The 230,686-nt window shown below is 52.4% G+C and carries 201 protein-coding genes and 3 tRNA genes (2 of these 204 only partly in view); 110 read left to right on the top strand and 94 right to left on the bottom strand.

The annotated features are described in order from the left end of the window. The 10 genes from AAGJ81_01260 to AAGJ81_01215 all read left to right on the top strand — a co-directional run. On the top strand, nucleotides 1-818 hold the 3' portion of the coding sequence (locus AAGJ81_01260; GenBank protein MEM0964763.1) for an MBL fold metallo-hydrolase. 172 nt of this gene lie to the left of the window's left edge; the window shows 818 of its 990 coding nt (coding positions 173-990); its start codon lies beyond the left edge, outside the window; the stop codon is at nucleotides 816-818. Nucleotides 819-842: 24 nt separating this feature from the next. Further along, entirely contained in the window at nucleotides 843-2,012 is a 1,170-nt protein-coding gene (gene dgoD / locus AAGJ81_01255; protein ID MEM0964762.1) for a galactonate dehydratase, read from the top strand. A 40-nt stretch (nucleotides 2,013-2,052) separates the two neighbouring features. Continuing rightward, nucleotides 2,053-2,856: an SDR family oxidoreductase gene (locus tag AAGJ81_01250; protein MEM0964761.1), complete on the top strand. Its 804-nt coding sequence runs from the start codon at nucleotides 2,053-2,055 to the stop codon at nucleotides 2,854-2,856. Then, nucleotides 2,853-4,112: a fumarylacetoacetate hydrolase family protein gene (locus tag AAGJ81_01245; GenBank protein MEM0964760.1), complete on the top strand. Its 1,260-nt coding sequence runs from the start codon at nucleotides 2,853-2,855 to the stop codon at nucleotides 4,110-4,112. The genes AAGJ81_01250 and AAGJ81_01245 overlap by 4 nt, the downstream gene beginning before the upstream one ends. Before the next feature lie 16 nt (nucleotides 4,113-4,128). Then, the gene (locus tag AAGJ81_01240; GenBank protein MEM0964759.1) at nucleotides 4,129-5,664 is read left to right on the top strand and encodes an aldehyde dehydrogenase (NADP(+)); all 1,536 of its coding nucleotides are present in this window, start codon (nucleotides 4,129-4,131) and stop codon (nucleotides 5,662-5,664) included. 587 nt (nucleotides 5,665-6,251) lie between these two features. Then, the gene (locus AAGJ81_01235) at nucleotides 6,252-6,494 is read left to right on the top strand and encodes a type II toxin-antitoxin system RelB/DinJ family antitoxin (protein ID MEM0964758.1); all 243 of its coding nucleotides are present in this window, start codon (nucleotides 6,252-6,254) and stop codon (nucleotides 6,492-6,494) included. Nucleotides 6,495-6,524: 30 nt separating this feature from the next. Next, nucleotides 6,525-6,875: a hypothetical protein gene (locus AAGJ81_01230; GenBank protein MEM0964757.1), complete on the top strand. Its 351-nt coding sequence runs from the start codon at nucleotides 6,525-6,527 to the stop codon at nucleotides 6,873-6,875. A gap of 51 nt (nucleotides 6,876-6,926) precedes the next feature. Beyond that, a complete protein-coding gene (locus tag AAGJ81_01225; GenBank protein MEM0964756.1) occupies nucleotides 6,927-8,177 on the top strand; it encodes a hypothetical protein in 1,251 nt (416 codons plus the stop codon). A 5-nt stretch (nucleotides 8,178-8,182) separates the two neighbouring features. Continuing rightward, nucleotides 8,183-8,545, top strand: coding sequence for a calcium-binding protein (locus AAGJ81_01220; GenBank protein MEM0964755.1), 363 nt, complete (start codon nucleotides 8,183-8,185; stop codon nucleotides 8,543-8,545). Nucleotides 8,546-8,583: 38 nt separating this feature from the next. After that, nucleotides 8,584-10,950, top strand: coding sequence for a DEAD/DEAH box helicase family protein (locus tag AAGJ81_01215; protein MEM0964754.1), 2,367 nt, complete (start codon nucleotides 8,584-8,586; stop codon nucleotides 10,948-10,950). Nucleotides 10,951-11,304: 354 nt separating this feature from the next. On the opposite strand, the gene AAGJ81_01210 is transcribed toward AAGJ81_01215, so the two are convergent. The 4 genes from AAGJ81_01210 to AAGJ81_01195 all read right to left on the bottom strand — a co-directional run bounded on the left by AAGJ81_01210 (nucleotide 11,305) and on the right by AAGJ81_01195 (nucleotide 13,117). Beyond that, the gene (locus AAGJ81_01210) at nucleotides 11,305-12,051 is read right to left on the bottom strand and encodes a hypothetical protein (protein MEM0964753.1); all 747 of its coding nucleotides are present in this window, start codon (nucleotides 12,049-12,051) and stop codon (nucleotides 11,305-11,307) included. Nucleotides 12,052-12,057: 6 nt separating this feature from the next. Next, nucleotides 12,058-12,435, bottom strand: coding sequence for a hypothetical protein (locus AAGJ81_01205; protein MEM0964752.1), 378 nt, complete (start codon nucleotides 12,433-12,435; stop codon nucleotides 12,058-12,060). A 317-nt stretch (nucleotides 12,436-12,752) separates the two neighbouring features. Next, nucleotides 12,753-13,010 (bottom strand): GIY-YIG nuclease family protein, encoded by a 258-nt coding sequence (locus AAGJ81_01200; GenBank protein ID MEM0964751.1) that lies wholly within the window; start codon nucleotides 13,008-13,010, stop codon nucleotides 12,753-12,755. 32 nt (nucleotides 13,011-13,042) lie between these two features. Continuing rightward, nucleotides 13,043-13,117, bottom strand: a tRNA-Asn gene (locus AAGJ81_01195). 312 nt (nucleotides 13,118-13,429) lie between these two features. Here AAGJ81_01195 and tkt point away from each other — a divergent pair. Continuing rightward, the gene (tkt, locus tag AAGJ81_01190; GenBank protein MEM0964750.1) at nucleotides 13,430-15,421 is read left to right on the top strand and encodes a transketolase; all 1,992 of its coding nucleotides are present in this window, start codon (nucleotides 13,430-13,432) and stop codon (nucleotides 15,419-15,421) included. A gap of 10 nt (nucleotides 15,422-15,431) precedes the next feature. Continuing rightward, entirely contained in the window at nucleotides 15,432-15,923 is a 492-nt protein-coding gene (locus AAGJ81_01185; protein MEM0964749.1) for a DUF5069 domain-containing protein, read from the top strand. A gap of 166 nt (nucleotides 15,924-16,089) precedes the next feature. Here the strand turns inward: AAGJ81_01185 and AAGJ81_01180 are convergent, their stop codons facing one another. Beyond that, nucleotides 16,090-16,791 carry a hypothetical protein gene (locus AAGJ81_01180; protein ID MEM0964748.1) on the bottom strand — a complete coding sequence of 234 codons (702 nt, stop codon included), beginning with the start codon at nucleotides 16,789-16,791 and terminating at the stop codon, nucleotides 16,090-16,092. Nucleotides 16,792-16,940: 149 nt separating this feature from the next. Between AAGJ81_01180 and AAGJ81_01175 the strand changes: the two genes are divergently transcribed. The 3 genes from AAGJ81_01175 to AAGJ81_01165 all read left to right on the top strand — a co-directional run bounded on the left by AAGJ81_01175 (nucleotide 16,941) and on the right by AAGJ81_01165 (nucleotide 20,049). Next, nucleotides 16,941-18,533, top strand: a complete 1,593-nt coding sequence (locus AAGJ81_01175) for a beta-N-acetylhexosaminidase (GenBank protein ID MEM0964747.1) — start codon at nucleotides 16,941-16,943, stop codon at nucleotides 18,531-18,533. Between the two features lie 95 nt (nucleotides 18,534-18,628). Then, nucleotides 18,629-19,183 carry a cob(I)yrinic acid a,c-diamide adenosyltransferase gene (locus AAGJ81_01170; GenBank protein MEM0964746.1) on the top strand — a complete coding sequence of 185 codons (555 nt, stop codon included), beginning with the start codon at nucleotides 18,629-18,631 and terminating at the stop codon, nucleotides 19,181-19,183. Further along, nucleotides 19,168-20,049: a transglutaminase family protein gene (locus tag AAGJ81_01165; protein ID MEM0964745.1), complete on the top strand. Its 882-nt coding sequence runs from the start codon at nucleotides 19,168-19,170 to the stop codon at nucleotides 20,047-20,049. Before AAGJ81_01170 ends, AAGJ81_01165 begins: the two co-directional genes overlap by 16 nt. A gap of 6 nt (nucleotides 20,050-20,055) precedes the next feature. Here AAGJ81_01165 and AAGJ81_01160 read toward each other — a convergent pair whose 3' ends face one another. Continuing rightward, nucleotides 20,056-20,367, bottom strand: a complete 312-nt coding sequence (locus AAGJ81_01160; protein ID MEM0964744.1) for an FmdB family zinc ribbon protein — start codon at nucleotides 20,365-20,367, stop codon at nucleotides 20,056-20,058. Between the two features lie 71 nt (nucleotides 20,368-20,438). Here AAGJ81_01160 and AAGJ81_01155 point away from each other — a divergent pair, with 71 nt between their 5' ends. After that, nucleotides 20,439-21,326 carry a polyprenyl synthetase family protein gene (locus AAGJ81_01155; GenBank protein MEM0964743.1) on the top strand — a complete coding sequence of 296 codons (888 nt, stop codon included), beginning with the start codon at nucleotides 20,439-20,441 and terminating at the stop codon, nucleotides 21,324-21,326. On the opposite strand, the gene rlmN is transcribed toward AAGJ81_01155, so the two are convergent. Next, nucleotides 21,306-22,430: a 23S rRNA (adenine(2503)-C(2))-methyltransferase RlmN gene (gene rlmN, locus AAGJ81_01150; GenBank protein MEM0964742.1), complete on the bottom strand. Its 1,125-nt coding sequence runs from the start codon at nucleotides 22,428-22,430 to the stop codon at nucleotides 21,306-21,308. The two genes, AAGJ81_01155 and rlmN, sit on opposite strands and share 21 nt — an antisense overlap. Nucleotides 22,431-22,452: 22 nt before the next feature. On the opposite strand from rlmN, the gene AAGJ81_01145 reads away from it, so the two are divergent. Continuing rightward, complete coding sequence (locus AAGJ81_01145; GenBank protein MEM0964741.1) at nucleotides 22,453-22,968, top strand: HAD-IIIA family hydrolase; 516 nt, start codon at nucleotides 22,453-22,455, stop codon at nucleotides 22,966-22,968. Between the two features lie 39 nt (nucleotides 22,969-23,007). Here the strand turns inward: AAGJ81_01145 and AAGJ81_01140 are convergent, their stop codons facing one another. After that, a complete protein-coding gene (locus AAGJ81_01140; GenBank protein ID MEM0964740.1) occupies nucleotides 23,008-24,051 on the bottom strand; it encodes an HAD family hydrolase in 1,044 nt (347 codons plus the stop codon). Nucleotides 24,052-24,125: 74 nt separating this feature from the next. Between AAGJ81_01140 and prfA the strand changes: the two genes are divergently transcribed. Together prfA and prmC are read left to right on the top strand one after the other, a co-directional pair. Continuing rightward, on the top strand, nucleotides 24,126-25,232 hold the full coding sequence (gene prfA / locus AAGJ81_01135; GenBank protein MEM0964739.1) for a peptide chain release factor 1: 1,107 nt from the start codon (nucleotides 24,126-24,128) through the stop codon (nucleotides 25,230-25,232). Between the two features lie 6 nt (nucleotides 25,233-25,238). After that, nucleotides 25,239-26,072 carry a peptide chain release factor N(5)-glutamine methyltransferase gene (gene prmC, locus AAGJ81_01130; protein MEM0964738.1) on the top strand — a complete coding sequence of 278 codons (834 nt, stop codon included), beginning with the start codon at nucleotides 25,239-25,241 and terminating at the stop codon, nucleotides 26,070-26,072. A 282-nt stretch (nucleotides 26,073-26,354) separates the two neighbouring features. Here prmC and AAGJ81_01125 read toward each other — a convergent pair whose 3' ends face one another. Beyond that, a complete protein-coding gene (locus tag AAGJ81_01125) occupies nucleotides 26,355-28,979 on the bottom strand; it encodes a DNA translocase FtsK 4TM domain-containing protein (protein MEM0964737.1) in 2,625 nt (874 codons plus the stop codon). Between the two features lie 65 nt (nucleotides 28,980-29,044). Between AAGJ81_01125 and AAGJ81_01120 the strand changes: the two genes are divergently transcribed. Beyond that, entirely contained in the window at nucleotides 29,045-30,007 is a 963-nt protein-coding gene (locus AAGJ81_01120; GenBank protein MEM0964736.1) for a type I phosphomannose isomerase catalytic subunit, read from the top strand. Nucleotides 30,008-30,019: 12 nt separating this feature from the next. Then, nucleotides 30,020-30,907, top strand: coding sequence for an EamA family transporter (locus AAGJ81_01115; GenBank protein MEM0964735.1), 888 nt, complete (start codon nucleotides 30,020-30,022; stop codon nucleotides 30,905-30,907). A 266-nt stretch (nucleotides 30,908-31,173) separates the two neighbouring features. Here AAGJ81_01115 and AAGJ81_01110 read toward each other — a convergent pair whose 3' ends face one another. Next, nucleotides 31,174-31,962 (bottom strand): M48 family metallopeptidase, encoded by a 789-nt coding sequence (locus AAGJ81_01110; GenBank protein ID MEM0964734.1) that lies wholly within the window; start codon nucleotides 31,960-31,962, stop codon nucleotides 31,174-31,176. Nucleotides 31,963-32,069: 107 nt separating this feature from the next. Between AAGJ81_01110 and dapB the strand changes: the two genes are divergently transcribed. The 14 genes from dapB to AAGJ81_01040 all read left to right on the top strand — a co-directional run bounded on the left by dapB (nucleotide 32,070) and on the right by AAGJ81_01040 (nucleotide 45,223). Next, nucleotides 32,070-32,801, top strand: coding sequence for a 4-hydroxy-tetrahydrodipicolinate reductase (gene dapB, locus AAGJ81_01105; GenBank protein ID MEM0964733.1), 732 nt, complete (start codon nucleotides 32,070-32,072; stop codon nucleotides 32,799-32,801). A gap of 71 nt (nucleotides 32,802-32,872) precedes the next feature. Beyond that, entirely contained in the window at nucleotides 32,873-33,388 is a 516-nt protein-coding gene (locus AAGJ81_01100; GenBank protein ID MEM0964732.1) for a low molecular weight protein-tyrosine-phosphatase, read from the top strand. Further along, complete coding sequence (locus AAGJ81_01095; protein MEM0964731.1) at nucleotides 33,363-34,247, top strand: fructosamine kinase family protein; 885 nt, start codon at nucleotides 33,363-33,365, stop codon at nucleotides 34,245-34,247. Before AAGJ81_01100 ends, AAGJ81_01095 begins: the two co-directional genes overlap by 26 nt. Nucleotides 34,248-34,267: 20 nt before the next feature. Continuing rightward, on the top strand, nucleotides 34,268-36,892 hold the full coding sequence (locus tag AAGJ81_01090) for a tetratricopeptide repeat protein (protein ID MEM0964730.1): 2,625 nt from the start codon (nucleotides 34,268-34,270) through the stop codon (nucleotides 36,890-36,892). 6 nt (nucleotides 36,893-36,898) lie between these two features. Beyond that, a complete protein-coding gene (locus AAGJ81_01085) occupies nucleotides 36,899-37,561 on the top strand; it encodes a MotA/TolQ/ExbB proton channel family protein (GenBank protein ID MEM0964729.1) in 663 nt (220 codons plus the stop codon). Beyond that, nucleotides 37,558-38,043, top strand: a complete 486-nt coding sequence (locus AAGJ81_01080) for a biopolymer transporter ExbD (protein ID MEM0964728.1) — start codon at nucleotides 37,558-37,560, stop codon at nucleotides 38,041-38,043. The genes AAGJ81_01085 and AAGJ81_01080 overlap by 4 nt, the downstream gene beginning before the upstream one ends. Before the next feature lie 8 nt (nucleotides 38,044-38,051). Then, nucleotides 38,052-38,816, top strand: coding sequence for a hypothetical protein (locus tag AAGJ81_01075; GenBank protein ID MEM0964727.1), 765 nt, complete (start codon nucleotides 38,052-38,054; stop codon nucleotides 38,814-38,816). Continuing rightward, the gene (locus AAGJ81_01070; GenBank protein ID MEM0964726.1) at nucleotides 38,803-39,603 is read left to right on the top strand and encodes a TatD family hydrolase; all 801 of its coding nucleotides are present in this window, start codon (nucleotides 38,803-38,805) and stop codon (nucleotides 39,601-39,603) included. Before AAGJ81_01075 ends, AAGJ81_01070 begins: the two co-directional genes overlap by 14 nt. Nucleotides 39,604-39,646: 43 nt before the next feature. After that, nucleotides 39,647-40,159, top strand: a complete 513-nt coding sequence (locus AAGJ81_01065) for a hypothetical protein (GenBank protein ID MEM0964725.1) — start codon at nucleotides 39,647-39,649, stop codon at nucleotides 40,157-40,159. Between the two features lie 29 nt (nucleotides 40,160-40,188). Then, complete coding sequence (gene hemH, locus AAGJ81_01060) at nucleotides 40,189-41,259, top strand: ferrochelatase (protein ID MEM0964724.1); 1,071 nt, start codon at nucleotides 40,189-40,191, stop codon at nucleotides 41,257-41,259. After that, the gene (gene ccsA / locus AAGJ81_01055; GenBank protein MEM0964723.1) at nucleotides 41,260-42,117 is read left to right on the top strand and encodes a cytochrome c biogenesis protein CcsA; all 858 of its coding nucleotides are present in this window, start codon (nucleotides 41,260-41,262) and stop codon (nucleotides 42,115-42,117) included. After that, nucleotides 42,114-43,193: a glutamyl-tRNA reductase gene (gene hemA, locus AAGJ81_01050; protein ID MEM0964722.1), complete on the top strand. Its 1,080-nt coding sequence runs from the start codon at nucleotides 42,114-42,116 to the stop codon at nucleotides 43,191-43,193. The genes ccsA and hemA overlap by 4 nt, the downstream gene beginning before the upstream one ends. 285 nt (nucleotides 43,194-43,478) lie before the next feature. Further along, complete coding sequence (locus tag AAGJ81_01045; protein ID MEM0964721.1) at nucleotides 43,479-44,429, top strand: ChaN family lipoprotein; 951 nt, start codon at nucleotides 43,479-43,481, stop codon at nucleotides 44,427-44,429. 353 nt (nucleotides 44,430-44,782) lie between these two features. Further along, a complete protein-coding gene (locus AAGJ81_01040; GenBank protein MEM0964720.1) occupies nucleotides 44,783-45,223 on the top strand; it encodes a hypothetical protein in 441 nt (146 codons plus the stop codon). A gap of 893 nt (nucleotides 45,224-46,116) precedes the next feature. On the opposite strand, the gene AAGJ81_01035 is transcribed toward AAGJ81_01040, so the two are convergent. Next, nucleotides 46,117-46,674: a TetR/AcrR family transcriptional regulator gene (locus AAGJ81_01035; GenBank protein MEM0964719.1), complete on the bottom strand. Its 558-nt coding sequence runs from the start codon at nucleotides 46,672-46,674 to the stop codon at nucleotides 46,117-46,119. Nucleotides 46,675-46,901: 227 nt separating this feature from the next. Between AAGJ81_01035 and AAGJ81_01030 the strand changes: the two genes are divergently transcribed. Genes AAGJ81_01030 through AAGJ81_01020 form a run of 3 tightly spaced genes read left to right on the top strand, consistent with a single transcriptional unit; the run spans nucleotide 46,902 to nucleotide 48,400 of the window. Then, a complete protein-coding gene (locus AAGJ81_01030) occupies nucleotides 46,902-47,597 on the top strand; it encodes a haloalkane dehalogenase (GenBank protein MEM0964718.1) in 696 nt (231 codons plus the stop codon). Nucleotides 47,598-47,624: 27 nt separating this feature from the next. Beyond that, complete coding sequence (locus AAGJ81_01025; GenBank protein MEM0964717.1) at nucleotides 47,625-47,828, top strand: hypothetical protein; 204 nt, start codon at nucleotides 47,625-47,627, stop codon at nucleotides 47,826-47,828. A gap of 5 nt (nucleotides 47,829-47,833) precedes the next feature. Further along, nucleotides 47,834-48,400 (top strand): NAD(P)H-dependent oxidoreductase, encoded by a 567-nt coding sequence (locus AAGJ81_01020; GenBank protein ID MEM0964716.1) that lies wholly within the window; start codon nucleotides 47,834-47,836, stop codon nucleotides 48,398-48,400. Nucleotides 48,401-48,609: 209 nt separating this feature from the next. On the opposite strand, the gene AAGJ81_01015 is transcribed toward AAGJ81_01020, so the two are convergent. From AAGJ81_01015 to AAGJ81_00985, 7 genes are all read right to left on the bottom strand, one after another. Next, nucleotides 48,610-49,863 carry a glycosyltransferase gene (locus AAGJ81_01015; GenBank protein ID MEM0964715.1) on the bottom strand — a complete coding sequence of 418 codons (1,254 nt, stop codon included), beginning with the start codon at nucleotides 49,861-49,863 and terminating at the stop codon, nucleotides 48,610-48,612. A gap of 401 nt (nucleotides 49,864-50,264) precedes the next feature. After that, nucleotides 50,265-50,480, bottom strand: coding sequence for a hypothetical protein (locus AAGJ81_01010; protein ID MEM0964714.1), 216 nt, complete (start codon nucleotides 50,478-50,480; stop codon nucleotides 50,265-50,267). A 43-nt stretch (nucleotides 50,481-50,523) separates the two neighbouring features. Continuing rightward, a complete protein-coding gene (locus tag AAGJ81_01005; protein ID MEM0964713.1) occupies nucleotides 50,524-51,468 on the bottom strand; it encodes a VPGUxxT family thioredoxin-like (seleno)protein, type 2 in 945 nt (314 codons plus the stop codon). Between the two features lie 270 nt (nucleotides 51,469-51,738). Further along, nucleotides 51,739-52,551, bottom strand: coding sequence for an alpha/beta hydrolase-fold protein (locus AAGJ81_01000; protein ID MEM0964712.1), 813 nt, complete (start codon nucleotides 52,549-52,551; stop codon nucleotides 51,739-51,741). A gap of 26 nt (nucleotides 52,552-52,577) precedes the next feature. Further along, nucleotides 52,578-53,687: a Zn-dependent alcohol dehydrogenase gene (locus AAGJ81_00995; protein ID MEM0964711.1), complete on the bottom strand. Its 1,110-nt coding sequence runs from the start codon at nucleotides 53,685-53,687 to the stop codon at nucleotides 52,578-52,580. Between the two features lie 11 nt (nucleotides 53,688-53,698). Continuing rightward, nucleotides 53,699-55,435, bottom strand: coding sequence for a flavodoxin domain-containing protein (locus tag AAGJ81_00990; GenBank protein MEM0964710.1), 1,737 nt, complete (start codon nucleotides 55,433-55,435; stop codon nucleotides 53,699-53,701). 44 nt (nucleotides 55,436-55,479) lie between these two features. After that, entirely contained in the window at nucleotides 55,480-56,631 is a 1,152-nt protein-coding gene (locus AAGJ81_00985; protein MEM0964709.1) for a cytochrome P450, read from the bottom strand. Between the two features lie 312 nt (nucleotides 56,632-56,943). Between AAGJ81_00985 and AAGJ81_00980 the strand changes: the two genes are divergently transcribed. From AAGJ81_00980 to AAGJ81_00960, 5 genes are all read left to right on the top strand, one after another. After that, a complete protein-coding gene (locus AAGJ81_00980; GenBank protein MEM0964708.1) occupies nucleotides 56,944-57,816 on the top strand; it encodes an AraC family transcriptional regulator in 873 nt (290 codons plus the stop codon). A 266-nt stretch (nucleotides 57,817-58,082) separates the two neighbouring features. Then, nucleotides 58,083-58,382 carry a hypothetical protein gene (locus AAGJ81_00975; GenBank protein ID MEM0964707.1) on the top strand — a complete coding sequence of 100 codons (300 nt, stop codon included), beginning with the start codon at nucleotides 58,083-58,085 and terminating at the stop codon, nucleotides 58,380-58,382. 76 nt (nucleotides 58,383-58,458) lie between these two features. Beyond that, nucleotides 58,459-59,145, top strand: coding sequence for a DUF3047 domain-containing protein (locus AAGJ81_00970; protein MEM0964706.1), 687 nt, complete (start codon nucleotides 58,459-58,461; stop codon nucleotides 59,143-59,145). A 1-nt stretch (nucleotide 59,146) separates the two neighbouring features. Beyond that, entirely contained in the window at nucleotides 59,147-59,839 is a 693-nt protein-coding gene (locus tag AAGJ81_00965; protein ID MEM0964705.1) for a TIGR04283 family arsenosugar biosynthesis glycosyltransferase, read from the top strand. Between the two features lie 6 nt (nucleotides 59,840-59,845). Further along, on the top strand, nucleotides 59,846-60,709 hold the full coding sequence (locus AAGJ81_00960; GenBank protein MEM0964704.1) for a DUF547 domain-containing protein: 864 nt from the start codon (nucleotides 59,846-59,848) through the stop codon (nucleotides 60,707-60,709). Nucleotides 60,710-60,741: 32 nt separating this feature from the next. Here the strand turns inward: AAGJ81_00960 and AAGJ81_00955 are convergent, their stop codons facing one another. Both AAGJ81_00955 and AAGJ81_00950 read right to left on the bottom strand, forming a co-directional pair. Continuing rightward, a complete protein-coding gene (locus AAGJ81_00955; GenBank protein ID MEM0964703.1) occupies nucleotides 60,742-61,374 on the bottom strand; it encodes a hypothetical protein in 633 nt (210 codons plus the stop codon). A gap of 317 nt (nucleotides 61,375-61,691) precedes the next feature. Continuing rightward, the gene (locus tag AAGJ81_00950) at nucleotides 61,692-62,693 is read right to left on the bottom strand and encodes an aspartate-semialdehyde dehydrogenase (protein MEM0964702.1); all 1,002 of its coding nucleotides are present in this window, start codon (nucleotides 62,691-62,693) and stop codon (nucleotides 61,692-61,694) included. On the opposite strand from AAGJ81_00950, the gene AAGJ81_00945 reads away from it, so the two are divergent. Beyond that, the gene (locus AAGJ81_00945) at nucleotides 62,692-63,243 is read left to right on the top strand and encodes a L,D-transpeptidase (protein ID MEM0964701.1); all 552 of its coding nucleotides are present in this window, start codon (nucleotides 62,692-62,694) and stop codon (nucleotides 63,241-63,243) included. The genes AAGJ81_00950 and AAGJ81_00945 overlap by 2 nt on opposite strands. Nucleotides 63,244-63,543: 300 nt before the next feature. On the opposite strand, the gene AAGJ81_00940 is transcribed toward AAGJ81_00945, so the two are convergent. Both AAGJ81_00940 and AAGJ81_00935 read right to left on the bottom strand, forming a co-directional pair. Further along, the gene (locus AAGJ81_00940; protein ID MEM0964700.1) at nucleotides 63,544-64,002 is read right to left on the bottom strand and encodes a cupin domain-containing protein; all 459 of its coding nucleotides are present in this window, start codon (nucleotides 64,000-64,002) and stop codon (nucleotides 63,544-63,546) included. 38 nt (nucleotides 64,003-64,040) lie between these two features. Continuing rightward, complete coding sequence (locus tag AAGJ81_00935) at nucleotides 64,041-65,054, bottom strand: paraquat-inducible protein A (GenBank protein MEM0964699.1); 1,014 nt, start codon at nucleotides 65,052-65,054, stop codon at nucleotides 64,041-64,043. 200 nt (nucleotides 65,055-65,254) lie between these two features. On the opposite strand from AAGJ81_00935, the gene AAGJ81_00930 reads away from it, so the two are divergent. Further along, nucleotides 65,255-66,277 (top strand): methyltransferase, encoded by a 1,023-nt coding sequence (locus AAGJ81_00930; protein MEM0964698.1) that lies wholly within the window; start codon nucleotides 65,255-65,257, stop codon nucleotides 66,275-66,277. 152 nt (nucleotides 66,278-66,429) lie between these two features. On the opposite strand, the gene AAGJ81_00925 is transcribed toward AAGJ81_00930, so the two are convergent. Next, the gene (locus tag AAGJ81_00925) at nucleotides 66,430-66,981 is read right to left on the bottom strand and encodes an NUDIX hydrolase (protein MEM0964697.1); all 552 of its coding nucleotides are present in this window, start codon (nucleotides 66,979-66,981) and stop codon (nucleotides 66,430-66,432) included. Between the two features lie 47 nt (nucleotides 66,982-67,028). Here AAGJ81_00925 and AAGJ81_00920 point away from each other — a divergent pair, with 47 nt between their 5' ends. From AAGJ81_00920 to AAGJ81_00905, 4 genes are all read left to right on the top strand, one after another. Beyond that, nucleotides 67,029-67,850, top strand: coding sequence for an MBL fold metallo-hydrolase (locus tag AAGJ81_00920; GenBank protein MEM0964696.1), 822 nt, complete (start codon nucleotides 67,029-67,031; stop codon nucleotides 67,848-67,850). Next, on the top strand, nucleotides 67,847-68,647 hold the full coding sequence (locus tag AAGJ81_00915) for a site-specific DNA-methyltransferase (GenBank protein ID MEM0964695.1): 801 nt from the start codon (nucleotides 67,847-67,849) through the stop codon (nucleotides 68,645-68,647). The genes AAGJ81_00920 and AAGJ81_00915 overlap by 4 nt, the downstream gene beginning before the upstream one ends. A gap of 380 nt (nucleotides 68,648-69,027) precedes the next feature. Next, nucleotides 69,028-70,755: a sugar porter family MFS transporter gene (locus tag AAGJ81_00910; GenBank protein MEM0964694.1), complete on the top strand. Its 1,728-nt coding sequence runs from the start codon at nucleotides 69,028-69,030 to the stop codon at nucleotides 70,753-70,755. A 178-nt stretch (nucleotides 70,756-70,933) separates the two neighbouring features. Beyond that, entirely contained in the window at nucleotides 70,934-71,689 is a 756-nt protein-coding gene (locus AAGJ81_00905; protein MEM0964693.1) for a methyltransferase domain-containing protein, read from the top strand. Between the two features lie 130 nt (nucleotides 71,690-71,819). Here AAGJ81_00905 and murF read toward each other — a convergent pair whose 3' ends face one another. Genes murF through AAGJ81_00875 form a run of 6 tightly spaced genes read right to left on the bottom strand, consistent with a single transcriptional unit; the run spans nucleotide 71,820 to nucleotide 78,366 of the window. After that, nucleotides 71,820-73,289: a UDP-N-acetylmuramoyl-tripeptide--D-alanyl-D-alanine ligase gene (gene murF / locus AAGJ81_00900; GenBank protein MEM0964692.1), complete on the bottom strand. Its 1,470-nt coding sequence runs from the start codon at nucleotides 73,287-73,289 to the stop codon at nucleotides 71,820-71,822. Beyond that, nucleotides 73,231-74,817, bottom strand: coding sequence for a UDP-N-acetylmuramoyl-L-alanyl-D-glutamate--2,6-diaminopimelate ligase (locus AAGJ81_00895; GenBank protein ID MEM0964691.1), 1,587 nt, complete (start codon nucleotides 74,815-74,817; stop codon nucleotides 73,231-73,233). Before AAGJ81_00895 ends, murF begins: the two co-directional genes overlap by 59 nt. After that, complete coding sequence (locus tag AAGJ81_00890; protein ID MEM0964690.1) at nucleotides 74,814-76,646, bottom strand: penicillin-binding protein 2; 1,833 nt, start codon at nucleotides 76,644-76,646, stop codon at nucleotides 74,814-74,816. Before AAGJ81_00890 ends, AAGJ81_00895 begins: the two co-directional genes overlap by 4 nt. Next, complete coding sequence (locus AAGJ81_00885; protein MEM0964689.1) at nucleotides 76,612-76,977, bottom strand: hypothetical protein; 366 nt, start codon at nucleotides 76,975-76,977, stop codon at nucleotides 76,612-76,614. Before AAGJ81_00885 ends, AAGJ81_00890 begins: the two co-directional genes overlap by 35 nt. Next, nucleotides 76,974-77,924 (bottom strand): 16S rRNA (cytosine(1402)-N(4))-methyltransferase RsmH, encoded by a 951-nt coding sequence (gene rsmH, locus AAGJ81_00880; protein MEM0964688.1) that lies wholly within the window; start codon nucleotides 77,922-77,924, stop codon nucleotides 76,974-76,976. The genes AAGJ81_00885 and rsmH overlap by 4 nt, the downstream gene beginning before the upstream one ends. Next, nucleotides 77,917-78,366 (bottom strand): hypothetical protein, encoded by a 450-nt coding sequence (locus tag AAGJ81_00875; GenBank protein MEM0964687.1) that lies wholly within the window; start codon nucleotides 78,364-78,366, stop codon nucleotides 77,917-77,919. Before AAGJ81_00875 ends, rsmH begins: the two co-directional genes overlap by 8 nt. A 273-nt stretch (nucleotides 78,367-78,639) precedes the next feature. On the opposite strand from AAGJ81_00875, the gene lpxA reads away from it, so the two are divergent. From lpxA to AAGJ81_00845, 6 genes are all read left to right on the top strand, one after another. Then, nucleotides 78,640-79,419, top strand: coding sequence for an acyl-ACP--UDP-N-acetylglucosamine O-acyltransferase (gene lpxA / locus AAGJ81_00870; GenBank protein ID MEM0964686.1), 780 nt, complete (start codon nucleotides 78,640-78,642; stop codon nucleotides 79,417-79,419). Beyond that, nucleotides 79,391-80,407: a 4-hydroxythreonine-4-phosphate dehydrogenase PdxA gene (gene pdxA, locus AAGJ81_00865; GenBank protein MEM0964685.1), complete on the top strand. Its 1,017-nt coding sequence runs from the start codon at nucleotides 79,391-79,393 to the stop codon at nucleotides 80,405-80,407. The genes lpxA and pdxA overlap by 29 nt, the downstream gene beginning before the upstream one ends. Continuing rightward, nucleotides 80,404-81,141, top strand: a complete 738-nt coding sequence (gene truA / locus AAGJ81_00860; protein MEM0964684.1) for a tRNA pseudouridine(38-40) synthase TruA — start codon at nucleotides 80,404-80,406, stop codon at nucleotides 81,139-81,141. The genes pdxA and truA overlap by 4 nt, the downstream gene beginning before the upstream one ends. Nucleotides 81,142-81,167: 26 nt before the next feature. Continuing rightward, nucleotides 81,168-81,899: a double zinc ribbon domain-containing protein gene (locus tag AAGJ81_00855; GenBank protein MEM0964683.1), complete on the top strand. Its 732-nt coding sequence runs from the start codon at nucleotides 81,168-81,170 to the stop codon at nucleotides 81,897-81,899. A 59-nt stretch (nucleotides 81,900-81,958) separates the two neighbouring features. Further along, nucleotides 81,959-82,822, top strand: a complete 864-nt coding sequence (gene accD, locus AAGJ81_00850) for an acetyl-CoA carboxylase, carboxyltransferase subunit beta (GenBank protein ID MEM0964682.1) — start codon at nucleotides 81,959-81,961, stop codon at nucleotides 82,820-82,822. A gap of 62 nt (nucleotides 82,823-82,884) precedes the next feature. Next, nucleotides 82,885-83,691: a fumarylacetoacetate hydrolase family protein gene (locus tag AAGJ81_00845; GenBank protein MEM0964681.1), complete on the top strand. Its 807-nt coding sequence runs from the start codon at nucleotides 82,885-82,887 to the stop codon at nucleotides 83,689-83,691. Nucleotides 83,692-83,719: 28 nt separating this feature from the next. Here AAGJ81_00845 and purH read toward each other — a convergent pair whose 3' ends face one another. After that, a complete protein-coding gene (gene purH / locus AAGJ81_00840; protein ID MEM0964680.1) occupies nucleotides 83,720-85,276 on the bottom strand; it encodes a bifunctional phosphoribosylaminoimidazolecarboxamide formyltransferase/IMP cyclohydrolase in 1,557 nt (518 codons plus the stop codon). Between the two features lie 151 nt (nucleotides 85,277-85,427). Further along, entirely contained in the window at nucleotides 85,428-85,820 is a 393-nt protein-coding gene (locus AAGJ81_00835; protein MEM0964679.1) for a transcriptional repressor, read from the bottom strand. Nucleotides 85,821-85,999: 179 nt separating this feature from the next. Between AAGJ81_00835 and AAGJ81_00830 the strand changes: the two genes are divergently transcribed. The 13 genes from AAGJ81_00830 (at nucleotide 86,000) to AAGJ81_00770 (ending at nucleotide 99,483) form a co-directional block, all read left to right on the top strand. After that, the gene (locus AAGJ81_00830; GenBank protein MEM0964678.1) at nucleotides 86,000-87,061 is read left to right on the top strand and encodes a PEP-CTERM sorting domain-containing protein; all 1,062 of its coding nucleotides are present in this window, start codon (nucleotides 86,000-86,002) and stop codon (nucleotides 87,059-87,061) included. A 34-nt stretch (nucleotides 87,062-87,095) separates the two neighbouring features. Next, nucleotides 87,096-88,109, top strand: coding sequence for a PEP-CTERM sorting domain-containing protein (locus AAGJ81_00825; GenBank protein ID MEM0964677.1), 1,014 nt, complete (start codon nucleotides 87,096-87,098; stop codon nucleotides 88,107-88,109). Beyond that, entirely contained in the window at nucleotides 88,106-89,563 is a 1,458-nt protein-coding gene (locus tag AAGJ81_00820) for a hypothetical protein (protein ID MEM0964676.1), read from the top strand. The genes AAGJ81_00825 and AAGJ81_00820 overlap by 4 nt, the downstream gene beginning before the upstream one ends. Next, nucleotides 89,560-90,354: a prepilin-type N-terminal cleavage/methylation domain-containing protein gene (locus tag AAGJ81_00815; protein MEM0964675.1), complete on the top strand. Its 795-nt coding sequence runs from the start codon at nucleotides 89,560-89,562 to the stop codon at nucleotides 90,352-90,354. Before AAGJ81_00820 ends, AAGJ81_00815 begins: the two co-directional genes overlap by 4 nt. Before the next feature lie 156 nt (nucleotides 90,355-90,510). Beyond that, complete coding sequence (locus AAGJ81_00810; GenBank protein ID MEM0964674.1) at nucleotides 90,511-91,398, top strand: DUF4465 domain-containing protein; 888 nt, start codon at nucleotides 90,511-90,513, stop codon at nucleotides 91,396-91,398. A 169-nt stretch (nucleotides 91,399-91,567) separates the two neighbouring features. Then, nucleotides 91,568-92,668 carry a redox-regulated ATPase YchF gene (ychF, locus tag AAGJ81_00805; GenBank protein ID MEM0964673.1) on the top strand — a complete coding sequence of 367 codons (1,101 nt, stop codon included), beginning with the start codon at nucleotides 91,568-91,570 and terminating at the stop codon, nucleotides 92,666-92,668. A gap of 48 nt (nucleotides 92,669-92,716) precedes the next feature. Continuing rightward, complete coding sequence (gene rpoN / locus AAGJ81_00800) at nucleotides 92,717-94,156, top strand: RNA polymerase factor sigma-54 (protein MEM0964672.1); 1,440 nt, start codon at nucleotides 92,717-92,719, stop codon at nucleotides 94,154-94,156. Between the two features lie 5 nt (nucleotides 94,157-94,161). After that, nucleotides 94,162-94,812 (top strand): hypothetical protein, encoded by a 651-nt coding sequence (locus tag AAGJ81_00795; GenBank protein ID MEM0964671.1) that lies wholly within the window; start codon nucleotides 94,162-94,164, stop codon nucleotides 94,810-94,812. A 22-nt stretch (nucleotides 94,813-94,834) separates the two neighbouring features. Beyond that, nucleotides 94,835-95,974, top strand: coding sequence for an alanine racemase (alr, locus tag AAGJ81_00790; protein ID MEM0964670.1), 1,140 nt, complete (start codon nucleotides 94,835-94,837; stop codon nucleotides 95,972-95,974). Between the two features lie 223 nt (nucleotides 95,975-96,197). Further along, nucleotides 96,198-96,668, top strand: coding sequence for a hypothetical protein (locus AAGJ81_00785; protein ID MEM0964669.1), 471 nt, complete (start codon nucleotides 96,198-96,200; stop codon nucleotides 96,666-96,668). A gap of 43 nt (nucleotides 96,669-96,711) precedes the next feature. Then, nucleotides 96,712-97,479 carry a pyridoxine 5'-phosphate synthase gene (locus tag AAGJ81_00780; GenBank protein MEM0964668.1) on the top strand — a complete coding sequence of 256 codons (768 nt, stop codon included), beginning with the start codon at nucleotides 96,712-96,714 and terminating at the stop codon, nucleotides 97,477-97,479. Between the two features lie 3 nt (nucleotides 97,480-97,482). Beyond that, complete coding sequence (acpS, locus tag AAGJ81_00775) at nucleotides 97,483-97,890, top strand: holo-ACP synthase (GenBank protein MEM0964667.1); 408 nt, start codon at nucleotides 97,483-97,485, stop codon at nucleotides 97,888-97,890. A gap of 18 nt (nucleotides 97,891-97,908) precedes the next feature. Further along, complete coding sequence (locus AAGJ81_00770) at nucleotides 97,909-99,483, top strand: NAD(P)H-hydrate dehydratase (GenBank protein MEM0964666.1); 1,575 nt, start codon at nucleotides 97,909-97,911, stop codon at nucleotides 99,481-99,483. Between the two features lie 15 nt (nucleotides 99,484-99,498). On the opposite strand, the gene AAGJ81_00765 is transcribed toward AAGJ81_00770, so the two are convergent. After that, nucleotides 99,499-100,122, bottom strand: a complete 624-nt coding sequence (locus tag AAGJ81_00765) for a methyltransferase domain-containing protein (GenBank protein ID MEM0964665.1) — start codon at nucleotides 100,120-100,122, stop codon at nucleotides 99,499-99,501. Between AAGJ81_00765 and AAGJ81_00760 the strand changes: the two genes are divergently transcribed. Both AAGJ81_00760 and AAGJ81_00755 read left to right on the top strand, forming a co-directional pair. Further along, nucleotides 100,121-101,557, top strand: coding sequence for a leucyl aminopeptidase (locus AAGJ81_00760; GenBank protein ID MEM0964664.1), 1,437 nt, complete (start codon nucleotides 100,121-100,123; stop codon nucleotides 101,555-101,557). The genes AAGJ81_00765 and AAGJ81_00760 overlap by 2 nt on opposite strands. Before the next feature lie 15 nt (nucleotides 101,558-101,572). Then, entirely contained in the window at nucleotides 101,573-102,223 is a 651-nt protein-coding gene (locus AAGJ81_00755; protein MEM0964663.1) for a hypothetical protein, read from the top strand. A gap of 12 nt (nucleotides 102,224-102,235) precedes the next feature. Here the strand turns inward: AAGJ81_00755 and cimA are convergent, their stop codons facing one another. After that, nucleotides 102,236-103,867, bottom strand: coding sequence for a citramalate synthase (gene cimA, locus AAGJ81_00750; protein ID MEM0964662.1), 1,632 nt, complete (start codon nucleotides 103,865-103,867; stop codon nucleotides 102,236-102,238). A gap of 108 nt (nucleotides 103,868-103,975) precedes the next feature. On the opposite strand from cimA, the gene AAGJ81_00745 reads away from it, so the two are divergent. From AAGJ81_00745 to AAGJ81_00730, 4 genes are all read left to right on the top strand, one after another. After that, a tRNA-Met gene (locus tag AAGJ81_00745) sits at nucleotides 103,976-104,050 on the top strand. Between the two features lie 62 nt (nucleotides 104,051-104,112). Next, the gene (locus tag AAGJ81_00740) at nucleotides 104,113-104,445 is read left to right on the top strand and encodes a GIY-YIG nuclease family protein (protein MEM0964661.1); all 333 of its coding nucleotides are present in this window, start codon (nucleotides 104,113-104,115) and stop codon (nucleotides 104,443-104,445) included. 124 nt (nucleotides 104,446-104,569) lie between these two features. Continuing rightward, entirely contained in the window at nucleotides 104,570-105,049 is a 480-nt protein-coding gene (gene coaD / locus AAGJ81_00735) for a pantetheine-phosphate adenylyltransferase (protein ID MEM0964660.1), read from the top strand. 903 nt (nucleotides 105,050-105,952) lie between these two features. Continuing rightward, nucleotides 105,953-106,432 (top strand): arsenate reductase ArsC, encoded by a 480-nt coding sequence (locus AAGJ81_00730; GenBank protein ID MEM0964659.1) that lies wholly within the window; start codon nucleotides 105,953-105,955, stop codon nucleotides 106,430-106,432. A gap of 122 nt (nucleotides 106,433-106,554) precedes the next feature. On the opposite strand, the gene AAGJ81_00725 is transcribed toward AAGJ81_00730, so the two are convergent. From AAGJ81_00725 to AAGJ81_00680, 10 genes are all read right to left on the bottom strand, one after another. Continuing rightward, nucleotides 106,555-106,631, bottom strand: a tRNA-Val gene (locus AAGJ81_00725). A 13-nt stretch (nucleotides 106,632-106,644) separates the two neighbouring features. Next, a complete protein-coding gene (gene rpsU / locus AAGJ81_00720; protein MEM0964658.1) occupies nucleotides 106,645-106,845 on the bottom strand; it encodes a 30S ribosomal protein S21 in 201 nt (66 codons plus the stop codon). 146 nt (nucleotides 106,846-106,991) lie between these two features. Beyond that, complete coding sequence (locus AAGJ81_00715) at nucleotides 106,992-107,870, bottom strand: carbon-nitrogen hydrolase (protein ID MEM0964657.1); 879 nt, start codon at nucleotides 107,868-107,870, stop codon at nucleotides 106,992-106,994. A gap of 45 nt (nucleotides 107,871-107,915) precedes the next feature. Then, nucleotides 107,916-108,932, bottom strand: a complete 1,017-nt coding sequence (locus AAGJ81_00710) for an agmatine deiminase family protein (GenBank protein MEM0964656.1) — start codon at nucleotides 108,930-108,932, stop codon at nucleotides 107,916-107,918. A 95-nt stretch (nucleotides 108,933-109,027) separates the two neighbouring features. Further along, on the bottom strand, nucleotides 109,028-111,058 hold the full coding sequence (gene ftsH / locus AAGJ81_00705) for an ATP-dependent zinc metalloprotease FtsH (GenBank protein ID MEM0964655.1): 2,031 nt from the start codon (nucleotides 111,056-111,058) through the stop codon (nucleotides 109,028-109,030). A gap of 44 nt (nucleotides 111,059-111,102) precedes the next feature. After that, a complete protein-coding gene (tilS, locus tag AAGJ81_00700; protein ID MEM0964654.1) occupies nucleotides 111,103-112,641 on the bottom strand; it encodes a tRNA lysidine(34) synthetase TilS in 1,539 nt (512 codons plus the stop codon). Then, nucleotides 112,574-113,848: a serine--tRNA ligase gene (gene serS / locus AAGJ81_00695; protein ID MEM0964653.1), complete on the bottom strand. Its 1,275-nt coding sequence runs from the start codon at nucleotides 113,846-113,848 to the stop codon at nucleotides 112,574-112,576. Before serS ends, tilS begins: the two co-directional genes overlap by 68 nt. A 151-nt stretch (nucleotides 113,849-113,999) precedes the next feature. After that, the gene (gene rpsP / locus AAGJ81_00690; protein MEM0964652.1) at nucleotides 114,000-114,302 is read right to left on the bottom strand and encodes a 30S ribosomal protein S16; all 303 of its coding nucleotides are present in this window, start codon (nucleotides 114,300-114,302) and stop codon (nucleotides 114,000-114,002) included. Between the two features lie 111 nt (nucleotides 114,303-114,413). Next, entirely contained in the window at nucleotides 114,414-115,319 is a 906-nt protein-coding gene (locus AAGJ81_00685) for a uracil-DNA glycosylase (protein ID MEM0964651.1), read from the bottom strand. Nucleotides 115,320-115,322: 3 nt separating this feature from the next. Next, a complete protein-coding gene (locus AAGJ81_00680) occupies nucleotides 115,323-115,949 on the bottom strand; it encodes a riboflavin synthase (protein MEM0964650.1) in 627 nt (208 codons plus the stop codon). Nucleotides 115,950-116,016: 67 nt separating this feature from the next. Here AAGJ81_00680 and AAGJ81_00675 point away from each other — a divergent pair, with 67 nt between their 5' ends. The 3 genes from AAGJ81_00675 (at nucleotide 116,017) to htpG (ending at nucleotide 119,736) form a co-directional block, all read left to right on the top strand. After that, on the top strand, nucleotides 116,017-116,946 hold the full coding sequence (locus AAGJ81_00675) for a ribokinase (protein ID MEM0964649.1): 930 nt from the start codon (nucleotides 116,017-116,019) through the stop codon (nucleotides 116,944-116,946). Nucleotides 116,947-117,035: 89 nt separating this feature from the next. Beyond that, the gene (deoC, locus tag AAGJ81_00670; GenBank protein ID MEM0964648.1) at nucleotides 117,036-117,722 is read left to right on the top strand and encodes a deoxyribose-phosphate aldolase; all 687 of its coding nucleotides are present in this window, start codon (nucleotides 117,036-117,038) and stop codon (nucleotides 117,720-117,722) included. A 157-nt stretch (nucleotides 117,723-117,879) separates the two neighbouring features. Then, nucleotides 117,880-119,736: a molecular chaperone HtpG gene (htpG, locus tag AAGJ81_00665; protein ID MEM0964647.1), complete on the top strand. Its 1,857-nt coding sequence runs from the start codon at nucleotides 117,880-117,882 to the stop codon at nucleotides 119,734-119,736. Nucleotides 119,737-119,749: 13 nt separating this feature from the next. Here htpG and AAGJ81_00660 read toward each other — a convergent pair whose 3' ends face one another. The 10 genes from AAGJ81_00660 to AAGJ81_00615 form a co-directional block, all read right to left on the bottom strand. After that, nucleotides 119,750-121,678, bottom strand: coding sequence for a hypothetical protein (locus AAGJ81_00660; GenBank protein MEM0964646.1), 1,929 nt, complete (start codon nucleotides 121,676-121,678; stop codon nucleotides 119,750-119,752). A gap of 11 nt (nucleotides 121,679-121,689) precedes the next feature. Beyond that, the gene (locus tag AAGJ81_00655) at nucleotides 121,690-122,061 is read right to left on the bottom strand and encodes a hypothetical protein (GenBank protein ID MEM0964645.1); all 372 of its coding nucleotides are present in this window, start codon (nucleotides 122,059-122,061) and stop codon (nucleotides 121,690-121,692) included. A 118-nt stretch (nucleotides 122,062-122,179) separates the two neighbouring features. After that, the gene (locus AAGJ81_00650; GenBank protein ID MEM0964644.1) at nucleotides 122,180-123,877 is read right to left on the bottom strand and encodes an ATP-binding cassette domain-containing protein; all 1,698 of its coding nucleotides are present in this window, start codon (nucleotides 123,875-123,877) and stop codon (nucleotides 122,180-122,182) included. Further along, nucleotides 123,874-124,983 (bottom strand): glycosyltransferase, encoded by a 1,110-nt coding sequence (locus tag AAGJ81_00645; GenBank protein MEM0964643.1) that lies wholly within the window; start codon nucleotides 124,981-124,983, stop codon nucleotides 123,874-123,876. The genes AAGJ81_00650 and AAGJ81_00645 overlap by 4 nt, the downstream gene beginning before the upstream one ends. Nucleotides 124,984-124,989: 6 nt before the next feature. Next, nucleotides 124,990-125,808, bottom strand: coding sequence for an SDR family NAD(P)-dependent oxidoreductase (locus AAGJ81_00640; GenBank protein ID MEM0964642.1), 819 nt, complete (start codon nucleotides 125,806-125,808; stop codon nucleotides 124,990-124,992). A 119-nt stretch (nucleotides 125,809-125,927) separates the two neighbouring features. Beyond that, the gene (locus tag AAGJ81_00635) at nucleotides 125,928-127,187 is read right to left on the bottom strand and encodes a beta-ketoacyl-[acyl-carrier-protein] synthase family protein (GenBank protein ID MEM0964641.1); all 1,260 of its coding nucleotides are present in this window, start codon (nucleotides 127,185-127,187) and stop codon (nucleotides 125,928-125,930) included. 85 nt (nucleotides 127,188-127,272) lie between these two features. Continuing rightward, the gene (locus tag AAGJ81_00630; GenBank protein ID MEM0964640.1) at nucleotides 127,273-127,686 is read right to left on the bottom strand and encodes a secondary thiamine-phosphate synthase enzyme YjbQ; all 414 of its coding nucleotides are present in this window, start codon (nucleotides 127,684-127,686) and stop codon (nucleotides 127,273-127,275) included. 18 nt (nucleotides 127,687-127,704) lie between these two features. Further along, nucleotides 127,705-127,935: a 50S ribosomal protein L28 gene (gene rpmB, locus AAGJ81_00625; GenBank protein MEM0964639.1), complete on the bottom strand. Its 231-nt coding sequence runs from the start codon at nucleotides 127,933-127,935 to the stop codon at nucleotides 127,705-127,707. A gap of 208 nt (nucleotides 127,936-128,143) precedes the next feature. Beyond that, nucleotides 128,144-128,821, bottom strand: coding sequence for a ThuA domain-containing protein (locus AAGJ81_00620; protein ID MEM0964638.1), 678 nt, complete (start codon nucleotides 128,819-128,821; stop codon nucleotides 128,144-128,146). Between the two features lie 75 nt (nucleotides 128,822-128,896). Then, on the bottom strand, nucleotides 128,897-129,538 hold the full coding sequence (locus tag AAGJ81_00615; GenBank protein ID MEM0964637.1) for a hypothetical protein: 642 nt from the start codon (nucleotides 129,536-129,538) through the stop codon (nucleotides 128,897-128,899). Between the two features lie 95 nt (nucleotides 129,539-129,633). Between AAGJ81_00615 and pyrF the strand changes: the two genes are divergently transcribed. The 4 genes from pyrF to AAGJ81_00595 are packed head-to-tail and all read left to right on the top strand — an operon-like array spanning nucleotide 129,634 to nucleotide 132,096. After that, a complete protein-coding gene (gene pyrF, locus AAGJ81_00610; GenBank protein ID MEM0964636.1) occupies nucleotides 129,634-130,353 on the top strand; it encodes an orotidine-5'-phosphate decarboxylase in 720 nt (239 codons plus the stop codon). A gap of 17 nt (nucleotides 130,354-130,370) precedes the next feature. Beyond that, on the top strand, nucleotides 130,371-131,135 hold the full coding sequence (locus tag AAGJ81_00605) for an IspD/TarI family cytidylyltransferase (protein ID MEM0964635.1): 765 nt from the start codon (nucleotides 130,371-130,373) through the stop codon (nucleotides 131,133-131,135). Then, a complete protein-coding gene (ispF, locus tag AAGJ81_00600) occupies nucleotides 131,132-131,632 on the top strand; it encodes a 2-C-methyl-D-erythritol 2,4-cyclodiphosphate synthase (protein MEM0964634.1) in 501 nt (166 codons plus the stop codon). The genes AAGJ81_00605 and ispF overlap by 4 nt, the downstream gene beginning before the upstream one ends. Beyond that, nucleotides 131,629-132,096 carry a GNAT family N-acetyltransferase gene (locus AAGJ81_00595; protein MEM0964633.1) on the top strand — a complete coding sequence of 156 codons (468 nt, stop codon included), beginning with the start codon at nucleotides 131,629-131,631 and terminating at the stop codon, nucleotides 132,094-132,096. The genes ispF and AAGJ81_00595 overlap by 4 nt, the downstream gene beginning before the upstream one ends. An 837-nt stretch (nucleotides 132,097-132,933) precedes the next feature. On the opposite strand, the gene AAGJ81_00590 is transcribed toward AAGJ81_00595, so the two are convergent. Next, nucleotides 132,934-133,866, bottom strand: a complete 933-nt coding sequence (locus tag AAGJ81_00590; GenBank protein MEM0964632.1) for a lytic transglycosylase domain-containing protein — start codon at nucleotides 133,864-133,866, stop codon at nucleotides 132,934-132,936. 379 nt (nucleotides 133,867-134,245) lie between these two features. Here AAGJ81_00590 and AAGJ81_00585 point away from each other — a divergent pair, with 379 nt between their 5' ends. Then, entirely contained in the window at nucleotides 134,246-136,360 is a 2,115-nt protein-coding gene (locus tag AAGJ81_00585) for a transglutaminase family protein (protein ID MEM0964631.1), read from the top strand. Nucleotides 136,361-136,494: 134 nt separating this feature from the next. Here the strand turns inward: AAGJ81_00585 and AAGJ81_00580 are convergent, their stop codons facing one another. From AAGJ81_00580 to AAGJ81_00555, 6 genes are all read right to left on the bottom strand, one after another. Continuing rightward, a complete protein-coding gene (locus tag AAGJ81_00580; protein ID MEM0964630.1) occupies nucleotides 136,495-137,733 on the bottom strand; it encodes a DCC1-like thiol-disulfide oxidoreductase family protein in 1,239 nt (412 codons plus the stop codon). Then, nucleotides 137,721-138,209 (bottom strand): hypothetical protein, encoded by a 489-nt coding sequence (locus AAGJ81_00575; GenBank protein MEM0964629.1) that lies wholly within the window; start codon nucleotides 138,207-138,209, stop codon nucleotides 137,721-137,723. Before AAGJ81_00575 ends, AAGJ81_00580 begins: the two co-directional genes overlap by 13 nt. Continuing rightward, the gene (locus AAGJ81_00570; GenBank protein MEM0964628.1) at nucleotides 138,209-139,039 is read right to left on the bottom strand and encodes a sterol desaturase family protein; all 831 of its coding nucleotides are present in this window, start codon (nucleotides 139,037-139,039) and stop codon (nucleotides 138,209-138,211) included. The genes AAGJ81_00575 and AAGJ81_00570 overlap by 1 nt, the downstream gene beginning before the upstream one ends. A 390-nt stretch (nucleotides 139,040-139,429) precedes the next feature. Continuing rightward, complete coding sequence (locus AAGJ81_00565) at nucleotides 139,430-140,473, bottom strand: 3-oxoacyl-ACP synthase III (GenBank protein ID MEM0964627.1); 1,044 nt, start codon at nucleotides 140,471-140,473, stop codon at nucleotides 139,430-139,432. Then, complete coding sequence (locus AAGJ81_00560; protein MEM0964626.1) at nucleotides 140,463-141,269, bottom strand: SDR family oxidoreductase; 807 nt, start codon at nucleotides 141,267-141,269, stop codon at nucleotides 140,463-140,465. The genes AAGJ81_00565 and AAGJ81_00560 overlap by 11 nt, the downstream gene beginning before the upstream one ends. 248 nt (nucleotides 141,270-141,517) lie before the next feature. Next, nucleotides 141,518-143,005, bottom strand: a complete 1,488-nt coding sequence (locus tag AAGJ81_00555; GenBank protein ID MEM0964625.1) for a pyridoxal-phosphate dependent enzyme — start codon at nucleotides 143,003-143,005, stop codon at nucleotides 141,518-141,520. 457 nt (nucleotides 143,006-143,462) lie between these two features. Between AAGJ81_00555 and AAGJ81_00550 the strand changes: the two genes are divergently transcribed. The 9 genes from AAGJ81_00550 (at nucleotide 143,463) to AAGJ81_00510 (ending at nucleotide 153,609) form a co-directional block, all read left to right on the top strand. Beyond that, entirely contained in the window at nucleotides 143,463-145,415 is a 1,953-nt protein-coding gene (locus tag AAGJ81_00550) for an ABC-F family ATP-binding cassette domain-containing protein (protein MEM0964624.1), read from the top strand. A 649-nt stretch (nucleotides 145,416-146,064) separates the two neighbouring features. After that, nucleotides 146,065-147,300 carry a transcription termination factor NusA gene (gene nusA, locus AAGJ81_00545; protein ID MEM0964623.1) on the top strand — a complete coding sequence of 412 codons (1,236 nt, stop codon included), beginning with the start codon at nucleotides 146,065-146,067 and terminating at the stop codon, nucleotides 147,298-147,300. A gap of 55 nt (nucleotides 147,301-147,355) precedes the next feature. Further along, complete coding sequence (infB, locus tag AAGJ81_00540) at nucleotides 147,356-149,710, top strand: translation initiation factor IF-2 (protein MEM0964622.1); 2,355 nt, start codon at nucleotides 147,356-147,358, stop codon at nucleotides 149,708-149,710. Nucleotides 149,711-149,744: 34 nt separating this feature from the next. Beyond that, nucleotides 149,745-150,089, top strand: coding sequence for a 30S ribosome-binding factor RbfA (gene rbfA, locus AAGJ81_00535; protein ID MEM0964621.1), 345 nt, complete (start codon nucleotides 149,745-149,747; stop codon nucleotides 150,087-150,089). After that, nucleotides 150,082-151,083 (top strand): bifunctional oligoribonuclease/PAP phosphatase NrnA, encoded by a 1,002-nt coding sequence (locus AAGJ81_00530; GenBank protein ID MEM0964620.1) that lies wholly within the window; start codon nucleotides 150,082-150,084, stop codon nucleotides 151,081-151,083. The genes rbfA and AAGJ81_00530 overlap by 8 nt, the downstream gene beginning before the upstream one ends. A gap of 102 nt (nucleotides 151,084-151,185) precedes the next feature. Next, nucleotides 151,186-151,911: a tRNA pseudouridine(55) synthase TruB gene (gene truB, locus AAGJ81_00525; GenBank protein ID MEM0964619.1), complete on the top strand. Its 726-nt coding sequence runs from the start codon at nucleotides 151,186-151,188 to the stop codon at nucleotides 151,909-151,911. 33 nt (nucleotides 151,912-151,944) lie between these two features. Then, on the top strand, nucleotides 151,945-152,235 hold the full coding sequence (locus AAGJ81_00520; protein MEM0964618.1) for a SelT/SelW/SelH family protein: 291 nt from the start codon (nucleotides 151,945-151,947) through the stop codon (nucleotides 152,233-152,235). Between the two features lie 85 nt (nucleotides 152,236-152,320). After that, nucleotides 152,321-152,836 (top strand): sigma-70 family RNA polymerase sigma factor, encoded by a 516-nt coding sequence (locus AAGJ81_00515; protein MEM0964617.1) that lies wholly within the window; start codon nucleotides 152,321-152,323, stop codon nucleotides 152,834-152,836. Continuing rightward, entirely contained in the window at nucleotides 152,833-153,609 is a 777-nt protein-coding gene (locus AAGJ81_00510) for a hypothetical protein (GenBank protein ID MEM0964616.1), read from the top strand. The genes AAGJ81_00515 and AAGJ81_00510 overlap by 4 nt, the downstream gene beginning before the upstream one ends. Before the next feature lie 56 nt (nucleotides 153,610-153,665). On the opposite strand, the gene AAGJ81_00505 is transcribed toward AAGJ81_00510, so the two are convergent. From AAGJ81_00505 to AAGJ81_00490, 4 genes are all read right to left on the bottom strand, one after another. After that, on the bottom strand, nucleotides 153,666-154,577 hold the full coding sequence (locus AAGJ81_00505) for a PmoA family protein (GenBank protein MEM0964615.1): 912 nt from the start codon (nucleotides 154,575-154,577) through the stop codon (nucleotides 153,666-153,668). Between the two features lie 3 nt (nucleotides 154,578-154,580). Beyond that, nucleotides 154,581-155,915 (bottom strand): Gfo/Idh/MocA family oxidoreductase, encoded by a 1,335-nt coding sequence (locus AAGJ81_00500; protein MEM0964614.1) that lies wholly within the window; start codon nucleotides 155,913-155,915, stop codon nucleotides 154,581-154,583. Nucleotides 155,916-156,574: 659 nt separating this feature from the next. Next, nucleotides 156,575-159,010, bottom strand: coding sequence for a hypothetical protein (locus tag AAGJ81_00495; GenBank protein MEM0964613.1), 2,436 nt, complete (start codon nucleotides 159,008-159,010; stop codon nucleotides 156,575-156,577). A gap of 192 nt (nucleotides 159,011-159,202) precedes the next feature. Continuing rightward, on the bottom strand, nucleotides 159,203-159,997 hold the full coding sequence (locus tag AAGJ81_00490; protein MEM0964612.1) for an AraC family transcriptional regulator: 795 nt from the start codon (nucleotides 159,995-159,997) through the stop codon (nucleotides 159,203-159,205). Between the two features lie 105 nt (nucleotides 159,998-160,102). Here AAGJ81_00490 and AAGJ81_00485 point away from each other — a divergent pair, with 105 nt between their 5' ends. From AAGJ81_00485 to AAGJ81_00470, 4 genes are all read left to right on the top strand, one after another. Beyond that, nucleotides 160,103-160,615 carry a MaoC family dehydratase gene (locus AAGJ81_00485; protein ID MEM0964611.1) on the top strand — a complete coding sequence of 171 codons (513 nt, stop codon included), beginning with the start codon at nucleotides 160,103-160,105 and terminating at the stop codon, nucleotides 160,613-160,615. A 43-nt stretch (nucleotides 160,616-160,658) separates the two neighbouring features. Next, complete coding sequence (locus tag AAGJ81_00480; protein MEM0964610.1) at nucleotides 160,659-161,687, top strand: alpha-L-fucosidase; 1,029 nt, start codon at nucleotides 160,659-160,661, stop codon at nucleotides 161,685-161,687. 104 nt (nucleotides 161,688-161,791) lie between these two features. Continuing rightward, nucleotides 161,792-163,654, top strand: a complete 1,863-nt coding sequence (locus tag AAGJ81_00475) for a sulfatase-like hydrolase/transferase (GenBank protein ID MEM0964609.1) — start codon at nucleotides 161,792-161,794, stop codon at nucleotides 163,652-163,654. 265 nt (nucleotides 163,655-163,919) lie between these two features. Then, complete coding sequence (locus AAGJ81_00470; GenBank protein ID MEM0964608.1) at nucleotides 163,920-166,283, top strand: hypothetical protein; 2,364 nt, start codon at nucleotides 163,920-163,922, stop codon at nucleotides 166,281-166,283. On the opposite strand, the gene AAGJ81_00465 is transcribed toward AAGJ81_00470, so the two are convergent. From AAGJ81_00465 to AAGJ81_00435, 7 genes are all read right to left on the bottom strand, one after another. Beyond that, on the bottom strand, nucleotides 166,275-167,807 hold the full coding sequence (locus tag AAGJ81_00465; protein ID MEM0964607.1) for a sialate O-acetylesterase: 1,533 nt from the start codon (nucleotides 167,805-167,807) through the stop codon (nucleotides 166,275-166,277). The two genes, AAGJ81_00470 and AAGJ81_00465, sit on opposite strands and share 9 nt — an antisense overlap. Beyond that, nucleotides 167,804-169,162, bottom strand: coding sequence for a Gfo/Idh/MocA family oxidoreductase (locus AAGJ81_00460; GenBank protein ID MEM0964606.1), 1,359 nt, complete (start codon nucleotides 169,160-169,162; stop codon nucleotides 167,804-167,806). Before AAGJ81_00460 ends, AAGJ81_00465 begins: the two co-directional genes overlap by 4 nt. A 1-nt stretch (nucleotide 169,163) precedes the next feature. Then, nucleotides 169,164-169,421, bottom strand: coding sequence for a hypothetical protein (locus AAGJ81_00455; GenBank protein MEM0964605.1), 258 nt, complete (start codon nucleotides 169,419-169,421; stop codon nucleotides 169,164-169,166). A gap of 152 nt (nucleotides 169,422-169,573) precedes the next feature. Further along, nucleotides 169,574-170,617, bottom strand: coding sequence for a glycoside hydrolase family protein (locus tag AAGJ81_00450; protein ID MEM0964604.1), 1,044 nt, complete (start codon nucleotides 170,615-170,617; stop codon nucleotides 169,574-169,576). Between the two features lie 31 nt (nucleotides 170,618-170,648). After that, nucleotides 170,649-171,566 carry a PmoA family protein gene (locus tag AAGJ81_00445; GenBank protein MEM0964603.1) on the bottom strand — a complete coding sequence of 306 codons (918 nt, stop codon included), beginning with the start codon at nucleotides 171,564-171,566 and terminating at the stop codon, nucleotides 170,649-170,651. Next, nucleotides 171,563-172,891, bottom strand: coding sequence for a Gfo/Idh/MocA family oxidoreductase (locus AAGJ81_00440; GenBank protein ID MEM0964602.1), 1,329 nt, complete (start codon nucleotides 172,889-172,891; stop codon nucleotides 171,563-171,565). The genes AAGJ81_00445 and AAGJ81_00440 overlap by 4 nt, the downstream gene beginning before the upstream one ends. Nucleotides 172,892-172,925: 34 nt before the next feature. Further along, complete coding sequence (locus tag AAGJ81_00435; protein MEM0964601.1) at nucleotides 172,926-173,771, bottom strand: sugar phosphate isomerase/epimerase family protein; 846 nt, start codon at nucleotides 173,769-173,771, stop codon at nucleotides 172,926-172,928. Between the two features lie 66 nt (nucleotides 173,772-173,837). Here AAGJ81_00435 and AAGJ81_00430 point away from each other — a divergent pair, with 66 nt between their 5' ends. Then, entirely contained in the window at nucleotides 173,838-174,818 is a 981-nt protein-coding gene (locus AAGJ81_00430; GenBank protein ID MEM0964600.1) for an AraC family transcriptional regulator, read from the top strand. 134 nt (nucleotides 174,819-174,952) lie between these two features. Here AAGJ81_00430 and AAGJ81_00425 read toward each other — a convergent pair whose 3' ends face one another. Beyond that, nucleotides 174,953-175,600: a DUF1080 domain-containing protein gene (locus tag AAGJ81_00425; protein MEM0964599.1), complete on the bottom strand. Its 648-nt coding sequence runs from the start codon at nucleotides 175,598-175,600 to the stop codon at nucleotides 174,953-174,955. Nucleotides 175,601-175,976: 376 nt separating this feature from the next. Here AAGJ81_00425 and AAGJ81_00420 point away from each other — a divergent pair, with 376 nt between their 5' ends. From AAGJ81_00420 to AAGJ81_00405, 4 genes are all read left to right on the top strand, one after another. Next, nucleotides 175,977-177,272: a Gfo/Idh/MocA family oxidoreductase gene (locus tag AAGJ81_00420; protein ID MEM0964598.1), complete on the top strand. Its 1,296-nt coding sequence runs from the start codon at nucleotides 175,977-175,979 to the stop codon at nucleotides 177,270-177,272. A 474-nt stretch (nucleotides 177,273-177,746) separates the two neighbouring features. Further along, nucleotides 177,747-178,496, top strand: a complete 750-nt coding sequence (locus tag AAGJ81_00415) for a PEP-CTERM sorting domain-containing protein (GenBank protein ID MEM0964597.1) — start codon at nucleotides 177,747-177,749, stop codon at nucleotides 178,494-178,496. Nucleotides 178,497-178,885: 389 nt separating this feature from the next. Further along, a complete protein-coding gene (locus AAGJ81_00410; GenBank protein ID MEM0964596.1) occupies nucleotides 178,886-182,389 on the top strand; it encodes a hypothetical protein in 3,504 nt (1,167 codons plus the stop codon). A 10-nt stretch (nucleotides 182,390-182,399) separates the two neighbouring features. Next, nucleotides 182,400-183,056, top strand: a complete 657-nt coding sequence (locus AAGJ81_00405; protein ID MEM0964595.1) for a hypothetical protein — start codon at nucleotides 182,400-182,402, stop codon at nucleotides 183,054-183,056. A gap of 35 nt (nucleotides 183,057-183,091) precedes the next feature. Here the strand turns inward: AAGJ81_00405 and AAGJ81_00400 are convergent, their stop codons facing one another. The 7 genes from AAGJ81_00400 to AAGJ81_00370 form a co-directional block, all read right to left on the bottom strand. Continuing rightward, complete coding sequence (locus tag AAGJ81_00400; GenBank protein MEM0964594.1) at nucleotides 183,092-183,874, bottom strand: hypothetical protein; 783 nt, start codon at nucleotides 183,872-183,874, stop codon at nucleotides 183,092-183,094. Nucleotides 183,875-184,198: 324 nt separating this feature from the next. After that, on the bottom strand, nucleotides 184,199-184,972 hold the full coding sequence (locus AAGJ81_00395; protein MEM0964593.1) for a hypothetical protein: 774 nt from the start codon (nucleotides 184,970-184,972) through the stop codon (nucleotides 184,199-184,201). Nucleotides 184,973-185,222: 250 nt separating this feature from the next. Next, a complete protein-coding gene (locus AAGJ81_00390) occupies nucleotides 185,223-185,945 on the bottom strand; it encodes an AraC family transcriptional regulator (GenBank protein ID MEM0964592.1) in 723 nt (240 codons plus the stop codon). 313 nt (nucleotides 185,946-186,258) lie between these two features. Next, a complete protein-coding gene (locus tag AAGJ81_00385; GenBank protein ID MEM0964591.1) occupies nucleotides 186,259-187,407 on the bottom strand; it encodes an enolase C-terminal domain-like protein in 1,149 nt (382 codons plus the stop codon). Between the two features lie 109 nt (nucleotides 187,408-187,516). Beyond that, nucleotides 187,517-187,660, bottom strand: a complete 144-nt coding sequence (locus tag AAGJ81_00380) for a hypothetical protein (GenBank protein MEM0964590.1) — start codon at nucleotides 187,658-187,660, stop codon at nucleotides 187,517-187,519. Nucleotides 187,661-187,831: 171 nt separating this feature from the next. Beyond that, nucleotides 187,832-189,244: a Gfo/Idh/MocA family oxidoreductase gene (locus tag AAGJ81_00375; protein MEM0964589.1), complete on the bottom strand. Its 1,413-nt coding sequence runs from the start codon at nucleotides 189,242-189,244 to the stop codon at nucleotides 187,832-187,834. A 219-nt stretch (nucleotides 189,245-189,463) separates the two neighbouring features. Further along, nucleotides 189,464-191,200 (bottom strand): sulfatase-like hydrolase/transferase, encoded by a 1,737-nt coding sequence (locus AAGJ81_00370; GenBank protein MEM0964588.1) that lies wholly within the window; start codon nucleotides 191,198-191,200, stop codon nucleotides 189,464-189,466. A 241-nt stretch (nucleotides 191,201-191,441) separates the two neighbouring features. Between AAGJ81_00370 and AAGJ81_00365 the strand changes: the two genes are divergently transcribed. Continuing rightward, nucleotides 191,442-196,409: a DUF5060 domain-containing protein gene (locus AAGJ81_00365; GenBank protein ID MEM0964587.1), complete on the top strand. Its 4,968-nt coding sequence runs from the start codon at nucleotides 191,442-191,444 to the stop codon at nucleotides 196,407-196,409. 17 nt (nucleotides 196,410-196,426) lie between these two features. Here the strand turns inward: AAGJ81_00365 and AAGJ81_00360 are convergent, their stop codons facing one another. Further along, nucleotides 196,427-197,221 (bottom strand): DUF1080 domain-containing protein, encoded by a 795-nt coding sequence (locus tag AAGJ81_00360; protein ID MEM0964586.1) that lies wholly within the window; start codon nucleotides 197,219-197,221, stop codon nucleotides 196,427-196,429. Nucleotides 197,222-197,235: 14 nt separating this feature from the next. Continuing rightward, nucleotides 197,236-198,414 carry a Gfo/Idh/MocA family oxidoreductase gene (locus AAGJ81_00355; protein MEM0964585.1) on the bottom strand — a complete coding sequence of 393 codons (1,179 nt, stop codon included), beginning with the start codon at nucleotides 198,412-198,414 and terminating at the stop codon, nucleotides 197,236-197,238. A 497-nt stretch (nucleotides 198,415-198,911) separates the two neighbouring features. Here AAGJ81_00355 and AAGJ81_00350 point away from each other — a divergent pair, with 497 nt between their 5' ends. Both AAGJ81_00350 and AAGJ81_00345 read left to right on the top strand, forming a co-directional pair. Further along, entirely contained in the window at nucleotides 198,912-199,124 is a 213-nt protein-coding gene (locus AAGJ81_00350; protein MEM0964584.1) for a hypothetical protein, read from the top strand. A 42-nt stretch (nucleotides 199,125-199,166) separates the two neighbouring features. Continuing rightward, nucleotides 199,167-200,759, top strand: coding sequence for a sodium:solute symporter family protein (locus AAGJ81_00345; protein MEM0964583.1), 1,593 nt, complete (start codon nucleotides 199,167-199,169; stop codon nucleotides 200,757-200,759). Between the two features lie 19 nt (nucleotides 200,760-200,778). Here AAGJ81_00345 and AAGJ81_00340 read toward each other — a convergent pair whose 3' ends face one another. The 3 genes from AAGJ81_00340 to AAGJ81_00330 form a co-directional block, all read right to left on the bottom strand. Next, the gene (locus tag AAGJ81_00340; protein ID MEM0964582.1) at nucleotides 200,779-202,302 is read right to left on the bottom strand and encodes a sulfatase-like hydrolase/transferase; all 1,524 of its coding nucleotides are present in this window, start codon (nucleotides 202,300-202,302) and stop codon (nucleotides 200,779-200,781) included. A gap of 106 nt (nucleotides 202,303-202,408) precedes the next feature. Beyond that, on the bottom strand, nucleotides 202,409-204,106 hold the full coding sequence (locus AAGJ81_00335; protein MEM0964581.1) for a glycoside hydrolase family 2 TIM barrel-domain containing protein: 1,698 nt from the start codon (nucleotides 204,104-204,106) through the stop codon (nucleotides 202,409-202,411). Nucleotides 204,107-204,148: 42 nt separating this feature from the next. Continuing rightward, the gene (locus AAGJ81_00330) at nucleotides 204,149-205,663 is read right to left on the bottom strand and encodes a hypothetical protein (protein MEM0964580.1); all 1,515 of its coding nucleotides are present in this window, start codon (nucleotides 205,661-205,663) and stop codon (nucleotides 204,149-204,151) included. Between the two features lie 137 nt (nucleotides 205,664-205,800). Here AAGJ81_00330 and AAGJ81_00325 point away from each other — a divergent pair, with 137 nt between their 5' ends. From AAGJ81_00325 to AAGJ81_00300, 6 genes are all read left to right on the top strand, one after another. Further along, nucleotides 205,801-206,337, top strand: a complete 537-nt coding sequence (locus AAGJ81_00325; protein ID MEM0964579.1) for a sigma-70 family RNA polymerase sigma factor — start codon at nucleotides 205,801-205,803, stop codon at nucleotides 206,335-206,337. Between the two features lie 12 nt (nucleotides 206,338-206,349). Beyond that, nucleotides 206,350-207,687, top strand: a complete 1,338-nt coding sequence (locus tag AAGJ81_00320) for a discoidin domain-containing protein (GenBank protein MEM0964578.1) — start codon at nucleotides 206,350-206,352, stop codon at nucleotides 207,685-207,687. 57 nt (nucleotides 207,688-207,744) lie between these two features. Beyond that, complete coding sequence (locus tag AAGJ81_00315) at nucleotides 207,745-210,744, top strand: PSD1 and planctomycete cytochrome C domain-containing protein (GenBank protein MEM0964577.1); 3,000 nt, start codon at nucleotides 207,745-207,747, stop codon at nucleotides 210,742-210,744. Nucleotides 210,745-210,746: 2 nt separating this feature from the next. Then, on the top strand, nucleotides 210,747-212,168 hold the full coding sequence (locus tag AAGJ81_00310; protein ID MEM0964576.1) for a DUF1501 domain-containing protein: 1,422 nt from the start codon (nucleotides 210,747-210,749) through the stop codon (nucleotides 212,166-212,168). Nucleotides 212,169-212,181: 13 nt separating this feature from the next. Then, on the top strand, nucleotides 212,182-214,452 hold the full coding sequence (locus AAGJ81_00305; GenBank protein MEM0964575.1) for a discoidin domain-containing protein: 2,271 nt from the start codon (nucleotides 212,182-212,184) through the stop codon (nucleotides 214,450-214,452). A gap of 212 nt (nucleotides 214,453-214,664) precedes the next feature. After that, nucleotides 214,665-215,960 (top strand): hypothetical protein, encoded by a 1,296-nt coding sequence (locus tag AAGJ81_00300; GenBank protein ID MEM0964574.1) that lies wholly within the window; start codon nucleotides 214,665-214,667, stop codon nucleotides 215,958-215,960. 45 nt (nucleotides 215,961-216,005) lie between these two features. Here the strand turns inward: AAGJ81_00300 and AAGJ81_00295 are convergent, their stop codons facing one another. Continuing rightward, on the bottom strand, nucleotides 216,006-217,340 hold the full coding sequence (locus tag AAGJ81_00295; GenBank protein MEM0964573.1) for a Gfo/Idh/MocA family oxidoreductase: 1,335 nt from the start codon (nucleotides 217,338-217,340) through the stop codon (nucleotides 216,006-216,008). Nucleotides 217,341-217,562: 222 nt separating this feature from the next. Between AAGJ81_00295 and AAGJ81_00290 the strand changes: the two genes are divergently transcribed. Beyond that, nucleotides 217,563-218,357 carry a helix-turn-helix domain-containing protein gene (locus tag AAGJ81_00290; GenBank protein ID MEM0964572.1) on the top strand — a complete coding sequence of 265 codons (795 nt, stop codon included), beginning with the start codon at nucleotides 217,563-217,565 and terminating at the stop codon, nucleotides 218,355-218,357. Here the strand turns inward: AAGJ81_00290 and AAGJ81_00285 are convergent. The 9 genes from AAGJ81_00285 to AAGJ81_00245 all read right to left on the bottom strand — a co-directional run. Next, nucleotides 218,333-220,546 carry a beta-galactosidase gene (locus AAGJ81_00285; GenBank protein MEM0964571.1) on the bottom strand — a complete coding sequence of 738 codons (2,214 nt, stop codon included), beginning with the start codon at nucleotides 220,544-220,546 and terminating at the stop codon, nucleotides 218,333-218,335. The two genes, AAGJ81_00290 and AAGJ81_00285, sit on opposite strands and share 25 nt — an antisense overlap. Before the next feature lie 53 nt (nucleotides 220,547-220,599). Continuing rightward, nucleotides 220,600-221,805: a Gfo/Idh/MocA family oxidoreductase gene (locus AAGJ81_00280; protein MEM0964570.1), complete on the bottom strand. Its 1,206-nt coding sequence runs from the start codon at nucleotides 221,803-221,805 to the stop codon at nucleotides 220,600-220,602. A gap of 50 nt (nucleotides 221,806-221,855) precedes the next feature. After that, a complete protein-coding gene (locus AAGJ81_00275; GenBank protein MEM0964569.1) occupies nucleotides 221,856-223,298 on the bottom strand; it encodes a sulfatase-like hydrolase/transferase in 1,443 nt (480 codons plus the stop codon). Between the two features lie 24 nt (nucleotides 223,299-223,322). Then, nucleotides 223,323-225,203, bottom strand: a complete 1,881-nt coding sequence (locus tag AAGJ81_00270) for a sulfatase-like hydrolase/transferase (GenBank protein ID MEM0964568.1) — start codon at nucleotides 225,201-225,203, stop codon at nucleotides 223,323-223,325. Nucleotides 225,204-225,263: 60 nt separating this feature from the next. Then, nucleotides 225,264-227,000 carry a sulfatase-like hydrolase/transferase gene (locus AAGJ81_00265; protein MEM0964567.1) on the bottom strand — a complete coding sequence of 579 codons (1,737 nt, stop codon included), beginning with the start codon at nucleotides 226,998-227,000 and terminating at the stop codon, nucleotides 225,264-225,266. An 18-nt stretch (nucleotides 227,001-227,018) separates the two neighbouring features. Next, nucleotides 227,019-228,665, bottom strand: coding sequence for a sulfatase-like hydrolase/transferase (locus AAGJ81_00260; GenBank protein MEM0964566.1), 1,647 nt, complete (start codon nucleotides 228,663-228,665; stop codon nucleotides 227,019-227,021). Nucleotides 228,666-228,669: 4 nt separating this feature from the next. Continuing rightward, entirely contained in the window at nucleotides 228,670-229,548 is an 879-nt protein-coding gene (locus AAGJ81_00255; GenBank protein ID MEM0964565.1) for a glycosyl hydrolase, read from the bottom strand. Between the two features lie 76 nt (nucleotides 229,549-229,624). Continuing rightward, the gene (locus AAGJ81_00250) at nucleotides 229,625-230,266 is read right to left on the bottom strand and encodes a DUF1080 domain-containing protein (GenBank protein MEM0964564.1); all 642 of its coding nucleotides are present in this window, start codon (nucleotides 230,264-230,266) and stop codon (nucleotides 229,625-229,627) included. 15 nt (nucleotides 230,267-230,281) lie between these two features. Further along, a protein-coding gene (locus tag AAGJ81_00245) for an arylsulfatase (protein ID MEM0964563.1) crosses the window boundary here: on the bottom strand, nucleotides 230,282-230,686 show its final stretch. It continues 1,110 nt past the right edge of the window; the window shows 405 of its 1,515 coding nt (coding positions 1,111-1,515); the start codon falls outside the window, past its right edge — the gene reads right to left on this strand; its stop codon occupies nucleotides 230,282-230,284.

Raw genomic sequence — 230,686 nt, 5'->3', positions numbered from 1 at the left:
GCGCAATCGGCCTGTCCCCTGCGAATTTAACCCATATCGTCATCACTCATTGCGATCTCGACCATCAGGGGGGGAATGCTGACATGAAAAAGATCGCTCCGCAGGCGAAAATTGGCTGTGGGCGCGCGGATGCCGCGCAGGTGTCCGACCCAGCCGTGATCTATGCGGAGCGTTACGATGCCTACCGAGCGAAGCACGGGCACTTTTACGACGATGACACCCGCGACTGGATAATGAACGCTCTGGGCAAACCGCAGCCAGTAGATGTGGTCTACGATGGTGGTGAGTTCATCGAAGTCTCACCCGGGTGGATCGTAGAGGTGATCCACCTCCCTGGCCACAGCAAGGGCCATCTCGCCCTCTGGGACAAACGCCACCGGGCTCTCTTCGCAGGAGATGCCATCCACGGCGAGGTTTATCTGGATCTGAAAGGTGCCCCAGCCCTCTGCCCTACTTACCTGCAGGTGCCGGAATACCTGAATTCGATTCGCCGCATCGAGGAGCTGCAGCCGGAAATCTATTCGGGTTGCCACTGGCCTGTTTATCGAGGCGAGGAGGTCAGCGATTTTTGTCGCCGAAGCCGTGAATTTGTCGAGAAAGCGGAGTCTGCGATTCTCGAAACGCTGAAAAATTCGGATGACGGGATGGGCCTCACTGAGCTCTGTCACGAAGTCGGTCCGCAACTCGGCGACTGGCCAGCTGAAATCAATCATGAACTTTGTTATGCCTTCAACGGACACCTGAAGGATTTGGTGCAACGAGGCCTCGTCGAGGAAGAATCCGATTCCTTCCCGGTCCGCTACTTATCTGTCCAGTAACCGGACGCTTTTTTGAATCACGCTATGAAAATTACGGCGATAAAATCAGTGGTGGTAAACGCCGAGATGCGGAACTGGGTATTTTGCAAGGTGGAAACCGATGTGCCCGGTTTGATCGGTTGGGGAGAAGCTTCTCTCGAATGGAAATCCCGCTCGTTGGTCGCCGCGATCGAAGACATGGCCCCGATGTGCATCGGAGAAGACCCCAGTCGGATCGAGCATCTCTACCAGAAAATGTATCGCCAATCGTTTTGGCGGCTCGGCGTGATCGGCATGAGTGCGATCTCAGCGATCGAACAGGCCCTCTGGGATATTCGCGGTAAGGATCTAGGCGTGCCGGTCTACCAACTCCTTGGCGGGCGTGTGCGGGACAAGGTCCGCATGTATACCCATTTGGGCGGAGGGAACATGAAAGCGGTCTACGAAACGTTCGAGGTCGGCCCGTTGATCGAGTTGGCCCAGGAGGTAGTGGATAACGGATACACCGCCGTAAAAGTCGTATTTGTTCCCTACAGCGAACCGCTCGAAGGTCCGGCAACGGTGAAGCGCTTTGCTAAAATGATGGGCGCGTTGCGCCATGCGTTGGGGGATTCCATCGACATCATGGTCGATTTCCACGGGAGGACCTACCCGGCGATGGCGGTGCAGTATATCAACGCGATTGAAGAATTTAGCCCCTACTTTTGCGAGGAACCCGTCCCTCCCGAGAACGTCGAAGCCTTGTTGGAAGTGAGGCAATCGACGCGCGTCCCGATTGCAACGGGTGAGCGTCTCGTCTCACGCCAGCAGTTCCGTCCGGTCTTTGAGCAACGTGCCTGCCATGTGATTCAGCCCGATCTCTGCCACTGCGGCGGCCTTTTTGAAGCGAAGAAAATCGCCGCCATGGCGGAGGCTTATCAGATGGGCGTGGCTCCCCATAACCCTCTGGGCCCGGTTGCGAACGCGGCAGCCTTGCACTTCGCCCTGTCGACTCCCAACTTCCTGATTCAGGAAGACATGCTGACCGATGTTCCGTGGCGGTGGGACGTCGTTCAGAGTCAACTGGAGACCAAAGACGGCTACTGGCTGCCCTGCGAAGCTCCGGGTCTGGGGATCACCGTGGACGAGAAAGAGGCCGCAAAGCATCCTTTCCAACAGGAGGTCATGCATTCCACGACCATCCGGGCCAAGGACGGGGCCATTCTCGACTGGTAACCCAGCACCCTTTTAGCGAGCAACCAAAGGATCCCCTGATATGAAATTGAAAGGAAGAATCGCGATTGTCACCGGCGCAGGCGACGGAATCGGCCGTGGCATCGCACTGGCGTTGGCCAAGGAAGGAGCAGATCTCGCCGTATGCGCCCGCCGGGAAAGCGGAGTGAAAGAAACCGCACGACTGATCGAGGAACTCGGTCGGCAGGTCTATTGGGAGAACTTCGACATCTCATCGATCGAAAGCATTGAGCACTTTGTTGCCAACGCCTTCAAAGCCCTCGGGCCGGTCTCAATTCTCGTCAACAATGCCGCAGTGATGCCCGTCGTTGACGTCGAGCACATGCGCGAGGACGAGTTCGACCTCTGTGTGGACGCAAAATTCAAATCGGCCGTCTTCTTTTCCAAGTATTGCATTCCTCACATGCGCGAAACCTCCGGGGGATCCATTATCCATATGGCCAGTGTCACGGGTAACGTGGGTTTCGCCAGCCATGCCGTTTACGGCGCTTGCAATGCTGCTCTCATGGGTCTTGCGAGAGGACAGGCGATGGAATTGGCCCCTCTGGGTATCCGGGTCAACAGCGTTTCGCCGGGAACCGTCGACTCTCCCATGCTCCACCGTTTCATTGCCGACAGTGGCGAGGATCCAGCCACCCTTAAAGCGGCCTTTGATGCAAACCATCCACGCGGTGTCGTAGGCTCGATCGAGGAGGTAGCCGCCCCCTTCGTCTTTCTCGCCAGCGACGACGCGGCCAACATAACGGGCACTGACATCCGTTGCGATGGCGGCTTTTCCTTCAAAGGAGGACAAGCCTCTTCCGATCCCGAGGAAAGAAACCAATGAACGATTCACTAACATCTTCAGACAATCCAACCTTCACGAGCTATCGTCCGGAAAACGTTCTGCCTGCAAACGGATCCCAAGGGACCTGGGTGGGACGGGTTTGGGTACCGGCCTCCAAGGCCGACAACGGCCTTGCCGGTCCGCGCGTGGTTTGTGTGAGCAACGGCACGGTCTCTGATCTCTCCAGGATCTACCCCACCATGACCGAGCTGGTGAACAGCGAGAACCCGGTCGACTCGATCCGCTCGGCAGGCACCCTCCCCGAGCTCCTTCCGCTCGACGAGTTATTGGAAAACAGCTTGTTCGCGAACCGGGCATCGCGGTTGCAGGAGGAAGAGTCCATTGTCCTCCTCGCGCCCAACGACCTTCTGGCGACCAAGGCTTGCGGGGTGACCTTTGTCAAAAGCCTCCTCGAAAGGGTCGTCGAAGAGAAAGCAGGCGGCGACGCTGGCCGTGCTCAGGAGATCCGGGCGATCATTATGGACTCCCTCGGCTCCGATTTATCGACCGTCAAACCCGGCTCGCCGGAAACCGATGTCCTCAAAAAGCGGTTTCAAGAAGCCGGAATCTGGTCGCAATACTTGGAAGTCGGGATCGGAAAAGACGCAGAGGTATTCACCAAGCACCAGCCAATGGCCTCCGTTTCCTACGGTGCCGAAATCGGTGTCTTGCCGGACTCAAACTGGAACAATCCGGAACCCGAGGTTGTGCTCGCCATCTCCAAATACGGAAAGATCGTCGGGGCGACCCTTGGGAACGACGTCAACCTGCGCGACTATGAAGGACGGAGTGCCCTACTCCTGGGCGAGGCGAAAGACCAAAACGGTTCTTGCTCCATCGGCCCGTTTTTCCGGCTCTTCGACGAAGGGTTTTCTCTGGAGATCGTCAAGAATAGTGAGATCGAACTGACGATCACCGGTGCCGATGGTTTCAGAGATTCCGGACGCAACCGAATGGCCGAAATCAGTCGCCCGCCCGAAGACCTCGCTGCTCAGGCAATCGGTGACCATCACCAATATCCGGACGGTCTCGTGCTGTTCCTCGGCACCATGTTCGCTCCTACCGCAGATCGGGGGCAAGAGGGCCAAGGCTTCACCCATAAGATCGGCGACCGGGTTGAAATTGCTTCTCCCGAGCTGGGCCGGCTCGTGAACTGGGTCAACCACACCGACCGGATTCAGCGTTGGGACTACGGCATCTCCGACCTCATCGAATACATTTCAAAATCCAGCCTTCAAGAAACGAAAATCTCTTAACGATCCATAAAGACTTATGACCTCATTCAACGGACTTTCCTTCATCGGTGCCGCCCGCGGCCAAGAAACCGGTGACACTTTCAACGCGGTTAACCCGGCAACCGGCGAGACGCTCGCACCCTACTTTCACGGGGCCACGGCGGAAGAAGTTGCCCGTGCCTGCGAAATCGCCTGGCAAGCGTTTCTCGAGTATCGCCTTCTCCCGGATAGCGAGCGCGCGACTTTCCTACGCACGATTGCCGACGAAATCGAAGCGATTGGAGAGCCTTTAGTTGAGCGAGGGGTCGCCGAGACCGGGCTACCCGCCGCGCGCTTTCAGGCAGAGCGAGGGCGCACTTGTGGACAGCTTCGGCTCTTTGCCGATCTTTTGGACGATGGCGACTGGGTCATGGCTCGGGTTGATCAGGCAATTCCGGACCGCAAACCCCTTCCGAAACCCGACCTCCGCTGCCAGCAACGGGGGATCGGTCCTGTCGTTGTCTTTGGCGCCAGCAACTTCCCACTCGCATTTTCGGTTGCCGGAGGAGACACTGCGTCCGCCTTGGCTGCGGGTTGTCCCGTGATCGTGAAAGCGCATCACGCCCACCCCGGAGTCGCGGAGCTGGTGGCTGGAGCCGTGAGAAAAGCCGCCGAGAAATGTGGTCTTCCCGAAGGCGTGTTTTCGATGCTCTTTGGGAGCGGTCGGGTGGTCGGTAAAGCATTGGTCGAACACCCCCGGATCAAAGCCGTCGGCTTTACCGGCAGCCGTGCTGGTGGTTGCTCTCTGATGGAAGTGGCAGCAGCCCGTCCGGAACCCATCCCAGTCTACGCCGAGATGAGCAGCATCAACCCTGTAGTCATTCTCCCCGGTGCCCTCTCCGAACGAGCGAGCGCCATCGCAGAAGGTTTGAGCGGCTCGGTGACTTTGGGCGTCGGTCAATTCTGCACCAATCCGGGTCTAGTGTTCCTACCCGCTGGTGAGGCGGCAGACGCCTTTGCCGAAAAACTGGGGGCCGAGTTAGCCAAGACTCCTGCTTGCCCGATGCTGACGAAAGGCATTCGCGAAGCCTACGCGGAAGGCGTTTCTCACAAGGAAGCGAACGCAGCTGTTGAGAAGGTTTACGGAAGCGACGCAGACACAGGCCCAGGCGAGAGCCATGCCGGTCCGCAGCTCTTCAAAACCACTGCCGAAGCCTTCACAATGGATCCGGAAATGCTCGAAGAAGTCTTCGGCCCATCGACCCTTCTGGTAACTTGGGAAAACGAGGATCAACTCTTCGCAGCGGTCGAATCACTCGAAGGCCAACTGACCGCAACTCTCCACGGAAACGAAGAAGATTGGTCCACCGCCGCTCCACTGGTTTCCGCCCTCGAACTCAAGGCGGGGCGCCTAGTCTTCAACGCCTTTCCAACAGGAGTCGAAGTCTGTCACAGCATCGTCCACGGCGGTCCCTTCCCCGCCACCGCAGATGGCCGAAGCACGAGCGTCGGCACCCTTGCGATCTACCGATTCACGAGGCCGGTAGCCTGGCAGGACTGCCCGGAAGACTTGCTACCTCAAGCATTGCGGTAAGCCAGTCCTCAAGAGTTGCGGCCACCACGATCATAACCGCAGGCTTCCAAGACTTGATCTCCCGCTCCCTCCTCATTGCTGAGCTACGGTTTGGATGCTCCTCAGACCAGCTCAACTTCGAGGGCCATTCTTATGGGTGAACTTTTACTGAGCGTCTTCCGGTTTGTTGTGGTCTTCGACTCGTGCCTTGATGTTCTCTGACCAATTTAAAAGCGACCATTCGGATTCTGGAGAATGTAAACGTGAAACACGGACTAAAAATGTCCCTTCTGTTACAGAAGCCCAGAGGTGGCTGGCCAATCACAGATTGAAAGGCGAACTGTTCGAAGTGGCGACAAAGGTGTTAACATCCGAAAAAACCGGTGCAAGTTATGCTCTCCCCTTTACCGTAGAATCTCGCTTCGATTATTTCGATCAAAACTGTCGTCGTTCTTCCTCGGAGAATTGCCAGTAGAACCTGAGAAAATCCCTCACGATTTCGATCATTTGAATCAATAGATGACTAACGCCGAATTGCCGGAGGTTCCCAAACTTAATTGACCTTCGCCTAAGAAATGCGGGATCGTTGCCGAGTTAATATAATTAGAATGAAAAATCTTCAAATTACGTTGCCGGATGGGCTACGCAAGGAAGCGGACCAAGTGTTTTCCGAAATTGGAATGGATACGTCTACGGCGATCCGCATCTATTTGCGAAAAGTCGTCCAAACCCGAAGTATTCCCTTTGATCTGGAAGCACCCCGAGAGACAGTCGAAATGTTTCCCGTGGATAAGGAGACCCAAACGAAGATGGATGCTGTTGCTTCCGCATGGAAGAAGCGAAAGCGATAATGCACCTGGTCATTACCGAAGGCATTCGCAATGCGGGAATTCAAACGTAGAAGAATCAACTCCTCTGATCTGGAAATCCTCCTTCGTTCAGCGCGAATCGACTTGGGAACCCTCATCAAGGGAAGCAAGTTGCCTCCGCGAAAACAGTTAGTTATAGCTTACGCATCCACTCCAGACGGACCGCGGCGAATTGTCTATTTGCTAGCGGTAGAAGATGGGGATCTTTTTCTTCTCTTTTACAGAAGCAAAGATGATCCGGTCGGCAAGAATATCACGGTCAAGAATCCAGATTTTAAGAAGGAACCGCACGACCGCTTGGGGTTATTGCGATCCGACATCGAAGCGGACCGTTTCGACACATACGAATTACCCTCAATGTGAGGACATTCTATCGCTGTTTGATTCTGTTCGAGTTGATAATACGAACAAAGCATGAGCGAGTATCAGCACTGTCTCTTTGATACGGTAAACAGGAGCCTCTCGATGGAGAGCCGCAAGGCGGTCGCTGCCTTGTCTTCCCACATCGATGTTAGCCAGACGAGTGCTTCTGTCGAATACCATTACAGCGATTTCAAACACGATCCTATTGATGTGTTGGAACGATACTTTGATGTCTTCACCTACATAGCAAACTGGGGTGACCAACGGCTCGCGTTTCGGTTCGACAGCGATGCAGTTGATGTTAACCAGCTCCGAGCATTCGCCCAGTTAGATTGCATCACTGTCGAACCAAAGCGTGACAGCATCATCTTCAATTGTTGGTTCACCGAAAATTATGTCGAGTATTCATTTTTTGATGAAAGTGATCATTTTTACGACGGTCACAGCGTCAGTACCTCTGCCTTCACGAGCTTTCACACCGATATCGTTGAAGGCGACCTACGCTCAATCTACCTGCTGTGGTTGCGCGCAGTAGAGCTGGGGCACGTCGATCCTTCTGTTTCCCTTGAGATTCCGAAGGGCCTCAATCGGTTACAGGAGGTCCACACCGATCTAATTCATTTCATCGGACTGAGTCGGTCACTATTGGAAGCTTGCTGCAGGCACAGCGGTAACCTTTCAAAGAAGCCCAAAACCGATCTTCGATTAAAGAAATATCTGTCCAAACTGACTCGCGAGGAGAGGGACAGTTTTCTCGAATGTCTGCTCGCCGAAAATCCCATCACCGTCCGGTCAAGACTGCGGAAGAAACTCTCGAATTTTGCACCGCAGAGGAAGGCAATACCCGATTCGAAATCGGTCCGGACTATGTCTGCTGCCCAATTGATATCCGAAGCGGACGAGATACGCCGTCAGAAGGAGGAGGCAATCCAGCAATCGAAAGAGGAGCGCAAACAGGATTACCTCAAAGTGCTTGGTGAAAACGAAGACCGCATGTGGGAAGCAGTGCCGAAGATGATTGAAGAGAAAAAGACCAAATCCTACATGAACGCTGCACTCACACTTCAGGCGCTCAAGTATCTGGCGGAGAACCGAAGTTCGATCAAAGATTATTTCGCACGGGCTGAAGCAATCGTATCCAGATATCCGAAGCTTACCGGAATGCGCTCGAGAATGGAAGATGTAGGACTGATCACTGTGGGAGAGCAGAGCAAAGACATCCGTCGCCATTGGGAGACAGATCGCTGGATGAAAGAGAATCCTCCAGAGAATGAATACCCTTTCGAGGTGCTACTGAAATAGACAATATGCCTATCACGGATCAAGAACGCGAGGAGCGCATTACCTACAAGATCATTGTGGATTGCTACAACGAGCTAGAAGTCGCGATGGGTTGGTATTACTACCTCCAGGACAATCTGAATTTTCCTTTTGATGCCCGCATTTCCGGATCATCGCAATACAACACTCTTCCCGAGAATGAAACCGTGACAGTTGTTTCCATGGCAGATGAGGAAGACTGCGAAAACTCGATGTGGGTGACCATCAAAACACGAGATGGTGAAATCATTATGCCTCTTGAGCAGATCGAGCCGATCAATTCTTCAGGTAAAACGAGCGAAGCTGTAAATGATTGGCTCTACTGGTTGGACCAAGACTACCAATTTTAAGTTAGATTCCCCGTCTAGTGCAACAAGCGAGATGAATCATGGAATCAATTCAGGACGAAATACGGTCGCTGAAAGAAGCACTTTTTGAAAACTCTGCCCAAAGAAAAGATCTCCTTGCTGAGCTGCGGAAGCTTGAGTTCCACAGGACACACACACTTGAGCCACATCTTGCCTTCGAGACGAAGGAGATGCCAAAGACCGCAGAGGATAAAATAGCATTATTCGAACAACGCTTCGTTGCCCGTAAAGATTTGTATCCGCAACTGTGGGAGAATCCGCAAACTGGCAGAAAAGGATACTCTCCGGTCTATGAAAGGATCCGAGAGGATGGTCACTACCTGAAGCCGACAGAAATTTACAAGCGATATGGCGTCTCGAAATTCAAACGGCTCGATCAGGATGTTCTAAGGAGACACTTGATGGGAACGATCACGGTCGGGACATACAGCATACGACCGGATGATACCTGTATCTTTCTTGCGTGCGATTTTGACAAGGCCAACTGGAAGGAAGATTCCAACTCCTACAGAGATGCCTGTAATTCATTCGGAATAGAGCCACTGATTGAAATCTCCCGATCCGGCACTGGTTGCCATGCTTGGATTTTTTTTGCCAACCCTGTGAAAGCCGAACTCGCTCGGAGACTGGGCAACTTGGTTTTGTCAAAAGCTACCGCTCTCAATCCGGACTTGAGACTAGATAGCTACGACCGCTTCTTTCCGAATCAGGACTTCATGCCTAAAGGTGGTTTCGGAAATCTAATCGCGCTCCCATTGCAGATGAAACGACGCGAGCAAGACTGCACTGTCTTTGTCGATGAAGATTTTAAGCCTTATCAGGATCAATGGGAAGTTCTGGCGAAGGCGGATGTTCTATATCCATGGAGTATCCAGGAAGTAATCGACAAAAACATTGGTGATTTAACCGACAAGGAAATCACTTCACTCGAAGCCGACGAACTCGCTCTTGAACTTAGTCGAGAAGACTACCTTTCCACCTCGTACAAGAGCGAAAGCACAATCATTCAGCTCAGCCAGCTCGTTATTCCTACGGCAAATCTACCCAAGGCCATTATCGGCAAACTAAAATCACTGGCAACATTCCCTAATCCGGTATTTTACGAAAAACAAAAACAGCGATTCTCCACCTACAAAATCCCGAAATACATTTTCTCAGGGGAGCTTCATCCCGACAAAATTATCCTTCCGCGTGGATGTCTGGACGATGCTATTTCCTGTTTTGAGCTTTCGGGATCAAGACCTGAAATCGATGACCGTCGTGTTCTTCCTAAAGGGATTCGAATAAGATTAATTGGTGAACTGCAGCCCAAACAGAAATCTGCAATAAAAGACCTTAAAGCGCACGACATCGGAATCCTGTCGGCTCCTCCCGGATCCGGAAAAACAGTTATGGCGTGTGCGATGATGGCCTTCTGGAAGAAACCGGTGCTCATTCTCGTTCACAGACAAAATCTTCTCGACCAATGGGTCGAGAGACTCACCTCGTTCCTCGATCTAGAGAAGAACGAAATCGGCGTCTGGAAAGGCTCAAAAAAGAAAATGCAAAACAAGGTCGACATCGCGATGATGCAGACACTGATTTCCTCCGATAGTGCCGGATCCCTTTTCAAAAACTATGGGGCTCTCGTCATTGACGAATGCCACCACGTTCCAGCCGTCTCATTTGAAGCACTTCTTAAACAGTGCTCCTGCCGATTCATCCTTGGTCTTACAGCAACCCCAAAACGCAAAGATCGTCTCGAGAAAATACTCTACCAGCAATGCGGTCCAATACGTCACTCATTCGATTTACAAGCAACCGATCATGTGCGAAAGATCGTCTACATGCGCGAGACGGGCGTTCCTCATGAAGCCAGTGCGGATTTGTTACTTCATAAAGTCTGGGAAACGCTGATCAACCTCGAAGCAAAAAATGAACTCATTGTTGAAGACATCCTTGGTCAAATCGAAGAGAACCGAGTCATTATAGTGCTCTCAGACAGAAAGAGTCACCTCGACCTCCTACACAATCAACTTATACAGAGCCTCCAGCATCCCTGCAACATCGCACATCCTCAAGGTGGCATGGGAAAGAAAGACTACCGCCAACAAATGAAGTTGATCGAGTCGGCGATCCAATCCAATTCATCCCTTTGCATCTTCTCCACCTCTGCCCTCATTGGAGAAGGCTTTGACCTTCCCGGTCTCGATACACTTTTTCTCGCCACCCCCATCTCTTTCAAAGGCAGGCTTATTCAATACGCAGGCCGCCTCAACCGGATATCCGATGGTAAGAGCGAAATCCGCATATTCGATTACGTGGACGAAAACCTCCCCCTTACTCTGAGCATGTACCGCAAGAGAAGAGCAGGCTACAAAGAGCTGGGCTATGAGGTCGTGACATGAGCGGAGTGTTTACCGTCTAAATCGAGAATAAAGCAAGGAAAAAACCTGCAGCCGCAGAAGGTGTTTCGGAATGAGGAAGATCAAAGTTTTCGCCGAAGTTACTTTTTTCGCTGGCTGAACAATCACTTGAAGAAATTGGAGCTGGTCGCACCAAGGATTGCTGCTACTGCATCCAATGGCCGTATAGCAGTTAACGACCTAAAAGCCTTTGTTTACAAGGGAATTTCGACCTTTTCGGGAAATGTGATTTGAATCAACCGACCTCAATTTGCGGATCGACAGGGCAGCCTCCGAATCGAAACCCCATAGGAATTTCTGCACTATTTGACGCAGGTGCGGCACTTCGTGGTACGATCATTTTTTATCACTAGAAAATGCCCGCGTTAGTTGATGCTTCCTAAAGCTAGCGATTTTATGGTGGCGGCTGTTTGGTAACCCGCTGAACAAATCATCGGAACTCAGTTGCAACTGTTCGAGAATCGCCGGGGACGGGGAAGAAGTGACGATTTCAAGCAAGGTGCCCAAGAGGTTCACCACGTCCCGTTCCGTGCGTTTTCCGTCGGTCAATGACTTTATCATTTGGTCGAAATATGCCGGAATCACCCGCCAAAGGATTTCCAGATGTTTGGCATCTTGACGGCCCTCTTGGCTAATCGAAGTCATGTTCGCGAGTTTTGCTTTCAGTAGATAGACCGGGGATGGAAGGCGCACCGGAATCTTGGAAGGCCCTACTCCCATGATAACGGAATCTCTAAGCAACTCTTCGCTACTCACACCGTTTACCCATCGTAGCACTTCGATGACCAAAGGCATATCGGATCCATCGACTGGTGCGGCATATCCGACTTCGTTACTCGGAGGTTTTAGCGGAAAGAAATGCGGTTTCACCCCGCCGAGCCGAGCAACTTCCTCCAGCAGTTTTCGATCACCCAGCAGATCCACATCCTTTGAAACGAAAGGCTCCAGCCCCTCCGTCGCCCTTCTGTAAAACAGGGCCCAGAGATTTACGGCCTGCCCGCCGACCACCAAAGGTGCTTCTTCGGTCGCCAAGTAGCGGGAAAAGTCTTCCAGGGGTCTTCCCTCTGAAGCCGACAAAGACATCCCTAACTACAATTGCGAAATCAACACGGGTGGTTCGGAGATCCCGTGGACGGAGTTCCTTTCCTGAATATCCAATGCTTCCCTGAGTCCAAGGTCGACCGCAATGTCATCAAACTCCCGGCATTCCTTTTTGAACCGGACAAGATCGCTGGGCTTCTGGATGCGGGAAGGAAGCCTAGGAGCGAAAGCACAATACACCTGGAGCAACCTGCTGGCAAAGTCTTCATCCCTGGCGTGATCTCGGATGAGATCTCGGGTGGCCTCACGGAGTAGATCAGTTGAAGTCTTGGACTCCCGCTTCGCAATCAGCTCAAGCATCTTCAAGACCGCAACGTGTTCCGCTACGGTTTTGCGTATCTTCGATCTTGCGAGTTGGTTTGGCATTTCCAAAAAGGTTGATTCAACCTAAAGGGCCAGACATTGAAATCAAGTACTTTTGTCAGAGTTTGCGTTAGCAGCATACCGACCAAATACCCAACCTTTGCCTTGATCGTATCTTGTGAACTGGAGGCTTGAATTTGAAAGAGCTGCTTCGGCCAGCGCCGTTTACGTCCAAGTTTCGCCAAATGCAACGAACAGATCTGATGAACGACGAAAGACTTAACAGAGGTTAAATTTTTTGTGGGTGCACAGGTAGTCCCGAGAAAGCGGAATATGACAAAGTGATTAATCCCGAAAGCTTTCGGGACTGGGCCTCCGAGCTACTTTGAGAGTAGTTTTCGACGGATCATCGCGGAGGATCTCCAAGACTTGATCTCCCTCTCCCGTCTCATTGCCGACCTACGGTCTGGATGCTCCTCAGACCAGATCAGCTTCCACGGCCCGTTTTTTCGAGTGAACTTCCCTTCGATTTCGTCAGTTCTGTTGTGGTCGGCGATTCGAGCTTTCAGGTCCGAGGTTTGGCCGATGTAAAACCTACCGGCGGGATTTTCGAGAATGTAGACGTGAAACATGGGCATAAAAAAACCCTTCTTTTAGGAAGGGTCTAAAGTGGCTGCCCAGGTAGGGATCGAACCTACGACAAAGTGATTAACAGTCACCTGCTCTACCGCTGAGCTACTGGGCATGAAATGGTTACGGAAATTGTCTAAGGCTCAGTGATTAATCCCGAAAGTCTTCGGGACTCTACCGCTGAGCTGCCGGGTTTTTCAAAGTCACTGTCAAAAATGCCTTCCTGCTCAGTGATCAATCCCGAAAGTCTTCGGGACTCTACCGCTAAGCTACTGGGCAAAACAAACCTCGACCAATACGGTGTTCTGATTGCGAATCAACGAAAATTTTACCCAACTAGCACTCTCCGGAAAAAAGAAGGATTGCCCCTGAGTCGGTTCCAGCTCTTTTCTCATAAGCTCCAAATTCGATTCACACTTTGCCAATCATGCCGATCGACCACGATATTCTCGCAGCCGCAGCAACACAGGCCAGGGGCCTGGCTATTGACGCAGTCCATGCCTGCAGCTCAGGGCACCTCGGACTTCCACTTGGAACCGCCGAAATTGGATCTTATCTCTTTAGTGAGGGGCTCTCTTTTGATCCCACGGAACCGCGATGGCTCAATCGGGACCGATTTGTTCTCTCAGCCGGTCACGGCAGTATGTTCCTCTACGCGTGGCTGCACCTAAGCGGCTTTGACCTACCTCTCGATGAGGTGAAGAATTTTCGACAGATGGGCAGTATCACTCCGGGTCATCCTGAGTTTCATGAGACTCCCGGCGTAGAATGCACCACAGGGCCCCTGGGTCAGGGGGTAGGAAACGCAGTCGGTCTGGCCGTTTCCGGAAAAATGGCTGCGGGCCATTACAACACGGAAGAACACAGAATTTTCGACCACCATGTGGTATGCCTCGCGGGCGATGGTTGTCTCCAGGAAGGAGTTGCCGCCGAAGCCTCGGCCTTTGCCGGTCACTTTGGACTCGATAACCTGATCCTCCTCTACGATGCAAACCGTGTGACTCTCGATGCGATGGCAGCAGAGACCCAGAGCGAAGATACTGCCGAGCGTTACCGTGCCTACGGCTACGAGGTGTTCGAGGTCGATGGACAGGACATCCAGGCATTCGCGGACGCCTTCGAAAAAGCAAAGGCATCGCGGAATGGTCATCCAAAATTCATCCTTTGCAGGACTCTAATCGGTAAAGGAATTCCCCAAGTAGAGGGAACCGCCAAGGCCCATGGAGAAGGTGGTGCTAGTTTTGCCGAGGAGGCACGCAAGGGTCTCGGACTGCCCGACGAGACTTTCTATGTTTCTGAAGAAGTTCGGAAGTTCTTCGCTGATAAAGCAGTCGAAAAGAAGACCGCATATACTGCTTGGACAAAAACGTTCGAAGCTTGGAAGGCAGCCAACAATGAGCTAGCTACACAATTGGAAGCAGCTGAAGGCAAAGTATTTCCTTCCGCTGAGACTCTGATGGGAGAAATCCCTGAATTCGACGCAGAGAAAGCAGTCGCCACCCGTGCTTCCGGGGGGAAGATTTTGAATGCGATTGCAGCTCAGGTTCCAAACCTTGTAAGTGGAAGTGCCGACCTTCATGGTTCGACCAAGAACTATTTGGACGGACTGGGAGACTTCACGCGGGAGAATTTTACGGGACGCAATCTACGATTTGGAATTCGGGAGCATGCGATGGGTGCAATCGTCAATGGGCTCGCCTACGACGGCCTTTTCCTCGCGAGCGGGGCAACCTTTGCGACTTTTGCGGATTACATGCGTCCGTCAGTCCGCCTTTCTGCACTCTCTCATCTGCATAACTTCCACGTGTGGACCCACGACAGCATTGGTGTAGGGGAAGATGGTCCGACACACCAGCCAGTCGAGATTGTCGCAGCTCTCCGGGCGATCCCGTTCCTGGACGTTTACCGTCCTGGTGATGCCGAAGAAGCAGTTGCTGCATTCGCCTCCGCCGTAGTTCGCTCCGATGGACCTACCGGCCTTATTCTTACCCGTCAGAGCATTCCTTCGCTCCCAGGCTCTGCGAAGGCAAAGAGAGAGGGCGCGCTCAAAGGCGGTTACGTAGTCGTAAAGGAAACTTCCGATCTCGAGGTCATCCTCCTCGCAACGGGAAGCGAGGTTCAGCACGCAGTTGCCGCCGCTAAAGAGATCGGACCGGGAACGCGGGTGGTCTCCCTCCCATGCTTCGAGGTCTTCGAGCGTCAGGATAGCGACTACAAAGAATCCGTTTTGCCAAGTTCGTGCCGGAAGCGAGTCGCCATCGAAGCAGGGATCTCTCAACCGTGGTTCCACTATGTGGGAATCGACGGAAAGGTTGTTGGGATTGATCGATTCGGAATCAGCGCTCCTGGAAATGAGGTGATGGAGAAGCTCGGAATGAATGCGGCAACGGTCGTAGCTGCTGTCCAAGCGATTTCCTAACCCTTTTTCGATGTCAGACGAGGAACCTCTCGGACCGACAGGGGTCATTCTACGCGACCTGCCCTCTCCTTACGAGCCACACCCCTGCGGCCTCCTTCACTTGCCGCGATTCATCGCGAAGATTCGGAAGCATCTCGCGGATGGTTTGCCCAAATCATACCACAAGAATTTCTGCCGTGGATTCGATCGTTTTCTCTGCCTTCATCTCGGAATTGAACCGCAGCAAGTCATTGATGCCGTTCAAGACGCCGGTGAGGATCAGGAGAAGCTCGATCAGCTCCTCATGGAGATTTTTCCGGACGATTTACGAGTCGCGGATTGGAACCGCGAGGTCACTCACAAGGGAAGAACCGAAGCGGGTCGGGAGTTCCTCGCTGAGAGCCTTACCAACATGGGATGTCCCGATATGATCGGCACGATCGACTGCGTTTGCGACATGATCGATTTCGATGAAGGAAAAATTCCGGGTTACGACCCCGCAAAAGCGGCCACCGAATCGTAAGGAGTGCTCGTTTTCTTCTCGGCCGAAGCACTCTGTGAACGAGGAAGCTGCTGGCACGCCTTGGGTAGTGTTTTTGTAGGGATTCCTTGAGTCGAAAGGACTCTTTCGCACATGGCCTCGGTTCGGCGACTGAAGTCGCCGCTCCTATCCTTCCAACGAGACAACTCTAGTCGGTATTTCCACGCCACTTTCTCGGTGGGGGAATTAACCAAAGACGATCTTCAGTCCGACTGTCGCGAATATCATCCATGAGTTCTCCGTACGTCTCACGCAGACCCTCTTCCAAACCATTACTCTCTGTCGGACTACCGATCCGCAAAACCGCCTCCGGTAAAGGATAACGACCAGCGTGGATCTTCTTGGCCATCGGTCTTGCCTTTGCCTGTTCATTCAAGCGAAGAAGTCCCTCCAAACCAGCATGGAACTCCGGCCACTCATCGAAATCTTCGACCAACTTGCCGTGCGGATACATAACCAAAGTTCTGCGAAGACTGTCACTCCTGAGGAGTCGTGCGGCATAGAGAAGTGCCTGACTACGCCCTTCCCGGCTCTCAAGATCGACCCCGAATACACCCGTTTTCTGAAAGAATGGGAACTGCCGAAGATTCTTCTCTTCCATCATGATGTAGTAATCGAGCATCAGCTGATCGAAAATCAGAGTCTCCATTAGTCCATCCCACCAGTAGCAGTGGTTCCCGTAGAGAATGAGAGGAAAGGTTTGAGCCTCCTGAAACGCGGCTCGATCCACATAAAGACGCACGGAGAAAAACTTCTTCCTCATAGACCACCGACAGTAGCGGAACAGAATCCACGTCCGGAACCGGTCTTTCTTCGCCTTGAGCATCTTCCCCGATAAATGCCGCTCCATTGCGAATCAGTCCAGCAAATCGTCGCCTGCAAGGCCTTGAGACAATCTCTCGAACGGAAACGTCTTTCTCTAAAGGGCACTTCGACTACCCTCCTTTGGATCGAACAAGGCCAGTTGACAGACAAATGCGAATCCAACCTCATGGAAGCATGATTTTTGAAGCGGAACAGTATGCACCAAAGGTCCAGTTACCGCCGGTAACCGGTGACGGGTTCCGGCTTCATTGCAGCTTGAACTCACCGCCACGGATCAAAGCAGAAACCGAAGCGGGCCAGCAATACGCAGCGGCTTTCTTAGGCTCGCAAAAAGATGATTATTTTCGGCGGGAAGCCATTTTTCAGGACAATCCTCTGTTTGCCGAACGAGGATTCATGCTCGATATCAGCCGTGACCGCGTTCCAACGATGGAATTTCTATTCGCGCTGGTCGATTGGTTAGCCGCCCTCCGCTACAATCAACTCCAGCTATATACGGAGCACACGTTCGCGTTCGCCAAACATGAAACGGTTTGGAAAGAGGCTTCTCCTCTGACAAAAGACGAAGTCCAGGCATTGGAGAAACACTGCGCCCAAAGACAGATCGAACTTGTCCCCAATCAAAACTGCTTTGGTCATATGGAGCGATGGCTTCGGCATTCAGATTACCAGCACCTCGCCGAGTGTCCCAACGGATTTAACCATCCAGTCACTGGACCCAGAGATCATGGCACGACGCTCTACCCATCAAAGGAAAGCGAACACTTCGTGCGTGAGATTCTCGATGAGGTCCTCCCGATCTACCGATCGAAAAAGGCGAATATCGGAGGAGACGAACCGTGGGAACTCGGTCAGGGACGTTCTCGGGAAATGGTAGAAAAACATGGCAAACACTCAGTCTATCTGCCGTTTCTCGAAACGATTTTCGAAATCACGACCAGCCTCGGAAAGGAGCCAATCTTTTGGGCTGACATCATTCTCGAAAGACCCAAGCTCGTCGAAAAACTCCCGAAAAACGTCATTCCTGCGATCTGGGGATACCATCCTGACCATCCGTTTGCCGAACAGTGTGAAGTTGTCTCGAAGGCAGGCTTCCGTGGAAGGTTTCAAGTAGTACCAGGATCCGGAACGTGGAATAGCTTTACAGGAAGACTCTCGTTTGCCACCCGAAATATCGAATCGGCTGCGACCAATGGGTTCAATCAAGGTGCACGAGGACTCGTTCTTACGTGTTGGGGTGACGGTGGTCATCAGCAGGCGACACCTTCTCTTTTTCCGAGCTTGGTCTTGGCTGCTCTGGCATCGTGGTCAGGAAATCGGGGTACAGACGATTTGGGCGGTCTGATCGACCAAGTATTCTACCCGAGTAAGCGGCCTGGTCATGGACAGGCCATCGTCAACCTCGGAAGAGTCGACGAAATGCTCCCTTATCCGAATCACAACCAAAGCTTTCTCCACGCCGCCTTCTTTAGCTCAAACGAAAAGATCGATGAGCTATCGAAACTTGTCGACATCCAGAAACTTGAGAGAGTCTGCGAATGGATGAACGCAATCCCGACCGACGAGCTTGATCCCTCTATTCAATTAGCGAAGAGAATGAATCTGTGGGCAGCACATCGGTGCGCCGGTAAAATGAATCGCAGAATGAAGGATGCGTTCGATCTCGACGATGAATTGAAGGAGATCAAAAGAGACTTTTCCAGTGTGTGGCTGGCAGAAAGCCGAATCGGTGGACTCGAAGACAGTCTCAAACGCTTTCCAGGGTAATTTGTCTCCTTGCCTTTTACCGAATGATCTAGGCCAGTGCCCGACAATCTAGGCCTTGACTGTTTTGACCGAGGAAATTCACATCTCTGGGCACCATGGCACGGTCAAGAATCTACACTCGAAAAGGCGATCAAGGCACCTGCCAGTTGATCGGAGGCCTTCGGGTTCGCAAAGACGAAAACCGTGTCGATTGCTACGGCACTTTTGACGAGGCTTGCTCATTCATTGGTTTACTAAGGGTTAGAATGGATAAGGAGCATCCCATGCAAAACCACATGGCACAGATTCAACGAAACCTAATGGAATTGATGGCAGTGGTCGCGAATGCTCCCAACAGCACATCCGAAAAGGCTTTCTCAGAGCAGCATACCAAAGAAGTCGAATCCTGGATCGATGAAACGGAGAAATTAGTTGGGGAAAAACCAAACTTTTTTCTTCTTCCAGGCGGTTGCGAAACTGCTGCGCTTTCACACGTCATTCGCACTGTGATCCGAAGGGCAGAGAGGACCCTCAGCAGATTGAATCAATCTTCTCCCGTTCAACCCTCCGTGCTTTCCTACACGAATCGCTTGTCAGACTTTTTCTTTCTCTTCTCGCGCTTCGAAAATTCCCGCAACCAAATCGCCGAGGAGCCATGGACCGCATCCTAAAAGGAGACAAACAAGAGTTCTACGAGGTAGTTCACCGAACCGAATACAGGTACAGCATCCCTGTAAGCCTCTCCTTACAGTCAATCCGTTTGACGCCCAGGTTCCGTCAGTATGAACAGGATTTAAATGCGACACCCGAAGGTTCTTTCCGTTTTGTGCGGGACGCTTTCGAGAACCCCGTCTACTCCTATGAGCTATTGGGCGACACAGACTCTTTCGTCGTTACCAATCGACTCCTATTGCGGAAGGCAGAGAGAAATCCGTTTGATTTTCTTCTTTCTCAGAATGCGTTAGAGCTCCCGGTTACCTATTCCGAATCCGAAAAAAGAGCCCTTGCTCCCTACCTAGATGCCTCAGGGGAAACCGACCCTAGGTTATCTGAAGCAGCAGCCGAGTTTCTACCCAAGGAAAAGGACACCGTTTCCTTTTTGGCCAGCTTGGTAGGCGATTTAAACGAGAAACTGATCTACGAACCAAGGGATGAGCCCGGGATCCTTACTACTGCAGAATTGCTGGACCGCGGGGCCGGATCCTGCCGGGATTTCTCTGCTCTTCTTCAAGGTCTACTCAATCGGGCTGGTTTCGCCTCCCGCTTCGTGAGTGGCTACCTCCTTGAGACAGGGGATTTGCAGGGGGCCGAGGCAATGCACGCATGGACCGAGGTCTACCTATCCGGCGCAGGGTGGATCGGCCTCGATCCGACCAACGGGATCTTTACAAATGAAGACTTCGTCGCTTGTGCAGTCGCCACTCAACCTTTGGAGGCGACCCCCGTAGAAGGAAAGTGCTTCTCGGATGAACGGGTTGAATCAGAGCTAGAAACCAATCTGAAAATCACTCCTCCAAATGAGAATACCATGGGATGAAAACGCTCAGCTGTCTTTGGATTTGGCAGTCGAATCGGCCTTCTTCTCTGGCGAACTTTTCGCGGAAGACTCTCCACTTTTTTCAGAAGGCTTGTTTCCTGAATCCGATCCCCCGTCCTTGGTTTCTTTCTTCTTGCTCTTGTAATCCGTTTCGTAAAACCCAGAGCCTTTGAAAATCAGTCCAGCACCTCCACCAATCTTGCGGACCAGTTTCAGCCTCTTGCACTTTGGACATTTTCGCAAAGGATCGTCCTTCATCGATTGAAAGACCTCTGTCTCATAATTGCAGACGCTGCACTCGTAGTCGTAGGTTGGCATGATCGTAAAAAACCCGAAAACTTGGTAAGCAGATTGAAAAATTGCAAGACTTGACCACAAAACTGAGCAGCGTGAAACGTCTTAGCTTTAGCGATGAATTCGACTCTTTGAGGTCCGAAATCGAAACAGAACTCGACCATTGGATCCCAAAAAGCACTACCCCTCCCGTGATGCTTCACGAGGCGATGAGGCACAGTCTCCAAGCGGGAGGAAAACGACTGAGACCCATCCTTACCTGTGCTTTCGCTAACTGTTTCGGGTCCGAAATTTCGCCGCTTCCCGCTGGAGCAGCAATCGAGTGCCTACACACGTATTCGTTGATCCATGACGACCTCCCCGCAATGGACGATAGTGATTTGCGGCGTGGTAAACCCACCTGCCACAAGGCATTTGACGAAGCGACTGCAATCCTAGCTGGGGACGCCTTGCTTGCCCTCTCATTTGAGATCCTTGCGATCGGCTACCAAAAACAACCGGAGACCTCATCCCAATTGGTCGCAGACTTGGCCCAAGCCGCTGGCAGCGTCGAGCTAGTGGGTGGCCAAATGGAAGACATTCAGAATGAGGATCTTGCCATCACAGCCCAAACCCTCCACTCGATCAACCGCAGAAAGACCGGGGCTCTTATCGCAACGTCTTGCCGAATGGGGGCACGAATCGGAGGTGCTCCGCAAGACGGTCTCGATGCGTCGACTGATTTCGGATATCTCCTCGGAGAGGCTTTTCAGGTGGTCGACGATATTCTGGATTTTACCGCCTCGGAAGCTGCAACTGGAAAGACCGCGGGTCAGGATGCCACCAACGGAAAGACTACCTTCGTTTCACTCCTCGGCCTTGAGAGAGCACACGATGAGGCCAATCGGCTGACCCAATCCGCCTCTGAAGCACTCGACAGAATTCATGGCGAAACGGCGTTTCTACACGATCTGGTCAAGTGGTTATCCAACAGAACTAGCTAGCCCTTTTTCCCTTTGTAGCCTGAGCTGTCCGCAAGCAGCACTAATATCGTGCCCCTTTTCCCGGCGCAGTGTAACCGACACCCGATTCTTGCGGAGAATTTGAGTAAAACGCTTTTGTCGCACCAGATTTGGTCGCGTCCAAGACAATCCTTCGACCCGGTTGTAGGGAATGCAGTTTACGTGTGCGTGGAGGTCCGACGCGATCTCAGACAAACGCTTCGCCTGCTCCAGGGAATCATTCACCCCTTCGATCAGAATGTACTCCAACGTCACCATCCGCTTGTGCTGACTCCGGAAGTAACGGGCCGCTTCAATCAGTTCCGCAATCGGGTACTTGCGATTGACCGGCATAATCCGGCTTCTCACTTCATCAGTTGCGCCATGTAAGGAAACCGCGAGTCGGATCGGAACCCCAAGGTCTGCCAGTTTCCGTATTTCTGGAACGAGTCCTGACGTTGAAACGGTGATTCGCCGAGCCCCAAAATGAAAACCCCAACTCGAGTGAAGTGCCAAGATTGCCCTCGATACTGCATCAAAATTCGCTAGAGGCTCACCCATTCCCATGAAGACAATGTTGTCAAAGGGAACGTGATCGTCACGTATGGTTGACGTTTGCCCATCTACCCTAGCTCGATCTCCTACGAGAAGAAACTGGCCCAGAATTTCACCAGTGGTTAGATTCCTTTTCCACCCCGCCAAACCGGAAGCGCAGAACTTGCAGCCGTAGGCGCAGCCTACCTGACTGGAGACACAGACTGTAGAACGTGACTTATCCCGACCCACGCCCACCATTGGCGCCTGGATCAGAACTGTTTCGATCAGTGACTCGTCTTCCAGCTTGGATAACAGTTTGTGAGTGCTGTCTCCCGACTGCTTCCACAGCACCTTCTCAACCGGATTCCCAGCAATCTCCCGATGGAGGGTGGATCGTAAAATCTGGGGAAGATTGGTCATTTCTTCGAAAGAACTGACTTGCCTGCGGAACACCCAATCGAGGACCTGACCGGCCCTGAATTTTGGAATACCCAATCGAGAGAACTTCTCAAGCAACTCAGCTTCAGAAAAATCCAGTATAGAAGGTTTTTGCGGTCGAAACTTTGCCATATGTTCGTTTGGGTCCGGATTTGTGAGCGACCCAGAGAAAAATGCTATAAACTGGCCAGGGATCAAGGCCCTACTCTTGGACAGCGATGGCGTTCTTACCGATGGAGGGGTTTATCTACCCAGCGAAGGATCGAACGAGTATCGAAGGTTCGACATTAAAGACGGTTTTGGAATTACCCGACTCCTGTCGATTGGCTTTCCGATCGCCGTTATCAGCCGGTCTCCCTCCACCCCTGTTTGGGAACGTTGCCGAAGACTAGGTGTTGAGCACGTCTTTCTTGCGGTAGAGGATAAAGTCGCTTGTGCAGAAGAGTTTCTGGCCTCCCAAGGAATTGAGCCTTCGGAAGCGGCATTCATGGGTGATGACGTTCCCGACTTGAAGTTACTGAAACGGGTCGGCTATCCGATGGCACCGAACGACGCTTCTCCTGAAGTGCTTGGCGTCGCAAAATGGATTTCCCAGAAAAGGGGTGGCTTCGGTGCTGTTCGGGAGGTCTGTGATCTGCTCTACTTTGTCCACTCCGAGCAAAAGACCTGATTGATCGAGAGGACCGCACTCAACTATGGACTAGAGGCTCTACTCAACAGGAGCCCCGGATTGTTCCTCGAACAAAGACCTCTGCGGATCGCTCGGCACTTCCTCTAAAACCTCTTTGTGAAGATGCCTCGGAGGCTCCTTTACCCGAGACGCCATCGCCTGCTTTCTCTCCTCATTAATACGCGCTGCGATTTGCCGCACGTGCATCCTAATCCACATACTCGTGCTACTTCCCTCACTGTAATCAGCCGGTCCATAGCTATGTATCCTTCCCGCCTGTAGTAGGCTATCATTCTGGGCAAACTCTGCTTCACTTTCCGGATCATAGACAGCGAAAGTCAGCCCCCCGCTTCTCCGCACCACAGAAAATACGGGAACGTCACTCGGTCCGTCTGCAAGGTACATCATGTTGTTGAGAGGGATTCGACGGTCCTCGGGCAACACATTCGCGTTTACGTCAATACTCGGGTCTTTGTTCGTCCCTTTGTTGATCTCAAAGATAAACCTTGTTTTGATCGTATTGTCGACCATCACGCCGACCTGGCTCACTTCGCCGCCCTCTTCAATTTCGAGCTCACTCTGACTTGTATAGCCCGGAGGGAAGGGCCTTTCGATGAATTCGCATCCAAAAATACCGTCAACATAAGGTGCTATGCTACTTCCCCGAATCATCTCAGCCAGACCGGTGCTGATGATGTAATGCTCTACCGTAACTCCGTGTTTCTTGAAGTCGGGCTCAGCGGAAAGCATATTCTTGACCGTTTTAAAGAATTCCGGAAGGCCGGGGTAGAATTCCAGCTCTTTCCCCAATTCTCGAAGGCGCCGATTCGTCAATCCTTTCAAAGGGCCATTCTTCACATAGCTCAAAAGGTGGTTCAGATAGACCGTGTCTTTTGAAACGTGACAACCTCGCTGAGCGTAGAGGGCAGGCAGCTCATTCACCTCTTCCCAAAAAGCCTTCTCATCAATCCCGTATGCTTCAAAAAGTGGGGTCTGCATGTAGCCGGGAATTAGCGTCTTGTCGAAGTCCCAAACACACGCAATGACCGTTTGTCCATGTAGGTTTGATTTTTTGGCAATCATTCTGCGGCTTTCTTTCTGGCACCACTCCCCTGATGCGACAATGATTTTCCCAACTTCAAGGTCTCAATTTTTTCATGCACATCCTCCCCAGTATCGATTCCATCCGCGAACGGCTTGCCGAAAAGGATCGCGAAATGTCCGATCCATCCATTTTCGGTGACAGTCGTAAAGCGGCAGCATGCGCCCGTGAACATCAACGCATCACCAAACTGCTCGCGCTTTCGGAAGAGTTTCGCTCTCTGGATGAACAGATTACCGAGTCAAAGGAACTCCTGAGGGATACCGACGAGGATCCCGAAATCAAGGAGCTGGCAGAGGCTGAACTTCCAGAACTCGAGGAACGAAAAACAAAGCTCGAAGAAGAAATCACCCTCCTCATTGTTCCGGCCGATCCGGCTGACTCCCGAAACACCGTGATGGAGATTCGGGCGGGAGCAGGAGGAGAAGAAGCATCACTTTTCGCCTCCGACCTGTTCCGTATGTATAGTCGATTTGCAGAAGCTAGTGGCTGGCGGATTGAGCCGATGAGTTCCAGCCCCTCGGACTCAGGAGGATTCAAGGAGATCATTTTTCTGGTGAGTGGAGAAGAGGTCTATCGCCTCCTAAAGTTCGAGAGTGGGGTTCATCGCGTTCAACGCGTTCCGACCACCGAAACCAATGGGCGAATCCATACTTCGACCGCCACGGTCGCCGTCCTTCCGGAAGCGGAGGAAGTAGACTTAACCATCAATCCGGATGAAATCGAAGTCACCGTCTCGCGGGCCAGTGGTCCGGGAGGGCAAGGAGTCAATACAACGGATTCTGCGGTTCAAATCCTCCACAAGGAGACCGGGATGATTGTGAGCTGTGCCGACGAACGCTCTCAGATCAAAAACAAGGCCAAAGCAATGAAGGTCCTTCGTTCACGGCTATTGCAGAAAAAAGAAGAGGAAGAGCGGGCGAAATATGCGGCCAACCGCCGCAACCAAGTAGGCTCCGGGGACCGTAGCGAACGAATCCGCACTTACAACTTTCCCCAAAGCCGACTCACCGACCACCGAATCAATTGGAGCAGCCAGAATCTGGAATCCATTCTTGAGGGAGGGCTTGCTGATCTTCTCGAAGAGCTTCTCCGCGCTGATATCCGGGAAAGGGCTGAAGCTGCCATTGCTCTCGATTCTCAAGAATCCGGGATCAACTAAGCCATCATGCACACCCTTCTTGAGATTCTTCGAAAGTCCGAAGAACTCCTCATCAAACAGGGAATACCAGAGGCTCGGCTCGATGCCGAGCACCTGATTGCGGATACGCTCGGTTGCCAACGGATGGAGATCTATCTCCAGTTCGACCGTCCAATGGAAGAAGAGGTCCTTTCTCAGCTAAGGCCTAGGTTGGCGCGTCGAGCGAGGCGAGAGCCACTTTCCTACATTCTCGAGCATCAGCCCTTTCGAAACCTCCATATCCAATGTGGACCCGGTGCTCTCATTCCCAGACCGGAGACGGAGGAACTCATCGAAAAAGTCGTTGCTCATGTTTCAATACCTCCGCAAAAGATTCTCGACCTCGGAACCGGTTCTGGGGCAATCGCACTATCTCTCAAAAGCACCTTCCCAAAAGCGGAGGTGATTGGAGTGGACCGCTCTCGGGAGGCAATCTCACTAGCACAGAAAAACGGCGATTCCCTTAACCTCGCGGTTAGTTGGCTTCAATCTTCGTGGTTCGACCATATTGAAGGAAAGTTCGATCTCATCATTTCCAATCCACCCTATCTTGCCGAGGACGAGTGGACTTCCAGCCAACCCGAGGTAAAGGATCACGAGCCAAAGGAAGCGCTCGTGTCCGATAAGCAAGGGTTTGCAGACTTGGATCAAATCCTGCAGCAAGCAAGGAACTTCCTTAACGATCCAGGACTAATTGCACTCGAGACCGGAATCAATCATCGCGAAAAGCTCCAGGCGTCTGCGAAGGACTCAGGCTATTCCGACTATTGGGTGGAAAAGGACTTTTCTGATCGCGATCGGTTCTTTTTTGCGAGGATCTAGCTAAGGCTGTGGGGACCTCCGGTCACCAATCCAGCCGAAAGAACCGTAGCATCAGTCGTGAGACTGATGACTAGAACAGACCGACAAATTCCAAAAAAGACGCTATCATCCGCCTAACGGCGGGATGCTACTGAAACCAGCAGAACTGCATCCAGGACCGCAGACTTTCGTCCCGTCCAGTGGAGTAGCTACCGAAGTAAAAACTCACGATTCAGATCCCCACTCTCCTTCACTAAGTGGCAGAAGCAGCGGACTTGAGTCCGCTGCCCGACCGAAAGGCTTCTAATCCAAATCCCTGAGGATCTCTCTCGGGCTGGAGCCATTTTCCGGGCCGACATAACCCTCATCCTCAAGGATCTCCATGATCCGCGCTGCACGATTGTAACCGATCCTCAATCGTCGCTGTAGCATTGAAGTGGATGCCCTTTTACTCGAGCGGATTACTTCCAAGGCCTGCGGGACCAAGTCATCTTCGAAATCACCCTCAACACCCGATCCTCCCTCATCGTCACCGGCTTCAATTTGCGCCTGCACTTGTTCGAGAAAATTGGGTGGACCATTCACCTTTAAATACTCCACCACACCATTGATCTCTTCATCAGAAACAAACGCACCCTGTGCCCTCACCAGTGCGTGTGCCCCGGGAGGAATAAAGAGCATGTCTCCTTTACCAATCAAGGAATCCGCCCCGCCCTCGTCCAAAATGGTTCGGCTATCGATTTTGGATGCCACCTTAAAGGCGATTCGACTCGGAAGGTTCGCCTTGATTACCCCAGTGATCACATTTACCGAAGGCCGTTGAGTTGCCAAAATCAAATGAATGCCTGCCGCACGGGCCAACTGGGCTAGACGGGCAATCCCTGTTTCAATGTCCGCAGGTGCCACCATCATGAGGTCAGCCAGCTCATCCACGATACAGACGATGTAGGGAATCTTTTCCTTCGGAATTTCAAAACCATCGTCACTCTCCTCGCTAGCCTCCGCAAGGGCTGTCCTTTCTTCGACAGACATTTCAGCCTCCATCTCTTCGGCTCGCTTCTTTTCCTCTCTGTTCTTGGCAATCTTGGCATTGAAGCCAGCGATATTCCGCACATTGGCACGGGCGAACACCTGGTAACGACGTTCCATTTCTGAAATCAACCACTTCAGCGCACCGGGAACTTTCTTCGGATCGGTGACTACCGGAATCAACATATGCGGGAGGGAATTGTAGATCTGCATCTCAACAATTTTGGGATCGATCATGATGAAGCGCAGGTCTTCCGGACTTGAGTGATAGAGAAGAGAAGCAATGACGCTGTTGATGCAGACCGTCTTCCCCGATCCGGTGGATCCAGCGATCAACAGGTGCGGCATCTTCGTTAAATCGGCCACCAACGGTTTGCCACTTACCTCCTTCCCAAGCACCACAGGAATCTCGGCGTTCGCATCGACCCACGAACGGGACTCAATGATCTCTCGGATGCAGACTGCAAGTGGTCGCCGGTTCGGAACCTCTACCCCGACACAGCCTTTTCCCGGAACCGGTGCCAGAATGCGAACCGACTGCGCCTTCAGGCTCATACCAAGGTTCTTGGCGAGGTTGGCGATTTTCTCCACCCTCACTCCGGGCGCAGGATAGACTTCATACCGAGTAATTACGGGTCCAGTATGAACCTCACCCAACTCCACTTTCACTCCAAACTCAGCCAAAGTGCTTTGCAAAGCAACGGCCGTCTCCTCGTGATTCTCCGCCTCAAAAGAATGAGGCAAAGAAGGCTCTTGAAGAAGATCGAGAGACGGAAATTGGTAGTTCCCTTTTCTAGCGGGGAAGAGAGTCTCTGCCTTCTCTACCTTCTCGCCGGCGACGATCTTAAACCCACCGCTCCCAGACTTGGAAGGCTCAGGATCGGACTTCGCGCTCGATCTCACCCTCGCGACCCCATCCGTCTGATGATCTGTCGGTAATACCGGATCGACAATTTCTTTCGATGAGACCGCCGACTTCACCCGCTTGTTCGAAACTGTTTTTCGGCTTCGGGTAGGGATCTCTCCGGAGAGAAGACTACTGTCGACCGCCGTCACATCAGCAGGCGAAGACTCGTTACCCATAAGCCCTTCTTCGATCGTCGGGGTCTCGCGTTTTGCGGCGATTGCTGCCGCTTTTGTGCTCTCCTTCTCCCTCTTTTGCTCCCACTTCTGCGAACGCCGTTTCTCCTTCTCCAGACGCTTTTCCTGCTTCGCCATCTCTCGAAGAGCTTTTGCCTCCGCTTGCAAAGCCTTCTGTTTCTTCCTCTCTGCCGCGGTTAGTTTCTTATCGGCTCGACGTTCCGACCATTTCTGAAAACTACGCTCAAAGAGGTTTCTGGAAGGATCGCTGAACAACGCACCGATCCCGAGCAAAACCAGCAAGAGTTGAAGAAAAAGACTTCCAAATGTCCCAAGCGTCTCAAACAGAAATGCCTCATTCAGCCAATAACCGGCCAACCCACCCGGGCCTCTTGGGAAATAGTTCTCGGGAAAGAACGACTCAAGGTTAGGCAACCACGACAATTGCAGACCGTTTGCCAGGCCCGACGCACCTAAAGTCGCCAGGGCAAGAACGATGAGCCGTGGACCCGTAACCAAGTGGGCTCTCCGAACCAAGTTGAGGACACCGATCCAGATAATTGAAAAAAGCAAAAAGACGGCACCCAGCCCTAATCCCGACAAAAAAAGGAAGGCGGAATCCCGCCCAAAACTCCCGACCAAATTGGGGGTTTCCGACATTTCGGTCGAGGTGGCAAAGGCACGAACCAGTCCCTGCTGAGCAGGCTCATAGTCGACAAGAGCCACAGCAAACAACATCCCAATTGTAATAAAGATACCGCCCTTGATCGGACGAACCTTGGAGACTCTTGGAGTGAAGGTGGCCTGCACCTTCTTCACATTTTTTTGTCGCGTGGATGACATTCAGCTCGATTCAAACCGATTTATGTAGCGCAATGGCAACTATGAATCCAGTTCTCTTTCACCCGATCTACAAAGAACGAGTCTGGGGGGGCCGTTCGCTAGAGTCTTCACTGGGCCGAACCTTACCCGCTGGAAAAGTGATTGGCGAAAGCTGGGACATCGTTGATCGCGCAGACGACGCCTCGGAGATTCGTTCCTCGTCTTCTCAGTCCACCACGATCCGCGACCTGATTGAGGAGAATCCTGAGGAGGTCATGGGTTCTGGCTGGGACCCAGCAAAGCCTTTTCCGATCCTCGTCAAATGGCTCGACTGCCAACAGCGGCTCAGCCTGCAAGTCCATCCTCCTGCTCCCGTCGCAAAGGTGCTTCATGGAGAGCCAAAGACCGAGAATTGGTTTGTGGCCGACGCTAAACCCGGTGCAAGCCTCATCGTTGGCTTGAAACGAGGGGTCACGAAAAAGGAGTTCGAAAGAGCGCTACACGATGAAACCCTCGAAGACTGCGTGCATCGATTTCCCGTATCGCAAGGCCAGTCGATCCTGGTAGAAAGCGGTCGAATTCACGCTATTGACGGTGGCAACCTGATTCTGGAAATCCAACAGAACTCCGACACGACCTACCGCGTCTATGACTGGGGACGGGTCGGCTTGGATGGGAAACCGCGACAACTGCACATTGAGGAGTCCATGAAGAGTATTGATTTCGATGACTTCGAGCCGAGGGCCGACGAAACGTTTGACGGTTTCGGCACGACAACTCTCGCGGACTGCAGTGAGTTTCGTATCCGCAGGACGAACCTTGAGGACGGTTCAGAACTTGCAATCGAAGAATCCACGGAACCGCTACTCATTCACGTAGTCTCCGGCAGTCTGATCGATGAGGACTCTTCAACCCAGTTTATTCGGGGAGATACCGCTCTCTTACCCGCGACAAGATCCTGTCGTATCGTAGCTACGAGTAAGAGTGTTGTGCTTCTAACCGACCAGTTTACAAGAACGGGCTGATTGAGCCCGGGGATGAAAACGAGTCACGCCTCCTCTTCGGCTTCAGGGATTGGCGCAATTGCCGCCGTCACTCTTATTTGGGCCTTTTCTTTCGGTCTGATTGGAAAAGCCCTAGCAGGCGTGGATCCATTTTTGATCGGTTCCGCCCGGCTGGTCGTCGCGGGTTTGTGTTTTCTACCGCTGCTCCGCCTGAAGGGGCTTCCATTCAGAACCCGCTGTGAGCTTTCTGCGATCGGTGTCCTCCAGTTTGGAGTCATGTATGTATCCTACCTCGCTGCGTTCCGATTTCTCGAAGCATGGCAGGTGGCGTTGTTCAGTGTCCTTACGCCATTGTGGATTGCAGGCATCAATTCCGCGATTCATCGCCGCCTCGAAAAGCCTCTCTTTCTGGCAGCAGTTCTTTCGGTAGTTGGTGCCGCGATTATCAAAGGAGATGAGATGCCACGCAGTGACTTTCTCACCGGCTTTCTTCTCATGCAGATCGCCAACATCGCTTTTGGGGGAGGGCAAATCTGGTTCCGGGAATGGAAATTCAGACATCCGAGCGTGACGGAAAAGGAGGTGTTCGGACTCCTCTTCGCTGGAGCTCTAACCTTCACGATCGTCGCCGGTCTCTTGATGGGATCCTTTCGTTCACCACCCCACCTCTCCCCTTCCCAGTGGATGATCATTATCTATCTCGGAATCGCCGCCTCGGGAGCCGGATTTTATCTGTGGAACTTCGGAGCAAGTCGCGTATCCACCGGTTTTCTGGCGGCATCAAACAACCTTGTCGTTCCACTCGGCGTTTTCATCGCGATCCTTCTAAACCGAAGTCAGCCAGATTGGCTCTCGTTGGTGATCGGCTCCCTTTTGATTGGCGCGGGCCTAGTAGTTGGGCGAAGGTCGGCCGTTCGTTAGTGCAAATTACTTCGGTTTTAAATCAGCCAACGGAATGCGTAAGCTATTGTCAAAACAGGGCTTTGTGCTTCGATACGCATAGCTGAGTAGAAGTCTGTCTTTCGAGGGTTGAACCCTCATCCTACGTAAAAACTAAAAAAGGAAATTCGGTTGGTGCTGTACTCTTTACAAACAAATCCGTGGTTCTGCCTCCAGCGTCGCCTCACGAAGAAAGGAATCGAATCCGCTCTAGGTTCCCGGTCATCTCATCTCCGCTTTTCCGCAGGTTACCGCTCGCCGGTCACGTAACGGGAATTCCGATACTCCTCCTCGGCACGTGGAAGGCTTTGAAGAAGTTCCTGCTCCCGGTCCTTGTGCGCAGGGTGAGTCGAGAGCCAAGCGGGTGGACTACCCGGCGAAGCTTCTGCCATCTTGATCCAGATTCCCGGAGCCACCGCCGGATTGTATCCTGCGCGGGCCATATATAACTGCCCAATGAAATCGGCTTCCCTTTCGTGCAAACGGCTATAAGGAAGAGCCATGCCGACTGTGCTTCCAATTCCATAAGCAGCCAGAACGAGCTGCTTCTCCGAACGATCCAAGTCATCGAAGGCAACTCCCACCCCAATTCCGATCCCGGCGATGACCATTGCTTGGGACAACCGTTGGTTCGAGTGGCGTGCCGTGACGTGGGCTACCTCGTGCCCGACAATGAAGGCGAGTTCATCCTCACTATCGATTACATCGAAGAGTCCATCGTAAATCGCAATCTTTCCACCCGGTAAGGCAAATGCGTTCACCTGTTCATCGTCGATGTAGATAAACTCCCAGTCGGTGCCCGCAAAATCACTTCCCAACGTGTCGACTATCCGTTGGCCCACTCGTTGAATCATCTCGTAGTTTCGACCGCTCGTAATCAGGGGAGACGTCTGTTTGATGTCTTCAAAGGTGGAAAGCCCCATCCCGGTCACCTGATTCTCCGGGAGAAGAGTAAAGGTGGATCGCCCCGTTTCAGGAACCGTGTAACAACCAGTAAGGATAAGAAGCAGGAGAAGAGGACCGAATCTGACCGACATTTTAAGAGAGTGTAACAGTTACGGGGGAAATAAAAATCCTTTTTCGCCCGATTCGATCTCTTCGATTGGGATTGATCGAATCCTTTCTTCACGAGTACCTTACTCTCATGCCAACCCGAATATTGTTGAACGGTTCCAAGGGGAGAATGGGACAAGCGATTGCCTCCCTTGCAGCCGAAGAAGACTGTGAGATTGTCGCAGGATGCGATATCGGCTCCGACCCCGAGCGCGGTGTGGAGGATTGCGATGTGGCGATCGACTTTAGCTCCCATGAGAGCACGCCTGACCTGGTGGAACTCTGCGCAACAAAGGGAAAAGCGGTAGTAATTGGCACGACAGGGCACAACTCGGAGGAAAGCGCCCGGATTCACGCTTGCGCAGATCAGATTCCGATGGTTTGGGCCGGAAATTACTCGATTGGAGTGAACTTACTTATTTTTCTTACCGAGAAGGCAGCCCGCCTTCTCCCCGAGACCTACCATCCGGAAATCGTGGAAATGCACCATCGATACAAAAAAGATGCCCCCAGCGGAACCGCTGAGAATCTACTCGAGGCCATCCTGGAAGGTCGGGGATGGGACTCGACTGCCGCAAAACATGGCCGCTCCGGTATCACTGGCGAGAGACCGGACAAGGAAGTGGGTATTCACTCGCTAAGAGGCGGCGACGTCGTCGGAGAGCACACGGTCGTGTTCGGCGGTCCGAGCGAGAGAGTCGAGCTCTCCCACAGCGCAGGAGACCGCAGCATCTTCGCGAGAGGTGCTCTCTCCGCCGCCAAATGGGTGTTCTCTCGTCAGCCGGGAATCTACCGCATGAGGGAGGTTCTCGGCCTACACTAAACTGGACAGTAGCAGCATTTTATTTACAGGTTTTCCAAGTTTTTTTACCCCCCTTCGCGACTTCCGAAAACGTGACCCAAGATTCAAACATCGCCCCGATACGCATTCTCTTTGTTTGCATGGGAAACATTTGCCGCTCACCGGCCGCAGAAGGCGTTTTCCGACACCGCATTCAAGAACTGGGAAAGCATGGCCAGATTGACTGCGACTCCGCGGGCACGATCCATTACCATGCAGGGAGCAGTGCAGACCCTCGCATGCGACAAGCCGCAGGGGCGAGAGGCTACGACCTTACCAGCACTGCCCGTGGCTTTGTCACCAAAGACTTCGAGCACTTTGACTGGATCATCGTGATGGATGATGAAAACCATCGGGATATCATCGGCATGGCAAAAGACGAAAACGAAATACGGAAAGTTCGCCGATTCTCCGATTGGGTCGACATTCCGAATGTATCTCAGGTTCCGGACCCCTATTATGGTGGTGAACGAGGATTCGATCACGTTCTGGATATCATTGAGAATGGCATAGAACCCCTTCTTCATTGGGCAATCGAAGGCGATGCAGTCTCTCGCCGAATTACTTGAAGACTTGGTCGGTCACCCAGTGGAAGTGCTCCGTGTTACTTCCACAACAGGAGGCTGCATTCATGGAGGCAGTAAGATCGAAACCACAAAAGATCCGTTCTTCGTGAAGAAAGCTCCTCTTTCGGACGATCCTATTCTTCGAGCTGAAAAAATAGGTCTGGAAACTATGGCAGGGATCAAAACCTTTCGAATGCCGGAAGTTATTGGAAGGGGCAAAGCGGAGGGTGACTCCGTTCTTATTCTCGAGTGGATTGACATCAAGCCTCTAGATCCGGTTTCCGGGGCACGTCTGGGAGAAAGTCTAGCCGAGTTCCATCAAATAAAGGGACCTTTCCACGGTTTCGAAGAAGACAACTTTATTGGAACCACTCCGCAGTTGAATAGACCGACCGAAAAATGGCAGGGCTTCTTCCGAGAGAGTAGACTTCAGCCCCAGCTCGATCTAGCGAAAGAAAACGGGTTTCGCCTACCTTCCTGTAAGGTCATCCTCGATGGCTTGGATTTATTCTTCGAAGGAGACTCGATCGTAGCGAGTCCACTTCACGGAGACCTTTGTGGGGGAAACGCAGCTGCAGACGGATTCAACCAACCCGTCTTGTTTGATCCAGCTTTCTATTGGGGAGACTATGAAACAGATCTCGCCCTTATGAATCTTTTCGGAGGATTTCCTGCAGAATTTTTCCAGAGTTACTTCGAAAGAATCCCGCGACGTACGGGCTGGAAAAGCAGAGAATCCCTCTACAATCTCTACCACGTACTCAACCACTTGAATCTTTTTGGGGCTTCGTATCTGCAGACTGCCTCCCGCATGATCAATGAACTCAGCGCATTTGTTTCTTCTTCGACAAAAAGTCAGTGAAGGCTTCTTTGGATGACTGTATGACAAGAGTGTGCAACATCTTCTCGGTTGTCACGGGTATCAGTTTCTCGAGCCTGTCTTTCGCCACAGGCACCACTACCGAAGATCTTCTAGACCAAGTAAACCCTGAAGCAGAACGGATTGAGGCTTCCCGGGAACTCCAGAATGGAGTTCGAGCGGTAGAAACCGGGTTTCCTGCTCTTGGCTTCGAGTACCTGAATCCTCTGGTTCGTTCAGAGTTGCTTTCCCAGGAGGAGAAGGAGAAGGCTTTCCTCTATTCCCTCACTGCGTTGATCCAACTAGACCATCCGGCAGACGCCCTCGAACTTGCGAGAGGGAATCCTCAATTCGACAGTGGACCCAGGCGACTTCGCTGGGCTATGGCAGAGTTCCTTCTCGGCAACACCGCTCAGGCAAGGAATCGACTCGAATCGGTTCCGGAAGGGTCACTCTCTGGAGACGACGAAGCCTGGTTCTTTTTCTTTCAGGGTCTTTTGGCCGACCATGAAAATGATCCGGCGCGGGCCTCAGATTTATTCAACGAGGCGCAGGAATCTGCAACCTCCCCTTTCCTTCGGGATACCTTTGATACCATTAGGGCCCGCCTGAATATCCTCCGAGGCGAAGTCGATGAAGATACCGTAATATCGCTGAAGAACCAATTCGAAGAAGCGGTTGCACTGCCGCTGCGCCTGAGGCTCGCCCGTGAATATGCTCTGGTCTTGATGGGACTCGGACAATCTGAAGAAGCCATCCAATTTCTCGAAGAGTTTGTCCTCCAGACTGAAGCCGACGATTCAAGAATCGCAGACGAGATCCTATTGCCGCTGGCCGTTTTTCGTGGATTGAGCACCACTGAAGGTCAGGCGACCTTATGGGAAATCCTTCGGTCCGGGACCGACCGTGATACTCTCCGCATCACCTTAAATCTCCTCCTTAGGCAGATCAAGGAACCCAAGCCCAGCCAGGCCGAAATTCTGGAAACGATTGTCGACACCCGGCCGGACCACCCGATCCGGGATCGCCTTATCTTCGCACGCTCCCAGCTTTTGTCTGATACCGGAGACGCGTCCACAGCGATCAACTTACTGGATTCCCTCCTCAAGGAGTACCCCGGCACACCGATTAAACTATCGGCCCAACTCGCCTACGCGTTTCTTGCTTGGCAGCAGGACCCACCCCAACTTCGAACCGCTGCCGTAAGATTGCTGGAAATATTACCCGAATTACCACCACCGGATCGTCCTTTTTACTATCAACTCGCAGGCGATTTGTATTACGAAAATGGAGACTACGCATTCGCGGCGGCAGCCTACCGCGATGCGTGGGATCTTTCGCCAAGCGAAGGAGTTGCTTTCCAGTACACACTCGCCCTACTCCAGTCCGGAGAGATTGAAGCAGCACTCGAATGGATTAATCAGAATGTGAAGGTCGGAGAACAGATCAGCCCGGAGGTGAACCGGCGTATCTTCTGGAACGTGGCAAGCACCTTGATACAGAATGGAGAGCCGCAGCTCGCTTTGGAGAACATTGACACCATCCTAACGAACGGAGAGATCCCAACGGGGGCACGCCAGAATTTTGACTGGCTCCGCGCTTACACTCTCTCACTCCTCGGGGAGAACGATGAGGCACTGGCTACAACGGAAGCAATTCTTGCTGAGTTCTCATACGAATCTCCCTTTTCCGAAGACCTTGTGGAGGAGGAACCCGAAGCTGCAGAGGAAGTCGAACCCGCGGACGAGCCAGAAGATCCGCTGCTCGCTCAGACTCTCCTACTCAAAGGAGAAATTCTTTTCAAATCCGGCAATCCTGAAGATGCAGCCGAAATCATGGCTGACCTTCGCGACCGTTTCCCCGATCGCCGAGCTGCAGTTTTGAGCTATCTCTTTGAAGCCCGTTATTTTGCTGGCCGCGATCTTACGGGAGAAGCTCAACAGCGTCTCGTGAACCTCGCCGACCGTTTTCCCGAGAGTGACTACGCCCCGCTCGCACTCTATGAAGCTGCGATTATCGCAGAATCACGGGGAACCCCTGAATCGATCAGCGAGGCCATTCGGTTTTTGGAAACGTTGGTCAACCGATTTCCACAGCACCAACTCGCGATCCACGCGCGACTCAAGGAGGGTGAGATTCTCCGTTCTCTCGGTGACTTTAGCAGCGCGAGACTCGTTTTCCAGAATACGGCGAATCTCTTCTCCAATCACCCGCTTCAATATCTTGCCGAGATTGGAACCGCCGAAACTGTGTTGGCAAATCCAGAGGCATCACCGGAAGAGCTGTTAAACGCAGCGGCAATCCTGGCGAAGGTGGAGACCGTGCCCGACCTTCCACCCGCAGTCCTTCTGGAAAGCCAACTGAAACGAGCAGAAACCCTCAGGCGCGCCAACGAACCTCTCAGGGCAAGAAGACTTCTCTGGGAAACCGTAAACCCCCTGATTGACCAACCAACGACGGAAGATTCGGCTCTTGCTTTCTGGCTCTCCAAATCGCTCCTCGAGCTTTCAATCTGGTTCGCCCAAGATGGTTTTCCCGAAGAGGCAAAACAGTTCTTGGAGATCGTCGACAAGCGAAACCTTCCGGGAAGCGTGCTTGCGAGGGCCAAGCTGCGCGCAACCGAACTACAAACTACTGAAACCGAATAGCAGTCTATGGAGACTTTTGACTTTTCCCTCTTCCGCCAAGGCGGACCGGTGATGTGGCCACTTCTGGCGATCAGTGTGATCGGCTTCATCTTTTTTATCGAGCGGACTCTATTTCTCCATCAAGGCCAGATTCAGGTGAGGAACTTTGTTGATGGTATCCAGAATTTGCTCCGAAAAGGTCGACTGGCGGAAGCCCTTGCCGTGTGCGAAGAAACCCCTGGACCCATTCCCAATGTAGTAAAGGGTGCCCTCCTCAATTATGACCAGCCCATTGATCGGATTCGAGGTGCAGTTCAATCCGCCGCGCTTATTGAGATCCCGATTCTAGAGCGTCGAGTGGGTACAATAGCCGCGATAGCTCGAATAGCCCCAATCCTTGGTCTCCTTGGAACTATTCTTGCCGGCTACGATTCGTTTTTCCTTTTTCAAAACGAGGGCGTGTACGCGAACCCAGCAGACTTTGCCGGGAGTATCGCACAAGCTCTGCTTACAACGATTGCCGGATTGGCTATCGGAATTATGGCACACCTTGCACATCACTTTCTCTATGGTCGCCTCCGTGCTGTTGTGCACGACATGGAGTCCGTAGGTCACGATCTACTACAGTGGATCGAGGCGATGAAAACAGGCGCTTCAGTCCAAATGACCGACGAGGAAGCGGATTCGTGAAAACGCGAGAAAAAGATCTCAAATCCTCGTTCTACGAGGCTGAATCTCTGACGAGGCCATTCAATCTGGCGGCTCGACTGACTGCGCCTCGTTTCCGAATTGATGCCGTTCCGTTTACCGACATCGGACTAATTGCTCTCCTCACACTTTTTCTCTCACAAAGCGTAATCTTTAGTCCCGGTGTTCCTGTGGATCTTCCCACCCTTCCGGAAAACGAGGTTCTCCTAGGTGTTCGCACTGAGGCCGTTGCAACGATTTGGAAGGGTAATGTGGTGACCGTTCTAGGGTCCTATCCTCTTTCCCGGCTCGGGACCGCACTCCAAGACCTGAAGGAAGAATCCCCCGATGGAAACGCGACACTACTTCTTCTCGTTGACCAGTCTACCGACCTCGAGGCATTGGTCGAAATCTACGAAGAGGCTCGGATAGCCGGCTTCGAACAGATCCAAATGGCAGCTCGCCCTGCTGACTCATCGAACTGATCGCTTAGATGGAGCGATACCGCACCTTCAACAAGCCAACCGGTATCGCGGTTTTTGCGGCCGTTGTCGGAGTAGCCATCCATGTGGCGGTGTTTTTCTTCGTACGTATTCAAATCGAAACACCTGAGCACGCCGAGACTCCAGCCCAAGCCCTGTCATTCATTGAAGGAGGCGATTCAGAGTCTGTCTCTCTGCTCGATCCTCTCTCCTTACTGATTTCATCGGATCGCGTCAGACCGGGTCCCCAACTGGAAGATTTTCGTGCCTTATCCATTTCCCGCGAAATCAGTCTCTTTCCTCCTTTCCTCTCGTTGAAAGCTGCCGATTCGTGGAAAGAGTGGGTTCCCGAGCAGGAGGTGGATGAAAATGCTCAGGCATTTATCCTCGAGCAAAACGCTAGTTCGCTTCAGTCCTTCGGAAGGAGTGAAACACCTGGTGTTGATCCGCAGAGTGAATCCATGACCATTCGAATTCTCGATCTCGGTTCCGACGAAATCTCTTTCATTCACCTCGCCGTGCCGCCCTCGATAGAAGAGGTTGCCCGCGACTCATCATTCGTGTCCCCGGGCGTCTTTCTAATAGACCAGACGTCCAACATCAGTCGACCCACCGCCCTTCGGGTTAAGTCTACTGGAGACCTGACTCTCGACGCTACCATTCGCGAGTTTATTGCGGATCCCGAGAACCAAATCACCACTAGACGGGGCTATTATCAAGTCACCGTCTACCTTCCATCGCTGTTGGCTAAGAGTGCGGAAGATGCCACTGATTGATAGCCATTGCCACCCGCCCAACGAAGGAGGGAGTCCAACCGAAGAGGCGCACGCATGGTTGAATCGAGCCCAGACTCAGGGAGTCGGAAGGATTATTGCGATCGGAACGGATACGGACGACTGGGAAAGTCATCGCACGATGGCTTCCACCTATCCCGGTAGGGTTCACTGGACCGTTGGCCTCCATCCATCCTATGTTGACAAGAATCAGAGGGAGAAGATCAAAAAGATCCGTTCCTATTGGGAGTCGTCCAACGGGCAGCTACCCTGTGCGGTTGGTGAGATTGGACTCGACTACACGCGTTTACCCAAAGAATCACGAAACTCGTTCCAAATACTCCAACGAGAAGCCTTTGAAAGACAACTGCAGCTGGCGAAGGATTTGAATCTCCCCGTGGTGATTCATTCGAGAGGGACCGTTACGGACTGTCTTGAAGTCTTATCGGCAGTAGATTTCCCGGGAGAGAAAGCACTCTTTCACTGCTTCGCTGAAGGCCCGGAAACCTTCAAAGCCGTGGAATCCTTTGGAGCACGGTGCTCATTCACAGGGATTATCACTTTCAAAAACGCAGAAGCAGTCCGCGAATCACTCGCCAAGAATGGTCTCGAAAGGCTAATCCTCGAAACCGACAGCCCCTATCTTTCGCCTGAGCCTTTTCGAGGAAAGAGAAATGAACCCGCCCACACGGCAACTCTAGCCCAATTCTGCGCCGACTTTTTCAAGTGCTCCCTCGAAGAAGTCATTTCCACCAGCGAACGAAATACTCGGGACTTTTTCGGAATCTGATTCCGACTCGACCTTTTCCGTTTTCGGACGTAAAAACCCACCTATGAATGGTTCCAAGAATCTTCTGTTGTTGGTTATCCTCGTGCTTGCTCTCCTCCCTTGGGGAATCCTCTTTGCCTTGGTGAACAGTGAGGCGGGAGCACGGTTTCTGGGAAGTGACCTTGATGAAGCTGCTATCCGGACAGACGAGTCGGCTCGATTCGCAGCTCTAATCGAAAACATGGAGAATGAGATCGAAGACCTCCGCTCCGCACTCGAAGAGAAAAGTGGCGATGGAGAAGCATCCGCTGAAATGGAGGAGTTGCGCGACTCTCTAAACGAGGAGCGTGACGAAAAGCTGAGGGCTCTGACTGAAATCGATCGTCTACGAACCGAATATAATTCTGCGCTTTCTGAAGTGGTTCGAATGAAAACGGAAAGGATGGCGGCCGAAGCTCTGCCAGAGCCAGAACCAACGCCGGAACCAGAAACGGAAGAAGTGACCGAGGTAATCGAAGAACCGGAGCCTGTTGCACCCCCCGATACAGGCGGCTGGATTCTGCCTCCAGCGAATTGACACCTAACCGCGGAAAGGCACCGTAAAGTATGGTCAAAAAAACCGGTGTTCTGTTGTTAAATTTGGGCTCTCCCGACTCGACCGAAGTCGGAGACGTCCGCAGGTACCTCCGTGAATTTCTAATGGATGGCCGGGTTCTTGACGCACCAAAGCCAATTCGATGGATGGTGGTGAACGCATTCATTCTCCCTTTCCGACCAAAAAATTCGGCGGAAGCCTACAGCCGTGTCTGGACCGATCAAGGCTCTCCACTGATCGTTACGAGTCGAAACGTGCGCGACCTACTCGATAGGGAAGACTGTCCAGTCTTTCTCGCCATGAATTACGGCTCACCGTCAATCCCAGATGAGGTTGCGAAGATCAGAGCGGCAGGAGTAACAGACCTCTTCATCATGCCACAATACCCCCACTACGCGATGTCCAGCTATGAGACCGTTGTGGTAAAGGCGATGAGCTGCCTCAAAAAGGAACTTCCCGGTGTCCATACGACACTTCTCCAACCATTCTATCAGGACGACGACTACCTGGATGCGGTCGAGACGGTCATGCGTCCCTATCTGACGAAACAACCGGACCTCGTGCTCTTTTCCTTTCACGGAATTCCAGAACGCCATCTACGAAAGTCGGATCCCTCTCATGCCCACTGTCTAGAGTCCGAAGATTGCTGCGAGAATTGCCATCCTGCGCACGCGACCTGCTATCGCCACCAATGCTTCACCACTGCCCACAAGGTGGCGGCGAAGGCTGGACTCAGAAGCGACCAGTATCGGATCTCCTTCCAGTCCCGGCTGGGTCGGGATCCTTGGCTTACACCCTACACGGACAAAACCCTTGAATCACTTCCCGAAGAAGGCATCCGCAGGCTACTGGTTATCTGTCCGGCGTTCGTAACTGACTGCCTCGAGACTCTGGAAGAGATCTCAATGGAAGGAAAAGAGATTTTTGAAGAAGCTGGCGGAGAATGGTTTGAACAAATCCCTTGCCTCAACGATCACCCGGCTTGGATCGAGGTCCTGATGAATCGAATCAATCGCTGGAGAAATGGAGTCCTCTCCTCAGAGCAGAGTCCAAAGCAAGCGGCTCCTTCCACAATTACGTAAATGGACCAGCCAGACCGATTGCTGATTTGGTTGGCAACGGCTGCCTACTTCCTCGCAGTTGTCTACGCTGCAGTCCGCCTTTTCAACCGCCGTCCCCATGCGCGCTCGATCACTTACCCTATCATTGTCACCGGCTTTCTATTACAAACCGCCGGACTCTACCTACGGGGCCTCGAAATCGGTGCCTGTCCCCTCGGAAACTCTTTTGAAATTATTCAGTTTGTGCTCTGGTCGACGATTTTTCTTTTCTTGATCGTTGGGCCTGTCTTTCGGGTGACCCTTCTGGGCACTGCATCGGCTGCGTTTGTGTCGGTCGTCGGTATTGTGTCACTTCTGATGCCTGGCTGGGATCGACCTCACACAGCAAAGCTCTTTGGAGGTGATCCTCTCATCGAATTCCATGCAGCCCTTTCCGTTTTTAGCTACGGTATTTTTGGACTCCTCGCCTCAGTCGCAGCCCTCTACCTCCTACAGTACTACGCCCTCGAAAAGAAATGGAAGTCTCGCGTATTTTACTTCCTTCCCTCAATCGTCAAGGTTGACAATCTTGCGCGTCGCCTCCTCCCGACCGGACTCGTGATCCTGACCTTCGCATTTGCGTCCGGTTTGTTGGTGTGGTTCGAGGACGCATGGAGCGAATTGCACATGAAACTACTAGCTGTTTTCGTTCTCTGGATCGGATACGGAGCTGTCTGGACCCTGCGGCAACGAGACCGGATCTCCCCACAGCGAGCTGCTGTCACTTTCCTCGCCCTCTATGTCTTCGCACTTTTCAGCCTTTGGCCGGTCAAAAGCTCGCACGACCTCGGGGAATTTGCCGAAACAACCAGCCAGAGTCCGGTCATCCTATCAAAATGAGCGTTCCGCGCACGCTGCTGGTTGTCGGGGTTTCGCACCACCGAACACCATTAGAAGTGAGAGAACTTTTCTCTCTCGGACCGGACAATCTTCGTTCGCTGGCCGAACGCTTACTTACAGTTCCCTCCGTAAACGAAGTCGTTCTGCTCAACACTTGCAACCGGGTGGAAGTCTACCTCTCGACGTCGCGCGAGCCAGACACTTTCGCCATTCTTCGCATGCTTGCGGAGACTACTCATCAGCCTCCTGAGCTTCTCGAAGATCTCTCATATGTACACGCCAACAGCGACATGCTTGTGCATCTTTTTTCGGTTACTTCGGGACTCGATTCACAAATGATTGGCGAAACCGAGATTCTTGGCCAAGTTAAAGACGCCTTGGTGGAAGCCCGCAAGAACGGATGGGCTGGAAGCAAGCTGGGCACCATTTTCGAAAGATCGTTTCAAGCAGCCAAATGGGCCCGCACTCACACCGGAATTGGACAGGGGCAGGTCACAATTGGAAACGTCGTAGTTGATCTAGTTACCCGTGTCTTCGGAGATGTATGTGGCCCCCGAGTTCTTCTCGTCGGAAGCGGGGAAGTAGCTGAGAAAACAGCACAAAGCCTCTCAAGCCGAGGTGCCCGGGATATTACCGTCTCAGGGCGATCTTTCCAAAGGGCACAAGAACTGGCAATCTCTTTTGAAGGCGCCGTCCTTCCGTTTGAGACATACCCGTCGAAACTTCACTTATTCGACATTGTAATCTGCTCCACAGCATCATCCCATCCACTTCTTACTGCGCAAGTCGTCAATCAGGTGTCCCGGCAGCGTAAATTCGCACCCCTTCTTTTGGTAGATGTTGCAGTTCCACGCGACGTCGAAGCAGGCGCTGGGATACTCGACCAAGTTTTTCTCTATAACATGGACGACCTAGCGAACATCGCGAACGAGAACATCCGCCTACGCCGGGAAGAAGTAGACGGCTGCCTACTGGAAATCAAACGGAGGGCGTGGCGCGCATGGCTCAAAACTTTGCCAAAAAGAATCGTAAGGGACGAAAAGGAAAGCCAAACGGGACTTAGGGTAAAGGTGTAGCGGAGTGCCGAAATCGAAGGAGCAATGGCTTATTAAACCGCGCCTCATACAAAGCATAATCGCAAAAATCGAGATCGGTAGCGCCATCGAATGCTCTCGAGACCCGGTGTCGAATCCCGAGTATGTTCTATTTAAGTAGCGAGTTAATAAGAAGCCCAAAAGAAACGAGCTTGAAACAAACTCCACATCAGCGACTAAAGTGACTGCTCACACGTAAGAAGAGGGTCACACTCCGCGGATAAATATCCAAACCACTTCTCCATTCCCCCAACTTTCCCGCTACCAATGCCCATCTTCTTCCAAATCCTAACTCGCTCCATACTCCCCCTTTTGCTTACCCTCCAATTCGGCTGCCAGACCCTCCACAGACACGTCGCCGAGGACGAGCCTGTTTTCCCGGATTGGGTCATCTACGACGGAGTCACTGGTGGAGAGATTTCGTGGAACCAGATGGTCGGCTCGGTGCTTTCCTCTCAGATCATTTTGGTGGGAGAACGACACGATGACGCAATAGCGCACGAGTTGGAACAAAGACTGGTCGAAGAGTTATTGGCGGGCTTCCCAAACAGTGCGGTTACGATGGAAATGTTTGAGCGCGACGAGCAGGTCTTCCTCGACCTCTTTCTTGCCCAAGCAATCGATTCCGATGCTCTAGCAGCCACTACCGATGTCCGAGGATGGGGAGGCGAGGAAAACTGGCGTCTTTGGTACCTTCCGATTGTCGAATCGGTCCGAGACCGGGTTCCAGAAGGAGCGACTCTCCTTGCGGCTAACTCCCCACGAAGCTACGTCCGTCTCTCCCGCTTTGCCGGACACCAAGTCCTTTCGGAAATTGATCAAAACACACTTCTTCCGCTTTTCGCTATCCCTCGTGATGACGTTGACGAAGAAACTTACAGGACCCGCTTTTTCGAAATGATGGGTGGGCACGCCGTCGCTGGTAAGGAAGAAGGCGAAGGTCTCGACATAGAGTCTTTCTTCCGTGCCCAGCAAGTTTGGGATGCGACGATGGCTGAGTCGGTCAGAATGGCCCTAGCGAAACATCCAAAGGTCCTTCTCATCGCCGGAGACTTTCACATCGCTCAAAACGGTGGAGTCCTCCAACGACTCCGTCATCTCGACCCTTTTCCGGTGATATCAACGATCAGCATTCGGCCAGTCGAAGACCCGACCTCATTTCGGACCGAAGACGCTGAAAGGGCGGATTTTGTGATCTACACCCGCGCCGACACGTAACGGGTAGGACTTCCGCGAGATGTCCGAGGTGAGTGGGAACGAACCGGCCAACTGCATTTAGCGGTCTGCGAGAGAAGACCTACCCTAGCTTTTGTTGTCCTCTAAACGCGGTTGGAAATAGAGTGTCCTCAAAAACAGGTGAGGAAACCGAAGGTCTTCTGACTTTCTTATAGTGCCGCCGTGATAAAAAGACACAGTTGCTGTTGTTCTTTCCTCCTCTCTCGGTAGGTGCACATGACCTGGCGCACAGAGGGAATTCGACCCGTAATCAGACATTTCTCGGATCAATTCTCTGGCCTGTTACTTTGTCGATTGCCAGAGTGCGACTTACATCTCTGAAACCCACAGCTCCTATGAATTGGTCTATCGTTCTCATTCACAACGGTCATCAAAAGTACTTGAGGTACAACCTCGATCTTTTGAGTCGGTTGATTCCTGACAGCGATATCTTCCTCGCTGGCAATGATTCAAACAAAGAAATTGCAGAAGAATTCGGTCAGTGCATATGGGTATCAATCGATACACTCGTCGCTGCCGACACTTCCTATGAAGCCTTCGTCCAAAATTATAAACATTTTTCAATCAATCATTTGCGGTATGAGAGATTCTGTTTCGAAAGGTGGTTTATCTTATTAAATCTGGCGAAGCACTATCGGTTACAGAACTTCTTGTATCTCGATACAGACAATTTTCTACTCACTCCTCCGGCGGTTCTTCTTGATGAGTATCCAGATTTTCACTACGGACAAACCATCGATCCCGGCGCTCCGGAATTTCTTTTTTTTTCGAAATGAGGGGGTAATCGAAGAGTTCTGCAGGTATCTATCCGAACTCTACTCGAACGAAACTGACGCATTGAAAGAAATCGCCCTTCGCCATACCCGAAAATCTGGAAGGGAACCCATCCTTCGGGGGCCGAAATTCATTTCAGTGATATGTGGGCGTTGCTAGACTTCTGGGAAAACAGCCAGGGCACAGGTGCAGAGGTCTATAAATTCAAAGCTTCTACGTTTAAGCATGTCAGCATTCCTCCAATTATGAGTAACGGATCTTTGAACATGCACCTTTTTAGTGACTACCAGTCAAAATTGTATCGATTCAATGGACTTGAGAAGAGCGTTTCCGTATTTCATGAAGGGCGATGGCTACGGGTTAACATGATACACTTTCAAGGAGGTTCGAAGCAGTATGTTCACGATTTTCACAAGAAATTTTCACGGGCGCTGGAATGGGAAAAGGAATTCAACTGTAAGATAAAACGTCCCTCTAAGACGTCGGTGCTCTTGAAGAAGTGCATTGGAGTCGCGAGGCGAAAATGGAACGCGTTGCGTCCATGACAAAAGACTTCAGGCTCCGGTGCGTTCTATACTTCCTCTATGGCCTGATCTAACCCTAGAACAGAAAGAACACACGAGTCACGAGGCTACGTCCACTTAGCCTCCAAGCACTCAAACAACACTAGTCCCACAAGTTCAATCGGTTACAGAACGTGATAGTGCTGTGACTTACAATCGGAAACCTTCGCTACAACACTCTGGTGTTTGTCTCTACTCCATCGACTCGTTTGGGTCAGTCGTCCATGCTGAGGCGCAAGGTGGATTAGTCGACGTCATTAGATTCAAGCCTCAATCCCTCGAGTCCTTGCAGCACAGCTGTCCGAGCCGACTATACCGAATTCTGGTAGATATTATTTGCCGAGACCAAAAGCGAGCTGCGTAAGAAGATCAGCAACCTGCTCTTTGCTCTGTCCAAGAGCATTATGGGTAATCGAAAACCCTTCAAAGTATGGGAGAAGGAGTGTAACAATTCTCTGACTCCCCTCAGGTGAAGAAGTGATTTCGAGAAAAAGAGACTCCATTTCTCTCCGGCTTACCCGGTAGTAGTCGGAAAGCTGGCAACTGATTTGTCGATCCCGCGTCGCCAACGCCCAAAGCTCACGGAAGATACGACACATATCCGTCAGATGGTCCAAGTGATCGAGGATGAAATCGATCAGGTGTCTAAGACGTTTCGAGAGATCCTCCTCGGAACTGAGCGGCACGTAGCCTTGAAGGATCTCACTGCATTCATCGAAGTAATGCTCTGCAAGGCCACCAAAAAGAGCTGACTTGTTTCTGTAGTGATACTGAAGGTTCCCCAGACTCATTTGAGCGTGGGTCGCGACCTTCCGGAGTGTCAGACCCTCTGTGCCCTCTTCCTTCAGGACTACCAGAGCGGATCTAATGATCTGATGTTTGGTTTCCATACGGTTGGTATTACTTCGCTACTCAAATAGAACATGCTCGGGATTCGGTATCTGGATCGAACTCGGGTCTCGAGTGCTTTCGATGGCGATACCGATCTCGATTTTTGCGAACATGCTTTGAGTGAGGCTCGGTTTAATGAGATGAGCTCAACACACTTGACAGATTAGGTCAATAGACCTAAATCTTGAAAATAGGTCAATTGACCTATTGTAAAATCATTAGATTTATGAGGAAGTTACGCACACCTGACGAACGGTTTGAAGGGCTACCAGATTACCCTTTCAAGCCACATTACATCGAAACGCTGCCTGGATACGAAGATCTCCGCGCTCACTATCTGGACGAAGGAAATCCCGATTCCAAAGAGATCTTCCTTTGTCTCCATGGAGAGCCAAGCTGGAGTTATCTATACCGAAAAATGATCCCGATTTTTGCATCTGCTGGAGTCCGGGTCATCGCTCCCGATCTCCTTGGATTTGGTCGATCCGACAAACCCATTGATCAGGATGTCTATACCTTTCTTTTTCACCGAAACTTTTTGCTGCGTTTCATCGAAGCACTCGATCTGAAAAACATTACGCTTGTCTGTCAGGACTGGGGTGGTGTCCTCGGACTCACCCTTCCCCATGAGATGCCTGACCGTTTTATACGACTACTCATCATGAATACTGGGATCATGACCGGTCAGGTGAACGAGGCGTTTAAAGAGTGGAAAGGCTTTATCGAAAGTGATGAAGACACGCCGATCTATGAGATCTTCAAACGTCACGCACCCGGTATCAGCGATGCCGAGGCACTGGCTTACGAAGCACCCTTCCCGAACAAATCATACAAAGCCGGGGTCAGAAAGTTCCCCTCTCTAGTCGCCAGTCGACCTGACTTTCCCGGTGTGAGCACCTCGCTCAAGGCGATTCAGTTTTAGAGCGAACAATGGAATGGTGTGAGCTTCATGGCGATTGGCATGCAGGACAAGATGCTCGGACCCAAAGTGATGTTCCACATGCGGGACATGATTAAGCAGTGTCCTGAGCCAATGGAAGTTCCGGAAGCCGATCACTTTGTTCAGGAGATGGGTGAACCCGTAGCGCGAGCTGCGTTGGAACACTTCGGATTCCAACCGGAGGAGAAAGTCGAAACGAAGAAACCACGATGAAAATCATGAACCTGGTCTTCCATCCGGCCCTTCAAGAATCACGGGTCAATCGGATCTGGAAGGAGCAGCTCGAGAAATCCGGAAAGATCGCTACCAGCCGCGATCTCTATGTAGAGTATCCAGACTTTCAGATGGATGTGAAACGAGAGCAACAGCTTCTTCGTGAGCACGATCGAATCGTATTCCAGTTCCCTTTCTACTGGTATTCCAGTCCGCCTCTCTTGAAGAAGTGGTTGGACGATGTTCTCACCTATGGGTTCGCTTACGGAAACAAAGGCAAACAGCTTCAAGGGAAGGACCTCCAGTTGATACTGTCGGCGGGCGGTCAGCAGAAATTCTACAGTGGCTTTGATATTTACGCCACCCTCTACGATCTACTTCGTCCGTTCCAGTTGACGGCAAACCTGTGCCAAATGAACTACATGATCCCTGTTTGGATGGTTCAGGCCGACAGTGCGACTGAGGAAACGATCCGGGAACACGGCAACCGATGGATTGAAATCATAGACGATCCAGAACGATCGAACGGAAGAGCTTTCCTCGAAAGTAAACCCGATGAGACTACAGTTTGAAGGATTTGAAGGGGGATCACCTCTCAAAGCAATACAGACTAAAGATTAATCCACCTCTTGAGGTGACAGAATTCGAGATCAGCTTAGAAGAATGGCCTTGTCTTTAGAGTTAGCGTTCTACCCTCGGTAGGCCGTTTCCTGCTGACTGATCGTTAAGCTTACAGAGCCGGTGGACTAGCAAGAACCTGCGAGATCCTAACCTCAGGTTTTCAAACCTTCTCTCGTGGAACAAGGGTGGACCGGGATACACGTTCAAGGATTTCCTCATACAGTTTCTGGTAGGCAGACGCCTGTTTGCCTAACGAATATTCCTCAGTGGCAACGCCACGACAATTCTGGCCATAGGATCGGAGAAGAATGGGGTCGGACACCGCTTTCTCAATGGTTTGAGCCAAGGCACGAGTATCTCCGGTCGGGACAAGCCATCCCGTTTCGCCCGGGCAAATGATCTCTGGAATCCCACCCGATTCAAATCCAATTACCGGCGTCCCGCAGGCCATGCTTTCGGTAATGACTTGACCGAAAACTTCTTGCAGCGAAGGACAAACGAAGCAGTCAATGGCTGCATAGAAGAGCCGCAAGAGGTCATCGCTTCCGACTCTTCCTAAGTTTAAACTCGGGAAATCGGGCGATTCTTTAGCTCCCGGACCTACAGTTATCAGGGAGAGGTCATCACCCTTCTCAGCTAAATGAGAGAGTGCCTCAAGCAGAAGGTTATAACCCTTGCGTGGATCTTTGAGAACGGGAGCCATAAATCCAACGGTTCGGTAGTTTTTCGGAATACCAAGTGCTTCTCGAACGACCGACTTGTTGATCGGTCGAAACACCCTTGTATGCAAGCCATAGGGAATCGAGACGGTGCGGAAACGTCCCATCTGGCTGCTTTCTCTCGCGCGCTCGGCAACCCAGCGAGATGGACCCACCAAGGTGATTCGATCCGCATCAATCTTAGAAAGGGTTCGCGATTTGATCTTTCGCACTTCGTTTTCCCATTCCTGCATGGGTCCGGACTGCTCGTGCACGTCTGGCGCGTAATGCCAGATTCCATAGAATGGATTCATGTCGTGAAGGGTCCAGACAAGAGGAGCTTGCTTCGCTAACCAAGGGAGACAGGTTTCCCAATCGAGAAAATCCGAAATCCAATGAAGATGGATGACATCCGCCGGGAGCAAAGGCTCAAGATGATTGGGCCGAAACTTGGTTCGACAGTCCCGATGAAACGTAGAAGGTTCGAGGGTCGAATAGCGCTTCCGGGTCTCACGATCCTGCCAGAACCGCCGGAAAGGACCGATCCATCTCGAATCGGGTGCAGGACACAACGGACTCTCGAATCCGTCCCTCTGGTAATTGGGAGCCACCGCGAAACGGGATGAAACCCCTTCCGCTTTCAAGCCTTCATGTAACCGTATGGCAGCGCGAGCCGCACCACCAGAGGACCGTGTATTCAGGTGAAGGACCCTCATTTCCTCAATTCAACAAACCCAAATTCGAACCTCTGTCCCTTTGAGTCTGATCGGTCATTTGGGCAAGCAGGACAGTGGAAAGCGTGCTCGTATTGAGACGTTACTGCGGATAAATCAGCGATGTTGAAAGGAAGACTCGGAATCATAAGTTGGTCAGGGGAATTCAGCATTACCGTAAACCCCCTACATTTTCCGTTCCAGCTTTCTCATCATAAAGTGAAGTTCGACCTTCTACCGATTAAATAGCAAAGGTTCTTTGGCAGTCGTATCCTTTTTCAACTATCTGGCAGGTCATTCCGCTCTCTGTAAGGGAGAGGCAGTCTCGCAAGTAGGTATTCGGAATTGAAAGGCAGTTGTGTCTTACCCTCTCGTCACTCGTCGGCCGAACGCACTTAAATCAATCAGGAGATTCCGAGATCGCTCATGAAGTAAGAACCTTCGATTCTTCCCTGAGCAATCTGTTCTTCAGGATTTCCGTAAAGGAGTTGGATTCCACCCCATAACTCACGCAGTCTCTGGATCCTTCGTCCGCCCCCTGCTGATCCGAGAAATGCATGAAGGGTTAGGATCACCGTATTCGACTCCTCCGAGTGAACACGTTCACGTCGTTTGCACATTTGGTGGAGACTGAGAGACCAGTTTCCTTCAAGGTTTTGCTCTTTACTGCAAACTCTTGCGCTGGCTTGGGCTGAGCCATCTCTCAATCGCGGCCTGATCCTTGTTGGCAAGAGCGGCGTTGACCTTCGTAAGCTGGACTGGGTTCAGAGGAAGGTTTTTCAGGCTGGAAAACTGCAAGTGGCGCTTCTGATCGCTTGCGAGAGCTTTGCGGTATGCCTTGGGTATCAGGAGCTCAGCGTGAGAATTTATGGCTGCAGGAGTTTCCCTAAGCGATTCCGCGTCAGGTGCATAGACGTGCTTAGCACAGCCATGGGATTGGGCAGTTCGCACCAGCTCCGGCCAGGCGATCACTGCAGGATCGAAACGAAGGCGAACAACTTCTCGGCCGTCAAGCCAACCTGCTTCAGTCTCCGCAACGCCCTCGATACCGCCCAGTTTGGCCTCCCCGTCCCAGAAACAATACATGCTGAAAACAGCTGTCTTGAGAGGGGCCTCTGGCTGAGACAAAACGATGGAGTGCAGGTAATCAGGAACCGGTCGTTTCGCTACTTCCAACGCTTGGATCATGCGTTCGGCAGTTCCCGCGATGGACCAAACACGATCTTTTCGCGGAATGATGTCACCACCCTTGGTATCAAGAAAGCGCATGACCTGATAGTTCCAAGCGGGCTCCTCGAATCGCTCGAGGATTTCCCGATCATGACCGGTAGAGATATTGTTTCGGATGGCCAGAGGCACAAAGTCATTCTCAATCGCATCGACAACGAGCGGGTGAGAAAGCGTGTCCTGCCCAAAGATCACGCAGCCCTCACACCCGGGCACCTCCTGAAAGAGAATAAGGAGAGGCTTTTCGCTTTCAGCAGACTCCTTGACAGCCTGATCGTAATTTCGGAGCCACTCGACGTCGCCAAGTTCCGGGTGTTTTTCCGCGACGAGTGTTCCCGCTGCGACAAACAGTGAAAAGGTAAGGGTCAAGATTCGTTGCATTGAAATTGCGGTTCTCTGACATAACATCTCCAAGTTCCAGTCGTTTTCAAATCGCGTGACCACTCAGAAAGGTTTGGTAGTTGTGGTGCAGCGGAGAATCGTAGCAGCGCCCGCGTCCTCAGAAGTTCACGGAGTGAAGGGGAAGGAAGCAGGAATTGGATTCTTATCGAGATACGTTTCAATCCCTGTAGCGCCGCGACCTTCAGTCCAATCGCATCCCAGCGGGATAGGCGGAAAAAGAACGCTTGAATTTTAGCATGGAAAAACCAGCTACAGCTGCGCTGCAAAGAACTTGAAGGTACTTACCACATGCTCTTCCCAATAGGGCCACTCGTGGCCACCGGGAAATTCCTCGTAGGTAAATTCCACGCCCGCGTCATCTAGTGCCCTCGACAGCGTTCGGTTGTGTTCGATGAGCGGGTCATCTACCCCACAGTCAAAACGGAAAGGGCCAATACGGTCGCGGTTGGCCATGATCGCGTCCAAAACGTTTCGTTCAATACCCTTGACTTCCGGATAGGCTTCAATCGGCTCCTCAACAAAGAGTGACATTTGATCAATCGACGTGATGGAGGAATGCCCGGCGAAGGCTTTGTACCGCTCGGGGTACTTTGCCCCGAGGCGCAAAGCACCGAAGCCTCCCATCGAAAGACCGCCGATGAAGTGCGGTGTATTACTACGGTTGCCCGTAATTTCACTGACCGCTTCCCGCACATCTTGCGAGATCCACGCATCAAAATCCTGCCTGGAATGAGGAACATAGCCACTGCCGTCGCCCCAGAGTCCGTCAGAGGGTAAAGCCAGTAGCATCGGTGACACTTCACCCTCATCGACTAGGTCCTGTAGAGTCTCGTGGGCTTTGCCCGTCAAAGCCCAGATCCAGTGGCTTCCATAAACGCCGTGCAGAAGAGTGACGACCGGAAGGTCGATGCAACCTTCGGCTTGCTCAGGAACGAAAATGGAAAGATCTGCCCTCGCTTTGAGGGCCGGACTTTTGACCGTGACCACCTTATGAGTGCCGCGAGTACAGGGAAATTCACCGATCTCAGTCGTGCGGAAATGGGATGTCTTCGCATCTTTCATGATCCGTGATCCGTGGTTTCAAATCCTTATTCAAAAGAAATTACACCCTTTGCGTTACGGCCAGCCATCATGTCGTCGATGGCCTTTTGCAAGTCCTCAAGGAGATAGGTGCGGGTAATCAGCTCATCGAGCTTGAGTTGTTTGTGCTCGTAGAGTTCGAGCAGCTTCGGAAAGTCGAATTCGGGCATCGCGCCACCATAGAGCGGGTTGATGTAAACCTTATCCCACTCGAATAGGTTCATATCGATCGTAATTTCTTCTTCGATGCCTGAGACCTGCACCGCTGTGCCAGCGCTGCGGATCATCGCTAGTGGGGCAGCACCAAGAGCAGGTACTCCCGTGCACTCGAAGGCGTAGTCTGCACCACGGCCACCACAAAGCTGCTTCACTTTCTCCGAGGCTTGCATCAGCCTCTTGTCCTCCCGCGAAGCGAGGATTGTATGGGTGGCACCAAACTGCTTGGCCATTTTGAGACGTTCCTCGTTCACATCGATCGCGATGACCTTAGCCGCGCCGGAAATACGTGCTCCCTGAATCGAGTTGAGTCCCACGCCACCCGTTCCGAGCACAACGGCGCTACTCCCCGCAGCTAGCTTGGCAGAATTCACAACCGAACCGTAACCAGTCATTACACCGCAACCTATGATACAAGCCGAAGTGAACGGGATCTCAGTAGTATACGGAATAACAGCCTCCTTCTTCACCACCGTGTGGCTGCTGAGCGTACCGATGTTGAACGAGCGCTTCACCGGTTTGCCCTTCCAAATACTGGCCTCTGGATGCGCCATGCCTTCGAATTTATCTTTGCCAGTGACCTGCGAGTTTACCTCACAAATGTTCTGTTTGCCGTTCTGGCACTGGAAGCAATCCTTACATGGAATCGCCCAGTTCAGCAGGACTTTGTCACCCACCTCAACATGGTCGACACCCTCACCCACCGCTTCCACAAAACCCGCACCTTCGTGCCCCATGATGTGTTCAAAGCCCCAGGTCAGGGAATCGTAATCAGTGTGGCAAAGGCCAGACGCCTGGATTGCAACGAGGACTTCACCCCGCTTCGGCGGGTTCACCTCAATAGTTTCTATGGAGAAGGACCCCTCACCATCGGAGATTGCTGCTTTTGCTTGGATAGGCATAGAAAACGGGCTTAGTAAACGTCGCGGGCGTAGCGTTTTTCCTTCTTGAGGATCTTGATGTAGTGCTGCGCCTCGTCCTCCGATTTTCCTCCGTAAACCTGCACGATCTGGTGGAGTGCTTTGTCCACATCCTTGGCCATTCGCAAAGCATCGCCGCACACAAAAAAGTAGCCCCCCTCTTCCAACCACTCCCAGATCTCTGCTCCACTTTCGAGCATGAGGTGCTGCACATACACCTTCTCTGTCTGGTCACGTGAAAAAGCGAGGTCCAGCTTACTTAAAAGACCATTCTCCCTCCAACCTTCCAACGACTCCTCGTAGAGATAATCGGTTGCGCGGTGAGGGTTCCCGAAGAAGAGCCAATTCTTCCCCTTCGCTCCCCTGCCCTCGCGCTCTTCCAGAAAGGCCCGGAAGGGTGCGATCCCTGTTCCCGGCCCGACCATAATCATCGGGGCATCATCATTTGCGGGAGGACGGAAAGCCTTGTTGGGCTGCACAAAGACACTCGGAAGAGAACCATTGCTTCGGTTCGCCAGATAGGTCGAACAGACTCCTCCCCTCAAACGACCATATGTCTCGTAGGTGACCACTCCCACCGTAAGATGAACTTCTCCAGGGTGAGCTTGCGGGCTAGAGGCAATTGAATAGAGCCGCGGGTGCAGTTTCTTCAAAACGCCCACAAACTCCTCAACACTGTGAAAATTCGCCGGATAGTCGATAACCAGATCAACCAAGTCACGCCCAAAAAAGAACTCTTCCCATGCCTCATTGCTGTCTTCTTCGATCAGCGACTTGAGCGATTCCGAACCACTACGCTCCTGCCAAACGGTGATCAGCTTCTTGCTCAGGGTTCGGATCTCGTAGTTCTTCAGCAGAGCTTCCCGCAAGGGCGCTTCTCCACCGTCAGGGAGTGGCACCTCAGCTTCGGCGTCAAAAGATAGAGCAGCGATAATCTCATCGACCACATTCTCGTCGTTTACCGGATAGACGCCGAGCGCGTCTCCAGCTTCGTATTCGAGGCCGGAGCCATTGAGTGAAAGTTCAATGTGGTGAGTGGACTTGAAGGCACCTTCCCGATTGAGGTCATAGTTGTTGAGAATAGGTGCAGGAAACGGCCTCTTCTTTCCAAAAGACTCCTTTTTCGCTGGAGCAACCCGAGGCTTGGATGTCGCAGCTCCTGCTCCAAGGGCGTCCAACACCCCCTTCTTCCAAACCTCGAAAGGTCGATCAAAATCGACGTCGCAATCCACGCGCTCATACAAGCGCTCTCCTCCCAGTTCGGCGAGACGTTGGTCGATCCTCTTACCGGCTCCGCAAAAGTCAGGATATTGAGAATCGCCTAGAGCCAGGACGGAGAATCGAAGTCCCTCAACTCGCGGCGCTGTATCCGTACAAAGGGCATCGACGAAATCAACCGCATTGTCGGGTGGCTCGCCATCACCGTAGGTGCTGGTCACCACAAGAAGATTCTCCTCTGAAGACAAATTTGCGACATCGTAATTGGCTACCTCACTTACAGATGGTTCAAAGCGACCCTCCGATAATGCAGTCGCCATCTGAGTCGCGAGTCCTTCTGCATTTCCCGTCTGCGAACCCCATAGAATGGTCACGGGAACCTTCGGCTCCTCGCCAACGGAAAGCGGAAAGGAAGCAAGCTGTTTTGCAATCTGGCTAAATTGCTTGGCGAGGTGGTTATTGAGCCAAGCAATCTGTTCATCGGTAAAGGGTGCCTTTTCTGGGCCGTTCATCGCAGTCTCTAAGCAGTGCAGAGGGGAATCAGGCGTAGATCTGATCACGCATCGCGCGAGAAGAAACGGACGTGAACAGACTCATAACCGACCTGCCGCTCGTAGGAAGATTCTTTCTCCATCTTCGGTTCGGCTTCGATGAGGACCATGCGCTCCACATGTCTACAAAGCGACTTCATCAGGGTGCGAAACAGAAGACGGGCATGGTGCGCGCCGAGGCAATTGTGACGGCCAAACCCGTAGCCAATGTGGGGATTTGGATCCCGATCCAAACGGAGCTCATCGGGTTCTTCAAATACCGCTTCATCCCGATTAGCGGAGGGCCAACAAATCGCAATCCGTCCCCCTTCAGGAACTTCCTGCCCTGCCAATTTTGCCATGTGCGGGCACTTTCGGGTGATCGCGGTCAGTGGGCTTACGTAGCGCACGAACTCTTCTGCCGCGAGATTGATTCGTGATTCATCTTCCCTTAGGAAAAACAGCGAGTCGGGATCTTCGGCAAGGTGCGCAAAAATGCTTGCAGCCGTATTTATGATGGTATCTCGCCCTCCCGCGAAGGTCACGTTCGCGAACCCTTGCTTCTCATCAAAGGTCAACTTGCGACCACGGAATTCAACCTCGTTGAGGTAGCTGAAAAAATCGTTTCCAGGCTCCTCTTCTGCCTGCTTGAAACGGCTCCCAGTGTACTGCTCCAGCAAGTGCCCATCACCCGCGTCGTCATCTCGGTCGTGGAACACATGCAGACCCCAACTGATCCAAACATCCGCCTCGGATTCCGGCATTCCAAGTAAAAGAGCAAGTGCCTTACTCTGCATCGGAAGAACAAATCCTCGCACCACTTCAATTTCACCCAGACCAACAGCTTCTCTAACCATCCCGTCGATCATCTGCTCAATAGCAGCGATAAACTTAGCGTCACCCCTCGGCTTATTGAAGAGCGGCTGCACTAAAGCCCTGAAATCAGCATGATCCGGTGGGTCGATCTCAAGCGGGAGCTGTCTCACTCCACGCACATCCGCTTCCGAGTGCAAAACGCACATCAGAGGATTGTCACTGCTGAAGGTCTGCCAGTCTTTCGCCGTCTCCTTGGCATCCTCATGGCGGAGCACGAGCGGCACATTTTCGCCGTCGCAATCGACGTTCAAAACTCCCTCCCGGGCACGAGCTTTGCGAAATGGGTCAGGATGATCGGGCATGGTAGTAGGGCTTACTCTTTCTTACGCGGGCCGCGACCCGCGCGGTGCAATGGTATTAGAGAGTATACTAATCCCCTAAACTTTCTCTACTGCTTTAGGAGCGAAAACTAATGTTTTTCTCCCATTAATCTCACAAATATGCTACTTTTTAGCCAATATTATGATAGGATACGCTTATCCGCTACTAAAAGTCAGCTGTAGGGCACTTCGATTAACCTCCTTTGGACCTGACGAGAGCAATTTTGGGTTTGAGCAAGACGACGGCTCTCCTTGGCGGGCTGGAAGACCGGCTGCGGAAAATAATCAAAAACCATGCGCGCGATTCGTGAACAAATCCTCGATCAAAAATCCGAGACCTTAAGCTGCCGAGACTTCGATCAGGAAACTTTCGATTGTCCCTATCACCGACATCCTGAATTCGAGGTTCTGCGGATCGATCAAAGTACCGGTCGCGTTCTTGTTGGCGATTATGTTGGCGAATTTCAACCCGGCCAAATCTACCTTTTCGGGAGCAATCTCCCTCATGCTTTTATCAACGTAAAAGGCACTCGTTTATCCCGTTCTCGTTGCCTTCAGTTCGACTCCAATCGGATCTTCGAGGTGAGCAAACATCTCCCCGAGACAACACCTACGATCAACCGAATCTACCAGCGCGCGTCCCGTGGGCTCCTTCTGCAAGGGATATCCGCCAGCACAATTTCGGATCAACTCGATCATGTTTTCGCCTTTTCAGGCATGGCTGCTATCGCTCATCTCTTTAACCTGCTGTACGTCGCTAACGAGACCATAGATGCCCAAGCTCTCGCTTCCCAAGGATACAATCTGAAGAACCCCGACAGACAGATCAAGCAACTCGAAACGGTACTCGCTCACATTCACCAAAACAGCACCAGCTCTCTTACCAACGCCCAACTCGCCAAGCTTGCCGGTATGAGTGAATCTTCTTTTCACCGAAACTTTCGTCAACGCATTGGCTGCACTCCCAACTCATACATTCAGGGACTTCGCCTTTCCAATGTCGCCCAACAGCTCATTGAATCCGACTCCTCCATTTCTGAAATCGCCTTTTCTGGAGGCTACAACAACCTCTCCAATTTCAATAATCAGTTTCAACGTCGCTTTGGCTGCACCCCCCGTACCTATCGGGCACGACACCTAGCTGCCCACCAAGAATTTACAGCGTGATCCCTTACAAAGGGGTCAAAAATATGATGTGGTTTTTGAGTTTTTCTCGTTTCACTCTCTCCAATCAATTCCGATCTGCTACTATGGAAGACGCCACTGCCATTGCTTTGCTATTACTCGCAGCGATGGGCTTATTCGCTATCTATCCGGAGGTCTTTGTGAGTCATTAAGCGTTCAATTCCGTTGAAGAAACAGCCGTAAAACGCTGTGCTTCACTAAGAAAGTTGCGTTCTGCAGAAGTTAAACAGTGACAACGGAGAAATGATATGTGGTTTGAAGTAGCCCTTGTTTCTAGCCTATTTGCGGTTGGGAACATTTTCTTCGGCCATTTTGAGGAAGGCACTCCAAAGTGGCGACGGCTGGCCAAATTCCTCGTTTTCTTAGGCCTTTCCCTTTTGATTTCCGCAACGATAGGGAGAATCTGGTTTTTCGTATTTCTTGGAGCAATGCTCTTGTTTGTTTTTGTCATCCATCTTTGGTGGTTGCCAAAGCATGGCATCAATGGATGGACAGGAGAGCCCAAAGAAAAATACTACGAGCTGAGAGGCTGGGAACAGAAGAATTGATTCCGTTCTACAAGCGCATGCGGTGAATGGCTCCACCGTTTGCAATCGCTTCGATTTCGCCGACGATCCTAGCCCAATGAGGTCAGTCAGCTTTCTTTTCTGTCTTTTCCCCGTTTTTCTCCTATCCCAACGTCTCTGTGGGGATTCCCTCCAGCTGTTTGGAGCAACTGCGGAGGAGTTCGAGGAGCTTTGGGAGACTCGTGGATTTCCTCTCATCGCATCAACGGAATACGAGATCAAGGACGGGGAATTCGGAGTAGAGGTCACTGGAAAGGCCACCAATGCCAATCGGGCGATGGCACGGCGACTTGATGTCGAAGACCCGACGAAAATCGAATTGGCTTGGTCTTGGCGGGTGCGATCCGAGCTCGACGGTTCAGTCTCCGAGCGCACAAAGGCAGGCGACGATTTCGCAGCCCGGGTCTTTGTCGTTTTTGAGACCTCGGTCTTTCCGACGCGAACGCGGGCGATCAACTATGTCTGGTCTGCCCGCGAACCAGTGGGAGCGACTTTCGCGAGCCCCTACACGAAACTCGTCGCCCACATTGTGATGCGGAACGGCGAGTCCACAGAAAACCCAGCGGAATGGTTGCAGGAATCCCGTGATGTTTTGGCGGATTACAAACAATTCTTCGGAGAGTCTCCCTCGGTCGTAACGGCTGTCGCCATTATGGTGGATACAGATAACACCGACGGTTACGCAGAAGGCGATTTTCGGGATCTGGTACTGGAGATCAGCCCTTCGCCAGAAAAATCCAAGTAACATGTCAGACCGTCTCGCCATTGTGATCCCTACTCTCAATGAGGCAGCGAATATTCCGTTTACTTTGGCTTCGGTCCGCGAAGGTTGGGCCGATGCTGAAGTAGTCGTGGCCGATGGTGGCAGCACTGATGATACCGGCGATTTGGCATCCGCCTTTGGCGCAAAAGTATGCCGCGACTTACCCAAATCCCGTGGGTCTCAACTAAGAGCCGGAGCACGTGAGGCCGGAGATGTGGATTGGCTGCTATTCCTCCACGCCGACACTCGACTGGATGAAGCAGCCGTCGAGGCCGCGAAGGCTTACATGACAAGCGCCAACGCACGCCTGGCGATGTTTCAACTACGATTTGACGACGCGAGCCGTTTCCTTCGCTTCAGCGCATGGTGGACTCGTTTCGATTCGGTATTCACCCGTTTTGGCGATCAAGGGATACTGGTGACTCGATCAGCCTATGAAGCATTGGGTGGTTTTCGCGCCATCCCACTGTTCGAAGATGTCGATCTCTTGAGGCGGGCCCGAAAGACCCGGCCTATCGATGTACTCCCAGCTTCGGTAACCACCTCTTCCCGTCGTTTTCGAACGCATGGGATCTGGAGGCAACAACTACACAACGCCGTTTTGCTTCTGCGCTTTCTTGCTGGAGTGTCACCAGAGAAGTTAGTGCGCAACTATCCACCGGCTGCGAAGCTCTGAAATCTCATGAGTAGAGTATTTACGCTTTCTCACTTGAGCTTCGATCTTTTCCGGATGTTTCAGAGGTGGAGCCACTTTGCCTTGGTCTGGCTGCAAAAAATTCGTCACGTAGGGCTCACATTGCTCTTTTTTGGGGGAACGTCGCTCCTCTCGGTGGCCGCACCCGATCACAATCTGTTTACTGCCGTCCTAGAGACTCATGTTGAGGATGGGCTGGTTGACTACGCAGCACTAGCGAATGATCCCCGATTGGAGGAATACCTAGCCAGTCTCGCGGAGACCGACCCTGCCACCTTACCAACAGAAGAGGAAAGGCTTGCGTTGTGGATCAATGCCTACAACGCCTACACCCTCAAACTCATCGCCGATGCCTATCCGGTAGATAGTATCCATGATTTGGCGACAGGAGGAATGGTCATCGGCTGGCTGATCAAACGAACCGCGTGGGACATTCGCTTTGCGGACGTCGGCGGGGAGACATACACACTCAACGAAATCGAGCACGACATCATCCGACCGGAGTTCGAGGATGCCCGCATCCACTTTGCAATTGTATGCGCGGCGGTTTCCTGCCCGCTTTTGCGAAGCGAGGCTTACGTGCCGGATCGTTTGGATGAGCAGCTCAACGAAGAGGGAAGACGGTTTTTAGCGGACACTTCCCGCAACACTTTCGACCTCTCCAAACGGCGGGCGCGAATCTCGAAAATCTTCTCATGGTTTGAGGAGGATTTTGGTTCCTCCGATACAGAAGTCATCCGTTACCTTGCTGAGTTTGCTCCTCCTGAAGTCGCGATGGACATGAGGCACCACGCCGACCAATGGTCGATCCGTTACCAATCCTACGATTGGTCGCTCAACGGAATTGAGTGACTGTGGACTCAGGCGAACGCTGCCGTCGGAGGTCAACCAGTTCCCGCTTCAGACTGCTCTGTCGTCCCAACCGTTTCCTTCTTCCGCTCCTCGATTCTACGCTCCGCTTCCAGGATAATCTCCTCACAACCGATAAACTTATGGTCGTCGAGGGTGAGCTTTTTTTGTTTGCCGTCTATTTCGTAAATCGCGTAGGCGATGCCTTTCTTCTTCCACTTTTTTCGATCCATTCCAACGATTTGGTTGAAATTCACCTTTTCTTTGGAAGCTCCAGTAATCACCTCACCTTCGACCACAACGGATCGCGTGTGGTTCCAAGCGACCCACGCCAAAAACAGCAGCGCAGCGGAAACCAACGACCAACCGATTACCCTTTGCTCACGGATCGCGGCATCGGTGCGTTCTTTAGGGATGTCGGCCGGGTAATCGGCCTCCTCGGCAAAACGCTGCCAAGCTAGCTGAAGGACCGAGCTTTCTTCATCCTCGGCGTCACCGCTGGCTATCATCTCATCTGCAATCTCTCTAAACGCAGCATAACGTTCCGCCTCCGCTGGCCAGACGAGATATCCATCTGTGAGGAACCAACAGCCCATCCCAAAGATCATGAGAAAGAGCAAAAGCATCCGGCGACGCCATTCAGAGGATATTCGCGCTACAACATTCATGGAAGTTTGAAGTTAGAAGAGGGAAGTTTGAAATCGGGATACGGGAACGGACTTTGGGTGTCGGGTTTCGGGTGTCAGGAAGCAGAAGTTAAATAGGGATTTCCCCTTCAAAGGCCACTCGACAACCCTCAGGGTGTCAATTGCTGTTTCGGTAGGTTAAAGAGTAACGTTCGGTCTCGGTATCGCTATCGAGAAGTATCGAGAACGATCCCGAATTCCGATTAGGATTACGAAACGGATACCAAAACGAGAACCTTGTAGCGAGGTTACTCCGCGCCTCTCTGCCTCTGTGAGAAACTTGCCTTAGGGACATTTCCTCAAACCAAACACTCCGCGATCTGTAGTGCATTCAGAGCCGCGCCTTTCCAGAGTTGGTCACCAACTACCCAAAAGGCCAATCCGTTATCGAGGGCGTCGTCCTCACGAAGGCGGCCGACTCCGCAAGCGGCCCTTCCGGAATAGTTCAGCGGCATGGGGTAAACCGAGTCTGCCGGATCGTCGACCAACTCCGCACCGTCGAAGGCGCGAATCGCTTCCTTCGCAGTAGCCACATCCACCTCTCGTTCGAACTCCGCAAAGACACTGATCGCGTGTGCACGGAAGACCGGAACGCGGACGCAGGTGCAGGACACCGGCAACTCTGGTAGGCCAAGAATCTTTCGGCTTTCATCCCGCATCTTGACCTCTTCCTTCGTGTAGCCCGAGTCCTGAAACTGATCGACATGAGGGATGAGGTTAAAGGCGATCGGGTGAGGAAAGGTGGAGGGTTCTGGAGCCCTGCCCTGCATCCAGGCTTCGACTCCTCGTTCCAATTCGTCAATCCCCGAAGCACCTGCCCCGGAGACCGCCTGATAGGTCGAGCAGATCATCCTCTTCAACCCAAAGCTCTGATGAAGCGGCGCGGCACCCATCAGGGTAATCGCTGTCGAACAGTTGGGATTGGCAATGATCCCCTGATGTTGCTCCAGTGCACTACGGTTCACCTCGGGCACGACCAGTGGCACTCTATCATCCATCCGAAAGACCGAGCTATTGTCGATCACCACTGCACCCTTTTTCGCAGCCACCGGGGCCATCTCCTGCGAACGACTTCCTCCTGCACTGAGAAACAAAAAATCGAGCCCATCAAATTCGTCCGGCCTTGCTTCCCGCACAGGAATGGATTCCCCTTGGAATTCGAGTTCTTTACCAACCGACCTACTGGAGGCCAAAAGTCGCAGCTCCTCGACTGGAAAAGCGCGGTTCTCCAGGAGTCGCATCAACTCAATGCCAACAGCGCCTGTCGCTCCTACAATTCCTACTCGGCTCCCCTTACTCATGTCCGTCCCTATTCATACTAAAGATTTTTCCCTTCTTATTGATAAGTGCATCGCCCTGTCAACGACCCCCACTCCGGTTTCGCTCACAGTCAGCATTTCAAAGCAGACCCTCGATCTCTATCGGGAAGGGGCTCTTCGGCGCACTTTCACTATTTCGACCTCAAGAAATCCACCCTCCTGCGTAGAGAATTCGGAAGGAACGCCGATCGGCCTTCATGAGATTTCAGATGCAATCGGCGATGGTGAGCCAAGGGGAACGGTGTTTAAGGGACGAGTCTCAGTGGGAAAACGATTTTGGGAGATGCCGGAAGACGAACAGTTCGGCAATTTAATCACGACCAGAATTCTTTGGCTTAGAGGTCTCGAATCGGGTGTCAATCAGGGCAGGGGTGTCGACTCACACGACCGCTACATTTACATTCATGGAACCAACCATGAAAATCGACTCGGCCACCCCGCCAGCGCAGGCTGCATCCTCCTCTCCAACCCGGATATGGAAGAGTTGTTTGAGTCTGTAGACATCGGTTCGCTGGTTTTGATTTGTGAGTAGCAAAGACTGTAGAAGCATCCGCGACTCGACTGAGCTCGCGGCTCGACGAAGCTCACCGCCCTGAGTCTGTCGAAGGGCCAAAGTCCGCGCAGGCGGATGATCGAAGACGTGGATCGCAAGTCATCTGTCCAGGCGACCGTTGCTACAAATCCACCGATACTACGGCCCGCGGGGACGCGGGCCCTCCAGAGAGCTCTGTTTACGATCAAGGATTAGAGGCTTTCTCAGAGAAGTGGCATTAAGCTACCAATTCCGCTTGAGTCTAAATATCTGGAAAATGGCGAAACTTTCTTTCTCCTCTTATTCGTCCAAAATTGTGATCCCGTATTTTTCCGAGAGCGACTTCATTTGATCTTTCGAAGCGGGACCATCCGAAACGGCTTGATCCACCTCGTCAAAAAACTTTTCAAGACCCGGCGGGTGGATCAACATCAGAAGTTTGGCTTCTTCACTAAGACAAAGCAACCGATGTTGTAGACCTCTTGGCAAGAAGACGGCATCTCCTTCATAGAGGGTATGGTGCTCGTCTCCCACACGAGCATCCAGCGAGCCGGAAATGACGTAAAACGTCTCATCTTCGCGGCTGTGGACATGAAGCGGGGCCTCTGATCCCTTTTTCAAAATCGACACCGATAACGAGAGGGCGCCTGCAGTGTGCCTGCCGTAGAGCAGGCAATGCCCGGCCTGGCCAGGATTGTGTCCCACATCAAATTCTTTTGCTCTTACGATATGAGGGGGATGGTTTTTGTGATACTTCATATTTTGCTTTCGAACGCACGAGTCCATTGCTCCAACAGTCAGACCTCCTCAGTTGCAGCGAGAGCTCCAATCTTCTCTTCGGGGTCCGACTCCACAAGACGCTCAATCAAAACGTTTGCCAGGACTACCCCGACCAACAGGGCCATCCCAATTTGCCCATCTGAAGGGACGAAAGACCTTCCCTCCAAAAGGAAAACTCCGAGGGCCAATGCGAAAACGTCGAGCATGCTCCAGTAACGTGCGAGAAGGAAAAGCCTGTTTTCGGCCGCCCTTTCCTTGCCCTTCCAGAGATACCATGAACGAACAGCCAGAACCAGCCAACGAACCACTGGAAAGACGATCAGGAAAATAGCCGTCGCGAAAACTGCAGAGTAAGACTTTTGTTCCGCTAGCGAGGGGACCACGGTTATAACACTAAAAGAGTCGTCGACGAGGAACCACGCTTCGATTTTCAGAAATGGCAAAGTGAGCGCCCCTAAAAGCGTGAAGCCGGAAATCCCAACCAAGATCAACCGAGTTCGAGGAGTCGGGTTCATCTGGAGGATACTTAGCTGACGCCCGTGTTTCGAACGCTCGAGAAGCCGGTGGGCCAGGATTTGACCTACGATCATGCTGAGCACTACCGCGATAATGAAAAGCGGCACGCCCAGTTTGGGAGTCGCGCTGACGAGAAATTGGCCCGAGGTGAGGGTCAACACCAGGCAAACCAAGAAGACGTCCAGCATCGACCACTTCGCAAGCAATTCCACCCGGTTGAGCATCCGCAAGCGGATGCGCCCCGGCTTTGCTGAAAAAACGACAGCGAAAAGAACAAAAAGCTTAAAGAAGGGAAAAATCAGAGAAAATCCCACTACGAGAACCGCGAGAGCATAGATACCCTCTGCCCAAAGCATCTCAACAGTGTGAAAAATCGTGTAAGTCTCGGTGGATAGACCCTGACGAAAGTCGAGAAAGGGAACAAAAAGGACAGAAACGTTACAGCAAAGGGCGACTACTAAAACCCCGAAACAGCTCCAGCGGAGAGAATGCGAAAGTGGATTGAGGTGATTCACTCCCCACTTATTCGCTGTGGAGACCCTTCTCCATAGCTAGCCAGATAAAGTCAACATGCCGGTGCATCGGGGCTCGATGATCTCTAATCTTCCCAGAAGAGCAATCACTGAAAAAGGATGGCTCAATCCGATCCAGGTTAGCCCTACTGACTCAATTTCATTCGCCTTCCTACGCCTTCTGTGCTGGACCATAACGTCAAATGAAAGAACCAGACCCTAACCACCTGATGAACATCGCATCCGGGTACGGGACCTCAAAGGCTCTCCTCACAGCCACGGGGCTCGGATTGTACACGCGTTTGGTCGAGGGCCCGATGACTCTTAAGGAAATCTGTTCAGAATATGGGTTGAAAGAACGCCCCGCCAGAGACTGGTTAGACCTTTTGGTATCAATCGATCTCTTAGACCGCAAGGGAGACGGAGAAGAGGCGGTCTTTTGTAATAATGCCACAACTGAAACCCACCTTGTAAAAGGCAAAGACTCTTACCTCGGAGGTGGTCTGGAGCTGTGGGAAATGCGTAACTTTCGTTTTTGGGCAGACTTCAACGAAGCGCTTCATACGGGAGAACCACAAAGCGAGATTAAACATACTGGCAAATCGTTTTTCGAGTCCCTTTACGAGGATCAGAATCGCTTGGAGACGTTCATGGACGCCATGCATGGACAGTCATTCCTAAACTTCGATCTCCTCGCAGAGAAGTTTCCCTTCAATCAATACAAAACCCATGTCGATATTGGAGGCGCGGACGCACTCCTTTCCCGTCTCATCGCCAAGAAGCATCCCGAAATCCAGTGCACGAGTTGCGATTTGCCGAAGGTTACCGAGATCGCAGACCGCAAGATCGCGGAGGCAGGATTAACCGACCGCATCTCGACGAAGGTGATCGACTTTTTTACGGACCCTCTACCTTCTGCTGAAATCATCACTATGGGCATGATCCTTCATGACTGGAGCCTGGAACAAAAGAAGATGCTGGTCCAAAAAGCCTATGATGCTCTGCCGGACGGCGGTGCCTTTGTAATTGTGGAAGCGTTGATCGATAACGAGCGACGCAAAAATACCTTTGGCCTGTTCATGTCACTCACCATGCTAATGGAGTTTGGAGATGCCTTCGACTTCACCGCGGAAGAATTCTTCGGCTGGTGCCGGGAAGCAGGATTTAGTCGATTCGAGGTCATCCCGCTCGCTGGTCCCTCTAGTGCCGCGGTCGCTTATAAATGACACAGACTGGTGAGCGATTCACGAACAACGCTCGATTCATCTGGCCCTCTGGAGCAACGTCATCTCGGTGTCCGAGAAGAAGTGTCCCCACTGTGACAATGCGACCAGCGTGACCGCGTGCCCCCCATCAAATCTCGTAGTCTTTTATGGTTCTACTCTGCCACAAAATAACGCATCAGAGCCGCTAAGGTCAGCGAATGCATAAACTCGCCCCGACGACAGGCTTCTTTCACTTTATCCATCGGCATCAACTCGATCTCCATCTCCTCATTCTCGTCCCAGCTCACTTCCGACCGATGAACCACGTCCTGAATAAGAACGAAGTGACACGTGTTATTCATAATCGCAGGATTTGGATTACAGGAAGCGTATACCTGCGCGTTTTCCCCAGCGAACCCGGTCTCTTCCAGTAATTCTCGGACTCCTGCTTCGAGCGGCTCCTCACCATCGTCGACCATACCTCCAGGAAGTTCCAGAGAAAACTCCTCGCTCCCGTGCCGAAATTGCCGAACCAAAACCAGCTCATTTTCCGTCGTAATCGCAACGACATTTACGAAGTCGTTTGTATTGATTACATACCAGTTTCTGCTTCGCCCATTCTCCTCGTTCCTGCTCGACTGCTGGCTCACTAAAAAGACACGGCAGTCCGCCACAATTTTTGCCGCTGTAGTGATCCATCTCGCTGGCGTTTTTCCACGTTTCATTTCACCATCATTTTCCAGAACTTTCCAGAGACAAACTGATTCAGCCGATGAACTTCACCTACACCCACCTCGAAGACTTTAGTGAGGACATCCTCTCAAAAGCTCAGAGCGGCCTTCAGTTGACCAATAGGGAACTTGCCGAACGCTCGGGAATTGAGCTTGGTCTGCTGAAATCTTTGAAGAGCGGTGAAGTGGATGAAGAAGCGATTTCAGCAGTCGCCGAACAACTCAACCTCGATAGCAAGACCCTGATTCAGTCGGCACAAAAAGCATGGCTTCCCAATCCAATCGAACTGACCAAAGGGCGAGTCTTCGTGAGTCACTTCCGATCCATGGACGTCAACGCTTACCTATTTTACTCGAACGATGGTGGGGCGGTCCTGTTTGACACCGGAGTAGATGCCGCGCCAATCCTTGAGTTCCTGTCCAAGAACCAATTGGAACTGGTCGGAGTCGTTCTCACCCATGGCCATCCCGATCACGTCGCAGCCCTCCCTTCCCTGCTAGGCGCATTCCCCGACTGTCCGGTCTACGCCCATCCTATCGAGAAGATCGCTGGAACCCAACCGATTGAGTGGCAGCAAAAAGTCGATGTTGGTCCCTTTTCTTTGGACTGTCTTTCGACGCCGGGACACACTCCCGGAGGAACTTCGTTTCGGTTCGATAGTCCCGATGGGCCGATCTGCGTCGTAGGTGATGCAATTTTTGCTGGATCGGTCGGTGGATGTGCAGCCGATTACGCAAACGCGCTGCGGTCCATTTCGCGCAACCTCCTAAGCCTCGATCCCGAAACCATCCTCTGCCCAGGTCATGGTCCTTTGACCACCGTAGCCGAGGAGAAGAAAAACAACCCATTCTTTGCTGGATGACCTGGCAGCCCTGTAGTCGTGGATATCTCTACGAGGGCGATGTAAGCGCCGGGTTGAAGAACCCACCGTCCTCGTCATTTCAGACCATCATCGCCGACCCACCTTATTTTCAGGTGCAGACGGATGAAGGATGGGACAACCAATGGGCGAGCCAAGAAGAGTATCTGACATGGATAATCGGCTGGGTGGAAAAGGCATTCAACCACCTCTCTGAAGACGGGATTTTCTATATTTTTGGACAACCCGGAAAACGGGAACACATCTTCCTATCGGTTTGCGCCGAGCTTAGTCAGCGCTTCGCATTTCATGATCTGATAGTGTGGGACCGTGCAGTCGGCTACAATGAACGGCGGGACTCTTTCACTCCACAGTTTGAGATGATTCTTGCTCTGAAGAAAACGTCCTCTAGCCACGTTTATTTCAACAAAGACGCCGTCCGCATCCCTTACAATAAGGAGACGATTCGCAAATACGCCGCTGATAAAAGATACAAGGATCCTGAGGCGCGCATGGAGCACCTCCGCAAAGGAAAGTACGCAACCAATATTCTTCGATTCCCGTCACTCAAAGGACAATCAAAGGAAAAGGTGGGACACCCGACCCAAAAACCGATCGCTCTTATCGAGGCACTCGTCCTCTCAAGTTCCTCTATCGGCGACTGGATCCTCGATCCCTTTTTAGGAAGCGGCACCACGGCAGCAGCAGCGGAAAAGCATGGCCGAAAATGGGCCGGAATCGAAAAAGATCCCGACTATTGCGAGGTGATTCGAAAGCGTGTGAAGAAGACCGAGCAATAAGTGGTGAAGGTGACTGTAGCCTCGGAAATCTATTCCGGAAGCAACTACAGGAAGAACCTGCACCCTTCTTCGCTCCCGCCATTCTCAAGCTAGGACAGAGCTGAATCCCATTCTTGGGTGCAATAAGAGCCACGGGGTAGTACGGAAAACACACTACTCCACTGGTGCGGACTCAAGTCCGCGCTCCATCGTGATGGTCTTGAGGAGCGCGGGCTCCAGTCCGCATCGGTGGAATTAGCCCGATACCCCGCATTTTTAATCACACCCTCCACATTTGGAGAGTCTGATTTTCGATTCGCAAAAAACTGTAAAGTCCTCTAACTTCCACTCATCTGCTGAAAAACCCCTTTCAGAGATGACTCCCCCATCCCATCTCTCCCATGACTGAAGAAGCTTCTGCTACCTCATCCTCCCTACCCAAATCCATCCATCAAGTTCTCGCGCAGGCGGAAACCGACTTTGAGAAAAGAGTCCTGAAACCGATCAGTGGCTTCATCGTCGGAATCGTGGCGGCGATGTCCGGTGTCCTTTTTGGATTTGATGCCTCAATCGCTGCCGCGTGCGGCGGAGCAGTAAACGCGCATTTCTCAATCACGGAGGAGCCTTTCCTCATGGGCCTTTGGGTTGCCTGCGTTCCGCTGGGAGCTCTATTTGGGGCAATTCTCGGCGGAAAAGTTTCCAATCTTTTGGGAAGACGAAAGGGGCTCCTCCTCAATGCGTTCCTTTTCATTCTTGGAATTTCAGTAGCCTCACTTGCGCCTGGCTTCTGGGTATTCGTCGCTGCGAGGCTCCTGATGGGTTTCGCGGTAGGAAATTCTGCAGTGATTACCCCGATGTATATGGCTGAAGTTTCCCCTCCGGAATCGCGGGGAAGAATTCTGTTCATGTACCAGCTTTCAATCGTAGTCGGTATCCTCGTCTCTTTCATCGTAGGCGTCGTGGTCGATACGTTCATCCCCAGCAACGATCTCAACTGGAGAGTTATGATCGCCTGCGGCCTAGCGCCCGCTCTTCTCTTTCTTTTTGGAATGCTGAAGATGCCGGATAGCCCACGGTGGCTGATTGAGACTGGGATGCTTCACAAAGGATACGAAATTCTTACCCGTATGATGGGTAGGAATGACGCTCGGAAAACGTTTGGAGAAATCCATGAGGCTACCCAAAACACTGAAACTGGCACCCTCCGAGCCGTTTTTGGAAGGCTGATTTTACCGGTAGTCGTTCTTGGCTTCTTCCTCCAGTTCTTCCAGCAATCGACTGGGATCAATTCAGACATGTATTACGGTCCTGAGATTTTCATAGAAGGCGGCTTCAGCAATGCAGCCAGCATGTGGGCTCAGGTCGCAATGGGGGTTGTCAATTTGATTGCGACGGTTGTTTCCATTCTCCTCGTCGATCGTCTAGGCAGAAGGAAACTGATGATCATAGGGGTCAGCGGGATCGTCGTAATGCTCTGTGTCCAGGCCTACCTCTTCCACGTCTACGAAGTCCAGCGGGCACAGGCGGCCGGACCAGCCCCCTCAAGCGAAGTCCATTCCCAGACATCTTCCGTGCAGACCGTCCAGCAAACGGGAGCCCCGAACGCAAACCAAGAAGTTTCCAGCTCTGCGACGGACGCTGCGAGTGCCTCAAATCAATCCAATGCCGTTCCACAGGGAACGGTGCCCGGCCTCACGACCTACCTCATCTTCACCAGCATTCTTCTCTACATCATCTTCTTTGCGATCAGTGCCGGTCCGCTTGCGTGGCTGATCATTTCTGAGATCTTTCCCATTCGCTTCCGGGGAATCGGCATGTCCATCGCCGTCGCGGCGAATTGGCTGGTCGATTACTTCGTAAGCCAACTTTTTCCAGTCATGAAGCAGGACCTTGGTATGACAACCACAACGCTCATCTACGCCTGCTTCACCGTGGTCGGCCTTGCCCTCGCGATCAAGTTCCTCCCCGAGACCAAAGGCGTTCCCTTGGAAGAAATTGAACGAAATATCTACGCCGGAAAGAGACTACGGGAAATTGGAGTTCCGTCGGGGAAAGTCTATGGGACTAAGAAGACTTCCTCCATTCGGACCGAAAATTTTGGTTCCGCCAGGGTATCTCACGGCAAGTAGAAATTGAACGAAAACCTGCTTTTGGATAGGGATTCAAACACCGCTCCGAAATAGCAGGCTTCCGTCCACTGATCTATTCGCTCTGGCAAGCCCTACCTTCACTAATCTCCCAAGTTCGACAGCGGAGAGAGGAGTATTCCACTCGCCATCGTCTACCGCATTCGATTACTGTCGTTCCATGGGGACGCAATACGACGACATTGGGGAAGATTACTTGCAGACCAAAGCGGTGCGTTGGAAACAGTACGCCGAGCCGTATGCTCTGTTCACAGCGCTAGGTTCGCTCCAAGGCAAAAGGGTAATCGATGTTGCCTGCGGTGACGGATACTTTACGCGACCATTGGCCCTCATGGGAGCAAGGGAAGTGGTCGGAATCGATATTTCGGAAGAGATGGTCAAACTCGCCCGAGCGAAGGAGCAGGAAACCCACCTTGGCATTCGCTACGAAGTCGCCGATGGAGGAGAGCTTGCCGCATCTATCGACTCGTTGGGGCAATTCGACGTTGCCACGGCGCAGTGGCTCTTGGACTACGCGGTATCCCGCGACCATTTGCGGGCGATGTGTCGCTCACTCGCAGCGATCCTCAAGCCTGGCGGACGCTTCGTTCACATGGGGAGTAACTTTGATTCGCTCTTCCATTATCCCGAGAACTTTGCAAAGGACAACGCGACCTTCACCCATTCCGGACCCTACGGTGATGGGGCCCGCGTCCGCTGGACTATCCGCTACGGAGAGGACAACACCGTGAGCGCGGAAAACACCATGTGGACCCCGGAAACCATTACGGAAGAGCTTGAGAATGCAGGATTCAAGTCCGTGGAATGGCCCGAAACACTCATCGGCCCGGTCGCCTACTCAGTGGTAGACCCCTTTTACTGGAAAGAATTTGAAGAGCACCCGTGGTTTGCAGTTACCGTCGCAACGCTTGTCTGAAGGTTGGTTTGAGCAAAAACGTTGTTTTCACGAAGCAGACCGAGTGCAGAAAGAGATGCAATGGATTGATAGTGAAAACCTCTGCTTCTTCGCATGAGATCTGATACAGGCCCTACCCTGAAAGCCCCATCTAGCTCACGTCTTCAGCCAGGCTCTCAAGAACCTTTTCTAGCCGAAATTTTCTGCTTCCTTTCAGAAATATGATCCCTTCCGTTCTTTTGACCTTGTCCAGAATTTCTTCGACTGCGTTGACTTGCAGAACAGCTTCACTGCCTAAGCTGCGTTCCACCGTGGAGATCATTTCTTTCGTAGCCTCACCTACCAAAAACACCCGATCCCCTTCTTCTACCGGAAGCGCGGTTGCGAGTTGGCGGTGCCATGCCGGGCTCTCCTCTCCCAGCTCCTCCATTCCACCAAGTATCCAAACTTTCGTCTGCCCCTCAAATCGGTTGTGGAAGAACGTCACCGCGTCAGCAAACGAGGCCGGGTTTGCGTTGTAGTGATCGGCATAAACCGTTCGACCACCGACTTCGATCACTTCACCTCGCTGGCGAGCAGGGGACCAATTCTCCAAACGTTTCAGCGCCTTCTCGAGAGACACCCCTTCCCGCAAGACTACAGTCAGTGCGAGGCAAATGTTCTCAACCATCCCGGCGGTTACCTCCGGTAGTGGAAATTCCACGACAACTTGATTTCGAATCCGCACGGTCTTCTGTCCGGTCTCCAAATCTGAAACCACGTTGTAGCGCCAAAGCTCTCCCTCCGGGGGATGAATAATCGTCCGAGCAACCGGAAGAAGCCAGTGTGGATCCGAAAATCCTGCTTCTGTAAACGCTCCGTATTCCGAGCACGCAGGCCCCAGAAATACTCTTTCGCTCGCCCGTAACGGCAAGTGGGCTTTTTCCTCGGCGATCCTTTCCAAGGAGCCGAGTTTCTCCAAATGGGCGGGGCCAATCGTAGTGACTACCGCCACCTGAGGATCGATCATCCTGGCGAGGTTTGCCATTTCGCCAGGCTCATTGATTCCCGCTTCCAAGACCGCGCGCTTGTGCTTGGTTCGCAGTTGCAGCTCACTAAGGGGAACTCCGAGGTAGTTATTCAAATTGCCCGGCGTAACAAAGGTATCCTCTTCCCCGAGAAGTAAACCGAGAACCTCTTTGGTCGATGTCTTACCACAACTGCCTGTTACTGCAATCACACGACCACCCCATTCCTTCCTCCAGGCAGAACCAAGTGTTTGTAGAGCAGCCTCTGTGCTCTCGACCACGATCTGGGGAAGATCGACCTCTTCCCGAGGATGCTCAACGAGGGCCGCGGAGGCATTCCTCGAAAGGGCGTCCACTAAATAGTCATGGCCATCTCTGTTCGCCGTCTTCAAGGCCACGAAAATCTCTCCTGCCGAAATTTTTCGTGAATCGATAGCGAATCCAGTCGCTCCGGCAAAATCAGCATCGTTGATCCATTCCGCGCTCAGCTGTTCGTCGAAGAAGGGTCGGCGAAAGACTACTTCTCCCTCTTTCAGAACGCTCTCCATCGGACCGTCAGCCTTGGGGTTTGTGCCTCTTGATTCGAACCAATTCTCGCGCCACCTGCCGATCATCGAAGGGAACAATCGTATCTGCAAATTCCATAAAGGGCTCGTGACCCTTTCCAGCGATAAGGACGGTGTCCTCGGGTTTGGCGGCGTCAAATGCCATACTGATCGCCATCCTCCGGTCCTCAATGAACTCCACCTGATCGGGTTTGCTAACCCCTCGCTTCATATCCTGAAAAATCCTTTCCAACGGTTCGGATCGTGGATTGTCGGCTGTGACCCAACAGTAGTCTCCAAAAGTCTGGGCAACGTGCATCATCAACGGTCTCTTTGTACGATCACGGTCTCCTCCACACCCAAAAACCAAATGTATTCTACCCGGGGTGATCTCTCGCAACACCTCCAGAGTGGACCGAAGAGCATCATCGGTATGGGCGTAATCTACGAAGACTTCGAAACCCTGCTTCTCGTCGATCCTCTCCAGTCGACCTGGCACACCTGAAAATGACTTGAGAAGCGCAGTCGACTTTTCGATATCACAGCTACTCTCTTCAGCAATGGCGACCGCTGCCAAAATATTCAGAAGGTTAAACCGACCCGCCAGCTTCGCTTTGAGATTGAGTGTGCAGCTGGGGGTAATCAATCGGAAGGAAACACCACTCCGAGAAAACCTTATCGCCTCCGCCCGGTAGTCTGCCTGCGGTCCAAGCCCAAAGGTGCGGACACTGCTCGACTCTCCGACTTCTCTCAGGAGACGTTGTCCATATTCGTCGTCCTGGTTAATGATCGACAGTTTGGGTTTGGTCCCGATCCCACCGTCGAAGAGTCGCTTTTTCACCTGGTAGTACTCCTCCATGCTGTAATGGTAATCCAGGTGGTCCTGCGTCAGGTTGAGAAATACGGCTATGTCAAAATCAATCCCTTGAACCCTTTTCTGGTCGATCCCGTGAGAGCTCACCTCCATGACCATTGACTTACAGTCAGCGCCAATCATCTGACTCATCAAAGAAAACGTGTCTACTGACTCCGGCGTAGTCTTGTAAGACGGAACTGTCCTACCACCGAGATCGTAGTGGATCGTACCGATCAGCCCACATTTCGCTCCGTCTGCCGCCATCAGCTCACGCGCCAACCAGGAAACCGTCGTTTTCCCGTTCGTGCCAGTCACGCCAACTGTCTGCAACTTTCGATCCGGCCAACCGTAAAATTCTCCAGACATCGAAGCGAGTGCTTCAGGAACCGACGCCACCTGGAGGAACGTCACGCCAGCATGGGACCCTGGTGGATCCTCCGAAACAATGCCGACTGCGCCACGATCGATCGCTTCCTCGACAAAAAGACGACCATCTGTCCTCAGACCCTTTCGGGCAAAAAACAAACTCTTGGGAACTACTCTTCGACTATCGGTGATGATGGACTGAACCTCTTGTTCCATTGATCCTTTTTGTGCGACCAAAGGAAAGCCACCCACCAGCTCGCTGAGAAGACGAACTTCAGGCAACGAGCTACCGCCCCCTCCAGCGTAGGGAACGACCGAAGGAGACCAAAAGCGATTCTCGATCAGAGTGCTGATCTGGAGATCAGGGAGCCTCATCGATCCCCTTCTGACAATGCTATCATTCGCTGCCCGATCACTCCATCCGGCAATATTTGAAGATGGTGGGAGGCAGTTTCTGCGATGTTTCGAAAAACGGGAGCGGCAACTACTCCTCCATAGCCAACTCCATCGACCTGTGGATCTTCAACAACGACCGTGATGACCACCTTCGGTTGATTGGCTGGAAGAAATCCACTAAAAGACGCCACGTGATGTTCGTTGGAATAACGTCCATCAATGATCATTTGAGTGGTGCCGGTCTTACCCGCCGCCCGAAATCCATCGAGGAACGCACGACGAGCCGTTCCATTCGCACCTACAACCATCTCGAGGAAACTCGCCATGGTGTGAGCTACTTCCTCACTAATGACCCGTTTCTCTTCTCCAGAGTTAAATTGAAGGACCGTCTCTCCCTCGGCATCAAATACCCGCCTAATCAACCTCAATGGTTTTCTAATCCCTCCCCCAGCAATCGTAGCCATCGCCGCGTGGACCTGAACCGGGGTAGCGGAAACCGCGTGTCCCATGGGTAGACGGGAGATGGTTAAGCCGTCCCAATCTTCAACAGGATGGAGAATCCCCCTCGACTCAGAACCCAGCCGAAGCCCTGTCCTCTCTCCAAATCCAAAACGTCTTGCGTAGTCATGAAGTCGATTGTCGCCCAAGCTCATGCCGAGTAATGCGGCGCCCCGGTTACTTGACTTCACTACAATCTGTTCAACGCTCAGGCTCTCATAGGTCTTGTGGTCCGCCGGCATCCGCACGGTTCGCCCGTTGTAAGCGACGCGGGACTCGCTGCAGTCAAAAACGGTTTCCGGATCAACCAGTCCTTCATTCAATGCTCCGGCAGCAGCAACGATCTTGAAGGTAGAACCCGGCTCATAAACCGTAGTAAGTGCACGATTTCTCCATGAGGTCTTGTCCGATTTGCTGTGATAGTTCGGGTCAAAGGTGGGACGATTTCCAAGGGCGAGGATTTCGCCGGTTCTCGGGTCTGAAACGATGATCGAGGCCGAATCGGGCGCATACTCTTCCATGATCGCGTCCAATTCCTCCTCAACTTTGGTTTGCAAGACGAGGTCGAGAGAAAGCTCGACGCCCAGACCCGACCGTGGGGCGACTTCGCGAAAGCGAAACTGCGCCATCTCACGCCGACGACCATCCTTTTCGGATTCTCGCCAACCATCCTGACCGTCGAGGTAGAAATCGAGAGCCTGTTCAACACCGTAGTAAGCCTCACCGTTATCGGCTACAAATCCCACCAAATGTGCAGCCATTGAACCTGCAGGATACACACGCTGATTCTCGTAGTGACCGTAGACGCCGCGAATGCCGAGCTCCCGAATCCGTTCGTAGTCTTCCGGAAAAACTGCATCGGACAATTTTACCCATCGCACCTCAGCGATCTCTCCGGTCCGCGGGTTTTTTCGCTCTCTCTTTTCAAATGCCCGCCGAATCTCATCTTGTGGCACGCCAAGAATGGATGCCAAATCTCCGACCTTCGTGAAATCCTCCCGAACGAGCGCTTGAGGATCAACCCCCAACTCAATAACGGTCCGGGTCGAGGCCAGTAGATTTCCTGCCCGATCGACAATGGGTCCACGGGCGGCTACGAGACGGTCATAGCGGTCTCGACTCTCTTCCGCAAAAGCAACATAGCGGTCACTTTCAAAAACCTGCAGATGAAGCAGTCGAAAGAAAATCGCCCCAAAACACGCGAAAATCGCAATCAATATCAGGCCGTAGCGAAAGCCTCCTATAAATGGCGGCAACACGTTAAAAGGGCTGTTCTCATTGGTTGGCTGCCACTTCGAGGGGCGCACCATAACTAACCATCCGAACCACCCGATTTCCGTCTGCATCATAGGCGCGCTCCACCTGCACGATATTCCGCCAGTCTGGACGGATTAGGTTATTTCCGGAACGACGGATCAGTTCATCGGGTCGATGAGCCTCAGCAAGTCGACTGCTCATGTAGCGGTTCTTTCGCTCGAGATCCTGCAAGGCTCGTTCATGATCTTCGATAAGATCAGCTGTGTGGCTAATCTGTCTTTGAATCCAAACCTGGGACAGACCCCCAAACAAACAAACTGCCAGAAAGACTCCCAGAAGGAGCAGGTTCAGGGGTGGTAAGACGTGACGGGGAGTTGATTTCATGGACTTGGGTTCTTCACGAGTAAACGTAAGCGAGAGGAACGACTGCGAGGATTCGCCTGAACCTCGTCCTCGCTTGGACGAGTTGGACGGGAAAATGGTAAGGTAGCTTCGACAGTCCGTTCATCCTGCGGTCGGGAGTCATTGGCACCTTCTGGACGTCCCGCTTTCCTGCGAAAGAACCGCTTCACCAAGCGATCCTCAAGCGAGTGGAAACTGATCACAGCCAAGCGTCCCTCCGGTGCCAATCGGTTGAATGCTTCCGGAAGCGAATCCTGAATCGAGTCCAGCTCACGGTTCACAGCGATACGGACTCCCTGAAAGGTTCGTGTGGCAGGATGGATCCGGCTCCTTTTTGCAATCGCTGGTACCGCATTGACAATGAGTTCCGCGAAGGAGGAGGTCCGACTGAGACTCCCCGTTCCCCGTGCGTCCGTTATCGACTGAACGATACGCCGCCAGAATTTTTCTTCACCGAAGTCACGGATCGCCTCGACCAGTTCTTTCTCTTCTGCGGTTTCGAGAAATTCGGAGGCGGAAATACCCGATCCGGGGTCCATCCGCATATCGAGGGGAGCATCCATTCGAAACGAGAAACCCCTACTGCCTTCGTCCAGCTGAAAAGAGGATACACCCAGATCGAAAAGAATCCCGTCAAAGTCTCTTTCCTCAAGCTTCTCCAGTTGCCCAAAATCCATGGCTCGAAAAGTGAAGCGGCCCTGAAAATCGGCTTCGAACAAAGCCGCGCGTTCCCCAGCTGAAGGATCACGATCCAAAGCCATGAGTCGATTTGCCGGGTTTGCAGATAGGATTGCCCGGGAATGTCCGCCTCCACCGAAAGTGGCGTCAAGAAACTTGCCGCCACGGTCCGCGGCAAGACCTTCGAGAGTCTCTCGCAGAAGAACTGGCTCGTGGCCCCTATCAATCTGGCGCTGTAGTTCCTCAGACATTGATCTGCTGCAGGATCCGGTTCATCAGATCCGGATCGTTCAAATCCGCGCCCTCGTAACGATCGGCCGAATGGATGCTAAAATAGCTAAAGTTCCCAACTAAAACTGCCTTCTTACCGATCTGGGCGTGCGCGATGAGTTTTTCGTTCAAATTGATGCGCCCTTGTTTGTCGCAGCCGAAGGAGTGAGACATTGAGCCAAGCTGAGTCATCAGCCGCTGACCTGCCGGATCGCCAAGGCTGATCTTTGAGACCTGCTCTTCAAAGCGATCAATCATTTTAGGAGGGTAAACCGTAATGAACCCGCCCGGATTCGGCAGGGCGAGATACACCTCCTCATCGTCCCCCTGAAATCGCCATTTCGAAGGGATCGTGAGACGACCCTTGGCATCAAGAGAGTGAGAAAACTCCCCAACGTAAAACGCTCTTTCTGCGGCGACCATTGTAAACCATTCCGGTTCTTCGTGAACCTATTTGCCCCATTTCGCCCCACTATGTCCCACATGTCAATAGATTACACCCACTCCAACTCAGATTTTCTCCGCCTGGAACGCCGGGGCAGATGCCTTCATTGGCCAAGATCCGAGCCCCAAAAAGTATTTCTAATCTGGCTACATTTGGTCTTCCCTCCACCGGATCGAGCCTAGGTGATAAGTCTCCTGAACTGGTTCTCTACCCTTGCACGCGGCGTCACGGCTACCTAACGTCCGCTCTGAATGATTCACCCCACAGCTATCGTAAGCGACCAAGCGAATATCGGAGAAGGGGTGACAATCGGTCCGTTTTGTGTCGTCGAGGATAGAGTAAAGATCGGTCCCCGAACTGTCCTGCGGTCTCACGTAGTCGTTCGAAAAGGATCAGTAATCGGCGCCGATTGTCTGATTGATTCGTTTTCGATCACAGGGGGCGATCCGAACTTCCTGGAATTTGATCCGACGGTGTCTTCAGGTGTCGTGATCGGGGACCAGTCGACCCTCCGCGAAGGGGTAACGATCCATCGATCCATTCATGAAGGCGGAAATACCCGGATTGGTTCGAAAGTCTTTTTGATGGCCGGTTTTCACGCAGGGCATGATTGTTTGCTCGAGGACGGTGTAGTCGCTGCTAGTGACGCTCTTCTCGGAGGCCATGTAACCGTTGGTAGAAACGCGTTCCTCGGCGGGAACTCCTCTGTCCACCAGCACTCCAGAATAGGCGAAGGGTCAATGATTGGAGGAACGGCGAGAATCACCAAAGACGTAGCGCCCTTCCTTCTAATTAGTGAGAGGGATGATGTATCGGGACTTAACCTCATCGGACTTCGCCGGAGAAAAGTCCCTACTGAAACGATCCGTGAACTAAAAGAGCTCTACCATCTCATTCTCAGGTCACCGGGAAATCCCGTCTCAACCGTGAAGACCATCGAAAAGCCCAAGTCACCAGAGGCCATCCGCTTTTGTGAGTTTTTCGTCCCCTCTAGCCGCAGTTATGCCAAAGGTTCCATTGCCAGAAGTTGAATCCCTTCCGAAACCGGTAGAGGCACTCACGAGCAAGCACTCGCTGCCAATCGCGATCACTGGAGGAGATCCTTCCGGAATCGGCCCTGAGGTCGTGGAGGCGTGGTGGAGCGAAAACAAAACCTCCGAACCACACTACGTTTTCGTTGGTCCAGCCGACTGGCTGACCCGACTCGAGCAAATCCACCCCATTCACGGGATAGAGGTAGGCCGCTCCGGCGCAATGCCGGGAAGACCCAATGTTGAAGGGGCCCGGACGGCTTTTGCCTGTCTTGAATCGGTCGCTCACGGCTGCCTGCAAGGGTTTTACAGCGGGGTGGTCACTGCACCAGTCAGCAAATCGTGGCTGGCGAAAGCAGGTTTTCCTCACCCCGGACAAACGGAGTTTTTTGCGGCTCGATGGGGAGGGGAGCCCACTATGGCCTTTGCGGGTGGGCGGATGAGAGTTGCCCTGGTGACCTGGCACATTCCTCTCAATGAGGTTCCGCAGTCTTTGAGCAGAATCAATCTCGTCCGCACCATTCGACACGCTGCGATCCTTGCACGTGCAACAGCAGATCTCGAATCGCCCCGTATCGGAGTTTGCGGACTCAATCCGCATGCAGGGGAACAGGGAGTGCTTGGACTGGAGGAGCGCGACTTTATCGATCCGATACTCTCTGAGATGCAACCCGAGTTCCCAGGGCTTTCGGAATGTCTCCCCGCTGACACCCTATTTCTCCGTCATCTTGAGGGAGAATTCGACGTCGTCGTCGCACTCTACCACGATCAGGGGCTCGGACCGCTGAAAACGGTGGATTTCAACTCCTCCGTGAACGTTACCCTCGGATTGCCATTTGTAAGAACCAGTCCTGACCACGGCACAGCATTTGCCCTTGCGGGAAAACGAGAGGGATCACCACAAAGTTTCTGTAATGCGGTGTCGTTGGCTCATCGCTTGATTGCGCACCGCGAAAGCCCAGGTAGGCCTAAGACAGCCACCGAATGACTCGTTGGAAAGTAACCTGCGCCTACGATGGAACGGATTATTCCGGTTGGCAGAGCCAAGCAGATGGGTCTGCCGTGCAGAATTTCATCGAAGGCGCACTGTCAGAGGTTCTTCGAGATTCCATCAAAATTCACGGAGCCAGCCGAACCGATTCCGGTGTTCACGCTAACGGGCAGTGCTTTCACTTTGACTTCCCGTGGAATCACAATGGGGAAGCACTATGCCGCGCAGTAAATACGAAGCTTCCGGCTTCCATCCGGATTGAGGCTGCTAGTTTAGCTCCGGATGACTTTCACGCGCGGCATTCCAACATTGGAAAGTCCTACAAATATAGGTTCTCCACTCGTCCTCCAAATCCCTTTTCGATTCGGTACTGCTGGCATATCGAGCGTGAGTTTCGATCTGAACGGATTACAAAGGTCTTGAAGGAATTCGAAGGCACGCACGACTTCACTGCTTTTGCAGGAAAAGTTCATCCGCAAGAGAATCCAGTGAAGTCCATCCGATCAGTAAAGCTGATCTCCGAAGGTAACAGTGATTGGTGCCTTGAAGTCAGCGGAAGTGGTTTTCTCTATCGAATGGTCCGCTCAATGGCCGGGTCTTTGATCCGGGTCGCGTCTGGAAAGCTCTCCGCTGATCGCATAGCGGAGTTGCTCGAAGAAAAGGTTCGAACCACTGAGGTGTACACCGCACCTGCGTGCGGCCTCTTCCTCGAAGAGGTGTTCTACCCGTAGCCAGAGAACTTCGATTCACTTGTTTGATGAGAGTCCGATCTCTTCCTTCCGCGCTTCTAGATCTGCTCTACCCTCGCGACTGTGTGGTCACCCATTCTCCACTAGGAGAGACCCGTTTCCGCTATCTTTCCGAGAGAGCTTTCGCTCGCCTCCCGATGATTCGCGACCCCAGCTGCCCTACCTGTGGTCATCCGTTCTATGGCAGTCTGGAAGAGTCACCGGTTTGCCACAATTGTGAATTGCTGAATCCCAACTTCTCTCATGGGAAATGTGGGTTTACACTTTCCAGGGATATCAAAACCCTCATACACGCATTCAAGTACCAAAAAAAATCCTACCTAGCTAGAGATCTTGCGGCTCTTTTGGCCACCGCTCCGGGGTTTTTGACTTTCTTGGAGAACGCGGTCGTGATTCCTGTCCCCCTCCACCCGAGAAAGCTGCGAAGAAGAGGGTTTAATCAGACAGAGATTCTCCTTCGAGAATTGCATTTACAGTCTCCGGTCAACTTCGACATTGAGCCACTACTGAAAAGAGTCATCGATACAGACTCACAGACACGTGCAGATCGAAAAGAGCGTATTCGGCAAATCGCAGGTGCTTTTGCAGTTTCGAAACGGAGCAACCTAACCCAAAAAAGCCGCCGTTACGTTATCTTCGACGATATCTTCACTACAGGGGCCACCTTGAATGCGTGCGCAACCGTTTTGAGAGCAATTGGAATAGAGATTTTGGACGTAGCGGCCTTTGCGCACGGTTAAAAAATCCTCGCAACGAATTTAGGTGCTCCTCTACGTTTCTACCTAAAACCCTCTTCTCAATGGCACTATTCAGCAAACCGAACTACTCACGGGTAATCGTCAACCGAAAGGACATTCCCAAGGGATTGTGGACCAAATGCCCGAAATCAGGGGAGATCATTTACAACAAGGAGCTCGAACAGAACCTGATGGTGGTTCCGAAGAGTGGCTACCATTTTCCCTTACCCGCCCCTGCTCGGATTCGGTCGCTGATTGACGAAGGCACTTGGAAGGAGTGCGACACGAATTTGGAATCAGTTGATCCTCTTAAGTTTCGGGGTCCTTCTTCCTCCTACCCGGAAAAATTGAGCCAATATCGTGACCGGACTGAGCTGAAAGATGCAGTTGTTTCAGGTTACGGTGAGCTATCTGGAATCCCCGTGAGTTTAGCGGTCATGGATTTCCGTTTTCTTGGAGCCTCTATGGGTTCGGTAGTTGGTGAGAAAATCACCCGCGCGATCGAACGGGGATACGAGAAAAAGATGCCGGTTATCGTAGTCTCAACCTCTGGAGGCGCGAGGATGTATGAGGGTATTCTCAGTTTAATGCAGATGGCGAAGACCAGTGCGGCTCTCGGGCGGCTTGCGAAAGCAAAGCTCCCTTATATTTCGGTCCTCACGAATCCGACAATGGCAGGAGTGATGGCGAGCTTCGCATCTCTGGGAGACCTGATCGTTGCCGAGCCGGCAGCGCTTATCGGTTTTGCCGGACCGAGGGTGATCAAAGAGACAACCCAGCAGGACTTACCGCCGGGGTTCCAGACCTCTGAGTTTCTTTTGGACCACGGACTGATTGACCAGATCATCCCTCGCCCTGAACTCAAAGCAAAACTAGCCTTCTTTCTCGCCGCATTCACGGGCCGTACCCCCGAGGAAATCGCGTAGAGGTGATGCGATCCAACCTTCGAATCTTCTTTCTTACAATTTGAGCTGGAGGAGACTTTACCATGAGAATAGCGAGAATTCAGTCCTCTGAAGGTGCAGTCCTTGTAAACGCTAATCGCGACGGCTCGTTCACTCGTCTCGAAGGTGAACTCTTTGGAAAGCTACACGATTCGGGAATCGAATCCAAAGGCCATTTCCTCGCACCGCTTGATCCCCCAACCATCTACTGCATTGGCTTGAACTACCGCGAACACGCCAGAGAAACCGGCATCCATGTCAACGAGTATCCCGTAGTGTTCCTAAAATCCCCTACTTCGGTCACCGGTCCAGAGAGTCCCATTCAACTTCCTCCATCGCAGATCTCAGAGACCATTGACTACGAAGCCGAACTAGCGATCGTCATCTCCCAAGACTGCAAAAACGTTCGGCGTGAAGATGCACTGGACGTCATTTTGGGTTTTACCTGTGCCAACGACGTCACTGCCAGAAACTGGCAGTCCGAAAGAGGCGGAGGTCAATTCAGCCGGTCAAAAACATTTGACACCTTCTGTCCCTTGGGCCCGGTCATTGTAACGACCGACGAAATTTCTGATCCGTGGTCTCTGTCTATTTCGTCGAGACTAAATGGGACGGTGATGCAAGAATCCAGCACCTCCGATCTAATTTTTGATGTTCCAACCCTCGTCGAATTTCTAAGCATGGAAACCACGCTCAAGGCCGGAACGGTTATCCTAACCGGAACTCCTCAAGGCGTAGGATTCGCTCGCAAGCCACCGGTTTTTATGCGCGATGGAGATGTCATAGAAGTGGAAATTGAGGGTATCGGCACCCTTTCGAATCCACTAGCAGCCTCGAAGTCTGACGTTTAACTTCAATGTCGGATACTCGCAATCGTCTCTAGTGCCGGAAGTGTCTCACTCCGGTGAAGACCATCGCCATCCCACGTTTATTCGCCTCGGCAATCACCTCTTCATCCCGGACCGACCCACCTGGCTGAATGGCGGCCGTTGCTCCAGCGTCGGCCGCAGCCGCTAAACCGTCTGCAAAAGGAAAGAAGGCGTCAGAGGCAATTGCCGACCCTTTCAGACTCAATCCCGCCTCCCCGGCCTTCCAGACGGCAATTCTGGAGCTGTCCACTCGTGACATTTGGCCGGCGCCGATCCCGAGGGTGTGCTCGGCGCCCGCGTAGACGATCGCATTGGACTTCACGTGCTTTACGACCTTCCACCCAAAGAACATGGCTGCCCACTCCTCCTCAGTCGGTTGACGTTCAGTCACCACCTCGCAGTTCTGCGGGAGCAGTTTCTTCTGGTCGCGGTCCTGGACAAGGAATCCCCCAGCCACACTACGAACGTCCATAAGCGAATCCGCCCGTAAACCCGCCTTCGCGACAATCAATCTGAGGTTCTTCTTCTTTTCAAAGTGCGCCAAGGCTTCAGGTGAAAAATCCGGCGCGATAATCACCTCGCAAAAAATCGATCCAATCTTTTCCGCTAGATCCCCAGTGATCGTTCGGTTCGAGACAATAATCCCTCCAAACGGAGCCTGCCGGTCGGTTGCAAATGCCTTCTCCCAAGCCTCAAGAAGATCCATCTCAGAAGCGACTCCACAAGGATTCGTATGCTTCAATATTCCAACGGTCGGTTTCTCAAATTCGCCGATCAAAAAGGCAGCTGCCGAGATATCGATGATGTTATTGAACGAAAGCGCCTTTCCTTGGAGTTGCTCAAAAGACTCGGAGAAATCACCGTAGAGGCTCGCCTGTTGATGGGGATTCTCCCCGTACCGCAGCTTTTCATCGAGACGCGATTCGATCTGGAAGACCTGGGGAAAACCGGAAAGCGCGTCGAGATCAGGGATCTCCGCCTCTGTTTTCGCCAGATACTCGCCGATAGCTTTGTCGTAAGCGGAGGTTCGCTGGAAAACCTTTTTCGCAAAAGACCTGCGGAGCGGCAAGGAGCCCTCGGCACCGTGAATACGAAGAGACTCGAGGAAAGAATCGTAGTCTCCGGCCTCGGTAAGGACCGTTACCGAAGAAAAATTCTTGGCTGCGCTTCTCAGCATCGATGGACCGCCGATGTCGATATTTTCAATCGCCTCTTCTTCCGCAACATCGTTTCTGGCGACCGTTTTTTCAAACGGGTAAAGGTTTACGACGACCAAATCGATCATCTCGATTCCCTGCGCCTCGGCCTGGGCCAAATGCTCCTCCTTGTCGCGGCGACACAACAAGCCGCCGTGAATCTTTGGATGCAAAGTCTTTACACGGCCTTCCATAATCTCGGGAAAGCCAGTTAGGTCGCTGACATCGGTCACCTCGATTCCTTCCTCCCGCAACAATCGGGCGGTGCCACCCGTCGAATAAATCCGGTAGTCAAATTCGTCTACAAGAGACCGCACAAAAGGTGCTAAGCCAGCTTTGTCGGATACCGAGATCAACGCATTTCGTCCCATACATCGATCTAGTGGCAGACTCTCAGGCCGGGCAACCTGTTTCGTCTTGCAGGGAAGAATTCACACCAACTGGAGCAAGAAGTCGCTGGAGGGACAACGGCCTCGTTGTCCAAGGACATTTCAATTTCCGGCTCTAGCCCGCTTGAAAAGCCTATAATTCCGGGCCGCCCGTATCATCGTCTTCCAGCGGTTCCCCAAAAAACAGCACTTCGTAGCCGGTAATAGTCACACCAGGAATCTTAGGAATCTTCACCTCCGGCATGGGTAGGTCCAAATCATAGATTTTCCCGTCCTTGTGTGAAAGGAGATGAGGATGCTCTTTGTTGGTTAGCTTTTCATACCGTGTCGGCTGACCCGGATAGCGGAGAGCGATCAATCGTCCTTCCGCAAGAAAGTCATTCACCGCTCGACTGACCGTTGCGAAACCAACCGACGGCAACGGTTTCTTGGCCTCCTCCCAGATCTCAGCTCGAGTAAGAGGCCGGGCAGTAGTTTCGATTATAGATTCGATTACAGCTCGTTGTTTCGTATTTCGCTGTTGCATCTGAAACAAAAAAACTTGTCTGCGCCCGACACTTCAATACTTTCATTAATGATATTAAATTATCATTAGTAAACTTTGAATAAACGAGACAAAATTGCCGGTATGTCGATCGCACTATTTCAGATTTCCCGTGCAGCTTCGGTCACTGAATGCAGTGAGTGCAACCGAGGCTTTTCCCAATGATCCATCTAAAAACAGTAAAGAGGCCAGTCCTAGCATGCTCGTTATTGACACTCACGGTCAACTTGCACGCTGTCTACAACGTTTCGACGATTCCCATATCACCCGAAGGGCAGTTTACCGCAAATAACGGCACTATCCATTACTGGACAGCATCAGGAGGTTATTCGACCTACGATACCGCTTCCGGTACTACCAACCCTATAGGTCTTCCGCCCGGGGGAACCCTCTCGAATGGCTTTGGAGACGCCTTTGGAGTTTACGACTCTTCGAATAATCTATTCTACGCAGCCTCGCTTTACGGCTTTTCAGACAGCGATGTCTACACCTACAACGGCAGCGGCGGCTCATGGCAGACTCCCGGACCTGAAGGTGTGACGATGATCAACGCTTACGGAGGACAAGTCTCTAGTGGCCAATTGTATGTTTCCGGCCTAGCCGAGCCCTGGAATGGTACCACAGGTCAATCTAATTTTGTCTTTGCCTTCGACCACCTTGCAATTCCCGGTGGAGATCCGGCTCGCCATGATACATTGATTGAAACGGCCGGGAACTCCGCCCATCTGGCAATTGCCCCGAATGGCGATTTTTATTATGGGACATTTACGACCAACACCCTTTATCGCTGGACCGCCTCGCAGGTCGCTAGCGTGGTCAACGACCTCTACGCCGACGAGGAGGACACTTTCCTCACTCTCGGTGATGCGGCCGAAACTTGGGCCCTCCCAGGAGGTGGCAACGGATTGGCCGTAGACGCGGGAGGGAATGTCTTCTTCGCGGTAAACGATTTCTCGGGGACCAATGACCTACACACTCTCGGTTGGCTGGACACCGAAACCGGAACCTACGAAACGATTGTTTCGTCGAATAACTTCACAGAATTTTACGGAGCTATTTCGGTGGACGGCGACTTTAGCCAGGGAGATCCCCTTTATTTTACACCTTCTCCCGGCGGAGATATTCTCGAAGTGACCATCGTCCCTGAGCCTGCGATCTACGCTTTGCTGTTTTCCGGATTCGCATTGCTTTTCGCGTGTAGAAGGAGCGGGAGACTGGATTGACCTCTTTGAGACTACAAATCGTCACCTGATGAGCATGAAAACAAGCATTGGCACAAACAGCTCCGTCGCATTTGCCGCGTCATTGTTGATGGTAAATTCTGCCTTGGCAGGCCCCTACTCTGACTTCTCGGGAGGCACTGAGGGTGCGCCAGACAACCCGATTCCGCGGTCAGATATCTCCATCTTCGAAGATTCAATTGTAGATTATTCCCCTGCGCCCGGCGTCGGGTCTGGTTTTCAAAACCCTTCAGGTGGCTCTGCGTCGCTAGGTGATCTCTACAGCCCAGTAAGTCGACCGACCGGACTTCCTTTAGGCTTTGATCGTCTCTACCGGCCCGAGGTCGGTTCGGAGCCAAGCTCCTTTCATGCAGGGAGTGGTGTTACCGACAATTTTTCTGGAGATGTAAATAGTTCTACAGACTCCTACGGATTCATTGGAATCGACGGACCCGGTTCCATCACTGTCGGCTTCGCCAATCCGATCTTCAACGGCGCCGGTGCGGATTTCGCCGTGTTTGAAAATGGCTTTGGCTTTGGAGGCGGGTTTTTTGCAGAACTAGCACATGTTGAAATATCCACCAATGGATCTGACTTCTTACGCTTTCCTTCAATCTCGCTCAACACGGAGGCTGTGAGCACACTTGGCACGTTTCAACTTTACGACATGACGAACGTCTACAACTTAGCCGGTAAGCACGGAACCAACCTAGGAACGCCTTTTGATTTGAACGAACTGGTCTCGGCACCCGAGGTGATCAACGGCGACGTCGATTTGAATGAGATCAACTTCATTCGGCTCGTCGATGTGGTTGGAAGCGGCGAATTGCTGGACGAAGGTAGCCCCATCGCGGGTCTTGATTTGGATTCTTTAGGTAATCCCATTTTGGACAACTGGGTAACCTTCGACTCGAGTGGATTCGACTACCTTGGTCTGCCAACTGGCTCTGTTGGTGCGATCAACGTCGTACCTGAACCAACCGCATTTGCTCTGATCCTAGGCCTCAGTTCGCTTCCGTTCTGCCTGCGCCGCCGTCGTAAACGTCGATGAAGCTGGTCCTTGTTCAGATCGTGCTCATACTCTTGATCGCTGGAAGTCTGGCGGCCAATCAGTCGCCCATTGATCCCTCTCCTGGGGGTGGACCCTTCTCAATATCTCTCGATGATCCGAACAACCCTTGGGATGCTCCTATTCCCGGCTTCGTTGGACCGGATGGCATCGGAAAGGCGAATATCGACGACGGAGTGGGTTTCGTTGCCAATCCGGATAACTACGTGAATCCGCTCTTTTTCGGTTGGGCCGATTCAGTCGCTGGATATTCATTGATCGACGATCCAGATGCACAGGCTCTCTACGACTTCATGTATGACTACGATCCGGGATTTGTCGATCCGGCCAACATCCTTGGGCCGGTCACCGGCGATGTTTTCGACATCGTTTCGCTGGGAGACACGTGGCCCAGCGAGTGGCCGAACGATTCAAACCATCCTACCAGCACAGGTCCCGGGACAATCACTGTCGTTTTTGACGAGCCAATCCGGGATATGACGGGAGCAGATTTCACGGTGTTTGAGAACGGATTTGTCGCCAATTCTTCGACAGTGAACGGCACAGTTGCCGGTGAGATTTCCGCGGAACTTGTCTACGTCGAGGTTTCAGCGGATGGAGTCAACTTCGTGCGATTCCCATCTGCCTCACTCACATCGCCAGGACCTTTTCAAAATGGAACGATCGGCCCGTATGCGACGATCGACTCATCGCAGGTATACAATTTGGCCGGCAAACACTCCAACGCCTATGGCTTTTCCTGGGGCACACCGTTTGATATCGCCCAAGTTGGGCTTTCGCAGGTAACCCACATCCGGTTGGTCGATATCCCGGGCACAGGTCTGTTTTCCGATAATGCCACTGGACTCACCGATCCCGCGACCGATCTGCCGTTCTCAACCGACCACCCCATCTACGACGCCTGGTGGACCTGGGGTTCTGGGGGAGCAGACATTGAGGCCATAGGTGCCATCTCCCAACAGATGACCTATCTGGAATGGCCACAACTCCAACTTTTGACAGCCACCGACCGCGATCCTGGCGATGACCCGGAAAACGATGGGCTGACTAACCTCGAGGAATACGCGTTCGCTATGCTGCCCTGGAAGGCTCAATCAGAAGTTCACCCTTGTCATATTGCCATCGTCGAAAAAGATGGCGAACGACGCGCAGAGTTCACCTTTCGCCGGGACGAGCGTCTTACCGACCTGACCTACAAAGTCTGGGTAACCGATAGCCTTTTGAATCCAGAGGACTGGGAATTGATGGCAAGTTCAACGGGCGGACAGCCGCTCGTCGCAGTCGAAGGCATGAATCCCGAAATCTCTGAAACCAGTGACAGCGAGATCGCTTCGATTGGTGTGATTCGTAGGGTGACCGTGCGCGACACGAAAACTGTGGCTGAGGCGGCTCACCGTTTCTTCAAGGTCGAAATCGTTCAGCAAGACTCTTCATGAGGCGAAGGTCTGGATTCACTCTCATTGAGCTGGTTCTGGCTCTTACAGTTGTCCTACTTCTCGGTGCAGCAATAAGCGCGTCTGTGCAATCTGCCCATTCGTCTTCACTGGCTATCCGTAGTGCCACAAATATCCGCCAGCTAGCCGTCGCAAATCTCAATTATGCTGCCGAGCACGGAACCTTTGCTCCGATTGCGAACCGAAATAATACAAAACGATGGAGCGGTGGAAGAGCTTCCGACGGTTCCTTCGACCCTGCTCTTGGCTACCTCGCCGATTATCTCGGTGAGTCCCGTCAAGTGACGCCGTGCCCGCTCTTCACGGAAATGGTGACCGGAGGCGATAGTTTCGAAAGCGGAGCCGGAGGTTACGGCTACAACGACAATTACGTCGGTGGTCGACCTGAGGGGCAATCCGGAGGGCGCCGCGCATGGGACAGCGACGGCGACAGGATCGCCGCCCGTCCGTCCCAGATTTTGGAGCCGTCCAGAACCGTCATGTTCACCTCCTCTGCGTACGCAACAGGCGACTCTGTTCAGGAGTATCCCTTCAGCCACCCTCCTTTCTGGGACTTTGGCAGCGGACCGAGTGGAATGCGCCCCTCTCCCAGCGTCCATTTCCGCTTCAGCGGTCGGGCTCTCGCCGCCTGGTGCGACGGACATGTGTCTTTTGAATCTATCGAGTCCAGGGATGTCGGGCACAATCCCCACGGTGGAAATGCAGACACACAAATGCTCGGCTGGTTTGGACCCGACGAAAACAACGGTTTCTGGAATCCAGAGAATCAATAAACTTGAACAACCGAAAGCCTCTTTTGAATCACCAGACTATTCTCTCCTACTCGCACACGACTCTCTTCACTACTCAAATCGCGCTAAGGACTGACAACGGATCGCCGACAAACGCTTCTCGATAATCTTTAACTACAAACAATAGCGAAAACAATCATGACAAGTAAAAGAATCATCTCGACCATATGGATCTTGCTGCTATCCGCCTTGCCCGTCTCGGGGAATATTTCGACCCTCACCGGGTTGCTCCCTGGGCCGAACCTAAACAACAACCCAAACAACGGACCCGTTGGCGAAAATCAGAGCTTTATGGATAACGGGGCAATCTATGGTTTCGATGCCAACGAGTTCGGTTCTTCTCGCTTCTGGGACGGTTTCAGCACTTCGAGCGAGACGGCCACCGCATTTGGTTCCGATACCGTTGGATTCGCAAATGAAATGAAGGCCATAACCGGTAGCGGAAACGGCGACGATGTCTACGGGATCTATTTCAACTCCGAGGAAGGCATCACCTTTTCGGCGGGCTCTGCTACAGTCCAGTCAATCGACATAACCAATACAACATATGTCTATTACGCCCTTTTATTCGGAGCAGACGGCTGGAACGATATGGAAGAGGTTCCGACAAACAGTTTTGTCACCAAATACGCCGATGGAACTTACCTTGACGAATACGACAACTCCCTAACGCCCTTCGGAGTTGGTGACTTTTTTGAGGTAACTGCAACCGGGTATCTTGGAGGATCACCAGTAGACACATCAACTGTTCGTTTAGCAGAGTGGAACGTGAGCTCCGGCTCGTTTGAGATCGAAGAGGAATGGAATACATGGACCCTCAACTTCAGCGAAATCGATACCTTGGAGTTCTCAATCGCAGGGACCGACACAGGTGATTTCGGCCTTAACACACCTGCCTATTTCGCATTCGACAACTTGACGTTCACTCCGGTTCCGGAGCCTGCGTTTGCCGGATTCATCTTCGCTTTTGGGGCATTTGCACTCGTTTGCGGATTCAGGAGAAGACCGAGAGAAAGCCGGTGCTAAAATAGAGTTACCTGAGCAGGATTCGAATAATCACCTCCAAGGTATTTGTGGAACGCAGGTGCACCTCGCATGCTGATACCCTTCATGGAGAAGTCCGATCCTACTCCCTACGAATCTCATTTCCACTATTGGTCTCGACAATGATACTTTTCGCCTATGCATAAAGAGAATGCTGCAAGCTGGTATTGTTGGACTACCGAATGTCGGAAAAAGCACTCTTTTTAACGCGCTTACGCGGACCCGAAAGGCTGAGGCTCAGAACTATCCTTTTTGCACGATCGAACCGAATGTCGGTGTGGTGACGGTACCTGACGAGCGGCTCGCCCCACTTGCAGAGCTCGTTTCGACAACAAAGATCGTCCCCGCAGCGGTCGAGATGGTCGACATTGCCGGACTCGTTGCCGGAGCAAGCAAAGGGGATGGTCTGGGAAATCAATTTCTCGCAAATATTCGGGAGGTCGATGCGATTGTTCAGGTGGTTCGCTGTTTTGAAGATGCGGATGTCGTTCACACCATGGGAGAGATCGACCCGGTGCGGGATATCGAGACGATCGAGACCGAACTGATCCTCGCAGACCTCCAGAGCCTGGCCAGTCAGGAAACGAAAGTCCAAAAGAAGGCCCGTGGTGGTGACAAGGATGCAGCAAAATCCCTCACGCTGATTCAGCGCCTCATTCCTTTCCTCAATGAGGGTAAAGCGGCTTTCCAACTACCTCTGGAAGAAGGTGAAGACTCATTATTGCCTCACTTGAATTTGCTGTCATCCAAACCAGTGCTCTACGCCTGCAACGTGGCCGACACTGACTTGGCAGATGCAAACTCCTTGAACTCGGTGAAAGCGGTGAAGAATTACGCAGAACAACGCGGTGGCGCTGGAGTTTGTATCATAAGCGCGCAAACCGAGGCGGAGCTGATCGATTTTGAGCCTGACGAAGCACGAGAATTCCTCGCTGAGCTAGGCGTCCGCGATTCAGGCGTTGGTCTTTTGATTCGCTCCACCTACGAGCTATTGGGCCTCGCCTCCTTCCTCACCGCCGGAGAGCCCGAAGTCAGGGCATGGACTTTCCGGAAGGGAATGAAGGCCCCTCAATGCGCAGGTGTTATTCACACCGACTTTGAGAAAGGATTCATCAAAGCGGAGGTCGTGACCTACTCTGATTTAGTGGAGGCCGGCAGCCTACAAGGTGCCAGAGATGCCGGAAAATTCCGGCTGGAAGGCAAGGAATACGAGGTTGTTGACGGAGACGTGGTCCACTTCCGGTTTGCGTAGACCCAACGCTTGCAGACCTTCCACGGATCTGCTAGCAAGAATCATACCATGCCGGATCAGGGATTCCAACAGCTGCAGAAACAGAGCCAATCACTGGTTCTCGCCCCGCAGTTACGCCAGTCCCTGAAAATCCTTCAAGCGCCTGCCATGGAGTTGCGATCCTCTATTCTTGAGGAGCTTGAACTCAACCCAACGCTTGAGGAACTACCGATGGACGGGGTCAGTCTCGACGATTCTGGAGAGAGCTCCGAGACCGATTCCACTGAATCTGAAATGGACTTTGAGAAAGAGGACTATGAACTCCTGAACCAACTCGACGAGGACTGGAGAGATGGACTTGGTGGAGAAGGTGCGGCGAGGACTCCTTCATCAGAGGAGGAAGAGCGAAGGAAGCACTTTTTCGATTCTTTCGTGGGCGAAATCTCTCTCCAACAACATCTCCTTGGGCAGGCAGATCTTTCCGAGTTGGATACTCTAGATCGCAAGGCCCTTGAGTTTTTGATCGGTAGCTTAAACCGTGACGGTTTCCTTGAGGAGGATTTGGAGAATATCGCTCTGGTAGAGAATCTACCGCTCAATAAGGTCCAGCAAATGCGCGATCTTCTCCTCACTTTTGATCCGGTGGGTATCGGAGCAAAAGACCGCCGCGAGTGCCTTTTGGTCCAATTAGAACTATCGGGAAAAGAGAAGACGCTCGCAGCCCGCATCCTTCGTGAGGAGTACCCTCTCCTTCTTCGCCGTAGAATTCCCGAACTATCCCGAAAATTCGGCGTGGATACGGAAACCATTCATCGAGCGCTAGCGGATATCGGGAGTCTTGATCCTGCGCCGGGAAGAAGGTTTGCCGAAGACAACAATCGGGTGATCGTTGCGGACGTGAAGATTTTCCAGGATGAGGAAGGAGAGTGGAAAATCATCCTCAACAATGACTACATCCCTCGGCTTCGGATTAGCAGCGTATACAAGAGCATGATCGCCCAGGGAAAGTTACCGACTAAGGAGCGGGAGTATCTACGGGAACGAATTCGTTCCGGTCGATTCCTGATGAATTCGATCGAGCAGCGGCAGCAAACCGTCGAGCGCATCGCCTGGCAACTTCTCGACCTACAGAAAGAATTTTTTGAGGAAGGAGTTTCCCGGCTTCGTCCTCTTACCATGAATCAGGTAGCGGAGATCATAGGCGTCCACGAAACGACCGTGAGTCGGGCGATTGCAAATAAGTATATCGACACTCCTCACGGTATTTTTGAGATCAAGTATTTCTTCACGGCCGGGTATGAAACCAAAGACGGAAACTCCGTATCCAACCGAAGCATCAAGGATACGATTCAGCAGATTGTTGACGGCGAAGATTCGACCAAACCGCTCAGTGATCAGGTCATCGTGGAAATCCTGAAAGAAAAAGGCTACAAAATCGCCCGCCGCACGGTAGCCAAATACCGGGATGAACTCGGCATTCTTCCAACCAATTTACGGCGATCCTACTAGGTTGGGTGAACAACGGAGTCACTTTGACTGTCGGCGTTGAAGGAAACCGTGCCGACGCAGCAATCCAAAAGGAAGCCCGATGGATTGCTTCAGAAAGCATACCCGGAAGACCGGTGGAAGGAATTGCCACGGTGATTCGAAATGTCCTTGCGTCCGCAGAAATGAAGCCCTCGGAAATGGACTCTATTTGCTATTCGGGAGGTCCCGGTTCACTCCTGGCACTGAGGACCCTTTCCATGATTCTAGAATCGTGGAAAGGTCTGGATAGTCCTAGCGGCTGCACCCATTTCAGATTCTCCGGACTCATATGGACTGCAAGGGAGATCCTCAGGACGGGACGTGAGTCCACTTTCACCGTGCTCAGTCCCTGGCGTAGAGGTGCCTGCTTTGGTGTTTTTGTAGACGAGAACCAACCCAATGAAAAAGATATCGAACTCTTCGACACCGAAAAAGGCACAAACCACGACCACCCAACCTTTCTACTGGGAGAAGACCGGCATGGAATCGACCTCACCATTCCCGTGAACAAAGTCTTGCTTCCAGAGCTTACCACTTTGCAGCTCCATTTGGATCAACCGGGTTTTCTGGTCGAGACCCAAACGGTTTCCCCCCTTTTCAACGGAAAAGTAGACTACAAGAAATGGTTCCCAAAGTGATACCGGGGAATTTCTTTGCCCTATGAGTACCACCGGACATCACCGATGCTGGGCAGAGATTGACCTCGCAGCTCTTGAAAGAAATTTGGTCAGTATCCGGAGCAAGCTTCCGCGGGGTATCCGATATGTAGCCGTGGTAAAAGCCGACGCCTACGGTCACGGAGTCCATCCCACGGTATCCCGTTTAATGCAGGCTAATGCGGACGCATTTGCAGTCGCAAACGTTGAGGAGGGAGCGAGATTGCAGGAAATCGCAAAGGGCTGGCCGATTCTTGTGCTCGGTGCTGTTTTACCGGAAGAAGAGGGAGCCCTTGTGCAGCTGGGGCTTACTGCAACCGTTTCTTCAATTGAAGAAGTGAGCCGCTTCTCGTCCGCTGCGACAAGAATTGGGAAAGACCTCGACGTTCACGTGAAGATTGATACCGGCATGGGCCGACTGGGAGTGTGGCATGAAGAGGCAAAAGAGTTGTTTGATGCCGTGTCCGCTCGAGACAACCTCCGATTGAGGGGAATTTATACTCACTATTCCGATGCGACCGGATCCGAGGAGTTCACGCGGGAACAGAAAGACCGTTTCCTGAAAGCGTTGGAATCCGTGGAAAGAAAAGATGACCGAGAGCTTCTTATTCATGCCGACAATAGTGCTGGCACAGAGGCTTTTGATCGGGCGAGTCCCTTCAATGCGGTCCGTGTCGGTCTTCTGCAGTTTGGGGTAAACCAGTATTCCTCAACCTTACTGGAGTCTGTTCGAACAGAACCGGTCTTTCGATTCGTTACTCGGATAGGCCTTACGAAGACACTACCCCCAAACACTCCGATTAGCTACGGCCGGACATTCACCACAGAGAAAGCCACTAAAGTTGCAATCTTAACTGCAGGCTATGGCGACGGGATACCCACGGCCGCAAGTAATCGGGGTAAAGTTCTGATTCAAGGAGCGATCTGCCCCATTCTCGGCCGGGTAACCATGGATCAAGTCATCGTGGATGTATCCTCTCTCGAGAAAGTCGAAGTTGGCGAAAATGCCGTCCTCATTGGAAGGGATGGAAATCAGGAGATCACCGTCTCTGAGTTTAGCGAATGGACCGATTCCATCCCATGGGAAGTATTCTGCAGCGTCACGAAACGAGTCCCCCGAGTCTATCGAACGAACCGGGTATAGGTATCAAAATGTTAAAGACTACTCTTCCCGAACGATGGGCACTCATGGTACTTAGCAGCGTAATTCTAGTCATCTTGCTGATCGCAAGTTGGGTAGACTGATTCCTATTCAAAACCCTGGGGACCCGAAGGAGGAGCGCCTCGAGGTTAGAAACAACTGTTCAAGAACGGATTCTTCGCATACTACATTATTTCCGCGCACCTAAACCCAGCAGACCAAGACTATGACTCAACACGAAACACCAGACCCCAGCATTCTGGCAGGAGGTTCGCAGGTTTCTTCCAGAGACAGTAATCAAGGATTCACATTCAAGGAATTCGTCCGGTTTGTGCGGTTGTTTCCGTGGACTCTTCTACTGATTGCAGTAGCGGTTATCGTCGAATTCTTACCCGATTCACTCAAGGGCACGACCCTGGACTACTCGATGGTGGTATTCGCTCTGGTAGTTTTCGTTGTAGAGGTATTGAAGGGCGCGGACATCAAGCTAACCCGATTCGTCATTGATTTGGTGGTAGCGGTTTGCGCGGTGGTCATTGCAACCGCTCTTCTCACCTACGAAATCAGCCGGACAGGAGAGTCCCCGCAGTTCTACCAATGGGTAGTTGCCGCAGTCGTTGTTTTAGATGCCATTATCGGCACAACCATTGCCTTTTCCACTGCCTTGCGGAACATGGCCGTCGCACACGACCTTTAAGAAGGGTCTATCCTCAGCATCACGACACACTTTCATCTCCCCAATGCCTTCAGAAAATAAGATTCTTCTCGGCGTTAATATCGATCATAGCGCAACTCTTCGTCAGGCCCGCTACCGAGACGAAGAAAAGACTTGTGGCGGCTTCATCGAACCCGACCCCGTTTTAATAGCCCTTCGCTCTGAACTTGCAGGTGCCGACGGGATCACCGTGCACTTGCGGGAAGATCGGCGGCATATTCAGGACCGCGATATCTATCGACTGCGCGAAAGCCTATCCACCCGGATGAATCTGGAAATGGCTTGCCAGGCCGACATGCTTGAGATCGCACTCGATCTCCGGCCGGAGGCAGTGTGCCTCGTTCCGGAAAATCGTCGCGAGGTCACTACCGAGGGAGGACTAGACCTGAACAGGCTTGTCTCTGAAGACGGTGACTTCGTCCAAAAGCTTAGCAGTGCTGGCGTAGAAGTAAGCCTCTTTATCGATCCAGAGCCCAATCAAATCGAGCTCGCACAGAAACTCAGTGCACCCGTGGTCGAGTTTCACACGGGTTCGTTCGCCCGCTCTTTTGGTTCCGCAGGCGAGGAAAGCGAGTGGGAAAGATTGCGCAATGCTGCGGAAATCGCGCACACTGCCGGGATCACAGTAAACGCCGGGCATGGAATCAATTATCGAAATGTTGATAGAGTCTGCCAGCTCCCCCATCTAAACGAATTGAACATAGGACACAGCATCCTCTCCCGAGCTCTCCTTACCGGAATCGAACAGGCTGTCCGGGATATGAAAAGCGCGATTGACCGCGCAACGAGTTGAAGAATGGTTCCTCCCGAGATTCCAAAGAACAGTTCCGTGCTCGGAATCGGGATCGACTTTATTGAGGTTTCACGGATCGCCAGAGCACTTGAAAGACAAAGAGAACGCTTCCGGAATCGAGTATTTACGGACGAAGAGCTGGCTTACTGCGACGGTATGAAATTCCCTGCGCCTCACTTTGCGGCGAGGTTTGCTGCGAAAGAAGCCGTCTCCAAGGCTTTTGGAACTGGGATCGGAGAGTTCTTGGGATGGAAGTCTGCCGCAGTCGCTAAAGATAGTCTCGGAAAACCATTCATTCGGCTGGACTCCCAAGGCAAAGAGCTTTTGCAGAAAAAGGGTGGAAACGATGTGTTGGTCAGCCTTGCCCACACCAAGGAGCATGCAACTGCCGTTGCTGTGCTGGTTCGCTGAAGTAAGGGCACCTCGTCGATGAATATTCACTCCCATCCCGTTCTCTCCTGCTCGGATGCAGTGGATTATGAGCGCGCTTTTTTCTCCAAGAGTGCCGAGTCGGAAGACGTTGTCATGTTTCGAGCGGGGCGCGCAATCGCCGAAGCCATCGAAGATGACTTTGAGGAAATCAGCGGCTTCCCCGCAAAGGGAAAAGCGATCGTTCTTGCTGGGAAAGGTCATAACTCAGGGGACGCACTCATTTGCGCGAACACACTTAAGGATCGACATCCGGACTTGGACATTCTGGTCCTCCTGGCGTTTCCAGTCACTGACCTAAAAGACAACGTTCGAGCGCCCTACGAGCTCCTGAGAGTCCGTAGCAAGGTGTTCATTCTCACCGACGAGGCCGACATCGATGAAGTCCTGTCAGTATTCGCCGATGGAAAGTGCATCGATCTTTGTATCGACGGGCTATTTGGAATGAATCTCAGCCCACCTTTGCGGGGAAATCCGCTCTCACTGATTGAGGCGGTAAACCGTTTTCCGGCAGTCCGGCTGCGGGCTGCTGTTGACTTGCCATCTGGAATCGGAGACGAAAGCGATCCTAAAGCCTTTAACGCTGATTTCACCTACGCGACGGGTATCGCCAAGCTGCCAGTTTCCGACAATCGTTCGATCAACAAAGTTGGAAGGCTTCGTTATCTCGATCTCGGTTTCTTCTCTCCAAAAACCAAGACAGACTCCGATCTTCGGGTTCTTCTGCCCACGATTCTCTGGCAGCTGGCCTCGTTCCGGCAGCCCACCACTCACAAGAGAACTTACGGTCACCTGCTTGTTCTCGCCGGCTCCGAATCTATGCCGGGAGCGTGCATTATGGCCACGATGGCAGCTGCCAATTCTGGCGTAGGTTTACTCACCGTCGGCACTGTTGAACGGGTAGCGGCTGCGGGAGTCATCGCTCAACCGGAAGCCATGTGGACCTCTGTGCCGTCGTCTGAATCCGGAGCCCTCCATTCAGGCATCATCGACCAACTCAATCAGAAGCTCACTGACTACACCGCGATCCTTGCAGGTCCGGGACTCGGGCGTTCAGCTGAAGCACACAAATTGGTGAGGCACCTTGTCGAGAAAGTGGACCGTCCAATTGTGCTCGACGCAGACGGGCTCTTTCCGGAAATCACGCAATCCCTATCAAAAAGGCCGGTGGAATTCCTGCCGATAGTCATTACGCCCCACCTCGGAGAGTGGAAGCGAATCGGAGGGCACCCATTTGAAGACAATGGAGCAGAGGCACTGAAGAGTTTCTGTAGAACCTACAACTGCGTCACAGTCCTCAAGGGTCCTCGAACCCGAATAGCGAATGCATCCACAGTCTACCTCTCACCTTTTGGGGGTCCAGTCCTTGCTCGGGGCGGAACTGGAGACCTATTGGCCGGTATGGTTGGTTCCCTACTCTCTCAGGATTCCCGAAATCCAACTACGGCCGCTGTCCTCGCCACCGTATGGCATGGCCGAGCCGCTGATTGTCTTGCCCGTGCACAGGGAAACGCAGCCGTTAAAACCACTCGCCTGTTGGACTACCTTCCGGAAGCGCTCGGTTTCAAACACTAGAGCGTTCTGTATTCATCACTTTTTACGCAGCTTCCAGACGGTTTCTTCGCCCAGCCGGTGATCAAAGGCTTCCCGAGGCTTCGCCACCGACTCGACTAAAAAAAGCGGTGAAAACAGTCGGTGAGCTTGTTCTTCCGAAATCCCCCATGGTGGTGGTGACCTCTCCTCCAATGCGGTAAAAAGGACAGCAAAAACACGACCTTCCGGATGCAAAAGGTTCGCAAAACTCCTCACGGCCTTTTCCCACCCGTCTGGACCGACCGCGCATAAGAAAGTGTGCTCGAAAACCGCATCGAATCTCTCCTGAACTCCGGCGTCCTCTTGCTCAGATTCGAAGAGATTCCGTTCAAAAAACTCTAGGCGATCACTGCCGTAGCGCTTTCGAGCTCCCTCTATGGCAGTCCGGGCAAGATCCCATCCTTCTACGGAATGACCTGCCGCTGCCAATGCGGCCGCGTCGTGCCCAAAGCCGCAACCAGGAACCAATATCCGGGATTCGGGAGCAAAGAATTCCAACGCTTCATTGACCGCTGGAGCCGGACGACCCTGATCCCATCCGGCGTCCCCAATCTTGTAACGGTACTCCCAATCAGTTCGCGGGTTGTCATCCCTGTTTTCCTCTGCAATCCTGCCTCCCATGTCTCAAAACCTGCAAGTGAAAGCCAGTGAATCGCCTTCTGCAAATGCAGATCTGGTTCTCTTTACGGCCAAGGATCAGTTCACCACGCGACCGTTTCGGGCTTCAGAGTTTGATGGGGAACTTGGATCCAGTGCACTCTACCATGCCGAAGACAGGCTCGAAATTCATATTGGATTGGGACAGCAAGAGAGTCTGTCCGGTCATTCCTACCGGCTAGCAGCTGCCCATGCAGCGCGAAAGGCGACCGCTGCAGGTTCTACCGAAATCGCACTCGACATCAGTGAAACCGAAGAGTTCGTCTCTGAAATTGCAGAAGGTCTCTTGATGGGTTTCTACCGTTTCGACCAGTTTCGCTCGGATACTCCGGAGCAGTCGTTGAAAAAAGTTACTTTGGTGGGTCCAAAAAAGACCCTAAAGTCTACCCGAGCCCAAATCGCAAGAGGGATCGCGATCGGCAGTTCAATCAGTTACTGCCGGGAACTTGGAAACCTCCCAGGGAATGAAATCTATCCCGAGAAGTTGGCTCTCGAAGCAAGGCAAATTGCCGAATCCGATGTTGTAAAATGCAAAATCTGGAACCTGGCTGGACTGAAGCGTGAACATTTCGGCGGCATTGTTGCAGTGGGTGCGGGGTCCGCAAATGAGCCCCGTTTGATCCGTCTTGACTACAATTCAGGTTCTCGGGGAGTTCCAACGGTGGCAGTCGTTGGAAAGGCGATCACTTTCGATTCTGGTGGACTTTGCATCAAGCCGGGCGAGCACATGGATGAAATGAAGTTCGATAAGATGGGAGGGTGCGCAGTCCTTGGCGTCCTCCGGGCAGTCTTGTCCTTAAAAACACGGGCAAATGTTATCGGAATTCTAGCCGCCGCCGAAAACATGACTGGATCGTCTGCATACCGTCCGGGTGACATCCTACGCAGCTACGACGGCAAAACCATCGAAGTGGCAAACACCGACGCCGAAGGCAGAATTGTTCTCGCTGATGCCCTTGGCTATGTTCGGGAAAAGGTAAAACCCGACCTAGTAATTGATCTCGCCACGCTCACCGGAGCCTGCGTTGTGGCTCTCGGCGAAGAAAGAGCGGGCCTTTTTTCCAAAGACGAGACAATTTCCCAACTACTTTGCTCTGTTGGTGATCAGATCGGGGAAAAAGTCTGGCCTCTTCCGGTAGGTGACGAGTTTGACGAGATGATCACGAGCAAGGTCGCCGACGTTCGCAATCTAGGGTCTACCCGTTGGGGCGGTGCCTCTACGGCGGCTTCGTTTTTGTTGAAGTGGACCGATGGCTTGAAACACGTTCACCTCGACATTGCTGGACCTGCAATGAGTTCGAAGGAAAGATTTTATCGCTCCGAAGGGGCTTCCGGGTTCGGAGTCAACCTAGTCGTTCGGTTCATCGAGAAATGGGCCGAATCATTTCAAAATCTTTAGATATCGGTCAATTCCATGGCCCGAGAAACCGCAGGTGCGGATAGAAAACGCTTAATTGTGAATCGCCTTCTCAAAGGCGAAAAACAAGTCAGGATCGCAGAAGAACTCGGCGTGACTCGCCAGGCGATTTCCTTTGTTTGGAAAGCCTATCAGAAAGATGGGGACAAAATCTTTGAGACACCCGGGAAAGGGCGCCGAAAGGAGGCCGATATCCTTTCTCCGGTTGAAGAGACAGAGTTGATCCGCTGGCTCCGATCGAACTCCCCGAAGGAAATTGGCCTCTTAGGAACCACCTGGAACCTAAGATCAGTCAAGCGGGCAATCAAGATCCGCTACGGAAAATCGGTCAGAATCGCCATTGCGCACAAGGTCTTCCAAAGCGCTTTTGCGGCAGTGATCGCAGAAGAGGCCACAACGCCTTCACTACCTGTTGATCTGCCTCTTTCTACACCGGGTGAAGGCTCCAAGGACGGTATCTCTGGTTTTTCGGAAGAATTTCCCTCGATCGAGGAAATGGCGCGGGTAAACCGCGAAACAAGAATCTCGAACTCGCCAGAGTTTTCTTCCGATTCACACCGGAGCTCTACCACTCACGGCGTCCGCACAGGAAAACACGCAAAAGGAAAACGGAGCCCTCGGAAAAAGGTGAAGCGACGAAAGAAGTGAGTGCGAGAAGTTCTAAGCTTCTGCGCTGACTTGCTGAGAAGCCTGAACGGTCGCAGCCTCTCCACCGGTTTCTTCCAGGAGAATTTTGTACTCATAAGCGTCTTTCAACGCCTCCCAACTTGCCTCGATTATGTTGTCAGAAAGACCCACCGTTCCCCACGAACGGGACCCGTCCGTTGATTCCACTTGGACCCGAATCTTGGCATCCGCTCCCTCGTTCGAGTCGAGAATCCTCACCTTGAAGTCGACCAACTTCATTTCTGCGACGCACGGATAGAGAGGCTCAAGCGCCTTCCTTAGCGCGTGATCGAGAGCACCGACGGGACCTCTCGCCTCAGCCACCGTGTGACTCTCAATCCCGTTCACCTCAATCTTAACTGTTGCCTCCGAATAGAGTTCACGGGTCGAGATTGTCTCTTCCGAAACCGAGGCCCTGTAGCCCTTCAACTCGATCCGCTCTGGACGCCCGTGCAGGTACTGGTCCAGAAGCAACTTAAAAGATGCATCTGCCGATTCATATTCGTAACCGCGAAACTCGAGTTCCTTTAGTTCCTGAAGAAACTCCTTCAATTCGGGAGATCGCGCCTCGAGATCCACACCCATTTCACGAGCCTTCATCATAATGCTGCTCCTTCCCGACATATCGGAAACCAGAACTCTGGATCGGTTCCCGACCAAAGCCGGATCGATATGCTCGTAACTACGCGCTACCTTTGAAGCGGCGTCGGCATGGACTCCTCCTTTGTGAGCAAACGCACTGGCACCCACGTAAGGCGCACGAATATCCGGCCGAAGGTTCGTCATGTCATCCACGTAGAGAGATAGATCCCTCAGCCGATCGAGGTTCGGCGAACAGTTCATCGTATAACCCAGCTTAAGAGCCAGATTAGGAATAATTGATACCAGATTCGCGTTTCCAATCCGCTCGCCATAACCATTTACCGTCCCCTGAACCTGAAGCGCCCCGGCCCTTACGCCGGCAATACTGACAGCGACGCCGAGACCGCAATCATTGTGGCAATGCATCCCGATCCGGGTATCCGGAAACTCTCGGACTACCCGCGCAACGATCTCGTCAACCTCGTGAACCTGTGTGCCTCCATTGGTATCGCAGAGAACCACGAAGGAGGCACCTCCCTGCTTTGCTGCTGCCAAGGTATCCAGGGCATAGGACGGGTTATCCTTGTATCCATCAAAAAAATGTTCCGCATCGTAGATCACCTCGCGTCCCTGCTGAGCCAGATACCGAACGGATTCCTCGATCATCGAAAGGTTTTCCGCTCCTGTCGTGCGAATCACTTTCTCAACCTGGAGCAGGGAAGTCTTACCGAAGATCGTGACGACCGGGGTTTCCGCCTCCAACAAAAGCCGGATTTGAGGATCTTCAGCCACGTCGACGTTGGCACGACGAGTGGAGCCGAACGCCGAGATCTTCGCGTGGGTCAATCGTAGACCTCTCGCCTCTCTAAAAAAGGCCATATCCCGCGGATTCGAGCCAGGCCAACCCGCTTCAATGTAGTCTACCCCAAACTGGTCCAGCTTCTCGGCGATTCTCATCTTGCCGTTTACCGAAAATGAGATCCCCTCCCCCTGACTTCCGTCTCGGAGGGTAGTATCGTATATGCTGACCTTGGGTGTGACCATAAACCTACCACCGTGAACTCTTACACTCAAAGAGGCAAGTATTCGGTTCGTCCGCTACCAGAGGAGACTTGACCCCAACGAAAGAGCCGATTTGCTCGATAGGTTGCTGCCAGGGTAGCTCAGTGGTAGAGCAGAGGACTCATAAGCCTTTTGTCGGGAGTTCAAATCTCCCCCTTGGCACCAGCCTTCGTCCCAGACCTTCGGCTGGGCACTACGGCTGGCTTCGCCTCTACTCCCACACTACAATGCCATCTCACCTTTCTCAGGACGAAGGCTGCCCGCCGAAGTGCCGCAGCGAAGATGCGGACGTAGGAGGGCCTTCCCCGCAACCGAAGTTCTGGTACGTTTATATTCTTCGATCAGATTCATTTCCAAAAGAGACCTATGTCGGAGTTTCGCTGAACCCAAAGGCCAGACTCGCCAAGCACAACCGAGGTGAGAATCGAAGCACTGCCAGATACCGCCCGTGGCGTGTTCTTTCGATTACTGGCTTCCCCTCCCAGATTAAGGCGGAAGCCTTTGAGAGATACCTGAAGTCTGGGTCTGGCCGTGCCTTCCGCAAAAAGCATTTTGAGTAGAGACACCTTCGTCCCAGACCTTCGGCTGGGCACTACGGCTGGCTGATTACAATCACGAGCACGGATAGTACCAAAGTCGTTTCGATTGCGTTTCTCCGCCTCCTTCTCCTTACTCTCGAAGACAATGAAGGTGGCACTTTATCCGGGAACTTTCGATCCGATCACCAACGGGCACCTCGACGTGCTGCACCGTGCTTCGGTTCTTTTCGATAAGGTGATTGTTGCTGTCGCCGAAAATGAAACAAAGGGACCCCTCTTTTCAGTCGAGGAACGCATCTCCCTCATCGAGCAAAACATCGATTCTTCCCAGTTCGAAGTTTGCACCTTTCGAGGCTTGGTCGTGGAGTTCGCCAAGGAGAAGGGCGCGCATGCACTAATTCGCGGATTACGTGCGATCTCGGACTTTGAATTCGAGTTTCAAATGGCGCAGATGAACCGAAATCTCGATGAGTCGATCGAGACAATCTTTCTCATGCCCAACGAAGAGTTTTTCTACACGAGTTCACACCTGATCAAACAGGTGGCTCGGTACACCGAGCGAGAAACAGGCTTGGTGCCGACAAACGTCCAACGGGCACTCAAGGAAAAATTTCCAGCTGATTAGGCGTCTCAGCGCTTCAGAGTTCCACTGCAAAATCGCCAATCAATCCCCAGTTGCTTTCTGCCGAGCAGTTTCCTCGACGGGTGTAACTGTTTCGGTTGAAGAACCGATCAGCAACTCAAACTAGTTTGTAAAGCAACGACCGATCCAAGAGTAGCCTTGCAGATATATACCATTGACTGCATATACTTAATATTGAATATTAGTCTGCGTGAATTATGTTTCGGTCTACAAATGCCTTTGCGACGTGCGCCGGCTTCGAATCCTGAATCTTCTCCAAGAAGGGCCCCTTTGCGTCTGTCACCTGACCGAGATTCTTGGCGAAACCCAGGTCCAAGTGTCGAAGCAGCTTCTTTACATGAAACGTCTTGGGATCCTTGAGGTCGAACGCCGAGCCCAGTGGCGCATTTATCGACTCAAGGAAAAGCGGAATCCACTCTTACAACAGAATTTGAAGTGTTTACAGGATTTGAAGGGAGAGGATTTCCCTTTCGCCGCTGATCTCCGGTTAAGAAAAAGAGTTTGCGCCTGCTCCTCACCCACTACTGCAACTGAGATTTGCCGAGTAGACCTCTAGGGCACTTCGATTAACCTCCTTTGGACGTGACGAGAGCAATTTTGGATTTGAGCAAGGCGACGGCTTCGCTTGGCGGGCTAGAAGCCCGTCTGCGAAGCCGCAACGCGGCTCAAATCCAAAAGTGTCTCGCCCCTCCTTTCGATAAGACTCAAAGCCCTGAGCCTGCCGAAGGGAAGGGGTTGCGGCAGCACCGGTTCCGGGCAGCGTTAGCGGAGAGGTCCGAAGGCCTCTGGCCCGCAAACCTCTCCGCAGACTCACCCGGATTCCGGCGGTGCTGCAATCACGAGCCAAAGGAGGTTAATCGAAGTGCCCTCTAAACAATAACGACAATGGACAAAAAAAAGATCTTGTTTCTCTGCACTGGAAACAGCGCGCGTAGCATCATGGCAGAATATATTCTTCGCAAGAAGGATCCGTTCCGCTTCGAGAGTTTCAGCGCGGGCTCTCACCCAAAAGACTCGCCCCACCCTCTCGCTCTCAAAACACTGAAGGATCGATACCTTATCGATGCATCTGATGCCCGAAGCAAATCGTGGGACGAGTACCGCAAAGTCGACTTCGATTTTGTTCTAACCGTCTGCGACAACGCGCGGGAGACCTGCCCAGTCTGGCCTGGACAGCCAATTGTAGCTCATTGGGGCTCACCCGACCCAGTTGCAGCCCCGGAAGACAAGTTGGAACAGGTATTCATTGATGTAAGCACACAAATCGCTCGTCGAATCGATCTATTGATTAGCCTACCGATCGAGAAACTCGACAGCCTCCGAACAAAGATCGCGAAGGCGACCGCAGATATCGGCAAGCAGTAGAACTCTTGAAACTGAAGCTGGCTTACCAAGCGGGAGCCCCTGCGGTGGAACCGAAAAACCCGCCTACGCACCTTCGGTGACTACGGCGTGGCAGCCTTCGCCTCGCTTCTCTTGGCGAAGGCTGGTGGGAGATACAGAATTCGAATCTGTGACCTCTTGCGTGTCATGCAAGCGCTCTAACCAACTGAGCTAATCCCCCTCGAACCAAAATCTCAGCGATTTTCGTTTCGCACTCGCAGCATGTTGCTGAAAGCCGCAACCTTCTTTTTACGCCGCTTAATCTCGGAAGGTTTCTCGTGGTAGCGCTTCGCGCGGGCGTCGCGGATCACTCCTTCACGATCAAGACGTTTCTTTAGGCGCCGGAGGGCTCGCTCAACGGACTCCCCTTTGCGGATATTCACATCAACTGGCATAGAATTTATGGGTGTTTAGTAGTGGAAAAACCCATGACACAATGGTTTCCATCCCTTCTGGTCAAGAATTTTGCAACCTATTTCGATGCGAGGGATCGGCCGGGAGCTATAAAGATGGATCGTGGCGGCAAGTTTCCAAGAGAAAATCAACGTTTTCGAGCAGGAGACACAAGCCTTCTGTAAAGCTCTGGACGCCGATCCCGCAAGAAGCCCCAGTTAGCCCTATCGATAGCGAGTTGCTCACGATCAAAATGGGCGACGATATAACCAGGATCATCTCTACCAAGCGCATACACCAATTCGCCCGAACTGTCTGCAATAAACGACGATCCGTAAAATTCAATTCCACCACCGGGGCCGTCCTCTCGTCCTAAGCGATTACTTGCCGCAACCGGGATTACATTGGCTACGGCATGCCCCTGCATAACCTTTTGCCATCGGCTCCGAGAATCCATGCCGGGCTCACTTGGTTCTGAACCGATTGCCGATGGGAAAAGGATGCACTCGGCACCTTGGAGAGCTAGGTCACGGGCTACCTCTGGAAACCACTGGTCCCAGCAAACTCCAACTCCAATCTTTCCCTGAGAGGTGTCGAACACCCGTAAACCAGTGTCCCCAGGAGTAAAATAGAATTTCTCCTCATAATTCGGACCGTCAGGAATATGGCTTTTCCGGTAAATCCCATGACAGCCTCGATCTCCGTCAAAGATCGCCAAACTGTTGAAATAGCTCTGATTCGCCTTCTCGAAAAAGCTGTAAGACAAGACTACTCCCAGTTCTTTGCTGAGTCTTTCGAAAAATGAAAAACCCTCGCCCTCACCCACTTCATTTGCAGTCAAAAACCACTTTGGATCCTCCTGTTGACAAAAATACGGGTGCTCAATCAACTCCGGGCTCACCACAATCCGAGCTCCCTTGGATACAGCATCACGGATCAAGGTCTCCGCCTTTTGAAGGTTTCCGGCAACTGTTCCAGTATTCTGAAGCTGGATTACTCCGATAGAGAGGGTTTCCGGTGTAGGCATAAGGGAGACATTCGAAAACGGAAAACGTGACTGCGAGGAGAAAGTTTACTGATCAAAGTAGGCCTTTCCCGAGAAAACCGGTTGGGTGACACAGTGTAATCCACCTCCACCACTGTAAAAGGGCCTCGCATCAAACTGAACCATGTCTCGATCAGGATACACCTCGGCCATGAGATCTCGCACGTAGTCGTCTTTCTTGTCACCGAAACGAGGAAGAATAAGACCGTCGTTGCAGAGGTAATGGTTTAGGTAACTGAAAGGAAGACGACCATTGCCAAAAAACTCTGCGGCCGGTTGAGGAATTCGAATCACTTCGATTTCCAGATCCTTGAGAAAAGTAGCGTTGTCTGCGGTACCTCCGGAGTTGGGATCGTTCCAATCTTTACAGTGATTGAGGAGCACGCGTCCCAGAGGATCAAAAGTTGCGACTACATCCACGTGTCCACCCGTATCATCGCCCGAGAAGCCGGCGGGCAATGCGATCAACCTTGAAACTCCTAAAGCCTCCTGTAAGGCGGCTTCGCAAAAGCCGCTATCCTGCCCATGGTTTCTTCTGGGGTCGTTCAAAACAGGTGCTGTTGTCAGTAGCGATCCCCTACCATCGGAGTTGATCGCACCGCCCTCCAATTCAAGTGGCGAAGAAAAGTGATCCACGTTCATGATCTCTGCCACCGAAGCGGCAGCCTTAGCATCTTTCGCATAAGGTTCAAACCGGCCACCCCAACCCGCAAACCGCCAACAAATTGCCTCTGGATGTCCGTTTTCGAGGATAAAAGTCGGAGCAGTGTCACGCGCCCACGCGTCATCCATTGGGATTTCGTGAATCGTCGCTCTCCTTCCAACCGCCGCTTTTGCCTCCTCAATGACGGTTGGATCCACCCCAAGATAGACGGGTTCAAAAGCCGATAAGACATCAATCAAGCAAACAAAAGCGCTACGGACTTCGGCGAAACTGGCTAAGGACCCGTAAACGTATCTTTCTGCACTAGTGGGCCAAAATATCCAAGTCGCCGAGTGATGCTCCCATTCTCCCGGCATTCTGCGGGTAGAAACGACAGTCATTTTGCCGGAAAAACGAGGCGGTTAGGGTGCAGGAATCTCCCGGGAGATGCGAGGCTGCAGACCTCGAGACTTCAGCTAACCCCTACTGCGAACGCTCACGCAGGCGCACCTGCAGGCTCAGGGCCTCCGCCGATCTCTTTTTCCGTATCGGCCGTCTCACCCTCTTCCGCAGCCTCGTCGTCTGCACTGCTACTTGGAGTAGGCATTGGATCCACCTTGATCACCGGCGACTGAATAGAGCCTGTATCGATGATTTCATGAACGTGTCTTCCTTCGACGGTTTCAAATTCAAGAAGGGCATTCGCTAAGGTGTGGAGATGCTCCATGTGCTCTTCGATAATGTCTTCACAACGGTGATACTGGACATCCACGATTCCACGAATGGCGCTATCGATCGCTTGAGCGGTTGCTTCGCTGTAGTTTTGATCCCGGGAAATTTCCTTACCGAGGAAAATGTGGTCCTGATTCTCTCCATAGGCAATGGGCCCCAGGTCGCTCATTCCCCAATCGCAAACCATCCGGCGGGCCAGCTTGGTCGCCATTTTGATATCGCCGGAGGCTCCACTTGTGATCTCCCCAAGCACCTTCTCCTCCGCAATCCGGCCTCCCATTGCACAGCATATCTGATTTTCAGCCCGTTTTTTTGCCTGGTTGAGAATATCTTTCTTGGGCGTAAACATGGTGCTTCCGAGACTTTGGCCCCTCGGAATGATTGTCACTTTGTGAACGGGAAGATGTCCGTCGTCGATGACTGCCTGGACAATAGCGTGACCTGCCTCGTGGTAAGCAGTGATCTTCTTATCCTCATCGTCCATGAGGCGACGACGCTCCCGGCCAAAGGATATCTTCTCCCTCGCTTCGTCGAGGTCTGATCTATCAACCTCTTTCTTTCTTCTTCGAGCGGCAATCAATGCGCCTTCGTTAAGCAGGTTCGCTAAATCTGCACCGGCGAAACCAGGGGTTGCACGCGCCACAACCTGAAGATCGACTTCCTTGGCGAGCTTAATCTTTCGGGCGTGCACCTTCAGTATCTCTTCCCTGCCGACCAAATCGGGAGGATCAATCACCACCTGCCGGTCAAAACGCCCAGGCCGCAGAAGGGCACGGTCCAGAACGTCAGGCCGGTTGGTCGCAGCGATTACAATAATCCCTTCGTGTCCATCAAAACCGTCCATTTCGACAAGAAGCGAATTCAGCGTCTGCTCGCGCTCGTCGTTGCCGCCTCCAAGTCCAGCACCACGCTGACGACCCACCGCATCAATTTCGTCAATGAAGATGATGCAAGGAGCGTTCTTTCTGGCTTGCTCAAACATGTCGCGCACACGTGCCGCACCAACCCCCACAAACATCTCAACGAAGTCTGATCCCGAGATCGTGAAAAACGGGACGTCCGCTTCTCCAGCTACCGCCTTCGCCAAGAGCGTTTTACCCGTTCCTGGGGGACCGACCATGAGAACTCCTTTAGGAATTTTGCCGCCGATTCGCTGAAATCGCTTCGGGTCTTTTAGGAAGTCGACGATCTCGCTGACTTCCTCCTTTGCCTCGTCACAACCGGCGACATCGCGAAAGATCACCTTATCCCGATCCCGGGTGAGCATCTTCGCCTTACTTTTCCCAAAGCTCATAGCCCCACGCCCTGCGTTCCGCAGCTGGCGAATGAACAGGAAGTAAAGCAGTGCTATGATGAGAAGAATCGGAACCACGCTAACGACCAAATCCGTCAAAAACGTGCTGGCTGGCTCCTCGCGAAAATCATTTCGGATCTTTGTGTAGTCTTCTTCCGTAAGGCGTCCCTGGGCCTGAAAACGGATCGTTTTCAGATCGGTCCGGTCAAGCACCTGCTGGGCGGTGTTTCCTTCAGGAGCCAGCTGTCCGGAAATTGTATACCACTCGGCACCTCCAGTCCGATCGTTCTTGATCGTGCCTCCCACCACTCGTTTGTCTTCTACAGCCTGAATGACCTGAGGAATGCTGAGCTTATCAATGGTGCCACGTTGCGAATCGCTCAAAGCATAAAGGGCAAAAATCGCAGCGATGATTCCCAGCCAGATCATTAAGACCTTCGGCTGGAAACGATCGGGCTGAGGCGTCCGCTGCGCCTTCCGGTTTTCGTTTTCCTGATTCATCGAGTCTAGGTCCGGGATTAGGACCAGTAAGCCCACATAATCCGTTAGGCCGACTGGTAAGTCAAACTCAGAAGCCTCTCGGTGCTACCACTCACTCGGTGCTTGTCCGAAGGCTCCAAGCCAGGGACCCATACAATATCCCCCGAAAAAGTGACAACGGGCAGAGTCACCCGCACCTCCCGCTCTACTCTCCGCTCAGCTAGACAGTCAGCGACATTCTTCGATCCAGGTGCTCCGAGGGGATGATAGCGATCACCGTCCATCCATAAACGAACCGCCATACCAGAGAATTCCCCGTTGGTAATGGATAGATACGCACGAGTGCGGCGATCAACGTTCCCGCAACTAATCTCTCTCAGGATGGATGGGTCGGCATCAACAAGCCGGCACGTCAGTGACGAGCCGTTTGGAAAGAATAAGGTGCTTTCCGGAGAAAAGCCCACCCAATCCCAATCGCTTCCGACTAACCGCTCCGTGTACTTTACAGATCCTTTTTCAAGGCAAACCCACTTTCCGGAACCTACGGAGAACTTCCCGTTCTCTTCGGACTGCGCAGCCTCGAGGATACAGTCTGCGAGAGTCGCAGACACCGAAAGGCCATGATGACCGATCCATTGCTGTAGCCCATGTCGGAGGACTGCTGTCGGGATCGTCTTGGAATTTTCTGTTAGGGTCGACTCCCCGAAACCAAACGGGAAGTACTTTTCAGCGAGCGCATTCAAAAGATCAGTGATTTCCTCAAGCTGCATCCTTGAACGCCCTACTCCCAGTAGAAGGTCCCTATCGGACGCCCCCTTCCAAATGGGCATGACTGCGTTGCGAATTCGATTTCGGGCATACCTGTCGGATCTGTTCGAAGGATCCTCAATAAATGGAATTTCTTCCTCTGTGAGAAAACCGCGAATCTCTTCCGCCGAAAGGTTCAACAAAGGCCGCACCCGGCGATGATCTACCTTTCCCGTGTGTGTGTTGATTGGTCGCGGAGCAGAAAGACCATCAGGCCCCGAACCACGGGCAGCCCTCAAAAGGAACGTTTCCGCCATGTCATCTGCATGATGACCCAGCAGCAGGACGCTGGCACTGGCCCTTTCCATTTCATCTTCAAAAAATTTGAACCGCACGTCGCGCAATTCCTCCTCAGTTCGCGATGGAGAACCTTCCGCCGCACCCTGACGCAGCTGATACCCAAGTTGAGAAGCAACCGCACCAGCAAAATCAGTCTCTTTCTCGTTTTGTCGCGGACGGGTCCGATGGTCGAAATAGAGCGCGACTGCACGACTGGCGAGTTTCGGGTAGTGAGCCTTCAGCCATAGCAACAAGAATAGAGAGTCAGCGCCCCCTGAAAACCCACACATAACAACCGATTGCTTTGCTTCTTCCTGATCCAAAAGATCCCTTACCTGAACCGAGGTCCGGCTAAGCGGAAAAAGAATTTCCAATCTATCAGCAAGCTTATTCAAGTAGTCGTCTATACTCTTGCCAACGGATTGAGAGTCGGCCGTAAGTTTCCGCAAACTAACCTCGAAGAACGAGTTTTTCAGCACCAAATACCTCGGCCAAGGGACGAGGAAGAAAGACCCCATCTATCCCGTCGAAACCATTTTCAAGCAGTGCCGCCAAAACCCTCGGGACGGCAAGCGAAGACCCGTTGAGCGTGTGCACGAATTCCGGTTTGGCTCCTTCACTCGGACGGAAACGAATATTCGCGCGCCTTGCCTGAAAATCCGTGAAGTTGCTGCAGCTGGACACCTCTAGCCAACGCTTTTGACCTGCAGCCCAGACCTCCAGATCAAATTGACGGTAGTGAGGAAATCCCATGTCGCCTGCGCAAATTTCCAAGACTCGATAGGGTAGATCAAGAGCCTGCAGGAGCGCCTCAGCGTCACCAAGAAGCTCGAGATGGGCAGCTTCGCTGTCTTCAGGTTTCTCCCAACGAACAATCTCTACCTTATCAAACTGGTGCAACCGGTTCAGCCCTCGGACGTCCGCACCCCAACTTCCCGCCTCCCGCCGAAAGCACGGAGTGTAGGCGGAGTGCTTAAGCGGTAGGTCTTTTGCCGAAAGTATCTCGTTTCGGTAAAAGTTGGTAACCGGAACCTCGGCTGTCGGAATTAGGTAGAGCTCTTCCTCTCGGCAAGAATACATCTGTCCCTCCTTGTCTGGCAGCTGGCCAGTAGCCGTCGCGCTATCTGCGTTTACAACGAGCGGTGCAGCTACCTCAGAATACCCCCGCTGACTGTTGTGATCGAGATAGAGTCCAATCAGGCTTCGAACGAGTTTGGCTAAACCTCCTCGATAAAAAGGAAAACCTGCCCCGGCCACTTTGTTCCCTCGGCTAAAATCGAGGAGTGTGTCGATTCCCGGTAAGTCAAAGTGCGCCTTTGCGTCTGGATATCCCTCCAAGTCGTGAGCGCTTCTTCTCACTTCTACGTTGTCCCCGTCTCCGTTCCCATCGGGAGATTCTATCGAGGGAAGGTTGGGCAACTTCAAAAATGCCTCCCGCCATGCTTGATCCGCTTCTTTCGAACGCGTCTCCAACTCTTTGGTTTCCGCGGAAAGACTCTTCATTTCGGATACCTTGTCCAGAAACTCAGGCGAACCTTTCTGGAGCGACGCCATTTCCTTATTGGCCGCGTTTTGATTGGCTCTAGCCGCCTCAGCAGCAGTCACCGCGATCCGGCGTTCCTCATCCAGACGGAGAACCTCATCTACATCGGATGAAAACTTCTTTCGAAGCAGTCCGGTTCGGAAATCATCCGGGCATTCTCGTAACTTCTGAATGTCGAGCATAGGTCAACTCCTAGGAGTCCAACAAACTAAGGCAATTGGATTAATCAAAGCACGCACCAGAGTGGCGACTTCAGTCGCCGAAACCAGACCCATTCCCAAAAGACCAAAGCCCGTTCTGTCGGCGACTGAAGTCGCCACCCCGGGAATCCGCTTACGCGGAGGTCGAATTCGCAGGAGCCTCGGGCGCAACAGCTTCTTCAGAAGGAGCAGCGCGACGCGCCCTACGGATTAAGCTCCGCACGGTGTCCGTTGGCTTGGCACCAACACTCTGCCAGTAATCGACCCGCTCAAGATCGAGCTTCCACTGTTTTTCCTCAGATTGGTTTTGAGGGTCGTAGGTGCCTACCAACTCGACATAGCGCCCATCACGGCGTGCTGTGTTCTCTGCCACCACTACGCGGTAGAAGGGGTTGTGGCGATTACCATGCCTTTGAAGTCTAATTTTGAGAGCCATTTTTGGAAAAAGGAAAGAGGAAGCCGTAAAGGGTAAATGGTGTCAAGCACTATGGGCGCATGTCCACGCCGCTATCCATTCTACAAACCATCTGAAGAACAGGTAGGCGGCCTATGATTTTCCCATAGCAGCCAGGAAAAAGTTCCGTTGCTTCTCGGTAATTTCCATCCCGAGCTTCTCCATCACCATCAAAAGGTCCTCCCAGACTTTTCTCTTACTGGCCACCGATTCCTGGTGAAGAAGGTACGACGGGTGATAGGTCACCATCAGCGGAGTGTCATGAAACTCATTCCACTTCCCTCGCAGACGACTCATCTGGCCCTTGGTCTCCACCCCGAGCAGCCCTTTCGCAGCCGTTCCCCCCAGGGCGACAACCACTTTTGGCTGAATAATCTCAATCTGGGCTTTGAGGTAAGGTAAGCAAAAATCCATCTCTTCGTCCGTTGGTGGTCGATTTCCAAACGCAGTCCCTGTTTGCGGCCTCCAATTCATGATGTTGCCGATATACACATCCTCCCGCTTCAAGCCCATCGCACGGATCATTCCATTGAGTAGCTCACCCGCTTTCCCAACGAACGGTTCCCCCTGAGTCTCCTCATCGGCACCGGGGGCTTCCCCGCAAAAGAAGAGTTCCGCATCCAGGTTTCCCACCCCAAACACGATTTTCTTTCCCGGATTGAGATTCTCCCGACAGACCGGACACGAAAGCACTCTTCCCTGCAACCACTCCCATTGCTCTCGTTTAGAGCCGGGCGGGAGAGCGATCTCCGGCACGTCAGCCAGAGAAGACTCCCGCGACACTTCTACCTCAACTGGTGGACGAGGACCCCCTTGGTCGGCACTCCTCTTGGTTGAAACAGCTGAATCTGACGCAACACTGCCGCCACGCTCCTTTTCGCCCTTTCCGGCACATTCCAAAACCCGAAGAGTTTCATCCGACATGGATACGCCCTCCACTCCTTCAGAACGCAGTTGTCGCAACTCTTCGACAACGAGGTTCAGCAGTTCGCGATCCATACCTCAATTCCTCCGTGTCTCGACGATCTTCTCCACGTATTTCGCCAACAAATCAAACTCCAGATTCACCAGATCACCGACTTTTCTCTCCTGCAAATTTGTCACCTCGAGGGTGTGTGGAATCAGCCAGATCGAAAATCCATCTTCAAAAACTTCCGTCACCGTCAGCGAGATTCCGTCCACAGCCACACATCCTTTTTCAACAAGATAAGCGACCGATTCCTTCCGGCACTGAATTTTCAGGTAGAAGTCCGATTCTTTCTTCTCCAACACCTCAATTCTTCCGGTTTCATCCACATGCCCGCTTACAAAATGACCACCCATTCTGGTGGTTGGAAGTAGACTGCGTTCAAGGTTAATCAGTCCTCCAACATCGAGCTGATTGATTGAAGTCCGCTTCACCGTTTCCAGCAAAAGATCGAAGGATAGTTCACACCCTTCCACTTTCACCACGGTCAGACAACAGCCATTCACGGCTATTGAATCCCCTATCGAGACTTCGGTCATAAACGAGGGAGCCTTGACCATCAGTTCGAAGCTCTTTGTTCCCTTTGCAAAACGAAGGATTTCACCTGCGCCCTCTACTAAACCCGTAAACATAGGAAGACAGTAGCCTTTCCAGTACCCCACTTTCCAGACGAATTTTACCGCCAATCCTCACTTGTCAGTTCGAAAGCCAGGATTGTATCCTCAGTGGATGAAATCCGCCCCCATCCTGGTCGTTGGTAGCTTTGTGCAGGACCTCACTTTTTCAACCGCGCGCTTCCCCTCACCCGGGGAGACGGTAGTCGGAGAATTCATAACCGGGCCTGGTGGTAAGGGAAGTAATCAGGCGGTGGCTGCCCGGCGGGCCGGCTCCGAGGTCATCTACGTTGGCGCAGTCGGCAGGGACGCCTTCGCCTCGGAAGTGAGAAAGTTCTATCAGACGGAGGGGATCGTTGCTCACCTGGCAGAATACGCCGAGAAGGCGACCGGGACCGCGGGAATCTTGTTTGACGAATCTGGGGAGAATGAAATCGTGGTGGCGCTTGGCGCGAACGCAGACCTATCGCCCTCGGACATAAGCGACGACGACGTGGCCTCCGCGGGTCTTCTCGTGTGCCAGCTGGAGTGCAACTTAGACGCTGTTGCCGATGTGATGAAGCGGACTGGAGAAAAGGGGATAAAAAGGATCCTCAACCCCGCACCGTTAAGGCCCGATCTTCCGGTTGAGCTGATTCATATGGCCGATTTTTTGATCCCGAACGAATCCGAATTCGTTGCCGTCCTGAAAAAACTCGGCATCGAGTCTCTGCCCACCGATGAAATCGCCACCCTCTCGGGAGAAGAATTGGATAGCCTCTGCCGGAAAGTTGGAACAGAGACCGTGCTAGTGACCTTGGGCGGAAATGGTGCCCATCTCTCTACCGAGAATTTCTGGGAACGGATCCCGGCAGAAGAAGGGGTTGTACCGGTGGATACTACTGGTGCTGGAGACGCGTTCGTTGGAGCATTCTCTGCCGGCCTACAGCGATTCGACAATGATCCGCTAAAAGCAGCCCAATTTGCCAACCGCGCGGCCGCTATTTCGGTGACGCGCAAGGGAACCGCACCCGCGATGGCCACACTCGAAGAAATTGAGGGCTGAGCGATACCGGACCACCGGAAATTCAGTTCGTGTTCCGATTTTCGAACCGACGCTTTACCTTTCCCTGAGTTTGGCTCAAACCTCTCCAAATGCTCAGGTCTCTCACGGAGATCGCGTCCAGCTTGGACGTGACCAATCTGAAGCTCGATGCCACGTCAGGGGATATCGAAGATCTTTGTCATGAAGCTCTCGCCAACAGTGTTGCGGCCGTCTGTGTCTACCCGAACAGCGTCCCGATCTGCCGGAAGATTCTTGGCTCTGGCGAGGTTGGCCTAGCGACGGTAATCGGTTTTCCCAGCGGCCGTTACTCGACTCGCTCCAAGGCGACAGAAATTGATGAGGTCGCTGCAAGAGGTGCGTCGGAGGTTGACATCGTGATCGACTACTCCGCTTTGATTGCCGGTGAGACGTCTGCAGTTGCCAAAGAAATTTCGGACCTAGCCGCAGTCTGCAGAAAGGTAGGGCTCATTTCTAAATTTATCGTCGAAACCTGCTATTTGGATCGTGAACAAAAACTTCAGGCACTCTCCTTCTGCGAAGATGCAGGCGCGAACTTCATAAAGACTTCAACCGGTTTCGGTGGATCGGGCGCTAAGCTAGAAGATGTTCAGCTCTGGGCAACATCACTTCGGTCAGCAGATCTGAAAATCAAGGCAAGTGGGGGCATACGCACGCGAAAGCAAGTTCGGGATTTTCTTGACGCCGGGGCCTCACGCGTTGGGCTCCGATCAGCGAAGACGGTTTTGTCTGGAGAGGGTAAAGGTGACAGCCAGTGATCCCTGAAAATCTCAAATTGGCATCCGTTTTCCCACGGTAAACCCTATTGAAATTCTTCAACCAAACTACAAATTTTGGTTGAGTGTCTGGGAAATTTCCGTTCTTCCAGAAAGTTTTTTCCAAAACCAGAGAAATCCCAACCCAGTCCCGCAAAACATGAGCGAAGCAAAACCCGAAACCCGTGAATTCCAAGCTGAGGTCAAGCAACTCCTTGATATCGTGGTCCACTCTCTCTACACGGACCGTGAAATCTTTATTCGTGAGCTGGTCTCAAATGCCTCGGACGCCCTTGAAAAATTGAGACACCTGCAGCTCACCGAAAAGAACGTGTTTGACGACGGCCTCGAGTCGGAAATCAACGTATCGACTGACGATCAGGCGGGAACGATTACCTTCCAGGACTTTGGATTGGGAATGGATCGCGAAGAGCTTGTTGAAAATCTTGGGACGATCGCGCATTCCGGCTCGAAAACATTTCTCAAAGCCTTGCAGGAAGGTGGTTCCAAGAACGAAAACCTGATCGGCCAGTTCGGGGTCGGTTTCTACAGCGTCTTCATGGTTGCGAAGGAAGTGAAGTTCTACACCCACTCCTGGAAGCCCGACTCGCAGGGATACTGCTGGACCAGTGATGGTTCCGGGACCTACGAAATCGAAGAGTCGGAAGGCCAGCGTCGTGGTGCCAAGATCGTCATTTACCTGAAAGACGACCACAAGGAGTTCGCGAAAGCAGACCGCGTTAAAGGGGTTCTGGAGAACTACTCTGCTTTTGTTCCCTTCCCCCTCAACCTAAACGGCGACAAGATCAACACAGTTGGAGCTCTTTGGCTGAAGAGTGCCTCTGAGATCACCGAGGAAGAGTACAAAGACTTCTACAAATTTCAGGCTCATGCGTTCGATGAACCGAGGTTCTGGCTCCACTTCACAGCAGACGCTCCACTGGAAATCCACTCACTCCTTTTTGCCCCCCAGCAGAACATGGAACAATTCGGCTTCGGACGCATGGAGCCGGGTGTATCTCTCTACTGCCGAAAGGTCCTGATTGATCGCAACCCAGAGGGCCTCCTTCCGGAGTGGATGCGCTTTGTGCGCGGAGTTGTCGACAGCGCGGATCTCCCTCTCAATATCTCCCGTGAATCCATGCAAGACAGCTCGGTGATCCGGAAACTGAGCAAGGTTTTAACCCGCCGCTTCCTCAAACTACTCGGGGAAAAAGACAAGAAGGACCCAGACGCCTTCAAGGACTTTTACGCCAACTTCAGCCAATACTTGAAGGAAGGTGTCGTATCCGACGCGAGCCATCGCGAGGATCTCTCCAAGCTTCTTCGTTACGAATCCTCACTCACCGACTCAAGTAAGCAAACGGGATTTGCGGATTATGTGAGTCGAATGGGGGAAGACCAAAAAGAGATCTACTACCTCTTCGGCTCTGGACGTTCGGGTATCGAATCGGGTCCCTACCTGGAAGCGTTTGTATCGAGAGGTATCGAAGTCCTCTTTGTTACCGATCCGATTGACGAGTTCGTCATGTCCCACTTGGCCGAGTTTGACGGGAAAAAGCTGGTCTCGGCTGACCGCGAAGACATCGAACTGCCCGACAGCCCGGAAGAGCAGACCGAAGCGCTCGACCGAGAAGAAGGCGAAGCGTTGAGCAAGTGGGTGAAGGAGAAATTGGGAGATCAGGTCAGTGACGTCGTTATGAGCAAGCGGTTGACCGACAGTCCCGCCGTTGTTCTAAACGCCGATAGCGCAATGAGCGCCAACATGCGCCGGGTGATGAAAGCAATGAATCAGGACGGACCCGAGCTTCCCGAGACACCCGTCCGATTCGAGCTCAACCCGCAGCATACTCTTGTTAAAAAAGTCGCAAGCCTTCGCTCGGATGATGAGAACTTGGCTGGCTTAATCGCCGAGCAACTGTTTGCGGGGGCTCGGCTAAGCGCAGGCCTCGAGGACGACTCCAGCAAAGTAGTCAAAGGGATGAACGAGGTACTTAGTGCCTTGCTCGAGCGGTAGTCTGGCCAACGGCCTACGATTGGGCAGGGTCGTCCAGCTCGACAATTTGTCTCGCCTGTTCGAGCATGCGGTTTGCCAAGCGCTCCACACCGCGACTGACCACCTGACTCGCCGGAAAATACTCACTCGCAGCCGCAAACTTCGTTAATGCAGCAGCGTAATTTCCTTCCGCTTCAAGCCGTTCTGCTTCATCCACTTCGCTAACGAACTCGGCAATTGTCGGGACCACTGAGGAAAGCATGCTGTGGTATCGACGGTCATCCCCTGCTACCGTTTCAATTTCTTTTAGCAACTCCCAGGCAGCAAAAGCCTCTCCTCGCCCACGCCGCTCTTCCGCTGCACGTACTCCGTAATCGATTGTTTGCACAGCCTCAAGAGCCTCTCTCAGCTGCTCTCCCCGATAGCTATCACCGCTCAAAGCTGCGAGATACTCTTCCCTACGCTCAAAAATGCGGCGGTAATCGCCTGCAGAAAAATCGAGGTCGAAATCTGAGATGAAGTCAGCTCCGGTAACGGAGTCTGTCAAAAATGTCTCGATCTCCGGATTCAGCGGCCAAACTTCAAAAGCTTCTCCGATCAGCGTCTCTGCCTGATCCACGTCGCCCCGGATCATGGCGCCACGCGCCGCCAGAAGCTTTAGGCGACTTCCCTGTTTCGCTACATTGATCGCAGCCATGGCCTCGCGATCAGGGAAATCGGCAGCTATCGCAGAAATGGATTGGATCAGTTCTTCCAGTGCCTGGAAATCCTTCAGCTCTACCAATCGGCGGGCCTCATCCAAGTCGAAATAAAGCTCACGAAGCACACGTTTCTTTTCCTCCGGAAAAAGCACAACCTCCAAAGAGTATTCACCTAGGAAGAAAGTCTCTTGCAATCGTTCCAAAGCAGAGATCATTTGGCCCTGTTCGTAGGCGTTTTCTACGGACCTCATCCCTGTGCGCACGTCATCGATCGCTTGGATCGCAACAAACTCGAGACTGTCGACCGTGGGGATCATCTCCAATTCAGGAAGGTAAGCAACGAGTTGTTCACCCCCTACCTCCAGATCTTGGGCAGTGCTCTTAAACAGCGTCCGGTAAAACGACGAAAGGATCAATGCATGTTGGAAACGCCTCTGCGCGAGGAACGAAACAATTTGGCTTTGCATCTTCAAGCGCGCTTTCAAGCCAATCTCCTGAAGCTTAAATCCTTGAGCCGCAAGCAATGCCTCCTGCTCAGTCAGCCGTTTCATAGCCTGCGCAAGAACAGTCGCTCCGCTTCCGTCCAGCGACGGCGCCGGAACGTTGGCCTCCCCTAGATTCTCCAACTCTTGAAGGTTGTTAATCCGGCGACGCTCTTCCCGTTCGGTCTCAACCAAAACACTGTTCTCTAAACGATCCCGTTCGTCGTTCTCCAATTCTTCCTGAAACTGCTGGTCAATAAAGAGCTCTCGGTCCCGCCAGTTATCGTAGACCAGATTAGCAATCACCAATGAGTTCTGACCGTCCACCTCGTGGTCGCTTGCCTGGAAAAGTAGCTTCCAGGAAGAGATGACGGAACGCCAGGGATCCTCTTCATCCTCGGGACCGTTCGCTTTGTTGAGCATCGAGAGCCGACCTCGGATCTGATCCATTAAAGAGAGATACAGGCGAGAATCCATCGAGTTCACCGGCGTGTTCAGGTAGCGAACAAACCGTGCCCGCATGATCCGACCCTGACCCAACTGAAATGACCGACCCTTCCAATTGAGTGTTCCCTCCTCCGGATCGATCGAATCGGACTCCACATTAAAAACTCGGTCGACGAGCGCAACGAGGGTGTCGCTTTCATAGGAACCGGCACCGGGAGCCACGGGGGCCGATGTGGCCGCGGGCGTCGGCTGCGGCGCTGAGCTCTCCTCCTGTCCCACAAGGGGAGAGACAAGTCCATACGACAAAAGAGAAAACAGTGCCAAGCGAACCATAGAAAACCTCCTCAGATTTTACTCATTCCATGAACAAAAAGAAGACCGCCACTTTCCACCGAAATATTGAACCGATATCTCTGCTGAAACCCGAGGTTTACCTCTACCGTGCTCGGAATGAAAAGCGGTAGAGGAGACCCGTTTGTTGACGATTCCACCAAAACAATACGACCCAGACGATCTTCAGAAGCTAGAATATTCACCACTGCGGCGTTTAAGTGGTATCGATTCCCCGAAAATTGCAACGGCCTCTCCATGAATGCAACGACGGGAAGGGGTTCAGGATATCCCCTTTTATCCCGGTTCTGAAACCACCAAGAACCAGCGAGCCCAAGGGCAATCAGAAGGGCAAAAAGCAAGACGTAACCAAAGACAGACTTCATCCGTATCCTGTATAGGCTCGCATAGGAGCGTGCGAAACTCCAGACAAATTCCGTTTACCGAGAAAGACGGGAGATCGCCCGGCAGTCGATATCTAGCGCTAGAACAGTACCGTAGTTCTCAGCTCGAATTTCTCCGATGTGCCACCCCCGACAAAACAAGGACGATTGCCGATAGCGCTTGGATCGCCAGAACCATAATACTCAGTCCTACAGCTGGAACCGTTTCTTCACTCACAATCACTGCTGCGTCGTAAAGTCCGGTTTCCCGGAAAGAACCCAGAAAAGCAGCCCAACCCCAATACGTAGTGATCACCAATCGAACAATGTCGATAAATGGTTCGGGAAGGGAAATAACCACTCCTGAGAGAGGAAGTTGGAAGCCAACAATATAGATGGCGAGCAGAGACGCCTTTTCACCTGATTTCATCCAGGCTGAAAACCCGAGGGCCAACCATGTGAGGCAGAGAGATACGAGGGTCAAAGTGGTCATCTGCACCCACCAACTGCCCGGAAAGTGCACAACAGACTTTACGATAATGGTCATCGCGACGCCTTGGAGCACCGCGATCGATCCAGAGAAGAGAATTTTCTCTAAACAATAGGGACCTGGCTTCAGCCCCCGAAGTGATTCCTGAAAAAAGAGATCCGCTTCCGGCGCGATCTCGCGGGCTCCGTTGTTCCCACCGGTTAGAGTAAGCAAGACCACTTGGAAAAGAATCAGACTACTCACGAGTGAGCCTAGTTCGGCGGCTTCTTTCGCGAATGCCATCTTACTCTCAATCTGAGCTAAAGCGCCCAGCGTCGAGTCCAGTGAAAGCCGCGACAACTGCGGGATTCCGTCCAAAGCAAAAATCACGACGAGGAGCGGAAAACCAATGGTGATCGCTGCAGTCAGCAAGAGGACTCCACGATCGCGGAAGAAAAGCCGTAAGCGACGATTCAGGAGGGTGCTCGCTTGGCGAGCGAATCCAGCGGGCCTCGGACGTCCCCTTGCTACCCCACCTGACCCATCTTCTGATTCCATATCCACAATCGGAGGAGAAGGGTTTTGAACCGTTTCTTCCTGATCGGCCCAGCGGCGTCTCCAATCGTCCTCAGAGCCCTCTTCGTTGATCAGTCGAAACAGGCGCACCGGATCTTCCAACTGGAACCACTGGAGAAAAGAGGCATAATCGCCCTCAAAGATCTTTTGTCCCTTCTTGAGGACCACAATCCAATCGAACCGTTCGAGGTGATGAAGATTGTGAATCACATTCACGACTGTCTTCCCCTGCCGATCCACCAGAGAACGAATCAAATCCAGAATTCCCTCCTCGGACTCAGGATCCAGACCAGCAGTTACCTCATCACAAAAGAGCAGTTCAGGGTCCGCAACCAGTTCGAGCGCTAAAGCCATCCTTCGCAGCTGCCCTCCACTCAACCGACCGACCATCTGGCTTCGAAGACCTGTCAATCCGGTTTGAGAAAGCAATTCATCGACGCGTCTGGTCATCTCCTGGGGTCTCACGTCGAGAAGGCGAAGACTGTAGGTAATTGACTCTTCCACCGAAAGGTCTTCGTGGGCTACGCAAAACTGCGGAACATACCCTACTCGTCCCACTCGGTCCTCATTGTCCTTTAGCTCCCTTCCATCCAGAAGGAATTTGCCGTCCACCTCCAACGCACTCGAACCCACTGCCGAGCGAACCAATGTCGTCTTCCCACAGCCGGAAGGACCAATCACCGCGTTCATCGCCCGAGGACGAAACCGGAGCGATACGCCATCAATCACACGGTTGGTGCTCGAACCCACCGAAACGTCACACACCTCCATCATCGCGATAAACCTCCACTTTCCCACGAACTCATGCCCCGCATCAGCGATAAGTAATCCTCGGCACGCTTGTCAGGGTCAAACCGTTCGGCTGCCAATTTCCGAAATGATCGGGCCCGTTCGACAATCGCTGGACTCCGCTCAAATCCACAAAGCCAATCCCTTAGTTGAAGTTCGCCCTCTTCCGAGTCAGAAAAAACGGCTCCGCCAGTCTCATCTCCAATTAGCTCTTCGACCCCCGCACAGCGCAGAGCTCCCACCGGGACTCCCGCACAGAGAGCCTCGACAATCGCATTGGGGGACGACTCTTCTTGAGAAACAGAAACTAGAACGTCCGCGGCGGCCAAAAATCGATCCACATCAGCTCGGTTCCCCCAAAAAGAAACCCTTGCTGAATCCAGCAATCGACCCGCATCGCGCTGAACTTCTCTTCGAGTGGCTCCATTGCCTACAAACCAAAGCCGAGCATGACTGCGAACCTGCTCCGAAAGCTGTTTCCAAATCGAGAGGAGTCTGTGTTGACGCTTACCAGGAACAAACGAACCGAGACTCAGAATCACCAATTCATCCTCTTCCACCCCAAGAGCGTAACGCGAGCCTTCACGGTCAGGTAGCGATCTTTCTGCAAACCGACACCCGTTCTCCACCACAGAGATCCGCGAGCCATCGATTCCGAGCGGTTCCAGCAGCCCGGCAGCAAAACGACTATTGCAAACCACGCGCTCAGAAGCGCGAACCGTGCGTAAATACCTGCCCGGAAGCTTCCGCCCCGTTCTCACAGTCGCAACAACGCCACCTCCACCGCGTTTCCTCAACAACGCCGCTAAAGCAGAGTTCCCATTTCGGCCAAAGGCAATCATATGATCGGGACGAAACTGGCTGATCGCTCGTTCCAATCCGGGTGCCCACCAGTTCAGTGGAGAACGAATGGATTGCAAATGCTGGACAGGCACCTCGTCTTCTTTCAAACCGCCGCCCAACGGTCCTCCACGTCGAAACACGATTCGACAGACCTCATTTCCCATTCGCGACCACCTACGGGTTAAATCCAAAAACTGGGTCTCCGTTCCCCCGACCCGCAAATAGTCTTGAAGCGCTAGAATTCTCACCGCTAGTCACCGGATATTGTAGTAGCGCTTTTGAAAAAAGCTCATCCACCTTTCCGGTAAGATCTTCGCCATGAACGGGGCAAACTTTGCCTGAAAAAACGTTCCCACGCGAACCGTTCCAGAGTTGCCTGCCAGCAAAGCACTTCGAAGCGGTGGCCAAATCGCTTCGGGATCAGCCCCCTGCTGCAAATGCTTCTCCAGCGCAGCCCAAACTTGCGCCAAGTCGTCAGACGACTCCTTCCGATGAATCGCCTCGTTGAACCCGGTCCGATAGTCCCCCGGACGCAAGTCCAAGACGAATGCCCGATTCCCTCCACCGGGGAACTCAATCGCAAGAGAACGCGAAAACCCGGACAATCCCGCCTTAACCGCATTGTAGCCATGAAGAAAAGGGAGAGGAAACTCGACCGCAAGAGACGACACATTTACGACCCCCGTTCCCAATTCATGGTGAACCCCTGCGGAAAGAAAAGCACGAGCTAGATCTGCGGCGCTGGTCAACATCGCGGTTACTTGTTTGCTGAGCGACTCCCCGGTCACTCCTTTGATTGAAGAAAATTCTCCGTAACCAGCGTTATTCACGAGCAAAGTCGGCCAGTCCGTCCAAGGAGGTGCCTGGATAAACTGCCTCACCGCCTCTCCGTCCGCAAGATCCAGCTCAACCGGTCGAAACGGCAAACCGGTATCGACAATGCGTTTCGCAGATCGGCTTCCGGCCCACACCTCCACCCCTTCGGCTTGTAGGGATTTTGCAATGACAAGTCCCAGACCGGAACTGGCTCCGGTAACAAAAGCGGCCGGAAATCTCTGGGAAAAGGAATTCAAGTTCAGCCAGACCTGTCCTAATTTATTGCATTGAAGGGATAGAGAGCAAAGGGCGAACGCTGAACTTCCAAATACGCAGGGTTCCGATTGTTCAGCAGTCCGAAACCAGTAACCAAGGGTCAAACCCTCTCAAAAACAAGGCTCACGTTAGCTCCTCCGAATCCACTGCTGTTGCTAATCAGCCGATCAAACGATCGTTTCTCGGAGACCTTTGGTATGTTGAGGTCTTCTGCCCCCGCTTCGGGATTTTCAAAATTGGCCGATCCTGGAATCACTCCTTCTTTCAGGGCAAGAACCGAGAGCACCGCTTCCAAAATGCTCGCCATTGACAAAGCGTGACCGGTGAGGGCTTTCGTACTACTCACTGCTGGGGAACAACCGGTTTCCGTAAACACTTTGTGAAGGGCCTTGATTTCAGCCACGTCACCCATCGGCGTCGAGGGAGCGTGCGCGTTCACGTAGTCAATATCTGCCGGGGTAAGCCCAGCTCGCTTTAGCCCAAGTTCCATTGCCCGTCTGAGTCCATCGCCTTCTGGCTGGGGGAGGACCGCGCTAAAACCATCGGATGCTTGGCCGTAGCCCCCCAGCCTCGCATAAACAGAAGCGTTCCGACTCTGCGCCAACTCCTCCGATTCCAGGATCATCGCAACCCCGCCTCCGGTTCCGACGAAACCGTCATGATCCCGGTCAAACGGGCGGGAAGCCTTCTTGGGATCGCAATTCAAAGAGAGAGCGCGCATCGCAGCAAAAGGAAGGATACACTCGGTGTTCCCGTCTTCCGCTCCCACGACAATCATCCGATTCTGCCGGCCGGAAGCGATTTCCTCGAAAGCAGCTCCCAAGGCATGCCCAGAAGAGGCACAGGCGGATACATAACCACAGGTAGCCCCTCGAATGTGAAAATAGCTCGCTAGATTAAAATTGAGCGTCCCCGCGATCGAGGCGACGATGGCTTTCGGCTGGGATCGCTCCGCACCGTATTGTCTCAAGTGATTCACATGATGAACCAGTGAGGAAGTAGAACCTGCCGACGCTGTAAACATCCCGGTCTCGGGATCCGATATTTCCTCTGGGTCGAGGCCCGCATCGGCAAGGGCGTCAGTCAGCGCACAGAATCCGTACAGAACGTGCGGTGAAAGACTACGAAGAAAGGAACGGTTGATTTTGTAGCGCTCCGGAAATCCCCAGTCCTCCTGATCCATAGAATCGGTTTCAAAGCCCTTGATCGTTCCAAGAACGTGGACCGGTATCTTTGGGTCTGCGAAGCCCTCGTATAGCTCGATCCCCGATTTGAGTTCGGTCAGCGAGTCGAGAGCTTCCTTAAGGTTGTTCCCAATACTCGAGATGATTCCCAGGCCTGTAACGACAACGCCACTCATCGGTGAAGTCTTGCTATGAAGTGGATTCGCATGAACGAAACCACAGACCTAAACCCATCCGCTTCCACCAACGCAAGCAAACAGTCTAACCCGACACACTCACCACCAAAGAGCGGCGATGCGGGTGGGATCGGTGTTCCCAGAGAAAGATCCCCTGCCACGTTCCGAGGGCCAGCCTCCCGTCAACGAGGGGAACCGTCTCCGTCGTCCGGGTGAGAGCCATCTTGATGTGGCTGGGCATGTCGTCCGGTCCCTCGGCTGTGTGTTGGTATCCTGTTCCATCCGGGACCAGCTCATCAAGATATCGTTCCAGATCATCGGCAGCAGTAGGGTCAGCGTTTTCCATGATGACCAAGCTGCAACTCGTGTGTCTGCAGAAGACGGCTACTAAGCCGTTTGAAATCGTTCCCGATCCAATTGCCTCTCGAACGAGACTTGTGATCTCGTAGAGTCCCTTCCCTCTCGTCTCGACAGACAGGGAATGGTGGGAGACCGACACTAAACCAATGAGGAAAGGCTAGGCCTTTACGATCTTGCCCGCCTTGATTGCCTTAGCGGAGACCCAGATTCGCTTCACTTGCCCATTGGGCAGGCGAACCCGAACCCGCTGGAGATTGGGTCGGAAAGTTCGTTTGGTATTCTTCACTACGTGAGTTCCAATACCACCGCTCTTTTTGGATTGCCCCTTTCGGGTAATGCTACCCCCACGGATGGGACGACGACCTGTAATTGCACAAATTCTGGACATGACTGAGTGTGGGAAACCGAGGAGAAAAGACCCTCCGACCCCTTCGATCAACCTAAAAGTGAGCAAAAAAACACGCGCCTTTTCGACGCGTGTTCTAAAAAACGCTTTCTTGGGCTGGCGTGATACGCATTGCGCACAGAGACCATACGCCCGCGTTATTAACTTTGTCTTGAATCCTCAAACAGAATTGCCCGATTGTGAGTTGGTTTCAGAGAACTCTTCTCCGTGCCACCCATTGAATACCCTGGGAAAAGAGTTGTCTGAATTCTGGGGCGTTCCAAGTGTGGTGATCGTGTCCGGGAATTAGGCAGAGAACCCGGCTTTCCCCGCACTCTCGCAGCCATACTTGAGATCGCAGGCTATCCGGGTGGTCGGTGGTTAAGAGCACATGGTTTCCTTCTGCTTCCGGCTCTGCCATTTCATAAGTCTCATCGATCAAACTAAAGTGCCGGGGGAGTCCTCGTAGGATCGGGTGATCCACATCCTGAACGGAATGATTCACTTCTTGGTCAAAGTGAGGCTTCAGGGTTCTCCGTGAATGACCACAAACCAGGTCCCAAAACTCCCAACCCGGAAATGCGACGAGGGCATGATGCCAGATGACCACTCCTACTCCCTTTTTAGTCATCCTCCTGAGCGCAGTCTCGGGCGCCCCTTTCCACCACGGTTGCTCTTTGTCTGACGGGACAGCATCCGTCATATTGTAAAACACTACTGCCTCGTACCGATCCTGCTCCTTCTCGCTGGAAGAACAGTAATGCTCAAGGTGTTGAATGTAGCACTTCACACCCGGCATATCGGACCAAAAATCTTGAAAGCCGACTACGTCAAACGGATGGCCCCCAGTTACGACAGCCACTCTTAAAAGTTCGTGAGGCTCCTTCATCGAATGATACTCGTTACAGCTGGATCTACCTGAAAGCTTCTCTGGCTAGTCCTCGTCCAGAAGCTAAGAGAGGTTCTATGCACCTTCGCCATCCTCCAGCGTATCCGCCAGCCATTTAAGAAGCGCAATCATCATCTCGATACGCTCGACGGTTCCCCGTCCTGTGAGAAGACCAAGCTCCCGGTAGGTGAGCGTGCTTTTCACCAAAAGAACCGTTCCGTGGGTCGATCCCAGTTCAGCAAGGATCCGCTCACACATCTTCGCCGTGATCCGTTCACTCACCCACTCCGGACGATTGGTCATGATGGAGATTCGTTTGTCGAAATCTTCAGACGGCCCCTTAACCCGAATCAGCTTTTTAAATTCGCTCCGTTCCAATCGATTGAGCCCGCGTTTGGACCGTATCACCAAACGGCAGTCTTCCCGTAAAGCCGTCTCCAAATGAACCGCTGTCTCGGCCTGCCGGGAATCCTTGAGGCCCGCTGTCATCGTTTGCACGCTCATCTTGCGACCCTCCCATTCCCCAAAGACGCTCGGGGAAGCCTGAAAAAGTCCAAATCCTTTTGCTTCGGGAAGGGTAATCTCGAGACCGTAATCGTGAGACAGTGACTCAAAGTTGGCACGGATCGAATTGGAGGACCGGCGGGTAACCATAAATCCCAGTCCGATAATGACCAAAAACAGCAGGATCACCCAAGCGACGACTTCCCATTCCATTTCCCACTCCTAGCCGCAGCCCTACGATGAGACGAGGACAAATCGCTGACAAATCACTTGCCTCCCGCTGACGGTGATCGAAAGATCGCACCGCTATGTCCGTTCCGCAAAATCCTCCCTGTGATATCATCGTTGCCCTCGATCTTCCGGCAAAAGAGGAGGCCATGCACCTTCTCGACCGGATGCACAGTCGCCCCCGCCGAGTAAAGGTCGGCCTCCAACTTTTCACCCGCTATGGCCCCAGTATTGTCGAGGCCTTCGCGAATCGTGGACACAAGGTCTTTCTCGATCTAAAGCTCCACGATATTCCAAATACCGTAGCCCACGCGGTGGAGAGCCTCTCCCACTGGCCGATCGAACTACTCACGATTCACGCAGCTGGGAGCTCGGGAATGATCGAAGCGGCCTGTGAAGCGAGAGACCGCACCCATCCGGAATTGAAGATTATCGCGGTTACTCTGCTCACTTCGATTAGTGACAAGAGCATGGAAAAGATTGGTATGAAGGGGGATCCCGAATCTGCGGCGATGCGGCTGGCAGCACTCGCACTGAAAGGAGGTGCTGACGGAATTGTCTGCTCCGCACTGGAGGTGGAAGCAATGCGAGGGGAGTTTGGTCCCGATCCTATCCTTGTTGTTCCGGGGATTCGTCCTGCCGGATCTGAGAAAGGAGACCAAAAGCGGGTCATGACGCCCGCCGAAGCCGCCCGGGCAGGCTCCTCTCATCTGGTGATTGGTCGTCCTATCTACGAGGCCAGCGATCCTTTGAAGGCCTACGATGAGATAGCTGTTGAGATTGCTGGATCGTATCAGTAATTCTCATACAAATCGCAATGGCGTCTCCCTCTCCAGGTAGCTCCTACTGTAATCGGGTCATTCTGCTGAGCGCGGGGAAAGGCAACCGGATGAAAGGTGCGGTGACTGATAAAATTCTCGTTCCTATCGAAGGGAAAAGCAGTTTTAGACGCAGTTTTGAAGCCTTCGCCGAAACCGGGATTTTCGACGAAGCAGTCGTGGTCTACCGAGATGCTGAGCAGCGTGATCGACTCAAAGGTGAACTTGCCGATTTGCCCGACGGGATCCCCACCCTTCCCTGTTTGTGGACTCAGGGAGGGGCCAGAAGGCAGGATAGCGTCTTTCGGGGCCTAACGATTGCCGGGCTCGATACCGATTACATCTTTATCCATGACTGCGCTCGCCCTCTCGTTCGCTCTTCGGACATCCAGATTCTTTTCGAGAGGGTATTGCAGGACAAAGCCGCCTCACTCGCCCGGCCCGTTACCGACACCCTCAACCGAGTGGACCGCAGGAAACAGCAAGCACGGCTTTGTCGGCTCCGTCCGATCGACCGCCGCGGATGTTGGGCGATGGAAACTCCACAGGCCTTCGCCTTTAACCTGATTTTTGATGCCTATCAAAGAGCAAGGCAGGAAGACGAACTGCATACTGACGACTGTTCGGTTGCCACAGCCGACGGAGCACGCATCTCACTCGTCGAACCGTCTTTCCCCAATATCAAAATCACAAAACCCGGGGATCTCGTTCTCGCCTCCTTTCTGATCCAGAATCCAAACTTCGCCTCCGAGGATCCCCAATGAAACCACTCCCCTTCCGCACCGGCATCGCTTACGACGTTCACCGGTTCCACCCGGATCGACCCCTGATTCTCGGAGGGATCAAAATCCCCGACACACCCGGCCTCGAAGGACATTCCGACGCGGACTGCCTCACCCACGCCGCTGCGGACGCAATCTTCGGAGCCCTTGCGCTTCCGGACATCGGAAAACACTTCCCACCCGGTGACCCGGCCTACCTCAACATCGACAGCCAAAAGATTCTCGCCTTCGCGAAAGAGGCCGCAGGGCAACAGGGTTACGTCCTTGGCAATCTCGACGTCATGGTAGTCGCCGAGCAGCCCAAGATCGGGCCGTGGATCGATGCGATGCGGACTAGACTCGCTGAGACATTGGGCGCCACCGTAGACCAGGTTGGAATTCAGGCAACTACCAACGAAGGACTTGGTTCAATCGGAAGGGGTGAAGGAATAGCGGCTATGGCGACGGTTTTACTGATCCAACAAGAGAAATCGGAGTGAGAATCCGAGCTGCAAGGGAGACCGATGTCGAAGACTTGTTCGATATTCGTTGTTCGGTAATCGAAAACCACCAGTCAAGAGAAGAACTGGCCGAGTTGGATATCACTCCCGAAACAGTCGCTGAGATGATTACTGGGGGAGAGTATATCAGCTTGCTTGCCGAAATGAACGAAAGACCGGTCGGGTTCACGATGGCCAGGATTTCGGAGGGTTATATTTTCGCCTGCTTCGTGCGTCCTGCGGACGAGAATCAAGGGGTCGGGCGGGCACTGATGACAGAAACGGAGAGAAAGCTGTTTCAGAATGGAAAAAGGGATTTGTGGCTCTCTACAGGCCCCGGTTGTGAATTGAGAGCAGTAGGTTTCTACAAACGGCTTGGTTGGAAAGAGAACGGCTTTCTCGATGACGGACAGATCCGATTTGAGAAAACCCTCGAGGCAGAAGGATTCCAAAAAACCCAGTGAACGCACCCAAAGATTCTGAAGAGCAACCAAACGACTAAGCCTTGCAGACGGGTCGTCTGGTCTCCAAATCGTAACCATCATACTCGATTGGATTACGATTATAAACAGGATCACATTGACAGTCGGCAATCGACATTCCACTCAGGGTTTCCACGCTTAGTTTGGGTTAGTTTCTTTAGAGAACGAGCGGTAGAAACAAGGTTGCACAAAAGGAGACGATACACAGCAGGAGCGATAAAAGAACCGGGGCGCCGACTACTGCTCTCCATTTCATCTTCAGTATCGGTGAGCACAATACTATGGCGATACATAAGGCCAAAATCGAAATGATATACGTTTCCGGGAGCCTTCTTACTGCGAATCGATAGCCGAAGAAGAAACCTCCGAACTCACCCGTTTTATGAAACGCCCAAGTGAGGCGTACATCAAACATCATAAAGAAGATCCATGATGAAAAAAGGCAAAGAATCACAGAGGATGTAGCCCTAAGCCAAAGGATAATCATAAACGTTTCTCGAGAAATAAGAGATATATGCCTGCATTTCTCTCAATTAGAATTTTTGCACCACGATTCGTTCTCAATGATCGAGTGAACGCATGACACCTTGACAACGAGGTCACGTTTTCCCTCTTCGCAAGGTTCTGTTTCTCGCGAATAAGCGACTCACTTGACGTCCACCAATTGTAGTTGTGGTGAATTATCGAATACGCCCAGCTTGCCGCGAAAGGCACTAGTTCAAGTGGCTGTGAACGTGATCTTAATCTTAATCTTAATCTTAATCTTAATCTTACTCGGTGCAATTTACAGGGGTCTATTGAATCGATTGTGATAATGAGCTATCTCTCCGCCTTCGGTGCTGGGATTTTTGCTGGATCGATTCCCTCTCGCAGTTGAATGGTTGCAAGTACTTTCGGAACGTACATCCGGGTCTCGGAGGGAAGGACTGAGGCGATGCCGTTAAAATCCATGGCAGACTCGCTTGAGAGTAATCGTCGGACCCGCCCCTCTCCGGCGTTATAGGCCGCAAAGACCAAAGGCCATGACTCAAACCTCTTGAAGAGGTAGCGAAGATAGTCAGCCGCTGCGGCAGCGCTCAGCGCCGGATTCACCCGTTCATCTTCCGGGTTCAATGATAAACCCATCCACTCAGCCGTCTTCGGCATAAATTGAAAGAGTCCCTTCGCTCCGACAGGACTGAGTGCTTCTGGATCAAAAGAAGACTCCACTTCAGCCAGCCAAACCAACTCCTCCGGCACTCCCTTATCGGAAAAAATGTTCTGCAGAAGCGGGACCAGACCCGGACGAGGCCGCGGCGTCTGCCGCTCCGAAATGCGGTAGCGCCATACGTCCAAGTTGGTCACATACTCGTTTTGAAACGCGTCCACCTGTTCCGGCCGAGGAGCCTTTGCAGCCTTTTCCGCTTCCTCCTGTGCTTCTTCCTCTGACCATCGCGCAACTACAGCGTAGTCGTATCGCTGTAACAACCAGGCCACGTAGTGACGTCCACTTTCGGTCTCTGACAACGCAGCCATCACCGTCGGCAGGATCGTCTGCAGATCTGCCAGAGCTTCCAGCCGCTCAGATCTCAGAGCTTCTTCAAGCCGCAAAGCCAGTGTCTCAAACTCATCCGGAGTAAATGCTAAGTCCGGCAGCTCCCCACGCTGCCACGCCTCCCCAAGATCCCAAGCGAGATCGATCACCTCATCCACTTGCTCCCGCGAAATCTCCGGAACCTGAGCAGACAGGATCGGACCTAGTCCGATAGCCATGAAGCATCCGAAAGAAAGAAGAGGTAATAACTGCCGCATCGTAGCACCGAGCATTCAGAGGGAGACCTGGATTGCAAATGTGAGGTTGGGTGACTCGGAAAAATCTGGAATCTCCCACACAACCATCGTGGCCTCGGAACTCAGTTCCGGGGAAGTCCCCTACAACTGCCACCCCGGTTCGCAGAACCAAGGCTACCCCTTGCAAATTGCAGTTCTCAATCTGTGGCCTTAGACCTGAGTTCCGAGGAGTTGCCCAACCCATCGCAAATAAACTGGAGGATGATCGGCCTTCCGAAGAAAATTACGGCATCAATCCAGCTTCCCTAAAATCTTGTCACCGCCCGCAAAGCGTCATCTTCTACGCGGGACACACCCTCCCATGACAAAAGGCTTATCACTCGAACAGGTTGCAGAGATCGTGGAGCAGAAGCTCACCGATCGCGGGATTTGTCTGACCATGGGCGGAGAGCCTACCTACCTCCCCCACCATCCCACTGGCGCGGAATGGAATTTGGATGCGATGGGACCCGAGAAACTGGACTACGCGAGAAAAATGGCCGCCCGACTTTTGGAAGCCGAGTGTCCAGGCGCGCTTGTTCTTCAAATTTTTGGCAAATGGTATCCTGGCGAACCTCTGCCCCGCTGGAACGTCCTCCTCGTCGATCACGCAGACGAAAAGCTTTGGACCCAACCTCATCGGCTTCTATTGGAAGACCGCAAGGGATCCAACACCGCCAGTAAGGCCACTCGGATCGCCAACAAGATCGCCGAAAAACTGGACTTGAAAGGCCGCCTCATTCCCGCCCTAGAAGAGGACTCCAACACCAAGAAGGTTGCAGGATGGGTCCTTCCGCTGGATCACGATGGAAAATCGTGGAAGTCGGTTCAATGGCCATGGTCGAAGGAAAAGCCAATTCCTCTGATCGAGGGAGACTCTCCGATCGGTCTCCGTCTACCCCTCGACGAACTTCCGAAGAGAACCGGAAGAAAAGCCCTGACGATCGAATGCAAAAATGGGGCTCTAGGTATCTTCATCCCGCCTCTGAAATGGAAGGCCTTCCGGAAGCTGGTGACTCTGCTGGAGACAATCGCAGAAGAGAATGACCTCAGGGACCTGATCTTTTGTGGATACGCCCCTGGAGGATGCCCAGAGGAGGTTCGCACCTACGGCCTCGCTGCTGATCCTGGAGTTTTGGAGGTCAATCTTCCTCCCTCAAACAATTGGTTCGAGTTTCAAGCGGGCCTTTCGGCTGCAGACAAAGCAGCCCGAAAAGTAGGCTTGGTCACCACCCGACTTCACTTGAACGGCGCCGAAAACGGAACGGGGGGCGGTTTTCACCTCGCCCTCGGCGGCACATCCGTCGAAACAAATCCGTTCGTCACCAAGCCAGAGCGGATTTCCTCTCTCCTTCGCTTCTGGCAACACCACCCCGCCCTTTCCTACGCCTTTTCCGGGCAATATGTCGGCCCGGGGTGTCAGGCTCCACGTTTCGATGAGGGACCCACCCACAGCCTCTACGAAACCGAGGTCGCCTGCGAAGGGATGGCATCTGTTCAGAGCGATTTTGATCCGGCGCGAATCGACCATTTCCTGAAGAATCTGATGACGGATGCGGCTGGGAACACTCACCGTGCCGAGCTTTGTTTCGATAAGTTCTTCAATACCGCCGCCCCTAATGGTTGTATGGGCATCATTGAGTTTCGTGCGTTTGAAACCCTCCCGGAAGCACGAATGAATGCCGTAGCCGCACTCTTTCTCCGCAGCATCGTCACCCGCCTCTTTCTCAAACCTTTCCGTAAACGCCTACGCCGTTTCGGCACTACACTCCACGACGAGTTTTTCCTCCCTTCACGACTTTGGCAGGATGTGGAGGAGATCTGCACAGACCTTCAACAGACGGGTCTCCCTTTTTCTTCCGGCTGGCTCAAACCCATCTTTGACTTCCGCTTTCCTCTCCGGGGAAAGTTTGAGATTCCCAACGGGCAAATCGAAGTGCGCCAAGCCCTCGAATCCTTTCCCCTCATGGCCGAGGAGAGCCAGGGACGGGCCACTGTCCGCAAAGTAGACAACTCCACCGATCGCTTGGAGATCCGCCTCAGTGACAGCGCTTGCCTTGAAAAAGGGTTTTTGCTCATCAATGGCATCGAAGTCGCTTTCACCGAGGTAAACGGCTCCCCTGTTGCCGGAGTGCGCTACAAGTGCGCGAGCGCCCACCCCGCTCTCCATCCGAACGTCCCCATCCAATCCCCCCTCCTCTTCGAATGGGTGGATCAGAAATCCGGAAAGACGAAGACAGCCGCCCGCTATCACCACTGGCATCCCACCCAGCCCGTTTACGACGGCTTTCCAAAAACTGACGCAGAGGCCGCCAAGCGACGAAAAGCCCGCTGGATCCCTGCAAACGAGCTCGTAGGAAAAGTCGCCACCAGAGTAACTCCGAGAATCTCTCCTGAATACAAAGTCACTCTGGATCTTCGGCGACAGAAGGTGTGAATTCTCGTGAAATCCTCTGGAGATCAGTGGTTCGTTCTTCTCGATCGTAACAATAGTTATACCCAAGCGGGCTATGTTGAGTGATCGGTCTCCACGGGCTGATTTTCCTTCGTTCGCAATAAACCCACGTCGCCTCAACCAAGCAGTTGCTTCGCCTCTTCAGGGGACGGCAACTTACACGCCCCTTGCGGGAAGAACTTTAGGCGGTGTTTCGCCACGAACTTGTAGCCGAGTTCCCGGATGAACTTCGGAACGATCAACAAGCACCACCCGGCAATCTTCCAAAAGCCACCAACGTCGATCAGTGCGTGCGCGACTGCGTCGGAGCGAATCCGCTTTTTTTTCTGGTCGCCGTCTTCAGTGAGATAGACCACTGTGGATAGGTTTGTGGAATCGCGGAGTTCTTCCGACAAACAATCCTTTGCAGTCGTTCCCTGCAACGGTGCGTATTGCAGCACCCTTGCTTGGTCCTCCCCGAGAAAGAACTTTACCGTGTTCGTGCAAAGGCCGCATTCGCCATCGTAGAAGAGGATACGACGTTTTCGATCTGTGCGAGCCGGCAACCACGCAGGGTCGAGAACGAAGAGATGAATCAACACCATCGCCGCCGTGAGATCAGCGAAATCTACGACAAGGAAGATTCCCAAATGCATGGCCAGCATCAAACACCACACGAAACAACGGCTACGGCACCAGATCGAGAGCGGCAGGAAAACAATCTTACCAGCAAGACAAATCCAGGTCATCGAATAGAGCACTCCATTCGGCAGTGAGAGGAGAAAATCCCGAAAAACTCCCGGTCTTGCCAGCGGGTTTTCTACGAGATGGATTAATGCCGTTCCATCGAGCCAGCTCGGGCTCTGCAGTTTGATCAATCCGCTAAAGGTATAACCGATTGCCAAGAGTAACCACGCGGTCCAGTAGACTCCGGAGGGATAAAACCAAGGTGCCTCTCTTCGTGGACGCAGCCGCAGAGCTTCTCCATTGGGAATGAGGGTCGAGAGCAAGAGCATCAATCCGACGTAGGCGAGAGACGGGTTGGCAATCAAAGGGTTGCGGCAAAAGAGACTCGCCCACAGGTAGAGAAGAAGGATCGCCGCGACCTTACGCCGCCACCCAAGCAAAAAAGCGAGGGACGCTATCATCCCAAGACCAACCACCACAGTCGCCATCCACGGTGAATCGCTGAGCCAGAAGGGGCTCGGCAGGATTCGGAATAGTGGACTTAAGGACGAATCGCCCAAAGTTCCTGCTGAACTGAAAAGCTCGCCCGCGTAAGGTAACAGAAAGGCAAAGTGTGCCGCAAGGTAGGCTCCCAGAAGAACCCGGAAGAGCCCAAACTGCCAGCGGGAGATCTGCTTTACTCCAAACACGGTGGCTTAAAACTCCAACGATCATCCCGCCCTTTGGTCCTCGTTTGAATGAGGACAGTGATCTCAGAAACGTCGTCACTGATGCCAAACTCTTCGCGCAGCGGACCATTGACTCCATAGCAAAACACGCTTTGCCAGAGTTCCTCGGGCAAGCGGGGTGCGTAACTGAGTGCGGCTCCGTACACATTGCGGCGATTGTAAGGACCTTTTAGTTGGCGGTAAAACTCTGGGGTCACCACGATGGTTTCCTGTTCGCCATCATCTGTCTTGAGCACCAAGCTAAAATCCGCGGCAAACGTTTCAAAACCGTCTACGTCACTGAACACTTTTGTGTAAGGCGCAAAACCACAGGCGGCCCCAATTCCCCTCAATGTGGCACTGCCGAGGAGGTAGCCGATAAACTGCAGGCAGCCAAAGCAAAGAATGACAACGGAGCACCAGCCAACCCATCGAGGTGCCTTAACTGAATCCCCCATCAATCTGCCAACTCTGCCTCCGCTCGCTGGCGCGCTTCCGTGCAAGCCCACTTCTTTTTGCAGCCAATGCAGGTAGGAAGAAAGTGGAGCGGTGAGACACTCGCCGAATCCTTCGCATTCACATCCCGAAAAGCTAACATGTCTTCAAAACGATCTTCTTTCCAGTCATCGTACCCACATGTCGTTTCGGATGACTTACGCCCGTTCTGGAAAGTTCCGAAAAGAACATCCCAAAGAGGAATATCGGCGAAATTCTTCGTGTGAAAACGGTATTGATGATGCACCCGATGTGACTCTGGGCGCTGAAACAGGTAGCCCAGTTTCTTGGGCGTTCTCACGTTCCAGTGGTAGAAAAACTCCGCCACTGCGGTTAGCAAGGTGTAGAGCACCCCACCCTCAATCGTCAATCCGCACAGCGAGAAAGCGATCAACGCACTGAGAACAGAATTCAACAGAATCTCAACGGGATGCTTGTAGAACGAGGTCAGCACTTCGATTCGACGCGGCGAGTGATGAAGCTGGTGGCAAAGCCTCCAAAAGAAACGGGAGTGGTGACGAAACCGATGCCACCAATAGTAAATGAATGTCGAAATGACGTAAGCAATGGCTGCACCAACAAGGGGATGCATACTCTCGCCAAAGCTGAAAACGGAAGCCTGCTGCAACCAACGGTCCCAACTCATACCCGCCAGAATCACAATCCCCAGCTGAATCAAGTTCACAAAAGCAACCCGCCACCACCAGCCTCGAACTTTTGGTAATTCTGTTGCCGGCCAAAGTCTTTCAACGATCAGAAAACCCCCAGCAATGCCGATAATCAGCAACAACATGGAGTAAACGTAGCGGTGAAACCGGCAGGGATGCAAAGCCTTTAATGGAACACCTTCTTAGAGGTGAAACAAAACGCAGGCTACGGAAGGGCCTCTTACCCCTACGAATCACAATCGATGTGAGGCGAAGGCGATTAGGATCAAAATAGGAATTACAAAAAGGAAAGTCACTTCCTAGTGTGGTGTCAGGAAATTAACCCGCAGATTAACATCCCCAACCATGGAGGGACGCCGTCTCGGTGTCCGCAACGCTTGGCAATCCAGATAATCGAATGGTCCGCGAGACGCGGACCCTCCAGCGACTCTTTCGCTGAAACAGAGAATTGGCTACTCAAAGATCTTTTTAGAAACGAACTTCGCTGACACCACACTAGAGGAAGCGCTTTGCGGTTAGTTTCTCAAAACCCGCACACCCAACATCACCGAACTGAGCCCGCTCCCAATACCGAGCAGCGCGACCCGTTCGCCGGGATTGACGATACCGTTCTCGTAAGCCAACGATAAGGTGATTGGGCAGGCAACCGATCCGACGTTTCCCAAAAACGGGTAGGTGGGGTAATCCAAATCCGGATCGATGGAGAGGGCCTCGTGGAGTTTTCGCTGATGAGTCTTACCGACTTGATGAGTGATCACCCGTTGGAAGTCTTCCGGGAAGGGATCCTCCTTCTTGAATTTCTCCCAAGTCTCAGAGGCAAGCCCGATGCCGGCTTCAAGCAGCGCTTCGGAGTCCGTCTGCATGACCAATCCCCCTCCGTCCGAGCTATCTCCTTCGCAGAGATGGGAGAACGATCCGTCGGTTCCGGAAACCCCGAATTCCAGCTGACCGATTCCCGGCCCATCCAAACAATCCTCGTGGCAAAGCACCATACCCACCGCTCCACAACCTATGGTCAGGTTCGCAAAGAAAGGTTTGATCGTTTTGCGGGAAAAGTTACCGCTCAGAAGCGTTGCCATCGTTTCTTCCTGAAGAGGTCTTCCATTCTCTCCAGCAACGAGTAGAGCTGTGCGGATTAGCCCCGCTTCAATCATCGCCCCGGCAGTAACCATCGCATTCAGAAAACCGAGACAGGCATTCGAGAGATCGAAAATCTGGGTGTGCTTGGGAAGCTCCAGCTCTTTGTGAACGTAGGCGGCCGTGGCCGGCTCGAGACGGTCGCGCGATACCGCCGCATGAATCAGAAGATCAATCTCCGGAAACCTCCCATCCAGTTTTCCCAGAACTGCCTTTCCGGCGAGACTACTCGCCTCGGAAGGTCGGGTGCCTTCGGGCCAAAGCCGCCTCTCCCGGATCCCCGTCATCAATTCGAGGCGACCCCCCGGCAACTTCAATCGTTCGTAGAGCGGGGCCAGTCGCTCCTCAATCCCATCCGAGGTCAAACGCTCTTCCGGCAGGGCATGGGCCAATTCTGCAATGCGGGTGTGCTTAAACTGCATCGCCACGCATGGTTCGTTCAACGAGTTCCTTATCGAAGTAGTTGGTATCCATCCCCGCGTTCACAACGATCCCCTGACCGTTGATCCCGGAGGAACGGGGGCTGAGGAGAAAGACAGCCGTATCCGCCACTTCGTCAGTCGCCAGTGCCCTTTTCCGCAAGGTCATCTTTTCCGCGTAAAGGTAGTTATTCATGTAACCGGGAATCCCTGCAGAGGCACTCGTCTTTAGGGGTCCGGAATTTACCGTATTGAAGCGCACTTCGGAAAACGAGCTGAACGACTTCGCCAGGTTCCGGCTGACCGCCTCGAGGGCTGCTTTTACCGGACCCATGTAGCCGTAATTCTCAGCCGTGAGCTCAATCGTAGAGATCCCGATCGAAACTACCGAGGCATCTTTCGCCAGACGTCCCTTGAAGGCATTGGCAATCTCCGAAAGAGAAAAGGCCGATATCTGGGTTGCCTGCAAAAACTGTTTTCTTCCGGTCTCGTGAAACGGTTTGAAGCCATCACTGTAATCCGCGAAAGCGATGGAGTGAAGAATGCCGTCGATCCGGGTTTCCGCACCAATCTCCTCTGCCAGACTTTCCAATGCACCCTCTTCCTCTACGTCACAAACGTAACAAGTCCGATCGCCAAGCAACTTCGCCAGACTCGCGCGACGTTCTTCGGAGCGCACACTGTAGATGACCTTAGCTCCCTCAGCCTCCAGCACCTTGGCTACAGCCCAGGCGACGCTCTTACGATTCGCCACGCCAAATACTAGAAAAGTCCGGTCCTCCAGTTGCAGGAAACTCATGCGTCTAGTTCAGCATGCACGATGGTTTAGGGTAAAGTGCTTTCTCAGGATTAAAATCGGGATAAGCATCGAGATTGAACTTATTGGTTCTCGAGATCGGTTTTTGCCGCAGAGATAGCGAACGTTCAATGTTGAACGCTAGACATCCAGCGTTAAAATACCTCCCTCCTTCGACGTTCAGCGTTGGAAGTTCAAAGTTTCGAGTTCGCTATCTTTCCAGTGCTATGCAAAGCCGCAATCTACTTCGGCTATACCCCAACGACCGACCGTTCGGCCTCCTCCCGGCTCAGAATGCGTACACTTCGATAACCGGGACCTTCCGAGGGAAGATCTTCGCGGAAACGGGTTAAATCCTTCTCGTCCTCGAACTCTATCGCCGCGAGGGCACGCCCAATACGCTCTCCCGAATAACGGTAGTTGAAATAGCAAAGATTCGCCCGACCCTTCACGACATTCTCCAAGAACGCTCGAAGTGCTCCAGGCCGTTCGTAAAAGTCGATCTCAAGAAATACAGCGTGGTTCAGCGTGTGCGGATCGCAAGGAATCGTTCGAAAACGAACGGCCGCCGTTCCATCCACCCATTCCGGTTCGTAACCTCCGTCAGACAGTCGCTGGGATAGATCCCCATACTCTTTCTCGTTCAGCACTATGCCGAAGATCGGAAAAGCTTGTGACGAACTGGTCTTTCCATACTGAAAATCGATTACGCTCAGGCCGCCAAACGCTTTATCAAACAAATCCAACATCGCGCCTTGTCGTTCCGGCATGGATACACGCACATGCCTTCGTCTGCGGCCGCCAATTCCAGCCGAGTCCGCAACAAGGGGGAGTTGTCCAAAATCCATATTCGCCCCACAGGCTATTACGAGTGCTCGGTCGAACGGATTCTTTTTACCGTGCTTGATCAGTCCGGCCAAACCCATTGCACCCGAAGGCTCAAGCAAGCAGCGCAGACTCTCCCAATAGATCCGTATGGCATCACTCACCTCCTCGTTTGCAACGGTGACAAACTCATCGATCACATCTGCACAGATCGCATGGGTGATCTCGCCGGCTTCCCGAACTGCGGTCCCGTCACAAAAAATATCGAGCTCGGTTAAACGCACTGGTTTCCCAGCTTTTACCGCAGCCGCCATCGAAGCCTGCCCCTCTCCTTCCACGCCGACGATGCGAATCCCAGGGTAAGACCGTTTCAACCAAAAGCCAGCACCCGCGGCCATGCCTCCACCACCGATCTGTAGATAGGCGACATCAAACGAGCCACTCCCTGAGAGCCCTACCTCATCGGCAAGAGTCGCCTGGCCCGCAATTACAGAAAGGTCGTCGTAGGCATGGACAAAGGTTCCCTCTGTTTCAGCGACTCTCTTTGCTTCCGCAAGTGCGTCATCGTAGCTGTCTCCAACTAAAAAAATCTCAACCGAGTCTCCTCCCCGATCCCGGACTGCACGTTGTTTCACCTCGGGTGTCGTAGTCGGCATGTAGATTTTCGCCTTGAGTCCGAGTGCCTTGGCACCCAGCGCAACTCCCTGCGCATGGTTACCTGCTGACGCCGCAATCACTGGCTGATGCCGATCCTCTTCGGGAATTAAAACCATCCGATTGAAAGCACCACGCCACTTGTATGCCTTGATCGGGGAAAGGTCCTCGCGTTTCACCTGAATCTCGCCAAAGCCGTCTAACGAAAGCCTCTCCATCGGGGTAGCATCCCCCGCCGCATACACCCTTTCACGGGCCATGAGGATCTCATGTTCCAACGACTCCCTACTCCACTCCATTCGAGGAGCTTGGTAACAAAAAGCCCTAAACGAAACGAAAAACGAAAACCGGTGGGATACGGGCTACGGTAGTGGTATGCGAAAGTGTGGCCTCGGAACTACGTTCCAGGGAAGAGGCATGCGGAAAATAAATCCCCGATGTTTATTCAACCTACGAGGCTCGCCAGAGCCATCGCCCTACCGTGCTAATTCATAAGACAAAGGCATCATAAAAATTGAGGCCGTCAGTAAGAGCTCAAACGTGGCCTCGAAATTAAGTTCCTTAGGATTGAATCTTTCTCCGAATAGATTTCCTGCTCGGGTGTCAGCCAGCACGGCTTGTCCGTCATTCGCGAAACCCGTCCCTATCCTTTAACACAAACTCACCAAGATTTATCTTGTCGTTTCTCAACCCCCACTTTGGCGTAGAGGTTTTCTTATGTTGCAAGTTTCCGGACTCTCCAAGGCATTTGGTTCGCAGACGCTTTTTGAGAACGTGTCATTTCGGATTGATCGAGGTGAACGGTCGGCTCTGGTCGGTCCAAACGGCGTTGGGAAAACGACCCTCTTTTCCATGATCCTCGGCGAGGCCGAGCCGGACGAGGGGGTGATCGATCTTGATAAGAAAGCCATCGTAGGTCACCTCCCTCAGGAGACTGCACCCACAGGAGAAGAGACGGTGATCGAGATTGCCGCTGGGGTGACCCCTCACCACGCGAAACTGAGGAAGCGAATTGGCGATTTCGAACGAGCCAAGGACCAGTCCGACGACTATCACGATGCCGTGTCCGAATACACGGAGATTGGTGGCTTCGAGATTGAGCCAAAGGCAAAACAAATCCTAGCCGGACTCTCGTTTCGCGAATCGGATTTCGACCAACCGGCGAGAACCCTGAGTGGAGGCTGGGTCATGCGCGCCTACCTAGCCCGACTCCTGACAGCAGAGCCGGATCTCCTGATGCTCGATGAGCCGACGAACCATCTAGATCTCGAATCGCTCCAGTGGTTCCAGAATCACCTCAAGAACTATCCTGGCTCCATCCTCCTCATCAGCCACGACCGCTCGTTTCTGAACGAGGTGATCAACAGCATCCGCGAGGTGCGCCATCATCGTATCCACTTTTATAGAGGAAACTACGACGACTACGTGAAGGAGGCGGAAGCACGGGACGAACAGCATCTGGCCGCGCACCGATCGCAACAGCGTAAAATCGCCCAGCTGGAACGGTTCGTCGAACGGTTTGGAGCGAAGAACACCAAGGCAACCCAGGCGAAATCCAAACAGAAACAATTGGACCGAATGGAGCGAATCGAGGCGCCGAAGTCTACAGAGCGGACCATCAAAGTCGCCTTCCCCCAACCCACTCCGAGCGGCCAAAAGGTCATCTCACTCGAGAATCTTCACTTTGCCTACCCGAATCATCCCGTCTACGAAGGAATCGACCTAACGATTGAAAAAGGTCAGCGCATTGTGCTGGTCGGGCCGAATGGAGCAGGTAAATCGACCTTACTCAAATTGCTTGCAGGAGTTCTCGAACCACAGAAAGGCGACCGAATCCTCGGACATCAGGCGAAGTCCGGCTACTTTTCTCAAAACCGAATCGATACTCTCAATCCGGAGCAGACCGTTCTCGAGGAAGTTCAGAGTATTCGCAATCCGGTTGGCGAAGCGATGGCTCGCACGGTCCTTGGTTCATTCCTGTTCCGCGGAGATGCGGTTTTCAAGAAAGTGAAAGTGCTCTCCGGTGGAGAGAAAAGCCGTCTCGGGCTAGTCAAACTGCTGCTCGATCCACCAAACCTGCTACTGATGGACGAGCCTACAACCCATCTCGACATGGCGAGCATCGAGGCATTGATCACTGCGCTGGAAGATTATTCTGGAACCCTCATTTTCATCAGTCATGACGTCTATTTTATCCGTCAGATCGCCGAACGAGTGCTTCGGGTAAACGCCGGGAAACTCACGCCTTTCTCGGGAGACTACGACTATTATCTCCGAAAGTCCGGCAGTGCTGGCGAGAGAGCAGGACTAGTCGATAGCGGGGATCCCGGCGACCATCGACCTGCGGACTTTGCCAAACGCAAGGTTCCTACCAAAACTTCCGATCCATCCACCGGTTTTAAATCGAAAGAACAAAAACGTAAGGAAGCAGAAGAGCGAAAAGTCCGGAGCAAGGTGCGGGCGAAAATTGAGAGACTGGAGGACGAAATTTGCCAGTTGGAAGACAAGCAAAAACAACTCTCGGAAAAGCTCGAGGACCCGCTTCTTTATGAAACCAATCCCGGCGAGGTGATGGAGCTCAACCGCAGCGTGGTCGCCGCAAACGATCTCCTCGATTCACTGAACGAGAAATGGATGGCAGCGACCGAGGAACTGGAAAAGTTGGGGTAGTTTTTCAGGACAAACGAAGACGCTACAATTAAGTTGAAAGTGTGTCGTTTCTTAAAGGACATTTCGATCAACATCCTATGGATCGTGAGGTCAATCGAAGTGCCCTTAAGTAGCGAATGAGTAACGACTCTGCAAAGCTCCTGTTTCCCTCCTCTCGGAGCGGCGGCGTCAGCCGCCGATTTCACCTGTCTGGACAATCAGCTTTGAGCCCATCTCGCCGTCCTTCGTCGGCGGCTAAAGACCGCCGCTCCTCTGATTTCGATAGGTGTTTCAACCGGACAGTGAGGTGCTAAGCTTCCTGCACGATGCAAAAGACCCAAAAGCGCGACGCAGATCCAATTTGTCATAGGGGTTTGTCCGGGGTATCCGGGAGAGAGACGTGCTCGGTCCTGTCCAAATCGTTTCGGCCGGGCGAACACTCCAGCGCGCGGACCACGCGGCCCGTCCGCAAACAACTCTCAAAGCGAAGGACGAAGGTGGTCCCTCCCGAAAAACTAATGAGCTTACGCCGTGGGTTTAATTGCACCCGCCCCACTTCGCTGCTAATCACGGTCTTGACTACCTCGTCCGCCGGGTCCAGTCTTTAGGGTTTCACTTTATACCAACCAGTAGAAAGTGGGTTTCGGCCCGCTTTTTTTATTTTTACATCATGAGCAGCGAACTTCTTTCCGTATTAGAATACATGGAAAAGGAAAAGGGAATCGGTCGTGCCGACATGATTTCCGCGATCACCAATTCCATTCACAATGCCGCCCAAAAAGGGGTTCACGCTGGTCAGGAGCTGAAGATTGAGATCAATCCACGCACCGGCAGCCTCGAAGCGTGGTCGCTCTTGAATGTGACCGACTCGGTCGGCGACCCCGAGAAGGAGATCCATGTGGAAAATGCCCGCCGGATTAAGTCTGACGCCGAAATCGGGGAAGTCATCGAAAAGCCAATTGATCCCTCCTACTTGGGTCGTATCGCCGCCCAGACTGCCAAACAGGCTATCCTTCAAAAAATCCGGGAATTTGAGCGTGAGCGAGTGTTTGACGACTTCAAGGATCAGATTGGAGACATCATTAGTGGAGTAGTTCATCGCCGCGACCGAAGTGACCTTATTGTGGATCTCGGCAAAACCGAGGCTCTCCTTCCGAGAAGAGAACGGATTCCCCGCGAGAACTTCAACCCAGGCGACCGGATTCGGGCCCTTCTGCTTAAAATTGAAACGGGAAACCGGGGACCCAGCCTGATCCTCAGCCGGAGCAGCCTTCGCTTCGTTCGGCGACTCCTTGATCTTGAGGTCACCGAGATCTCCGATGGCACTGTCGTTATCGAACGAATGTCCCGTGAGCCCGGCTATCGCACCAAGATTTGTGTAAACACGACCGACCCTAAGGTGGATCCAGTAGGCGCATGCGTAGGTGCCAGAGGATCAAGGGTGAAGAGTATCGTTCGGGAGCTCGGAGGCGAAAAAATCGACATCATCCGCTACTATCCCGAGATAAAAGAGCAACTTGTAGAAGCCCTCAGCCCGGCTGTCCCTCGTAACATTCAAGTGGATGAGAGGAACCATCGAATGAGTTTTGAGATCGCCGAAGATGATCTCTCGGTAACGATCGGTAAAGGCGGCATGAACGCCAAGCTCACCTCACAGCTTCTCGGTTGGAAACTCGATATTCGTCGTGAAGAGACCAAGAACGTGACGATAGACCAACAGGTCGATTCTGCTGCGAAAGGGCTGGTTGACTCGGTCGGTGTTCAGTTTGAAACAGCGGTTCGATTGGTCAACATGGGTATCACTTCAGTAGCCGCCTTCGAAGGGGCCAGTGCTGAAGACCTGGTTGCGATGGGTATCAGCCCAGAGGAGGCCCAGACAATTATCAGCAAGGTAGAGTCCGAGTAAGTCACGCGGAGAAACCAGTTTAGACGAATCAGTCAACAAGCTTCCAAAGGGTAGAATGAGTGTCAGAGTCCACCAGATCGCCAAAGAGATCGGAATGGAAAACAAGGAGTTGCTGCAGCTGTTGCAGGAGCGCGGTTTCGCTGTGAAAACGGCGTCCAGCACGATTGATAACATCAGTGCCGATTCCCTGATCGAGGAGTTCGCTAGTCCGGAGGAACCCGATCAGCCTGAACCGTCAGACAACGAATCTACGGAGGAAGAGACTCCGACGTTTAAGCGACCCACGGGACCTATCGTCCGTTCTGCTGAGGAAGTAGAACGTGAGAAAGAGGCTTCGAAAAATGGTGAGTCCTCCAAGCCGGCTGAAGCACCGAAGCCTATTGCTCCGGTGGAAGCCACCCCGCCATCGGGCACCTCGGCGCCGAAACCACCCGGCGCACCCAAACCTCCCAGCGCACCAAAACCGCCCGTAGCGTCTCGTCCCGCGGCACCTCCTAAGCCGCCGGCAGCTCCTCCAGGGCGACCCTCGGCCCCCAAACCACCGCTAGCACCCAAAGCACCTGAAGCTCCGACGAGTCAGGAAGACGCACAGCCTGCCACGGAGGCAGAAAGCACCGAGCCGGCCGCCAAATTGACACCCCTCCAAGCGAAGACTCCGATTATTGTCCGTGACTTTGCAAGTCAGCTCGGATTGAAGCCTTTCCAACTCTTGGCTGCCCTGATGGAGCGGGGAATTTTCGCCTCTATGAATCAGACCATAGAGGAGGATGTTGCCGCGAAGATTGCCGAAGCGCATGGCTTCACGCTAGAGATCCGCCACCGCGGCGGCTCTGCAGACGCCTCATCTGGCGAAAAGAAAGAGAAGGAAGTCGATGAATCGGCACTTCTGGAACCCAGACCACCGGTCGTCTGCATTCTCGGTCACGTCGACCATGGGAAAACCACACTTCTCGACACCATCCGTAAGGCCAAGGTAACCGAAGGTGAGTTTGGGGGAATCACCCAACACATTGGTGCCTATCAAATCACCGTAGACGGCGAACCTGTTTCATTTCTCGATACTCCGGGCCACGCTGCGTTTTCCGGCATGCGGGAACGGGGTGCCTCCACTACTGACATTGCCGTTCTGGTCGTAGCTGCTGACGATGGTTTCAAGCCACAAACCGACGAGGCCCTCAAATTCGCGAAAAAGAGTCAAAACTCCCTGATCGTCGCGATCAATAAGATTGATACCAAGGGTGCAAACATCGACCGGGTAAAACAGCAAATGCAGGAGCGGGGAATTCCTCCGGAAGACTTGGGAGGAGAGGTGCTCACAGTTCCCGTCTCTGCATTGAAAGGGGAAGGAATTGACCAACTTCTGGAGATGATTCGCCTTCAAGCGGAAATCATGGAGTTGAAAGCAGTTCCCTCCGGTAAGAGCTCCGGAGTGATTATCGAATCCCAGATTGAGCAGGGTCGTGGGCCCACCTCTACCGTTCTCGTTCAGAAGGGAAGACTGAAAGTGGGAGACGCAATCCTATCAGGGACGGCTTCCTGTAAAGTGAAGGCCCTCCACGATGACGATGGTAAACCGGTAAAAGAAGCAGGGCCTTCTACCCCGGTTAAGGTTGTCGGCTGGAGTGACGCCCCGGTCTCAGGAGCTACTTTCGAAACGGTCAAGAATGAGCGTGAGGCGAAACGCTTGGCCGAGGAAGTTCTTGATCAGCAACGAAAGAAGGAAGAAGAAGAACGACTTTCCGCCAAAAGCGAAGGGTCCAACCTCGATGACCTCTTCTCAGCAATCGAGAGTACAAAAAAGACGATTTTCCCTGTCATACTGAAGTCGGACGTCCACGGGTCGCTCGAAGCAATCGGCTCGCTTCTCAGCGAGCTACCCACCGATCAAGTCGAGCTCAAAGTCGTTGGTCAGGGAGTGGGCGTCGTAACGAAGAAGGATGTCGAATTAGCCAGCGCGGCTGGTGCGACAATTATCGGTTTCAATGTTCGGTTGGAGAATGGGGTTCAAGGGCACGCGAAGCACCTTGGAGTCGATATTCTCCAAGACAACATCATTTACCAGCTCGTCGATCTCGTTCGTGAATCGATGGCCGAGCTTCTCGAACCGGAACTGCGTGAGAAGAAACTCGGCGTCGCCGAAATCCGTGCAGTCTTCCCGTTGGGCAAGGGCTTTGTCGCCGGATGCATGGTGACCGAAGGAAAGATCACTCGCGGCGCGATTACCCGCCTCACTCGCGGAGAGGAGCTGGTTCACGAGGGCAAGATCGGCACCTTGAAACGCTTCAAGGACGACGCCACCGAAGTCCGGGCTGGGTTCGAATGCGGGATTGGAATTGACGGTTTCCACGGCTACAAGGAAGGCGATCTGATCGAGTGCTTTGAGGTCGAGAAGATCCGCCCCACCCTTTAACCCCTAAAAAAGGCGATCAAGGGACCGCTGAGCCATGGCAAAACGGAAGGTCAGAGTAAACGAACTTCTCAGACGGGAGATCAGTCTGATTTTACACACCGATTACCAGTCGGAAGGCACTTACACCACTATCAGCGAGGTGGATGTATCGCCAGACCTTCGCCAAGCCCGTGTGTTTTACTCAGTCCTTGGAGGAGAAGAAAAAGAGAAAGAGGCTGAGGAGTTCTTTCGGGTCAAGGCCTCTGAGATACGTCAGAAAATCTCGCGCAACGTCATCCTTAAACACCTTCCCTTTTTTCACTTTATTCGGGACAATTCTCTTGAGAGAGGATTCGGTCTCATTGAGGCAATGGACGAATTAAACGAAAGCAATGACTGATCTACCGCTCAGCCCACTTCTCCATCGGCAGACATTTCAAGAACTCATCTCGTCGTGGTCCGGTAAGAGACTCGCGGTCTGTGGTCACCTGCGACCGGACGGAGATTGCATCGGTTCACAAGTGGCCCTTTGCCGGTTCCTCAGGGATCAGGGTATCGAAGCGGTTGCCGTGCAAGCGGATCACATCCCAAAGAATCTTGAAGGTTTCATTGGAGATACGCCGTTCGTTCAAGCCAGCGAATTCGATTCAAACGGCTGGGAAGCGGTCACTGTGGATTGTGCGGACGAAAAACGAATTGGTAAAGATCTTCGCGAAAAACTGCCCGATACCCTTTTCAACGTAGACCATCACATTTCCAACCCCGGCTATGGAGAACATAACCTGATCGTGCCTCATTCCTGTGCGACGGCAGAAATTCTTGCTGAGCTTTTTCTCGCTGTCGGATACGAGCCGGACACAACGACTGCAAACGGACTTTATGTAGGTATCGCCACTGATACCGGCCAATTCCGTTTCCCCTCGACGACCACACGCACGTTCGAAATCTGTTGCCACCTCTGTGAGTTCGGAGCCGATCCCGCAAAGGTCGCAACGATTCTCTATGAGCAGGAATCCCTAAACCGGATGCAGCTTCTCGAGTCCTTTCTAGGTACCCTGAAGATGTCTCACGAAGGTAAGGTATGCACCGGTTGCGTTCGCGATGGTGAATACGAGCGGACGGGCACAAGCAAAGAAGACTCGGAAGGATTCGTGGATTATGCCCGTTCAATCGAGGGAGTTGAGATTGGCGTCTTTCTCGAAGAGAACAAAGGAGTCATTAAAGGAAGCCTGCGTTCAAAAGACCCCGTTCATCGGGTCGATACCATCGCCAAAATGTTTGACGGGGGCGGTCACGCTTGTGCGGCTGGTTTTCGAGTTGAAGAAACCATCGATGAGTTTTACCCGCAGCTGGTGGAGATTCTCGAAAACCACCTGCTGAGGAAGACGGGGTAAACCAAGAGCAAATTTCGAACTTCGAACGGAAGGCACTTCGATGTTTCACTGTTCGACGTTGCTTTTCTGCACTATTTTAGACCGAGAATCTCTTTACGTATAATGCCGCCAGAATCCAATCGCCTCGAAGGATTACTCTTCGTCGACAAGCCTACCGGCCTCACGTCTCACGATGTCGTCGCTCGTATTCGGCGAATCTACAAAATCAAGAAAGTCGGTCACGCAGGCACCCTTGACCCCATGGCGACTGGCTTATTGATCATTCTTGTAGGCCGGGCGACCAAGGCATCTAATTTTCTTATGAGTCAGTCCAAGACTTATGAAGGCACCTTCCGGTTGGGAACGGTAACTGACTCTCAGGATGCGGACGGAGAAGTAGTTGATCAGAAGGAGGTGCCCACAGTCTCAGAGGGTGACTTAGAAAAACTCTTTGCCGGATTTTTGGGAGACCAGTACCAGACTCCGCCCATGTTTTCTGCTAAGAAGATCAAAGGAGTTCCCCTCTACAAGATGGCCAGAAAAGGGCAAGAGGTTGAACGCGAGCCCCGCTTCGTTTCCATCAAGGCGTTCGAACTTCTCAACTTCGCTTCCCCTGATGTCGCTTTCCGCATTGAGGTGAGTAAAGGAACGTATGTGCGCACCGTCGCACATGATCTGGGACAAAGGCTCGGTTGCGGCGCCTACCTAACCAGTCTTAGGCGAACCGCGATCAGCAACATGGACCTCAGTCGGGCCGTCACTCTCGAGACGTTGGAAAATACCGCTCCTTCCCAACTAGGGAGGTTTCTGGCCCCGGTTCATCAATACGTCCCCAGCCATGTAATCTAGTGCCTGAATAATCCACCATCCCTAAGCTCTGCTATGTCTGACCGCAAGAAACCCGTCGTCACTATTGAATACTGCCCGGGGTGCCGTTGGTTGCTACGGTCTTCGTGGATGAGCCAGGAGCTCCTCAGCACGTTCGAACCGGATCTCGAAGGGGTATTGCTCAAACCGAGTGAGGAGGGAGGGCGTTTTCAGATATCAATCGACGGAACTACCGTCTGGGATCGGGTTGCAGACGGAGGATTTCCAGGAATCAAGGAGCTCAAGCAACGCGTCCGGGACTTCATTGATCCCAGCAAAGATCTAGGACACTTAGACGGGAAGTGAATCGTTTAATTTTCGCTGGCTCCTCCCCAACTTTTTACCAAAGCTCGCTGCCTTTGGGGAATAAACCAGCAGACCGCACTCTCTAATGCCGACCGGAGTGACCGATTCTTTCCACAAGATTGTGGATGACTTTTACCAGGGCCTCTATCGGTTCGCTCTTAGCCTGTCAAAAAACGAACACCAAGCATGCGATCTCACCCAACAGACTTTTGCAATATACGCAGAGAAACACGACACGCTGAGGGATATCTCGAAGGTGAAGTCCTGGCTTTACACTACACTTTACCGTGAATTTCTCCGCCAAAACCGCCGTAATCAGCGCTCTGAGGTCAGAGACCCAGAGGTTATTGAAAACACCGTATCAAACCCGGAGGCTCCGGACACCGATCACCTCGACGAAAAACGGGTTCTGGCCGCCCTTGATCGCTTGGAAGAGACTTTCCGCATGCCTTTAGTCATGTTTTATCTGCGCAATCACTCCTATGCGGAAATCTCGGAGATCCTCGATATACCGATTGGAACGGTAATGTCCCGTCTGTCCCGTGGTAAAGCTCGTCTTAAGAAGATATTTTTGGAAGAAACGGATTTGGAAATCGAATGAACCAAGAAGAAGCAAAAGCGATTCTTTCAGCCTGGAGAGACATGGACGATCCAGCAGAGGTTCCGGGATTGCTGGAGGCTCTCTCTGTTGCAGAGTCTGATTCCGATCTTCAGGATTGGTTCACGAGGGAGAGAAATTTTGACAGCCGAGTTGCCTCAGTGATCTCCGAGGTAGAAGTGCCTCCCGGCCTTCGCGAAAGGATCCTCTCTTCGATCGAGAACCAGCAGGAAAAAACGCCCTCACCGCTGAAGAGCAGATCTCTGATCTATTTTCCCAGATTGATTCCCCTTGCGGCATCTCTGGTAGTCGTCTTTTTCGTTAGTCTTCTCCTTTTCGGTCCTCCTTCCGTGGATGCGGACACTGCTCTCGAAGGATTCTCCGGGCACATCAGTAGGAATACGAAAACCTCGGCGACTCCCTCGATTGCATCGACGGACTATGAAGTGATTCGCCAGCACTTCAACTCGGTCGGAGTCGGCTCACCACCATCTCTCTCCCCACGGATCGACGATCTTCAACCCACCGGAGCCGACACGACCGAGTGGGATGGACTCATCCTCGGAATTGTTCATTTGCAAAATGACCAAAGTGCAGAGTTTCGCCTCTTTATCTTCTCCTCTCAGAAATTTCCGGAGCCAGAATCCCTACCAGCCAACCCAAGCCTGCGCGATGAGGAAGGTATCCGCGTTCTCATCTGGACCGAGACAGACTACGTTTACGGCTTGTGCAGCAAAGACGCCCAAGCTGACGTTGCTGCCTACGTTGCCCAGTAACGGGCATCGATCACCAGTAGGTCTCACCCAAGGTCGGAAAGCCGGACGCTAGACTGCTACTCTCCGTCGGCGTACTTTTCCCATAGGCGTTCAGCCTCATCAGCCGAAATCGATCCATCGAAAACGAAGAGCCTGTATCGACGCAGATAAGACTTATCGGGCTCCAGAACCCAAGGCTCTTTTTGCACGGTGTTAAAATTGACGAAGACTTTCCCCTTCTCCCAGGTGCGCAAATGCTCAGGGTGGGATTGATTCTTTGGATGACTCATTAAGAGCACCCCGGCACGCTCATCATCGATGCCCGTAGGTCCTTCGATCCTCACCCACCGTGCTCTCGAGGTGTTCGAACCAGCCCGACCGATCCCTTCACTTGTGAGATAGGTGCTGGTTCCCGCCCAAATTGGACTGCCGCGCATTGCAAATCCACTATACCGGTAGGGAGTCACAACAACTGTCTCGCCGTCAGAAGTCTGTTGGGAAATCTCTAGATCGACAAAATACCCGGAAGCAGGGGTCTCCACCAATTCGGACACGGCCACTTTGGTTTTTTCCTTTAGCCGAACAATTGGACCATCGGGTGCTTTACGATCGATGTATACACTCTCCCCGATCAGCCCGTTCGGGACCATCTTCGCACCCCTCGCCTCTACGATCCCGTCACCCCTTTGCAGCTCCCAGCAAAGAACCTGTCGGCCCTCCACTTCAATATGCTTCCATGGCCACCAAAGTCCGAAATGATGCGGATGATCAGTCTTGGGTGCGGATTCGGTAACGATGAAACCGGACGGGGTCTTCAGCGGATGAATAAAGTTACTGCCCCGAAAGAGGTCACCCTTGTAGTGATCTGAAAGCGGGAGTGCCTGATAGGTGACCAGCTCCTTGCCACCGACTTCAAGCGAAACAGTCTCGTCCCCCGCCGCGATAAAAAAGGGAAAGGTGAGAACGAGGAGCAATCCGCTGCGTCGCATGTTTCAAACCTGTGCAAGGTTCCAGTGGCCCCGCATCGGCGGATGCATCATCGCGGAAGCCTCAGGGTCACCGATGATTTGTTCCGTTCTCGGATCCCAATTCAATTTCCGCCCGCCTAGCTTCATCGAGATGTGGTGCAGAACACAAATGGTGTTGGTGCGGTGGCCACCTTCGACCGGGCAGATACCGTCTCTGCCCTCACGCGCTGCTTTTAAGAAATCATACTCATGCCATTTGCTCTCATACAGCGACACTTCACTTTCGGTCGGTTTGCGACGAAGAAGCTCTTTATCACTGCAATAGAACCCTTCACGCCAGCAGCCTGCTTCCCCATTTTCCATCTTAAACGTAACTCCAGCGTTTCCATTCCTTGAACGCAAAACAATGCCGTTCTCGTAAAGAGCCTCACCCTCGTAACCAACGTGCACATTGAAGATGCCGCGGTCGGGAAACTCGCCGGTCGCCTTTATCTCTATGGGACCTCCTGTCATGTCTGTACCGATACCCCACTGTGCAATATCATACATGTGCGAGCCCCAACCCGTAATCATGCCGAGACAAAAATCCTCACGCTGCAGCCATCCCGGACGCCCGACGTATCTCCGCTCCGCGTTGATTGTTTGCGAATGAACGCCCAATTCAGAGTATGGAGTATATGATGCCGGACCGAGCCAGAGTTGATAGTCCAAGTGGTCCGGCACTGGCATTTCGACATACGCCTGATTTCCTTTATCGGTAGGCACTTCAACAACGATCTCTTCGACTTTCCCGAGCCATTCGTTCCGAACAATATTGCAGACGGTCCGAAAATAAACACTCGACCGCTGTTGTGATCCGACTTGGAGCGTGACCCCGTTGCGGCGAACCGCCTCCACAAGAGCAATCCCCTCAGGAATCGAGTAGGTCAAAGGCTTTTGCATGAAGATGTGCTTACCCGAATTCGCAGCGGCAATTCCTTGCAACGCATGCCAGCGATCCTGAGTAGCAATGACCACAGCATCAATGGAGGGGTCCGCGATGAGATCCCGGTGGTCCTTAAATTCCGTGATCTCCACTTTTGCTTCACCCCTCTCCTTGTAAAACGCCTCGCAGATCATACGAGCGTTCTCCGTTCGCTTGCTATCAGGGTCACAGACAGCAACAACTCTGGCATTGATCTCCGGCTTGATCCCGCTTGCCAATATTCCACGCATGTTGGCACAACCCATGCGTCCGGAGCCAATCAGGCCGATTTGCATGGTTTCGTTCTTCGAAGGATTCGACCAAACACGGGATGGAAGGAGCAGGATCGAACCACCAGCAGCGAGAGAGCTTTGAATAAATTTTCTGCGTTTCATAGTGTTAGAGGGGTTGAGTTGGGTAATAGTTGTTGGCTAACCGCTATTCGAAGGCGGAGTATCATCGCACTCCAGGACGCCCTTTGATTCAGCGGATCGCAGTAGACGGCCCTCCTGCTCGATCTTTGAAAGTGGTGTATTGAGGTTTGGCATGAGACATTCAGAAAGCTTCACACGAGTAATTCCCTGAGGGTAACACTACGGCTTCCATTCAACAATGAATATTCGTGCATATTTTTCCTCAATTCATGCAGAAATCATATGCTGGCTGGGAACCATACGACGAATCTCAGCCCACGGCCAGGTTACGCCATAGACCCTCGGCGATTGTCCTACTGATGCAAGGCACCAGCGAGTATGAACGCGCCCTCTCCGGGGAAATAGCAGAATATGCCCAACCTTCACGACCCATGCCAGATTCTCCGTAACGTGGATTACTTGCCTGCCGATGCAGTCGCTCTATAAACACTCTTCGAAGCTTGGAAGCCGGATGCCTTATGGTTAGCGAAAGCACGCCCTATTACTACGATGATATTTTGAAAATTAGGGTGCCTGTAGTCTATTCGCCACGCAAAGAGCCGAATATCGAGGGAATCAGCACAGTCGTGGATGACATGGAAACAGGAAAAATCACCGCAAACACCGAACAACGGTCTAGCTCAATTGTTAGGAAAGGTAATCGAATTCACCCGCAGATTCTCGAGTCCGGCTCCATTGTTTGCCGCATTGATTGACTGGAAAAACATGTAGGCCCCAGTCCCCGTCAACGCACTGTAAATGCCAGCATCCACACCAGTAACCGTGCCGACTCCGGTATCCGTGCCATCAGTGAGATTTTGCAGACGAACTGTGTAGGTCGTAGTCGCTGCATTTGCACCAAGGGTGAGTTCGTAATCGAACTGCAATAGGTCGCCTTCGTTGATCGCTCCCGTTTCAATCGAAGATTCTCCCGAAATGTCGCCAGCGCTAAAGTTGCTCAACAAGCGGTATTCATCTGAACCAGATAGGATTTGGATGTTTGCATCAGCCGCTGTCGAGCCAGTGCCTTCGTGAACTGCCGTGTTGTTCCCTTTTAGGCCAGACGAAAACGCGTAAACAAAACCCGTGGGTGTGGAATAGCTGCCGCCAAATTGAAAATTGATGCTGAAACCGAATTTTTCACCAACGTCTAGCAGGATGGCTTCATTCAAAACCGCGACGCTTTGAGTATCCGGTGTAGTCGCATATCCGCTTCCACCGGAATCTGCGACCGTCCAGCCGCTTTCCGCATTCCAGCTCTGCTGCCCATTGAGCGAACCGTTGATGTAATAGGGAGTCACGAATTCGATCAGTGCAGGCGGAGGGGCATCTGTCTCCCTCAGGATAAAGAACTCGTGCGCGGCCCCTTTCGAAACCGTAACGGACCCGTTACCCGAACCGTCAATCCGAACGCCGGACTCCCGAATGATCCACTCAGGATCATGGAGATGGACCTTCGAAAAGACCGAAAACCAGCCGTTCGGCGAACCGTCCGTGATTCCCAGCACTACATCGTCCCCATCCATGTGAATGTGGGCTGTTGGCGCCACAGTCTTTCCAGACAGAATCGGTGTCACGGGTTCGGAATCACTTTTGAATCCAGAAACACCTTCCTTGAAAAGATGAATCTTGTTGATGCGGAAGCCACCCGAGCGACCCACGATGAAGAAATAGTGATCACCCGCGGTGAGAGTGTAAAGGGGAGTCGAGAAGTGACCATCGGTTTGAGCCACTGTGCCGTAGTTGTCGTGGGTAGTCTGCCAGCTGAAATCCGTCCCCGCATTGAATTGATCATTATTGATCGAGTGGTAGGTTTTCCGGGTGATGCCGTATGGATTGACGGGATTGAGCCCCATCACCGTCCAGCAATCATTCCATTTATCGCGTTCAGGCGCACCTTTGTGTGAGGAGTGCAGTGCCATCCGATAGTTGCCTGGGTTGGTGATTCGAAGTTTGTAAATCAGCACGCCCTGGTGTTGATGGTCGATCTTACCGATCCAGGAAGGCACCCAGCGAATATAGCCCTCGCCAGAGAAGTTTGGATTGTCGCCCGCCTCGTAGTGGATGTCGGTCGTCAAAAGTTGCCAGTTATCCGTAAGCGGCACACTCTCGGCCTCGATCACGATTTTCCCATCGACCTCTTGAAAGATACTCTCCGTTTCCGGCGGGATGACTTCCGGCTCAACTCCTGCGGGCGCAGCAGGCGTCGAAGAACTGCCCCCGTTTGTCGGGATCACGGCCGAACCAAACCAAGTCTGCATCTCGGGGATGGTCACTTTCTCATCACTACCATTGATACCGATCAACCAGGTCAACATACCCGCGTCTGAAACATCGGGCTTACCGGCCACGACGCGATCATAAACCCAGTTCAAATTGGCATCTGCATGGTCCCGCAGCCAATGAAAATCGGAGTCGGCACTTCCCTTGAGTCCGTTCCCATTGCTACCGTTCTGGTCCTGTATGCGAAGGTAGCCAATGCCGGGGACAAGAGTCTTAACGGCGTTCCAGTTCCGCTGCCAGAGACGAGGTTTGAAATATTCGTTGTAGTCGTGGTGGGAAATGATAACGACGAAATTTCGCGCCGACGGGTCCGCTGCCTCGAGGGCGCGGTAGATGATCTCCATGGGACCGGCCGCTATCAAGTAGAGCGGATCGTCAGCGGTGGACGCATCAATCTGTGCCGTCAAATGGGCAACGGCACCATCTGGATCATTGCCCGCATCATGAAACCGGTTGGCATCGAAGCCCCAGCGCGTTTGACCGCCCATTGCACTGAGCCACATCCGATTCCCTCCCGAACTGATTACCTTGTATTCGAGAAAATTATTGAAACTGTAGTGAACTAGATTGTTCTGCAGTCCAGCCTTCGCCAGAACCGCCAAAGTAAAGGCGGTCGCACCCACATCGTCTGCGTCAGCGTCCGGATTACCGTCAGCGGTGATCGCGATCCGGTTCGCGTTCGTCCACGGCGAATTCGCGGCCGACAACTCGGATAACACCTGGGAAGAAACAATTAGTGCACTAAAGGCTGCAAGCACGAAAAATTGGGAGAACGATGGGGGCGACAGTTTCATGGGAAGAGTTTGGGGAACGCTCAGTTAAAAAGAGCGTCACCCTTCTGTCTACTTTACACGAATAATTCAAGCATTTCCCATATCTCTCCTCGTCATGGACCAAAACCGTGCACCAGCGATTGCTCCTATCGAACAACCCACAATCTCCGACAGCCCCCAAAAAAGAGCCCATGGCTTACGTGACACCAAATTTCAAGATTCAGCTCCCCAAGACCGACGACGGAAAGCAGAAGGCGGAACGCCCTCATGATGAATCTTAAATACACGAGAAAAGTGATTTGGGTTGGAAAAGCCACAACGGTAGGCAATTTCCCCCGCGCTGAAACCGGTATCCTGCAACATACGGGCAGCACTTTCACAACGTGTTTCCCATAATAAACGGGTCGGTGTCGTTTTTAGCTGCTGCTTAAACAAACGGACCAAGTGTTGTGGACTGACGCCTGATCGATGAGCAATGGCCGCAACGTCCAAGGACTCGCCAAAATCTCTTTCAATTGTCCGTCGGGCGGCTTCCACTGCAGGATGGACTGGGGCCTCCTTCTGGTAACCTGCAATGCGAAAAAATTCACGAAACATCGCTTCCACAATGGCATCATAAACCTCTCTCTCGCCAGTCGAACTCGCCGGATAGAGATCCTCAGCCAATGCCGCAAGTTTTTGAAAGCGACCGCTGAACGAATGGACAGCCGGCAAATCTCTCAACATCTGGCAAACCTGATCCTGTGGTTGGGGGTTTAAGGCAGCGCACCATCCACAACGGGATTTGCGCTTTTTATCGTATCGATACTCCTCCTCGGTTCCCGGAAGTAGAAAGATCATCTCACCCGTACCCACGTGATGCCATGCATCGTCAATCCGCACGTCACACGAACCCGTGTAATTATAGACCAATCGCAGATCAGAATGCACCCGCGGGCCATACGTCCCACTCGGACTGTAGGTGTAGACGGATGCAATCAACCCATCACAGGAATCATAAATGTTCATTTTAGATAATTCATTGAAAGTCACAGACATTGTCAACGGTCCCAATTTTGCTTAGGCTGGGAGGGTCCATTGCAAACATCCCAAAAACCTCAATCCCCTACCAATATGCCAGAAAAGACACCCCCTGAGAGCCATTCTTCCATTAAGCAATACAACACAGAAGACTGGATGTATGAGGATTTCATCATCGGTCAGAAGGACCGCTCGATCCGGCGCACTATCTCCGAGGGAGAGGCCATGCAATTCAACGCCATGGTACTCGATATGCATCCTTACGTAGGCGATGAGACCTTTGCAAAAGAAGAGGGATTGTTCGGTAAGCGCCTCGTCGCTGGTGCCCAGGTTTTTGCTTATGGATTAGGACTCATGGCAAACAACAACGTGCACACCTTTAGCTACGGCTACGATAAACTGCGCTTCATAAAGCCGGTGTTCATTGGAGATACTATTTACACCATCCGCACCCATCTCGAAAAACGTCCAAAATATAAGGAAATGGGCCTTATTCGCGTTAGCTATGAGGTGTTCAAAGGCAAAGGTGAGCTCGCGCTCTATGCCGAACACCTGCAAACCGTGAAGTACCGGAACCCCGCAGACTTTGCCAAACAGATCGGTTAAAGGATCTCGGTCTTTTCCCAACCACTAACAACGCCAAACGACCATGGCCGAAACCATCCCCGACTCAACCATCATTACCGATCTATCCTCTGCAGAGGGTGCAGGCGCACAGCGTTTGAGTATTCAAAAACTCAAGGAATACATGCAGTGGGAATTTGGCATGTTCATTCACTGGGGCATGTCAACATTCGACCAAAACGAACTCAGCGCCTGCGAGCCAATCGACACCTACGATCCGACCGACCTAAATGTTGACGAATGGATCTCTGTGGCAAGAGACGCAGGTATGCGTTACGCCGTACTCACTGCCAAGCATGTGGCCGGGCATGCACTTTGGCCCAGTCAATTTGGCGACTACTCCGTCAAGAACAGCAAAGAAACCACCGATGTCGTCGGCGCGTTTGTCAATGCCTGTCGTGAAAAGGGCATCAAGGTCGGCATTTATTACTGCGCATGGGACAATACGAACCTCTTCGGCATGCAAGTCACCAGAGACTGGAAGGAGTACGGTTACGGAGTCACCCATACAAACGATGCTTACCGCGAGTTTATGTGGAACCAGTGCGACGAGCTGATCGATCACTATGATCCCGACCTCTTCTGGATCGATATGCCACGGGTCCTCCCCTACGACAAACGTCACGAGCTCTACGAGCGAATCACTTCCAGAAAGCCCGGGATCTTCTGCGGCTACAATCACTCCTGCCAAAACGGCACCAAGTTCGACCCGACCTTCGCGCACCCGTCCGACTTCATGACGATGGAGCGGACGTTCCCAAACTACTACAATGGCCACGGGAAAAAGTCTTACTTCCAGTGGAAAGAAATACTTGGCGATCACTATTTCATACCCGGAGAAACGAACGACACGATTGGTCGAGACTGGTTCTACCAAGACGATGACCTCGCCCGAAACGATCAGGACCTTCTCGGCATGTACTTGGCAACCGTTGGTCGGGAGGCCAATTTTCTTCTCAATTGCCCTCCCGATAAACGTGGTCGAATGCCGCAGCGCTGGATAGATGCGCTCCAAAGCCTCCGCAGTAATATCGACCTGCTGGGATTCGGCTAACCTATGGATTGACAAACTGTCTTTTGGCTAGTTTCGGAACAATTTGGTTTTTTGCTAGCCTATTCTACTAAGGCATACTCCTACTGCGAAATTCCACCCTACCCATGTGTGAGCGAACTACCCAAGCCGCCCTCTTATTAGGCACTGCCCTCGGTCTACTGATGATTTCAGTCGATCGGTTACCTGCCGCTCAGCCGACTGTTTTGAGTCAGTCGAAGCCAAACATCCTCTGGATCATTACCGACGATCATCGCTACGACTCGATTCGTGCCTTCAACGAGGCGATTACGGGAGAGGAAATGAGCCCTCTTGGCTATGTTGAGTCTCCGAATACAGATCGTCTCGCGGAGATGGGGACCACCTTTATCAACACTTATTGCCAGGCGCAGGGTTGTGCACCGTCCCGTGCCTCGATGCACTACGGCCGTTACCCACATCGAAGCGGCCTTTACGAGTTTGAGTGGTTCAATGATCAGGTCGAACACGCCGAGCTCTCGGTTCCGGAGCAAATGGCACTCCTCGGCTATCAGACTTTTCATGTGGGCAAAATGGGCGTTCGCGTTCGCACAACCCATCCAAACGGTCGATTCGGAGGGAAACAGAAGTACGAGCAAAGTGTATTTCACCATCCCCTTTGGCTCGATGGACTTACCGACTGGCGCAACACCGGAACCATCTCCGAAGTCGATGGCGTCAAGGTCCCCAATCCAGGTCGCGGTGAATGGTTCATGACGCCCGAAGGTGACTGGGAAGTGACCGCTTCGTTCCTCAATGAGGTCCCGGGGCTCGAAGATCACAACCGCACGATCGACGAGAAATACGACATCCTCCGCAAGTACAAGTCGCCGAAAGATCATGCGTATGGATCCGGTGAAATCATCGGTGGCGTCAGTCCCCTGCCCTGCGGTGAAACCCGCGATGGCGTCTATAACCAGCAACTGATTCGCTTTCTCGAAAACCAGGATAAAAAGATGAAGATCGGATCACAGTCTTTTACGGGAGTTGATCCATCGAGACCCCTAATGGCCTACATCGGATATGACTTCCCGCACACTCCGGTCCTCCCGCCCAAGTCGTTCCGCGACCGCTTTGCAAACAAACGATACGAGATCCCTGAAGTGGATCCGGATGAATTTGATAAACTCCCGCCGCAGCTTCAGAAACTGGTGAGAGGCAGCGCCTCCGATCACTACAGCGAGGAAGACAAGCAACAGATGGTCCAGGATTATTACGCGTTCTGCGCCTACGGCGACGCTCTCATCGGCGAGGCCGTCGACGCCTTTATTGAATACAGTGAATCGCAACGGCAGGAATGGATGATTCTCTACGTCTGTGGCGACCACGGGTGGCGTCTCAACGAACACGGTGCCATCTACAAGTTTGCTCCTTGGAAGACCGATGCCCTTACTCCAGTGATCGTTGTGTCGTCAGACAAAGAGACATTCCCCGCCGGTAAGGTGGTCACCGAATTGACTGAGCTGGTCGATCTTGCTCCAACGATCATCGCTGCCGGAGGGGGGAACTTAGATAGCCCTGAATTCGAATACCTCGACGGCTTCGATTTGGCCAAGGTGGTTTCTGGTGATATTCGCCGTGACTACGTAATCAAGGAAAGCCACGCCGTGACGGGTCCACGTGCCACCATCCGTACGCAGGATTACATGTTCTCTATCAAGTCCCGTCCCCGCAACAGGATGGGTGGGGAGAACATGAACTGGGCGATGAACGCCACCTACAAACAGTTGGAACCCGTTCTTTACGATCTTCAACGGGATCCCGAAGAATTGAACAACGTCGCCTTTGATTCGAGATATCGCCGGATCGCTGAAGCGATGAGGGAAAAACTACTCGATATCGTAATCGGAGACGGACGTGTTGAAGTAGACTGGAAACAGGACGGCAGCGGGACCGAAATCGTTCGTAGCAATTTTGCGCCCGGCGCAGACGACAAAGAGCTTTCACTCTAAATGAGAACAAACTGGAATTGCCTCTGTAGCCTGAATGTCACTGTTTCAAGCGTTTGTCGGGAGTATTTTGTAGCATCCCGCCATAAGGCGGATGAGCGCGCAGTTCTTCGGTTTTCATCTGCCACTTTGGACCGTCAGTCTCACGACCGATGCTACGTTCGAAGCACCCACATTGCACCTTAAACTCATGCCACTCGCTTTAGTAACCTAGACTCTATCAAAGCCGCATAATTACACGAGTAATTCGATTCCCTTCGAAAACCTGATGATCCCGATCCCCAAGCTACTTATCGCAAATCTCGCGAGCACTGTATTTTTCCTCTCAGCGAACGGAGCCCTTAGCCCGGAGGTTATTGAACAACTTGGAAGCGCCGGAAAAGAAGCGTATGAGAACCACCAACACCTCATGGAGGTGGTGAAGGAGAAGTATCCAAGCACCACCGATATTCAGGTAAACGCGCAATACGAACGACTCATGTCTGTCGCGTTCTTCACAGGGCCTCTAAAGATCGACGGAAAGGCGGATATTCCCGTTCCTCTGGAAGTAGCCCGCCACCGACAATCCTTCCGCTCCTTTCAAGTGAAAGGCGAAGGCCTGCTCGGCATAAAGCAGGTGAGTTTCACCTCGAAAACCGACGGCTTTCGCGAGGCAAAGATCAGTCAGCAATCGGACCGTGGATTCGTCATCGAAGCCGCTCTGGCGAGTATCAAGGAGGGCGAGCCTTACTGGATGGAATTCATCGGCGAGGGAACGGTTGATGAAGTTTTGCTTGTGAACTGGGAGGGTATCGCGGTCGATTTCAACCCAAGTCTCTACATCGCACCCGGGTTGGACAAGCCAATCATCGATGTAAACGTTCACGTGGATGTAACCGCCTACCGTGCTATTCATGGTATCTCCGAACTGCAGAGGGACCGTTACTTCCGCTACTACGCCAGTCCAAACATGGACCAGTCCGGGAAAGAGCCCTACTTCGTTGGAAAAGGGTTTCTCCCCGGCCGTCAGATCGAGAAGCTGGGACCCCTTCTTGAGGATCGCTACGGCGCAGCAGATCGGCTCGACCATCTGACCGAAGACCCGGACCGCCCAGGTTATGCCGACTTGTCCTTCTTTGATCGCAACGTCGGCATGTTCTGGCGCTTCAAGGGGGTCGATCCCGAAATGACCTTCGCCATGTGCTTTGATAACTGGCCCTCCTTCATGGAACCAGACGTCGAAGGAATTCCCAACATCCGTGGAACACCTGAAAACTATGATGCTGCGACCGAGCTGGCCGTCGAGTACCTCAAAGCTCAGGTGCGCGACAGCGGCCGCACTGCCGACTGGTGGGAGGTAAAAAACGAGAGTGATATCCAGTCCGAATGGATGTGGCACGGGCAGGAGGGCTACGACAGTTGGGGCAAGCTGGCTGACTTTCACATCGCGATGGCCGACGGCATCCGCGCCGAGTTTCCGGATGTTCAGGTCGGAGGTCCCGCGTCCGCATGGATCCAGCCACACCGAAACGATTTTCGGGTCTGGAAGAACCAGCAGCGCTTCATGGACCTGACCAAGGGTAAGATGGATTTTTACTCCCACCACTTTTACGAAATCGCCTCCAACAACTCCTACGGAGATCAATGGAACGGCCGCGACGGATACGCACAGGGAAACCTCGAATGCACCCTCGACATGCTCAAGGCCCACATGACCAAGATCGATTACGAGGTGCCTATACTGGTAACCGAGTACGGGACGCTGAACGCTCCCAACGGCGACATCGGTTTTTGGACTCACGTGAAGAACGTCAACAACATGCTCGTCAACTTCCTCGACCGACCCCAGGACTTCGACCTCACGGTACCTTTCCTCCTCACTTACATGCACTGGGATCCCCATGCGATGGAATCATTCATCCACCGGGATGAAGACGGCGAATACTACAAGACGAAGAACGCCTATTTTATCGACCTGTGGGAAGACTTCAAAGGCAAGCGGGTAACCTCAACCGAAGACCATCGCAAAATCTATAGCTTCGCTGTTCTCGACGGAAACGTTCTTCGCGTCGTCCTCAACAACCGGTTCGACCAAAGAGCGCGAATCAATCTCGAAACCACTCTCCCCGAGGGGATCCAGATCGAATCCGCCAGACGAATCAAGCCCGTCTTTGAAAAGGGAGAAATGCTCTTCATCGACGAGCCAGTCGAAGACCTATCCTCGATAGACGCAGGCGTCGATGTCACCCAGATTGTCGAACTGACGCTTTCGGATGCTCCTAGGCTGGACACTATTCACAACGAAACCTCATGGTACGCACCCGAAACGGCTATTCGAGCGGACCAGCCGGTTACTTTTGAAGTCGCCATCGACGAGAGTGAACTTAGTAAAAACCTTCTCAGCAGCAAGGTTCGTATTGGGGTGCATCGCCCCAATGGTTTTGAAAAAGGCGTGACTGTTTCGCTAAACGGAGTGGAGAGCCAATCCCTCGACTTGAGCTACAGCAAAGGCGCCCAACGTTTCTTCGATTATTTCGAATTCGATTACGATCCCGCACTGCTCAAGACAAGCAACACCATTGAGGTCTCATTCGAAGAGCCAGGCGCAGTCGCAACCTCTGCAAAGGTGGTCTTGGTGAGCGGTTCAATCTAAAGGCGGATCTTCACCATCGGTTCGAAACGGTGCGACTGGCAGCCCTACCCGATCATAAAGATTGATAGCAGGGTTATTCGCCCAACCGTATCGCACAGCAACGGGAACATCCACCTCATCAGACCAAACCCGGACTGTTTTCCAATTTAAAATCTCGCCGTTGGCCCAGACAAATCTACCGTCCGCTCCAGCGATCGAGAAACCCTGCACCTCTTTTGTATCAAAAGCATAGAGACCATACTTCATATTCTTAAATGTGATGATTGCCGCGCCGTCATCGATTCGCATCGATTCAAAGCGTGGACTTTCTTCATGGATCTCGATTCCGTATTCATTCCTCAACGCATGGCGGACCAGTCGCGCCGAGACCGTTTGTTTGTCTCTGGGATGGATGTCGCGCCCCTCACCTGTATCAAAGGTAATGACCTCCCCTGTTCCGGGTAGTGACCGAGCCATCGACTGCGCTTCCCGAAGTTCAGCCCAGTTACTCTTGCCAGGCTGCTCAACCTCCGCTGTAAAGTCGGCGAGCTGCGCCCAGTAGAACGGAAAGTCACCCTGCCCCCATCGCTCGCGCAAGCTCTTAATGAACAGGGGAAATAACGATTGATACTGCTCAGGATCTCGAAGGTTACTCTCCCCTTGATACCAAATCACCCCACGCAAACCATACCCAACCGTCGGTTGCACCATTCCATTCCAAATATTGGCGGGCCGGTGCCGACCCGTTCGAATGTCTGTTGGACGCCAACGGCGCGGGGGCGGTTTCCCCGAAGCCACCCATTCACTGAACTCCGCAATCTCTCGAGCAAAAGCTTCATCCGAGAACTCTGCGTAACGCCTGTCCCAATCTTCCAGCATTTCCGAATACTCGCCCGATGAATCAAGGGCATCACGAGGAATCCAGGATTCGATTGGCGAGCCTCCCCAAGCATTATCGACCAGACCAACAGGAACATCGAGCACCTGAAACAGAGTTCGACCGAAAAAATACCCGACCGCGGAAAAAGAGCCCACCGTCTCCTCCGAGCAAGCGACCCACTTGGCTTCGAAATCAATCTGCGGTTCCGCGGCGCCCTTTCTGGGAACCTGAAATAAACGGATATAGGGATAATTCGCAGTAAGCATTTCCAGATCCGCGTCCTTTGACGACGCCACATTCCAGCCCATATTCGACTGCCCTGAACAGAACCACACCTCACCAATCAAGACGTCTTCGAAACGAACACTCTCTTCTGACGCCCGAATGGTCAGAGTCAGCGAGTCGAAGCTGGCACTCATTGGGTCTAGTTGGACACGCCAATCACCACGATCATCGGCAACAACCTCAAGAGTCTGTCCGTCGATTAAGACAGTAATCAGCTCGCCCGGGTTCGCTTTCCCCCAAACCGGATTCACCTGCCCCTGCTGCAGGACCATGCGGTCGCCAAATATACTCGGCAACCAGAGCTCCGCACGGACTGACCCGGTACAAATAAAAACCAAAAGAGCTACACTGATGAGAGCCTTAATCTTCCTGGGCCTCATTCGAGGCTGTACTCCCATCCTGCCCGGACAGGCTCCTTAATCCATTGCTGAGCCAGTGGGCTGGAGCATTCCATCGTTTCGGAATCCCAGGTAATCGTCTCGTTTGCACGAATCGCCATGCTCCCCAGCAACACCGTCTCAGTCAAAGGAGCAGCATAATCAAAATTGGATCCGCACTCATCAATTTCACCACGAATTGCCGACCACAGGTCTGTATGCGGGTCGCCCGTATGAGAGCGGGGAATTGTCTTTTCCTTGAGCACGTCACGATACTCCCTCATCCGCTCAGAAGGCCAGAGACGAGGAGATTCCGGACGTATATTCTCGTGGTAAATGGTTTCTTTACTGCCTTTCATATACATCCCATTTTTGGGAAGTTCGTCCATCCCCTCCAACTTGTCTGGACGAAACTTGCCCTCATACCAATGGACCCTTACCGCCTTACGATCACCTTTGGAAGGGAAATGATAAATCACATGGGCACCTCGCGGTGTATAATCGGTGTTTTCCCAACGATCCATTTCTGCGATTTCAACTTTATCCGGATAGCCGAGGTCCAGTGCCCAGAATGGAGCATCCAAGGTGTGACAACCGATATCTCCAAGCGCTCCGCAACCGTACTTCCAAAAAGCCCGCCACCGTAAGGGCATGTAATCATCACTGAATTCGGTTTCCGGCACCGGGCCCTGCCAAAGGTCCCAATCGACATCCTCGGGCACTGGCCCGGTCTCGACAGGCAGTGGTCTGAAGGCGAACCAAGGCAAACGAGGCCGATCTGTCCAGCAGTGCACTTCCTCGACCTCTCCAACGATACCCTTCTTGACCCACTCAACAATCCGGTGCGCGCCCTCGAAACAGTGCCCTTGATTACCCATCACGGTCTTAACTTGGTACTCTTTGGCCGCATCCTGAAGAGTCCTCACTTGATCGACACTGTGCGCAAGCGGTTTCTGGACAAAGACATGCTTCCCGCGCTGCATTGCGTCCATAGCCATCGCAAAGTGCGTATGGTCCGGAGTCGAAATAGCAACCGCATCGATCTCATCTCCCATCTGATCCAGCATTCTGCGAAAATCGTTGAACCGCTTTGCGTTGGGAACCATCTGCGCGTGCTTGAGAGCAGCCCTTTTTTCAAAGCCACTCGGGTTGGCCCGCCAATCCACATCGCAAACGGCGACAATGTTCTCGTTCAGGCTGCGTCGAAGACCGTATTGTCCAATACCACCCACTCCGATCCAGCCGACATTGACTTTCGAGTTTGCCGATCGACCAGGCTGACCGATCGAAAAACGAGGGAGTAGAAAGGTTCCGGCCGCTGCTGTCGCTGAAGCATTGATAAATTCTCTTCGTTTCATGTTATACCAAATTTAAGAAGGATCGATAGCTATGGCGGGATGTGGGATGAGCCTGAGCAAGGCGGCCCGATTGGAGGCGGGTCTGCGACCCGTGCCAATCGGGCAAACGCAGCTCAGGCTCATCCCACGCCCGTCCCATGGGGATGCGCCCGGAATCGAAGTTCGCGGCGTTGCAGGGATCGGCGCGTATCTCGATACGCATCCGATCCCCGCGCCTTGCGCTGCTTCGATTCCGAGCTGCACCATAACTGTCGATCATTCTTAAATTTGGTATTAGGGTTTTTTGGTGAGAGGACCAAAACAAGTATTCGATTGGAGTCAGACGGGTTCGATCCCATTACTCCTATCTTTCGGACAGGCAACCGGCCTTCCGAACTCAGTCCCTAGTCCAAATCTCCCCAAACGCTTGTTTCAATTTTCAGGAACGAAATTATCGACCGGACGAATGACGATATAGTCATGACTCCGCTCCTCCACACCTACGGCTACCAAAAGTGCACTGAACTCACCCTCATCATTGATGTACACCTGCGGACGCTCAATGCGACTTGCGCTCAACTCCGTCCCATCCTCGAGAAGAATCGGTTCTTCCTGGGTCCAGACGGGAATCTTTGAGAAAAGCTCGTAGTTCATTCCATCCTTTGAGGTGTAATAGACAACAGGCTTCTGAACTCCGGTCACCTTCCCCTCCCAATCCGTGCAAATCACGTTATACTGCTCGTTCGCCCACCAAATGGTCGGATCCTCCAATTCAAGATCATACGGTAAAAGATTCCTCCCATTGCCGAACCTTTTGTAGGGTCCATTCACATCATCGGCCACATGAGCGACCATGCATGCATCCCATTTTCCATCGCGCGTCGGCTTCGGCTTATGTTTGGACACCATGTAGGCGGAGCCGTCTTCATGAAGTAGCAAGGCTGGATTATTGGCTTTGACGACAGGCCCGGCAACCGGCTCCCATGGCCCCTCTATCGTATCGGCATAGGCGAAACCGGTCGACCAACCGGGAATACCGAGATGGTAAATCAAATAGCGATCGCCAACCTTCATAATCTTCGGGTTGTGAATCCCATTCGTAGCCCATGGATGATCGGATGGATGTAAGACAACCTCTTCGAACTCGTAGGGACCGAACAAGTTCTTAGAAGTCGCACGGATCACGTGACTCCGCTTCCACCCCGAATCGAAAGAGTGATCGTCCGCTTTCGGCCAACGTGAACAGAAGAGATGATAAGTGTCTCCAACCTTTATCAAAGAAGGATCCCACAAACTGTAGCCTTCCATCTCAAAAACAGCGTTCGCAGGAATCGGTCCCAAAGCGTCGCGTAGTGGATTGGAATCAGGATAGCTAATCACTGCGTCATCCGGTAATTTTTTCCCGACTTCGTATTCGTCGCCAGACGCCAAACCGCAAAAGGCAAAGGCGATACAGAATCGTGCGAGCGTCATCATCAATCTCCTTCAGAAAGAACCAACAAAAACTCTAGAGGGAAATCGATACCCACTCATCAAACATCTCGCCAGCGTTGACCTCGGTTGCACTGACTACAATCCGATATTTCAGAACAAACGTCTCACCTTTCCGCAAAGACAGAGGCTCACCAAACAAAAGGGCCGGACTCACGTACGGCATCCTGGAGACATACCAAGCGGATGGAGAACTCAAATTGTCAGGGTGGTCCATGAACAAGATCCCTGCGCCGGAGGGCAGAGTGAACTGAACCCAACTCGATGGCTGCCCGTGGGCGTCTCTCCCCTTGAGGCCTGATCCGTTCACGAATTCGCCTTGTTTCATGCCGGGATTCATCCGGATCGATAGCCCCGCATATCCGCCATAGGCTTTTCCACCTTCTTCTCCGGGAATGGGCGTTCGGTCCAGAGCAACTTCAGCGAGAGCCTTGAATCTTGCCGTCCAATCAATCGTGTAGAGCCCGGACGAATCGGGTGCCGAAACCACAATTTCTCGAACTTCTTCTACAACTCTCTCCGCAATTTCTCCCGGCGCATATTCAAGACTCTGGAGGATACGCACTGTCGTAGCCTCGTTGACTTCATTGTGAGTCGAGAGGAGACGGGTGCGGCCTTCTGAAAGGCCCGTCTTTCGGTTTTCCTCCCAATAATTCACACGGTCGATATACTTCCACGAGAACCACAGGCCCCTGTGCCAAGGATGGTCTTTTGGTCGAATCGCAGTAAATATCGTCCCGTCAACTGACGCCAGAGGATGAAAGAATGGCTTTCCATCTTCTGGATCATAATGATAGGTCCATAGCGTCACTCCGTCTACAACCAGAGATAGAAAATTCTCCCTCTCAAGGACCTCGACCTCTGGAGAGGGAGTGGGGAACTGGATGCCTAGCAGAAGCAAACCTGCCCAGAGCCCAGTGCATACACTGGTCATAAGGTCCAAGGTGGGCGCATCTTGCGCTGCATCATCGCCATTGCGTCACTGCTTCCGACGACCGTTTCCTTCACTGGATCCCAACCAACGGTTTCGCCTGTTCGAATTCCAATGTCTCCGAGCTGGGAAATGATGTCAGATTTAATGCCGGTCTCGAGACCTGAAATCGGTTCTTCGCGACTAATGATACAATCAACGAAATTGCCCATGTGGTTTCGACTTATCGGTAGGCGAACCGGTCCCGGGTCCTTCGCTTTCCTGCGTAACTCCTCGCTTGAAGCTCTGAAAGCACCACGGGAAATACTGACCCAACCGTTCTTCCCCACAAAGAACGTTCCATTACCGATTTCCGCTACGGCACCCTTCATTCCTTCAGGAATCTTTGCATCCTCTTTTCGCGCCCAGCGAGTATCGATAAACGTCAGCTTCGTGCCGTTTGGGTAGCGCGCATCCATATGCCAGTTGATCGCTGTATCATAGAGTCCATCCGTCGGAATCCTACCGGTCGTCTTGTATTCTACGGGAATGCCTAGTCCCTCTCGATCGGCCCACCATTGCAGAATGTCGAGTGGGTGAGCGCCCCATCCAGCGATAAAGCCAATAGCATAATCATAGATAAACCACGCACCTTTATACGAAACGCGATCGGGGCTGTAGGGGGCCTCTGGCGCAGGTCCAAGCCAGAGATCGTAATCGAAACCTTCAGGCACAGGTTGAGCAGTGCCGTCACCGCCCCATCCACCTCCCGGAGCCCAAACAAACACTTCCTGCACCTCACCTATGTGACCATTCAGAACGAGCTCCAAGCCGAGACGGCACGCATCCGAGGAACGTTGCTGGGTTCCGTACTGAAAAACCCGTCCATACCTTTCCACAATTTCACGTGCGACGAGATCCTGTTCGATACTTACCCCGAGCGGCTTCTCGCAATAGACGTCTTTTCCGGCCCTCGCAGTAGCCAACGAAATAGGAACATGCCAGTGGTCTGGCGTCACAACATGCACTCCATCAATGTCTTCACGAGCAAGCACTTCACGAAAATCGGTGTAGGTGTCAGCGACATCCCATTCAGCTGCACGTTCTATTTGGCGATCAATGAACGGGTCGCAAACGGCAACGATCTCCGACTTCGGATTGTTCTTGTAAGCCCAACAGCTTTGAGATCGGCTTCCGCAACCAACCACACTAATGGTGACTCGGTTGCTCGGAGCAACATTTCCGTTTTGGCCGAGCACGCTCGAAGGGATGATTGTCGGAAAACCGAGAAGCGCAGTGGCACCGATCGATTTCTTTAGGAATTCTCTACGGGTTTGTTCTTTCTTCATGGGATAACTTATTGGGTTTAGAGCTATATTGTTTTTACGAGAACCAGTTCTGCAAACGTTCTGCCGAGGCTTTGACCGCTTCTTCACCAAATACCTCAAGGGTAGTCGGTCCGTGGAAACCGCGCTTCTTCAGTTCTGCCGCAATCTCGGGAAGACCAATCACGCCATCGCCCAGTGGAATCAGACCCATTCCGCAGCCAAACTGTTCCCCACGCTTGGGTTCCCATTCCGCTTCAAGGTCTTTCCAGTGAACGTGTTTGATCCGATCTGCAAAACGCTCGATGTATTCAAAATTGTTGCCGCCACCGAGCCAAAGGTTCCCAGTATCCAAATTCAGACCAACTGTATCCGTCTTACCGATACGTTCTAAAAGTTCGGTCGTTGCCTCGACACTGTCCGTTACGATTCCGTGGGGCTCGACCAGGAGCTGAATACCCAACTCTTCCGCCCATTGGACCGGCCAATATAGTTTCTCAACAATCGAGAAGATTCGCTCTTCGTAACTCAGCTTTTCGCCGAACGCTGTCTTGGGGTCCCCTTCGGTCGTGATGACTTGCTTCACACCAAGGTCCCGAGCCAAACGAATCGCCTTGATAACCTGAGTGGTCCCGTAAATATCCGGTGCCGTCGGATCAAGGAGGTTCGCATGAGCACAGACGGCAGTCAGTGTAAGCTGATGCGCCTCTACCATCTTTCGCACACGGGATGGATGTGCATCCAAGCTCGCCGCAGCCGTGAAGCCAAACTCGTTGCCCAGCAGAGCACCGTCATGGCTATCAGTCAGGTCCGCATACTCAAAACCCATCTCACGGATGGTTTTGAATTGGGCGTCCAGAGGACTGAACGGGTTAACCAGCGCAAAGCAGCCAATCTTTATCATAACACTAGAATAACATATCGCGCGGGGATTGACGTTTAGGTTTGCCCATGCAGAATATTACACATTGTGGGCTATCCTCCAAAAGAAGCTGACAACTGCGCTCCACTTTCTGAAGCAGTCGAGAAGGGTGAAGTCCATCTGGTTGCAAAAAGTCGAGGGCAATATCCAGGAAAAAGAATCCCGAAAGGTGCGCTGCCCGGATTGCGTACTATCGGATTCTGGGACGCTGTTGGCCCTCAGAGCTGGGGTCTTCCCATGCACCGTAACGAGGGTATCGAAATCTGTTATGTCTTTAGCGGGGAATGCCGTTTCATTACAAACAATGGAGATTGGAACCTACGCGCAGGAGACATGACGGTGACCCGCCCTTGGCAACGGCATCAGCTTGGTGATCCAACAATCCGTCCCTGCAAGCTTGTTTGGGTGATTCTCGATGTGGAGTCTGCAGGCCAAAATGGGGTATGGGAATTCCCAAGTTGGATCGGCCCGGACCTGAAGGCACGCCGTGCACTTCTTCGAGCTTTTCGCAAAAATCAGCACTGCCAGTTCCACGATACCGATGGTCACTTAAAGCCATTAATGGAGCGCACCTGCCAGCAACTCAAAGACGAGAGTGCGCTCTGTGTGGCGAAACTCGCTAGCAACATCAACGCTCTTCTGGTCGAGGTAGCCGATTATCTCGCGGAGGGATTAACTGACCCCAAGAAGGACCCGCAAGGCTTCGATCAAACCATCCGGCAGTTCTTTCACGGCCTTGAATACAGTGTTGAGAAAGCATCCGAAAGTTGGAGCGTCGGCGAGATGGCGCACGCCTGCCGTGTCGGGAAGAGCTACCTCACTTCTGCCTGCCGCACAATTTTCAACGCTACCCCTGCGGAACAGCTCAATCGGATTCGACTCAACCACGCGCGGGACATTCTCTTGTGTAGTCCCGAGATGCCGATCACTGACGTCGCTTTCGCGACCGGCTTCAATACCAGTCAGTATTTCGCCAACTGTTTTAAAAGGCAGTTTAACTGCACACCAAGAGAGTATCGTAAGAGATAAGGCTACCCTACTCGACAGGATCTAAATCGCGGACCCAAATATTACGGAACTCAACGGGGTTCCCATGCCCAGCTAAGTAAAACGGCAAACGTGCGGCGTGGGATTTGTAGCGCTGCTCTCCTTTGTACTGGGTTTTACCGAGAATCTCCGTGTTGTTGTGAAATAAAAATGCCGTTGTGCAGGACAGTAACGTAACCCGGCTTGACTAACTGACCACCTTCAAAAACGGGCGCGGTGAAATAGATATCAAAGGTCTGCCACTCGCCGGGTTTGCGGGAGGCATTCACCGCAGGAGGAGTCTGGGCGTAGACCGCGCCCGCCGATCCGTCCGCGTAGATTTTACAAGTGTAGGAATCGAAGATCTGAATTTCGTAAAGACCCATGAGTTTGACTCCGTTGTTTCCCAAGCTTTTTGGCCCACCACGCGGCGGATTCGGCGTTCGCCACTCGATGTGCATTTGAAGGTCGCCATAAGCTTTCTTGCTGTAAAGGCCTCCTTTTCCTGAGATCAGGACCCCGTTTTTCATGAACCATTCCCCCGGTTCGAATTGATCCATTGAAGAACCATCGAACAGGATATCTGCATCCGCTGGGGCCGTTCTTGAGACAAAGTCGCCCGGCACAACCCGCGGCGGCTGCGGTCGGTCATGTTGGTGGACACGGTATTCAGAACCCGGGATCAGTGGCGTTTCATACTCACTACTGTCGGCCACGACCGAGTGAAACCCAACTTCGGCTGAAGCGAAACAAGCGACTAAAAGACTAATGGGGGCGAATCTCATACAGTCTTACTTTTTATCCAATCAGACGGGTTTCAAATCGCTAGATGTAGCATTATCTACCCAGTGGATAGATTAAGGGCACTTCGATTTGAACAATACCTCTAATTCTTCCGGATCTTTCGAAAGCAAACCTCACTATCTCCGCCTAAGGTTAAAGACAGTTTGCGCGGAATATCGTCTAGATCTGACGTGATCTGAAATTCAGAGGTCATACTGTCCGAACCCCTTGGGTAGCAGGGTCATTCTTCCGGGTTCCTATGCGAACTAAAGCCACTTGCTAGTTAAAGCCCTGATCAACCTTCTTTACGGGAACAATAGGGCGTCTAAGATCCTCTTATCTGCAACCCCCCAAAAAAATTTCCCTCCCTCGAGAATCATGAATCGTCGTCACTTTATCTCCCGCACCTCCGTTGTAACCGCAGCCGCACTGGCAGCGCCGCAGGTTCTACCCTCCCGTCTGCTCGGTCAATCCTCTCCTTCCAACCAAATTACCCTGGGCTTTATCGGGATGGGTCTTCAGGGAAGCGGTCGAAATCTTAGGGGGTTTCAATCCGTGCCTGTTTCTAGAGTCGTCGCCGTCTGTGACTGCGATAGGAGCAAGCTCCCAAATGCAAAGGAGATTGTAGACAAACAAAACGGCGACAAAGACTGCGACGTTTACCAAGATTTTCGGGAAATCCTGGCCCGTGATGACATCGATGCGGTTGTCATTTCCACGCCGGATCACTGGCATGTCCCAATGTCGCTGATGGCTCTTGAGGCAGGAAAGCACGTTTTCTGCGAAAAGCCGAGCCTGACGATTACCGAAGGGCAGGATCTAGTCGAAGCCGTCAACAGATCCGACAAGGTCTTCCAATGGGGAATTGAGGATCGCAGTCTCATCAAGTATTGGCTTTTAACCGGTCTGGCTCGGACCGGTGCAATTGGTGAGGTGACATACGTTCATTGCGGACTTCCCCGCAAGCCGATCCATTGGAAGCAGGAAGCTCCTGAGCCGATTCCCGAAGATCTCGATTGGAATCTGTGGCTAGGACCAGCACCGGCAGCCGATTTTACCCAAAGTGTCCGTCACCCTCAACGTTGGCGCCAGCACTATAATTATAGTGGGGGAAGCCTTGCCGACTGGGGATCTCACCTGTGTGATTCTGCGCAGGTAGGTATCGGCATGGACGAAAGCGGGCCAGTGGAAATATCAGGAACTGCGGAAACGATTCCAAGAGATAGGTACGTGACCGCCGCCAACGGTTATGATCTGGATTTCAAGTATTCCAACGGGGCAACAATCAACGTCGCAAATGGCGACATTAAACTTCGCTTTGAAGGTACCGAAGGTTGGGTTCAATGCACTGACTGGAACGGAAAATTGGAAGCGAGCGACAGGAATCTCCTTCGCAACAAGACACTCGGCGAGCACCCTGAATACTGGCCACGTCCAAAACTAGAATGGCCAAACTTTTTGGATAAGATCAAGGATCCGGACTCGAAACTCACCTATGGAGTTGAGGCAGGGCACCATCTGGCAAACATGCTCCACCTAGGTAACATAGCACTTGAAGAAGGGACAACCGTGAACTGGGATCCAGACTCAGAGACCTTTACAAGAAACAATTTCAGGATGCAGGACAGCAAGTATTACGCACGCGAGAGTCGCGACTGGACTCGAGGGCTATAGCAGTCCCATCCGATTCCAACCAACTGAAATTGTATTTCTTCGTTTGGGATTTTTTCAAAGGTAACTTGTCCCCTCAAGTTGGACACTTTAACAATAAAAACTCTGAGCGGTTGTTATTGGTTCTTTGATGCGGTTGGTTAAAGGTTCTTGAAAAACCTGGAGCCGTAGGCCGGAGCGGCTTCCTAAATGGAAACTTAGTAGTAGACGAGGTTATCAAGTCGATCGAAGAAGGCATTGTGCATGTTTAGATGCTAAGGATCAGTGCGAACCGGAAATAACAAGGCAAAGGGCATCAAAAACACAACTTAGCGATATCACCCGTTAGACCTCAAATCCGCAGCTAATACATTCGTTAATCGCCAAAAATAAGACTTTAGTCTCACCGGCGACTGAAGCTAGTGAGTGCCGCCCCTTTACCAACCGTAAAACGCAAATCCCCCTGCAAAGGAATCACTAAACGTTCCAAAACATAACATGAAATACCCTAAATCAATCGTATCTGCAACAGTGCTTGCAGCCTTTTTCACCCACACCTCTGCACAGATCACCGTTGTAAGCGATGCGGGCGATAATTACGCTGAAATGACTGGCTCAGCCGGGTCTATCAGTATCGACTACACACCCACTGCTGTTGGTAATGTTCTCGTGGCGATGACCTACTCCGATGGCTCCGCCGCTACCAACTTTACGTTTGGCGGGGTAGCCGCGGCTGGATCAATCACTGAGAGCCGTGGAACTATGGCTTACTTTGAAACCACCGGGACTAGTCTGATCACCGTCTCTGCGGACTCCGGCGCTACATCGGGTGGCATATACCTTTACGAGCTTTCTGGTGTGGATTTGAGTGCTGGTGTTGTTTCCTCTGTGTCCGACATTCCCGCTGGGACTGCAAGCATTACCACCACAAAGCCCAACTCTCTCTTGATCAGCTTTGCCAGTGCAAATCCAGGAACCCCTCCACCGGCTCCGAATGCGTCGTCGGTCATCACTTCTGTAGACGCAACTCAAATGCCAGGAGGAAGCTCCGGTGGTGATATGGTTGCAGGGAGTGCTCTCGTTTCCTCGGCAGCTACTTATAACGTAAGCTGGGATTTCGGACAAAATCCGAGTAACTCCTCAAGATCCATTTTGACATATAGCTTTGCGCCGGTTCCAGAGCCGTCCAGCTTTGCTTTGCTAGCTGGTCTAACGATGCTAGGTTGGGTTGTAGTACGTCGCCGCTAAAATTAGGGCTCCTGAACTCTCCTCACAAAGCCCCTCCAACGATCCAAGTTGGCGGGGCTTTCTCTTCTCATACAAGAGAAAAACAAACCGCCGATTTCTTTCATAGCCTCTCCTGGGAACGAAATTTACGCATTTCTCATTCCTTATTTTCAGTAGTTTTAATCCACAAACTTCTACCGCGATAGCTCCACTTTTCGTTAGAATAAAAATGCTACTCTAATGCAGTTGGTTGATGCGAAAAAACAGGAGAATATTGGGTTCATTCGTTGCCCTTAACCCCTCGAAAATAGAGCTCCAACCACCCCGTGATTGTACCATCTGTGCGATCGATTTTTTAGCATGTTGTTCGATAGCCACCCCCCGCTTAAGCAAACCCGCAAGTATCGCTCATGAAAAGTAATCCCAAAGTTTCTGGCTTTGCTTTGGTCGTTGCTCTTGGTTTGATGTCCTTCGTTGTTCTCCTCTTGGTATCGATGACTACCCTTGTGCAGGTAGAGTCAGCAAATGGCCAAGTCGCGAAAACGAAAGTGCTGGCCGAACAGAATGCTCATTTTGGCGCTCAGATTGCACTTGGGAATTTGCAAAGGTATGCAGGCCCTGATCAGAGGATTACGGCACGGGCCTCCCTATGGGCCGCAGACGACCGGCTGGTGGGAGCGAACCCGTCCGCTACGTCTTCCTGGTGGATTGGGATTTCAGATAGTGGTTCGGACCAGAGGATTCCGCAGGCGATCGACTCATCCGGAGCTCCGGTCAAATGGTTGGTTTCCGGAATAGACGAAAATCAAACTACTTCTAATCAGCTCACGAGCGGTTTCCCAGACGGGTCAGTTCCTATCTGGGCTGAAAACTCACTAGATATCAACTTGATCTCCGGCGGCAATCCTATTGCAGCAGGCAGGGTCCCTCTGCTTAGCACAGACCAATCGGAAATCGGTGCGTTTGCTTGGATCGTCGATGACGAAGGTCTGAAGGCAAAATTGAAAATTGAAGATACAGCAGTGAGCAATTCCACCCCAGCGGAAAAGCTGCCATCGCAGCGTTCGGTTCTCCCCGGTGCATTCGATTTCAGTCAGCTATCCAGTTTGACTGAACTGGACCCAAGTTCACTTGAAGACCTAGGAAAGTTAAACCGGTTTACCGATACTCTTTTGTTGGGACTGGATGAACCCGCCGTGCGGCGCCACCGCTTTGACTATACTACGGATAGCTTTGGACTTTTGACAAATGTCGTCGATGGAGGCCTAAAGGTAGACCTAACCGCAGCCTTTGAAGACGACTCCATCTTTAATCGTTCGTTTTTTGATAATGGAGATTGGGGTTCGACTTACATCGTGATGAACGAAGAGAAGCTAGAAGATGGAGACTCTTCTTCATTGCGGAACAACGGATATATCCACTGGGACATCTTCAAGGATTACTACAATCTAAAAGATGCGATTTCACCTGAAGGAAGACTTTCACCAACAATAATCTCCAAGAACCCTCTCTTAAACAGCGGGACACTTGATTATCGCCGCGGCCTGTACGGTCCGCACGATCTTGACTTAGGGGACGGAGCCTTGGACTACCCCTATGGAGATTTTGAGGTATGGTCAGGCCTTGAGGGAAATTCGGATGACTACAAGCACAGTCCGATAACGCTTGTCCTCGGTTTCTTACAACAAAATGCATGGATTCAGGCGGAGACGGATGATCCAACTCCGACAGCTCCCGGAGATCCCGTCCCTGAATACTACGCTGTAACCCATTCGCAACTGTTCTCAGGAGTGTACAACCCGTACAACGTCGTCATTCCACTAAGTGGTCGAAACAACTCTCAAGGTTTCAGAATTACTGGATACCCTGTTCCCGTCTTCTCCCTCTCCACACCAGGTTCATCTTCTAGCCCCAGCGTTCCCGGAGATGTGCTGGATAGAAAGATCGGAATGGGGCGAACTGGTGGAAATACTATAAAAACCGAGATCTATGAAAACTCCGGAGGAAGTCTTCTTCTACCCGGAGTTACTAAAGTCTACGGGTTCTCCGGAAATCTCGATTCAACTGAGGTCGTTGATGGCTCATCGGGAACAGGTATTTTCAACGGAGATATCTCCGCTTCCTCAGATTTTAGTGCTACTCGGGCTCACACGACTGCCCCCCTGGACAACGGAGGCGTTTACGACATGAGAGTGGAGTTCACGGTTGAATTAGATCCTAACGCCAGCAATCGCTTTTACCCCTTCATTGCGGTCGGAGTAGGAGACACTGCATTTGCGGGGACGTCCTACCCGCTTGATTTTCTCGATGCAGAAATTTCGCAGGTCCTTTACCAGCCCTACTTCAGAGATGAAACACCTGCCTTCACGGATTCCACGAGCTTTGACCCAGGCTACAGTTACACGGTTTCGAAACCGGGAGTTCTGGTCCAGCCCGGCCGGATGTCATCCATTGATGAGGCCTACTTCAGCCTGAAGCTGAGGACCAGCCGCGAAAACTCGACAGGTATAAGACCTTTGGTGGACGGTAATTTGCGGGCTATTTGGGGGAATCCGCGCTGGGATTCGCCACTGGGACTTGATGTTTTGGCGAGTTACTCACAAGAGACGCTCCTTACCTCAGACTCAGCCGAAGACCCCAATCCGAACCTGGATGTGGTCGGAGAGGATGCGCTTTCCTATTGGGGCGGAGGCTACGACCCCTTTCGTGGATCGCAAAGGGTTATCTTGTTCGACATCCCAAGGGAAGACTTGGTGTCGATCGGACAGCTGCAACACGCCGGAGCAAGCCGTTTCAGCTATGAACCAGCTTATGTCGTAGGGAACTCCTATTCAAACCTTCGAATACCTCTGGACCAATGGAGCACTTCCATCAGCGATACATTCGGTGGAGGGACGTTAACCACTCTGAATATACCGGATAATTTCCGACTTTACGACGCGTCTTACCTCGTTAACGAAAAGCTATTCGAGGGATACACCTTCTCGACAATTCAGTTCGATCAGCCCGAAAGTTACTACGAAGACCTGTTGAATGGGGCGGAACTTCTAGCGAATCCCAGGTATATCCCCTACAAGCCGGAAGGCTTTCAGTTTGATAAGCAATACATCGATACGGAGGGCCGGGGAGACGCTATTAACGGCGCCGAGTTTCGAAACGCGGGAATGCTGATGGTCGATGGAGCGTTTAACGTCAATTCGACTTCGGTCGACGCGTGGGAAGCGTTTTTATCAGGAACTGATGAGTTGCCCGTTCGAAGGGTAGACGGTGACGGTAACGTGAACGGATTCCTTCCTGTCACAGGCGTTCGATTCCCACGGGTGGCGTCGGTATTGGGCAGCGAGTGGTCTGAAAATGCTGATGCGAACTACTGGACTGGCTTTCGGTCACTGAGCCCACTGGAAGTGAGAGAATTGGCACAGGCAATCGTTGATGAAATTAGGGCTCGCGGCCCCGCTCTCTCGTTTGCTCAGTTTATCAACCGAAAACTCGAGGTGTCCGACGAAGGGCGTGTTGGGATTCTACAGGCCGCACTGGACGCAACGATTAACAATGGAATCAGCGGTGAATTCGAGTCCAATGCGAACAGGGCACTTTACAGCAACATAAGCGAGGACAGCACTCAGGGAGCCGGTTTTCCGGGTCAATTGCTTCAAGGAGACCTACTACAAGCTCTCGCTCCTTACATGACAGTCCGGTCAGATACCTTTACCATTCGAACGTATGGAGAGGCGCTCAACTTTGAAGGCAACGTCGATTCCAGTGCGTGGCGCGAAATAGTCGTCCAACGACTTCCAGATCCTGTCTCCACGAGCGGCGCTTTATCTTCACTTGACCTCATCAACCCTCAGACTCCTTTCGGCCGGAAGTTCAAAGTGATCTCATCCCGTTGGTTGGATTCCACAGAGATTTAATCCGAATTTGATGAGGAGTGCTATTTTCATCTGTGCCACCTTGTTGCTAAACAATTTGTGCCGTGGTGACGAACTCACTCCTTACAAGTTCCGCACACTGGCAGTCAACCCTGACCCTATCGAAGGACTCTACGTAAACTCATCAAACGAGTTTAAGGAGCTCAAATTCGCGAGGAACTTCCTATCTTCCTCCTTCGATGTTCAAGTGCAAAACGCATTGAATCTTTATCATCAGATTCCGGGTGAAGGCGGCGAAACAACTTTTGCTTTGCACTCTCAGATTCCTATCCCGTCAGGATCTACACAGGGAGTTTTGATAGGATTAACGGGCGCCAACGGCCCTATGTTTAATATCATTGACGATAACTTGGATGCAGCCCGAAACACAGATTGGATGTTGGTTAATGCAACCAAAGAAAATCTGGTTTTCAATGTCGGTGACTCCCTTGCCCCGATTCCAATTGCGTCCGGTAAATCAGTTATGCATACCGTAAAGGCCAAGCCCGGCGGAGGTGCTCTCGTAAAAGTAGCCTTCCGACAGGAAGAAGAATGGAAAAAATTTTACTCCTCCGTCTGGCCGATATATGAGGACCAAAGGTATTTCATTCTATTTGTCCCAAACGGCGACTCGGTAAGGCTCGTTAAATATTTTGATGTTGTGCAATAGCATTCCAGCAAAGATCAGCTATTACCCCCACGCGATTATGGGCGAATCGCTAACAACGCTTTTACTAAAGCCTCTCTTCCAGCAGGAGTTAAGTTCACGAACTCTTCCTGATCGAGGTAAGTTGATCTAGGGTCGTTATCCAAAGCGAAAAAAAGCCGCTCGCCCGGGAAAACGTCTACGCCAGCAGCAAACGGATTACCAGGCGCATCACCTTTACGCCAGCGTGCGACCAGAATTCCTCCTTCAATCTCAGCAAGAACTTCGCCGTCGCCCGGATCACCTAATCCGGCAGCGTTGAAGGTATCACCAGGGGATTCATGCCAGTCCCGCTTTTCGTCAACCGATCCACCAAATAGTTCGATCCCTGCTTCGGTTACGTCGACTTCAGAACCCGAAGTCGTCTCCCTAAAATCTGAAACCGTCCCATTATACCATCCTAGAAGTCCAGACTCACTCCGGGCGATGTAGGAAGACAAAACCACGACCGGAATACTTAAGGTATTGTATCCCAACCCGACGCCATCTGCGTAATCTTTACTCTTCGAGGTTCGCGCAATGACCACTAAATCCGCTCCTTCAAGTGCTGCCTGAGTTTCTTCTGAATAGAAATTTGAAAAGTCGCCAGACCTGACCTCCGCAACGTCTCCAAGGCTTGCTCGTAAAAATGATTCCATTTCAGAGAATGTATCGTGTTCGTCGAACCCTCCAGAGACGACAACGACCAAATCCTCCGAGTGCAGACTACCTGCAAACAGGAGAAAACCGCAGAACAGGGAGTTTAATTTGGGTGTTAGGGGTGATGCTGATAGTAATCTCATTAGGCGAAAGGGAAAAAACGGGTTTGGAAAAAGAAAGCATGGAAGACTGCGTCCGCACTCTACTTTCCACCCAACCAATTTCGTCAAATCGTAATAGTTAGCACAAACAGGCCAATGATAACAAAATGCACATCGAATAGCACTCAGGTAGAAAAGTCCGCAACCTTGGAGTACCTGAGAGTCAGGAGTAGTGATAGGTTCATTGGCTACTTTGGAGAACCAATTGATCTAAGGAATATACGGAGGCCTTTTACAGACTTAAAGATCGTTTCTTTCTGCAATCAATCAGGAGTGCCTTTGTAATTGGCTTTTATCAATCCAAAATTAGAAGCGGCGTCGCCGAACCGCAATGGCGCTAAAAGCGAGCATTCCGGCAACAAGAGCTGCTACGTTGGGTTCTGGAATCGCGTAGAATTCGGCAGCGACAGTAACCGGACGGAGAGGGTTACCGACACTGGTGAAAGCTGCAGTGTAAGGTCCGGCTGCGCCAGCGTCAGCGTCGTAGGCTACAATACCCGAAGCAGATCCGGTATTCGCATAGGATCCAATGGCCACGTCAAGCGGTGAGTCCGCAGTTGGGGGTCCACCACTATCAGAATTCGCCACGAACGAGGCAAAGACGAGAGAGTTGTCAAAATTGGTGTTGAAGGAAGCACTCCTTGACGGGTCGCTGCCTGTTGCGCCAACTCCATCCGCGGTTCCAGAGAGCGCCAGGACGCCGACTCCTACACCGTTGGTGCCAAAGGTGTTCCCCGAAAACGTGACAACGATGTCACCAGCCGCGCCTGGGTTGTCGAGATAGAATATGCTCGCGTTCTGTTGACCGTTGTTCTGCTGGACCGCAGAAGTTAGACTCTGGCCGTTGTAGGTAATGCTATCCACAACTACAACACCATCCTCATTATCACCCTCTGCCCCAGTCCCGATCACGAGCTTGTCGCTTCCGCTCGCGTCAAATCCAGAGAATGTCCAAGTGAATTGCGGTGTGCTGAATGTGTTATCGAAATCCGTAAAAAACTGAGAGTTATCGACTGAGATTTGGGCACTTAGGCTGAAGGCTAAGAAAACTGATGTGGCAGATACTGTTATTCTTTTCATGTGAGGGGGTGGTTCTTATGGGGGATGTTTTTGGCTCAAGAAGGATAAGTTTTGGGCTTAATAAAAAACTGTTTTATTAAACTAACATCCGTCTAGAAGTTGATTTCTGCCCAACATCGAAAAGAGAACTAAACTTCGATTCAATTGCTTTATACTAGCAATTCCAATCGATAGAATCAACGTGCTATCTGTCCGCCTGGTTTTTTCGGTCGCACTGAGTGGACCTAGACCTTTGGAAGATATCCTTTAGCTAAGGATTGCTCTTCATCTCTCTCTGGTGCTGGCTCGGGGGGCACCCATGAAAGGTTTTGTAGGCGCGGCTAAAATCATTGAGGTGGTGATAACCGAGTGAAAAGGCTGTTTCTTTAATAAACTTTCTCTCTTCGGTTAGGAGACGTTTAGCTTCCACCATCCTGATTTGTTGGAAATACCCCGCTGCACTCTTACCAAACTTCGCCTTGAACAGGCGATGAAGCGTAGATTGGGAAATGTCTAAATAGTCGCAGACGCGCGCGATGGGCTCTTTGCTGTCCAAATTCTTTGACATCCAATCCTGCGCCTGTCGTATCCTCACGTCGGTCACGTCTTCGCCAAGTTCGTTTTTCATCGCGCGTTCGACCAGAATCTCAAACACCTCGCGTGCCGCTTCCAAAAAGCGTTCTGTCAAATGATCAAAGTTCAAGACTTCGCTGCGGCATTGATCGTGATTCTGCCGCAGAGGTTTGAATTTGCCTCGTGGAATATCGCAGATCCTGTATTCGTCCCGAGGCAGCCCAGAAAAACTGGTCTCCCCTTGGTCGTTCCACATCCACTGCACAAAACGACACGTGCTTCCCTCGATTGACGGCCAGCCAAAGGGACAGTCCGGACCAATAAAGACCAAATTTCGCTTCCCTAATTCTACCTCCCGCCCCCGAATCGACATGATTGGCGAACCTTCCTCAATGACCGTGCAAACCCATCCTTCGTGCATGCAATCCGGTAGGAATTCTATACTGAAATCCCTGCGCCCCCAGGCGAGATAGGACAACGGCAAACCCAAGTCCCGATCTGGATGCCAATATGACCGATCCTTAGTGGGGAAAAAGATATGACGGTCAGTAGCCTGATTCATAGCACCGTCAACCAACAAAACCCGCAAAGAAAATCAAGCATCGTCTTCCCTTACTCTTCCCAATCCCTTTGAAATGCCTAGCGTTGTGAATCACGATACTTCATTCGCTATGCCACCGAAGTTCTTCGGAAAGAAAGCCGCCTACGACCATTCACATTCACCACTCAGAATGTTAAAGCTTCCAATCCTTCACCGTCCGCAGTGACAGCTCCTGCAGACGATTCTCGTCGACTTCAACACCTAGTCCGGGACCCGCTGGCAGTGCGATCGCACCATCCACGACTTCAAAGGCTGGCTTCAAAACAGTCTCAGACAAAAACTGAGGGCCGTTTAACACCGCAGCCGTTGGAAGGGAAAACGATCTGTATAGTGCGAGGCTTGCGGCAAGCGATATGTCTGGATCGCAAAGCCCGCTACCGACCCATTTCAAGTCATTCTCTAAACAAAGATCGATCATCCGACTATTTGATGTCAGCCCGCCACATCGAGACGGCTTCATTGCTAAACCGTTTAGCATTCTGAGATGAATAAACTCTTCCAACACATCGGGGCTAATCACACCCTCGTCCATGTAGATATCAATCGCACCCTGTTTCGCGAGGGTTTGATAATCCCGGAACCGACTCGGAGGCATCGGTGATTCGAAAACCTGCACTCCCAAGTCTGCAAACTGCGGTGCTGCTGTCAGCGCGGAATCCAAATCGTATCCAGTGTTAGCATCGCACCACAGGAAGGCATCCGGCGCAGCAGCACGCACCCGTTTAACAACTTGAACATCGTATTCCGGATCAGGCGCGACTTTCACGTTAAAGTCTTTGTACCCTAGCCGCATCCCTTCATCGACCGACTTCTCCACATCATCGAGCGAACGAACGTTCACCGTCCAACTCAAATCGAGAGCACCACCAGCTTTGCCACCGAGGATTTCGACTACGGATTGGTCCCTAGACTTACCGATGATGTCAAACAGCGCGAAATCAATACCCGCGCGAGTGATCGGCATCCCGGTCGTCAGGCCGGGACGAATCGCCTTATCCATGATTCTGTGTGCACCACTGATGTCTTCGACGGGATGTCCAATCAGCGACGGAACGTAGTAATTCCGTAGCGCAATGACCGAGGTTTCGAGTGTCTCGTAGCTCCACGTTGAGATCGGAACAGACTGGCCCCAGCCCACCAGACCAGTGTCCGTGGTCATTTTTATCATGACTGCCGGACGGCCCGAGGCTCCCAACGGCGTCGTGAAGAACTTAAAATAACCCTTCGTCCGATACTCCATCGGGAAGGCTTCAATCGATTGGATGTTTCCTGCTTTATTCATCAAATTTTCGGGTTTTGCCGCAAACGGTTTTGGCCAAAGTACCATGGAAAGGACCCCCGCTGGGCCGTGCTTGTTAAAATCCCTCCGATCCATCTGTCAATAACTCGGTTTAAAAAATAAACTCATTTAAATCCCACTCAGGGCGATAGTAAGACTCCTTCATAATAGCCTCAGCCCTCTGGCTGTTGGTGATCTTTTCCCCTTCTGGATCCCAGCTCAATTTCTCACCGCTCGCGATAGAAGCCGGGTTCATCAGGCACTGCGCCTGCGTGTGAAAACCGGATTCCTGCATCAATCTTCACTGATGTGCCCTTTCTGACTGCGTCAATGAGGGCACGCTTTTCAGACCTCTTAGAGTAAGCACTTTGCGGTTAGAGTTATCCGAAAGAAGGCATAACGAACAGAAGGCCTCATTCATTCTCGACTAAATCCTGTAATACTGCTCCCACCCGGGACGGATATCGTCTTTGAGCAAACTGTTCGCGAACGGGTTATCGGTGATTTGCTTGGTTTCCCGATCAAAGGTAAATTCACCTCCGAAGCGCTGGGCAATGCACCCGAGTGCAAACATCTGGCAGAGTGGCCCCGCAACGGAGAAAGGTGAACGGGTCTTCTCGATCCCACGAACGGCATTCACAAAATTCTGATAATGGTTCGAGTGCTTGCCAAAGTCCTTGCGAACTTCGCCTGCCTTAAGCATCTCCAAGTACTGCTCGCGGGGGATAATTTCGAGCGGACTTCCGTGGGTTCGACCCTTGAACACCAGGTCTTTGGAGTAAATGACTTTCCCGGGACTGAGCACTTTTTCCTCCTTAAGAATCTCGGGACGCTTCAACCAATTCTTACGACCGTCATACCAATCGATATCCATAGCTGGCTTGCCGTTTCGTTCGGGAAACTCGAAATTGATCGTCGACTCCATCGGGAAGATGAAATCGTTGCGCCCAAGCAAATGCTTCGCCGAAACCTTCTCCGGCAACCCAAGCTCCAGAAATTCGTGGATTGTATCTAAAATATGGGCACCCCAATCACCAAAAGCACCCGTTCCGAACTGATGCCATCCCCGCCAGTTCCCATAGTGAAGCCTTCCACTAAATGCCTGCTCCTCCGCAACACTCGTATGCCAGACAGACCAATCTAGATTGCCGGGAATAGCTTCTTTCTCTGGGTATCCAGTCACATCGCCCCAAGGATGCCAGCGACGGTAGTTGTTCATCATTGCATCAACGTGATAGACATCCTTGATGATCCCTTGGTCGACCCACTCTTTAAACTGGAAGTAATTCGGGCCCGAGTGGCCCTGATTTCCCATCTGGGTGACCAGACCGTACTTCTTCTCCGCCACCATTAGGATTTCACACTCCTGAAAAGTGCGGGCCATCGGCTTTTCCACGTAGACGTGGATACCATTCATCATGGCCGCCATCGCGATCGCGAAATGGGTGTGGTCTGGCGTGCCAATACAAACCGCGTCAATCTCTCCGCCCATCTCGTCAAACATCCTACGAAAATCACGATAACGCTTTGCATGCGGAAACTGAGCTGCACAGGCAGTTGGCGTACCTCTCGGCTTCGCCCAGCCATACCTCGAGTATCTGTCGGTAACCTCTTCAGGGATGACGGGCGAGTCGCTATCCACGTCTACATCGCACAGCGCAATCATATTCACCATTGGATTGCTACCAAAGTTTCGCGCGATCCCTCCGCCCTGATGCCCTATGCCGATCGCAGCCATGTTGACCCGTTCGTTCGCGCCGAGAACCCTTGATGGCAGAAGGGAGTAAGCGGCGGCTACTGCGCCGGACTTGATCAGGAACTGTCGTCGGGAAAATTTCATTTTCAATCTAGGATTCCGCAACTCCTCTCGCTTGTCCAAGTGACAAAAGGTCGAACTCCAATGGTGCTAAATTAAGATTCTGATTCGAAATCCAAATCGAAATCGTTATCGAAGGCATTATTCACCTGATTATCATGACTTTGGATCACGAGACCCGATTCCGACTTCGATTTCGATTTGGATGAAATTGTCCCTATCCAAGCGCCATTGCGGTCGAACTCATTCGATTCGGACTTGGATGCCATCTTGAATTCCTGTTGTTTTATACTCATCGAAGTTTGGGTCGGCCAGCGGCATTGCGTCGTCCCAGGAAAAAGCAGTGACGCTCACTTCTCCTCTTTTGTGGGCGGTCAGAATACCAAATTTATCCACAGAGGCCACCGAAGGATCACTCGACTGCCAAATGATTCCCTGTCGGGTCGCGTTGGCAGGCAAAACACGAACCTCGAGCTGCTGAGTCGCACCCGGGCGAAAAGACGCCTCAACACGGCGAACCGACAGCGCATCCACCGGAACGTAAGCGTACCTCTCCAAAACCCTCCCGAGCTCATCGTAAGCTGTCCGTTGCTCTCGATCCAGCTCATCCAGTTCAAGACCACTGAAGTGCCACTTGTTCCAGCGCTTGGGCACCTTCTTCTTTTCATCACCCGCCTCTTCAAATACATCGGTCCGTAAATCGAAGAAACGTCCTTGTGGGTACAAGGAGCTCGGACCGTACCGTTTAAAGTCCTTGGTAAAAGCGTAAGTCATCTGATGCTCCGGATCGGTAGAAACGTTGTTCGCGTTATACCAAGTATAGATGTAGTCACGATGGTCAAAGCGTGACTGCCCCGTTGCTTGTTGCCAAAAACTGATACCGTCAACCGGGCCCGAACTGGCAAAATCGACACCCGCTGCCTCGGCTATCGTCGGCAGAATATCGACAACATCGACAAGCCCTTCGTAAACGACTCCCGCAGGAACCGTCCCCGGCGCCATTAGCAGAAGCGGAACGTGCATACCGCCCTCTTTATTGGAACCTTTATCGCCCTTGAAGACAGTTCCGTCCGGCAAAATATGAGTAAAGCTTTCCTTGGTTCCGTTGTCTCCCATTACCAGGACAAGGGTGTTCTCATCCAGGTCGAGTTCCTCCAACTTATCCAGGACCTTGCCAATCATTTTGTCGGTGTAGGCCAGCATATCCGGGAAAAATTCCGGACGATCGCCACGCATCGCTTTCGCATGTCGACGGTAATCATTATCGTAGTCGTCAAAAACGCTGTCTGGCTCGGTATCCGGGGTCGGTGTGTGTTCGTCGTGGACCAGAACCATCGAGTAGTAGAGAAAAAACGGACGGTCCTGGTTACGCTCGATGAAATCGATCGCGTATCGGTTGAATAAATCGGGACCATAAAAGCGTCGTCCGGTCTCCGGATCGATTCCCTTCGTATTGACCCGTTTGCCATTCTTAACAACCACCGGGTGCAGCATGCGATGGCCTTCAGTCGTGAGGTCGAAACAGAAAAACTCGTCCCATCCAAACTCAAAGATGTAGTCGTTACCCGAAATCTCTTTGGTTCCACGGCTCTGCTTCCACTTGCCGACAATACAGGTTTCATAGCCCGCCTTCTGAAAGAGATCTCCAAAAGTGATGTCCGATGCATGTTGTGCTTTCGGCTTATGAAAATTTCGGATATTGTGCTTTCCGGTCATCAACGCGATCCGTGTAGGTTCGCAGAGTGGGTAAGTGTAGGCAAAATCGCAGCGCATCCCTCCTTCGGCGAGACGATCGATCTGTGGAGTCTCGAAAGCCAGGTCCTCGAAAAGACCATGTGCCGAGCCAACCTTTTCAGCACCGTATGCTGAAACGCCGTAATGACTTAAATCATCGATCAAGATGAGCACGACATTCATCTTTTCTCCCGCCGAAGCATGAACCAGCAGGCTAGCCAGAAAGAAAGGGGTGAGGAGTTTCATCTGTCTTCGGAATCGGCACTCAAGATCCGTACTTCAGTGGAATCATGAAATGAGGGAGATTCGGAGGATATCATATCCCAAACCCTGAATAATCTAGCCATAAGATAGCCGAAGAACCTGTATATTCAGTCGCATTCAAGCTGCGTTCAGACAAGACTCTGACACTGGATCCCCAAAATTTTGATTTGTATAATTTGGTATGATTCGAGACGCTCCAATCTCTGTCTAACCCCAACCCCTTATGAAGTTCTTATCCCCTCTACTTCGGCTGGCTCTCTTTTTCACCTGCTTGCTGTCTCTAAAACAAGTTCACTCTCAGACAATCAATATACAGGGGGATCCGATAGTCTGGCACAAGATTACGCTTGAACTGATCGGTCCTCAGACAAGTGAGCAGGCCACAACCAACCCTTTCACCGATTTGCGGTTTGATGTCACCTTCAGTCATCCCGAGTCTGGGACATCCTATGTCGTTCCTGGTTTTTTTGCCGCAGACGGGGACGCTGCTAACTCCAGTGCAACCTCGGGGAATAAATGGCATGCTTATCTACGGCCAAATCATCCCGGAACCTGGAACTATACGGTCTCATTCCGCCAGGGAAGTGACGTTGCAACGAGCACTTCCCCCAATCCTGGGACAGCACTCGCTCCCTACGATGGCCTCAACGGAAGCCTCGAAATCTCGGCTATCAATCCAACGCAGGCACCCGACCTGCGTTCGAAAGGCCGCTTGCGTTACGTCGACAAACACCACCTTCAGTTCGAAGGCAGTGGCACCTACTTCCTGAAGTTTGGTCCCGACTCTCCGGAAAACCCTCTCGAATACGTCGACTTCGACAACACGCCTACCGACGGCTTCCCTATCGATCAGGACGGTCTCGGCAACGAACGACCGCCTGCGGGTTTTATAAAGACTTGGGAAGATCACGAGGAGGACTACAGTGGAGATGGTCAAACCTGGCAGAATGGAAAGGGGACAGAACTCCTCGGCGCGATCAACTACGTTGCCTCAACAGGTGCCAACTCCATCTCTACCTTCCTTTACAATCTCTACGGCGACGGCCGACGGACTTTTCCCTACACCGACACTTCGACTCTCACCCGCTTTGACACTTCAAAACTGGACCAATGGGAAATCATCTTCGACCACGCCGAACAGAAAGGGCTGCATCTCCACTTCAAACTCTTCGAAAACGAAAACGGCAAAATCCACGATAGCGGCGGAAATACCCTCGGCCCCGAGCGTCGGCTCTACTACCGTGAAATGATTGCCCGTTTCGGTCACCACCTCGCGCTGAACTGGAACATCTCTGAAGAGATCAACATGGGTGGAGAAGCTGTCATTGAAGGCTCGCTCCAATATTTTGAGGACAACGACCCTTGGCAAAGTAACCGTGTCTTCCACACAGCACCATCCGCAGCGGCCAAAACCAACCGCTACACCCAGTACCTCGGCGACTCCGAAATGACCGGTGTTTCCCTACAGATTGAACTCTCGGCGACCAGCGAAAACGTCTTTATCGAAACAAAGGAATGGGTCGATAAATCGGCAAACGCCGGTCGACCCTGGGTCTGCGCTAACGACGAGCAGGGTCCCGGCAATCTCGGAATTCGCGCCTCTGAAGACGGCACTCGCATCTACGCTCTCTGGGGCAACATTATGGCCGGTGGCGCCGGAGTAGAGTATTACGTTGGCGGTCGCGACCTTTCGATGCAGGATTATCGGCTCGAGCTTGGCGCCGTCCTTGAAGATGCCGACATCGCGATCAACGGCTTTTTCTACGCCCAGAACATACCGTTCTGGAATATGAGCAACGACGACTCGCTCATCGATAACACGACTGCTCACTGCCTCACCGACGGGACTGATTTCTTCGTCGTCTATCTCGAAGAAGGCGGCACCTCCAATCTTGATCTCACGGGCATCTCTGGAACTTTCGACGTTCGCTGGTTCGATCCGAGGAACGGCGGTAACCTTCAGACCGGCTCCGTCCAAAGCATCTCCGGTGGTGGCAACCGCTCGCTGGGCAACGCACCGTCAAGCACGACGTCAGACTGGGCAATTCTTGTTCGGAAGGCGCAAACCCTTCCCGAACTCGGGACCACTTCAACCAAGTGGGTCGACGACGAAGGCCTCATGATCTTCGAGGCGGAAAACGCTGACGGTGACCCGACTCGTCGCTGGCAGTTTACCGCGACTGATACCTCCCCCGACCCGACGATGGACGGCAGTCTCGGCACTGGCTACATCGAATACACCGGCCCCTTCAATGGCGGGATCACCAAAGAGGACAATCAGGTGGACGATATCAACATCTACAACTTCGAGATCCGAAAACCAGGTAACTACACCTTCCGCTGGCGCACCAAGCAATATTCGAGCGTCGAACGTCCAGACGCGGGCAACGACAGTTATGTAAAATTTGAGACTGGAACCCCTTTGCTTAATGACGAACGCGACGGGAACGGACAGTTCGCGGTCACGAAGTTCACAAAGGCCTTTGTCCAAAGCCAACAAAACTGGTCCTACAACGCCGCTTTTGAAGTTCAGGGAGGACCCGCCCGCTTTGTAAACAACCCGAAGATCTTCTACGAGGCCGGGGCTCACCAAATCCAAATCGCTGGACGCTCGTCGGGTCACGCCATCGACCGCATCACCGTTTACCACGACGACGTGCCCTACAACCAGTCAACTTTCGAGAACACTCCAGAAACTACAGAGACGACCATCATCTATAACGCAGTAACAGACTTTACCATCCAGCCGGCAGTCGACGGTCGAACGATTTACAACGCAAATTCTGCCAGCGACTTTCTCGCCATTGATGCGAGCGATGAGGACAAGCGCGGGAAATTCGCCCGTGCTGCGCTGATCTTTAACGGTGCTCCTGGAGTCTACGACGTAGACATCACCACCATTACCGAAGAAGACGGCGAGAGTGTCTACCGTCTTCTGGTTAACGGATCCGTCGTTCGCACCTTTCAGAATCCGCAGGTCGATAACACAGGAGACTTACAACCCTTCGTGCACCGCTGGACGGGCATCCCTTTGCAACCAGGAAACACCATCGCAGTGGAATCGGCTACGGATTCAAATGGCCTGATTCCAGAAGGCGATGGATTCGCCTTTGCCCGTGGACGCTGGCGCCAGCTTGAACTCAGCTCCAGTGACGGAGTCGTCCCGCCGACCCCTGCAATCGAGGTAAACGTCGGTCGTGACGCAAGCTATCTAACCCCTATCAGTTCCGTCACTCTCTCCAGCGAAGTTACCAGCGCGAATCCGGTTTCTACCTACCAGTGGACACAAGTGTCCGGACCCAACGATGCAGTTCTTTCTGGCGAAACAACCGCAACCCTCAACCTATCCTCACTCATCGTTGGGGCCTATGTCTTTCGCCTTACCGCCACGGATAGTCAATCCAACACCGATAGCGACGAAATCACCCTATATCTGCGACCAGATGTTGACATCACTGGGCGATTCATCGAGTTCACGACTCCGCTCACCAGCGGTGGCTTAAACGGCCAAGTGAATTGGAACGCTGAAGCTGGTTGGACGGTCGACCCGGATTCCAATGGCTCGACCGAGACTAGTGCAAGCGGCGAGATTGCAGTCCTCAATCGCCCGATCACCTTGAATGAAGGCGAGACCTTTAGCTATGTCGTCGATTTTGAGTTTACCGGCAACTTCACGACGCCGAGTAACTTCGTCTATGCGTTTCTTACAGGACTCAAAGCGACTTCGGATGCAACAAGCTTGAACACGGCGAGTGACGAACCCGACGCTAACCTCCAAATCTTCTCATCCTCTGCGGCCTATCGCCTGCTCAGCAACTTTAGCGGGATACCCGGAATCAGCAATCTAACGGGGGAGCCTAATCCGGGTGATCAGCTCCGTATCCGCTATGACATTACGCTTGGCAGCTCCGCTGGAAGCACGACCTACAACGTTCAACTCCAGAACATGACCGATGACACCGATTCCGGAACGGGCACGGTCACCGGAATCATGACTGACGTCTTCGATGCGCTGACTGGAAGCGGTGCTTATCTCTTTTTCCAAAGCCTCAACTTTGCTGCAAACGGCTCGGGGCTTAACGGAGTAAGAGTCAACATGATCGCCTACTCCGCAGAAATCCCCGATCTCTCCTCTCAGACGGTCATTGAATATACCGCACCCTTCGCCGACGGTGAACTCAACGGGCAGGAATCATGGAATGCCGAGTCTGACTGGGTCGTCACCAACGCCGGTTCAGGAACCGTTGCTACCACTACAAACACCAATATCGCTGTCCTCGACCTTCCCATCATTCTCCGAGTTGGAGACACTTTCAGCTACACAATAAACTTTGAGTTCTCGGGAAACTACAGTAGCCCTGCAGGCTTCGCTTATGCGTTTCTAACCGGGCTCAAAGCGACCGCGACGCCGGAAAACACAAGTAACAACGCCGGAACCGACGAGCCGGACGTCAACATTCAACTCTTTGGCGGCAACACCAACTATCGGCTACTCAACAACTTCTCGGTGATCAACGGGACCAGCACGCTCAGCAATGCTCCCAACGAGGGCGAAGACCTACGCTTGCACTATGAACTTACTCTCGGCGCAGATGCTGCTACAACTACGTACGACGTTCGCCTTCAAAACCTTACCGATGGTACCGATACCGGCACCGGAACCGTCACCGGAATCTCCGCCAATGTATACGAAGCCTTGCTCGGAAACGGGGCTTACCTCTTCTACCAAACGATTAATCCTGGAGCCAATAGCTCAGGCCTCACTGGGGTAATCGTCGATACCGTGTCACTTCAAGCCTCTCCTCTACTCGGCTTCGCCCGTTTCGAAATAGACTTTCAACTCATCGAAGGTGAACTCGGTGATGACGACAAAGACCGTTTGCTCAATATTTTTGAATTTGCCTTCGGCGGAAACCCCAAGATCCCCGGTGATTTCGGGATACCCCCTAGAATAGTTTTTCCAACACCCGGCGATCCTTCTGAAATCGAGTTTCAGTTTCGCCGCCGCATTGATGACGGTAACGGACTCACCTACAACGTTCAGACCACTACCGATCTAAACGCGAATTGGACTCCCTACACTGGCCCAGTTCAAGTCTACCCTGAAAACGCCGAATTTGAACTGGTGACCATCTCGCTCCCTACGGAAACCGATTCTCTCTTCGTCACCATCGATCTCCTAAGGGAGTGAAATGAGTCAGGCAATCGTCACTCCTTTTTCCCAAGATCCCTAATCCAAATGTTACGAAACTCTACCGGACACTTACTCCCTTGGAGGAAAAATGGTCTACGGGGTTCATGCGGAGTATACGCCTTCGGTTTGTTATGCCCAGTCGGCGCGATGATCTCAGTATTCACATGGACAAAGACGCCATTGTGTAAGACCGTAATCCGTGCAGGCGAGACCAACTCGTCGCCCTCAAATACCGGGGCGTTAAAGTAGATATCGAAGGTCTGCCACTCTCCAGGCGGACGGGATGCATTTACCAATGGAGGAGTCTGCCCATATATCGCTCCACAGGAGCCATCCGCATAGTTTTTACAGGAATAGGAATCAAATATCTGTAGCTCGTAACGCCCCATGATGTAGATTCCACTATTCCCCATCTTTCCGGGACGATCCACAACGGCGGGATCGGGACTGCGAAACTCGAGGTGCATCTGAAAATCGCCATAAGATTTCGATGAGACTAAGCTTCCCGTCCCGGCAACGATGTGACCCTCCTTCACCGACCATTCATTCGTCCAAAATCTGTCGAGGGACGTTCCATCAAAAAGAATCTCTGCGTCGGACGGTGCCCGATTCCCTTCCTGCTTCACATAAGGACTTGGCGAGACTCGTGGTGGCGTCGGACGCGCGTTGTCATGAATTTTCCAAGTCGACCCTGGGATCAACGGATTCTCGTTATAGCCATAGTTTTGAAACGCGTGGAAGCCCTCTTCGGCAACAAGGGTCACTGTAATCGCACAAATCAATGAACCCATCGCGAACTGCTTCATCATAATAGGTCTTGTGTTCAAACGCTCTCCCAATTTCGGGCTGGAGGGGTAAATCGGCGTTTATTTGCCTCATCGTCATTAATGAAGGCCTCCGCGTCCGGGTCCCACTGCAAAGCTCGCCCGAGCTCAATCGCCATCACGCCCATATGCAGGGTGGTACACATTTCATGCAGCGCTTGCGGTGGGTATGAGGTTTGTTCTCCGGACCGGATACAATCAACAAAATTGCGTTGCTCGCTTTTCGGAATCGGCCAGTGCTTACTTTCTTCCGGCTTGTAACGCGCCCGGAGGATCTCCCGGTCACTGGCCTCAAGCGGACCGTGCCAGCCATCACGCTTGATCCAGCCCTTGCTTCCGGTGAACTGAATAAAGCAACTGGCCGGATCCCGGACAGCACCTTCCCCATTGCGCACACTCAGTTCCACTCCGTTGCTGTAGCGGTAGATCAAATCATACTCTAGGGGCACGTCAGAAAGCCGCCCTTCAGGTATCATTCCAGTGCCGGAGGCCTCAACCGCGACGCCATGAGGATCGTTTATGCCGAGCTGCGCCGTATCCACAAGATGGGTGCCAATATCAAGGATTGCCCCTTTCGAGTAGATTCCGATCTGACGCCAACCTCTTCCGCTTACGCGATTCCAACTATACTCCCGGTGTTCGGCAGGGCCTTGCCAAAGATTCCAGTCGAGCGTTTCTGGAACCGGAGAAATTTCGTCGAACTCGACATCATTTCCCTTCGGCATGATTACATCAACCCGCTCCAAGTCTCCGATCGCACCGTTCTTTACCCACTCGACCATTTTGTGAAAATGGATTTTGGACCGGTCTTCGATACCACCTTGAAAGACCTTGTCAGAATTTGCGAAGGCATTGATTAACTGACGTCCCTCATCGATGCTGTGGGTGGGCTTCTCACTGAAGACGTGCTTGCCTGCTTCAAGCGCCATAAGCGACATAGGAACATGCCAGTGATCCGGAGTTGAAATTACGACCGCGTCAATTCCCGGGTCGGCAAGTAGCTCACGGAAGTCCTGCACCGCTTTGCAGTCATTCGAACCGTAAGCCTCGTTGACGATATTCCGCGCCCGATCCGCCCGATCCATAAAGGCATCGCACACCGCAATCACTCGACAGTCTCCATACGTCAGAAAGTTGGAAAGGTTCACCTGCACACCCTGACCGCCGACACCAATCATCCCCAAAGTGAGCTGTTTCGAAGGAGCGTTGGAGCCGAACGTCCGGGAGGGGATAACGGTTGGAAAAGCAAGCACTGCAAGGCCAGCAGACTTCAGGAAGTCTCTTCGGTTAGGGTGTACCACCCTACAAGACTACACAGAAGATCTTCTATCTAAACTGTCTTTTCTCTATATCTTTTGGTTATCCCCCTTATTTCGGTTGAGGGACTTTCTGCCGTAACCTCCGGCTTCAGTGGTTCAAAGACTCCTTCTTGCTTCAACGAAGTAAGGGGAAAGTACTCGGACTAAGAACGATAAAACCCACGGAAAATTTTTGCTCGAGACTTCCGGAACGCGCCTAGTAAACCACAAAAACTTAGCAAATATGGTCGCCTCATCTAAAGTGCTCTATCAAGATATTTGCATGGGTTGTTGCGTTATTTAGCTCTATTGAAGCGATCAAATTCTTCGCTGATCTCAATCATCAAAAACTACCCAGTTTCAATTTCCTGACCCCTGTGAAAGCCAAAACTCTGACCCTCATCTTCTTTATCGCGCTCTTCATGGGGCCTGGCCCCGGTGCGACTTTGATTGATGGAAGTCCAGAAGATCCTGCGATCTGGCTAGGCATACCCGCACTCTATTTATGGGCGCTACTATGCTTCGGCGTGATGGCTGCATGCGTGATCACCGCTTCTCTTACCCTCTGGAAAGAAGAGAAGAGTAACTAGTGTCACCCGGCACGCGGTTTCACTGACTTCCCAATTTCATTCATGTTGCTTTTAGCTACCAGCAGCCTTGGAAGCACTCCATACTACGTCCTCGCTGGCTATCTCATTCTTCTGCTCTCGCTCGGAGTGCTCTCACTCCTAAAGAGTCGAGGCGCTAAGAACGCTGAAGTCGACTACTACCTAGCTGGGCGTAGACAAGGTATTGTAGTTACCTCATTTACCATAATGGCGACCTACTTTTCGGGCTTCGCGATCTTAACGTTTCCGGGATGGGTTTACAGCTTTGGCATTGCTCCAATGATGTTCGCCTTGAACCTACCTGTCGCGGCAGCAGCCATCTTTTTGATCGGTGACCGTATTCGCGCAGCCGGTCAAGAGCACGGGTTCGTGACACCTGCAGATATGATCACGCACCATTACGGCGAGTCACGAATCCTTCGCATTCTCGTCGTTGTCACCGGAGCACTTTATGCAATCCCCTACGTGATCATGCAGGTAAAGGCCGGCGGCGAACTCGCCGAGGGTCTATTTAAAGGGGTCGAGCCATTCCAGATCTTCGGAGCAGAGATCACCATTTACGACACAGGGGTTTTTGCTCTCGCGCTCATCACGATGCTTTATGTTCTGGTTGGCGGCATGCGATCAGTGGCGTGGACCGATACAGTTCAAGGTTTTCTCCTGCTCTCTGCCATGCTGGTCTCAGGAGTTGCAATCTTCTATGCTCTGGATGGACCGATCAACTACTTCAAACAAGTTTCACGACTCGACGGAGAGTATTTAACCATGCCGTCCCCCGGTGAACGCTTCAACGCGACGGCCGCCCTCACCTTCTGTTTATTCGCCTCCTTAGCCTCCGTTATCCAACCCTCGCAATGGATGCGTTTCTATTCGGCGAGAAGTAGGGATACACTTCGGAAGACTGCGATCATTTTCACTACTGTGCTACCGCTCTGCTTCCTCGTCGGTGTCTTTCTCGTCGGGCTCGGTGGTCAGGTATTGTTCCCGCTGGAATCTGAAGTGGCAGAAGCGAGTCTTTCGCGGCCCGATCAGATCGTGATCGCCGTGATCAGTGAAACACTACCTAAAATGCTCGGCTCTCTTGGCATTTTCGTAGTAACGCTCGTTCTGGTCGCCGTAATGGCAGCCTCCATGTCGACAGCCGACTCCGCGCTTCACGCCCTTTCGGGCATCGTCACCCGTGATGTTTACCGCCCGTTTCGTCCGGGCTCAACCGAGTCCGAGCGCACCTGGGTTGGGCGAGCCGTGATTGTAATCGCAACAATCGTCTCAGCCATTATTGCGCACAGTCTAGCCGACTCCCAATTTCTTTCGACGATCGCGCAGTTCTTCTTTCTTGCGATGGCCTTTTCGGCGCAGCTCTTCCCAATCACGGTTGACATGCTCTTCCTGAAAAAAGGTACGGCGGCAGGTGCTATGTCAGGCCTAGCCGCGGGCATATTCACCGTCTTTCTCTTTCCCGGGATCAGCCCCCTAATCCTCGGAGAGGATGCATCGATTGTTCAAATCACCAGCACCCTAAAGTCCCATCTCGACGTCGGATTCTGCGGAATCGTCGTCAATGTAGTAGTCTTCATTGCTGTAACAAAACTGACCGCTCCCAAAAAAACTCTCTAGTACCCCTTTGATGGGTTGGCTATCGATTGACGGGCGCAGTGCGGACGCCGCTCTTCCGCATATCCATATACTTTGCAAACATTGACTCGACCTTCCTCCGATACTCGGGGTGGTTGATGTAATTCTGCCCCTCCTTCTCGGACAGGTTTGTTTCCAAATTAAACAAGGCAATTGGCTCCCACTTATCGAGCCTATGGTTACTTTGAATGATCAGTTTCCATGGTCCTTCACGGTAAATCACTTCAAATCCAGCACCTGCTTGCATCAGCATGAAGTCACGACCGTTGAAATCCGTTTGTCCCTCTAAAATCGGGAGCAGGTTCATCGAGTCGAGTGTATCTTGGTCCTCAACCTCAGTCCCCGCAATACTCGCCACCGTGGCCAACATGTCATGGGTAACTACGAGCTCATCGTTCAGTTGACCGGGTTCGATCTTGTCTGGCCAGTGAGCGATGAAGGGCACTCGATGCCCACCTTCGTGCGGCGCACTTTTCGCGCCACGGAATCTGCCGCTCGGCCGATGACCTGACTCCATCGTCCCTGGGACCTTCCAAGTGAGGCCGCCATTGTCTGCAGAAAAAACGATCAATGTGTTATCCAGGACATCATTTCGCTCCAGCGCCTCGACAATGTGTCCGACTTCAAGATCAAGCACCTTCATCATTTCGAGGTGCCGCGACGGTAATGTGCGGAGAACCTTTTCGCCGTGCAGCTCGACCGGAGGCATATGCGGCCGATGAGGATGCGGACTGCAGTAGTAGAGAAAGAACGGCTGCTTCCCTGCGTTGGCATCGATGAAGTCCGCGGCCTTGGTTGACAATATTTCGCCCATTTTTGAGGAATCCCAGTGAGAGTCTCCCATTCCCGGACCCTTGTCTGAGATGGTCATGTTTCCAACCACGCCAACCTCATCAAGGTCCTCTTGGGTTATGGTCTCAGGGTCGCGCGCGTTCTCGCTGTTGTAGGCAATGATCTCGGAATCCGGGTGAAACGGCGCCCACTCTTCATTTTCGTAAGCTAAATAAAGTGGCCCTTGAATACCCGTTGGGAGTGCATAGCTGTAGTCAAAACCCATATCCTTTGGACCCCCGTAGGCAATCCTAGTCATGTCGGCATTGATTACGTTCTCACTCCGATCGTTTCCACGGAAGTAACCGCGACCGTTCAGCTTTTCAAAATTCAATCCGAGGTGCCACTTACCGACAAAGCCAGTAGCGTAACCCCCGTCCCTGGCAACTGTTCCAAGCGTGGTATCCCCAGGCTCAATCGCTCCTTCGAGAAATGAGTTCCACACACCCCAGGGCGCGACAGATCGGTAGTTGTTTTTCCCACTCATGATCGCATACCGAGTGGGTGCACAGAGGGCCGTCGAGGAATGACCATCCGTAAACCACATACCACCCTCGGCCAGTCGATCGATCGAAGGTGTCTCCAGAACGGGTTCACTTTCCATAAAATTCTCCCGATAAAAGCTCACGTCTCCCAACCCAACATCGTCAGCGAGGATGAAAACAATGTTTGGTCGATCGTCGCCGGATAGCATCGAAAATCCGAAAAGAAAGCTGATGGCGAATAAGGATCTTCGCCAACCTAGGCAGATGAGAAAACGGGTATCTTTCATAGTAATTGAGTGGGTGGTTTAAGGGCCCTTAAGAAGGATCTGGATTCCAAATCCGTTTTACCGCTGGGTAAGCCAATTTCGGACGGCGGTATTCATCCAGATTGCCTTTGTTGTTGAATGATCGAGGCCGCTTAAGCGCTTCACAACCATTGTAAGTTCGGCAATCACAAAACTGCCAAAGGCCAACGCCGGCAACGTCATCATTTTCAAGGATCTCTTCGCAAACCTGACTGAGGTATTCGGCCTGGTATTCCTCGGTCCACATCCCACAAATCGGATCACGGAAACCATAGATTGCCCCGGCGCCAATTTCGCTGATGACAAAGGGACGATCGTTTCTGCCTTGTGCATGGATCTTCTGAATCATTTCTCTGATTTCTGGAACAATTGCATCGATTCGATCCGGGCGAAAGTCATCGGCCGGAGAATACCAACCCGGGTATAGGTTGAGACAGACGACGTCTACCTGATCGAGGAAACGGTCCTGCATCCCTTTGTTAGTCGCAGAAACGACCAGCCGCGAATCGTCCAGATCCCTGCAAAGAGTGAGTAGGTCGTTATAGTGCGAGTCCGCCGAATCGAGATGACTCTCGGACTCATTTTGGAAACCCCACATAATGATGCACGGGTGGTTCCAATGCCCTTCTATCATCTCCCGTGTCTGCGCCAAGTTTAAATTGCAGTAGTCTTCATTTCGAAAATGCTCTGCCGTTTGGCCCCAGCCAACAGACTCCTCCCAGACCAGAAAACCCATTCGGTCGCATAGCTCAAGAAAGTCCTCGTCCTGCGGATAGTGACTTCCACGAATAAAATTGCAGCCCAGGTCCTTCAAGAGTTGAAGGTCAGCGATCTGCTGCTGGAGTGGCACCGCAGCACCAAAGGTCGGATGCGCCTCATGCCGATTCACCCCAAGCAACTTTATCGACGATCCATTCAAAACAATCTGATTTTCCTTTGTCTCAACTCTACGAATTCCGAATGAGACATTACTCTCGTCGGGGCCGAAAATGAGCCGAAGCGTATGCAAGTTTGGACTGTCAGGTGACCAGACTTTGAATCTCGGAACTGTCGCCTCAAAAGACAAAATTCCATCGGTCATCTCGCTGTCAACCGACTCGATTTGTGCGTCATCAAAGGCGTAGAATATCTTATTCCTTTCCGGCCGTTTTCCAGCAACAGAAACGGTCACCTTGACTCGTCCACTTTCGTAATCCGTCGCAAAAACCCGGATATTCTCGACGAAAGACTCTGGCAAAAGCTGCAGCGAGACGCTTCGGATGATTCCACCGTAAAGGTAGTAGTCATGGTAAGGCTGAACCAACGGGCAACGCTCGCCATCGAAACGGTTATCCACGTATACAACGAGACTCCTCTCCTCCCGTTCACTGACTGGAAGATCGCAACAAAACGTGGAGTAAGGTTTACGCTGATCCCCTACTTTAACGCCATCGGCAAACACCTTGCCCCAAATCGAAAGGCCTCCGAAACACAGACGAGCCCGCGCACCCGGCGGTACCTTAATCTTTCGGCGATAGAGAACGCCACCTCGCCATCCAATCAAGCTGGGTAGCATATCGAAGCATCCAGGAACGTTAATCGTCTCCTCGAACTGAACCGATCGTAGATCGAGCGAATCAATATCTTTCTTGGGATCCGTTCTTGCGAAATCCCACAGGCCATCGAGTGAAACAATCTGCCTCGACGGATATCTTTCCTGTGGATTCACGAGTGTCCTCCCCTCCGACTCTCAGCCTTCCGCGACGATCAATCAGCGAACAACCGCGTTTCGAAGATGTGGCGGCAAGGTAGCCCCCGTTTCGAGTATAGGTGTCGCTGGAACGGAGTCGTCGCAAAATCCGTCGACCCCTTCCTTGAAAAAGTGGATCTTATCGATCCGAAAGCCTCCCGAGCGACCACAGACGAAGAAGTAGTGATCGCCTGCCTCGAGGTCATAGACGGGTTTTGAAAAATGGCCGTCGGCCCTTGCTACCGCGCCGTAGTTGTCGTGAGTGGTTCCCCAGGTAAAACCAGCACCTTCCTCGAACTGCTCGCGGGTAATTGAATGATACGTCTTGCGAGTAATTCCATAAGGACTGACCGGATTCAACCCCATGACTGTCCAACAGTCGTTCCACTTATCACGCTCGGGTGCTCCTCGATGAGAGGACTTCAGCGCGAGTCGGTAGGTGCCCGGATTCGTGATACGCAACTTGTAGATCAAAACACCTTCATGTTGGTGCGAGATCTTACCGATCCAGGAGGGCATCCACCGAATGTAACCTTCCCCACTGTAACCTGGCTCTGTGCTGTCGACGACCCATGTGTCTGTTAGCGGAACCGATTCGGCTTCAATCACGATGCGTCCATCGACCTCTTGAAAAATGTTCTCGGTCTCCGGGGGAGCTACTGTCGGCTCAACGCCCATCGGGGCCTGCGGAGTGTTGCTTTGGCCACCCCTGACTACAATCCGTTGCTGTCCAAACCATTCGGCCATTTCCGCAACCGTGATCATTTCATCTTCACCATTGATCCCGATCAGCCAAGTGATCATTCCGGCGTCGGACACATCTGGTTTGCCCGCAGTTATCCGTTCGTATACCCAGTTCAAATTCGGGTCGTTGTGGTCACGCAACCAGAAGAAATCTTCGTTACCTGTGCCCTTGAGTCCCGTTCCCTTCCAACCGTTCTGATCCTTAATCCGTAGGTATCCGATTTCCGGCACAAGTGCTTTGACGTCATTCCAGTTGCGCTGCCAAAGCCGGGGTTTGAAATACTCGTTATAGTTGTGGTGCGAGACGATAACCACGTGTTCACGTGCTTTCTGATTTGCGGCCTCGAGAGCGCGGAAAATCAGCTCCATTGGCCCGGCAGCAATTATGTAAAGCGGATCACGAGCAGTTGAGCGGTTAATCTCTGCAGTCAGATTGGCAACTGCACCCTCTGGATCGTTCGTCGCGTCAAAAAAGACCTTCTCGTCAAAGCCGAACCGTGTCTGACCGCCCATTGCGCTCTTCCACATGCGGTTCCTGTCTGGGTCAATTCGTTCGTAATCCAGAAAGTTATTGAAGTCGTAGTGAACCAGATTATTCCGGAGACCCTCTTTCGCCAAGACAGCCAGCGTAAATGGTGTCGCACCTACATCATCCGCATCCGCGCCCGGATTGCCATCCGCACTAATCGCAATCCGATTGACGTCTGTCCAAGGCGATTCTGCGGCCCAAATACCCGGTAGGGAACAATAGAGCAGGAAGGCGCACAACCAGAGTAAGATGGCATGGGGCATGGTTTTTTCCGGGGTTTACTTTACACATGAAAAGTATTTTCGTGGATTAAATACTCCAGCACAAAATTTCGGCTTCAAATCCTAGGAAATTTCTCAGTTCCCTTGTCATAAATCCTGCAGATCCGGTATTCTCGAAGGTGGAGTTCAATCAAAAATCAGCCGATTTTCTAGATGAAGCCTTTGTCGCTGAGATTTCGGACGCACAGACTCCTCTGCGCGCCTACATTCTCAAGTTGGTCGGTAATCATCACGCTGCCCAAGACGTTCTACAGGAAACAAACGTCATACTTTGGAAGAAGCGCATGGATTGGGATCCAAATACCCTTTTTCTCAAGTGGGCTTTCCGTGTCGCCTACTTTCAAACGAAAGCACATTTCCGGGATCAGTCGCGTGAAAGGAAACGACTGACGTTCAGTGACGAGCTCATAGATCAGTTGGCACTCAACGAACCAAACTTCACCTCAGAGGCGCAACTCCAGGAAGCGCTCAACCACTGCCTTGAAAAAATGGACACCGATAAACGAAACGCACTCATACAACGTTACGCTGGAAAATATAGTGTTGAAGAAATCGCCAAACAAATAGGACTGAACCCCAACACGCTATCCCAGAATCTCCGACGTCTTCGATCAAAGCTCTCAATTTGTATCCAAAGTCGCTTACAAACTACGTAACCCGAACAGTCGATGAGCAAACAATCCTCCCATTTTGAGAACCTAGTCTGGAAGTATCTCGACGAGGAGATTTCCGAAAGCGAGTTCGCCGAGCTCGAGAAACTGCTCGAGAAGAACGCCGACTATCGAGATCTCTATCAACATCTAGTTGAGGTTCACTTAAGCCTCAGCAACCATGCAAAGTACCCGGATCGGAATACTAAAACTATTGCCCCGGTTTTTGCACAACGGACGTCGCCTACTCAAGGCGTTCGCAAAGAACGAAGCCTCACCTGGTTCGCAGGCATCGCCGCCATGATGTGCTTTGGCTTGTTTATCTTTTCACTCGTCAAGAAGGACCCCGAACTGGAGGTTGTGTATATCGCAATCCGCGATGCGGATATCCGAGGTCCGAGTATTGAAGTTGGAGATCGGGCAAACACTCAAATGACGCTACTCATGAGTGGCGCGGTCGCCCTTCAATTCCCAAGCAATACGAAGACAATTATCGAAGGCCCGGCCTTCTATCAGATCCAAGACAATGGATCCATCAAGGTTTCATCCGGAACGATCACAGTGGATCATCAAGGGGATCCGGGGACCTTCAAGGTCATCACCCCCCTTGGGGAATTGGTGGACATGGGCACCAAATTCGGTGTCAAAATCGGGAACGGAGTTACGGACTCTATGGTGATGGCTGAAGTCTATGAGGGAGAAGTAGTTTACAAAAGTGAAATGAGATCACCCGTAAGCGTGACTGAGGGAAACGCCTTTGCGATCCTCGGAAACAGCCAAGCTAAAGACATGGTTTCGGAGATCGATGGAGAATCGGTAAGGGTCTCTGGATTATTCAACCTTGCCGACGACGAAGGGCATCTAAAGCGAAACGAGAACCTGGCTCTCGGAAAACCTGCAACGGTTTCGAGCTATTATAACAACCCAAAAATTGGTTCTGTATTCGGCCCGGACGGATTGACGGACAATCGGTTTGCAGACTCAGGTTCACCTTGGGATTGGGCTTTCTGGTTAGCAAACGATGGTGATACGGGAATCGCGACAATCGACCTTCTCGACAGTTACGACATATCCCGGGTCGAGATTCAAAACACTCGCAATCGCCAGTATTTTAATCGGGGAATGAAAGATTTTGTCATCGAAACATCGATCGATGGAGAGGACTTCCTACAGGTCAAAAAGGGCACACTGGACCAGATCGAATGGCATGATTTGAGTTATTACAAATTTGAATCGTTCGAGTTTGAGAGCACACCGGCTCGCTATGTCAGAATCAGAGGACTCAGCTACTACCCAGCCTACAACGACAACCACATGGGAGGAGCAGGCCTCAACGAAGTCAGGGTCTTCGAGTAGTTTCCAGTAAATTGCCGAAATCCTGTCACATAAGCATCGCTTTTGGTATGAATAAGCATGTCACCCCTAAAAGGCGCGCTCACCTCGCCCAGAGTACTGGTTTACGCGTCGCTAACGGCTCTAAGCTCGACGATCTGGACTTTTGTCGGTGCCGCAGCGGACCCTGAGAAAATTGATTTCAATAGGGATGTTCGTCCTATCCTCTCGAACCACTGCTACTTCTGCCATGGACCCGATGTAGAGAACAACAAGGCAGATCTGCGCCTCGATATTCGTGAACTCGCTATTGAATCAGGGGCCATTGTACCGGGCAACGCGGGCGCGAGTCTGGCAATTGAGCGAGTCTCAACGGATGATGAGTTCGATATCATGCCTCCACCTGAGGTTCACAAGCCACTTTCAGAGGAGCAAATCCGCACCCTTGCCGCTTGGATAGACCAAGGCGCAGAATACGAAATCCATTGGTCCTATAAGCGTGTTGAAAGACCTGAGCTCGACAGTATCGATGCGATTTTGAAGAGCGGACTTAAAAGGCGGGGACTCGGATTTTCGAAGGAAGCTCCGGCCGAAACTCTCGTTCGACGTGTCTACTTGGACACGATCGGGTTACCTCCAACCCCTGAAGAGGCTAATAAGTTTCTAGGCAACCAGTCACCAAACGCATACGAGGCACTAGTCGATGAGTTACTCGCCTCGCCTCACTTCGGCGAGAACATGGCGATCGATTGGCTCGATGCGGTGCGTTTTGCCGATACAGTCGGCTACCACGGCGACCAATCACGGGATGCCTCACCGTTTCGCGACTACGTGATCAATGCCTTCAACACTAACAAGCCCTATGACGAATTCGTCACCGAACAGTTAGCTGGGGATCTCCTTCCCAATGCGACGATCCAGCAACGCGTAGCCGCGAGTTTTAACCGCCTCAATCAAATCAGTAGCGAGGGCGGCATTCAGGACAAGGAATACATTAAGAAGTATCAGGCCGAACGCATCCGCACGACTTCAACGGCTCTGTTGGGATCGACTTTGGCGTGTGCCGAATGCCACGACCACAAATACGATCCCTTCACGGCAAAAGACTTCTATTCATTCGGCGCCTTCTTTGCCGATATATTGGAAAAAGGAGCGAACACAGGAGATGGTAGCTACCAGGAGAAAGACGTGAGCGAATATCTGGCACCACCCGAAATCTTTGAGCAGAGACGTTTCGGGCCTACGATGCGTGTGCCGAATCGAACCTTCCTGCAGAATCCTGAGCATTACGAAGCCGAGAACCAAAGGCGGCTGAATTCTCTTCGTTCCGGAACTGACACTGCTGCGAGAGAATTCGAAAACTGGCTGACTGAGAAACGAAAAGCCGCCGCTGCCGGCATACCGGCCGACTACTATTTGACGGATTTGACGAACGATTCTGCGGTCTCCTTCATTGGTGCCCCTCTAAAAGTCGAGAACGGCTACCGCTACCAATTTGAGGTTCGGCTAAATGAAATCGCGGAAGGCGAAAAGCATGGATTCGGGATACTCTACAGCTTCGAAGATACCGAGTATCTTGTTTATTGGGGCAATGGGGTGAACGAAAAGAAGCCGCATCGAAAACTAATAAACCGGTCGGACCTTCCGAAGGCCGATACATGGACCGAGCTCTACATCTACCCGGACTCACTTAAAACCCATCGAGGAAAATCACCGAAATCGATAAGCTTCGTCTCAAGTGAGACCACAATCGATGGCAACGCAGTTGATGTGCGCAACTTTCGACTCAAAACCAAGCGCCAAAAAGTCCCCATTGGAGACCTTAAAAAGGAAGGGGTTACACTACTCGAAAAGTATCTGACAAACGAAGCCATCGACGCCGATTTAGAACGGCTTCGAGTGATCTATTACGAAGCGCATGCCGCCAGCCCCGACCAAATCGAATTGCGCAACTCTTATCGCGCGATGAACGATTACCTCAACGGCACCCGGAATACCCCAGCGACGATCAGCGCCAAGCCGAGAGAGGTTAGAGTGCTTCCCAGGGGCGACTGGACAGATGAAAGTGGCGCAGTCGTTCTTCCGGCGACGCCCGAGTTCCTCGACTTTGCCATTGCTTCAGATCCGGGAGAGCGACTCTCAAGACTCGATCTTGCCGAATGGATCGTGCATCGAGACAATCCTCTTACCGCCCGCACCTATGTAAATCGAGTCTGGGGACACTTTTTCGGCACCCCTATATCCAGTGCTCCAGAGGACCTTGGCTTGCAAGGCGAGTATCCAGTATACCCGGAACTTTTAGAGCTCCTCGCTTCCGATTTTATGGAGTCCGGATGGGACGTGAAACAGCTCGTTAAATCGATTCTCATGTCGGAAGCCTACCGCCAAAGCAGCAGATCGACTCCCGAGCTTGACGAATTGGATCCCTATAACCGACTCATCGCACGGCAAAGCCCACGGCGGCTTCGGGCTGAGAATATTCGCGACAACGCACTTGCCATATCGGACCTGCTCGTTCGCCGAATCGGCGGATCTAGTGCCAAACCGTATCAACCGGATGGATACTACCAACACCTCAATTTTCCAAAGCGCACTTACGAGACCAGCACAGGCGAAGATCAGTATCGCCGCGGACTCTACATGCATTGGCAACGCACCTTCCTACATCCAATGCTCATCGCCTTCGACGCACCAAGTCGCGACGAATGCGCGGTCGCACGTCCCATATCGAACACACCACTTCAAGCCCTCAACAAGCTGAACGACCCAAGCTTCGTCGAAGCGGCCATCGCACTTTCTCACGCAATCCTCTTGGATCATCCGGGCGACGACCTCTCACGCCTCGAATATGCCTACCGGCGTGTGCTCACCCGCGACCCTAAAACACGGGAGCAGGACATCCTCATGGAGTTTCTCGACCGAGAGCGTAGCCGGTTTTCGGAAAGTCCGGAAGAAGCCAGCGCTCTCGTCGCATCTGCAAACTTTACATCTTCAAACCAGGTAGAGACGACTGAGCTCGCCGCATGGACTGGCCTGACTCGCGCACTCCTCAATCTTCACGAAACCATTACCCGCTACTAATCATGGAAAGTTCACACATCGAGAAACTCAAAGACTACTCCAGTCGTCGCACCTTCCTGAAGAAGTCACTCACCTGCCTTGGAGTCTTTGCAGTAGGAGACCTACTCGCTAATAGCTCCGGACAGAATATTTGGAAAGGCACCTTCGCAAACGGCACTCACCTAAAACCAAAGGTAAAACGAGTCATTCATCTTTGCATGGCAGGCGGACCCTCCCATTTGGAAACGTTCGACTACAAGCCGGCACTCGAGAAGTTGAATGGAAAAGCGATGCCTGAGTCTTTCACCAAAGGTGAACAACTCGCTCAGTTACAAGGTAAAGCACTGAATGTCATGGGGCCTCAGTTTGGTTTCCGCCAACACGGAGAGAGCGGAATGATGATCAACAACCAGTTTCCGCATATCGCAAGCATCGCCGACGAGATCGCAGTCGTTCGCTCCATGTATACCGAACAAATCAACCATGACCCGGCACACACTTTCTTTAATACCGGCTCGATCATCCCAGGACGCCCCTGCATGGGCTCTTGGACACTCTATGGCCTCGGCAGCACCTCCGCTAATCTTCCCGGTTATGTCGTATTGACCAGCGAGGGCGGCGGACAGGCGCAGCCGATTTCATCGAAGCAGTGGCACAATGGTTTTCTACCCAGTAAGTTTCAAGGGGTCCAACTCCAATCCAAGGGTGATCCGGTTTATTACGTGAAAAATCCAAAGGGGGTGGATCGCAACGCTCAGGGAGACCTCATTAAGACCATTAATGGGTTGAACCATATGCAGCTCGAGGCGAGCCACGATCAGGAGATCGCCGCTCGTATTGCTCAATATGAACTCGCCTTCAAGATGCAGTCATCTGTTCCCGACCTCACCGATTTCAGCAAGGAGCCCAAACATGTGATGGACCTATACGGTTGCACACCGGGCGACGGAACCTTCGCTTCCAACTGCCTGATGGCCCGCCGACTTGCGGAGCGAGGTGTTCGATTCATCCAACTCTACCACCGTGGCTGGGATCACCACGGAGAACTGGCTAATAACTTTCCAGTAGCCGCAAAGCATGTCGACCAAGGAACCGCGGCTTTGATCAAAGACCTCAAGATGCGAGGCATGCTTGAAGATACCCTCGTCATCTGGGGTGGTGAGTTCGGCCGGACGCCAATGGCCCAGGGTACTGGCCGCGACCACCACATCAAGGGCTTTTCCGTATTCTTTGCAGGTGGCGGCATCAAAGGCGGCACAGTTTACGGATCAACTGACGAACTTGGGTTCAATGCGGTTGAAAACAAGACATCCATCCACGACCTTCATATGACAATGCTCCACCTCTTGGGCATTGATCACACCCGTCACACCTTCCGTTTCCAAGGCCGCGACTTCCGGCTTACCGACGTGCACGGAAAACTGATCAAGGGAATCCTCGCGTAGAGGAACCCTCAGCATGCTAAAGAAGAATCGATGGAAATACTCAGTCCTCGTGCTGAGTGCCCTCGTCGTCCTGTTGCTTCTGATCGCTGCGATCTGGACGAAATCGACGCATCTGAATGAGCTTCCGCCCTTCCTAGAGGTCGGTGGAAACTTACATCCGCTCCTCCTTCACCTGCCCATCGGTATTTTCGTTTACCTCGCGTTTGCCGAGGCATGGAACCTACTAGCGGGCCGGCTAACGAAGCGCCTCATAATACCCGGCAGCTTGCCCATACTCGCTTTCGGAACTGTCTTTGCCGTGTTCGCGGCCGTTGCCGGCCTTCTGTTGTATCTGCAGGGAGACTACAGTGGCGAGCTCATCGACCAGCACCTCAACTGGGGCATCGGCTTCGCGGTCGCGGCGATCATTACGTTTTGCGGTGCGATCATTTTTAAGACGCAATCCGCGATCTACCGCACCATTTTGTTCGCGAGTGTTATCGTTCTGTGGGCAGCAGCACACCGGGGCGGTTTGATCACCCATGGAGACCCACTGGAGCCTCTCTTTGCTGAAGAGGTGCGGATTGAGGACGTAAAACCCGTCGCGGAGCTCACGAGCTTCGAAGTCGTTGACAGAATTTTTCAAGCAAAGTGCTACGACTGCCACTCGACTGGAAAGAAAAAGCGAGGCGGCCTTCTCATGGATAGCTACGAGGCGCTGCTGGCGGGCGGAAGAAATGGTAATGCACTCGTCCCGGGTGATCTTGAAGCAAGTAGGATCTCCACCTACGCCCACCTCCCGATCGACGACGATCTTCGCATGCCACCGGAAGGAAAACCACAACTTACCGAGACGGAATTGGAGTTCATCGACCAATGGATCCTCGCAGGTGCATCCCCCGACCAATACCTGAGTGACCAAGCCTTGCCCAAGGCTCTTTTTGAATGGGCACTCAGCTACATGAAAATCGAGAACATTCACAAGGTTGTCGAAGTCGCAGCCGAGCAGCTTCCAGCACTTCCCATCGTTGATTTCGTGAGACTGATCGCAGATATCGAGCGATACGCCGAGAAAAGTGTCATGCGCGTCGGACCGGAAGGTAGGCAACTGATCTTTTCTGCGGTGAACGCACGCGAGCAATTCACAGACGAGGCTGTCAAAGAACTCATCAAGGCCGGGCCTTACCTTATCGACGTGGATCTATCCAACACGGCGGTGACGTCGAACGCTTTACAAAAACTCACCAAAGAGACCCCGCACCTTGAACGCCTCAACCTTTCAGGTACTACGGTAGACGCACAATTACTCGCAGGGATAGCAGAACTTCCAGAATTGGAAAGTTTGAATCTGTTCAACACGCCGCTCACTGAGGAGGAAGTGTCCCAACTAATTCAGCTCAATCAGGTCGATAAGCTGTATGTTACTCAAACCGGGCTCAGTTCCAATCAGGTCGAAAGGCTTCGTAACGCACTACCGGTAACCGAAATCGTGGCCGATGATTTTATCGAAATAAACGAAGTGGATTCATTCGAAGCCGCGTCAGTCGAAGAATCGGAGAAGAAGCAGCCAGTGATGGTACGGGCAGCGGGTTCGGGCGACCTTATCAACCTCGCATTCGGCAAGCCCGTCACAGCATCGAGCTATTACAACTCGCCTCGAAACGGTCAGGTTTTCGAACCGGAGAACATCACAGACGGTCGTCTCGCTGATACCGGATCACTGCACGACTGGTCTTTCTGGATTGCCGAGACAGGCGATAGTGGTCAGGTGACGATCGATTTGGAGCAAACTTACACTGTCTCCAGAATAGATTTACAAAACACCCGAAACCGGCAGTATTTTGATCGCGGTATTAAGGACTTTGTCATCGAAGTGTCTTCGGACGGCAGTGAATTCGCTCCAGTGCTCAAAGGAACCTTGCAACGTATCGAAGAGATGGAACCAGCGAGTTACCGCTTCGAATCATTCAAGTTTCCACCCACGAAAGCACGCTACATTCGCATTCATGCAACTACCAATCACAAACCGGTTGATGGCAGGCACGATGGTAGCGGAGGTCTCAACGAGGTGCGTATCTACTACGACCCAACTGCGAAAATTGCAAAGCCAGATGGTGATCACGGTCATGACCAAGGCCACGTTCACGATGAAACGTCGCCTGCACCCGGGCAAAGTCATGTAACTGGATACGGGAATTTTCATTACCGATCCGATCCGGACTGGGCGAATAGTGCGGACGCCAATCTGAACGTCCAAGACTTGAGCCAAACGGGTCGTCTGACTAAACTGGCACGGGTCGAATAGGATAACGGCTCTCACAAGTGGAGTATCTCGAACTTCAGAACGCGAAAACGTCAGGTATTCCAATTGCGAATGAGATTTTGACCTCCGATTCACACGGAGAATCGTTACTCTAATGGAACATGGCGGCCCTCATACGAGGCCTACAGTTGGTATATCTGTGTATCGTTCCCTTTAGACTAGATTCACTCGTGAAATTAAATTTCAAAGGTGGTATGCCTAATAAACTAATACTGTTCACCTTTTTGGGCGTCCTAAATCATCACTCTTTAGCAACTACTCCTTGGCTATTCCATGGTAAGGGTGATTCCGTCCAATATACTGCTCCACCAGCTCCTTCAGCTGAGTTCAGAGGCGTTGAATTTACGGGGCGATACGCCAACTACACGAGGGCTGATACTTGGTATCCAACGTGGGCTGCAGATGGCAAACTGTATTCGCCTTGGACCGACGGAACCATTGGACCGGATATGAAGTTTGTTTGGTCCGGAGATGGAAAAGATGCAAAGACCGGCTATGCAACTATCGAAGGCGATGACCCGCTCAATCTCACGATCACAGATGTAGGAATTTTGACCGTATCCGCTTTACCATTTCAAGGAAGGTATCCGTGCGGTAGCCTCCATTACGACGGCGTTTGGTATTACGGTTCTTACGGAATCGATCAGGTGAACGAGGAGATCAAGAAGGACTACGGCTGGTATGTGCTTGGCCATTTCGCAGGATTCCACTGGTCTGAGGACAACGGAAAGACCTGGAATCTATCTCCACATACAACGGACGCAGGACTGTTCGCCGAGCCGAAACGCAGTGAGTTGGATCTAGAGCTCGGGAAGGAAGGTCCTTTCGTCAAAATGGGGGCACCGCACTTCGTCGATTTTGGCCAGAACATGGAGCACTCGCCTGACGGCAAAGCGTATCTGGTCGGGCATGGTTCAGAGTTCCCTGACGCAAGTCCGCGCAAAGCCAACAATTCCTGGGTAACCGGCGATGCGGTCTATATGACCCGTGTCCTCCCCTCGATTGAAAACATGAATGATGCTTCCAAGTATGAGTTCTTCGCAGGCCACGACTCCGATGGAATCGCCATCTGGACGAAAGACTTCAAAAAGATCAAACCGATCTTTGAATGGAACAACCACTGCGGCATCGTCACCATGACTTATAATCCAAGTCTCAGGAAATACTTCATGTGCATCACCGACGGACACATGGTTACAACCAGTCGAAGAGAATATGACAGTTATGTCTTGGAGTCTGACAGTTTAACAGGCCCTTGGTCCATCGTTGCTTACATGAGTGATTTCGGCCCTCAAGCATACTTTCTGAACATCCCAAGCAAATTTACTTCAGATGACGGAATGACGATGTGGCTCTCCTACTCTGCCAACTACATGAACGGCAACAACCGTAACAATCCCGACTATGTCAAAGAGACTGTCCCTGCCGGCAGTGCCTATTCGTTTAGCTTGCATGAGTTTAGTCTACTGAAGAAATCTGAGTCGAACTAGCTTCGAGAGGGAAACCGAAAGGAGCCAGAGTCCGCCAACCCAGCCTCAGGTCCAGAGGCGCTCACCGTAGCTCCAGCCCCTACGAACCGGCTGCTTGATGATTGAATCCAGCTCGGGATGGCCCGGCACGCGCATGTTCTCAACGTCCCAGCCGATGCTGTGACCTGCGCGCTGGGCAACAACCCCGAGGAGTATCATCTCCGTTAGCACGGTAGACTCCTCAAAATTCGAACACGGAGTGATACCGTCAGTGATTCCACGGCCCCAATCCCCGTGGATCGAACCCTTAACCCGGGGGATCGTCCGTTCCGGCAACGTCTTACGGAACTCTCGCCACTCTTCCCGAGACATCAACAACTTCACATTGTTGGGTCGCATATCAAAATGGTAGAACTTCTGCTTCGATCCAAGCATGAGCAGCCCGCCGTCGCTTTCTTTACCCGGCTTCGGTTCCGGCAGGTAATCAACCGGCGGCTTCGAAAGCCCTTCATACCATTTCACTTTAACCGGAGGCTTTTCACCGCGCGCTGGAAAATGATAAGTGACCAATGAACTTGGCTTTTCGCTACCACCCTGGAAATCGACATCAATTTTCGTGGGCATCCCAAGCCCCAACCCGTAGATAGCTGTATCCAGGGTATGACACCCGATGTCGCCAAGAGCACCGGAACCAAAATGAAAGTGCCACCGCCAGTTTCCGGGAGCATAGTATCGTGAGTAGTGCCGGAAATCAGCCGGCCCCAACCACAGGTCCCAGTCCAGCGAGTCCGGTATCGTTTCCGTAGCAACCCGGTGAATCGGATCGGAATGATAGATCGCGCTCGACTTGCGATTCGTCCATGCGATCACCTCCTCAACCTCGCCCAGGACTCCCGCGTCATACCATTCCTTTGCAAGGCGAATTCCCTCCGTCACACGGCCTTGGTTCCCCATCTGTGTGACCACACCATAGTGCATCGCAGCCTTATGGAGGGTGCGGCATTGCCAGATATCGTGAGTTGCCGGTTTCTGCACGAACACGTGAATGCCGCGCTCCATCGCCGCCATCGAAGCCGGGAAATGCGTGTGATCCGGAGACGTGATAACGACGCCATCGACTTCCTTATGCATTTTGTCGAGCAATACACGAAAGTCGAGAAAGAAAGGCACACTGCTTGGAAAGAGTTTACGCTCAGGAGCAGCTCTCTCGAGATCGACATCACACAGCGCAACAACATTGTGTTCTCTCGCCCACGGATTTGTCCACTTGGCAACGCCACCAATTCCGATCAAAGCGATGTTCAACTTTGAATTGGCCGAGCCACCGGGTTTACCGATTGCGAAGGCGCCGATCGAGGCAAGGCCCCCCGCTATAAGAAAATCGCGCCTGGAAAAGCTCATCGTAAGTTATTTCGACTCGGAGAATACTAAACGACGTAACAGCACCAAGGTTTTTAAGCTGAATAATTTCTTCAAAATAGCACATTTCTTATATAAGTGAGGACGACTGAAAAAGAGCGCTCAGATTCAGCTTTAAATCAGTTGAAGGGTATTCTCAGGCAGTTGACCCGAAATAAGCAACTGCCACCCATTCATGCCCCGATGCAGCAAAAGAGGCTCAGTATGGTGACTGATGCACCCTACCATCCCTTTTCTGAAATCTTTTTCCAGCAGGTGGGCTACAACTGCTTCACCTGCGGGGATGATAGATTTAACTTGGGCCCGGGCGAACTCTGCATCATGCCTGCAGCTACCCCTCACCAAGAAGTCGTCCGCGGCAACCACTTCTCCGCCTTCGTGATCGTTCACCACACTGAGCGCTTTGTCGCACTTAAAATGGAAGGCTCTGACGGAGCCCGACCCTGGGGCTATCCATTAAAATCCTACACCTGCGGAAATTCGGAACTCCTAGCCGAGCTACTCACACAAGGGGCATGCGCGCATCGCGGAAATCGCGACCTTGAGCAGCATTTACTTTGCTCCTATCTCGGCCTCGTTCTGGATATTATCGAGCAGGATACGTCTGAATCAGATAGCGAGTACTCGCCATTGGTAACGCAGTGCATGGACCTCTTCTTTGCTGAAATGCGCTCAGAGAACCTGACACTCCAGGAGGCAGCAAAACGGCTCCGCTGCAACGCCGACAGCCTTTCGGCACGCTTTTCGGCAGAAGTAGGCCAAACCGCGATCCAATACCTCACCAATCTCCGAATGGCTCAGGCCCGCCGCCTACTCTCTCAGGATCGCCTTGCAATATCCGAAGTTGCATGGGCCTGCGGCTACAAAGACCCAAACTACTTTTCCCGTCGATTCAAAGCCCAGCACGGCTGCACACCAAAAGCCTTTCGAAAAAGCCTCGGTAGTACTGTCGGGCACTCGAGAAGAACCGAAATTCAATTGCCAAACCGAATTTCATAAAGCTCCTCGTGGAGCTCGCGGGCAGCGTTTATCAAATCGGGATAGGGAGTGTCGGTTACACTGACAAAACCGCTGTTGTAATTCTCGCCATCGATGGCGCGACCGGTCGTCGGTGAATCAACGTACTGAAACCAATGTGTACCTACGAAATAGGGACTCTCCAAAACCGACCGCACGTAATTGGTATACTTCACTCCGCGTTCGACTTGGTTCGCCGCCGTGCAAATCCCTCCGTGAAACATACCCCGATCGATCGAGCCAAAATGAAACTCTCCGAGAATGCTTGGGCGATCCAACTCCGCGAGCCACTCTTCGAAATGCCCGGGAAGTCCTTCCGTATACATGTTGTAGCTCACGATATCCGTATGTCTTGCCGCTGCCTGAACCGCCTCCGGTGTCATCCCCCAGTCCGCAAAGCGGGCTCCGAGATAGAGATGATTCGGCATCTCGGCCTTCACGGCGGCGCGCACGGTCTTGAAATACTGAGATGCCAGATCTTCGGAAAGCATACTAAAATCCTCTAGCCGCGAGCCTTCGAGCGCCCCCTCATGCGAGAAGCCGTCCTCAAACGACTCCCAACTCCCCACGTCCGCCTGCCACGCATCATTCAATGAATCAATAGACCCATATTTCGCTCGCAAGATTTCGACGAATGCCATCTTGGCTGGCGACTCCGAAACCGGTCGTCCTAGTGTGTTGATGACGATGCCAAACCGGTTGAGGTCTCCGTAGAGATTGCCCCAGCTAATCTCGTTATCCGCGAAGACACCGATACACCAGGGATCGTTCTTCACCTTATCCGTCACCGCGGTGACGGATTCCCTCACGCTCTCCACGAACTCTGGGTCAAAAGGATCATGAATAGGGCCCCAGTAGTCGTTGCCCGTCGAGACTCGTTTGTGATTTCCACGAATCCAAACGTGGGCAAAATAGGGCACTCGGCCGTTTCCGATAAACCGGTCATCAATCCAATTTCCCAGACAGGTGAAGCCCCAGCTCTGCATCCGACTCAGCGTGACGTCGACCCATTTCTCTACGTAATCGTCACCATATTTCCGCTCCAGATTCGCGGTATAGAAGCTAAAGGTCTGTCCCCTCTCAAGAGCTCCGGTATGAATCGAACCCGCATAGGAATAATGGTCGGCAAGTGGATCGTCTTTCGCCGGAAGCCATTCGAATAGCTCACGCCGTAGATCTGAGGCGATGAACTCGTCTTTCCTTTCCTGGGGGGACTCATAGTCGACTCCTGTGACTGTGTAGGTGTTGGAGAAACGCGTATTCGCGATCCCTACTGCGAAGAACAAGTAACCCTCTGGATCGATAAGCGTCCATTTGCCGTCGTGTTTCTCCACCCGGAAGTAACCGGTTGCTTCAAGACGCGGGCCATCAGCCCAGCCACCAAACTGGGAACGCCCCTCGAATGCCCGAGGCTGTGCCAATTCTTTCCCCTCCACTTCTCCGTAAGCCAACAGGTCTTCATCGGAGTGAACCTTAGTCGGCCAGTTTAGACGTGAGGCCTTACCATACTTGTTCACCAACCCCTTCAACACCGCCGTGTCGCCATTGTCGTTCGGAACAATTCGGATGTTGTCGATGACGAGCGTCCGCTCCGTCAGATTGCCCTTCATGTAAAGACCAATGTGTTGGAGCGTGCTCACGTCTATCTGCCGTGCACCCCATGCATATTGGAACGGAATCGCGTTCTCGCCAACCTCTGGTGCCTGACGGGGTGGCCAACCCGTCATCCCAAGGTTGAGTTTCTGGATCGGGCCATCCAGATCGATGTAGTAGGTCCCACCCGAGCCTGCTGCGATATTGATGTGTCCGGTCACGCTCTGGCTCGCGTCCTGCAAAGTGATCCACAACTGGGTCGAGTCTTCCGATAGGTTGGTGATCTCGAGCGCGAGCGAACTGGCGTCGAATGCCTCCACACCCCAAGATTCCTCCGTTTCAAAAAAGACCTTCTTGAAAAGTGATTCATTGGGGTAGTTCACCAGGAGAGCCTGCTTTCCCAACGAGACGCCCTGCCCTCTTGTCAACTCCAACTCGACGCCCTGAACTTCGGCGTCCGAAGGTATTTTCGCGTCCTCGAAATCAAAAAGCGATACAGTCGATGCATGCAGCGAAAAAGCTGCCAGTGGAACCATCGCGAGAATGATTCGGAGGGTAATGAGTAGTGGGACAAACATTCGAACAGGGGCCTAGAGCACTAGAATTTGCTAAAGGGCACTTCAGTAAGCTTTCATGAATCCTCGATTCGGACAATTGCGCTACCCGAATCCAGGCTGCGGCGGCCAGCCTCGAGGATTGCCGTAACGGCTAGTGTTTGGCGGGCAGTTGCAAGTCTGCTGTCCCAGTCAGTGATCTTACTTTCACCGACATTCACTGAACTCGCTGCCTCGACGAAAGCTTCAATACTGAGATAACCATAGCCGGTGTGTCCGACGAAGTCTCCATCGGCACTGGGGCGGTATTTCATGAAGAGTGGATTCGGCGAACTGTAGCCATCGGCATCGGTCGCCATTTGGTAACCGCGATGTGCCTGATCGACCTGTATCTCTCCCTCGTGCCCCATGTAGTGGAAGCGCTGCTGCGAGTGAACATCGCTCTTCGGCGCGATCCAGGAAGACGTATACAAGGCGGTTCCCAGATTGCCGCTCTCGATATTTTTCCAAGTCGTAGCCAGTGTGATTGTATCCTCGGTTTGAATACATTTCCCGTGCGCCACACCAGTCGCTCCATGGGCAGTGACCGCCACAGGCTTAGCGCGATGACCGATCGCCCAATTGTGGAAATCGATGTGATGGGCATTTAGGTAGTAGCTGATGTCGCTCGACTTTCCGGCCCATGCGCGAAAGGTCTCTAGCTGCGATTTGGGCTGACTCATGTAGGCGTTGAAAAAACTGAAATCGCCAAGCTCACGGATTTTATCGCGGGCATCGACGTAGATCGGGTCCCATCGCTTGTGGACCTCCATTACTACAAGGACGCCCTTCGCATCACCGGCCGTGATCAATTGTCTATGATCAGCCGTAGTCTGAACGATAGGTTTAGCGATGAGAGCATGCAGGCCGCGCTCAATTGCTGCCCTACCAATTTCGAAGTGCAGGTCGTCTGGCGTGAAGATGAAAACGCAGTCACCCGGAGAGAGTTGATCCATTGCACCGAGATAAGCTTTCGGATCCCGCTCGCAATCATCGGCTGGGAAACTCTCGAACTCGGTGCTTAGGTTCCGATAGCGCTGTCCAAGAATTCGGTCGAGGTGCTCCCGAATACCGGGAAACTTTGATCCATTCGTTCCAGCCATTAGAACCCGCTCGACCTTACCCAAGGCACGCTGATGAAATAGGCTCAAGGCAACCACCCCCGCCCCGTTATCGGATTGGCTGGCTCCCCCGCCAACATATCCAGTGCTGTATTCGCCCGTTCCAACGATCAATGCATTCATAACTCAATGTGGATAAACCGGGCTACGGTCTACTCAACCGGGAAATGAACTCACTTTGACCCACCAGTGCTCTCGATGTGGAAAGCATCCCGAAGTTTCAGATACTCGGGAGTGTTTGGGAAGGTCGATGGGATGTTGTCAGCATTCCATTGATTGTAGAGCTTACGCAGGCGCTCCACAGTTTCAGGCCGGGTTTGCGCAAGATTTTCTTCCTCACCGATGTCACTTGCCAGATCAAAGAGTTCCATTCGGCTGGGATCATCAAACGAGCCGACCAACTTCATATCGCCGGAACGCACAGCCCACTCACGGCCATTCCATTGGCGCCAAAACAATGCCTGATGCGGATCCCCGTTTTTTTCGCCGGTTAAAAAGGGAATCAAGTCGACACCTTCCATTCCCATTCCCAACTCAGCATCCGCCCCTGCAAGATCAACAGCTGTCCGTGCCCAATCGAGCGAAATTACAGGACGATAGTAGGTGACGTCCTCGCGAAGCGTTCCCGGCCAACTCGCCATCATCACGACACGCTCACCACCTTCGTAGACATCCGATTTCCCGCCACGCAAGGGGCCATTGTCGGAACCATTATCGAACCATTCGCTCCAGCTCACCGGCTGAGGACCTCCGTTGTCGCTGAAGAAGACCACAAGAGTGTTCTCACGGATACCATTATCTTCAAGCGCGTCTAATATCTGCCCCACCCCCCGGTCCATAGAATAGACCATCGCTGCGTAGATACGCCGCTGGCTGTCCTCGATGTGCGCATGTTTGGCGAGATCTTCCTTGGTGGCCTGGAGCGGTCCATGGGGCGCGTTATATCCAACGTAGAGGAAAAAGGGCACATCAGTATTTGCATTCCGGTTGATGAATTCCACCGCATCCTCGCTGAGCGCATCGGTCAGGTAGCCTTCAAAAATCGCGGGCATGTCGTTACGGATCAAGGCGTTTTTGTATCCCTCGCGAGTCGACAGATCGATTTCGAAGTAGTCGTGACCTCCTTCCAAAAATCCGTAATAGTAGTCGAAGCCGCGATGCAGCGGGTAATGCTCCGAGCTTCCACCAAGATGCCACTTACCGATGCCTCCTGTGTAGTAGCCCGCTTCTTGCAGACGCTTCACGAAAGTTTTCTCGTTCGGGTCCAGACCAAGATTCTGGTTGTAGACATCCATGGCCGGATTCATCTCGTGTCCGAATCGCTGTTGGTAGCGTCCGGAAAAGAAACCTGCCCGTGATGGTCCGCAAAAGGAATGGGTTACGTAACCGGATTGAAAGTTGATTCCGGTTCTCGCAAAGCGATCCAGATTCGGGGTGAGGATGTCCGTGCTCCCATTCGCGCCCATGTCCGCAAAGCCCATGTCATCAACCATGATTACAACGATGTTCGGTCGTTCACTGGATTCTTCTCCGAACGAAGAAAATCCAGCGACCAACAAGGTTAAACCCGCTATGGTTACCAAGGGAAGTGGGATACGGTTTGACAGTAGATTCATTGCGGGAGAGTTGGTCTCTTCGTTTTAGATCTTCGGAATCAGAGCTGGCGGTATATCGAGTTTCTTGTCATCCGAGCCTTCGGCGAAAGTGTGGAGCCGGTATTCATTGGCGTAGTCCCAGTCCGCCTCGATTCGACGGTCACCGAGCACGATGTTGCCGAGCTTATTGCGAAACCACGCGGCGAGCTCCTTATACTCAGGATCATTAGCAACGTTATTTCGCTCAAGCGGGTCAACCCGCAGGTCGTAAAGCGCAAGCTCTGCCTTCTCAACCGGTACTTCGAGAGCCCAATTTATATTGCTGTCCAATTGATCCTTTTTGACCCAATTGTTGAACGGCCGCGTCCGCATGGAGAATCCCCAGTCCTTGGAGCGCATATAGGCGCGCGGACCGTAAATCAGGTTCATCTCGCCCAGAGCGTATTCGCGCTTCGGAGCTTCTCCGGAGATGACCTCAGCGAGGTCCTGACCATCAAGATAGCTGTATTTCGGATCATGAATATCCGCCCCGCCGGCCGCGAGGATAGTCGGCATGAAATCCACGTACTCGACGAGACCATCGTAAACCATACCCGGAGGGAACTTCTCCTTATCCGAGGAAACAACAATTGCAGCATTGTGGATCGACTCACGCCACGGGGTAAACTTGGTGGCTATACCTTGCTCCCCAAGATGCCACCCATGATCCCCAACGGTGTAAATGATCAGGTAATCCTGTCCGTTCTCTTCGCTGTATTCTTTGAACTTTTGAACCATAGCACCGATGAGGGTGTCTCCATAGGCACAAAAGGCATAGTAGTCCTGAATCGCCTGCTGCATCTCCTCTTCCGTGTAGGCAAGCCCTGCGGAGATCTCTTCAGGTGAGTTTGCAACGACTTTCATGTTCCGCGTTACGGCCTTTAACTGCGGAGGCAGCTTCGCTTTCTCCTCGTCGGTGAACTCAGGCACTCTGTAAACTTTTTCCGCGAAACGATCCCGATAGGACTTTGGTGGCAGCACCGGTGTGTGCGGTAGACGCAAGCCTACCTCGATCATAGTCGGCCTGTCAGAGGGAACACCCTCCATCTCAGCCCCCCAACCAGTCGTGTAGGTCTGATCGGCATTATCCAGATAGTCCATAAATTCACGGGCGATGTGAAAATCGATCGTTCCGTCCTCGGCCTGAGGATTCTCCCCGCCGTAGATCAGCGCCTTGGAGTAGAAACCTTTAGGGTAGGCGCGAAGCAGATCGAACTCTCGATTGGTTTGCTCAATCTCAGCAATGTCCTCTGGCCGGAGGTCCTCGCCCCAGCGATTGGTAAAGTATATCCTCGTCGTTCCATCGGGATACATCACCTTCTCTCGGTTTCCAACAACGGTCCACACGCCGTCAATGTTCTCCCCGTGCACATGAGAGTAAATATCACCGAGCCCGTTACTCTGTAAGTCGTGCTTGAAATGAACCTTGGCGCCGAACATGCCATCCGTGTTGAATTCTTTTGGAACCGTATAGATGTAAGAATCCATCTTACCAAAGGCTCCTGTGCTGTAGCCGTAGTCGCGAATCGACTGGTGGACAATCGGTTCCACGAAGTCCGCCTGCTGATGGCTCATTTCAAAACCATAATGTCCGTTACGAAACGGGTACCGACCGCTATGCATAGAGCCACGCGATGGCCCGCAGGCAGGCGCATTGACAATCGCGCGGGTGAAGAGAACTCCCTCCGCAGCCAGCTTATCAATCTCGGGCGATTCCACGTAGCCAAGAGGACTCTCGTCAGTGCCGTAGACAGCACGATTAAAACACTGCAGGGAGTCCGGACGCTGATCGTCTGTCGTAATCCAAAGAATGTTCGGTTTGGTATCTCCCAATCCGGTAAAGGCGGCAGATAAAACGGAAACTAGGCAAAAATAAATGTTCTTCATGGGGTAACTTCGTGGGGCCTGGTCCTATTTCATGTATTATTTGGTAAATATGTGCAAGTCCTACTCAACAATTCCAATCTCTACCGAGCTTTGGATCCCCGTCGTTTCAAATTCAAACCCACCTCCACTCGCTACCGGATTTGCATCGTCCCAAGAGTAGGCACTGATCGTCGTCTGACCGGGTTGATGCGCTTCCAGAATACCGAATTTATCGATGCTGGCTATCTCGGGATGACTACTCTGCCAGATCACATTGTTACGAGTGGCGTTGGAGGGATAAATCTCACAACGAAGCTGTTGCGTGTGTCCGACCCGCAAGGGCGCCTCGCTCTTGATCACGCGCAAATCTCCAACAGGGATATACGTAAACTCATCCAACACCTTCCCCAGACGATCATACGCTTTTTGGTGTTCAGGAGTAAGATTATTCAAGTCTAGTCCCGCATACCGCCAACGGTTCCATCGGTTTGGGATCTTCTTCCTGACGGGTTCGCCTGCTTTCTCCAAAGGATCCTCGCCGTAATCGAAAAAGCGTCCCTCCGGATACACTTCATTCGGAGCATAACGTTTATACCGTTTATCGAAGGCATATTCGATAAAGTCGCCATTCTTTCGATACCACGTGACGATATGATCGCGGTGTTCAGTGTCGTCCGTGCCGGTAAGTTGAGTCCAGAAACTAACCCCATCAAGGTCTTCTTCGTTTGGAATCTCAATGCCTGTCGCGTCTCCGAGCATCGGCAGGATATCCGTCACGTAAACCATCCCGTCATAAACCGAACCTGAAGGAATTTTCCCAGGAGCGCGTATCAATAACGGCACCTGAATACCCCCTTCGATATGCTTGCCTTTAAAGGCCTGCCTGACTTTCCCGTTCGACCAATGAAAGAAGTACTCGGGACGAGTTCCGTTATCCCCCATCAGAATCACAATTGTACGTTCGGTGAGACCAGTCTCTTCGAGTTTATCCAGAAGATTGCCGACCATTTTATCCGCGTAATGGAGCATCTCCGGATAGAAGCTTGGATCATCGCCGACATTGTTTCCGTTCCCCTTCTTATGGATATCGTAGTCGTCGTAGACGGATTGCGGTTCCGTGTCCGGGGTCGGGGTCCTTTCCGTATGCATCAAGACCATTGAATAATAGAGAAAAAACGGCTCTTCCTTATTTCGTTCGATAAAATCGAGCGCGTAACGATTGATCAGTTCCGGGCCATACCACCGCCGACCCGTTTCGGGGTCGATCCCACGGTAATTCTTGATCTCTCCATTCAGCACGAAGTTGGGCTCAATCATGCGTTTCCCCACCTGGTTATTCACATCAAACGCGAAGAACTCATCCCACCCAAACTCGTAGATATACTCCTCTGCAGGTATCTCTTCGGTGCCCCGCGTTTGCTTCCACTTGCCAACAAGAGCTGTGGTATACCCAGCCCTCTTGAATAGATCTCCGAAAGTGATATCAGAAGCATGTTGCGCTTTGGGCTGGAGGAAATTCCGCCGATTATTCTTCCCGCTCATCAAAGCGATCCGCGTTGGCTCGCACAGTGGATAAGTAAAAGCCCTTTCGCACCGAACGCCTTCTTCCGCAAGACTATCCATCCGAGGCGTCTCAAAAGGCACATTCTCAAACGTTCCCCGCGGATCATCACAACTAATTGTCTCTGCGCCGTATGCAGAGACGGAATAATGGCTGACGTCATCCAGAAGAATTAGAACGACATTCGGCTTTTCACTGGACGCTCCGATTGCACCGCTAGCGCCCGCTAAAAGCAGCAGCGAGATCAAGCGTTTCATTACATCCTGTTCGACGACCTATTCGGTCGGCTTTAGCTCTGCAAAAGTGCCGGGAACGTCCGCCAGATGATCACCCAACTTTGCCTGCATCTTACGAAGCTTGACCGCATACTCCGGGTTGCTGGCGAGATTCGTCGTCTCTCGCGGATCACGGTTCAAATCAAAAAGCTGATCCGGGTCAAAGTAGTGATCTTTGAACGGCGGGTTGTTCAGATACAATTGGAAGCGCTCCATGTGGTGTCCACCGGGTGCCATTCCCATATGCATGTACCGAGGGTTTTCCTCTTCCTGCCACAACTTCTTCGTCCAGGGGAATGCCTTGTGAATCGCCGCAAGTGATTCGCGATGTTCCTGCTGAATTTCTTCCTTCGGTCGGTTCGTGTAGCTCTCGGGAACACGGAATGCGAGATACTTGAAATTGTCATCGCTCACTACCGCTCGGGTAATACCGATTTCCAAAAACATTGAGTCGCGCCAAGCAACCTCCTCGTTCAATAGCAAAGGCATCAGGCTCGCCCCGTCGATCACCATATCCTTGGGTGGGGTAACACCTGTAAAATCGAAAATGGTCGGAGCGATATCAATGTTTCCGACAAGCTCAGTCCTTTCGCCAGGCACTACCACCCCAGGCAGGTAGGCCAACATCGGCACATGGGCTCCACCCTGATAGCACGAGCCTTTACCCTGATCGTCCGTGCTGTTGTCGTTGAAAAAGATGATCAGCGTGTTGTCGGCAAGCTCAAGCTCCTCGAGCTTATCCTTCACTGCGCCGACCACGTCATCCAGCCAGGTCGCAGCGATCAGCTTTCCATTGTCACTTTCCGGCACACCCGCTTCCCGTGCGCGCCGTAGAACGTCTTCGCGGGGAGGCAGCACTCCGGGAGCGATTGGCTCATCCAGCCAGCCAAGCGGCGTCAGGCGCGGATCTTTTTTTAAATCTTCGGTGCAATCAGGAACGTGCAAAAGCGTCGAAGCATAATACAAAACAAAGGGCTCGTCCTTGTTTTCCTCAATAAACTTGAGCGCGTGGTATGTCTGCCACTCTGGCACATGAACATTGGTGCCCGTCTGCACGAGATTGGGATCGTCATTCGGGTTCCCATGAAAGGCAGCGCCGACGTAATCAAAACCAAACTCCGCAATATCCCGGCAGTAGTGCTCTTGGTTGTACTGCAGCACTGCTTTCACCTCCGGATCACGCGGGTCGGTCTGGTGCGGCTCTAGACGCTTGCGGCTACCATGCTTTCCGCTCGATCCAACATGCCATTTTCCAACCATTCCGGTCTTGTAGCCATTGGCCTGCATGACTCTTGGAAAATTCCATTGATCTTCCGTGAAGCCCATATTCCAAAGGACCTTCGTCACGCCCTCTTCGCTCGTGCTTCGGCTGAATTGAACCGTCGGACATCTGCTGGCATACTGACCTGTCAATGCAGTGTAGCGACTGGGGGAGCACACGCTGCTAGTCGCGTAAGCTCTGGAAAAGTAGGCACCATCCGCAGCCAGCTGATCAATGTTCGGCGTATGGGCCTTGCCTCGAATGAAGCCGAAAGAGTCCATCGGTTGGTCATCGGTGTAGATTACAACCACGTTCGGTCGCCGCTCCTCTCCGATGGCAAGAGCCAGCGGAAGAACGGCGAATAGGCATAGAATTGATTTCTTCATCCTCTCATTCATTCACAAGTTTCCAAGTTCGGATCCAGTCATACTTGGTTGTCCGTTCCTCCTTCGTTCCGGACGCTACCATGCCACCGTCTTCCGGCACGGGGTTCCAATCATAGGTCTCAATGGCCATGTGCAAGTAGGCGGGGATATCCCAGGTCGAATCGGGTCGGATTGAGTATTGGTACACACCATCGAGGAAAAACTGGATCTCCTCATCCGACTTCCACCACGCGCCATAGACAAAGTAACGGCTGGAATTCTTTTCATCGAGTTGGACATAGTTCGATTTTTGCACGCGTCGCGGCTCGCTGAAGTAGCGCCAGTGAATCGTATTGGAGTGAAAAACCCGGTCCCAATTCCGCGCCCACCCTCGGGTCAGTGGCGTCACACGACCTACACATTCCTGAATATCGAGCTCCAGTGCCTCGTCGTAGCCACCCTCGGTCAATAACCAGAAAGTAGACGACATTTCCGTAGCGTTAGCCTTCATCCGGCACTCGAAATAATAACCCACATCGCCGGGGGTGATGGAGCGCACGATTCCTCCGTAATAAGTGTAGAGACCTTCCTCGCCCTCCCACGGCTCGTCGAGCACGCCTACCTCGACTTGAAGGGATCCTTCTGAAACAGAGACATTTTTTGCCTGAAAAAGCCCGGGCGGCCGCCCGATCCAAGTGAAGCTATTCTCATTCGGTTCAATCTGCCATTTTCTGAGATCGACAGCCTTGCCATTGAATTCATCCGACATCTTCTCAACGGGAACCCAATTCAACCCATCAGGACGCGGATCTTCTCCTTCCATGAACGTTGGGGCACTCTGCCCATGAACTAGAGCAGACAAGAGCACAAACAATGCGATAGGAGGAGGTAGTTTTGAATGCATGGATTCCGGGGAGGATTCGTGCCTATACAAGACACGATTTCTCCCTTCTGGTCATCCTATCTTTCGGCTCATTCAGTCAGTCCAGATTCCGTATCTTGAATCCGCGATACCAAACCTCGCCCCCATGGTTCTGGAGCCAGATGTTCCCTTCCTGCAGACCAAAATCCCAGTTGGTTTTCTCCGGGTCCTTCGTGAATTTACTCTTCTCGAAACGCTCTTTCCAATCATCGCTACCCACTTCAACGTCCACTACCTTCACTCCGTTTAGCCAATGCTGCAGGCGGTTTCCTTTGGCCAGAATCCGCGCGGTATTCCATTGGCCATAGTCCTTCACGCTTGAATCGTCGGATCGACCGTAGAGATCGTAGAGCGCCGCGGCACTTGAAGTCGCCCATTGCCCACGGCGGTGATGGACGTCATCGAGGATCTGATATTCGGGCGCGTTGCCCTGACCTTGACGATAGAAGACCCCGCTATTGCCCCCTTTGGAAATCCTCCATTCGAAAACGAGCTCAAAATCCAGAAAGCGCTCCTTCGTCCGGAAGATACCCTTCTTTCCCGGCACGAAGTGAATGAGACCTTCCTCATCAATCGTCCATCCACCACCGTCGACCTTGTTGGTCGGTTCCCAATGTTCCAGCGAATCCAGTGAAATGAAGTCACTTTCAGCGTAGAGCGCCGTTAAAACGAAAAACGAGAAGAGTGAGCAGTATTTCATTGATGTATTCTGTGGCTATCTCCGGCCCGGAGCCGTGGGAATCCCTGAAGTAATAATGTCCATATACTCGTCGTGCATGCGCTGAGCGATAACGCCAAACTCCGGGTTCTTGATCAGATTCTTTGTTTCCCCCGGATCGCTTTCGAGATTGTAGAGAGCATGGGGTAAATACTTTGTCCGCTTGAAATCACTCTTGATCATATACTTCCAAGGCATCTTTCGATAAATCAACTCGTGGCTGGCACCTGCCTGATTGACGAAAAAGTCGCGCTGTTCAAAGCCGGACTCACCGAGCAGGAGCGGCAATAGATTGTTCGAATCGAGTGCCTGACCGTCTGGCAACTGAGTGCCTACCAGCGCCGCAAAGGTGGCGACCATATCCTGATTGACTGCCAGCTCGTCGGTGATTCCGGGCTGGAT

The sequence above is a fragment of the Verrucomicrobiota bacterium genome (genome assembly GCA_038744685.1).
Lineage (GTDB): Bacteria > Verrucomicrobiota > Verrucomicrobiia > Opitutales > Puniceicoccaceae > Puniceicoccus.
This window is presented reverse-complemented; position numbering and strand designations above follow the sequence as displayed.

What these genes read in the sequence shown, in the direction of transcription:
- AAGJ81_00830 (MEM0964678.1), top strand. Translation starts at nt 86,000, where the DNA reads ATGATCCATCTAAAAACAGTAAAGAGGCCAGTCCTAGCATGCTCGTTA.
- AAGJ81_00300 (MEM0964574.1), top strand. Translation starts at nt 214,665, where the DNA reads ATGCCTAATAAACTAATACTGTTCACCTTTTTGGGCGTCCTAAATCAT.
- AAGJ81_00820 (MEM0964676.1), top strand. Translation starts at nt 88,106, where the DNA reads ATGAAGCTGGTCCTTGTTCAGATCGTGCTCATACTCTTGATCGCTGGA.
- rsmH (MEM0964688.1), bottom strand. Translation starts at nt 77,924, where the DNA reads ATGTCTGAGGAACTACAGCGCCAGATTGATAGGGGCCACGAGCCAGTT.
- AAGJ81_00310 (MEM0964576.1), top strand. Translation starts at nt 210,747, where the DNA reads ATGGAAAGTTCACACATCGAGAAACTCAAAGACTACTCCAGTCGTCGC.
- AAGJ81_00440 (MEM0964602.1), bottom strand. Translation starts at nt 172,891, where the DNA reads ATGAAGAAAGAACAAACCCGTAGAGAATTCCTAAAGAAATCGATCGGT.
- tkt (MEM0964750.1), top strand. Translation starts at nt 13,430, where the DNA reads ATGCCGATCGACCACGATATTCTCGCAGCCGCAGCAACACAGGCCAGG.
- AAGJ81_00395 (MEM0964593.1), bottom strand. Translation starts at nt 184,972, where the DNA reads ATGAAAAGAATAACAGTATCTGCCACATCAGTTTTCTTAGCCTTCAGC.
- AAGJ81_00375 (MEM0964589.1), bottom strand. Translation starts at nt 189,244, where the DNA reads ATGAAATTTTCCCGACGACAGTTCCTGATCAAGTCCGGCGCAGTAGCC.
- ccsA (MEM0964723.1), top strand. Translation starts at nt 41,260, where the DNA reads ATGGACCAGCCAGACCGATTGCTGATTTGGTTGGCAACGGCTGCCTAC.
- AAGJ81_00565 (MEM0964627.1), bottom strand. Translation starts at nt 140,473, where the DNA reads ATGCAGTTTAAGCACACCCGCATTGCAGAATTGGCCCATGCCCTGCCG.
- AAGJ81_00470 (MEM0964608.1), top strand. Translation starts at nt 163,920, where the DNA reads ATGATCCCGATCCCCAAGCTACTTATCGCAAATCTCGCGAGCACTGTA.
- AAGJ81_00455 (MEM0964605.1), bottom strand. Translation starts at nt 169,421, where the DNA reads ATGATCGACAGTTATGGTGCAGCTCGGAATCGAAGCAGCGCAAGGCGC.
- coaD (MEM0964660.1), top strand. Translation starts at nt 104,570, where the DNA reads ATGAAGGTGGCACTTTATCCGGGAACTTTCGATCCGATCACCAACGGG.
- dapB (MEM0964733.1), top strand. Translation starts at nt 32,070, where the DNA reads ATGCCAACCCGAATATTGTTGAACGGTTCCAAGGGGAGAATGGGACAA.
- serS (MEM0964653.1), bottom strand. Translation starts at nt 113,848, where the DNA reads ATGCTCGACATTCAGAAGTTACGAGAATGCCCGGATGATTTCCGAACC.
- hemA (MEM0964722.1), top strand. Translation starts at nt 42,114, where the DNA reads ATGAGCGTTCCGCGCACGCTGCTGGTTGTCGGGGTTTCGCACCACCGA.
- AAGJ81_01085 (MEM0964729.1), top strand. Translation starts at nt 36,899, where the DNA reads ATGGAGACTTTTGACTTTTCCCTCTTCCGCCAAGGCGGACCGGTGATG.
- AAGJ81_00930 (MEM0964698.1), top strand. Translation starts at nt 65,255, where the DNA reads ATGAAAGAACCAGACCCTAACCACCTGATGAACATCGCATCCGGGTAC.
- AAGJ81_00965 (MEM0964705.1), top strand. Translation starts at nt 59,147, where the DNA reads ATGTCAGACCGTCTCGCCATTGTGATCCCTACTCTCAATGAGGCAGCG.
- AAGJ81_00355 (MEM0964585.1), bottom strand. Translation starts at nt 198,414, where the DNA reads ATGATTGGTGTCGGCGGTCAGGGTGTGCAGGTGAACCTTTCCAACTTT.
- AAGJ81_01020 (MEM0964716.1), top strand. Translation starts at nt 47,834, where the DNA reads ATGAACCTGGTCTTCCATCCGGCCCTTCAAGAATCACGGGTCAATCGG.
- AAGJ81_00510 (MEM0964616.1), top strand. Translation starts at nt 152,833, where the DNA reads ATGAACCAAGAAGAAGCAAAAGCGATTCTTTCAGCCTGGAGAGACATG.
- AAGJ81_00450 (MEM0964604.1), bottom strand. Translation starts at nt 170,617, where the DNA reads ATGATGACGCTCGCACGATTCTGTATCGCCTTTGCCTTTTGCGGTTTG.
- ychF (MEM0964673.1), top strand. Translation starts at nt 91,568, where the DNA reads ATGCTGCAAGCTGGTATTGTTGGACTACCGAATGTCGGAAAAAGCACT.
- AAGJ81_00885 (MEM0964689.1), bottom strand. Translation starts at nt 76,977, where the DNA reads ATGAAATCAACTCCCCGTCACGTCTTACCACCCCTGAACCTGCTCCTT.
- AAGJ81_01040 (MEM0964720.1), top strand. Translation starts at nt 44,783, where the DNA reads ATGAATTGGTCTATCGTTCTCATTCACAACGGTCATCAAAAGTACTTG.
- AAGJ81_00290 (MEM0964572.1), top strand. Translation starts at nt 217,563, where the DNA reads ATGGTGACTGATGCACCCTACCATCCCTTTTCTGAAATCTTTTTCCAG.
- AAGJ81_01115 (MEM0964735.1), top strand. Translation starts at nt 30,020, where the DNA reads ATGAAAACGAGTCACGCCTCCTCTTCGGCTTCAGGGATTGGCGCAATT.
- AAGJ81_00505 (MEM0964615.1), bottom strand. Translation starts at nt 154,577, where the DNA reads ATGCGACGCAGCGGATTGCTCCTCGTTCTCACCTTTCCCTTTTTTATC.
- pdxA (MEM0964685.1), top strand. Translation starts at nt 79,391, where the DNA reads ATGCCAAAGGTTCCATTGCCAGAAGTTGAATCCCTTCCGAAACCGGTA.
- deoC (MEM0964648.1), top strand. Translation starts at nt 117,036, where the DNA reads ATGCTCAGGTCTCTCACGGAGATCGCGTCCAGCTTGGACGTGACCAAT.
- AAGJ81_00835 (MEM0964679.1), bottom strand. Translation starts at nt 85,820, where the DNA reads ATGCAACAGCGAAATACGAAACAACGAGCTGTAATCGAATCTATAATC.
- AAGJ81_01120 (MEM0964736.1), top strand. Translation starts at nt 29,045, where the DNA reads ATGAATCCAGTTCTCTTTCACCCGATCTACAAAGAACGAGTCTGGGGG.
- AAGJ81_01025 (MEM0964717.1), top strand. Translation starts at nt 47,625, where the DNA reads ATGGCGATTGGCATGCAGGACAAGATGCTCGGACCCAAAGTGATGTTC.
- AAGJ81_00410 (MEM0964596.1), top strand. Translation starts at nt 178,886, where the DNA reads ATGAAAAGTAATCCCAAAGTTTCTGGCTTTGCTTTGGTCGTTGCTCTT.
- accD (MEM0964682.1), top strand. Translation starts at nt 81,959, where the DNA reads ATGGCACTATTCAGCAAACCGAACTACTCACGGGTAATCGTCAACCGA.
- AAGJ81_01200 (MEM0964751.1), bottom strand. Translation starts at nt 13,010, where the DNA reads ATGCCCATGTTTCACGTCTACATTCTCGAAAATCCCGCCGGTAGGTTT.
- AAGJ81_01250 (MEM0964761.1), top strand. Translation starts at nt 2,053, where the DNA reads ATGAAATTGAAAGGAAGAATCGCGATTGTCACCGGCGCAGGCGACGGA.
- AAGJ81_00780 (MEM0964668.1), top strand. Translation starts at nt 96,712, where the DNA reads ATGCCTTCAGAAAATAAGATTCTTCTCGGCGTTAATATCGATCATAGC.
- AAGJ81_00475 (MEM0964609.1), top strand. Translation starts at nt 161,792, where the DNA reads ATGTGTGAGCGAACTACCCAAGCCGCCCTCTTATTAGGCACTGCCCTC.
- AAGJ81_00740 (MEM0964661.1), top strand. Translation starts at nt 104,113, where the DNA reads ATGCCATCTCACCTTTCTCAGGACGAAGGCTGCCCGCCGAAGTGCCGC.
- AAGJ81_00400 (MEM0964594.1), bottom strand. Translation starts at nt 183,874, where the DNA reads ATGAGATTACTATCAGCATCACCCCTAACACCCAAATTAAACTCCCTG.
- AAGJ81_00500 (MEM0964614.1), bottom strand. Translation starts at nt 155,915, where the DNA reads ATGAAACGCAGAAAATTTATTCAAAGCTCTCTCGCTGCTGGTGGTTCG.
- AAGJ81_00280 (MEM0964570.1), bottom strand. Translation starts at nt 221,805, where the DNA reads ATGAATGCATTGATCGTTGGAACGGGCGAATACAGCACTGGATATGTT.
- AAGJ81_00285 (MEM0964571.1), bottom strand. Translation starts at nt 220,546, where the DNA reads ATGTTTGTCCCACTACTCATTACCCTCCGAATCATTCTCGCGATGGTT.
- AAGJ81_00435 (MEM0964601.1), bottom strand. Translation starts at nt 173,771, where the DNA reads ATGATAAAGATTGGCTGCTTTGCGCTGGTTAACCCGTTCAGTCCTCTG.
- AAGJ81_00275 (MEM0964569.1), bottom strand. Translation starts at nt 223,298, where the DNA reads ATGAATCTACTGTCAAACCGTATCCCACTTCCCTTGGTAACCATAGCG.
- AAGJ81_00635 (MEM0964641.1), bottom strand. Translation starts at nt 127,187, where the DNA reads ATGAGTGGCGTTGTCGTTACAGGCCTGGGAATCATCTCGAGTATTGGG.
- AAGJ81_00315 (MEM0964577.1), top strand. Translation starts at nt 207,745, where the DNA reads ATGTCACCCCTAAAAGGCGCGCTCACCTCGCCCAGAGTACTGGTTTAC.
- AAGJ81_00615 (MEM0964637.1), bottom strand. Translation starts at nt 129,538, where the DNA reads ATGGAATGGGAAGTCGTCGCTTGGGTGATCCTGCTGTTTTTGGTCATT.
- AAGJ81_00385 (MEM0964591.1), bottom strand. Translation starts at nt 187,407, where the DNA reads ATGAATAAAGCAGGAAACATCCAATCGATTGAAGCCTTCCCGATGGAG.
- AAGJ81_00710 (MEM0964656.1), bottom strand. Translation starts at nt 108,932, where the DNA reads ATGACTGTCGTTTCTACCCGCAGAATGCCGGGAGAATGGGAGCATCAC.
- AAGJ81_00940 (MEM0964700.1), bottom strand. Translation starts at nt 64,002, where the DNA reads ATGAAGTATCACAAAAACCATCCCCCTCATATCGTAAGAGCAAAAGAA.
- AAGJ81_01175 (MEM0964747.1), top strand. Translation starts at nt 16,941, where the DNA reads ATGATTTTTGAAGCGGAACAGTATGCACCAAAGGTCCAGTTACCGCCG.
- AAGJ81_01070 (MEM0964726.1), top strand. Translation starts at nt 38,803, where the DNA reads ATGCCACTGATTGATAGCCATTGCCACCCGCCCAACGAAGGAGGGAGT.
- AAGJ81_00260 (MEM0964566.1), bottom strand. Translation starts at nt 228,665, where the DNA reads ATGAAGAAATCAATTCTATGCCTATTCGCCGTTCTTCCGCTGGCTCTT.
- tilS (MEM0964654.1), bottom strand. Translation starts at nt 112,641, where the DNA reads ATGGGGTCTTTCTTCCTCGTCCCTTGGCCGAGGTATTTGGTGCTGAAA.
- lpxA (MEM0964686.1), top strand. Translation starts at nt 78,640, where the DNA reads ATGATTCACCCCACAGCTATCGTAAGCGACCAAGCGAATATCGGAGAA.
- AAGJ81_00955 (MEM0964703.1), bottom strand. Translation starts at nt 61,374, where the DNA reads ATGAATGTTGTAGCGCGAATATCCTCTGAATGGCGTCGCCGGATGCTT.
- AAGJ81_00255 (MEM0964565.1), bottom strand. Translation starts at nt 229,548, where the DNA reads ATGCATTCAAAACTACCTCCTCCTATCGCATTGTTTGTGCTCTTGTCT.
- prmC (MEM0964738.1), top strand. Translation starts at nt 25,239, where the DNA reads ATGCACACCCTTCTTGAGATTCTTCGAAAGTCCGAAGAACTCCTCATC.
- AAGJ81_00890 (MEM0964690.1), bottom strand. Translation starts at nt 76,646, where the DNA reads ATGGTGCGCCCCTCGAAGTGGCAGCCAACCAATGAGAACAGCCCTTTT.
- AAGJ81_01180 (MEM0964748.1), bottom strand. Translation starts at nt 16,791, where the DNA reads ATGGAGCGGCATTTATCGGGGAAGATGCTCAAGGCGAAGAAAGACCGG.
- AAGJ81_00495 (MEM0964613.1), bottom strand. Translation starts at nt 159,010, where the DNA reads ATGAAACTGTCGCCCCCATCGTTCTCCCAATTTTTCGTGCTTGCAGCC.
- AAGJ81_00390 (MEM0964592.1), bottom strand. Translation starts at nt 185,945, where the DNA reads ATGCACGAAGGATGGGTTTGCACGGTCATTGAGGAAGGTTCGCCAATC.
- AAGJ81_00420 (MEM0964598.1), top strand. Translation starts at nt 175,977, where the DNA reads ATGAATCGTCGTCACTTTATCTCCCGCACCTCCGTTGTAACCGCAGCC.
- AAGJ81_00380 (MEM0964590.1), bottom strand. Translation starts at nt 187,660, where the DNA reads ATGAACCCGGCTTCTATCGCGAGCGGTGAGAAATTGAGCTGGGATCCA.
- AAGJ81_01235 (MEM0964758.1), top strand. Translation starts at nt 6,252, where the DNA reads ATGAAAAATCTTCAAATTACGTTGCCGGATGGGCTACGCAAGGAAGCG.
- AAGJ81_00815 (MEM0964675.1), top strand. Translation starts at nt 89,560, where the DNA reads ATGAGGCGAAGGTCTGGATTCACTCTCATTGAGCTGGTTCTGGCTCTT.
- AAGJ81_01110 (MEM0964734.1), bottom strand. Translation starts at nt 31,962, where the DNA reads ATGTCGGTCAGATTCGGTCCTCTTCTCCTGCTTCTTATCCTTACTGGT.
- AAGJ81_00445 (MEM0964603.1), bottom strand. Translation starts at nt 171,566, where the DNA reads ATGACCAGTGTATGCACTGGGCTCTGGGCAGGTTTGCTTCTGCTAGGC.
- AAGJ81_00945 (MEM0964701.1), top strand. Translation starts at nt 62,692, where the DNA reads ATGTCCGTCCCTATTCATACTAAAGATTTTTCCCTTCTTATTGATAAG.
- AAGJ81_01185 (MEM0964749.1), top strand. Translation starts at nt 15,432, where the DNA reads ATGTCAGACGAGGAACCTCTCGGACCGACAGGGGTCATTCTACGCGAC.
- AAGJ81_00920 (MEM0964696.1), top strand. Translation starts at nt 67,029, where the DNA reads ATGAACTTCACCTACACCCACCTCGAAGACTTTAGTGAGGACATCCTC.
- AAGJ81_00605 (MEM0964635.1), top strand. Translation starts at nt 130,371, where the DNA reads ATGGCGTCTCCCTCTCCAGGTAGCTCCTACTGTAATCGGGTCATTCTG.
- htpG (MEM0964647.1), top strand. Translation starts at nt 117,880, where the DNA reads ATGAGCGAAGCAAAACCCGAAACCCGTGAATTCCAAGCTGAGGTCAAG.
- AAGJ81_00295 (MEM0964573.1), bottom strand. Translation starts at nt 217,340, where the DNA reads ATGAGCTTTTCCAGGCGCGATTTTCTTATAGCGGGGGGCCTTGCCTCG.
- AAGJ81_00405 (MEM0964595.1), top strand. Translation starts at nt 182,400, where the DNA reads ATGAGGAGTGCTATTTTCATCTGTGCCACCTTGTTGCTAAACAATTTG.
- AAGJ81_00990 (MEM0964710.1), bottom strand. Translation starts at nt 55,435, where the DNA reads ATGAACGGCCCAGAAAAGGCACCCTTTACCGATGAACAGATTGCTTGG.
- AAGJ81_01075 (MEM0964727.1), top strand. Translation starts at nt 38,052, where the DNA reads ATGGAGCGATACCGCACCTTCAACAAGCCAACCGGTATCGCGGTTTTT.
- AAGJ81_00250 (MEM0964564.1), bottom strand. Translation starts at nt 230,266, where the DNA reads ATGAAATACTGCTCACTCTTCTCGTTTTTCGTTTTAACGGCGCTCTAC.
- AAGJ81_00895 (MEM0964691.1), bottom strand. Translation starts at nt 74,817, where the DNA reads ATGAGGCTCCCTGATCTCCAGATCAGCACTCTGATCGAGAATCGCTTT.
- AAGJ81_01205 (MEM0964752.1), bottom strand. Translation starts at nt 12,435, where the DNA reads ATGCCAAACCAACTCGCAAGATCGAAGATACGCAAAACCGTAGCGGAA.
- AAGJ81_00340 (MEM0964582.1), bottom strand. Translation starts at nt 202,302, where the DNA reads ATGCTATCCGGCGACGATCGACCAAACATTGTTTTCATCCTCGCTGAC.
- AAGJ81_01065 (MEM0964725.1), top strand. Translation starts at nt 39,647, where the DNA reads ATGAATGGTTCCAAGAATCTTCTGTTGTTGGTTATCCTCGTGCTTGCT.
- AAGJ81_01030 (MEM0964718.1), top strand. Translation starts at nt 46,902, where the DNA reads ATGAGGAAGTTACGCACACCTGACGAACGGTTTGAAGGGCTACCAGAT.
- AAGJ81_00590 (MEM0964632.1), bottom strand. Translation starts at nt 133,866, where the DNA reads ATGGCTATCGGACTAGGTCCGATCCTGTCTGCTCAGGTTCCGGAGATT.
- AAGJ81_00620 (MEM0964638.1), bottom strand. Translation starts at nt 128,821, where the DNA reads ATGAAGGAGCCTCACGAACTTTTAAGAGTGGCTGTCGTAACTGGGGGC.
- AAGJ81_00560 (MEM0964626.1), bottom strand. Translation starts at nt 141,269, where the DNA reads ATGAGTTTCCTGCAACTGGAGGACCGGACTTTTCTAGTATTTGGCGTG.
- AAGJ81_00530 (MEM0964620.1), top strand. Translation starts at nt 150,082, where the DNA reads ATGACTGATCTACCGCTCAGCCCACTTCTCCATCGGCAGACATTTCAA.
- AAGJ81_00675 (MEM0964649.1), top strand. Translation starts at nt 116,017, where the DNA reads ATGAAATCCGCCCCCATCCTGGTCGTTGGTAGCTTTGTGCAGGACCTC.
- AAGJ81_01225 (MEM0964756.1), top strand. Translation starts at nt 6,927, where the DNA reads ATGAGCGAGTATCAGCACTGTCTCTTTGATACGGTAAACAGGAGCCTC.
- AAGJ81_00755 (MEM0964663.1), top strand. Translation starts at nt 101,573, where the DNA reads ATGGCCCGAGAAACCGCAGGTGCGGATAGAAAACGCTTAATTGTGAAT.
- AAGJ81_01005 (MEM0964713.1), bottom strand. Translation starts at nt 51,468, where the DNA reads ATGCAACGAATCTTGACCCTTACCTTTTCACTGTTTGTCGCAGCGGGA.
- AAGJ81_00770 (MEM0964666.1), top strand. Translation starts at nt 97,909, where the DNA reads ATGAATATTCACTCCCATCCCGTTCTCTCCTGCTCGGATGCAGTGGAT.
- AAGJ81_00305 (MEM0964575.1), top strand. Translation starts at nt 212,182, where the DNA reads ATGCTAAAGAAGAATCGATGGAAATACTCAGTCCTCGTGCTGAGTGCC.
- AAGJ81_00765 (MEM0964665.1), bottom strand. Translation starts at nt 100,122, where the DNA reads ATGGGAGGCAGGATTGCAGAGGAAAACAGGGATGACAACCCGCGAACT.
- hemH (MEM0964724.1), top strand. Translation starts at nt 40,189, where the DNA reads ATGGTCAAAAAAACCGGTGTTCTGTTGTTAAATTTGGGCTCTCCCGAC.
- AAGJ81_01240 (MEM0964759.1), top strand. Translation starts at nt 4,129, where the DNA reads ATGACCTCATTCAACGGACTTTCCTTCATCGGTGCCGCCCGCGGCCAA.
- AAGJ81_00925 (MEM0964697.1), bottom strand. Translation starts at nt 66,981, where the DNA reads ATGAAACGTGGAAAAACGCCAGCGAGATGGATCACTACAGCGGCAAAA.
- AAGJ81_00485 (MEM0964611.1), top strand. Translation starts at nt 160,103, where the DNA reads ATGCCAGAAAAGACACCCCCTGAGAGCCATTCTTCCATTAAGCAATAC.
- AAGJ81_00480 (MEM0964610.1), top strand. Translation starts at nt 160,659, where the DNA reads ATGGCCGAAACCATCCCCGACTCAACCATCATTACCGATCTATCCTCT.
- AAGJ81_00905 (MEM0964693.1), top strand. Translation starts at nt 70,934, where the DNA reads ATGGGGACGCAATACGACGACATTGGGGAAGATTACTTGCAGACCAAA.
- AAGJ81_00550 (MEM0964624.1), top strand. Translation starts at nt 143,463, where the DNA reads ATGTTGCAAGTTTCCGGACTCTCCAAGGCATTTGGTTCGCAGACGCTT.
- pyrF (MEM0964636.1), top strand. Translation starts at nt 129,634, where the DNA reads ATGTCCGTTCCGCAAAATCCTCCCTGTGATATCATCGTTGCCCTCGAT.
- AAGJ81_00910 (MEM0964694.1), top strand. Translation starts at nt 69,028, where the DNA reads ATGACTGAAGAAGCTTCTGCTACCTCATCCTCCCTACCCAAATCCATC.
- rpsP (MEM0964652.1), bottom strand. Translation starts at nt 114,302, where the DNA reads ATGGCTCTCAAAATTAGACTTCAAAGGCATGGTAATCGCCACAACCCC.
- AAGJ81_01045 (MEM0964721.1), top strand. Translation starts at nt 43,479, where the DNA reads ATGCCCATCTTCTTCCAAATCCTAACTCGCTCCATACTCCCCCTTTTG.
- AAGJ81_00265 (MEM0964567.1), bottom strand. Translation starts at nt 227,000, where the DNA reads ATGAAACGCTTGATCTCGCTGCTGCTTTTAGCGGGCGCTAGCGGTGCA.
- alr (MEM0964670.1), top strand. Translation starts at nt 94,835, where the DNA reads ATGAGTACCACCGGACATCACCGATGCTGGGCAGAGATTGACCTCGCA.
- infB (MEM0964622.1), top strand. Translation starts at nt 147,356, where the DNA reads ATGAGTGTCAGAGTCCACCAGATCGCCAAAGAGATCGGAATGGAAAAC.
- AAGJ81_01090 (MEM0964730.1), top strand. Translation starts at nt 34,268, where the DNA reads ATGACAAGAGTGTGCAACATCTTCTCGGTTGTCACGGGTATCAGTTTC.
- rbfA (MEM0964621.1), top strand. Translation starts at nt 149,745, where the DNA reads ATGGCAAAACGGAAGGTCAGAGTAAACGAACTTCTCAGACGGGAGATC.
- AAGJ81_00365 (MEM0964587.1), top strand. Translation starts at nt 191,442, where the DNA reads ATGAAGTTCTTATCCCCTCTACTTCGGCTGGCTCTCTTTTTCACCTGC.
- AAGJ81_01170 (MEM0964746.1), top strand. Translation starts at nt 18,629, where the DNA reads ATGGCACGGTCAAGAATCTACACTCGAAAAGGCGATCAAGGCACCTGC.
- AAGJ81_00520 (MEM0964618.1), top strand. Translation starts at nt 151,945, where the DNA reads ATGTCTGACCGCAAGAAACCCGTCGTCACTATTGAATACTGCCCGGGG.
- AAGJ81_00555 (MEM0964625.1), bottom strand. Translation starts at nt 143,005, where the DNA reads ATGGCCCGTGAAAGGGTGTATGCGGCGGGGGATGCTACCCCGATGGAG.
- AAGJ81_00960 (MEM0964704.1), top strand. Translation starts at nt 59,846, where the DNA reads ATGAGTAGAGTATTTACGCTTTCTCACTTGAGCTTCGATCTTTTCCGG.
- ftsH (MEM0964655.1), bottom strand. Translation starts at nt 111,058, where the DNA reads ATGAATCAGGAAAACGAAAACCGGAAGGCGCAGCGGACGCCTCAGCCC.
- AAGJ81_00660 (MEM0964646.1), bottom strand. Translation starts at nt 121,678, where the DNA reads ATGGTTCGCTTGGCACTGTTTTCTCTTTTGTCGTATGGACTTGTCTCT.
- AAGJ81_00515 (MEM0964617.1), top strand. Translation starts at nt 152,321, where the DNA reads ATGCCGACCGGAGTGACCGATTCTTTCCACAAGATTGTGGATGACTTT.
- AAGJ81_00995 (MEM0964711.1), bottom strand. Translation starts at nt 53,687, where the DNA reads ATGCCTATCCAAGCAAAAGCAGCAATCTCCGATGGTGAGGGGTCCTTC.
- AAGJ81_01215 (MEM0964754.1), top strand. Translation starts at nt 8,584, where the DNA reads ATGGAATCAATTCAGGACGAAATACGGTCGCTGAAAGAAGCACTTTTT.
- AAGJ81_01015 (MEM0964715.1), bottom strand. Translation starts at nt 49,863, where the DNA reads ATGAGGGTCCTTCACCTGAATACACGGTCCTCTGGTGGTGCGGCTCGC.
- AAGJ81_00460 (MEM0964606.1), bottom strand. Translation starts at nt 169,162, where the DNA reads ATGAAACGAAGAGAATTTATCAATGCTTCAGCGACAGCAGCGGCCGGA.
- AAGJ81_00330 (MEM0964580.1), bottom strand. Translation starts at nt 205,663, where the DNA reads ATGCCCCATGCCATCTTACTCTGGTTGTGCGCCTTCCTGCTCTATTGT.
- AAGJ81_01140 (MEM0964740.1), bottom strand. Translation starts at nt 24,051, where the DNA reads ATGATTGCCAAAAAATCAAACCTACATGGACAAACGGTCATTGCGTGT.
- AAGJ81_00980 (MEM0964708.1), top strand. Translation starts at nt 56,944, where the DNA reads ATGCGCGCGATTCGTGAACAAATCCTCGATCAAAAATCCGAGACCTTA.
- AAGJ81_00575 (MEM0964629.1), bottom strand. Translation starts at nt 138,209, where the DNA reads ATGGGGGATTCAGTTAAGGCACCTCGATGGGTTGGCTGGTGCTCCGTT.
- AAGJ81_00685 (MEM0964651.1), bottom strand. Translation starts at nt 115,319, where the DNA reads ATGGATCGCGAACTGCTGAACCTCGTTGTCGAAGAGTTGCGACAACTG.
- AAGJ81_01165 (MEM0964745.1), top strand. Translation starts at nt 19,168, where the DNA reads ATGGACCGCATCCTAAAAGGAGACAAACAAGAGTTCTACGAGGTAGTT.
- nusA (MEM0964623.1), top strand. Translation starts at nt 146,065, where the DNA reads ATGAGCAGCGAACTTCTTTCCGTATTAGAATACATGGAAAAGGAAAAG.
- AAGJ81_00715 (MEM0964657.1), bottom strand. Translation starts at nt 107,870, where the DNA reads ATGCCTACACCGGAAACCCTCTCTATCGGAGTAATCCAGCTTCAGAAT.
- AAGJ81_01160 (MEM0964744.1), bottom strand. Translation starts at nt 20,367, where the DNA reads ATGCCAACCTACGACTACGAGTGCAGCGTCTGCAATTATGAGACAGAG.
- prfA (MEM0964739.1), top strand. Translation starts at nt 24,126, where the DNA reads ATGCACATCCTCCCCAGTATCGATTCCATCCGCGAACGGCTTGCCGAA.
- AAGJ81_00970 (MEM0964706.1), top strand. Translation starts at nt 58,459, where the DNA reads ATGAGGTCAGTCAGCTTTCTTTTCTGTCTTTTCCCCGTTTTTCTCCTA.
- rlmN (MEM0964742.1), bottom strand. Translation starts at nt 22,430, where the DNA reads ATGGCAAAGTTTCGACCGCAAAAACCTTCTATACTGGATTTTTCTGAA.
- AAGJ81_00425 (MEM0964599.1), bottom strand. Translation starts at nt 175,600, where the DNA reads ATGAGATTCGCCCCCATTAGTCTTTTAGTCGCTTGTTTCGCTTCAGCC.
- rpmB (MEM0964639.1), bottom strand. Translation starts at nt 127,935, where the DNA reads ATGTCCAGAATTTGTGCAATTACAGGTCGTCGTCCCATCCGTGGGGGT.
- AAGJ81_00855 (MEM0964683.1), top strand. Translation starts at nt 81,168, where the DNA reads ATGAGAGTCCGATCTCTTCCTTCCGCGCTTCTAGATCTGCTCTACCCT.
- AAGJ81_00655 (MEM0964645.1), bottom strand. Translation starts at nt 122,061, where the DNA reads ATGAAGTCTGTCTTTGGTTACGTCTTGCTTTTTGCCCTTCTGATTGCC.
- purH (MEM0964680.1), bottom strand. Translation starts at nt 85,276, where the DNA reads ATGGGACGAAATGCGTTGATCTCGGTATCCGACAAAGCTGGCTTAGCA.
- AAGJ81_01000 (MEM0964712.1), bottom strand. Translation starts at nt 52,551, where the DNA reads ATGAAAGATGCGAAGACATCCCATTTCCGCACGACTGAGATCGGTGAA.
- ispF (MEM0964634.1), top strand. Translation starts at nt 131,132, where the DNA reads ATGAAACCACTCCCCTTCCGCACCGGCATCGCTTACGACGTTCACCGG.
- AAGJ81_00570 (MEM0964628.1), bottom strand. Translation starts at nt 139,039, where the DNA reads ATGTTGTTGCTGATTATCGGCATTGCTGGGGGTTTTCTGATCGTTGAA.
- AAGJ81_00415 (MEM0964597.1), top strand. Translation starts at nt 177,747, where the DNA reads ATGAAATACCCTAAATCAATCGTATCTGCAACAGTGCTTGCAGCCTTT.
- rpsU (MEM0964658.1), bottom strand. Translation starts at nt 106,845, where the DNA reads ATGCCAGTTGATGTGAATATCCGCAAAGGGGAGTCCGTTGAGCGAGCC.
- AAGJ81_00985 (MEM0964709.1), bottom strand. Translation starts at nt 56,631, where the DNA reads ATGCCCGATCATCCTGACCCATTTCGCAAAGCTCGTGCCCGGGAGGGA.
- AAGJ81_01095 (MEM0964731.1), top strand. Translation starts at nt 33,363, where the DNA reads ATGCAGTCTCTCGCCGAATTACTTGAAGACTTGGTCGGTCACCCAGTG.
- AAGJ81_00320 (MEM0964578.1), top strand. Translation starts at nt 206,350, where the DNA reads ATGAGCAAACAATCCTCCCATTTTGAGAACCTAGTCTGGAAGTATCTC.
- AAGJ81_00845 (MEM0964681.1), top strand. Translation starts at nt 82,885, where the DNA reads ATGAGAATAGCGAGAATTCAGTCCTCTGAAGGTGCAGTCCTTGTAAAC.
- AAGJ81_00875 (MEM0964687.1), bottom strand. Translation starts at nt 78,366, where the DNA reads ATGGTCGCCGCAGAAAGAGCGTTTTACGTTGGGGAGTTTTCTCACTCT.
- cimA (MEM0964662.1), bottom strand. Translation starts at nt 103,867, where the DNA reads ATGGTCACACCCAAGGTCAGCATATACGATACTACCCTCCGAGACGGA.
- truB (MEM0964619.1), top strand. Translation starts at nt 151,186, where the DNA reads ATGCCGCCAGAATCCAATCGCCTCGAAGGATTACTCTTCGTCGACAAG.
- AAGJ81_00950 (MEM0964702.1), bottom strand. Translation starts at nt 62,693, where the DNA reads ATGAGTAAGGGGAGCCGAGTAGGAATTGTAGGAGCGACAGGCGCTGTT.
- AAGJ81_00345 (MEM0964583.1), top strand. Translation starts at nt 199,167, where the DNA reads ATGTTGCTTTTAGCTACCAGCAGCCTTGGAAGCACTCCATACTACGTC.
- AAGJ81_00585 (MEM0964631.1), top strand. Translation starts at nt 134,246, where the DNA reads ATGACAAAAGGCTTATCACTCGAACAGGTTGCAGAGATCGTGGAGCAG.
- AAGJ81_00730 (MEM0964659.1), top strand. Translation starts at nt 105,953, where the DNA reads ATGGACAAAAAAAAGATCTTGTTTCTCTGCACTGGAAACAGCGCGCGT.
- AAGJ81_01035 (MEM0964719.1), bottom strand. Translation starts at nt 46,674, where the DNA reads ATGGAAACCAAACATCAGATCATTAGATCCGCTCTGGTAGTCCTGAAG.
- AAGJ81_00975 (MEM0964707.1), top strand. Translation starts at nt 58,083, where the DNA reads ATGTGGTTTGAAGTAGCCCTTGTTTCTAGCCTATTTGCGGTTGGGAAC.
- AAGJ81_00360 (MEM0964586.1), bottom strand. Translation starts at nt 197,221, where the DNA reads ATGATGAAGCAGTTCGCGATGGGTTCATTGATTTGTGCGATTACAGTG.
- rpoN (MEM0964672.1), top strand. Translation starts at nt 92,717, where the DNA reads ATGCCGGATCAGGGATTCCAACAGCTGCAGAAACAGAGCCAATCACTG.
- AAGJ81_00270 (MEM0964568.1), bottom strand. Translation starts at nt 225,203, where the DNA reads ATGAAGAACATTTATTTTTGCCTAGTTTCCGTTTTATCTGCCGCCTTT.
- AAGJ81_00760 (MEM0964664.1), top strand. Translation starts at nt 100,121, where the DNA reads ATGTCTCAAAACCTGCAAGTGAAAGCCAGTGAATCGCCTTCTGCAAAT.
- AAGJ81_01010 (MEM0964714.1), bottom strand. Translation starts at nt 50,480, where the DNA reads ATGTGCAAACGACGTGAACGTGTTCACTCGGAGGAGTCGAATACGGTG.
- AAGJ81_01210 (MEM0964753.1), bottom strand. Translation starts at nt 12,051, where the DNA reads ATGTCTTTGTCGGCTTCAGAGGGAAGACCCCTGGAAGACTTTTCCCGC.
- AAGJ81_01220 (MEM0964755.1), top strand. Translation starts at nt 8,183, where the DNA reads ATGCCTATCACGGATCAAGAACGCGAGGAGCGCATTACCTACAAGATC.
- AAGJ81_01245 (MEM0964760.1), top strand. Translation starts at nt 2,853, where the DNA reads ATGAACGATTCACTAACATCTTCAGACAATCCAACCTTCACGAGCTAT.
- dgoD (MEM0964762.1), top strand. Translation starts at nt 843, where the DNA reads ATGAAAATTACGGCGATAAAATCAGTGGTGGTAAACGCCGAGATGCGG.
- murF (MEM0964692.1), bottom strand. Translation starts at nt 73,289, where the DNA reads ATGATCGGCAGGTGGCGCGAGAATTGGTTCGAATCAAGAGGCACAAAC.
- AAGJ81_01230 (MEM0964757.1), top strand. Translation starts at nt 6,525, where the DNA reads ATGCGGGAATTCAAACGTAGAAGAATCAACTCCTCTGATCTGGAAATC.
- acpS (MEM0964667.1), top strand. Translation starts at nt 97,483, where the DNA reads ATGGTTCCTCCCGAGATTCCAAAGAACAGTTCCGTGCTCGGAATCGGG.
- AAGJ81_00370 (MEM0964588.1), bottom strand. Translation starts at nt 191,200, where the DNA reads ATGAAACTCCTCACCCCTTTCTTTCTGGCTAGCCTGCTGGTTCATGCT.
- AAGJ81_00915 (MEM0964695.1), top strand. Translation starts at nt 67,847, where the DNA reads ATGACCTGGCAGCCCTGTAGTCGTGGATATCTCTACGAGGGCGATGTA.
- AAGJ81_00465 (MEM0964607.1), bottom strand. Translation starts at nt 167,807, where the DNA reads ATGAGGCCCAGGAAGATTAAGGCTCTCATCAGTGTAGCTCTTTTGGTT.
- AAGJ81_00785 (MEM0964669.1), top strand. Translation starts at nt 96,198, where the DNA reads ATGACTCAACACGAAACACCAGACCCCAGCATTCTGGCAGGAGGTTCG.
- AAGJ81_00650 (MEM0964644.1), bottom strand. Translation starts at nt 123,877, where the DNA reads ATGATGGAGGTGTGTGACGTTTCGGTGGGTTCGAGCACCAACCGTGTG.
- AAGJ81_00490 (MEM0964612.1), bottom strand. Translation starts at nt 159,997, where the DNA reads ATGAACATTTATGATTCCTGTGATGGGTTGATTGCATCCGTCTACACC.
- AAGJ81_00810 (MEM0964674.1), top strand. Translation starts at nt 90,511, where the DNA reads ATGACAAGTAAAAGAATCATCTCGACCATATGGATCTTGCTGCTATCC.
- truA (MEM0964684.1), top strand. Translation starts at nt 80,404, where the DNA reads ATGACTCGTTGGAAAGTAACCTGCGCCTACGATGGAACGGATTATTCC.
- AAGJ81_00825 (MEM0964677.1), top strand. Translation starts at nt 87,096, where the DNA reads ATGAAAACAAGCATTGGCACAAACAGCTCCGTCGCATTTGCCGCGTCA.